The organism is Streptomyces sp. NBC_01224 (genome assembly GCF_036002945.1).
GTDB lineage: Bacteria > Actinomycetota > Actinomycetes > Streptomycetales > Streptomycetaceae > Streptomyces.
The window spans coordinates 9,251,664-9,476,429 of sequence record NZ_CP108529.1 but is presented as its reverse complement, the minus strand read 5'-3'; the positions used below and the strand labels follow the sequence as shown (position 1 = coordinate 9,476,429).

The following is a 224,766-nucleotide window of genomic DNA, read 5'->3' as shown; positions in this document are numbered from 1 at the left end:
AGGCGATGCCGTGGGTGTTGAGGTTGTCCATCACCAGCACCACGGCCTCGGCGTCGGGGTGATCCACGCTCAGCAGCTGCTTGACCTGGCCGGCCCAGTCGATCCGGGTCCGCTGGGACAGTGCCTGAACTCGACGCCACCCGCGCAGGGGTTCGACCCACACGAAGATCGAGCACGTGCCGCAGCGGATGTACTCGCTGTCCTGGCAGGCGTCGTGACCAGGGCGGGCCGGGAGCGGGTCGCGGGCATGGTCGAGGAGCTGGTAGGGCTTCTCGTCCATGCACACCACCGGACGTGCCGGGTCATAGGGCCGGGCGTAGACGGCCAGCACGTCTTCCATCCGGGCCGCGAACTCCGCGTTCGCTCGTGGTGGGATGGTCCAGCACTTCTTCAGGTGAGGACGCAGTTCCGTTTTTTAAGACCCGCCCGATGGTGGAGTGGTCCAGATCGGGGATGTCCTCGACCAGCGCGACGTGCTTCTCCAGCAGCCGCAGTGACCACCGGGCATGGCCTTGGGGTGGCTGTGAGCACGCCATCGCAATCAGCCGGGCTTCGACCTCACCAGTCACCGGCGAGGGCACCGGTGGGAGGTCGCGCTTCTTCCGCGCGATCGTGGCGTGAACATCGCCACCGGTCTCGGCGAAACGCTTGGCGACCAGCCGCAACGTCTCACCGGAGACGCCGAGCCGGGCCGCGATCACCTCCTTGGGATCCGCCTCACCCGCCGAGGTATCCAGCGCAAGCAGCACCCGCGCACGCATGATCATCGAGGCCCCACGAACACCTGTCGTGGTCACCCGGACCAACTCCTCGCGATCCTGCGCGGTCAACCTGACCGGCCGCTTCTTCTGCGAACCCACAACAACAGTCCTATCTGGCAAAGGGGAAGGAATCTGCCAGACACCAACCTCCCAGTCAGGTGCACCATAACTAAGCGGCGACACGCTACTAGGTTGGCTGACAAGGAACTCTCATCGACTGCGTCCGCTGTCAAACGCCTCGATTGGATGGCAGCGGTCAGCGAGGTACCTATGGTGCGGCACGGATTGCTGTCCGTTCTCAACGAACCCAGTCGACGGCGGTCCTGTGACCGGCCCGGACCGACAAACTACGTTGAGACGGCCGCCCTCAGGACCGCTCCGTCTTCCCTGGCCTGATGACCTGCAACGACTGGACTCGCTGAGACGGATCGGCACACGACTGAGTTCGCTGCGACCGGACAGATGCAGTGCGCAGGGCGAGCAGAAGGGCACCAGGCCCGCACCCGCTCTTTACGCCGAAAAGATGTGAGGCTGAGTAAGAGCACCCGGGCGCGGAGGCTAGTACTCCAGCCGGACTTCTTCATTCGTGCTGGTCAACGGCTTGGGCGTGGAGAGTGTAGTGGGCTGGAATCGGGGGTGGGTCGGTCTTTGCCGGGCCGTCCCACAAAGGTGTGACCGCGCCGTGTGTAGTGGCGACGTTCCGGGCAGTCCGCCCGAGTGAATGATGCACCAACACACGTATGGGAAGAGGGACTTGACGATCTGCTCTTGCGGATCGGCGGACGCCCGCGTGGAGCCCCGGCGCCGGATGCGAGACTACGTCCGTGGGCTCCTTGGCCCGTGGGCCGCAAGAACGGCTGGCAGCTCGCCGAATATGCCAGCCACGCCATCCCCCCGACGGGCTGCAGCATCTGCTCTCGCGGAGCCGCTGGAAGGCCGACGAGTTACGTGACGACCTGCAGGCCTGCGTTGCCGAGCACCTCGGCACGGACAACGGCGTGCTGATCACCGCCGACACCGGCTTCGTGAAGAAGGGCACCAAGTCCGCCGGCGTCCAGCGCCAGTACTCCGGGCAAGAGGGGCGCATACGCAACCCCCGCCGGATCGATGTCGGTCGCGGCGGACCGTTCGACGAGCGCGCGACCGGGAAGGAGCCCTCAGGCGGTACCACGCGCCGTCTTCGGCGAGGGCCACCAGGCTGCGTCTGAGATCGGGGTTGCCGGTGAGCCGGTGAGCCGCGGGACGACGTCGGTGACCACGGAAACCTCGCCCCGCTCGATCGCCTGGTACCACGAGATCCAGGTCTCGATCTGTTCCCCGCTCATGCCCAGTCGCCATCGCCGCGCGAAGGCTTCCTCAAGGGTCTCGGGTTCGTAGCGGTAGGGCCGACCGGTGGCCGCAGCGATCCGCGTGACCGTTTCGTCGAGGGTCAGGGCCTCGGGTCCGGTGATCTCAAGGGTCGCGCCGTCGTGCTCGGAGCGGGGACCCTCGTCGAGGGCGACGGCCGTGATCACGTCGGCGATGTCCTCGTGGGTGACGAAGGCGGCCCGGCCGATGCTCCCGGGGCCGCGCCCGCTGGTCGTCCTCGCGCACCGGGTTCGGGGCGTCAGCGTCCTCCTGGTCCACGTAGCGGTTCATGGTCGCGCGGGCTCGGTCGGCCGCCTTCGTAAAGACGTCCTGGAGGTGGCGCAGCTGCTCGTCGGTGAACTCCAGGGTGGGGCTCGGTCTCCGGTTCTGGGCGGTCGGGACCGGGATCGGCGTCCTGGTGCGCGAGCAACTGCTCGGGCATTGCTGCTTGCTGGTGCGCGGCGACGTCGTACGCCCGGCCCCGCACAGCCGTGGCGGTGGCAGTGCGCAGCTTCTCCCGCACCACCGCACCGGCGAGGACCGCACGGTCGTAGCTCAGCGGCACGCGGGGTATCTCCCACTCCCCCGGATCCTGGTCCGGGGGCCGGTGCGAGGCCGGTTCGCCGGGGTCGGCCGGGGGTTGCCGGTCCGGGTCAGGCACGGGAGGTGGTGGGCGCCGGGTGGGTTCGAGGTCGGACAGGGCCCACCGGGCGGTATAGAGGCGGTAGTCCGACAGCAGGCCGCGTGTGGTCTTCGGCTCGCTGATGTCCAGGCAGTACGTCTCGAGCGCGGCGCCCACGATTCGGTCGTCCAGGCCGGGGTCGCGACGACGGCCGCGCAGGACCAGGGCGAGGTGACGGCGCACTTCGGCAAGCAGGTGCCGGCGGTGGAACCGGCCGCCGCCGTTCATCACGAACACCACCGCAGCAACGTCCACGGCCGCCAGGGCGACATCGACCACGGCGGCAACCCGCGCCCGGATCGCGTCCGCTGCGGCGCGGGCGCGCTCGAGGAGCGACTCGATGATGTCGACGGCCACCTTGGAGGTGTCGATCGCGTTCTTCTTCCAGTCGGCACGCAGTTGCGCGAGCGACCGGACCTCTTTCTTCTTGGGCGGGCGGGTCATCTTCGCCGCGATCCGGTTCAGCTTGGCGCGGGCCCGCTCGGAGACCACGGGCAGAAAGCGGGGCTCGCCGTCGTCGTCGACGCTGGTGAAGTACTCGTGTTCCAGGTCCTCAAGGCAGGCGGCAATCTGGTCGCCGCGGCTGGCGGTCCAGCCGATCAGCTCGTGCGGCACCCCGGCGATCTCCATGACCGGGCGGCGCCCGGCGGTCACGGTGCGCGGCTCGGTCGCCAGCCCCAGCGCCTCGCAGACCTCAGCGGCCACGGTTTCGTTGTAGAGCGCGGATGCGGCGACGTTGTTCTCGAGCAGGGCCTCCGAGTGGACCGATCCCCATTTCCCGTCCAGGCGCTGCCCCTTCATCGAAAGCATCAGATGATCACGGAGCAGCGGCATTCCGGGCCGGGCTTCGTAGTGGCGGAAGCGGGCGGCGACCAGACCGCCGGGCGGCCGGTCCCGGTAGATGCCGTCCTTGCCGTACCGGATCACCGCCACCTCGTCCTCGATCCACTCCAGCACCCGCTCGATCGCCCGCTCGTGCGCGGCCTCGATCACCCGCCGGGTCTCGTCATCACCCAACGCCCACAACAGGTAGATCGTCGGCTGCGGCCGGAAGACGAGGTCGAAACCGGTGACCTTCACCCGGCGCCCGAGAGCGCTGGCCTTCCACGCCTTCTTCGGGGACTCGCCTTTGGCCAGCCGGTCGGCCTCGATCCGGTCCGCGTACGGGTGCCGGCCCCGCTCGCCAAAGAGGTTCCGCAGCTGCTGCTCGGTGACCTCCTCCCCCGCCGTCAGACCGAGCACGGCAAGTCATCGGCCCATCCATCGCCCGGCCGGGACACCGGCCTCCTCCTGAGCCTCGCGCAGCGGCGTGCGGGCCCGGCGGCGGCCGTCGCCGACGACGACATGGCGCAAGTAGTAGCGGTACATCTGCCCGGCGATGATCAGCGCGATGTCCATCGTCATGCAGGCCACGCCACACGGTTCTGACCTGCAAGAAAAGCCCGATCAGTCCGGCGTCACGTCAGGCGGGAGCAGCGGCCGAACTTTCTTCTCAGGTGCCCGCCGGGCGGGAAGCGGCTCCGGCAGGCGAGCCAGTGTCATCGCTCTCCGGCAGTACCTCGCACCACCCACCCGCGACGGCCCGGACGACACCAACAAGCACCCCGAGCACCAAGTAACGCGCACCACCAACGAGCACCGCCCTACATCGGCCCCCGGCACACGCCGAGCGCTGCGGAAGAGGCCCGGGGAGGGCAAGGTTGCCCGCCTGGTCGTGCCCGTGTGCCTCGCGCCCAGCGAGTCGCCGGACGAGATGCTGGCCTCGAAGGCGTACGACGGGCTGACCGGCCTGACCCTCGACACGTGATCGGGATTCAAGATGTAGTCACGTCGGCCGCATGGATACCGCCGCTTCGCTGGCGTGCCGCACCTGGTCGGCGGTCAGGCGTCGTAGGTCCCATAGCAGCTCGGCCATGTCGGCCGCCGCGGGCTCCTGGGTGTGCGGCTCCTCGGACAGTGTGATGCCGGTCAGTGCGGCCAGGTCGTCGGCGGGGATGCCCAGTAGGGTCCCGAAATCGGCAACAAGGTCGGGGGTCAACTGCTTGCGTGAGGTTCCCCCGACCTGGGAGACCACTGCCTGGCCGCCGCCCTCGACGCGGACACGCGGGTAGGACCCGATACGCTTCCTCACTTGAGGAGTGCTTCTTTCCATGCGACGACCTGGACCCTAGACATGTCCCATCGTTGCTGGTCAGGGCACTCTTCGCGTTTCCGATCACACCTCGGACACCCGCCCACATGAAAGCCCGTGGTTAGCACAATGTTCGGGCCAGCTGTACCCGATACGCTGGGTGCAGCTGGCTCTTGGCCACAGCTATGCGGCGCGTAGGCGCTGCACGGGTGCGGGCAGTCAGATGTGTTGCGCCACGAAATCGGCGACCTGCGTGCCGAGTTGTTGGCCTGCCCGGTTGTCGATGGAGGTGTGCTGGCCGGTCCATATCCGGCTGAGCCACGCTTCGGTGGCGGCGCGTTGGAAGCTGGCGAAGGTTCGGGTGACCCCCTTCGACGTCACCACGAGGTGGTGCTGCGCACCGTAGAACATGGTGAGCGTCGTTGCCGCCGCCTGGCTGAGAGCGCCGTGGGCGGCGGGGTAGGACGGATCCGGGGCGGTCGGCAGCAGGGGGGTCCAGTTGGGATCGCCAGCGATGCGCGGGTTGTAGTGCGTACCACCGAGCCGGAGGGCGGTCACGGGCCGCCATACGCGGTAGGTGTACTTGGCGTCGTACATCGCGATCGCGGTGTCGGCGAGCGACAGGTTGAGCTGGGCGAAGACCTTCACCGCCTTCTCCAGGCTTGCGTGCTGGGAGGTGACGAGGCCCTGCGCGATCTGATTCCAGACGTTCCAGACGGGCGCTGCCGCCCAGAACTTCCCGGCTGCGGTCTGATCGGGGGTGCGGGTGGTACTGGTCTTTCTCCCCAGGCTCTTGACCTCGTTCAAGGCTCTGGCGTACTCGGCGGTGCTGACGGCCGGCGGCGGCGCCGGGCGGAACTGGCTTCCCTTGGCCAGCACGAACGGCTTGACCGAGCCCCAGTTGGTGAACACCGGTGTGGGGAAGTCGGGCGGTGTGGGCCGGTAGCCGCCGGCCACGTTGCGGGGACTGAACGGCGGCGGCTTGGTCGAGGACCCATCATGGGATCGCAGGCTGATCAGCCGGCGGGCGACCTCGGCTCCCACGCGAATGCCCGCCTGCTTGCCGGGGCCGCTGGGAATCGCGGACAACTGGCTGCTCAGCCGTCGGTCTGAAGTTCCCCCCTGGTCTTGGACAGCGGTTGCTTACGCTGCGGGGGTGAAGTCGTGCTGCAGCCTGGCTCGGGTTTCGAGTGGGGTGAGGTACCCGAACTCGGGGTGCTTGCGGAGCCTGGTGCGGTTGTACTCGACCTCGATGAAGCGGAAGATGTCAGCGCGGGCCGCCTCGCGGCTCTCCCAGACGGCGGTGCCGATCTCCGCTTTCAGCAGTCCGAAGAAGCTCTCGGCTGCGGCGTTATCGTAGCATATGCCGGTTCTTCCCATGCTCTGCCTCAGGTTCAACTCCTGTAGTTCGCGGCGGAATTCGCCACTCGTGTACTCGCTTCCGCGATCGGTGTGCATGATGCAGCCACCCTGAAGGTCACCGCGGCCGGCGGCCATCCGCAGCGCGTCGGTGACCAGCTCGGCACGATGGTGTTCGGCCATCGCGTAACCGATCACCTCGCGCGTCGCCAGGTCGATGACGGTCGCGAGATACCACCAGCCGTCGATCGTCGGCAGATAGGTGATGTCACCGACGAGCTTCATGCCGGGCCGGTTAGCGGTGAAGTCGCGGCCGACCAGGTCCGGAGCCGGTGCGGCCTTGGTGTCCTGTTGCGTCAGGTGGCGGCGTCTGCGGCGGGTGATGCCGCGGATGTCGCGCTCGCGCATGATCCGCTCGACCTTCTTCCGGTTGATCGCATGTCCCTTGCGCCGCAGCGCGGCGTGCACGCGCGGGGCGCCGTAGGCACCCCGCGAGGAGGCGTGGATCTCACGGATCTCCTCGCTCAACTCGTCCTCGGCGCACTGTCGTTCGGCCGCTGTCGGCCGGGCCGCCAGCCAGGAGTAGAAGGTGGAGCGGTTGATCCCCGTGACACGGCACAGCAAAGCCACGCTGTAGCCGCCAGGGTTGGCCTCGGCGGCCTTCTCCGCGTCGATGAAACGGCACAGCGTGCCTACTTCATCGTCTCCTTCGCGAAGAAGGCCGCTGCTTTTTTCAAGATCTCGATCGTCTGCTGCTGTTCCCGGTTCTCCCTGCGCAGCCGCTGGAGCTCATCCTTCTCCGCCGTGGTCAGCGCGCCGGGCGCCCCCTCGCCGCAGTCGACCTTCGCCTGCTTCACCCAGCCGCGAAGCCCCTCCGCACTCACACCGAGTTCCCGGGCGACCTCGGTGACGTTCCGCCCTGACGACCGGACCAGTGCCACCGCGTCCCGCTTGAACTCCGACGTGTACCGCTTGCTCATGTTGCTCTTGCCACTCAACCTGGACTGCTTCCTCCGGGACTGATCCGTCCCAGTATCAGGCTGTCCACTTCAGAGGGGGAACTTCACCTGCGGCACGACCACGTCCTCGATCTCGCACACCTTCCGGGTGCGAACCCGGCCCATGTCCTCCAGGTGCACCTGATGGAAGCGGACCGAACGGTTCTCGGTCGCACTGATGATCTTGATCGGGATCGTGACCAGGCCAAAGCTGATAGCTCCGGTCCACAAGGGCCGCGGCATACGCACCTCCAGGCCCCCCTGGCAGTGTGGGCCGGTGTAGCGTCTCAAATTTCGTGGCACGGTCTCACGATCTTGGCATCGACCGCGACACCGAGCACGGAAACCGCAGTTCAGCGGTGATCCAACCCGGGAGGTCAAGGCCGATCGGCGATGCGGTGCGCCAACCAGGCAAGGGCGGACGGCATCCGGTACTCGACGGCGTGGTGGCCGCCCTCGAACGGCTCGAAATGCACGATGTCGTCGGCCACTCCGACTTCGGCAAGCGCATCCCGGAAGGCCAATGCGCCCAGGTCGAGGAACCACTCGTCGCGGACGCCGGCGTCGATCCAGACCCCCCGCTGGGAACGGAGGGCGTCGGCGTGCGTGGTGGCCATTCGTACCGGATCCCAGGCCAGCCAGCGCTGCCACTCGTTCTCCCGCAGGGCCCCGGTGCGGGGGTCGAAGGGAAGGGTGGGAGAGCCGTCGGGGCCTGGGGAAAAGCAGGCGGAGACGCCGAGGATCTCCAGGAGATTCAGGTCCTCCTCCTTGGTGAAGGCGACCCGCGAGCGGAAATCATCCCACCAGCGGAAGATGTCGCCGCCGTAGGGCCGCAGTTGGCGGGCCGCGGTGAGGAAGTGCGGGTGGTGCTGGGCCTCGGACAGCGAGTCGCCGGAGTGGGTGGCGAAGGCGCCGAACAGATCCGGGCGGAGCATCGAGGTGACCGCGGCGCCGAGTCCGCCGCTGGACTTGCCCGCGATGGCCCGGTGGTCGCGCGCGGGAAGCGTGCGGTAGCGGGCGTCGACGTATGGCACGACCTCCTCGCACAGGTAGGAGTGGTAGCAGCCGGTGCCGGGTGAGTCGATGAACTGGCTGCCGCCGTAGGTGGTCCAGGCATCCACGAATACCAGCAGCATCCCGGGTGCCTCCCCGCGGGCGAAGATCTCGTCGGCGAGCTCGGGGACTGGCTTCCGAAAGGCTGTGCGGTTGTGCCAGACCGGGAGCGTCCCCGCGTAGCCGAGTAGCAGATACGTGACGGGGTAGCGGCGTTCGGGCGCATCGTCATAGCCGGGCGGGGTGTAGACCCACAGCGGTCGTTGCGTTGGGTCGTTGAGGGGATTGCCGCGGAGCAGCGCGCTGTCGATGACGTGTTCGTCGATGCGTCCGGCGAGCGTGAAGGTCGACATGCCTCGGGACAGTACTACGATTTCAAAATATCTGAACCCATAATTTCTGGAGGGTAGGGTGACGCCGTGACAACATGGCATTCGGCGGCGGAATCAGCGCAGCCACGGGACTCGATCGACCGGCACATCGCCCGCTGGGGGCGTGAAGTCCCTGGCTTGGTACCGGAGTTGGAGGGATCCGTCACCCGCATGCAGAAGCTCGTGCGGCACCTGCAGCAAAAGAAGGAGGCCGCCCTGGCACGGCACGGCCTGAAGCTGTGGGAGTACGAGATTCTATGGCGCCTGCGCTCCGCGGGAGAGCCCTACCGCATGGCACCTACACGTCTCGCTCAGGGACTCGGCGTCCACCCCGCAACCCTCACCAACCGCCTCGACCGCCTGCAGTCGGCGGGGCTGATCACTCGCGAGCACGCGCCTGAGGATCGCCGCAGCCTTCTCGTCGGCCTGACTCCCCAAGGGGCCGCAACGTGGGCGGCGGTGATCGACGACCAGCGGGAGGCCGAGGCCACACTGCTCGCACCCCTGACCGAGAAGGAGTTGGGGCACCTGGCCACCCTCCTGCGGGTCGTGGCTCTCGCTGTCGAGGAGGACGGCCCGCCCCTCATGCCGCACGTCGACTGAAACTCCAGCACCACCGCTCAGTCGGACCCTTCGACGAGTTCCTCCAGCCCGAAGGAGATCAGCGGGACGCCACGATCACCCTCAGCCAGTTCACCGATGAGCCACTCAGCCCCACGGTCGTTGCCCACCGCCGGGCCACTTTCGCGAAAGCAGCTCACGCTCTGCCAGATGCGGCGCGACGGGGCAAGCGGCCCGCTGCGAGCATCTTCTCGCTGATGCCCTGGATACTCTCGCGCAGCTCATAGAACCGGAGGCTGTCTAGGACGGCTTTTTTGGCCCCGGGGCAACGGGTTGTTTTGGACCCGGTTGTTTTGGACCCGGGTGAGGAACGGATTGTTTTGACCCCACTTAGGAGTCATTGAGGCGATATACACTTGTATTGAGGCGATATACACTTGTTTGGAGTAATGCCGGATTGACCCCGGGTTCGTGGCCGGGATCACGCTGTGCGGGTTGTCAGCTGGCCGTGTCAGGAGGCCGGGTTTTGCAGCGTGTTGAGTTGTTCGAGCGGATTCGTCGTGACCGAAGGCTGGAGGACGCCTCGGTCCGGACTCTTGCTCGGCGTTACGGAGTGCACCGCCGGGTGGTGCGCCAGCCTTTGGACAGTGCATTGCCACCTGCGCGGAAGCCCATCGAGACGCGCCGGTCGGTGCCTGACCAGGGCAAGGGCTGGATCGACGAGATGCTGCGGGCGGATCTGACCGCGCCGCCGAAGCAGCGGCACACCAACAAGCGGATCATGGAACGGCTGCGGGACGAGTATGGATTCTCCGTTGCCTACAGCACCCTCAACGACTACCTGCGAGTGCCCCGGCCGCAGTGAATGAGCTGGCCGAAGCCGCGAACGACAAGCAGCTGGGCCGCACGATCAAGAAGTACGGCCGGGTGGACCTTCTCTGCATCGACGAGCTCGGCTGTGCGCCACGAGGCGCTGATGGATCTCGCGGGATGAGAGGCCCGCCGCCGGTCCTCGCAGGGACCGGTTGAAGCTGGAGGAAGGCTGAGCCCCGGGTTGGGGGTGAGGCCGGAAGCAGCCTCGACAACGTAGGGGCGGACCGACACCACCAGGCGGTTCGTGCCCGCAAGCGAAGACGGAATGGGCGCAAGGAAACTGAACCAGTGGTTGACGTCCCGTGAGTCGTCAGCGGCCTGCCGAACCTGGTGGATGGGCCGCTTTGCAGTGCTGGAGGTCGCCGTAGCCGATGGCTTCTCCTCTCCCGCCACCTTTATCCGATGGGTGACGGGAGGCCCGGACCAAGACTGCGATGTGCGGTCCGTGGCGATGTCGGCGTACAAGTGGACGTGGCTCTGGCAAGATTTTCGTAGCCGGAGATCACCTTGACTTGGGTGTCGACCCGGTCACGTTCGCTTGAGGTGATACAGGTTGGGAGCGTCCGGGTCCCCAGCAAGGTAGTAGGGCTGAAGCCCTTTCTTGGTCCGCTCCATGCCGAACTTCCAGGTGTAACGGCCTATCGGAGTGTGCGGTGTGGTCGTCCACTCGTCGATGTCCCTGGGGGGACGCTGGATTTGCCCCGTCACATTGGTGATGGAGATCTGGACTGCCGGGGCACCACCAATCGTCTCTCCGCTGGCCCCCTTGATCAGCTGCCAGGTCCCGGTACCAGACAGACCCCAGCCTTCGTCGAAATCCCAGTCCTCGCCTCCGAGATTCCTCACCACGGCTCGGCCATCCCTCTCCAGGGCCACCTCCGCGCCGTCGGGGCCGCTCCAGTCTCCAGCGAGTTCTCTGGCCGAAACGTTATGGACGGTCGGCAGACTGGGGTAGAAGAGCGCCCCACAGCCGCTGGCGACCATGACAAGAATCATCACCGGGCCCATTGCCAACCATCTTCCCCGCCTGCGATTGCCCATCATGCCCCCAGCCCGATGCCACCCCAGCAGAAATGAACATGTTCAGAATAGCTCCCGCGGCGCCAGTCTGGGGTTCTCGAACTAACGATTCACCCTTCATCCCTGCACGCCCTGTTGCCAGTGCGCGTTTTTTGCACTTGCGGAACATTGGGTGGGAGCTATCCCGGGGTGAATGGTCAAAACGGGCCCACCTCCCTGGTCGGCCGGTCCGCGTAGCGGCGGCGGAGGTGGGCGATCAGGACGACGCGTTGGCGGAGTAGTGGGATGCCGGCGCGTCCGGCCATCAGGCGTTTTTGCAGCTTGATGTCGGTGATGCGTCCTTCGTTGACTCCGGAGTTGTAAAGGGTGGTGATGCCCTGGGCGACAGCATGGCGGTCTTCGCGCAGGGCTCGGGCGAGGCCGGCGAGAGGGGCCAGTCCGCTGTTTGCGAGGTCGTTCAGCCAGCCTGGCATGGGTGTGGCGTCGCGGTTGTCGAGCATGGTGGCGAATCGGCGGACCAGGTCGTGGGTGTGCCTGAGTTCGGGGCAGTGATCGAGGAGTCGGGGCAGGCGGTCGTTGATGTGGCGGTTGCGGCGGTGCGGGTGGGTGGTGATCCAGCGGGCGGCTTCGCGTGGGGAGGGCGGCCGCTCGCGTGGCTCATCCAGCGGCAGGCCCCGTCGGAGGGGTGCGACGGCCATTTTCACCCGCTGGTAGTGGCCGAGGTGACCCTTGCCCTGGAGTTCCTCGTGCAGGATCTTCGCGCTGTGCTGTCCTTCGTCCCAGCGTTGTTGCAGGTAGTCGAGGTAGGGGTTTCAGGGCGGAGTGCTTGCGGGGCGGGCGGCGCATCACTTCCTGCCAGGTGCGGGCTTGGGCGTACTTGCGCACGGTGCGGCGGTCCAGGCCGAGCTCCCGGGCCACGGAACTGTGGCTCCGGCCGCTGCGGGCCAAGGCGTGCACGGCCTCAAACAGCCTTCGGGCATGCCGCCCGGCCCGGGTGTCCGCCGCGGTGTTCCCGGTGGCCTCCTCGACCGGTGCGGGACCGGTCTCCCTGTCCGGTAGCAGGGCTGCGGCCAGGCAGCCGCGGTGGGCGGAGGCAATGTCCTGAACGCGGCGGGAGAGGCCCTGTCAGAGGTGGAAGCGGTCGCTGACCTGCACGGCGTCGGGTGCGCCAGCGGTGATGCCCTGCCGGTAGGTGAGGGAGCCGTCGCGGCAGGCGACCTCGCCCCCCGAGTGCTCACGGAGCCAGCGGCTGAGCTGTTCCGCATCGCGTCCCTCCCAGAGGGTGAGCGGGAGCCGGGTGGTGGCGTCGACCAGGAGGGTGCCGTAGGTGCCGCCGTAGAGCGCGAAGTCGTCCACCCCCAGCACCCGGGGTGTATCCAGTAGTGGAAGCGGCACCCGCATCAGCTGGGACAGGACCGTGCACCGTGAGAGCGTGACGTTCAGGATCCGCAGCATCCGGGCACCGCCGCGGCCGGCCAGTACCACGCCGACAGCCTCCACCAGGCCCTGCAACTGGGGTGTGCGCCACTGGTAGCGCACGGTCAGCCCCGGCACTTGCTCGGTAAAGGTCACCTTCGGGCAAGTCGGGCTCTCGCAGTACAGGCGCCGTACGGACAACTCGATGCGCAGAGGCCGGCCTCCGAGAGTGACGTCGGCGAGGCGCCGAACATAACGGCTGTGACACCACGCGCTGAACTGGCCGCAGCCCGTACATCCCGCTGGAGCACCGGATCTCGTGCGGGCGCGGACCGCCACGACAGCATCGGAGACGTCGACCGAGACCACCAGCACATCGGCCAACTGTGGTAACAGACTTGCCAGTTCAACAGAGCACAGCCACAGACTGCCCGCTACGCGGACCGGCCGACCCTCACACCGAGATGATCTCCGGCTACGAAAATCTTGCCAGAGCCACTATGCGAAGTACGCCGACAGGCGATGCTGCCGGGGTATAGCTGGGCACCGAAGCCGTCACAGAGATCCTCAGTGAACGTGGGAAGCGATCTGGCATCGCCCTTCCCGTCCGGCAGCCGGCCGGGCGGCGGGCAGGCGCAATGCCCGCTGATGACGCCAGATCGTGGCGGAGTCGCGGTAGTACTCGGAGTCCGGGAAAGCCGGTCACATGGGGAAGGGCGACAGCGTGATAGCAGCAGGACTGCTGTCGGGGAGGAACGTTGTTGAATAACGACGCGCCGCCGATTTCTTGGCCGGGCAGTATGACGGCCGAGCGGCGGGTACTCGATCATCAGATCAAGCTGCACCGATGGCAAGGAATGAACCGGACCGCCGGTTCGATGATGTATTCAACTTGATCTGCGACCGGGCCACCTTGCTGGTGGCTTGGGAGCGGGTTTCTGGCAACCGGGGTGCCAGGACAGCAGGCGTGGACGCGGTCACCCGCTACCACGTCGAGGAACGTCAGGGAGTGATTCCGTTCCTGGAGGAGCTTCGCTCCTCTCTCAAAGACGGGTCCTTCACAGCGTTGCCGGTCAAGCAGGCGGTGATTCCCAAGAAGAAGAGAAAGGTCCGTTACCTGGGCATTCCAACTCTGCGTGATCGAGTTGCGCAGATGGCGCTCAAGCTAGCCTCGATCTTTCGTGATTGGTCGTCAGCTTCGGCTGGCGGCCAATGCGTCGTTGTGGAGCGTGTGCGGGCATACGGGTGGCCCGATCGTCGCATCGGGTGGGCGCCGGATTCCACGGTTCCGGTCGGTGGCTCTTCTGCTCGTCGGGACGGGTTGTTACTGGTCAGCGTGGGTTCGGGAGGGTGTCGAGCCGTCTGATCGCGTCTGTGATCACGTCGGTCCATGGCCAGTGGTGGGCGAATCGCAGGTGCCGTTGGCGGGCGGTGGTGATGAGTTGGGCAGCGGCGGAGAACAGCCGCAACCGCAGGCGGCGGGGCTCCCAGAGGCGGGGTTTGCCGGTCAGAGCGAGCATCGGCATCCAGGCGAGCAGGTCGAGGGCGAGCTGGACGATCTCCAGCCAGATCCGGTTCTGTGCGGTCTCGTGCAGGGGCAGGTTCCGCAGGCCGGTGGCCCGTGCGTTCCGAATGCGGTCCTCTGCCCTCGCCCGTCGGCGGTGCCTCAGTTCCAGGTCCGTGATCTTCCCGCCCGTCGTGTTGGTGGCGAAGCAGGTGAGCCGCAGGCCGTCGGCGTCGGTGAAGCGCAACTGGGCGCCGGGGTGGGGCCGTTCCTTGCGGACGATCAGCCGCATTCCCTTCGGCCAGCCCTTGAGTGTGTCGCCGTCGAGTTCGGCGGTCCAGGCGCCGTCGCGGATCTCGCCGCCCGGCTCGACCGCTGGGGTCCAGGCGGAGGCCGGGACCTTCAACACGGCCTGATGAATCTGCTCAGTGATGGTCATCCCGACCGAGTACGACAGCCACCGGCCCCGTTTCGTGAGCCAGGCGAGGAACTCATGGGTGCCGCCCGCGGAGTCGGTACGGATCAGTGTGGACCGGCCGCGCCGGTGACGCTTGGGGAGCTGGGCCAAAGCGAGTTGAGTGGCGGTGATGTGGTCGGCGGCGGTGTTGGATCCCGCGTTCCCCGGCCGCAACAGTGCTGCCACCGGCTCCCCGGTGCCACCGCTTCCGTGGTCGACGAAGCCCATCAGGGGGTGATGTCCAAACGACTTCTTCCAGGTCGCGGCCGCGTCCTGCTTGTCGGAGTGGGCCAGGACCAGCACTCCGTCCAGGTCCACAATCACCTGGCCGCCCCTATCCGGCGCCGCATCTTTGGCCAACGTCCAGACGTACTCGCGCACTTCGGCGCGCGCCGAGCGGATCGCGGTCAGGGCCTTGTCCCCGGCCGCGGCGAGGGTGTCGATCAGCCGGGAGACCGTTGGGTCGGAGGCCACCGGCCCGAACACGGCCGGCTCGGCCCGCAGCAGTCCCGCATCGGCCAGGCAGTCCCCGCCCAGCGCGACCGCGAGAGCCACATCCAGCAGGATCTTGCCCGGATCGTGCACCGCCCGAGGCCGCCGCCACGGCGTCAGCGCCGCCGATATCTCGGTATCCAGGCCGGTCTTACGGGCAGTCTCGACCAGCAGTACTCCGCCAGCCTGCGAGACCACCCCGCTCCCGCCGCCCTCGATGCGGACACGCGGATAGGACCCGATACGCTTCTTCACCTGAGGAGTGCTTCTTTCATGCGCCGACCTGGACCCTAGACAAGTCCCATCGTTGCAGGTCAGGAGCACTCTTCGCGTTTCCGATCACGCATCGGACACCCAGCCACGTGAAAGCCCGAGGCTAGTCCTGGAGCCGATTTTCGAGGTCGATTTCTATCCGTCCAGTTACGGGTATCGGCCTGGTCGTCGGGCTCAGGATGCCATCGCCGAGATCCACCACTTCACCTGCAAGCCGTCGACCTACGAGTGGGTCATCGAGGGCGACATCAAGGCTTGCTTTGACAACGTCGACCATCACGTCCTGATGGACCTGGTGGCCGAGCGCGTCAAGGATCGCAAGGTCCTGCGGCTGGTCAGCGCGTTTCTGCGGGCCGGGGTTGTCGAGATGCACGGATGAGGTGAATCCGGATGGAGCACGCTTCCGCCGGACCAGCCACGATGGTGTGGCCTTCGTCGGCCAGGTCAGCGAATACCTCGCCTGATTCATCGGATCACGTGGAGAGCCGGATGCTCGGCCAACGGGCACGTCCGGTTCGGCGGGCGGGGATGGGAAAACCGACACCTGAAAGGGTGCACGGCGTCCCGTCCCCGACCCAACACGTCAAGCTCGACCGGCACGGCGCCGAGCTTCTCTTCTAGATCTTCACCGAGCGCGAGAAACGGCACGCGATCGCCGTCGCGTCGAACAGGCCGTTCACCGAGTTGGACCAGACCTTCACGGACAAGCGACTCTGCCAGGCCATCGCCGACCGGCTCACCTTCGAAGCCCACATCATCGAGACCGGCACCCAGTCCTTCCGCCTCGCCAGCACCACCGCCAAGCGCAAGGCGGCGGCGGCCTGAGAAGCTGTCGGCCGGGGGCAAGGACTCACACCTTCGCCCCCGAGCCTCGGCCCTCACGAACACGCAGCTGCATCGCCGAGTGCTGCACGACTACGCTGACGTCATGTCACCGTCAGACTGGACACGGCTCACCGAAGCGCGGGGAAGGCGCCGACTGGGAATCGTTTGCAGCCACGTCATCAGGCGTCCTGTCCTGATCACCGCCCTCGCAGGGCTGGCCTTCCTCATCACCAGATTCGGCAAAGACTTCCCCTTGCTCTACGGCATGACCCCTCTGGGCGCCGTTCTGATCTTCAGGAGCATGGGCCGCTACCGTGCGGCCGATCCCGCTGACGAGATTGGCGATAACCCCCCAAGCTAAGGACTCAGCGGCGAACTGACCAGCAGCGGTCCCCTGCTGACAATCCTGCGTGCCCCTCGCCCACGGGCGAGCGTCGTGAATCACACGTTACCGCCACCAACCCGGGCCAAAAGACACGATCCAGCTCCGTCCCAGGACAGTCAGAAAACGTCGCCCGATCGAGGGTGGGGCCAAGACTGCCCGGCGGAAACAAGCGGGAGACGCGGCCTTCGACCTTCGGCAGGACGCGGGTGCCCGGGCTCCAGAACGTCGCGTCGGTCTTCCACTCCCCGCGCAGGGGAGGGCCGGCCAGGAACCGGCCGATCCCGAACGCGTGAAATTCGGCGGACTCTTCCACCTGCTTGTCGAACTTCGTCTGTGCCATCGGCCGTGCCTTTTCGGTGTGGGTGCCGCTCATCGGTGCCTCGCCGCGCCGTCGTGGTTGTGGTGGCCGGTGTGGTCGTCCGGGGCGGCCTGGGTGGTGTGGGCGAGGAATCGGGCGTAGCCGCGGTCGGCGCGTGCCAGCAAGGCCGGGGAGGGCCGGCCGAAGGCGGGGGCAGGAGGCCCCGTCCTTCGGGTTCGGTGCCGGCGGGTGTGGGTGCGCTCATAGGGCACCGCCTCCGTTGCTGGTGCGTTGGTGTCGTTCGACGTTAGGGAGGCGGGCCTGGGAACCTCAATGAAGTTGCACGAAGTTGCTGTCGGTCACCCGAGTGCTTCGATCACGGCTCTGATCAGGGCGCGGGCCGGGGCCCCGAAGACGGCCAACTGCTGGAGCTCGCCGAACGCCTTGGCGCACACGGCGATCTCGGAGGGGCGGGTGATGGCGATCTCGGCGGACAGGGTCTCGACCAGCACGCGGTCGGCGTCGAAGACCATGAATGTCTCCAGCGGCCAGATGGCGCGCTGGGCGGTTTGCGGGATGATCCCGAAGGCGACAGAGGGCAGGGACATCAGCTCCAGGAGCTTGCCGAGCCGGCCGGCCATCACCTCGGGGTCGCCGATCCGGTAGCGCAGGACGGCCTCTTCCGCCAGGAGCACGAAGCGGTGGTTGCCCTCGTAGATGACCCGGGAGCGGTCCAGGCGGGCGGCGGCGTCTGCGGCGTCGTTGGGGGTGCCCTGGAAGGTGCTGATGGCCGAGAGCGGCGCGGTGGCGTAGGGGTGGGTCTGGAGCAGGCCGGGGACCACGTTGGAGCAGTAGACGCGGGAAGAGGCTGGTGCGCTGGTAGAGCGGGACGGCTGATTCCTGGAACGCCTTGATGCCGCTTCGGTGCAGGCATCTCCACTCCTGGTACATCTCGTTGGCTGTGCGGGATTCGTCGATCAGGTCCGCGGTGTGTTCGTCGGCCTCGCAGGCGCGGCCCCGCCGACGCGCGAGGCGAGGCCCGACGACGCCGGTCCCCCTCAGCGCACCCTCTTTCGGTGTGCTAAAGACGTCGTTCCTGATGGTGCCCTCGCCGCTTGATCGATTCTGCGGTCGCCCACAAGGGTGAGTTCGCTGCCTAAGAAGCTGTTGTCTTTCCGGACTTGAGGACGGCGTTTTCGCTGGTCAGGCATAGGGGTGGTGATTCCGTGGGAGTCGTGGCCTGTCGTGTTGTCGCTCTCTGGGAGATCGCGGATGCCGTCGGTTGTTGGACTGCTGAAACAGTACGAGCTCGCCGCTCGCCGTCGGGTCGACGGGCTGCGTGAGGAGGCCGACCGCATCCAGGCCGAGCTGGCCGTGGCCGAGCAGGAATGGCAGGAGTGGGCGATCGCTCGCAGGCGGGTCGATACGGTGCTGGCTCCGGATGGTGGCGGCACCGCCGACACGAAGGACGCCCCGGGTCCGGGGGATGCGGCGAAGCCGAAGCCGAAGTTGCAGGTGCCGGTGTGGCGTGAGGGCCTCTCCTGGTCGGTGCTGTCGGTGGACTACCAGCGCATCCTGCAGACCCTCGCGGACCGTCTCCGCCTCGGGCAAGGTCCGCTGACCTGCCAGGAGATGGCTGCCATGTTCGGCATGGAGGTAGTGCCGGCGCGGGTGGAAGCCCTGCGGTCGAAAGCGAAACGCCTGGTCGCGCGCGGCTGGCTGGCCGAGCCGGCACCGGGCCGGTTCACACTCTCACCGGGTGTGGCCGGGCCAGGCGGCGCGTCATGAGCAGGATCATCGACCAGTAGACCATCGCCTCGGCACTGGCGGTGCGGCGCTCGAAGTCGCGCACCAGACGACGGGTTCGCATCAGGTGGGCGAAGAGGCGCTCGACGATCCACCGCTTGGGCAGCACCACGAAGCCACGCATGTCGTCGCTGCGCTTGACGATCGCGAGGACCAGGGCAATTGTGGCCAGGCAGTACTCGACGAGGCTGCCGGTGTAGCCGCCATCAGCCCAGACCAGGGCGAGGCGGTGGTGCGCGTCGGCCACCTGCTCAAGCAGGACCTGGGCGGCGGCGCGGTCGCCGGTGTCCGCGGCGGTGACCATCACCCCCAGCAGCAGACCGAGGGTATCGACCACGACGTGCCGCTTGCGCCCATTGATCAGCTTGCCTCCGTCGAAGCCGCGGCTGTCTGATCCGACGACGGCGTCCGCCTTGACGGACTGCGAGTCGATCACGCCGGCCGTCGGCTCCGAGTCCCTCCCCTCCCTCTCGCGGATCCTCGATCGCAGCCGGTCGTGAAATTCCTTGACCAGTACGTGGTCGCGCCAGCGGCGGAAGAACGCGTATACCCGGTCCCACGGCGGGAAGTCGGCTGGCATGGCCCGCCACTTGATGCCGTTGTCGACCAGGTAGCGGACCGCGTCCAGTATCACCCGGTGGCAATACGCCTCCGGCTGCCCGCCCCGGCCGCGCAGCCAGCCAGGCACCGGTAGCAGCGGCCGGACCACGGCCCACTCCCCGTCCGTCATGTCCGAGGGATACCGCCGAACACGTTCCGGGTGATCGGCCGCATTCCCGAACCGGTGAGCGACACAATCACACGTCGGTGCAGCCGAGTTGAACTCCACCGACGCGAGCACGTAAAACTGCGACAACAGGGTCTCCTGGATCTCGGTTGGCTTCGCAACCCCGAGCTACCAAGAGGCCCTGCCTTCATACCCGAAGCCAGCGGCAACCACCCGATCGAGACTCCCGTTCGACGCACAACCCTCAAGACCGGAACGACAACAGCTTCTAAGCCTTGATCCACCGATTCGATGTCTGTGGATAACTCTCCTTGAAACGAGGAAGTGCCTTGTGACCTGCGATGATGGGAGTTCTTCAGGCTTCCAGCACGCACAATCAGCAAGGCACTTCCGAGATGCAAGTTTCCCATACGTCAGCGGCGGTCTCCGCTGCGTTCGGTGATCCGAATCTGATCGCGCATGCCGGGCTGGTCCCGGTGATGCGGCTGGCCGAGCGGTGTGGTCTGTCGCGGCTGGTAACGGAGAAGGTGAAGCTGACCGGGGCGAAGAACGGTGCGGGTGCGGCGACGGCCGCCAAGGTCACGAGCATCGTGGGCGGCATGACCGCGGGCGCGGACAGCATCGACGACCTTGCGATGTTGCGCCACGGGGCGATGCCCGCGGTGTTCGGCGGTATTCGCGCCCCCTCCACGTCGGGCACGTTCCTGCGCGCGTTCACCCACGGACATGCTCTTCAACTCCACGCCGTCCACCGCAGGTTCCTCGCGGAACCGGCCGCGCACACCCCATTGCTGCCGGGCTCGGAGGCAATGGCGTTCATCGACGTCGACTCCACCCACAAGCGGGTCTACGGCCGGGCGAAGCAGGGTGCCGAGTACGGCCGGTTCAAGGGCATCCGTATCCTGCACCCGCTCCTCGCCACGATCTGCACCCCCCAGTCGAGGCCGGTGATCGCGGCGGTGCGGATGCGACGCGGCAAAGCGGCAGACTCCCGGGGCGTCCCGAAATTCGTGAGTGAGGCCCTGGCCACCGCCCGGGAGGCCGGCTGCACCGGGACCCGTATCCTGCGGGCCGACTCGCAGTTCTACAACGCTGGGGTCATCGCTGCCTGCCGCCGGGCCGGTGCTCACTTCTCGGTCACCACCGGGATGAACCCCTCCATCAAACGGGCCGTCCACAGCATTCCCCACGATGCCTGGCAGCAGATCAGTTACCCGACCGCGGTGCCCGACTCCGAGACCGGTGAACTCATCTCGGACGCCGAAGTCGCCGAGATACCCCAATACACCGCGTTCACCGGCCGGAAGAAAGCAGATCGGGTCACCGCCCGACTGATCGTGCGCCGGATCCGTGACCTGGCCAAACCCGCTGTCGTGGGCGAGCAGGGCAAGCTGTTTCCCGTCTGGCGCTACCACCCCTTCTTCACCGACCAGCCCGCTCCGACACTCCAGGCCGAGCGGGAACACCGCCACCACGCCGTGATCGAGCAGGTCATCGCGGACAGCAAGGCCGGGGCCCTGGCCCATCTGCCGTCCGGGCAGTTCCACGCCAACGCGGCCTGGCTCACTCTGTGGGCGATGACCTCCAACCTGCTGCGCGCCGCTGGTTGTCTGACCTCCGCGTTCCACACCAAAGCCACCACCGCCACCCTCCGGGCCCATCTGGTCCAGGTCCCGGCCCGCATCGCACGCTCCGCACGACGCATCACCCTGCATCTGCCCCACAACTGGCCCTGGCGGCAGGCCTGGACGCACCTCTTCGACACCGTTCACGGCCCACCCGGCTGACACGAAAAGTCCCTGCCCACCCCGCCCGCCAGGGCCCAACCGGAACCGAAGAACGTGGAAAAGCTGGGTAGACCAGCAGATGCCACCCGCCCACACCCGGCCACCTATCCAAAACGGACGCAGAAACCGATCAGAAGATCACTCTCGAAGCACCTCAGCGGATCAAGGCTAAGGCGTTCCCACTACGCAGGAGCCGCCGGTACGACTACGACATGATGAAATCTCTTGTGGCGAGCATGGCCGTTGTCACACTCACGTTCGGGGCCTTCACGCTCGGCTCGACAGCACACGCAGCGGAGGCCCCCGTCGCCGCAGCGGCGTGTGCTGTCGGCGGTCCCCATACCGACTTCAAGGGCACCAACATCCGCATGCGCAACAAGCCGGGCGGGGACGAGGTCGGGTGGGCCAACCAGGGCGACTGCGCGTACTTGATTCAGAGCGATCCCGGTCCCCGGATCGATTGCCCGGACGGCTCCAACACGATCGCCTGGCATTTGGTGCGGAACGAGCGCACTGGCGTGGTTGGCTACGTTTCCGCCTGCTTTCTCTAACGGCATGCCTCATCAGGGCTGTCTGACCACCGCCTAGCCACGATTTTTCGTGCTGCCTGTGGGCCCCTCCACGATGGACGGGCCCACAGTCATGTGCCGAGAGGGGAATTCATGCCGGGCGCCGGACTTCGGGGAGCGGACGGTGTCCCTCGGACCACTCATTGACCCAGCCGCATCCCGAGCACGCGTACCGGCCATCAAGGCCCGCGATCTGCGTCCCACACTGAGCACACGCTATGTAGGTGATCTCGGGGTGCGGGATCGGCTTCGGCCCCTCAGGCCGGGCCGGCTGTTCCGGTTGCGAAGTCATCGCCATGGTCGGAGACTACCGCTGTAGGCGCCGGGTTAATCCCCGATGCCCATCCGCACTGGTTGTTGCACGTCCAGGAACCATCGGATCCCTGAGACGCTCCCGCTCCACAGCTGGGACAGTTCATGTTCTCCCCCATCTCGCGCGCCGGACTGTTCATGCATCGTGACGCCGTCCGCGCCCCGTGAACAGAGGGTCGTACCAGGCCCGGTAGTTACGCCGGAACCGGATACCCCGCCGCGCTGGCCCGGCGGGTGGGCCCCAGGGCCCACGTAGAGCAGCTGGAAGACGGGACAGAGGTCAAGCTCGGGGTGTTCCTGTCGAATACCAAGAGCAGGCGCGCGAAGCTGACGGCCAGCAAGCTCCAAGAGCACGCTGAACTCGGGCTCGACTGGGCCGCCTGACGGAACAATGGCGATGCCCGCGCTCGCTGGCTGGGCGTCGGGAGCAGCGGCACCCGGCCTCCGGGACCGCCTGACGGTGGCGGCCGCGTGGGCCGACACCGCTGCCCCCGACGGCGTCGGTCCCCCTCAGCGCACCCGCCCACCGTTTCTTCCCACCTTCTGCTCCGGGCAGAGGGCGGCAACGTGCGCTGAGGGGGATGTGCGGCCCTCGACCACGCCCCTACGGGCCTGGCGGGGTGCGCATGAGTACGCGTGCTCATGCGTGATGGCAGCTGTTCCGTGAGCGTGTGTTCATGACGCTGAACAGAGTTCTTACAGGCACGGGGGCGGCAGCGCTCGCGGTGGTGGCGCTGGCTGCGTGCGGCAGCGAGCAGGCCGGGGGACGGCAGCAGAACACCGCGAACAGCGTGGGCGCGCAGGCGCCGGCTAACAGCCCGAGCCCGGATCCGCAGGTCGCGTTTATGGAAATGCTGGAGCGGGTGGGTGCACCGTGCGTGCCGGATGCCCCGGCGGCGACGGAGCCGGATGATCCGGGCCCGGGTGAGCATCCGCCCACGCGGCCGAGTGAGCTGCTGCCGGTGGACGAGAAGCCGCCCACGGACGTGCCGTCCCCCACCGCTACGCCTGAGCAGCCCAAGCTGAACGAGGTGGAGGCGTGTGAGGGGCGTGAGCATGGCAAACGCATTACCAAGGTGCTGACTGGTCTGAACAAGCCCACCACGATTCAGGTGAGGCAGAAGCTGAACAAGCTCGGCTACATCGACTCCAGCATCCACGGCCTGAAGACCGAGCAGGGTGCGGTGCGCTTCTGCCTGGACTTGCGGGTGATGGGCGGGCAGCTCGCGCTCAAGGGGACCGCGGCCGGGAAGCAGACCACGATGCGGGCGTTCGCACACCCGGCGGAAGGCGCGTTCAAGCCGGGCAAGTAACAGCGCTCAGCGGGGCACCGGTGCACGTGGGCCTGCACCGACCCGGACAACTTCCTCGTCCCCGATGCGTCGCACGAGATCCTGGCCGTGGCTCTCAGCGCCGTGCGCGGGGATGAGCGGGACAGTTACCTGCAGCGCCTGGAGGCGTTCGCCGACCGGCACCGCGAGCGCCTGGAGGAGCTGCTGCGCGCGTACGGGCCGGGCAGCGTGCCCGCCGAACACGGCCGGTGCGCGCTGGTCGGTCAGCCCGAGAGTCTGGTGATCTGCGAGCGGCTGGAGAGCGCCCCATTCCTCCTGGACGGGATGTGGGAGGACGAACTGAAGGACATCCTGCTGGACGACCTCCCCTTCGCCTGGTGCGCCCGTCACCGCCTCTGCCGGTGAGTGCGACTTTGACAGCTAGTTGGCGAATTTGAGCGATAGTTGGCGAGCCCAGACCTGTGGGTCGCCGCAGGACACCCTAGTAGCGTGTCGCCGCTTAGTTATGGTGCACCTGACTGGGAGGTTGGTGTCTGGCAGATTCCTTCCCCTTTGCCAGATAGGACTGTTGTTGTGGGTTCGCAGAAGAAGCGGCCGGTCAGGTTGACCGCGCAGGATCGCGAGGAGTTGGTCCGGGTGAAGTTCCCCCTCTGAAGTGGACAGCCTGATACTGGGACGGATCAGTCCCGGAGGAAGCAGTCCAGGTTGAGTGGCAAGAGCAACATGAGCAAGCGGTACACGTCGGAGTTCAAGCGGGACGCGGTGGCACTGGTCCGGTCGTCAGGGCGGAACGTCACCGAGGTCGCCCGGGAACTCGGTGTGAGTGCGGAGGGGCTTCGCGGCTGGGTGAAGCAGGCGAAGGTCGACTGCGGCGAGGGGGCGCCCGGCGCGCTGACCACGGCGGAGAAGGATGAGCTCCAGCGGCTGCGCAGGGAGAACCGGGAACAGCAGCAGACGATCGAGATCTTGAAAAAAGCAGCGGCCTTCTTCGCGAAGGAGACGATGAAGTAGGCACGCTGTGCCGTTTCATCGACGCGGAGAAGGCCGCCGAGGCCAACCCTGGCGGCTACAGCGTGGCTTTGCTGTGCCGTGTCACGGGGATCAACCGCTCCACCTTCTACTCCTGGCTGGCGGCCCGGCCGACAGCGGCCGAACGACAGTGCGCCGAGGACGAGTTGAGCGAGGAGATCCGTGAGATCCACGCCTCCTCGCGGGGTGCCTACGGCGCCCCGCGCGTGCACGCCGCGCTGCGGCGCAAGGGACATGCGATCAACCGGAAGAAGGTCGAGCGGATCATGCGCGAGCGCGACATCCGCGGCATCACCCGCCGCAGACGCCGCCACCTGACGCAACAGGACACCAAGGCCGCACCGGCTCCGGACCTGGTCGGCCGCGACTTCACCGCTAACCGGCCCGGCATGAAGCTCGTCGGTGACATCACCTATCTGCCGACGATCGACGGCTGGTGGTATCTCGCGACCGTCATCGACCTGGCGACGCGCGAGGTGATCGGTTACGCGATGGCCGAACACCATCGTGCCGAGCTGGTCACCGACGCGCTGCGGATGGCCGCCGGCCGCGGTGACCTTCAGGGTGGCTGCATCATGCACACCGATCGCGGAAGCGAGTACACGAGTGGCGAATTCCGCCGCGAACTACAGGAGTTGAACCTGAGGCAGAGCATGGGAAGAACCGGCATATGCTACGATAACGCCGCAGCCGAGAGCTTCTTCGGACTGCTGAAAGCGGAGATCGGCACCGCCGTCTGGGAGAGCCGCGAGGCGGCCCGCGCTGACATCTTCCGCTTCATCGAGGTCGAGTACAACCGCACCAGGCTCCGCAAGCACCCCGAGTTCGGGTACCTCACCCCACTCGAAACCCGAGCCAGGCTGCAGCACGACTTCACCCCCGCAGCGTAAGCAACCGCTGTCCAAGACCAGGGGGGAACTTCAGGGTGACCACGACAGGTGTTCGTGGGGCCTCGATGATCATGCGTGCGCGGGTGCTGCTTGCGCTGGACAGCTCGGTGGGTGAGGTGGACACCAAGGAGGTGATCGCGGTCCGACTCGGCGTCTCCGGTGAGACGTTGCGGCTGGTCGCCAAGCGTTTCGCCGAGACCGGTGGCGATGTTCACGCCACGATTGCCCGGAAGAAGCGCGACCTCCCGCCGGTGCCCTCGCCGGTGACCGGTGAGGTCGAAGCCCGCCTGATCGCGATGGCGTGCTCACAGCCACCCCAAGGCTATACCCGGTGGTCGCTGCGGCTGCTGGAGAAGCACGTCGCGCTGGTCGAGGACATCCCCGATCTGGACCACTCCACCATCGGGCGGGTCTTAAAAAAACGGAACTGCGTCCTCACCTGAGAAAGTGCTGGACCATCCCGCCACGAGCGAACGCGGAGTTCGCGGCCCGGATGGAAGACGTGCTGGCCGTCTACGCCCGGCCCTATGACCCGGCACGTCCGGTGGTGTGCATGGACGAGAAGCCCTACCAGCTCCTCGACCATGCCCGCGACCCGCTCCCGGCCCGCCCTGGTCACGACGCCTGCCAGGACAGCGAGTACATCCGCTGCGGCACGTGCTCGATCTTCGTGTGGGTCGAACCCCTGCGCGGGTGGCGTCGAGTTCAGGCACTGTCCCAGCGGACCCGGATCGACTGGGCCGGCCAGGTCAAGCAGCTGCTGAGCGTGGATTACCCCGACGCCGAGGCCGTGGTGCTGGTGATGGACAACCTCAACACCCACGGCATCGCCTCACTGTACGAGGCATTCGAACCAGAAGAGGCCTTCGCCCTGGCCCAACGCCTCGAGATCCACCACACGCCCAAACACGGGTCATGGCTCAACATCGCCGAGATCGAACTCTCCGCGCTGACCCGGCAATGTCTCGACCGCCGGATCGGCGACCTCGACATCCTCAACACTGAACTCTCGGCCTGGCAGAACGCCACCAACACCGAACAACGCCACGTGGACTGGCAGTTCACCACCCACGACGCACGCATCAAACTGCGCCACCTCTATCCCAAAAATTAGCTGCGACGGTCTACTAGGGCACTTTGGGAGGCGTTATGGACTTGCTTGCGATCCTCGATGAGGCGGTGGCCGCTCTCAAGGATCCTCTGGGAAAGGACGACCGAAGCCAGGGCTGGACCGATCATCTCCGGAGAGAGGTCCAGGAAGAGATTTCGATCAGCTGTTCAGTACTGCGCCGCCACGGATCCGACATGGTGCGGTACCTACGTCCGCGCCTTGACGAGTGGATGGAAAGCGAGGAGATACGGCCGGGACGCCTTCAGCACCTGGTGTCGGATGTGCAGCGGCGACTCGTAGACGCTCACAGCACGGTGTGAGGCACACCGGCTGCACTGTCGATCCGAAGCTGACAGGCCGACCAAAGGAACCGCCAGCTACCAGGCAAAGCACCCGCCGACTACGAATCAACACGGCCCTCTGACGGGCGGCTCCCCAGAAGCGACGCCATGTAGCGCTCAAGGTCACAGCTTTCAAGTTGCTGCGGGTGGCGGGGTGTTAAGGCCCTGCCGGGTGGGGGAGGTTTGCGGTGACAAGGGGAGAGACGTTGCGGGGAAGCGGAACGGTGTGCGCAAGGGTGCCCGTCGGTCGGGGAATCCGGCGCGTCGGGAGGCAGAGAGGGCCTGTTCTCGGGAAACGTGCTGGGTGAGCGGATGTACGCTGCCGCGGCTCGCAGGGCCGGTGTGCAGCCGGGTGACGTCATCCCCGTGAGCGTCCCGGCACTGCCGGACGGCATCGTGATCCGGGGCGCGACGCAAGCGGACGCGGCCCCGCTGGAGCCTGTGATCCGGATGGCCGACCCGGACAACCTGGACGGCTCCTGGCGGCAGCTCCCTTCGGCGATCGGCCAGAGCCTCGATCCTGAGAAGCTCGCGCACGTACGGGTGGTGGAGGAGAGCGCGTCCGGCGCGCTGGTCGGCGGGATGCTCGCGCTGCCGGCAGCATGGGCGTTCACCCACCCGATGCTCATGGGATCGCCCAACGTGCACACCATCGCCGGTCTCATCGCCAGCCTGGGCTCCCTCGCGGTGGTCGACGAGTGGCGCGGGAAGGGCATCGCGCGCGCCCTGGTCGCCGAAGCGGAGAAGGCGATGGGCTCACATCCGACGGGAAAGCTGGGCGCGGCCGTCCTGTACGTCACGCACGAGCCGGAGCTGACGGACTTCTACGCCGGGCTCGGCTTCACGCTCTCCCCCGACGGCATCGGCATCCCCACGCCAGCAGGTTTCATCTACCACGGCCCGACCAAGGGCTACCGCTTCTCGGTGAAGCCCCTGCGCACCGGCGTCCAGATGCAGGCCATGCCCACCCCTATGGGCGGCTCCTGGTCATCCACGGGATTCTGCCGCTCCCCGCGTCCTGACCCCGCTCCGACCGGCATCCGCGCAGGTCGTGGCCGTGCTCTGGGCGGCCGTCCGTACGGTGGGCGGTATGACGACGTCCTCCGCCCCCGAGCCGGTGCCCGCGCCCATCCGGGTGCTGCTGCCCGGGAACCAGGCGGTCGTCGCGCACCTGTGGTATCGGCGTCAGGAGCGCGACGGCTGGCGGTACGAGGTCGGACTACCGGCGTACCGCAACGGTCCCGGCAACTCGGTGGAGCCTGCCGAGTACCGGGTCTGGGTGCGCGCCCCTGACCACGTGCGGCCCGTGGACGACATCTCGTACGACGCCGTGCCCACCGGAGTACCTGGAGCCGCCCTCGCCCGTCCAGAAAGCGCTGGGGCCGGTCCGGCCGTCTGGCTGGGTACTGGCGAAGGTCGGCGGCCGCGGGCCCGGCCGGGGTGGTGTCGTGCACGCTGTCGACTGCGAAGAGGCGCCGGCCGGGGCGCCGGTGCTGCCGCTGGGCCGGGCGCTGGACGCTGCCGAGCAGCCGGGCGTTCGGCTGTGTTCGCTGTGCGGCGCCGCTGCCGAGCTGGACCCGGTCCTCAAGGGCTTCGACCACGGATTCGGGTGATGGCGCGCAGGGATCAGCTAGCGGTCCGCGACGCAATCAGTCGGTTGGTCAACTCCACCGTCCCGAGGTACCAACAGAAGATCCAGTCCAGGAACGCTTCGTCGTAGTCGCCGCGCTGGTCCGCCTTGCCGTGGCGTAGGTCGTAGCGGTTGGCGATCTCGAACAATGCCCCCTCATCCTTGCCGAGCTGGTCTTTGAGCAAGGCGCGGCGTTCCTCGAGAATCCCCGCGAGGGTGACGATCGACGACCGTTTACTCTCCACCTGTGGAAGCGGCGGGTGCGGGGACGGCTGACCAGGTCGTGGAAGACCTCGATCAGGCCGAAGAAGGTGTCCTCGTCCCATGTCTCAGGGGTCGGAGGCCACAGGTCGGGGATGCCGAGCCTGGAAGTCGAGCACGCGCAGGGCCGCGGCGGTGCGGTCGGAGCCAGGCTGCGAGATCAGCAGGTGGGAACCGAAGCCGATCAGCGCCCGGACCAGGTAGGGGCGGCCCGCCGCGACCGCGTTGCAGAGGTCGCCCGCGATGACGTCGCCGGAGGCGAGCGGCTTACCGCGACCCGGGCGGCCAGGCTTCCCCATTCGTCGCGGTCCGGTCAGACACCCCATTCCACCGGGTAATTGGCCCAACTCTCCGGTGCTGGAATGGCCTGCTCAGTGGAGCACTTCGGACCGTAGAGTCGTGATCATGACTGAGGAAACCACCCCCGCCACCACTCTCCAGGCGGTGCTGACCCGCCACGCGGACGCTGAGACCTGCGCCGACCCGAGCAGTGTGATGACCCTGCTGGCCGACTCGGACGCAGCTGGCGCCGGCGGCGGCTTCACGAGCTACCGATCCACCTTCAGCAAGGGGGCCGTGGGGGCACCGGCCCACTTCCACACCAGGGCGACGGAGCTGTTCTTCGTGATCAGCGGGTCCCTGCAGGTGCTGGTGGGAGACAAGGTCACCGTCCTGAACACGGGCGATTTCCTGGCGGTGCCGCCGCACACCCCGCATGCCTTCGCGGCGGCGCCCGGCGCCGAGGCCGACGTCCTGTTCGTGTTCACCCCGGGCATGGGCCGGTTCGACTATCTGCGCCTGCTCGGCCAGGTGATGCGCGGTGAGGCCGACCCGAAGGAGATCGCCGATTCCGCGGAACGCTTCGACAACCACTACGTCGACAGCCCGGTATGGCGTGCCGCTCTGGAGCGCTCGGCGTGATCGACTCCACGAGCCACATCCGCGTGGCCCGCCCCTCGCGGGACCTCGCCTCCGCGGAACGCCTCTACATAGGCGCGGCCTGGCCATGCGAACAGACAAGCTCGCCATCGCCTACCAGGCAGCACTCCACCTTGCCGCCATCCTCATATGGACCCGGGGATAGGAACGTCGGGTCCCGTAATTGGAGAGGCACGCCCCCAGCCCAGCGTGACAGCATGCGGCAATGGCCTTCCGACACCCCGACGGCGACTACGCAATCACCGCGATGTACTCCGTACCCGATGACGCCTGGTACTTGGAACTGGACCTCGTGGCCGGGCAACGGAATCTCGTGACCGCAGTCGTCCCCGATGAGGATCCGGCACGGGAGCCGACGGTGTGCTTCAACCCGCGCGGGCCACACGTGGAAGTTCCCTATGAGGTCATGTGCTGGTTCATGCACCAGGTCGATGAAGAGATCCGCACCTCCCGTGCCTGGATGCGGCTGAGGCCCGAACTCGTCGAGATCATTTACCAACTCCGTCAGGAGCACATGGGCGCCATCGATGATGACACCTTCCGTCATGTCCTGGCGGAGGTGCGCACCACGGTCCCCGAGGCAGACGTTCCCGCCGTTCTAGAGGCCGCCTTCGGGCGCAATCCCGACGGCACCACCATGGACCATCCGCAAGCGCCCCGGCCAGTAGAGGGCCAAGGAGACAGGCCCTTCTAGGACTTGTCCGGCCGATCATGTAACTGCCTTGCTTCTGGATCGTTGATGCGGGCATGGGGCGGGGTGATCTGAGTGATGCCGAGTGGGAACGGCTGCGGCCGTTCCTGCCTGTCAGCAACAGACGTTGTGGCCGGTGGCGGGACCATCGGCAGGTGATCGACGGGATTCTGCACCGGGTTCGGACCGGCGTGCAGTGGCGTGACCTGCCTGAACGGTTCGGACCATGGAAGACCATCTACGAACGGCACCGGCTGTGGTCGGCTGACGGCACCTGGGAACGGCTGCTTCAGCAGGTCCAGGCCGAGGCCGACGCCGCTGGTGAGATCGACTGGGACATCTCGGTCGACTCCACTGTCGTCCGCGCGCATCAGCACGCGGCCGGCGCCCGGACCGAACCACCGCCCGCCCCCGGTTCAAAGGGGGGCGAACCGCCAGAACACCAGGACGAGACGCCGTGGCAGAGCCTGCACGCCCGCCTGGTGGAGGTGGTGCGGGATGTGAGGGCCTGGGCCGCTCGCGCGGTGGGTTCACCAGCAAGCTCCACTTGAGCGCGGACGGCCGCTGCCGCCCGCTGTCCCTGGTCGTCACACCGGGACAGCGGGCGGACTGCACCCAGTCCAAGCTGGTCCTGGATAAGATCCGCGTCCCCAGGCACGGGCCGGGCAGGCCCCGCAAGAAGCCGGACAGCCTTGCCGCCGACAAGGCCTACAGCAACGGACCCTGCCGCGAGTTCCTGCGGCGCCGGGGCATCCGGCACACCATCCCGGAGAAGACCGACAGCCAGGCCGCCCGCCGGCGCAAAGGCTCACGCGGCGGACGCCCCCCGGCTTCGACGGCGACCGCTACAAGAAACGCAACACCATCGAACGGGCAATCAACCGCCTCAAGCAGCACCGGGCCGTGGCCACCAGATACGACAAGCGCGGCTACGTCTTCCTCGGCACCGCCACCGCAGCAGCACTCGTCATCTGGCTCCGAACATGATCGACCGGACAAGTCCTAGTGTCCTGCGCCGGAGATCCGTCGGCAGAAGCGGGCGAGGGAGTCGAGGATCTCCTCGGCCGTCTTGGTCCAGATGAACGGTGTTGGGTTTTCGTTCCACTCCTTTACCCACGCACGGATGTCGGCTTCCAGGGAACACACGCTTTTGTGGGAGCCGCGGCGGATCTTCTGGTCGGCGAGGAAGCCGAACCACCTCTCCACCTGGTTGATCCAGGACGAACTGGTAGGGGTGAAGTGCAGGTGGAATCGGGGGTGTTTGGCCAGCCATGCCTTGATGGCGGGCGTCTTGTGGGTGCCGTAGTTATCGCAGATCAGGTGGACCTGGAGGTGCCCGGGAACCTCCTTTTCGATCTTGATGAGGAACTTCTTGAACTCCGCTGCCCGGTGCCGACGGTGCAGCGAGGTGATGACTTCGCCGGTCGCGACGTCGAAGGCCGCGAAGAGGGTGGTCAGACCGTTGCGGACGTAGTCGTGGGTGCGACGCTCGGGCATGCCCGGCATCATCGGCAGCACCGGCTGAGACCGGTCCAGCGCCTGGATCTGCGACTTCTCGTCCACCGACAGCACCACCGCCCCTTCGGGCGGATTGAAGTACAGCCCGACCACGTCGTAGACCTTCTCCACGAACAAGGGGTCCGCCGACAGTTTGAAGGTGTCCGTCAGATGAGGCTTGAGATGGAACTTGCGCCAGATTCGGCCCACGGTCGACTTCGACAGCCCGCTGCGGTCGGCCATCGACTTGCGCGACCAGTGCGTGGCGTTCTTCGGCATCTCCTCCAACGTGCTGACCACGACGGCCTCCACCTGGTCGACGCTGATGGTGGGCGGTCGACCCGGCCGGGGCTCGTCCATCAACCCGTCCAGCCGGGCGGCCAGGAACCGCCGACGCCACTTGCGGACCGTATCCGCCGCTACCCGAAGATCCCGCGCCACCACAACAATCGGCGGAACGTCAGGGCCTGCACACGCCAGCACGATCCGCGCCTGTAACGCCACCGCCTGCGCAGACGTCGCCCGCCGGGCCCAACGCTCCAGCACCGCACGCTCGTCAACGGACAACAACAACGGTTCCAGCTTCGGACCACGACGCGGTGCGGGCACACCCGCAGAAACACTCATACAGGAACTAACGATGGATCTCCGGCGCAGGACACTAGCGGTGGTTTGTTAAGCCGGGGAGTAGAGGTCAAGCGGGTGGCCTGCGCCGACGGCGTTGATCAGGGCTTGGAGTTCGGGTGGTGGGGGTGCATTCGTCCAGGCTCGCCAGCATCGTTGGAGGCTGGTCCAGGGGTCGAGCCAGGCCCGGACGGCGCGTATCGCCTTGGGCCAGGTGGCCGTGTGGGGCTGGTGGGGTCTGGTTGGTCCCCCTCTCGGGCCGGCCCGGTTCTTCGGGCGGCTCCGGTGGTGCTGTTTCGGGCGAAACCTCGGGTGGTGGACTGAACCAGGCGTCCCAACAGAACGAGAAGGCGCAGGTGACCAGGGTCTGGTGGCGGCGGATGGCGGTGTCGGAACGGACTTGGAAGTCGGCCCACCCGAGTTCGCCCTTGACCTGTTTGTAGCTCTGCTCGATCCAGTGTCGGATGCCGTAGATCCGGACGACTTCGTGCAGCCCGGCGGCCGGTTCGGGGCTGTCGGCCTCGCGGGGGCCGCCGGGGCGGGGCAGGTCGGTGGCCAGGTACCAGGTGGCTTGCGGGGGCAGCGTGGCCGGGTCGGTGGTGGCCACGACCAGGCGGACGTTCCCGTCGGGTCCCCACCAGCCGAGGCGGGCGTCGGCGGCCCACCAGGTCTCGGTGTGCCCGTCACGGAAGGTTCGCTCGACGGCGGTCCAGTCACCCGGATGCTCGGGGTCCGTCCAGGTCAAGGCGCGGGCGGCATCGACGGGAGTGTAGGCGTCCTTGCCGTAGGCCCAGGTGCCGTGGCTCGGTTTGAGGTCCATGACGAACGGTAGCCCTGCCGAGGCGAGTTGTCTGCGGAAGCTGTCCTGGTCGCCGTAGGCGCAGTCGGCGGCCACGGCCCGGAAGCCCACCCCGGCAGTCTTCGCGGTGCGGGCCAGCTCTGCGGCGATCTGCAGCTTGGTGCGGAAGCCGGGGTCGCTCTTGCCCTTGGGGAAGTGATGGGCGGGGCTGTAGGGCACGGCGTGCAGCGGGTAGTAGAGGTTCTCATCGGCCCAGCAGGTGGTCACGGTGACGATGCCGTTGTCGGTCTTGCCCAGCCGGCCCAGCCACTGCCGTCCGATGTGCGCGGTCGCCTTCCCGTCCTTACGGTCCCCGGAGTCATCGATCACCAGCACCCCGCCCGGGTGCGGCGCGGTCGCGGGGTCGGCCAGCAGCAGTTCCACCCGGCGGGCGTTGACCTGCTCGTGGTCCCAGGTCGATTCGGACAGGAAGAACTGCAGCCGCTGCACCGAGGGGTGCTGGGCCCCGACGACGGGTTCGGTGCCGGCCAGGCAGGTCAGCGTCTTGTTGCGGTTCCGCGGCAACAGTAGCCCGGTCAGGTACTCGCGGAACCCACGGCGCTGTGCCAGTGTGGAGAACAGGTCATCGAAGCGTGCGGCGTAGGCTTCCAGCGGGCCCGGTGCGGGCGGACACGGCAGACGACGGGTCATCACAAGCCCCCAGGCGGCGAGGCAACGTTCCTCTGCTACCGGCCTACTACGGCCCTGACCCGCAGTCAACAAACCACCGCTAGTGTCCTGCGCCGGAGATCCATCGTTAGTTCCTGTATGAGTGTTTCTGCGGGTGTGCCCGCACCGCGTCGTGGTCCGAAGCTGGAACCGTTGTTGTTGTCCGTTGACGAGCGTGCGGTGCTGGAGCGTTGGGCCCGGCGGGCGACGTCTGCGCAGGCGGTGGCGTTACAGGCGCGGATCGTGCTGGCGTGTGCAGGCCCTGACGTTCCGCCGATTGTTGTGGTGGCGCGGGATCTTCGGGTAGCGGCGGATACGGTCCGCAAGTGGCGTCGGCGGTTCCTGGCCGCCCGGCTGGACGGGTTGATGGACGAGCCCCGGCCGGGTCGACCGCCCACCATCAGCGTCGACCAGGTGGAGGCCGTCGTGGTCAGCACGTTGGAGGAGATGCCGAAGAACGCCACGCACTGGTCGCGCAAGTCGATGGCCGACCGCAGCGGGCTGTCGAAGTCGACCGTGGGCCGAATCTGGCGCAAGTTCCATCTCAAGCCTCATCTGACGGACACCTTCAAACTGTCGGCGGACCCCTTGTTCGTGGAGAAGGTCTACGACGTGGTCGGGCTGTACTTCAATCCGCCCGAAGGGGCGGTGGTGCTGTCGGTGGACGAGAAGTCGCAGATCCAGGCGCTGGACCGGTCTCAGCCGGTGCTGCCGATGATGCCGGGCATGCCCGAGCGTCGCACCCACGACTACGTCCGCAACGGTCTGACCACCCTCTTCGCGGCCTTCGACGTCGCGACCGGCGAAGTCATCACCTCGCTGCACCGTCGGCACCGGGCAGCGGAGTTCAAGAAGTTCCTCATCAAGATCGAAAAGGAGGTTCCCGGGCACCTCCAGGTCCACCTGATCTGCGATAACTACGGCACCCACAAGACGCCCGCCATCAAGGCATGGCTGGCCAAACACCCCCGATTCCACCTGCACTTCACCCCTACCAGTTCGTCCTGGATCAACCAGGTGGAGAGGTGGTTCGGCTTCCTCGCCGACCAGAAGATCCGCCGCGGCTCCCACAAAAGCGTGCGTTCCCTGGAAGCCGACATCCGTGCGTGGGTAAAGGAGTGGAACGAAAACCCAACACCGTTCATCTGGACCAAGACGGCCGAGGAGATCCTCGACTCCCTCGCCCGCTTCTGCCGACGGATCTCCGGCGCAGGACACTAGTAGCGTGTCGCTGCTTAGTTATGGCGTGCCTGGTTGGGAGGTTGGTGTCTGGCAGATGCCTTCCCCTTTGCCAGACAGGACTGTTGTCATGGGTTCGCAGAAGAAGCGGCCGGTCAGGTTGACCGCGCAGGATCGCGAGGAGTTGGTCCGGGTGACCACGACAGGTGTTCGTGGGGCCTCGATGATCATGCGTGCGCGGGTACTGCTTGCGCTGGATACCTCGGCGGGTGAGGCGGATCCCAAGGAGGTGATCGCGGCCCGGCTCGGCGTCTCCGGTGAGACGTTGCGGCTGGTCGCCAAGCGTTTCGCCGAGACCGGTGGCGATGTTCACGCCACGATCGCGCGGAAGAAGCGCGACCTCCCACCGGTGCCCTCGCCAGTGACTGGTGAGGTCGAAGCCCGCCTGATCGCGATGGCGTGCTCACAGCCACCCCAAGGCCATGCCCGGTGGTCACTGCGGCTGCTGGAGAAGCACGTCGCGCTGGTCGAGGACATCCCCGATCTGGACCACTCCACCATCGGGCGGGTCTTAAAAAAACGGAACTGCGTCCTCACCTGAAGAAGTGCTGGACCATCCCACCACGAGCGAACGCGGAGTTCGCGGCCCGGATGGAAGACGTGCTGGCCGTCTACGCCCGGCCCTATGACCCGGCACGTCCGGTGGTGTGCATGGACGAGAAGCCCTACCAGCTCGTCGACCATGCCCGCGACCCGCTCCCGGCCCGCCCTGGTCACGACGCCTGCCAGGACAGCGAGTACATCCGCTGCGGCACGTGCTCGATCTTCGTGTGGGTCGAACCCCTGCGCGGGTGGCGTCGAGTTCAGGCACTGTCCCAGCGGACCCGGATCGACTGGGCCGGCCAGGTCAAGCAGCTGCTGAGCGTGGATTACCCCGACGCCGAGGCCGTGGTGCTGGTGATGGACAACCTCAACACCCACGGCATCGCCTCACTGTACGAGGCATTCGAACCAGAAGAGGCCTTCGCCCTGGCCCAACGCCTCGAGATCCACCACACGCCCAAACACGGGTCATGGCTCAACATCGCCGAGATCGAACTCTCCGCGCTGACCCGGCAATGTCTCGACCGCCGGATCGGCGACCTCGACATCCTCAACACTGAACTCTCGGCCTGGCAGAACGCCACCAACACCGAACAACGCCACGTGGACTGGCAGTTCACCACCCACGACGCACGCATCAAACTGCGCCACCTCTATCCCAAAAATTAGCTGCGACGGTCTACTAGCGCCCGAATGTGGGAGCCGTCGACCGCCGCCCGGGAAAAGTCCAGGGCGTTCGCGCCGCGGAGCTTGGCCAGAAGGACCTCGTGGAGCCGCGGCCACACCCGGGCCTCGGTCCATTCGGCCAGGCGGCGCCAACAGGTCATGCCCGACCCGAAGCCGAGTTCCTGCGGCAGGTGTTCCCAGGCGATCCCGGTGTGCAGCACGAACAGGATGCCCTGGAACACCAGCCGGTCCGGATGCCGCTTGCGTCCTGGATGCCGGGTCCGACGCTTGACCTTGGGCAACAGCGGCTCGATCACCGCCCACAACTCGTCATCGACTTCCCACGGCTTTGGCCGAGCCACCCCGTACCCCGGATCATGAGTCCCGGAGTGATCTAACCACTTGGTAGATCATTTCGTTAGGAGTTCTTAGTAGGGCTTTGTTAGGTACCCCAAGTGATCCTCGTTGGATAGATTGTGATCTTCTTTCAGTTGTGACTCCTGAGGAGATGGAAGAGGTCCGTCCGCGTCTGGAGGCGTTCGCGGCCGAGATGCTGGGCTCGTTGGCGCGTCGGGACCAGCGGGCCAAGGGTGAGTTGTACCTGCGCGGGCTGATGCTGGACGGCAAGCGCAAGTCGATGCAGCCGATGGCCGAGCGCCTGGGCGTGGACCACCAGCAGCTCCAGCAGTTCGTGTCCTCCTCCACCTGGGACTACGCCAAGGTCCGTGAGCGGCTGGCCCGTTGGGCCGCGGCGCACATCTCGCCCGAGGCGTACGCGATTGACGATGTCGGCTTCCCCAAGGACGGCTACGACTCGCCAGGGGTGGCGCGGATGTACTGCGGCGCGCTGGGCAAGCGGGGCAACTGCCAGATCGGGGTCAGTGTGAACCTGGTCAGCGACCGCGCCTCCTCGGCCGTCGACTGGCGTCTGTTCCTGCCCGAGGGCTGGGACGACACCAAACATACCGAGGACGCGCTGCTGGCTTCGGCGATCCGCCGGCGCCGCGCCAAGGCCGGCATCCCCGAGACTGCTCGCCACCGGGAGAAGTGGCGCCTGGCCCTGGACATGCTCGACGAGGTTCGCGGGGACTGGGAGTTGCCGGGCCTGCCGGTCGTCGCCGATGCCGGATACGGCGACGCCACGGGCTTTCGAGAGGGTCTGACCGAACGAGGCCTGACCTACGCGGTCGCGGTCAAGGCCACCACGACCGCGCACCCGGGCGACGCCACGCCCGAGCGTCCGCCGTACTCCGGGCAGGGCCGCCCTCCCGTGTCCGCCTACCCCCAGCCGCACACCACCCTGCGCGTGCTGGCCCTGGCCGCCGGGCAAGCGGCCACCCGCACCGTTACCTGGCGTCAGGGCAGCAAGGCCACCAAGCACAACCCACGGGCCGAGATGCGCTCGCAATTCCTGGCCCTACGGGTCCGCCCGGCCAACCGGTCCATCCGCCGCGCCGCCGACGGCTCCCTGCCCGAATGCTGGCTGCTCGTCGAGTGGCCTCCCGACTCTGCCGAGCCCACCGACTACTGGCTCTCGACGCTGCCCGCCGACATCCCACTGCGCGAGCTGGTGCGAATCGCCAAGATCCGCTGGAGAGTTGAACACGACTACCGCGAGCTCAAGGACGGCCTCGGCCTGGACCACTTCGAGGGCCGCAACTACCTCGGCTGGCACCGCCACGTCACCCTCGCCTCCCTCGCCCAGGCCTTCTGCACCCTGCTCAGACTCGACCCAAAAGCCCCTGCGCCGGCCTGACCCTCTACGCGGTCCTCCGCGAACTCCAGGCCCTCCTGGCCACCTGGACCGGCGCCTGCTCGATATGCGGCCAACCCGCACCAACCCCCGAACCCCACCACAGGACCTAACAAAGCCCTATTAGGGCCCGTAAAGAATCAACACGTTGCTTCACGGCCTCCCTGTCGTTGGTGTGGTATGCGCATACCGAGCGAGGTTCGTGACCAACTTGCCCTGAGATTCGGAGTGTTGTTCCCTCACCTGAATGAGCGGCAGCAGCGGCTGGCGCTGGCCGCCGAGGCCCGGCTGCTGGGGCACGGCGGGGTCCGGGCCGTCGCGCGTGCCGCAGGGGTGAGCGAGACGACGGTGCGGAAGGGCGTCTTTGAGTTGGAGGGCGGTGAGGACCCACTGCCCGATGGCCGGGTCCGCCGGGACGGCGGCGGTCGCAAGAGCGCCGAGAAGCTTGACCGGCTGCTCGTTCCGGCGTTGCTGGCGCTGGTCGAGCCGGATGAGCGGGGCGATCCGATGTCGCCGCTGCGGTGGACGACCAAGTCGCTGCGGTCTCTGGCCGGGGAGCTGACGCGGCAGGGCCATGCCGCGTCAGCGCCGACCGTGGGCAGGCTGCTGCGGGAGAACGGCTTCAGTCTGCAGGCCAATGCCAAGACCCTTGAGGGCGCTCAGCACCCCGACCGGGACGCGCAGTTCCGCTACATCAACGACCAGGTCAAGGACCATCAGGCGGAGGGCGAGCCGGTGGTCAGTGTGGACACGAAGAAGAAGGAAGTCGTCGGGGAGTTCAAGAATGCGGGACGTCAGTGGCGGCCGGCCGGTGAACCCGTGCGGGTTGACGTCCATGACTTCCCCGGCGATGCACTGGGCAAGGCCCTGCCTTACGGCATCTACGATCTGGCGGCGGACACCGGCTGGGTGAATGTCGGTACGGATCACGACACCGCAGCCTTCGCGGTCGAATCGATCGGCCGTTGGTGGAACGGGCAAGGACGCCTCGACTACCCGCAGGCCAGACGTCTGCTGATCACTGCCGATGCCGGCGGCTCCAACGGCTACCGCACCCGGGCCTTCAAGACCGAGCTGGCCGCGTTCGCCGCCCGGACCGGCCTGGCCGTCACGGTCTGTCACATGCCGCCGGGCACATCGAAGTGGAACAAGGTGGAGCATCGGCTGTTCTCCGCCATCACCATGAACTGGCGCGGCAGACCGCTGAACAGCCACGAGGTCGTCGTGCAGTCCATCGCCGCGACCACCACCCGCACCGGTCTCACCGTCCACGCCGAACTCGACACCGGCACCTATCCCACCGGTGTGAAGGTCAGCGATGCGGAGCTGAACGCGGTGCCGGTCACCGGGCATGCCTTCCACGGCGAATGGAACTACACCGTGCACCCCCACCCCGCCAGCCCGGCAGGCCACACCAGGCCGCCGACGCCCGGGCCGGCAGCGGTCATCGACCGCGGTGCCCTGTCACACCCCGTGCTGACCGGCATGACCTGCACCGCACTGACCGAGCTGACCGAGACCCTGACCCCCGGCTGGCAGGCGCTGCAGAAACAGGACCCGGCCACCCGACGCGACGGCGGCACCCGGCGCCGGGCCCCGGGCGGCGGCCGCAAAGCCAAACTCGACCTGGCCGACCGGGTCCTGGCCACCGTGCTGCAACAAAACCTCGCTCTGCCACCTACCGTGCTGGCCCACCTCTTCGACGTCAGCAAGGACACCATCCGCCACACCACCAGCGAGATCCGACGACTGATGGACCAGCACGCGCACACATCCCAGCCCCCAGCAGCACACCTCAGCACCCTGGCAGGACTCCTCGTCCACGCCACCGCACACGGCGCGACCCTCACGACAAAGACCAAACCAACGTGTTGATTCTTTACGGGCCCTTAGGCGCTGCAGTTGGCCCCTGAGCGTTCTGCTTTGGCCCGGTTGTGCGGTCTAGGTGGCCCGCGAGGTAGAGGTCAGCCCTCAGACCCGTGGGTGCTGCCGGCGGTGGCCCGGCGCGTCCGCTGCCAGGAAGGTCTCGGACCAGCATTCGGTGAGGCCTTCCGCCCCGGCCGGCGCCAGGCCGCTCGCTCTTGGTCATCCGATCGTGGTTGATGGGTGCGGTCGAGTTACCGGGCCCCTCCCAGCAGAACGGCCGTCAGGCGCCGGATCGTTTCACCGTCGGCCGCGACGGTCTCGGGCGCACGCGTCAGCAGCAGGTGATGGACGGTGCCGACGAGCGCGAGGGAGATGGCGGCCGCATCAGTGCCCTCCGCAACCCGGCCCCTTCGCCGCTCTGCCTCCAGGTACGCGGAGACCGATTCCTGCATGGCAGTGAACCCCGGCGCGCCGGCCTCCAGCGCCCGCCGGGTGTGGAGCGAGGCTCCGGGACGGGTCATGGCCAGGCCGACGACCGCGGGATCCAGGGAGTTCAGCAGGGCGAGCGCCACCTTGGCGAGGTTCCCCTCGACGCTGCCCCGCCCCACCTTCGAGGCCAGCTCCCCGGCTTCGCGCGCGCTGCGCGCGAAGCGGTCCAGGACCAGCTCCGCGACGAACTCGTCGATGCCGGAGAAGTGTGTGTGCAGCACCCCCTTGGCGCACTCCGCTTCGGTCGTGACCGCCCGGCTGGTCAGGGCGGCCGCGCCGTCGCGGGCAACGACCCGTTCGGCGGCCGCGAACAGCCGTTCGCGCAAGTCGGGAATGGCCACTCCACGCGGTGACATAGACCTCTTTCCGATAGCCGATTGCCAGTATGGGCATGCGCCCATACTGTTTGGGCGCATGCCCATACTAGCTCGGAGGAACTCGATGGAACACGTGGCCAACACCGACCAGGCGCATGCCTGGAACGGTTACGAGGGGACGCAGTGGGCCCGCAACCAGGACCGCTGGGACGCCGTCAACAACGCCTTCAACGGGCCCCTGCTCGACGCCGCCGCCATCGGGGCGCGCGAGCACGTACTGGACGTCGGCTGCGGAGCCGGGAGCACCACGCGCCTGGCCGCCCGCCGGGCCGCCGAAGGGCGGGCCATGGGCCTGGACCTGTCCGCCCCCATGCTGGAGCGCGCCCGCGAGAGCACCCGTGACGAAGGGCCGTCCAACGCGTCCTTCACCCAGGGCGACGCCCAGAGTCATCCCTTCGCACCAGACACCTTCGACGTGGCCATCAGCCGCTACGGTCTGATGTTCTTTGCCGACCCGGTGGCCGCCTTCATCAACATCGCCAGCGCGCTGCGCCCGGGCGGGCGCCTGGCCTTCGTCTGCCCGGCGGAAGCCGACGGCAACGAGTGGCTCCAGGCACTCGTTGCACTACGCGGCATCCTGCCCTTCGGAGAGTTCGGCGCCCCGGGATCCCCCGGGATGTTCTCGCTCGCCGACCCAGAGCGCACCGTACGGATCCTGTCGGACGCCGGGTTCGAGGCGTCCGACGCGGTACGCGTCCACGCGGACGGGGTCTGGGGGCGCGACGCCGGGGACGCGGCCGAGTTCCTGCTGGGATCCGGCCCCGGCCGGCACCTCCTCGAACAAGTCGGGTCCGAGGAACAGCGCCTGGCCCGCCGAACCCTCGCCAACGCGCTCCGCCCCCACGAGAGGGGAGACGCCGTACTGCTGCGCAGTTCCTCCTGGCTGGTCACCGCCCGCCGACCGGAGCACTGAGGCCTTGGGCGGTCCCTGGGTGTGATCCGGCTACCCGACCACAGGAAACGGTCAACGCCCCAGCCGCCTCGCGCGTCAAGTGGTGCGGGTGGGCAGGCTCCGGACAGGGCTGCGCTGGGTGGTGTTGCCGATGCGCCGGTCCAGCTCGGTGCGGAGTTCGTGGATGACCTGGGCATAGGCGGCGACGTGCTCGCGGAGCTGGTCGTTGTCCTTCCGCAGCGCGTGGGCCGTGGCTTCGGCGTCGACGGCGCGGGCGTGCAGGTGCTGGAAGGCGGGCGGGATGCCGTTCGCCTTGGTCTTTCGGCGGGCGAACTCCTCTTTCAGGTCAACATGCTTGTGCGTCAGGACCCAGCGCTTGACGCCTGCCTCGGCGGCGAGTTGCAGCGCGGTGAGCGCCCCGGTGGACCGGGTCGGACGGCCGTCGAGCAGCCGCTGGATCGCCGCGGTGATGGCGTCGCGTTCGGCGTCGGGGTCAGTGGTCATCGTGGGGTTCTCCGGTGTTGTCGTGGGCGGTGACGATGCGCTCCAGACGGTTGAGCTCGTGCTGTTCGCGGGCGTGTCGGAAGGCGGGAGCCAGCGGGTCGTCGACGAGTGGCTCTCCCCGGAGTAGGAGCGCATCGGCGTGGGCGGCTCGCACAGCACGCAGGGGCGGTCCTGCCAGTGGTCTAAGCCTTGATCCACCGAGGTGGTTTGAGAGTGGTCTTTTGATCGGCTTGGGGTCGGGCGGCCGGGTGAGGGCAGGTTGTGTCCGCTGGTCTGCCCAGCATTTCCACGGTTCGGTTCCGGTCGGGCCCTTGCGGGCGGGGTGGGCAGGGACTTTTCGTATCAGCCGGCCGGTCCGTGGGCCGTGGAGAACAGGCGTGTCCAGGCGTGCTGCCAGGGCCAGTTGTGCGGTAGGTGCAGTGTGATGCGGCGGGCGGAGTGGGCGATCCGGGCCGGAACATGGACCAGGTGGCTGCGGAGGGTGGCGGTGGTGGCCCTGGCGTGGAAGGCGGAGGCTTGTGCGCCGGTGGCCCGCAGCAGGTTGTAGGTCATCGCCCACAGGGTGAGCCATGCTGCGTTGGCGTGGAAGTGTGCGGAGGGCAGGTGGGCCAGGGCGGAGGCTTTGCTGTCGGCGATGACCTGCTCGATGACCGCGTGGTGGCGGTGTTCGCGTTCGGCCTGCAGGGTTGCGGCGGGCTGGTCGGTGAAGAACGGGTGGTAGCGCCAGACGGGAAACAACTCGCCCTGCTCACCCACAATGGCGGGTTTGGCCAGGTCACGGACCCGGCGCACGATCAGCCGCGCGGTGACCCGCTCCGCTTTCGTGCGGCTGGCGAAGGCGGTGTAGGCGGGTATCTCGGCGACTTCGGCGTCCGAGACGAGCTCACCGGTTGCAGGATCGGGCACCGCGGTCGGGTATGTGATCTGCTGCCAGGCCTGGTCGGGAATGCCGAGGACGGCCCGTTTGATGGAGGGGTTCAACCCGCAGGTAATCGAGAAGTGGGCTCCGGCCCGGCGGCAGGCCGAGATCACCCCGGCGTTGTAGAACTGCGAGTCCGCTCGCAGGATCCGGGTGCCGGTGCAGCCCGCCTCGACGGCGGTGGACAGCGCCTCACTGACGAACTTCGGGGCCCCACGGGAATCGGCTGCCTTGCCGCGGCGCATCCGTACTGTGGCGATCACCGGCCGCGCGTGCGGGGTGCAGATCGTGGCGAGCAGGGGGTGCAGGGTGCGGATGCCCTTGAACCGGCCGTACTCGGCACCCTGCTTGGCCCGGCCGTAGACCCGCTTGTGGGTGGAGTCGATATCAATGAACGCCTTGTCGCCGGCACCGGGCAGCAGCGGGGCGTGCGCGGCCAGTTGACCGAGGAACCTGCGGTGGACAGCGTGGAGTTGGAGTGCGTGACCGTGGGTGAACGAACGGAGGAAGGTGCCCAGCGTGGACGGCGCACGGGCCCCCGGAACAGGGCCGGCATCGCGCCGTGCCGCAGGATATGGAGGTCGTCGATACTGTCCGCGCCCGCCGCCATGCCGGCCACGATGCTGCTGACCTTGACGTCCGCCGACGCACCCGCGCCGTTCCTCGTCCCGCTCAGCTTCACCTTCTGCGCCACCAGGCCCGACAGCCCGCACCGTTCGGCCAGCCGCATCACCGGAACCAGCCCGGCATGCGCGACCAGATTCGGGTCATCGAACGCAGCGGAGACCGCCGCTGGAGTATGGGAAACTTGCATCTCGGAAGTGCCTTGCCGATCGTGCGTGCTGGAAGCCTCAAGAACTCCCATCATCGCAGGTCACAAGGCACTTCCTTGTTTCTCGAAGAGTCATCCACAGCCATCAGATCGGTGGATCAAGGCTAAGTGCTGGCAGTCGCGCCAGTCGAGGAGGCCGCCGGGGGCCGGGACCAGACCCGGCCCCCGGCGGCGGCTTCTTGCCTCGTGTGCGGGTCACAGCCGGAAGTCGGGCAGCTGCTGAAGCACCTGCGCCACCAGGTCCGGTGTCGGCTTCCAGGGCACGACCTGCCCGCGTGCGGGGATGGGCAGGGGCAGCTCCTGGACGTCCGCGAGCACCAGGTGCCACGCGTCGGGGTGCGCCCATTGCGAACAGGGCGGCGATCCTTCGGGGTCCTGGTGGCAGTCGGTGATCCGGGCGACGCCGACCACGACGCCCGTGACCAGTTCGCGGCCGCGGATCGTGCGGCCGATCAGCGGGATGCGCAGGGCGGGCTGGTCGACGGTCTTGCTCGCGTGCAGCAGCACCCAGCCCGGCCGCCATCGGTTGGGCCGGTTCTCCACCGTCTTGGCACCGGCGAGGATGCACGCCGTGTACGGCTGCCTGATGCTGATGCCGCGGAGCCAGTCGCCTTGGGGCAGCGTGGCCGTGCTCATGCGGCTCGCCCCCACACGGCCGTGCCCGGCCGTCCCGCGCGGCGGCCGTTGACAGACGGCCTGGTGGCGTGGGCGGCGGTGGCGAGGTGGGCGCGGCCGGAGTGCTTCCCGTCGTACAGAGCAGCGTCGGCCGCCCTCTGCAACGCGGTCAGGTCGCGGCTGCTGATGACGTCCGGCGTCGCGGCGCCGACCGAGGCGGCGAAGTCGACCGTACGGCCGTCGTCCAGGGTGACCGGCGTGTGCAGCATCCGGACCGGCTGCTCCAGGCGGTGCGCGCGGCGTTCGACAGGCAGCTCCAAGACGACCGCGAACTCTTCTCTGAACTACCGGAGGCAGCGCAGCAGCTGCCGGTAAACCAGTGGCATTTTCGTGGACGGACCTCATAGCTTGTGCATTTGTGACTGGTGATCCGAAGATGCGCCCAAATCGACACGACCTCGGACGAGTGTTCAACGAGGTGCCGGAGCTCTACGACCGGGTCCGGCCGGGATACCCCGAGGAGTTGTTCGCGGAGCTTGGCGCCGTCACCAGCATGGACGAACGGTCGTCGGTGCTGGAGGTGGGCTGCGGTACCGGTCAGGCGACGCGCTCGCTAGCAGCGCTCGGATGCTCAGTGACTGCCGTCGAGCCTGGGGCAGACATGGCCGCACTCGCTCGCCACCGGATCGCTTCCTTCCGCAACGTCGAAGTCGAGACGTCGACGTTTGAGGAGTGGGACAACCGCGGTCGACGCTTCGATGTCCTCGTGGCTGCGTCGTCGTGGCACTGGGTTGACCCGTCGATTGGCTGGCAGCGAGCGCACGACATGCTCCATCCCGGAGGCTGGATGGCGCTGCTCGGCCACGTCGTTGTCCGCCGGCCGGGAGAACCGGAGGTGTATGCCGAGACCGCCGATCTCCACGAGCGGTTCTGCCCAGGGAACCCTGATTGGGGTCATCCGCCACTCGAAGAAGACGTGCGCGGCACCGATGAGGGTTGGGGCCTGGTCGACGATCCCGGAGAATTGTTTGGCCCAACGATCGTGGCTCAGCGAAGTTAGTGGGGGTCGGGCTGGCACAGCGCTCCACTTGGCCATTCGGAGACACGGCCGTCTGGGCCGGCCCCACGGCTGGGTCAGCCCGGCTTGACCGCCAGCGTCGCAAAATAGTTCGACATGTATTGAGCGGATGCGTTGGATTGGTGCGGCGCTTCCGCGAAGCCGGTGAGGACGAACCCCGCGGCGAGTTGCCCGCCGATCTGGTCGGTGAGGGTGTGGCTGTATTCAAGAGGGGCATCCGCGCCGAACTTCGTGGCGCGTTCCTCGGCGGAGTACTGCGTGACATCGCTGTAGGGCAGCTTGTGCACGACGACCAGCTCGCCGCGCTCGTCGAGCGCCTTGTGGTCGAACAAGTACACATCAGGGTTGAGGAAGCCCACGAGCAGAGTTCCGCCCGGTCGCAGGATGCGGAAGCACTCACGCCACACCGGTGCCAAGTCTGGTACGAATTGGTTAGAGACCGGATGGAATACGACGTCGAATGTTGCGTCGCCGAAGGCGCTGAGGTCGCGCATGTCGCCTAGGACGGTGCGCAGCTCGAGTCCGTCGCGCGCCGCCACCATCTGGTCCTGGCCGAGCTGGCGGGGTGAGTTGTCGAATACGGTGACCCGCGCCCCTGCGGCGGCGAGGATCGGACCCTGCTGGCCACCGCCGGAGGCCAGGCACAACACGTCCTTGCCGGTCAGGTCCGTCGGCAGCCAGGAGCGGTCGACTGGCTCACGCCCGATGAGAACAATCGACCAGTCGCCCATGCGGGCGCGTTCGACATCCTCAGCACTCACCGGCCTCGACCACTCGTTGCCCTCTTGGGCATACTTGTCCCAGGCTGCCCGATTGTGGGCAACGGGGTCGACAACAATGTCCTGCACGTTTAACTCCCTGCTACAGCCAAGCGGACACCTGCGGTACTGACAGTTCGGTGCCGCTAGCCAACACGATTGCAGGGTGCGGGCTCAACGAAATTAGCGGGCATCGAGGTGTCCACGGGCTCGACGGGTGGTCGCGCAGCGGGTGCGTAAGCGCTGGTTGCCGGGGTTGCGGAAGCCGTAGGCGTCGCGGGCGATGGTCTTGATGACCCGGTTGGTGCCTTCGGAGCCAGCGTTGGTGATCCCAGTGTGCAGGAACGCAAGGATCTCTGGCCACCATGTCTCGACGGTTGTGGCTAGGCGCTGCAGTTCGGGAAGGTCGGCGTCGGCGCATCGGCGGTAGAACCGGTACAGCAGATCGCGGACCTGTTCCCGGTCCGGGCGGGTCCGGGCGGTGGCAAGCAGGTCCAGGAGGTCTTCCTTGGCGTTCCACGCAACGGTGATCGGCGCGCCGATCACCCTGGGCAGGTTGGACAGCTCGTCGAGGAGAGCGTCGACGTGCTCGCCGCGCATCCGGGCGGCGGAGCGGGTGAGCCGGTTGCGCAGTTCCCACTCGCGGTTGCCCTTGCGGCCGCGCCGGCCGCGGTGGGTCACGGTGACCCGGCGGCGGACCTCGGTGAGGGTCTGGTTCGCCAGCTGCACCAGGTGGAAGTGGTCCACGACCAGGGTGGCCTGCGGCAGGACCCGGCGGATCGCCGACTTGAAGATCGTGCACATGTCGATCGCGACGTACTGGACCGCGTCGCGCCAGGCTTGGTCGCGGTCGGCCAGCCAGTCGATGACCGCCTGGGCGGTGCGGCCTTCGACCTGCCCGAGCAGGCCCTGCTTTGCCGGACAGGTCGACGAAGTCGACGTGCCAACGGTCCACGGCGGTCTGCCAGATCCCGGTAGCCTCGTCGGGGATCCATCTCGGCTGGCCTCGGCGGATCTCGTCGATACCGAGCGCCTGCACCGGCTCGGGCTGGGCCGACAGCACCGCCCGGGCGTGACTGGTGAACGCCGCCGCAACGACCGGCCAGGAGAGCGCATAGTCGCGGGCCGCCTGGACGACCGTGCGGCCCTGATCGGCCACCGCCGCCCCGGCCGCAGCCCGTAATCGTGTGGTTAGCCGCTTACGTGGCGGTACTGGCGGGATCGACTCGGTGAACGAGCGACGCTGGCACGCCTTGCACGCCTTCCACCACCCGCCGGTCGACCACCCCGTGGTCCCCGGCGTCGGCTTCCACCCACAGCACGCGCAGCGCGCCTGGCACGACGTCATCGACCTGCTCGCCGAGTGCCTGCCCGTAACGGAGTGATCTGGTCAGCAACCGCGATTCCGGGCCGCGAGCCAGGCCGGTAGACCGCCACCCGCTCCGGTTTGTGGCACATCACCGCAGCTCAGAGAAATTGTGACGAGGTGCTCTGCGAGGGTGTTCCCACTCGACGGCGGGAACCGGCTCCGCCCGATGACAGGGCTCATCCGGCTTCGGGGACATCCGGGTTGGTGTTCTCCCTGCGCATCATCCTGCGCAGGCTCGCGCGAGCCGCGTCCCGGTCCTCCTCCGCCTCGGCAAGCTTCTCCTCCCACTCGGCGTTGCCCCGAGTCAGCGCGTCTCTCTCGGCGGTCAGCTCGGCGTTCTGGCGGCTGAGCTCGTCGATGCGGGCCGCCAACTCGCCCGTGCCGACCTGGTCGAGTTGCTGCCCCAGCTGTCGTCGCACGGCGTCCTTGAGCTTGTCCCGCTCCTCCCGCAGTGCGGTGATCTCCTGACGAGCCAGCGCCAGATCGGTCTTCAAGCCCGCCGAGCTGACGGAAGCCTCTGCGCTGGGCTTCGGCGGGTGCACGGCCTGCCGAGCACGGGCGGCGTCGATGTGCTCACGGACGCCCTCGGCGTAGACCAGTCAGTTGGACACCCCGGCTGTCTTGGCGACGGCCGCGAAAGTGACGGGCTCGCCGCGGGCGACCATGTCGTGCAATACCGCCAGGACTTTGGTCCGCTTGGTCTGGCTGTCGCGGAGACGGGCTGCCTTGAGGACCTCGGCGGGGACACGCTTGCCGCTCACTGGGCACCGCCCGGCTGCTGGAGGACGGTCAGCGGGAGCAGGGTGCGGCCGTTCGAGGCGCGGGTCCTGCGTAGGATCTCGCTCGCCTCTTCAATCTCGGCCCGCTCCTCAGCGGTCAGATCCTCGATCTTCCTCTTCATGTTGGCGGCGACGCGCCTGTAGGCGTCGATCTCCTCGTTCATGTTCCGGACCACCCACTCCGCGGCGTCCAGTGCCTGCGCGGTCTCGCGTTCAGCCTTCATGGTGCGGATGTGGTCCTCGATGACGGGCAGGTAGGACGGGTCGGGCCGGTAGAAGTCGCAGCCCGCGCAACGGAAGCGGAGCGGGCATGCCTTCCCGCCGGCCTTGACGTTGCTGGGCTCGACGCAGCCGCCGAACGGCGCCGCCACGGAACTGCGCTCGTAGGCGGCGTTGGAGGGCATCGGCGCCGGGCGTCCGCCACGGTTCAGGGCGTGCTTGCGCACCACCTCGACCGCTGCCCGCTTCCGCTTGAGCGGGACCTTCTAATACCCAATCGTCGTTTTTGAGTCCTTATGATCCATAAAATCCTTGAGGATGTCCAGGGCGATGCCGGCGTCCGCACAGCGCTGGGCGAACGCGTGCCGGAAGGCGTAGGGGAAGATCAGGGACCGGTCGAACGGCAGCGGCTGGCCGTCTTCGCCGGGGATCTCGGAGTCCAGTTGCGGCAGGGCGTCCACCAAACCCGAAGCATGCGGGAGGGGAAGTCCGCTCCGAGATGCCCCGTCTCCTTGCGCTCCGTGGCAGCGGGAAACAGGTAGCCGTCACCGTGCTCGAAGTCGGCCAGCGCCGCCCGGCGGCGTTCCCACCACTAAATGATCTCCGCGGATTCGATGTCGACGGGCAGGCGTCGCCGCAGTCGCTTGCCCTTGTTGTTGTCCCAGATCAGGTTGTAGTGGCCGTCGATCCGCTCCAGGCACCCCACCTTCAAGGTGACGACCTCGTTGGGGCGCCGGCCGGTGTCCCGCATGACCGCGTAGAGGGTGCGGCACATCTCCTTGACCTCTTCAGAAGGCATCGAACCATGGGAGAGGCTATCGCCCAACGTGTCCTGAAGGCGGTCGAGTTGGGCGATGACCGACTCGGGTAGGGCTTTGCCGATCTCGTCCTCGTTCGGCTCGGCGTTATGCGCTCGACCAGCTCCAGGGTGCTGGTCATGCGCGGCTTGTCCTGGCCCCGCCGGAGAGCGTCACCCGGCAGGCGTTCGGCCGCACCACCAGTGTCATCGCCCATGCCCAGGAAATGCTGCGTCATCTGCGGGTGGCCTTCGATGACTTCAACGGCTTCGACGCCACGCAGCGGGTTGTGTGGGACCTGCCGGCTCTCGGGATCGGCTCGGCTACCGGTGTCCGGCCGCGCCGCCACGCAGGGACGGCGGACTTCACCGAGATCCGGCAGCCGTGGCTGCAAGCGGTCGTGATGCAGTGGGCCCGCACTGGAGGAGTGGCGGACCTACCTCACGGGGCGCATCGACCCCGACTGGCGTCCGGACGAGTGGGACATGGCCCTGTGGCTGTTCACCGGCGACCGGACTGCACGATCCCAAGCGATCCCCCAGCCCCACAGGAAGCGCCACCAACGCAGCAGATCCATTCCGTACGACCGGATCGTGGCTGCTGACTTGTCACAAGCCAGCAGCTCCGCGAAGAAGGCGGCCACGGGTTCGATCTCGACCCCGTCCGCGTCCAGGAGGACAAACGGCCTCCATCGATCTCCCGTCTCTGCCAGCTGTCCGGCCTCGGGCAGCACGAAGCTCGCTAACTCCCTCTCCGGATCACGTCCAAGCATCCACGGAAGCTAGCAGAAATGCCGTCTGACCTGCGAAAATGATCGAGTTAGTTCAGTCAACGGTTCATCGCCTCCGAGCCTGCCGACGGACGCGTGCGGGCCCGCCCACGCGGTGAGCCGAGTGCCGAAGGCCGCGAGGACGGCGTCGCCGGCCGGGTGGCCCATCGTGTCGTTCACGGCCTTGAAGTGGTCGGCGTCAACCATGACCAGGGCCGGATTCGCGCAGGTCCATGAGCATCGGCGTGCCGCCGATGGAACAAGACCACCGCCACCGCAACGACCTTTCGGCAGCTCGGCGTTGGTGGCGGAGGCGTGCTGGCGTGCGACCTTGATACGGGCCCTGTCAAGCCGCCAAGCAGAGCGGTTGTCCCGGGGCAGAGCTACAGCTCGTAGGGCCGGCTGGGGCGCCTGCGGATACCGGCCCGGCTTCTACCAGCTGGCCTCGCACGGAATGAATGGCGCGAGGTTTTCGAGTCGGTCCCGGTCGGTGCTGGCTACCCAGAACCGATGCGTCTTAGCCTTGATCCACCGAGGTGGTTTGAGAGTGGTCTTTTGATCGGCTTGGGGTCGGGTGGTCGGGTGAGGGCAGGTTGTTTCCGCTGGTCTGCCCAGCATTTCCACGGTTCGGTTCCGGTCGGGCCCTTGCGGGCGGGGTGGGCAGGGGCTGTTCGTATCAGCCGGCCGGTCCGTGGGCCGTGGAGAACAGGTGTGTCCAGGCGTGCTGCCAGGGCCAGTTGTGCGGTAGGTGCAGTGTGATGCGGCGGGCGGAGTGGGCGATCCGGGCCGGAACATGGACCAGGTGGGTGCGGATCGTGGCGGTGGTGGCCCTGGCGTGGAAGGCGGAGGCTTGTGCGCCGGTGGCCCGCAGCAGGTTGTAGGTCATCGCCCACAGGGTGAGCCATGCTGCGTTGGCGTGGAAGTGTGCGGAGGGCAGGTGGGCCAGGGCGGAGGCTTTGCTGTCGGCGATGACCTGCTCGATGACCGCGTGGTGGCGGTGTTCGCGTTCGGCCTGGAGGGTTTGTGCAGGCTGGTCGGTGAAGAACGGGTGGTAGCGCCAGACGGGAAACAACTCGCCCTGCTCACCCACAATGGCGGGTTTGGCCAGGTCACGGACCCGGCGCACGATCAGCCGCGCGGTGACCCGCTCCGCTTTCGTGCGGCTGGCGAAGGCGGTGTAGGCGGGTATCTCGGCGACTTCGGCGTCCGAGACGAGCTCACCGGTTGCAGGATCGGGCACCGCGGTCGGGTATGTGATCTGCTGCCAGGCCTGGTCGGGAATGCCGAGGACGGCCCGTTTGATGGAGGGGTTCAACCCGCAGGTAATCGAGAAGTGGGCTCCAGCCCGGCGGCAGGCCGAGATCACCCCGGCGTTGTAGAACTGCGAGTCCGCTCGCAGGATCCGGGTGCCGGTGCAGCCCGCCTCGACGGCGGTGGACAGCGCCTCACTGACGAACTTCGGGGCCCCACGGGAATCGGCTGCCTTGCCGCGGCGCATCCGTACTGTGGCGATCACCGGCCGCGCGTGCGGGGTGCAGATCGTGGCGAGCAGGGGGTGCAGGGTGCGGATGCCCTTGAACCGGCCGTACTCGGCACCCTGCTTGGCCCGGCCGTAGACCCGCTTGTGGGTGGAGTCGATATCAATGAACGCCTTGTCGCCGGCACCGGGCAGCAGCGGGGCGTGCGCGGCCAGTTGACCGAGGAACCTGCGGTGGACAGCGTGGAGTTGGAGTGCGTGACCGTGGGTGAACGAACGGAGGAAGGTGCCCAGCGTGGACGGCGCACGGGCCCCCGGAACAGGGCCGGCATCGCGCCGTGCCGCAGGATATGGAGGTCGTCGATACTGTCCGCGCCCGCCGCCATGCCGGCCACGATGCTGCTGACCTTGACGTCCGCCGACGCACCCGCGCCGTTCCTCGTCCCGCTCAGCTTCACCTTCTGCGCCACCAGGCCCGACAGCCCGCACCGTTCGGCCAGCCGCATCACCGGAACCAGCCCGGCATGCGCGACCAGATTCGGGTCATCGAACGCAGCGGAGACCGCCGCTGGAGTATGGGAAACTTGCATCTCGGAAGTGCCTTGCCGATCGTGCGTGCTGGAAGCCTCAAGAACTCCCATCATCGCAGGTCACAAGGCACTTCCTTGTTTCTCGAAGAGTCATCCACAGCCATCAGATCGGTGGATCAAGGCTTAGATGCTGTGCGGTGCTCGACGGGGGCTGAAGAGTGCCGAGCGGGTACAGGCATTGGCCCTGCTGCGCCGCACGCCGGTGTCGGCGAATCCGGTGTGCCAGGTACGAGACTGCGCCCAGCGGAAGGTGAGGACACAGTGACGCAGAGGGAACTCCCGATGACCTTCCGTCAGCACAGCGACAAGGCCGACTGGACAGGCTGTCGGCGAACACGACCTGGTTGAAGCCCTCCGCCAGGAGCGTGGGGTGGGAGTGGGCGACGGCGTTTGCAGATGGTTCGTGCCCGCCATCCTGCGGCGAAGATCACCGATTCAGCACTTGCAGGTTATGGCCATGGCCTCAGTAAGTCATACACGTGATCGAAATCCTAGAGTCACCAAAAAGAACTGATCGTAACTTGAGACTGGGGCCCCTCGACGGTTCGCTGGGCCCTCACAGTCGAGCAATAGGCGGAGTAGATCACCCGAGAGGAGAACTGGTCCCAGATAGGTCGGCTGAATCCGTCTGGGGGCGCTCTCCATCGATTCCGTTTACCGCGGCGCCAGCCTTCGGGGGCAACCGGGGCGACTGCCACGGTGGAAACCTCGCTCCAAGAGCGACTGCGGCCCCCGCCACTGGCGGGGGCCGCAGTCGCTACGACCTCAGCCGGTCGACAGGTTGGCGTCGTACACAGGCGGCTTCGCGTACCCGAGCAGCCAGCCGAACCGCGGGCCGACGTGCTTCTCGGCCAGGCGGAACAGGCCGTAGGAGAACGGGGCTCACAGGCCCACGAACAGGCCTTGTCCACAACGGAGCTACGGAGCAGCCCCTCCGGGGATCGGTGCCACGTCGTGCGGTCGACCGGCGCTCCGTACGATGTCGGGACTGTCAGGCCTCGTTCCGGGCCGGCGCCCCGTCTCCGACGCCCACCGTGCCCAGCTCACCCTCCACCAGCAGCAGGTCAACACGGCTGTCGGCGTGCACCAACTGACAATCCTTGCCCCTGCCAGCATCGACGCCTCGCCCCGCAGCCACGACCACATCGAGCGGTACGGCAAGCACTCGGCAGATTCGTCGCGGACGGCGGAGCTGGCCAGGGACCGCTGGTTCGACTGACGGGGCGGAGCGGGGTGTTGGCCGTCTCAAACCGATCTTCGCGAAGATTTCATCTTTGTGTACAACCTTTCGCGTTCGCCCCAGGTCTGGTCTGTCGGGTCAGCAGACCCACAGACCAGACTTGGGGAACAAATGCGTATTCGTGCCACTGTTGCCGCTGTCTCCGGCGCCCTGGCCCTGTCCGCCCTCGCCGTGCCGGTCTCTCAGGCGAGCAGCCCTTCGTTCGCGCTGACGCGAGCGGACGCCGCCCCGGTGATCAGCAAGGTCGTTGTGAACAGTGGAAAGCCGATCGTGCTCGGTACCACCGCCACCAAGAAGGTGACGGTCTCCGTCACCGCGTCCCACTCCTCGGGCATCGAGGACGCTCTCTCCTACATCTGGAGAGGCCGCGACAGCAACCCGAACCTGTACGGCTTCGGGTTCCACCCGTACGGGGAAAGGGCCAAGTGCAAGGCCGCGAACGCCACAACCTCGACCTGCACCCTCACCATCACGGTCGATCCCGGATACCTGTGGAACACCAACGCTACGACCTGGCGGGTCTACGCCGGCGCATGGGGCAAGGACGGGAACTTCACCGAGAAGGACACGTTCTCCTCGGTCAGGTTCCAGCGGCTGTCGCGGCTGACGGCCAACGCCTCCCCGGAGCCCGTGAAGAAAGGCAGCACCATCACGGTCACGGGCAAGCTGGACCGGGCCAACTGGGACACCCGTAAGTACGCGGGCTACGCGTCCCAGTCGGTCAAACTCCAGTTCCGGAAGAAGAACAGCAGCACATACACCACCGTCAAAACGGTGAAGGGCTCCAACACCGGCACGCTGAAGACCACGGTCAAGGCGGTGGAGGACGGCTACTGGCGCTGAGCTTCGCCGGTACGACCTCGACTCCCGCAGCCAACGCCACCGGTGACTTCGTCGACGTGAAGTAGTCCCGCAGCGCGCGGTAGCGAGAGAACCGAAGGGCCCGGCAGGCCGGGCCCTTCGTCGCTTCCGCGAGGGGCGTTTCCGCCGGGAACTACGCCGTCCTCATCGCCCCTTCGAGGGGTCCGCCGACGGCAGCGTCCTCGCTCGGTGGGACGGCATCCCACCGCGGCCGCGCCCGAGCCCGCCGGGCGGGTCCAGGCCGTGGGCTTCGACGGGGACACTGGCCGCCTGGACGTCGTCCCCGATGCTCCCGCGTACGGCACGAAGCTGCGTTGGATCGCGCCGAAGCTGGTCGCGGCGGCCAATGCGAAGGCGTCTGGTGCGAACGTCCGCGCCCTGCACGTCCTGGGGCCCGCAGCCGTGAAGGCCGGCCCCGCCGCGGGGGCTGCCGACCCGGCCCCGCAGTAGATCCGGCCCAAGCCGCGCCGGTTCGGTGCCGGACCTCGCCGGACGGCTACCGCCTCGCCCTCGAAGCCCATCGTGCCGTCGCGCCGCCGTCCCGGGTGGACCCGGCCATCGCGGAAGCGGTGGAACGGCAGAACCAGGCGATGCGGGAGCTGCCCCGCCGGGCGTTCCCCGAGCCCGACGTCGTCCCGGACGATGCGCCGGCCCCGATCGAGGCGGTCCGTGCACAGCGGCGTCGTCTGGTCGCAGCGACCGAGGCCGCCGCCCTGCGCCGGGCCCGAGCCGAGCGCACCGGAACCGCCAGGGTCGACGCGCAGTTGGAGCGGACCGCGTGACTCGCGAAGCAGCAAGGTCAGGATGTCTGCGCTCGGGCGGGCGCGCCGTCCAGGGAGTCGAGGAGCTCTCCGAAGGGGATCTCGTCTTCGCCGTACTCGAAGGTCATGGCAGCGGTGAGCGCCGCCCACCGGTCGGTGCTGCGCCCGCAGTGGTCCTCGTTCGGTGGCGCCAGAAGCTGGTGAACCGGGTCCGCCTGACGGCGACGGACACGGACCTGGCGATCGGAACCGGACCGAAGGCGACCGGCCCCGCCCTCTTCCTACTGCTCGCCGTGTCGGGGCGCCGGGTGGTATTGGACGACCTCTCCGAGCCGGGTGTCGCCACGCTGGCGGCGGGATCCTGACCGCTCGTCATCGGCTCCCGCTCCTCCCTCCCCCCGCCTCCACTGCTCGAACGACCCTGTCGAACGGCGCTGTCAGTGGTGCGCGGTAGCTTCGGGATTGTTCGAGATCACGGGGTGAGAGGGGTGAATTCGTGGGTGTCAGGAATGCGTTGAGCGTCGTCCTGGTCGACGTCAACGACGAGGTGGTGACCGCCTGGAGGTCCGCGTTCGCGGACACGCCGGAGGTCGAGATCAGGCGGGGTTCCCTTCTCGATGTGGACGCCGACGCCTGGGTCTCCCCCACCAACGAGCGTGGCCGGATGGACGGTGGGGTCGACGCCGTCGTCAAGCGGTACCTCGGTGCGGGCATCCAGGTGCGGGTGCAGCGGGCGATCCGCGACCGGTTCGGCGGACGGCTGCCGGTGGGCAGCGCGGTGTGCGTCACGTCCGGGGCGGACGTACCCCGGTACCTGATCTCGACGCCCACCATGCGCCAGTCGTCGCAGAACGTCAGCGACACGATGAACGTGGCCCTGGCCTGCGCGGCCGCCTTCCAGGCGGTACATCTACAGAACCGGGCGAAGCCGGGCAGCATCCGGTCGGTGGCCCTCGTCGGGATGGGCGCGCAGACCGGGCAGGTGCCCGCGAAGGTGTGCGCCAACCTGATGTGGACGGGCTACACCCTCTTCCACGACCACGGTTTCGCGGACTACGACGAGTTGCGGGCCGCCGTACTGGGGCAGCTCGACGACATCGAGGGAGCGGGGTCCGCACGGCGGGTCCGGATCAACGTGCCGCAGCGGCCTTCCTTTCGTCACTGACCCGAAGACCTCGCAGGCCGGTGCCGCCCAGGGCGCGGACACCGGCGACGACCCTGCCGCATCTGTTCAGCATGCCGGGGCGCCCGTGGAGGCGTCCGGTTCGAGTATCGGGAGTTCCACCCTCGTGAGTGATGTCGACGTGACGGCCGCGGGCGATGCCGGTTGCCCGGCCGGGGATCCGCTGGGACTGGCCGGCCTGTTCACCGGTGGCGGCGAGCCGTGGCTGCCGCTGCTCGGACCGGTGATCGAGGCGCAGCCGGGAGCCGCCGACTTCATCGGCCCGAAGCGCAGCCCGGAGGTCGTTCCGGTGCGCGAGCTGACGTTCCAGGCGTTGAAGCCGCATCCGCCGGAGAAGTGGAAGGTGGTCGTCTTCGGACAGAACCCCTATCCGCGGGCGGAGAGCGCGACCGGCATCGCGATGTTCGACAACACCTTCAACGACTGGAAGGACAGCCAGTTCGGCCGGGTCGTCAGCATCCGCTGCCTCATCAAGGCGGCCGCGATGTGGAAGTACGGCATCGTCAAGAAGACCCCGATCGCCGACGTCCGCGCCCTGCTGAAGAAGGAGGACACGGTTCAGCCGCCCGAGTGGTTCCAGGCGATGCTCACCCAGGGTGTGCTGCTGCTGAACGCGTCCCTCACAGCGAGCGCGGACGGGGCGATGGCGACCGACCGGCACACGTCGTTCTGGCGCCCCGTGGCCGAGCAGATCGTCGAGGAGATCCTCCGGGCGAAGCAGGACGCGGTGGAGGAGGACGCCCGGGGGGTGGTGTTCGCCTGGTGGGGCGCGCACGCCCGGAGTCTGAAGAGGGTCGTCCAGCGGCTGGAGAAGAAGTACCCGGGGGTGCAGGTCCGTCACCTGGACCACGCCAATCCGGCCGCGCAGGGGGATCTGTTCTGCGAGGGCGACCACTTCGCCCAGGTGAACGACGCCCTGGCGGCGGTGGGGGCCGAGCCGGTCGACTGGCTGCCGCGGAAGGGTTGGGACCAGGGGACAGGCGGGCCGGAGGACGGTGGTGTCGCGCAGCGGATGGGGGCGTTCATCGCGTCCACGATGGAGTTGCACCAGCTGTATCTGGAGCGGCTCACCAGCGTCAAGGACGAGGGCCTCGTCCTGCCGCCCGTCACCGGGGTGTTCGACACGCCGCTGATGGACTTCCGGAAGGCCGTCGAGCCGGTCTCGCGGGTGCTCGCGCACCTGGATCGGCATATCGATCTGTCGAGCCGTTTCGGGGAGACGAAGGCCGCCGCGGCGGCGTCCGCGGGCGCGCTGTCCGGGCAGGCCGTGAGCGCCTTGTCAGCCGACGCGATCTCGGCCCTCTACCTGTACACGTGCGAGTCGGGCTTCTACCGCGAGATCAACGCCGTGCTGCGCTCGTCGGACCGCGAGCGCGTGGTGCCGTACCTGCCGTACCTGCGGTTGCTGTTCTCGGCGATGGAGGCGTTGCCGGCGCAGACGCGGCCGCTGTGGCGTGGTGTGGCGCTGGATCTGCGGTCCCAGTACCCGCTGGGGCGGACGGTGACGTGGTGGGGCGTGTCGTCGTGCACGTCCGAGCTGGGTGTGGCCCGCGCGTTCCTCGGCGGGCGTGGCCGGCGGACGCTGTTCGAGGTGACGCCCGCGCGGGCGGTGGGGATCCGGCGGTTCTCCGCGTTCACGGGTGAGGAGGAGTACATCCTCGCGCCGGGGACGCAGCTGAAGGTGACGGAGGTGAAGGCCGAGCGTGGGGGTCTGTGCACCGTGCGGCTGACCGAGCTGGAGGGGGCCGGCCTGGTGTCGTGACGCCCCGGGCCGGGCATACGAGCGCCCCGTGGCGGGCTTGAGCCGTGCCGTGGAAGAGGACTGGAAAGCCGTACCTCGCCTTTCACTCTGACCTGGACGGAGCTCGAAGTGCTGCGCAACGGCTGACCATCTCCCGGAGGTTGTTCGGGTCCCGCCCCTGGCTCTGCCCGACGCTGACCAGCTGCCGTAGCTTCACTACTGCCGGTTCAGCGGCGGCGGCCGAAGGGCCACCAGCTCCGACGTGTCCGGCGGAGGGGCGGGACGGCCGGTCGTGGTGGTGCAGGCGGCCGCGGCGGCAGAGGCGGGTGTGCCGGGGGCTTCGGCTCAGCGGGTGGCGTCGTATCCGGTACGGCCGGGCCGGGCGGGGGGCGTCGGCGTCGGCGGACCGGGGGATGGCTCGATCGACGGTGCCGCTGGCGCCGAGGGCGGGACCGCAGGCGGGGCAGCCTCTGGCGGTGCGGCGGACGTGGGCGGCCCGCTGGGGTGCCGCCTGGGGGAAAGGCGGGCCGCCCGTCCCGGTGCGGGCTTGTGTTTGGCTGCCGCCGCGCCGGCCTGGCGGAGTGCGCGCTGGGCGAGGGAGAGCGGTGGCGGGCAGGCGGGCTGGCCGCTGTGGCCGGTGGCGGTGTCGTAGTTCCAGTGGGCGAGTTGCCAGTGTTCCTTGGCGAACATCCGCAGCTCGGGTCTGCCTCGGTGGGGTTTCCAGACTGCCCAGGCGCCGACGGCCAGGACGTAGGCGCCGACCTTGAGCGGGTTGAGGGGGCTGGGATGGTCGGACCGGATGCGTACGGTGAAGCCGTGCCCGTCGGCGAGCCGGAGTACCGGCCGCTTCTCGCCGTCTTGTTCAGCAGCGGTGATGCGGCCGTAGATGGCTACCGGGTGCCCGGGTTTCGCCCCGGTGGTCAGACGCGCGTGCAGGCGGGCATGGTCGCCGGGGGTGGGGCCGTGGCAGAACTCGCCCCAGTCCATCGTCTCGGCCTCACCGGGGCGGCGTACTTTGAACTGGGCGGCCACGTCGGCGTCGTAGTCGTGTTTCTGGAGGAACCGGGCGACTAGTTATCGCTTCCGGGTCACCCTGCGAACCGCTTGCCCGTAGAGCTCACCCACCTGGCGAAGGCGATGTCTGGCGGGCTAGCGCCCCAGAGTCCAGGCAGTCGCGTAGCTGACGTCGAAGAGTCCGTGCTCCGCCTCGTAGATGAGGGCGTGGTCCGCGCTCGTGAAGGCCGCTCGTGCCTGCGGCTCCGTGATCCCCTCCGCGCTGTAGAGCGCGACCGGGTTCCCCTGCTCGTCCACCACCGTGACCTTCGGCGGGATTGCCGTTCCGCTGCTGACGGTGATCACGGGCTGACCGTCGCGGTACTCGATCGACAGTGTGCCGATGTCCTCGGGCTTGACCTGGTCGGCAGGGATGAGTGCGGGCTCGGTTGCTTCGGGCGTGAGCTTGACCGGCGCCGGTCCCTTGGCGTTAGGCGTGGTCTCTGACATGTCGTCTCCTTGCTGGCCGGCGCGCTGCCTACCTGGCCAGAGCGTTGCAGGTCGGAGCGTCACCGGGCAGCGACACGAGGCGGTACGACCGGGAATCGACAGGGTGGCGCAAGTCATTGCTACGCCATGGGGGGGGAGCGCCGCTGGTCCATCACTCAAGAGGAAGTCACGCACGGCCGACTCACGCCGCCACGGGGTGAGGGCGATGTCGAACTTGTGGACGACTGGACGTCCGGCCATGGTGAACCGCGGCCTGCTCGCGCACGCAAGGTCGGCTCGAGCATTGCAACGCCCTGGCCGAGAGTTTCTGGCAGGGCCTGAAGAGGGAGACAATGCACACGAAGCTATTCGCGACGATGAGCCAGGCCAGGCTGGAGATTCTCGCGTGGCTCACCTACTACAACGCCCGACACCGGCACAGTGCACTGTCCTACCTCTCCCCGATGGAGTTCGAACAGCAGCACCACAGGACAGCTAAACCCTCACTCGCCGCATGAACCCCTGTGTCCACACTCCGGGGGTCACCTCAGGCGAGCGCTGGGCGAGGCCGCGCTCACGCGAGCCCGTCTTGCTGGCCGCTCGCTTGCCTGTGGTCCGGCCGGCTTTCGGTGCGAGCAATTCCGGCGCGTATCGCCGACGGACTGGGGCCCGCGTGCCGCATCTCGCGGGGGCATACCCCGAAGCGCTGCCGGAATGCCGTGCTGAGCGCGCTCGAGGAGGAGAATCCCGAGGCATACGCCAGCTCGGTGATCGTCATATGCCGGTACGCGGGTGCCCGCAGCCGGTCTCGTACCAACCGCAGCCGCTCCTCGCGGATCAGTTCGCGGGGGGTCGTCCCGGCATGCTGCAGGGCCAGCTGCACCTGGCGCAGCGACCAACCCAGCGCCTGCGCCACGGTGACGCCGGTCATATCAGGGTCGGCCGCATGCTCGCGGATGTACCGGCGGACCACCGTCTCCACATCGGCCAGATGGCCCGGGGCGGTGGGGCGGTCTTCGCCTGCGGCGAGCATGCACAGCAGCTCGACCAGCCGGTCCGACACCGCGTCGAACTGGCCGCTGGTGAGGGTGTCGCGCTCCTCATGCAGACCGGTCAGCATGCCGCCCACCACCCGGCCGAGGCCGGAGGTCAAGTCGAGGCCTGCAGTGAGCGGCGACGACCGATTCAATCGCCCGTTCACCTCCTGAGCGGCGATCGACATGATGAGCGCCCGCATGGAGGCTTCCTGCAGGATCTCGAACGGTGTGGCGAACGAGATCAGGCACCCGGCCCCCGGCACCAGCCGTACCTCCCGGTCATCCTGCCGCAGCACCATTTCCCCGGCGACCGGTAGCAGCAAGCGGTAGTCCTCGTCCGGGTCGCGCCGCGCCTGGCCCGCGGTCCGGGTGTACTTGATCGTGTCCGACCAGAACATGACGAGCTGATAGGCGTCAGTGCACTGGCGGATCGTCCCCGCATGAAAGTTGTCGGTGCGCGGGTACATGTAGCCCATCCGGCTTTGATACGACGTCACGTGCTCGCTCCAGAAGTCAGTGCGTTCACGCAACGTCACGTCACGGGTTGTCAACGTATCCACAACGTAGGTTTCCAAGGCCATCGAAGACACCCTTCACCGCAGCCTTCTCGTAGTGTGCATATCCAGAGTCGGGTCTCGCACTCATGGCATCAAGCGTTGCGCACAGCGACAACTTCCTTACGCGCACGCGCAATTCCTGGCGCGCGATCCAGTCCTACAGTCAGTCACAGGATCCGCTGTGCGCCAGGGCAAGGCAAGGCGGGGCGGGTCCCCGCCCGACTGAGGTGGGGCAGCCCCGCAACCGTCCCATCCGAGGGAGGAACCCATGGACAGGGCTTGGCCCCGTTCGAGGTACGGCGGGCCAGGGCATGAATCCCCTTGGGCTGCATGCAAATGATCTGGCCGGCGGCGCAGGCACTATGCGGTCTTGTGACCACCGGCCAGCGCCGATAATCGCCGGTTGTCCTGAGGATTACGGCGTTTCCGAAGACACGGGGGAAACGAGTGGGTAACAGGAAAAGGGCCGTGGTGTCAGTGGGAGGTGCTGTGCTCGCGCTGCTGACACTTTCGGGATGCGGCGGAATCGATGGAAAGATCGCGAACTACGACAGTGTCGCCGTCTGGCCGAACGCGAACCCTATCGGCTCGCAGCCAGAACAGCAGCTCACGACGCTGACACCGATCACAGTCGACTGCTACGAGCCAGGCAAGACCGATGCCAGTGGCTACGGCTACGGCGCCACGTACAAGATCTCCTACGACGGCGGCTCAGGGTATATCGACGCAAGCACATCGATCATGAGCGACGATGGCGAAGTGACGCCTGAGATGGTGTCCGCGTGCTGATCTCCCGACCTGCTGAAGCAGGCGCACATCCAACCGAACCCTGGTAAAGGGCGGCACAAAAGCCCGGAACATCAATATTGGTCGAAGAGTACGATAACGGGCGGCGTTGTATCACCAGCACCGACGCCCGGCGGGCTGCCGTGCTCTCGCGAATCGTGCTTTCACGCGATAGTTGAGCAGGCTTGCGAGCCGTCGGAGGCCTATCAGATCGGGGGAGAGAGAATGGGCCTTCTACACGCTTGGCGGATACAGAGGCTGGTTTCAGGCGCCAGGGTCGCCTTTGACCAGGGTGAGCAGACGTTCAGCGTCAGCTTCGACATCGATACCCGCGCCCTGTCCATGAGGAAGATCCGCAAGGAGGTCGACTTGATCGTCGCTCAAATAGAGCCGACCGGTTGGCAGTGCGTCAGGGTTGCCCCCTTCCTCGCGTCGGTGAACATCGACTTCATCCGCTCCACGGAGGCACTGCTGGCCGTGGAGGAGGAACCCATGGACATAGACCGCATCGACCCGGACCTCAAGGAGCGGCTGAAGGTGCGCCGCCTCTTCCTCTTCCAGGAGCCCTTCGATCCTCGCGGCGAGCAGAAGGTGTCCGTGCGCCTGGGCGAAGGCTCTCCGGACGGCTTCCCGGTCGGTCACGTCGTGTCCTCGGGATCCACGTGGCTCTCCTATGCCCGGGTACCGTGCGACGGCACCTTCAGGAACAGGGAGTTCCTGGGGCCGCAGACGTTCGAGGAAGCACTGGACACCGTCCTGACCTTCGCCCGGTACGACGACCTCCTGCGCAGTTCGGAGCGGTCGTACAGCACGGTCGTGGGTATGGAGCGGGCAGAGTGGCTCGCCGGACACACAGAACCGGCGGGGATCACCCACCTCGGGGACGGCAGGGTCCGGCTCACCGAGTCCGCCGTCGCCTATCTGCGTAATCCGCCGCCCGGAATCGGCCTTTTCCTTTTCGTCACTGACGACGACAAGCTGTGGATCGACGGGGATACGTATCCGATGACACCTGACGCGTAATACGGCACTGGTACTGGCGCATTTGATGTCAGAAGCGACAGCCGGCGCCGACCGGCCCAGGGCGCGGCGGCCACAGTCGGTGGAAACCGGCCTTGCAGTCCCGCGGCGCGATGTTGAGCAGCCGCCGCTCCGTGCCGACCGAGCCTTCGGCCGCGAGCAGTCGGCGCGCGTACTCGGAGGGGCAGGCGACGCGGTGGGGGCGGTGCGGACATCACGGCTTGGCGGACCACGGTGTGCGACGACGGCCCGTCAAAGCCTGGAGGCCGCTGAGGGTGCGGGCGAGCGGGGCAAATCTGCGGGGATCAGCGCTCCATGATGGTGTCCGTGTACGCGCGCCTGATCGCGGAACTCTGCAGTGGGGGGGGGCGGATGGCCGGGGCTACTGTTCTGTTCGTCCGGTGGGGTTGTGCGAAGGGGGTCTGGGGATGCTCTCGGAGGCGTTGACGGCACTGGCTGCGGCTGGTGGCGCTGCCGTGGTGCAGGCGGCGGGTACGGATACGTGGGCCGGGGTGCGCGGGGCCGTGGCGCGCCTGCTGGCCAAGGGAGACCCGGAGCGCGAGCGCCACCAACTCCGGAGGCTGGACCGTACCGCTAACGCGGTGACAACTGAGGGCGGGGCGCTCCAAAGGTCCCTTCAGGCGGCCGCTTGGCAGGCCGATCTCGCGGAGTTCCTTGAACAGCTGGAAGGCGTCGAACGCGAGCGGGCGATTACCGCACTCCAGGCACTGGCCGAACAGCCCTCAGCGCTGGGCCGTGGCGGAGACACTGTCACAGGCAACACCTTTCACGGGCCCACTGCGCTCCAGACCGGTGCTCACAGCGTCCAGCACAACCACTTCGGCTCGTGAGCGACGACAGCACTGGTGGTGTGCCCGGCCGCGACGAAGCGGAGCGGGCCGAGTTTCACGGGCCGACCGCGGTTCAGACCGGTGCTCACAGCGTCCAGCACAACCACTTCCACACGGCAGTGCGCAGACTGAGGCTTGGAGCACTGCCCTGGGCCAAGAGCGGCGGCAAGGTGGATTCGTTCGTCTCGACCGTAGTCGTTCTGGCCTTTCTCCTTGGGCTCCCCAGCTGGTGGTTGTGGCACGAGAACCAGGAGAAGGAGAGGCAGAACTCGATCGTCACCGTGTGCGGTCAAACAAGGAATGCCTATGGCCAACTGGCAGCCAGCTACAGCATCCACGGCTTGGGCAAGGACAGCAATGGCACCCGCAGGGCCTTCGCTCACCAGGTCGACGAAGCCGCTGGTGCCACCAGCGATTCGAAGCTCGCCAAACTGCTCAAGTCCCAGTCGGCCGATACCTCCGGCTACGCCGATGCTGTTGAACGAAACGACAAGACCGCCGTACAGCGCTATGCCGTGCAGAGTCAGAGCTCTGCCCAAGCCCTGCTGGACTATTGCAGAGCCAAGGCCAGTATCGACGTGTACTGACATCCCGGCCCTGGCTCGGTCGATGACGAAGAGCAGCGTTTCCCGGGCAGCTCGGGAGGGGCGAACGCCTGGCGGCGGGCCGGGATGTCGATGAGGTGGACGGCACTCTGCGGCGTCGGCCGGAGCCGTCCGCCGTCGGCATCGGGGCGGGTCAAAGACAAAGACGTGAGAGCGACCGAGAGGTGGGTGTCGCCCAGCGGCATCGAGCTCGACCGGGCCAAGGGAGTGCCAGGGCGGTGCCCCGCACACAGTGGTGCTCACCGCACAGAGGACATCGTCCGGCGGGGCGCGCCTCGCCCGCGGCGGAGCCCGCCTAACGTACGGGAAGCACGTCACTTGCCCGGGAGGTTCCGTGCCCCGTACTCACCCGAAGAGATTCACGCGTCACTTCGAGGCCATCGAACCACCGCGCAACGCCGAAGTCGTGATCGGCGTGGTGTCAGTGACAGTCCTGGTGATGGCCCTCGGTGCCCTGTCCGGATCCCCGGTATGGCTTCTGGGGCTGCTTGTGTTCCTGCCGGGGACGGCGTCGGCGCTGTGTACCGTACGCCAGACGAAGTTTGTGTCTGCGTGGACCACGCTCGTGGTCACCGTCACCGTGCTGGTAAGTCAAGGTGACGGGCGTTCGTGGCTCAACACGATCCTGATGGTGCTGCTCACCCTCGCCCTCGGCGCGGCCTCCGTCTACGCCTGCCACCGTCGTATCCACCGCGAGCACGAGATGCTGCGGCTACGCTCCACCGCCGCAGCGATGCAGCGCCACATCCTGCGCCCTCTGCCTATGCTCACCGACGACGTCCTGGTCGAGGGCGTGTACGAGCCTGTGCAGGAGGACCGGCTCGTCGGTGGCGACATCTACGACGTCGTCGTCTCTCCGTGGGGGTCCCGGGTTCTGATCGGCGATGTCCAGGGCAAGGGCCTGCCCGCGGTCGGTGCCGCGTTCGCCGTCATCGGCGCCTTCCGTGAAGCGGCCCACCGGGAGCCCACCCTGACCGCGCTCGTCGATGCCCTCGATGCCTCTGTCGTACGGCACAACTCCTATGCTGCACAGACCGGCGACGACGAACGGTTCGTCACAGCGCTCATCGTCAACGTCGACGCGCACGACGAGGTACAAGTCATCAACTGCGGGCACATTCCGCCGCAGCTGCTGCACGACGCCACCGTCATCACACCGGCCCTCGACTCCGGCGTCCCCCTCGGTCTCGCCGAACTCACAGCCGAACCCGCGACCGTCGACTGGTTCGCCTTCCCGCCCGGCGCGACGTTGCTGCTGACCACCGATGGGCTCACCGAGACCCGCGCCGCCGACGGCGCGTTCTACCCCGTCACCGAACGCCTCACCGAGCGCGCGTCGCTCTCTCCCACCGAACTGCCGCGCGCCCTCTACGACGACGCGCGTGCTTTCGCCGGAGAGGGCGGCCAGCACGACGACGTCGCGGTCCTGTCTGTCCGACGGTCACCGCACCGCTGAGCGACACAGCGCACGTACACGCAAGGGCCCGGCCGCCCTCGGATGGCAAGCAGGGTCGGAGCTGAGCTTGTCCCGCTTTGACGGACACCCTTGGTGTGGTGGTCAGGCCGCCGATGCCTTCCGGCCGGGCAGCAGATAGACGGGACAGCGGGTTTCCGCGTCCACCAGAATGGTGCCGTAGTGGCGGCCCTTGCGGTGGCGTGCTCATCGACCCCAACCACCTATGGGGGTGGTGTCTGTGGGTCGGGCAATGCGTGGACCAGCCGCAGCCGGGTGCTGCGGCTGGCGGACACCCAGAAAACGAGGGCCATCCGGGCGCCGGCCCCGGCCCGCGAGCGCGAGACCGACCGCCGGCGTCGAGCGCAGGCGTTCAGTCCACCGGCTGTACCTCCGAGTCAGCCCTGACAGCTGCTCGACGAACCTACAACCGCTACGGCGGCGTGCGGCACATGCTCGCCGCCTTCGATCTGGCCACCGGCAAGCTGTACTGCCGCATCCGCCCGCGCGAGCGGTGGCGGGAGTTCCTCGGCCTCCTCAAGGCGCTGCGCACCCGCCGGCCTGGAGAGACGCTGTACGTGGTGCTGGACAACTTCTCCCCGCACAAGCACGCCAAGGTCCGCGCCTGGGCTGCTGACGACGACATCGAGCTGGCTTCCTGCCGACCTACGGCTCCTGGCTGAATGGGATTCACCGGGATTCCCGGAAGACGCCCCGGTCTTCGGGCTACGCCGCACTGGAGGCGCTGAGGCGGTCAAGGCCGAACGGCGCCTCCGCCCGAGGTCGGCGAGCCCTGACGGCCGGCTCTGGTGGGTGCCGCCGCGCGCGGCCTCGGGGCCAGTGCCGCGCGCAGCGCCGGGGTGAGGCTGTGACGGATCTCGGACGGGGTGAGGGCGGCGGGGGTGGGGAGGGGGTTGAGGTAGCGGGTGTAGATGAGGCCGCCGAGGATCGTCACCACGGCCGTGGCGCGGGCGGTCGCGTCCCGGCCGCCGAGAAATTCAACAAGCCGGGCCAGCAGCTCGCGTTCCAGGTATTCGCGGATCACCTCGGCGGCCTCGTCGCTCTGGGTGGTGAGCTGCTGGAAGTCGGCGTCCTCCCACAGGTCGGTCACCGCGTCGATCAGGCGGTCGGGGAGGGTGGCCGGGTCACCGCCGAGGACGTCGTCCACCGCCAGCGCATTGGCGCACTGGAACTGCATCACGTCCGCGAACAGGCCCTTCTTCGAGCCGAAGTGGTACGCGATCAGCGCCGGGTCGACCCCGGCGGCCCCGGCCACCGCGCGCAGGGTGGTGCTCCGGTAGCCGTGCTCCAGGAACAGCGAACGGGCCGCCGAGACGATCGACTCGCGGGTCGGCGGGTTGCCGCGGGGGCGGCCTCGGGTGCGGGTGGGGGCAGGGGCGGCGTTATTCATCAGCGTTGAGCCTGCGTTTGGTGAGCAGCACAGTCAAGGGCGTTCCGGTAACCGTACGAAGGGATGACCCGACACCATGCGTATCGCAGTCTTCGGTGCCAACGGACTGACCGGCCGCCGCCTCACCGACCAGGCCCTCGCCGCCGGCCACGAGGTCGTCGCTGTGACCCGCAGACCCGGCTCCCTGCCCGCGCGGCCCGGCCTTGCCGTGGCCGTCGCCGCCGCCACCGACCCGGCGGCTGTCGATGCCGCGATCGGCGGGACGGACGCCGTCCTCTCCGCGCTGGGCGCGCGCTTCAGCAAGGAGACCATCACCACGTACTCGGCGAGCGCCACCGTCATCACCAGGGCCATGGCCCGCCACGGCATCAAGCGGCTGCTCGCCGTCAGCTCCAGCATCGCCGACCCGAACTGGCGCCCTACCGGCGCGCACTTCTTCAATCATGTGCTCGACCCGCTGGTGAACCGACGTCTCGGCCGCACCCTTCACGAGGACATGCGCCGCATGGAGGCCGTGATCCGTCAGACGGGCCTCGACTGGACCTCCGTCCGGCCCTCGGGCCTCTTCGAGCACCTCGTCGTCACGGACTACCACACCGCCGAGACCAGCGCCGACGGCGTCTTCACCGCCCGTGCCGACCTCGCCGCGAGCATGCTGCGCGAATTGGCGGAGCGGCGGTATGTCCGTACGGCCATGGGCGTCATCACCACGTCCATGAAGCCGAACATCGCCAAGCTGATCTGGGAGGGCGTGAAGAAGAAGTGAGCCGCCCGACCTTTCAACTCCCGGTCGCCGCACGAGCGTTCCTCACCCTCCCGCACACGGCCACCCTCACCACCCTCCGGCCCGACGGCACCCCGCACGTCACCCCCGTCCGCTTCACCTTCGACGCCGCCACCGGCCTGGTCCGGGTGACCACCCGGGTGGGGGCCCGCAAGGCCCGGAACGTGGAGGCGGGCGGCCCGGCGGCCCGTGTCGCGCTCTGTCAGGCGGACGGCTTCCGCTGGATCACACTCGAAGGCCGGGCCGCCGTCACCGATGCCCCCGCGCGCCTGGCCGAGGCGGTCCGCCGCTACACCGTCCGCTACCGCGCGGACCCGCCCGCCCCGCTGGACCTGGTCGTCGTCGAGATCGCCGTCGACCGCGTCCTGAGCCTCAACCTCTGAATCCCCCGTATCGAAAGCGAAGTGACACCGCCATGCCCACCCTCCCCGTCCTCGATTCCGCCCTCTACTACCGCGAGTCCGGCGACCCCGACGGGCTGCCCTTCGTCTTCCTCCACGGCAACCCCACCTCCTCCCACCTGTGGCGGAACGTCCTGCCGGGGGTGGCCGCGCCCGGCCGCCGCCTTCTGGCCCCCGACCTCATCGGCATGGGCGACTCCGGCAAGCCCGACCTCGCCTACTCCTTCGACGACCACGCCCGCTACCTCGACGCGTGGTTCGATGCCCTCGGCCTTACCGAGGCCGTCCTCGTCGGCCACGACTGGGGCGGCGCGCTCGCCTTCGACCGCGCCGCCCGACTCCCGGGCACGGTCCGCGGCCTCGCCTTCACCGAGACCATCATCAAGCCGCTGGTCGACGACGAATTTCCGGCAGCCGGGCGGAAGTTGTTCACCCTGCTACGCACCCCCGGGGTGGGCGAGGAGATGATCCTGGAGAAGTCGCTGTTCATCGAGGGGCTCCCGGACACACTCGCCACCCCGCTCGACCCTGCCGACCTGGAGGTCTATCGCCGCCCCTTCCCGACCCCGCACAGCCGCCGCCCGGTACTGGCATGGACGCGCATGATGCCGCTGGACGCTGAGCCCGCCGACGTCGTGGCCCGCATCGAGCAGTACGACGCCTGGCTGGCCACCAGCCCCGAAGTCCCCAAACTGCTTGCCGCGTTCGAGCCGGGACCGGGCGCGATGACCGACCAGGGGACCGTGGCCTGGTGCGAGGAGAACATCGCGGGCCTGGAGGTCTCCCGCCACGGCCTGGCCGGCCACCACTCCCCGGAGGACCGCCCCGAGGAGTTGGCCGCGGCGATCAACGCCTGGGCCGACCACCACGGGCTGGCACGCCAGTAGGCGTCCTCGATCACGGCGGTGCCGATCCGCGCCGCCCGCGACCGCGAGGACATCTGCGGTTGGCCGGACGTCACCGACGGGCCGGTAGATCGTGCGCAGGGCATTCCGGTTCGGGTGATGTTCATGAGCGGGAGGGTGCACATGGCGGCGGCTTACCGTCGGGTGCTGACGCGACGGCCCGCCTGGCGGGCGCAGCGGTAAAGATCTGGTGATGGCCTCCCGCCCGACGGGACGGACATCGGACGCCAGCAGCCGGCGCGTCGGCGACGACACGCTCAGGAAGGCGCTCGTCAGCATGGCCGCCGAGCACCTGCCCGGCTACGCGAGCCGCCTCACGCCCCACGTCCTGCGACACTTCGCGGCCTCTGATCTCTACCAGAGCGGGACGGACATCGTGGCCCTGCAAGAGCTCCTCGGCCACGAATGGCTGCACACCACGATGATCTACGTCAACCCTCGGGAATTGCATCAGGCGGGCGAGAATCCGCAGGTCGCCTGGTCGAGGACCCGAAAGAAGAAGAGCCCGTCAACGGTGAGCTCACCTTCACCGAAGAAGCCCTCGACCACACCTGTCGCTACGGCGAAGAGACCATGGTCTTCAACGACCACGCCTGGGTGCTGACACCGGCGTGGCTGCGCGTCGACCACATGCCGCTCAATCTGGACTTCATCCTGGTGCCACCGTCGCTGCGCGATACCGCCAAGCGGCTGTTCTACGCCTTGCTCACTCAGAACACCCCGCCCGGCGAGCTGCCGATCTTGATCAGCAGCATCCGCACCTACTACGGCTGCGTGCGCCGCTTCCTGTTGTGGGCGAATCGCCACGGCCGCACGCAGGCGCAGATCACCGGTGAGGACCTGGACGACTACCACCGGCACGTGGTCGGGCTGCGGCTGTCGGTCGGCGCCACCAAGGGCCACCGCCGCGCCGTGCGCATGCTGTGGGCCTACCGCACCCGGCTTCCCGACCGCCTTGCGCAGGATCCGCTGCGGCGCACTGTCTGGCAGGCATGGGTGCGAGCCCACTCCCAGCGCACCGGGAAGAACCTCACCGACCGCATCCCCGAGCAGGTCCTCGGGCCCCTGCTGACCTGGGCGCTGCGTTGGGTCGACGACTTCGCCGACGATGTCCTCGCCGCCCGCGCCGAGAACGACACCATCGACGCCCGCCCACCGGCGGGCCCCGACCCGGTGGTGGCGCTGCACGCATTCCTCGACGACTACCGGCGCCGCGGGCAGCGGGTTGCCCGCGGCACCGCTGCGCCTGGCCACCGCGCGCCGCCGGCCGGATGCTGGGCTGGGGCTGTGAACGCCCGACGCAATGCGCGCGACGACGAACGGCTGCCCCAGCACTCGGAGTTCTCTGAGCGACGCGCCATCAACGTACAAGACCTCCTACGGCGTGGTTGCCTCACTGGCGGCGTCCCTGGGGGAGGAGAAATGGAGCAGCGCGGACTCGGCGGCGGCGTCGGTGTCGTCCTGCTCCTGGTCCTTGCCGTCGCCCTCGCCGCCGGCCCCGACGACCCGCCCGTCCTCATCGCCCGGCTGACCGAGGAGCTTGGGATCCGTTGCCGCGTTGCAGGCCGCTAGCCTGTCGGTATGTCAGAGCGTGTCGAGCGTGTCATGCCCGGTCGCACGGACGGCCTGATCACCCTGGGTGCCGCGGACGCTCTGTGGGTTGATCTGACGGCCGACAGTGCTGTGCCGACGGCTTCTGGGGCATTCACCTGCTCTCCTGCCCATGCCCGGGTGGGGTACGTCCTGCTCGGCGGCCATGTGGTGGCGACGGTGAGGGCGAGCGGCGGTCAGTGGAGTGTTCCGGAGGTTGAGGTGCGCCGGGCGGCCGCGGAACTGAACGCGGTTGGGATGGATCGGCAGGACCTGGTCCGCATCGGTCCGTTTCGTGGGGCGCCGAGGCAGGAGTGCAACGAGGAAACGCCGCTGCGTTGGCGCCAGCGCATCACGGGGGAACTGCAGGAGCTGGGCGGCCCCGAGCGGGCAGCACGACGTGAAGTCGGCCGGCCGTACCATCTGGCGGGGATCGACTGGCGACAGATACTTGTGGAGCAGACCCGCGACGGGACGCAGCGGACGTGGTGGCTGCCGCGCGCTGTGGTCAGGCTGCTGGATGCGGCCGAGCACGCCGAAACGCAGTGGGTGCAAGCCGCGCGGACCCGCCAGGCAGGCGCAGCCGTCACCGAGCCGCCCTCCTACCCCCGGCAGGCCCGAGACGCCGGCGGTCGGCAGACGACGAGCCCCGAGGGCCCCACCGCCTCACTGCGCCCGTACAACAAAGAGCTGGAAGGCCAGCTGTACTCGGTGCTCAGCAGGAAGCCCGGTACCTCCCGCAGGGTGGCTGGGTGGGCGTGCGCCGTCTGCCGCACTGCGCCCGCCACCGTGCTCGACCACTGCCACGAACATGGCTACGTCCGCGCCCCCGTCTGCCAGTCCTGCAACACACAGGAACGCCCCGACCACCTGTACAGCAACGACATCCGCGTGGCGAACCGCTACACACGTCTCTTCCACACCGACACCGACGACTGGCTCCGCCACTGGCACCGCTGCCCCGGCTGCCGCGCACGCACCACCCTGCCCGTGCCGCACCTCGCCGCATGGACCGCCCACATAGCCTGCCGATCGCTGCGCCCGACCCACCGCGCCCCCCGCGGGCGCAAGCCCTGCGGTGTCCTGCGCGTGTCCTGGACAGGCAGTCAGAACGCGCCCCGTTCCTGCCTGCTCACGGTCGCCGTCGACTTCTGCCCCTCCGGCGAGCACCGTGTCCTGGCGCGAGTCCCCTACCGCGAAGCCGCCGAGCGGTTTCGCGTCTGGTTGGCCGAGACGGCCCCTGCCGTGGCCGCCGCAGCCGGTCCTGACCGCTTGGACGGCCTCCCTGCCCAGTTCCGGCCAGTCATCGCGGACACCAGCGGCGAGGGCCTAACACTGTTCTGAGCGAGCGCCAGGAGACCTGACACCCCAACGTCACCTCGCAGCTGCTGGCCCCCGACACGCTCACCCCGCACGCCCCAGCGAAATACGCAGCAGAGTTGGGTCTGCAACGCCTCGTCCAGCCGCTTCAACAGCGTCTCGTCCATCCCCCCAGCAGCCCGCCACGGGGATGCCGCCGCCAGGCAAACCCTGGCACTCCACCCCGAAGATCCGAGACCAGGGCCGCTGCCGGGTGCAAGAAGGAGAGGAATAGCGCAGGGTCGGAACACTGCCTCTTCACCAGTACTGCTGACCTACGACCAGGCGCGCGCCTACGAGCTGCCCGCGACCAAGGGCAAGCGCGGCGATCCTCGGTGGCCGGCCTTTGCCGACCGCTACGGTTTCGACCTGCGCCACCCCGTGCAATGGGAGGTGGAGGCGCTGGAGCCGGCCGAACTCCAGCGACTGCTCCTCGCCGCCGTCGCCCCGTACGTCGACCGCCCGGCAGGTCGCCCGTGAACAAGAGCAACGCCGCGCCCTCACCGCCTTCCTGGACGGTTGGGACGCGGCGGGCGGGGGAGAGCCGTCCTAGCGCGGCGTCCCAGCGCGGCACGGGCACCTGGAGGCTCAACCTTGGCCAAGCCTCGCGCACGAGAGGAAGATGCCCGCCCAGGCGTCGCCGCCGGTGATGTGACGGCTTACCCCGTGTGCCGTTGTGCTGCTGCCGGTACAAGGACCCCACGGTGACGCCGGGGAGCGGCAGACGTCAGCCTTCCTGGAATTGGTCAGATGCCAGAAGGATTCTGCGCAGCCGCGTGCTCGGCCGGCTGGTCGAGCTGCTGCTGACGTCGCCGCTGCTCGTTACGCAGTACCTCGACTCTCTGGGTGAACTTGGCCAGGGCCTGATCCTCCTGGTCCGAGCTGAACAGGCTGTACTCGCCGACCCCCAACGAGAGCGCGTTGCTCTCCTCCTCGATGGCGTCCGCAGTCTGCTGCAGAAAGTAGCTGCGCTCGCGGTACTTGTAGTACCCGGTGAACGTACTTGCGAGAGTCACACAGAACCCGAGGACGATCACTGAGATCGTCTGCCAGGTCCACTGCTTCGCATCCAGCGCCGCAACGGTGGTGATCGTTGTCGAACCCACCATGACCAAGGACTGGAGACTGTTATGGACCCGTCGGTACTTACGGCTCTCCACCTGATAATGCTCGATGACCTCGGCTACTTCCTCCCGGTACAGCCCCCTGCGCTCGTGCAGCGCGACCGGCGCCAGCGCACTCGCCCGCCGCAGAGAAGCCCGGTCGGTCTCTAGCCGATCTTGCAACTCTGCCACGCTGCATTTGTACCGATCTGGGATCGCCCCGCTGTGCGTCCAAAACCAGTCCAGCTTGTCCGTCTTCCATAAATGATCGACAGACGTGATGAACAGGTACAGCGCCGAGACCGCAAGTACCGAACCCAAGACAGCGTTGCCAGAGACGAGCCACCTGTGGTGATCGGAATAAGCTGTCGACCACGCTACGAGGCCCGGCACGATCAAGACTGTCAGGATCAGCGCTGTTCGGAAGCGCCGTGTACGCCTCTTCTTCCACTCAAGATCACGCTCGTCCTGCCGGACGCCGATCTGCAGCTTCCGGATCTCAGCGTTGGATAAGAGGGTGGCGCGTGGAGTGTCTACCAACTCTGCTCCTGATTCCCATGTCACATCGGATGATTTCGGGAGTATCACGCGGCAGTTGGCCGCCGCGGACATGATTCACCGAGGCTGTGACACGGTCCATACAGGCCTCGCCACCACCGACCTGCCCGCCCGCCCGGACGCCTGCGAGCGCCGACCGAGCCGTCGTGGTCGGGCCGACCACGCTCCCGCTCGCACCGTGCACAGCCCCGCGGCTGCGCCGGCGGCGCGTGCCGAGCTGCGGCCGCTGGCCCGCACCCGAGGGGGCAGCGCGGGCGGCATGAAGCCCGCCTGGGGCACCGCATCCCGTCAGGAGCCGGAGTGCGACAGGGGCTGCGTGTTCCGTTGCGCCTTCTGTTGCAGCAGGGGTCGCGCCTTCTACTGCGCAGCCCGGCAGGCCGCTCCCGTGTCCGTGCAGGTCACCATGCGGTTTCGGTGTGGTGTCGGGCCGCTGACATCCCCGTTGCGGCCGCTTTTACCCATGTTCCTTGGCTGGCGTGAGGAGGGAAAGGCTGGGCGGGATGGGCGGCGCGGCCGCGGCCGGGGATCGGGAGTGCTCAGCCGGTTGCGCGTCGGCCGGGGGCGCCTCGCCTATGCCACCGTCGCCACGGTATCGCCTGGGGAAGAAGAAGACCGGCAGTCGCGATGCGGTCCTTCTGCGGCTGAGTCCTCACCGATGGGCGAGGCGGGAGAGTCCCTCCCAGATGGAAGACCACCTGGGAGGGGCGGCACATGGCACGGGCCCGGTCCTCCGACGGATCAGAGGACCGGGCCCGCTTCGTACTCGTAGCCGAAGGCCGCCACGTGGGCTTCGCGGCTCCTGCGCGCTGACCGGCTAGCTGGCCGTTCGCGCGCGGCACCGGGGCCCACCACCTGCTTGTCTTTGTCTCAGCCGTCTGCTGAACGACCGGGTGAGCGTGACGCACTATGGGGCTTCGGGACACGCTGCCACTTCTCCCGGGTCACAACTCCCGGGATTCGGCCGCCTATCAGCTCCTCGCGCTGCGGCTGTGAAACCGCCATCCCTCATATCCCAGACGACCGCCAGCGTGGCCCGGCCTCGTCCAGGAGGAAGCCAACCACGGTGTTGTCACTCGCTGGCGACGCCACTCGCGCGGAGCCGGGAAGACGCCGGAGCGCGGCGAGCTTGTTCTCCCACGCCTCCTCGCCTGGCTCCCACACCATCCCGGCCTCCGGTGCGTCCAGCAGGGTCTTGCGCCGCTCCTCCAGCTCCCCGGCCCGCAGCGCCTTCCGCTGCTGGTGCACCCACCTGCCCAGCGGGAAGTCCTTCGTGACGCCGACCTCGGTTTCCGTGTCGTACGGGACCGCGTAGAGGCCGGTGATCTCGTTCTCCGCCCGCCAGCGGAGCAGGGCCTGGTAGCCCTCCAGCCACACCAGGCTCTCGGGGGTAGACCCGGGTGCGCAGGAACGCCGCGATGGTCGCCGCGTCGCGCGGGCTGGAGAAGTGGAGCAGGGCCGACTCGGCAGCGGCGTCGGTGCCGTCCTGCTCCTGGTCCTCGCCGCCGTCCTCGCCGCCGGTCCCGACGATCCGGCCGTCCTCGTCACGCTGGACGTGCACTTTACGCTCGTGCTTGCCCCGGGACAGGGCGCGGGACGCGAGCTGCTCGACCAGGCGCTCATCGTGGGAGCCGCAGGCCCTGGAGCACGGCCACAAGCGGCTTGAAGCTCGCGGAGGCGACCATGTCCGTCGGGTCTTCCCCGGCCTCCAGGAACACCGGCACGATGATGCGCGCGATCTTCGTGCTGCCGTCGCGGTTCAGCAGCAGCGCCCGGCCGATGTTCTGCACGATCTCCACCTGCGAGCCGCGGGTGTCCGCGAAGCAGATCGCCTCCACCCCACGCTCGCCAGTGATGTCGACGCCCTCCCCGAGGAGCCGCACGGAGGCGAGGAACGCGCGGTGGACCCGGCGCCCGGCCGCGTCGATGCCGTTGGCGAACTGCTGCAGCGCCTCGCGCCGCTCGGACACGAGGTGGTCGCCGCACAGCCACGCCGACCACACCCGGTCCGGTGGGACGTGGTGGCCGGCCTCCCGCTCGTACAGCTCCGCGTCGATCGACGACTTCGGCAGCCGGTCAGCCTTCGCCAGGTCGTCGTCGGACGCCTCGGTGACGTACAGCTCCGCGGCCGTCTCCGGTAGCTTCTCCGCGAACGCGCGGGCCTCCTCGGCCTCCTCTACCCGCTGGTGGAACGTCATGACCGTATGGAGGTTGTGTGCGGCCGCGTGCTCCAGGAGCGCCGTCTGCAGGAGAGCGAGGCGCCGGCCCCGCAGCGCCTCCTCCGACAGCCCGAGCATCAGCGACGGGGCGCGGATGTCCAGGAGCGGTCTTTTTTGATCAGTAGTTGGTGGTCTGGCCTGCGCTGATCAGTTCGTGGTGCGTCTGTGGGTAGGGGATCCCAGTGTGCAAGTAGCCGCAGTGATTATGGGCGCTGTGCTGGAGCGAGGGTCTGGCCTGCGGGTTTGTCAGTCAGCTGGTTGGTGATCAGGTCGTGTCATCTGCGCTGCGCAAGGTTCAGGTTCGGTGGTCGTTGGTGTGCCGCGGCGCGTGGACGAGCCGCCTGCTTGAACTGGACCTCGACGCTGCCTCTGTCGAGCCCTGAGTTCGCTGGTGGCGTCACCCCGCCAACGCTGCTGCCCCCGCCCCTGCTCCCGGGACGCTTTCCCGCCGGCCGTCAGCCCGCATGGGAAGCCGCCACCGCCTGGATCACCGCTCTACCCGTCACCCGGCTGACCGTCCTGCGCGCCCACCGGTCAGCATCGTCGTACAACCCCCAACCCCCCTTGATCGTCAAGGAGATGTGGCCCGGCGTGGGCCGCTGACCGACGACCACGCCGGCCGCGTGACCCGACCGCCTCTCACCTGGAGATGTCATGAGAGCTGACTCCGTCCGCCGCGCACTTCGGCTCGGAGCCTGTACGACGCTCGCCGCCGGACTCGTCACCCTGGGGCTCACCACCGCTCCCGCGTTCGCTGAGACCGAGCCGGAGACCGACCAACTCTGGATCACTGCCCCGTACGAGCCGACCCTGCCGCTCGGCATCGATGGCGGGACACCGCTGACCCGTACGCTCGATGTCAGGCTCAACCACGACAACGACCACTTCACGGTGACCGACGGCCGGCTCACCGTGGACGCCTCCGGCATCTCCGGGGTCGCCGAGATCACCTGGCCGGACAACTGCACGCCGAGCGGCGCGATCGCGGTATGCGACGTGCCCGAGGTGCCGGTGACCGGGACCACCGGCGGCGAGGTGCATCTCAAGGTCCGCGCGGCCGACGGGGCGGCCGTCGGGGCGCGGGGCCGCATAACCTTCGAGGCGACGGCCACCGGCGGCCCGGACGGTACGCTCATTGCCCCCCGAGACAGCTTCGACACCACGGTCACGGTCGCGTCGGGACCCGACCTCGGGCTCACGGCCGGCGGCGACATCGAGCACGCCCGGCCGGGCAGCAGGCAGACGCTCCCGTTCTCGCTCACCAACCACGGCAACGAGACCGCGCACGGCTTCACCATCAGGGTGATGGCCTCGTACGGGGTGCGGTACCTCAACCGGTACGACGCCTGCGTCTATACGACGTCGAGCGGGGACGAGTACGCCCCGATGTCGTACGCGACCTGCACCTTCGACCAGGATCTGGCCCCGGGAGCCTCCTTCGAACTGCCAGAGCCGCTGCGGGTCGCGCTCACCCGGCACGCGCTGCAGGAGCGGGTGGACATCTGGGCGCAGCCAGTCGGCGCGACCGACCTGGGGGGCTACGACGACTATGTGGCGCTGCAGATCGGCGCTGACAACACCGCCGACTTCTCGGTGAACGGCGGGGCGGTCACGGGCGCCGCGGGCGAGACGGTCACCGCGTCGCTCACCTTCAGGAACAACGGGCCCGGCTGGCTGGGCAACCTGAGCTCCGGGGACCCGGTCGCCGCAGTCCGGCTGATCGTTCCGCCTGGCACCACGGTCACGGGCGTGCCGGAGGGCTGCGGCCCGCGAACCCTCTCCGGCGGCTACTACCCGAACCGCACGGGCGCCCCGCGCTACGATTGCGCGCTGCCGTACTGGGTGCTGGAGAACACGGAGCGCTCCTTCGCCTTCAAGCTCCGGATCGACACGGTGGTGCCCGGAGCGACAGGTGAGGTCAGCATCCATCCCCCGTTCGGCGAGTTCCGCCACGACCCGGACCCGACGAACAACACGGCCGTCCTCACCGCGAACTAGCGCCCACCAGCGCCCCGAAAGACACCTTTGTCTCAGCGCGCCGCGCGGGCCTTCTCCGCGCGGCGCGCCACCGCCTTCGCGATCTTCTCGGCGTCGATGGTCAGTTCGCGGAACACCCCGCTGATCGGGTTGGTGAAGTCGGTGAAGTACAGGCCGGGGGCGTTGCGGGCAGCGGGCGCTGTGGAGCACCGGCCTGCCGCGGGCGTCCAGGACGTCGAGGTGACCGACGAACCCCTCCAGGCGCGGACATACCCGGTCGCGGCGATCACGGCGTCGGGCTCGATCCGGCTGCCGTCGGCCAGGACGACCTTGCCGCCCTCGAAACAACTTGCTACTGCACGCCCTCGCGACTACGGCGGCGCCGCGGCCACGCTCACCTTGCGCGACCGCGCCTGCTACACCGACGGCTGTGCCGCCTACCCCGTACCGCCCTGGGCGGGCGTTTTCCTGCGGGCCGCGTCCTGCTTCGCCCGGCTTGTATCCGGCGAGGACCAGGAACTGCTCGCCGCGCCGACCGTGCGCACCTGCTGCGCGTGGCGGAGACGGCCAGGTTGCGCCCGCCACAGCCGCCCGCGGTCCGCCGCCAAGGCCCGGCCGGCCGTGTTGAGTGGGACTGGCGCGAGCGGCAGGAGGCCGCCGGACGTTTTCACAGGTCACCACACCCCTAGAGGCGTGGTCGGGGGCCAGACATCCCCCTCTGCGCACCCTGCCGCCCTCTGCCCGGAAGAGGAAGGTGGGGAGGGGCGGGCGGGCGTACGGGCGCGCCTCGGGCGGTTGGGCGCCGCCGGTTTCTCGCGCGCGGCCTGCAGGCGCCTGGCGGCCTGGACGACGGCTCGGACAAAGGGCGCGCGGCGGCGCCTTACGGGGCTGCGTGTTCTCCATTCCCCACGTGGTTAACGCGATCGAGCGGCTTCATGCGGAGGCTTGGCCACTGTGGCGCTCAGAAGTGGCCCCCATGACCGGGACGGAGAGGCCATCCACCCATAACGGCCGCTACTCCAGCCACGTTCCGTCGCGCATGATGACTCTGCCGCGCAGCTCTGGTTCACCTCGCCAGGCGCGCACAGTCTTCGGCACCACGCGCACGTACAGAAAGGGACCATTCTCCGTGCGCGGATCCCACCCGAACTTGCCGGTGAACGTGTCCGCTGCGTCTCCGGGCACGTCCTGGTCAGTGAAGCACTCCGCCTCGCCCTGCAGAAGCACCACATCGAAGGTGTCCGGCAGCGACAGGCGCACCCGTGGTTCCTTGCGGACGTTCCGCGCGGTCACGGAAGTTGCGCTGGTGCACATCCACACCGCTCGACCGTCCCACGAAAACCACAGCGGCACCTGGTGCGGCCCGTGATCAGGGTGAGCTGTTGATACCCACACGTCCCGCTCTGTGGCGAGCCGTTCCAGAGAGTCGCGCCTACGTTCCGCCACCTGGCGACGAACGAATTCCGTGTTCTGCATGAGTGCCGACCCTAGCCAGCAGGCTCGGGGCGCACATGGGGCGCCAGTCCTACTCCCAACGACCGACAAGCCCTTCAGCCTTCGCTTCGGGGCGGCCAGCCGAGGTGCCCAGTGTGGCCAACCGGAGCGCTCAGTCACACCGGCGCCATCGACTGCTACAAGAGTTCGCTGCTCGACACGGAGCACGACGCCGCCCGCACCGCCGATGCGCTGCTGGGGCCGAAGCGTCAGTCAGACCCTGAGTCAGGCCCCCGAGGATGCCGAGTACATCCTCACTGTCAGACCCTCGTGCCACGCTGGACGGGCCCGGCGGTGACCTCACCGCGAAGCCAATGTCACCACCGGGCACGCCTGCCCGGATCGTCTGTGATGCCTAGGAGCCTGAGAGGCCGTTTGCCCAGGCAGACGCCCTCCTGGGAGGCGAGCTGGGAGGTTGAGGGTAGAGGTGGTCCGCGCGCTCCTGACCTCTGACACGCGATCTTGATCGTTTGCCAAGTGATCTTGACGGCAAACGAAGTGTGCCTGCCGCATGTAGGCGATTCAGTGCATGGATCCATCCGTGCTTCTGTGCGCCCCGCCGTGTGACCTCACTGCGCGCCCGTCCTGGGGAAGTGGTGGAGGGCAGCGGAGCCGATCGGCCGGGTCGGCCCGGCGGTGCCAGCCCACCTGGTGGGCCGCCCGGAAGCGAGGAGTTGGACATGAGCAATCCATCGGCCCGGGAGGTCGGCGAATGGTACGACCGCTTCGGGGGCCTGTACGGCCTGACCATGGGCGACAGCATGCACCTGGGCATGTGGACCGACGGCGTGCGGACGGAAACGGGGGAGCTGACGGCCGACGAGATGTGGGAGGAACTCACCCGGGCCCAGGACTCCTGGACCGGCACCCTCATCGACGTGGTCGGGCTGCTGCCAGGACAGCGGATGCTGGACGTCGGCTGCGGCACAGGCCGGCCCACCGTGCGGATCGGCACCGAGTCGGGCGCGAGCGTGCTCGGCGTGACGGTCAGCGCCGCGCAGGTCCGGGCCGGCCGCGACCGCGCCTTGAAGGCGGGACTGTCCGACCGCGTCACCTTCGAACAGGCGGACGCCATGGCCCTGCCCCAGGACTCCGAGACCTTCGACGCCGCGTGGGCCATCGAGTCCTTCGCTCACTTCTCCGACCGCCCCGCCGCGATCCGCGAGGTTCGGCGGGTGCTGCGGTCCGGGGGCCGCTTCGTCCTCGCGGACTGCTTCGAAGCCGTGCCCTTCACACCCGAGGAAGTCCAGCTCTTCCAGGCCGCGTTCGCCCTCTCCCGCCTCCCCGCCGGACCCGAGGACTACTCCCGCATGCTCGGCGAGGCCGGCTTCGCCATCCAAGGCACGCGCGACATGTCCCGGGAGTTCAAGCCCACCTACGAGCTGATCCCGCGCCTGTTCGCCGCAAGGCGCGCCCAGATCGCGGAGCTGGTGGGCACCGACGCGATGGCGCAGCTCGACACCGTCTACCCGCACATCCTCGCCCTGTGCCGAGACAAGATGGGATACACCATGGTCAACGCCGTGAAGTCCCCCTGACGGCGGCCAGTCCCGCCCCCGACTCCCGGGTTTCCGTCGCCGCCAGGCCAAAACCAGCCGGCACAGCACCCCATCGCCGGCTGCCACCCCGGGCTGGCCGGGTGTCCTTTGACAGTGAAGTTAGTCGTGTGCAGCGCGCTGACCTGGCCCGACTGGGTTGAGTGTCACCGGGGTGCTGCTGGCCAGTCGTGATGGCTCATCAAAGATTTTCGTGAAGACGGTCAGGTAGACGTCCCTTTGCCGCCAGTCGGTCTTCGACGACTGGCGGCACCGAGCAGCACGCGCTTCCGTAGCAGCCGGAAGCAGGCGCGGCCCGCTTTCTACCTCTTGATCGATCGCCCTGTACGTCGACCTCTGACCACTGCGCGGTCGTGAGTGTTCCGGGCGGTTCCCACCGCCCGGAACACTCACGCTGCGAGAGCAGCAGCGGGCTTACCTGGTGATTTCGGCCAGTTCATCGAGCCGCGTCAGCTTCTGCGGATTTCTCATCAGGTAGATCCGGGTGACCCGCCCGTTCTCCACCACGAGGCTTACCGCGGTCGGCTCGCCGTCGATCTCGAACCGGCCCGCAGGCGCGCCGTTGAGCCACACGGTCATCGTCTCGAACGCGGTCACCACCTGGTTCGCGCGCGCGAGCACCGTCGCCACCAGCTCGGCGCCGTGGATCGGAGCCAGAGCGGCGGCCGCAAGCCCGCCGCCATCGGCGATCAGGACCACGTCCGGCGCCATAACCTCCAGCAGCTCCTGCAACTGTCCGGTTCGCAACGAGGCCAGGAACCGCTCCACCACGGCCTGCTGCTCCGTCCGGCTCACCTGCACCCGCGGCCGCCGGGCCGCCACGTGCTCGCGGGCACGCCGCGCGATCTGCCGCACCGTGGCCGCGGACTTCCCGATGGCCTCGGCGATCTCGCCGTACGGCATCTCGAAGACCTCGCGGAGCACGAACACCGCCCGCTCGGTCGGCCCGAGCGTTTCGAGGACGGTCAGCATCGCGATCGAGACGCTCTCCGCGAGTTCGATGTCCTCGGCAACATCGGGGCTGGTCAGCAGCGGTTCCGGCAGCCACTCGCCCACGTAATCCTCGCGGCTGCGCGACAGCGTTCGCAGGCGGTTGAGCGCTTGCCGCGTGACAGTCCTGACGAGGTACGCCCGCGGCTCGCGCACCTGCGAGTGGTCGACGTCGGCCCACCGCAGCCAGGACTCCTGCAGCACGTCCTCCGCATCGGCCGCCGACCCGAGCATCTCGTAGGCGACGGTGAACAGCAGCCTGCGATGGGCGACGAACGGATCCTCGGTCATCATGACGTCGACGCTACGCCGGAGTTCTGAGGGCGCGCGGCCAGTGGAATCTCGCAGGCATCGGAGAAGCCCTGCGACGAAATCCCGTTCGCATTGTTGTTCCTGGTCGCCATGTTAACGAAGGCGATGTACGCGGTGAGCTCGACCATCGCCGCCGCACCGAGCCGGTTGAGCAGGCTCGCGTGCAGCTCGTCGGTGACGGTCGGCGGCGTGTTCGTCATGGCCTCGGCGTACTCGAGGACGTCCCGCTCCAGCGGCGTGAACACCTCCGAATCCCGCCAGCGGGGCACCTGGCTCGCCTTGGCCAGGTCCAGGTTCTGGTTCTGCGCCTGGAAGTAGCCGACGTCGAGGCACCAGCCGCAGCCGACCTGTGCCGCGACGGCCATGTGCGCGAACGACTTGAGGCTCGCGTCGGCCGCGTCCCACGCGCCCACCTTGGCCGAGAACTCCAAGTTGGACGTGGCGACCTTGGGGTTGTGCCACACCACCTCGACGGGCTCGGCCACGGCGCCGAGCTGCTTGATCATGTTTTCGCTCATCTCGGTGCTGAGCTCGGCCTTCGGAACGCGGAGCGCCATGGTGTTCTCCTCAGTAGATTTACCTGTCTTGCTGTTCGGCATGGAGACACCGCCGGGCTCGCAAATGTGACAACCACCGCCACGCATAGATCGTCAGCACTCCAGTGCCTGGTCATCCCGCACGACTAGGTTCACTGTCGTAGAAGCCGAAACGGCTGGGTTCGCTGTCAAACGCCTCGGTTGGATGGCAGAGGCCAACCTCGTTGTCCCGTCTCAACGGATCTGGTTTACGACGAGTGGCTCGACCAGCGGCGACCAGATCGGTTGAGATAGGGCGGGAGCCGGATTCTCGGCGGATCTGGTCAGATGCGCGTTGCTCGTGCTGCTCATCTCAGTTGATGTGGTTCGGTTCAGGTGTTGCGACCAATCTGGTCGGTGCAGCTCAGTAGGGCCCTTGGGACCTGCCCCTTGACCCCCGTCCACGATCAGGCGCCGCCCCCACCACCCCCTCTGATGGCCGCAGCGGAGGCACTGAGACCGGGCGGGGGTCCTACTTCGACGGGCGCGTCCAGGCACGGACGGCCAGCTTGCCGGTGGTGCCGAGATCGAGGTGGGGCGTCACGGTCACCGGATCGGCGCGCTGCTCGGCCCGCACCCTGACGTACGGGACGTTGACGGCGGCGCCGGACTCGGTGGTGTTGCGCCACATGAGGCCCGAAAGGGCGCTCTCGCCCGGCTTCAGGACCAGCGGGCGGGCCGGCTCGTCAAATCCGGTACCGGTGCTGATGCCACCGCTTCCATGTACGATCCGGACGCCTTGGACGGGTGACAGATCCTTGTCCAGCAGTTCCAGAAGCGGGTAACCGTCAAGTGAGTAGTCGCGCTTCCCGCAGTTCTCCAGGTGCAAGCCCACCACGCGCAGCCCCATCGCGGCGTCGCCGTCATCGGTGGTGAGGCGGATGCCGGAGGGTGGACACTCGCCGGACGCGAGCGGCGCCTCGGCGGCGGGCACCTTGGTCACCCGGGAGACCTTGACGCGGGTCACCCGGGACGCTCCGGGGGCCAGCACCCCCACCCGGACCGTGCCGCGCTCGGTCGCGCCGGGGCCGACCGAGCGCACGGTCTCGTGGCTGTTGCCCATGACTTCGCCGGTGTCCGTGGTGAAGTCGAACAGGATCGTGTACGTCAGCGCCTCGGTTCCGTTGTTGGTGACTTCGTAGGCGGCCGAGATCCCGGAGTCACCGGTGGGAAGGGGGTCGGCGTGGACGGAGAACCCGTCAGATTTGGGGGTGGGCGTGGCGGAGGGGATGGTCACCGAAGTGATCCGGACGCCGTCCACGGGCGGGTCGGTGACGGCGGTCCCTGACGCGGGGGCGACTGCGCCGGGGGTGCCCGCCTGTTCGGATCCGCACGCCGTGAGCAGCAGGAGTGCGGCGAGGGCCGGAAGAAGGGAAGTGACTTTGCGCATCAGGTCACTCCATCAGGGGCGCGAGCGCCGAGCCATGGTGTAAGCCAAAATTCCGGTCACAGGCGTGTCACGGGCCGCCTGCCGAGTGGGCTACTGCGACCTGCGGATACGCGGCTCCGGGCAAGATCAGGGGCACGGTGTTTACTACGGTTGCCTGTTCCGGCCGTGTTTGGCCCCCTCTGAAGGCGCATCGCCGTTCCCGGCCCGGGACGGTAGAGGCTCGACTTCGGTGAGATCGGGATCGCTCCAGGAGCGCGGCGGCATAGGCCTCGTTTTGCTTGGTTGGAGGAACGTCAGCCCCGTCCGCGTCGATGTACTTGTCGTACAGATCCGTGAAGCACTGGGCCGCAGCGGCGTCGCCTGCAGGACGCTCGCCTTCCCAGACAGCAAGGTCATAACTCATGGGTGAAGCCCACCATCCCGCACCGACAGCGGCATCGACGGACCAGACCGCCTGAGACGGAGAGCGAATCGGACCAGATCAACTGAGATCGGAGCCAGATCGCAGAAGACGGGACACTCGTTCGCGATCGTCACCGAGCTGTGTGTCTGATCTGTCTCAGCGAAGGCTGAGCGATTCTCACCGAAGGTTGGGTGACTGCTCTGGTCCGATTCGCTCGTCGGCTCGCGTTCACAGCGAGTGGTGGAAAAGCGGTGGACAAAGATCGCGTGAGCGGCAGACTGACCCGTGTGAAACGACTGCTGGTGGATGTGGAGAGCGTCACTACGCGGTTGGTACGTCGATTCGGTCCCCAGGTTGCCGAATGGTGCGCTGACACGCCGGATCTCATCGCGCGGCTGACGTCCCAGTGGGGACTTTCGCTCGGTGAGTCCCTCCCGGACGGTGCTTCGTCGGTCACGTTGCGGTGCCATTGGCCCGACGGCACGCCTGCGGTGCTGAAAATCAGTCCGGAGCGGGCCCTTCTGGCCGAGCAGGTCGGAATGCTGGGGTGGTTCGCTGCCTCGGGCCGGGTGCCTGCTGTGCTGGCCGTCGACGAGAAAGCGGGCGCAATGGTGTTGGAGGAGATCGTGCCCGGAACGCCAGCGGAGGACATGCCTGCTGCTTCGCTTCCGGGACAGTGGTCGGAGCTGCTCGCCGCCTTGCACGGGGTCGCTCCGCCTCCGCTGCCGACGCGTGTGCTGCGTGGGCGGTGCGAGGAGGCCTTCGCCCGGGTCGGCAGGCGGCTGTCCGAGCCTGCCATCAGCGCACGGATGGACGTCACCACGTGGGACAGGGCCATCCAGCGGTGCGAGCGGCTGCTGGACACGGAAGCGACAACCGTGTTGCTCCACGGTGACCTGCACCTGGGCAACGTGCTCGACGGCGGTGCGGAGCGAGGTCTCATGGCCATCGATCCGAAAGCCTGTGTCGGTGATCCGTGCTTCGACGCTGTGGACTACGTCGTAGTCGGCGCCGGGCTGGAGGGCGTTGAGACCCGCTGTGCGCGCGTGGCGGCGGCGTGCGGGCTCGATGGCGACCGGCTCCATGCCTGGAGCCAGGTGATCGCGCCGTTTGCGGCCATCGCCCACCTCAGTGACGGTGGCGAGAAACCGGTGATCGATGAACTGCTCGCGTTGACCCGGTGAGCACACCCGGTATTCCCGATCGCCTCGTGCCCCGCGCTCCGCTGGGGACGGAACAGAACACCCATCGCTCAACCTTCGACGAGACTGCTCAACCTTCCCTACGTTCTTCCACGGGACCGGGCGAGCCCTTCGTATGGTTGGCCCACCCAGGGGCGTCGGGTGTGGCTTTCAACCTTCTGCCGCTTGTGGCTACCAACGATTGGCCGCCCGACGCCCCACGACGACTCGCCTGCCAATTAGGAATTGCGAACGATCGCTCCGTAGGGAATCGACAGCGAGGTCGTCCGTCGGGAAACACCCGCAGCACACCGTACGGAGGCACCACATGGCCGCGATATGGGCCAGCATCGACGCAGGCAAGTCCCACCACCACTGCGTCGCGATCGACGAGAGCGGCCGTCGGCTGCTGTCGCGACGCGTCGCCAACGACGAGCCCGAACTGCTCGAACTCCTCACCGACGTCATGGCCCTGGGCGAGGAGGTGACCTGGGGCATCGACCTGGCCGACGGCGGAGCCGCCCTGGCCATTGGCGTCCTGCTCAACCACGACCAGCCGGTGCACTACATCTCCGGGCGGGCCATCCACCGCGCCTCCGAGAGCTACCGCGGCGAAGGCAAGACTGACGCCAAGGACGCCGCTGTCATCGCCGACCAGATCCGCATCCGGCGTGACCTGCATCCCTTACGTACTGGCGACGAGACTGTCACCGACCTCGAGATCCTCACCGGCCGCCGCATGGATCTGGTCGCCGACCGCACCCGCACCGTCAACCGCCTCCGTGGTCAGCTCACCGGCATCTTTCCCGGCCTGGAGCGTGAGCTGGACCTCACCAACACCGGCCCCCTCACTCTGCTGACTGGCTACCAGACTCCGGCCACCCTCCGCCGGATCGGCAGCAAACGACTGGAAACCTGGCTCCGCAACCGCAAGGTCCGCAGGGCTGATCAGCTCGCCGAGACAGCTGTGCAGGCCGCCGACCGGCAGCACACCAGCCTGCCCGGGGAGAAGCTGACCGCCCAGATGGTCCACACGCTGGCGAAGGAAGTGATGGCCCTCAACCAGCAGGTCGCGGAGCTCGACAAGCTCATAGAGGTCCGGTTTCGCGATCACCACACCTTCGAAGTGATCACCAGCCTGCCCGGACTGGGCGTCATCCTCGGCGCTGAGTTCCTGGCTGCCACCGGCGGCGACATGAGTGCCTTCGGCACCCCTGACCGCCTCGCCGGCTTCGGCGGCGTCGCACCGGTTCCCCGCGACTCCGGCAAGATCAGCGGGAATCTGCGGCGGCCTCAGCGATACAGCCGCAGACTCCAGCGCGTCTTCTGCACCTCGGCACTGTCAGCATCCGAAGGTGCGAGGAGTCCCGACGGTTTTACGACCGCAAGCGAGCCGAGGGCAAGCGCCATACCCAGGCCGTCCTCGCCCTGGCCCGCCGTCGCGTCAACGTCCTCTGGGCCCTTCTACGTGACGGACGGACCTATGAGCCCTTGCCGCCGGCGGCGCTTGCAGCGTGACGCCTCTGTCCTGCAGCCGATCTGCCAGGTCAGCGGTAACACGGTCGACCGACGGTCAGGCTTGCGGGAGTATCCGCTTGCTGGCATCCGACGGTGAGGAGCCCGTTGATCACTCAAGGAGTAAAGGTCACGGCGCAGTGCGACGCGTGCGGTGGCGTGCTGATACGCGACGTTGGCCAGTACATCGACCACGGGCAGTTGTGGTGGGGCACCGAAGGTGCATGCACTGCCTGCCCCAACGGGTGGTGCGAGCAGGACACAGGCGGAGCGACTCCTGAAGAGATCAGGAATGCCCTGCTGGCAGAGCACGGGCCCGCACGGCTTCGCCTCGCGGACGACGAGTCGAGCCTCGTCCCCGTCTTGCGAGTCCTGCGCGAGATGCTCCACCTGTCCCTGGGCCAGGCACGGGTGATGGCCAGCGCGCTCCAAGAGACTGGCCTGGTTGGCACGCTCGTCGAGATGGAGTTCATTGCCGACGGGCTGCAACGCCGATCAGTCGCTACAAAGATCGAGAAGTGCGAGACATCGACCGACTGAACCCCCACGCACCCAACCAGAATGGCTTGACAAACGGCATTAGGAATCGGGGAGACAGGACAGTGTCGCGCCCGCCCGACGACACGGCTCGGTAACGGCATCAGGCGGAGTTGGTGGGGCGCGTCATCCGAACCGTGCGGTATTCCTGTCCGATGCCGACCCAGTCAGGATGGCCCTGACGGCGCCTCGGTCTGCGGGAAGGCCGATGTCGTCGAACCATGACGCGATGAGCTGGGTGTGTCGCCAGCACACGTCGCGGTCGGCGAGAGCGTTCAGGCAGCGGTGCTGAGCGGGAGTGAGGTTGGTGCCCTGGTCATAGCCGGAAGGGAAAGCTGCGGTGAGCAGCGGTCCCCAGTCCTGGGCGATGGTGAGGTTGCTACAGAACGGCACAATCGCCTGGTCCCTGATCGAGCTGGCTGTCACTTGAAGTCCTGACGGGCGTGGATTGCCGGGGGCCACCGCCGACCACGACACGCTGTTCGCTAGTAGCGTGTCGCTGCTTAGTTATGGCGTGCCTGGTTGGGAGGTTGGTGTCTGGCAGATTCCTTCCCCTTTGCCAGATAGGACTGTTGTTGTGGGTTCGCAGAAGAAGCGGCCGGTCAGGTTGACCGCGCAGGATCGCGAGGAGTTGGTCCGGGTGACCACGACAGGTGTTCGTGGGGCCTCGATGATCATGCGTGCGCGGGTGCTGCTTGCGCTGGATACCTCGGCGGGTGAGGCGGATCCCAAGGAGGTGATCGCGGCCCGGCTCGGCGTCTCCGGTGAGACGTTGCGGCTGGTCGCCAAGCGTTTCGCCGAGACCGGTGGCGATGTTCACGCCACGATCGCGCGGAAGAAGCGCGACCTCCCACCGGTGCCCTCGCCGGTGACTGGTGAGGTCGAAGCCCGGCTGATTGCGATGGCGTGCTCACAGCCACCCCAAGGCCATGCCCGGTGGTCACTGCGGCTGCTGGAGAAGCACGTCGCGCTGGTCGAGGACATCCCCGATCTGGACCACTCCACCATCGGGCGGGTCTTAGAAGCTGTTGTCTTTCCGGACTTGAGGACGGCGTTTTCGCTGGTCAGGCATAGGGGTGGTGATTCCGTGGGAGTCGTGGCCTGTCGTGTTGTCGCTCTCTGGGAGATCGCGGATGCCGTCGGTTGTTGGACTGCTGAAACAGTACGAGCTCGCCGCTCGCCGTCGGGTCGACGGGCTGCGTGAGGAGGCCGACCGCATCCAGGCCGAGCTGGCCGTGGCCGAGCAGGAATGGCAGGAGTGGGCGATCGCTCGCAGGCGGGTCGATACGGTGCTGGCTCCGGATGGTGGCGGCACCGCCGACACGAAGGACGCCCCGGGTCCGGGGGATGCGGCGAAGCCGAAGCCGAAGTTGCAGGTGCCGGTGTGGCGTGAGGGCCTCTCCTGGTCGGTGCTGTCGGTGGACTACCAGCGCATCCTGCAGACCCTCGCGGACCGTCTCCGCCTCGGGCAAGGTCCGCTGACCTGCCAGGAGATGGCTGCCATGTTCGGCATGGAGGTAGTGCCGGCGCGGGTGGAAGCCCTGCGGTCGAAAGCGAAACGCCTGGTCGCGCGCGGCTGGCTGGCCGAGCCGGCACCGGGCCGGTTCACACTCTCACCGGGTGTGGCCGGGCCAGGCGGCGCGTCATGAGCAGGATCATCGACCAGTAGACCATCGCCTCGGCACTGGCGGTGCGGCGCTCGAAGTCGCGCACCAGACGACGGGTTCGCATCAGGTGGGCGAAGAGGCGCTCGACGATCCACCGCTTGGGCAGCACCACGAAGCCACGCATGTCGTCGCTGCGCTTGACGATCGCGAGGACCAGGGCAATTGTGGCCAGGCAGTACTCGACGAGGCTGCCGGTGTAGCCGCCATCAGCCCAGACCAGGGCGAGGCGGTGGTGCGCGTCGGCCACCTGCTCAAGCAGGACCTGGGCGGCGGCGCGGTCGCCGGTGTCCGCGGCGGTGACCATCACCCCCAGCAGCAGACCGAGGGTATCGACCACGACGTGCCGCTTGCGCCCATTGATCAGCTTGCCTCCGTCGAAGCCGCGGCTGTCTGATCCGACGACGGCGTCCGCCTTGACGGACTGCGAGTCGATCACGCCGGCCGTCGGCTCCGAGTCCCTCCCCTCCCTCTCGCGGATCCTCGATCGCAGCCGGTCGTGAAATTCCTTGACCAGTACGTGGTCGCGCCAGCGGCGGAAGAACGCGTATACCCGGTCCCACGGCGGGAAGTCGGCTGGCATGGCCCGCCACTTGATGCCGTTGTCGACCAGGTAGCGGACCGCGTCCAGTATCACCCGGTGGCAATACGCCTCCGGCTGCCCGCCCCGGCCGCGCAGCCAGCCAGGCACCGGTAGCAGCGGCCGGACCACGGCCCACTCCCCGTCCGTCATGTCCGAGGGATACCGCCGAACACGTTCCGGGTGATCGGCCGCATTCCCGAACCGGTGAGCGACACAATCACACGTCGGTGCAGCCGAGTTGAACTCCACCGACGCGAGCACGTAAAACTGCGACAACAGGGTCTCCTGGATCTCGGTTGGCTTCGCAACCCCGAGCTACCAAGAGGCCCTGCCTTCATACCCGAAGCCAGCGGCAACCACCCGATCGAGACTCCCGTTCGACGCACAACCCTCAAGACCGGAACGACAACAGCTTCTTAAAAAAACGGAACTGCGTCCTCACCTGAAGAAGTGCTGGACCATCCCACCACGAGCGAACGCGGAGTTCGCGGCCCGGATGGAAGACGTGCTGGCCGTCTACGCCCGGCCCTATGACCCGGCACGTCCGGTGGTGTGCATGGACGAGAAGCCCTACCAGCTCCTCGACCATGCCCGCGACCCGCTCCCGGCCCGCCCTGGTCACGACGCCTGCCAGGACAGCGAGTACATCCGCTGCGGCACGTGCTCGATCTTCGTGTGGGTCGAACCCCTGCGCGGGTGGCGTCGAGTTCAGGCACTGTCCCAGCGGACCCGGATCGACTGGGCCGGCCAGGTCAAGCAGCTGCTGAGCGTGGATTACCCCGACGCCGAGGCCGTGGTGCTGGTGATGGACAACCTCAACACCCACGGCATCGCCTCACTGTACGAGGCATTCGAACCAGAAGAGGCCTTCGCCCTGGCCCAACGCCTCGAGATCCACCACACGCCCAAACACGGGTCATGGCTCAACATCGCCGAGATCGAACTCTCCGCGCTGACCCGGCAATGTCTCGACCGCCGGATCGGCGACCTCGACATCCTCAACACTGAACTCTCGGCCTGGCAGAACGCCACCAACACCGAACAACGCCACGTGGACTGGCAGTTCACCACCCACGACGCACGCATCAAACTGCGCCACCTCTATCCCAAAAATTAGCTGCGACGGTCTACTAGCGCCAGCGTTCAAGCCCTACCGCCAGGTGGACGGTGTCGCCGACTTCATCGACAGACTGCAGGTCGCATAACTCGGCGTGGACCCCTCGGAACTGGATACGGCCCCACTATGCGCGCCGCTCCGGGGCGCAGGCGCCAAGCGGCTCGACGGCAGGTGCGGTTGCGTTGGTAGGCGGCGAGGAGAAGAGCCAGATCTCGCTGAGGGTCGGGAAGCAGGCGATGGCGTGCCTGAGTCGCTTGAGCGGGACCTCGTCGGCGACCGCGACGGTCGCCGAGTGCCGCCCGGGATGACGAACCTGACATAGCAGCGCAAGTACGGCGCGGGCTTCGGGCCGTGAAGGCGGCCCGGGGGCCAGGCGTCCGCGCGCTCTGCCGCCGGTTATCCGCCGTCCATGACCCGGATGATGGTCTTGCCACGGGCGTGGCGGCCGGGGGCGAACGCGGCGGGTGCCTCGGCCAGCGCCCTGACCTCGCCGACGATCGGCTTGAGCCGTCCGTCCCTGAGCCGCTGGACCAGGTCCGCGAGCCGGGCACGGTCGGGCTCGACGACGAAGAAGACGGCCCTGCCGTCCCGCGGACGGACCTCGGGCGGCGAGGCGATGGTGACCAGCGTGCCCCCGGCCCGCACCAGCGCGGCCGAGCGTTCCTGGACCTCGCCGCCGATCACGTCGAGGACCAGATCGACCTCCCCGACGCTCTCCAGCCTGTCGGTCTGCAGATCCACGAAGGCATACACGCCCAGCCCGACAGCAGTGTCCCGGTCGCCGGCCCGGCCCGTGCCGATCACCCGCGCCCCCGCCTCACGCGCGAGCTGCACCGCGATCGACCCCACACCGCCCGCGACCCCGTGGACCAGGACGGTCTGTCCCGCGGTAAGCCGGCCGTGGTCGAACAGGGCCTGCCAGGCGGTCAGCCCCGAGATCGGCAGTGCGGCGGCCGCCGCGTGGTCGACGTCCGCCGGAAGCGGGGCCAGATTGCGAGCCTCCACCGCGGTGTACTCGGCCAGCGAGCCGTCCCGGGTCCAGTCGGCCAGCCCGAACACCCGCTGGCCCACCGAGAGACCGGTGGTGCCGTACCCGAGTTCGGCAACGACGCCCGAAAGCTCGTGTCCAGGCACGCTCGGCGTCCGGTCGCGCCCGGCGCGATCCGTCCACGTTCCCGGCCAGGCGAGTTCCCCCGGGGTGAACCCAGCGGCATGCACGCGCACGATGACGTCGTTCTCGGCGAGGTGGGGGTAGGGCACCTCCGTCAGCGACATTCCCTCGACACCGGCGGCGCGGTCTCGAACGGCGACGGCCTGCATGCCAGGTCCTCTCTCCAGCGGTGATCCAGGCTTCGCCCCCTTCGAGCGATCGGAAACAGGCTGCCACAAACTCCCGCAGCCCGCCTGCTGCCGCTTCTGACGGACTGCCGTCTGTGCCGCCCAATCAGGCCACACTTGGCGCTGGACGTCACGACTGCCCGAGCTGTTACGCGCCCGCCAGCAGTGCCTGCCGCACTCGGGGCGTCCTACAGCGCTCAGAGGAGGAGTAGCAAGCAAGATCAATGTCGGCACCAACCACCCTTCCGTCGATCCCCGAGGCGGTCTTCCTCCGCGCCGGTCGAGATCACGGCATTCGGTCACGTAGCCCCACCCCGCCCCCGAATCGGCGCTCCCGACGCCCGTCCCGGTCGTCGTCGACTCCCCGGCCGAGGAATTGGAGCCCGCCCCGGCTCCGGCCGCCGCTCCGCCCATCGCCGTCGGCAAGGCGGCTCGGCCCGGCTCCGGCCCAGCCCTGCCGGCCGCTCTGCTGGACGCGGCCCGGAGTATCACGGACACCCACCGCGCCGAGCACCGAACCGATCACCTCCGCCCACCTGGGAACGCGCATGGGCGTCGCCCTGCCGGTGGCCACCGCCGCACTCGCTCAGCTCTGAGCCCTGGCCCTCGCCGCCGCATCCCCCTCGGCGGCCACCAGGTCCTTGATCGTCATCACAAACGTGATCACGGTGACCCTCCCTCTACCGCGCAGCTGCCGGCAACCGCCCGACCAGCACGGACAGGCTGATGATCAAGAACTGCAGCTGCCGTGTCTGTGCCAGAACCCCGAACTCATCAACAACACCCCTCTGTGAATTGAGGCGCCTCCCAAACCCATCGACATGTGACTTCACTACTGGGTTCTTGCTCACTTTCCGTTTGCGCCGTGACGCGCTGTTGGTTCGAGTGGAGGTGGAAGACCTGAACCAACCCGCTGTCGCAGCAGTCGGGTTGAAGCTGAGGGCAGCCTGATCCGGGTGATGCCGGGGAGGGTGAGAGCGGCCCTGACAAAGCCGGGACCCCGCGTCCTCAACCCCCGGTAGGGTGTTCCATGATGGCCGCCGCTCGCGTCGGCCCGACCCGCTTGAAGTCGCAGGTCAAAGGGCTGGTGTGGGTCGTTGATCGTGTGCTCGTGCTGGTCTCGGGCAACTTTTTGCGCTCAAGGTCGTCTGACATGCCGACGATGACGGAGTCACGGGTTCATACTGACGCTGCACGTCGGCCGAAGTGGTGCCCTTCCTGGTGAAGCCGGTGTCATCGATGATCAACACACCGTCTTGTGTGCCGAGTTGGTCTGCGGCGTACGTCTGGAGGTCATCGCGGAGGCGGTCGGCGACCCCGCGGCCGTGGGACAGCAGGTGCTGCAGCCCGTCCGGGGTGCCATGGCAGGCATACTCGACAAGATGCCAGCCGTTCTTGCGGCCCACCGGGCCCAGCAGCCCGCCCACGGGATGGACGTCGGTAAGTGGCTGGCCAAGCAGCGTAAGCCCGAGGTCTGGCAGGCCCTGACGGACGGGCAGCGCGAGCGCCTGGAGCAACTCGGCATCGCGCCGCTGGCCCCAGAGCAGGAAACGCCCACGAAGCCTGTGGGGCTCGTAAAGTCATCGCTGCAGCTCAAGCCGTGTATCGGTACTCGTTGATGACCCCGCCGAGGACGCGGGTGCGCAGGAGCCTGCGGGGCACGCGATCGTGCAATACCGCTGGCTGTTCCGACTTCGGGTGGTCGTTGGTCTCGTCATCGGTGTGGCCGATGCGTGTTGTCGTGCCCCTGGTACTCGGCGAGGACCTGGTGGGCGTGGGCTTCGTTCACGATCAGGATGTGGTCGAGGACCTCGCGCCGGATCGTGCCGATCGCTCGCTCGCAGCGGGCGTTCATGCGCGGCGCCTGTGGCACGCTGATCAGCACGTTCATGTCTTCGGCCTCGAAGACGGCGTCGAAGGAGTCGGTGTACTTGCTGTCGCGGTCGTGGAGAACGAAGCGGAGCGACTCGACGCGTGCGCCGAGGTCGGCAGTCAGATTGCGGGCCTGCTGGGTCGCCCACTGCGCGGTGGGGTGGACGGTGATGCCGGTGATGTGGAGCCGGCGGGTGCCGTGTTCGAGGAACGCCAGCGCGTACAGGCGCCTGCCGGTGATCGTGTCGACGTGGAAGAAGTCCGCCGCGGTGATCCCCTCGGCCTGGGTGGTGAGGAATTCGCGCCAGCTCGGGCCGGTGCGGGGCGGGGCCGGGCCGATGCCGGCCGCGTGCAGGAATCCCCAGACCGTGGACGGTGCGATCGGATGCCCCAGCCGGGCCAGCTCACCCTGGATCCGCCGGTGGCCCCACCGCGGGTTCTCCTTTGCCAGACGCAGAACCAGCTTCTTGAGCGCGGCGGCCGTGGGAGGACGGCCGGTGCGGCATCGGTCGGCGTAGTCCCCCTTCTTGGCGATCAGCCTGCGGTGCCAGGCCAGCAGCGTCCCCGGCGTGACCGGGAAGACACAGCTCCAGCGGCAGCGTGGTATCAGCGACGACAGCGCGGCCAGCCAGAACCGGTCCGCGGGCTCGTAGCGGACCGGACCGGCGAGTTGCCGTCGCAGCACCGCGTTCTCGTGCCGCAGCACCAGCAATTCGGCGTCCTTGGCCGTGTCCCGGCGCAGCAGGACCACAGGCACGGACAGCAACGCCCGGGCGGCCCGGCACAGCAGCGAGATGATCACTGGTGCAGCATCCCAGCCACCGCCGAGGGGTCTTGCATGCGAGCTCCCACCTGCAGCAATGACTTTACGAGCCCCACAGGCAAGCCGCGCGTCGATACGCATGCCCCCGATGACGACGCGGCGCGGCGGCCCGGTTCGTCGGCAGCCCCGCGACCGCCCGGATGGGTGACAGCCGTAGTCGTGCTGCTCTTTGCAGGTCGCGGGGGTGCCACCGGGCTCGTAGACAGGGAAGGCGCAGCCCGCGGTCTGTGACAGGACGACCTGGGCTGCGGCCCCTCACACCGGGGGGCCGCGCCAGCCCAGAGGGTGCGGGCCTCGGCGACACCCGGCGGAGGGAGCCGACGGTGGTGTCACGCCCGAAGCCCACCCCCTTCCCTGGCTGACAGGTGCTGCGCCCTGTGGTGGAGCCGATGCTGGCCCAGCGGCGGCGTGGCCGTTTGTGGGCACTCAGCGGGCGGCGTCGAACTGGCGCACCACCTGGGGCAAGGCCTTGAGGACCGTCGTGGAGTGGTCGAAATCGCCGATGTCAGTGAGCTGTTGGTCGGAGCTGTTGGCGGTCAGCTGGCGTTGGCAATGCAGGGAGTTCGCAAAGGCGACGTCCTTGTCGCCCCTGGCGTGAAAGAGGTGTACCGCGACTTCGGGCCGCCAGTCGCAGGTAGTGTCCAGGGCCTTCAGTTTCTGTCGCAGCTCTCCCGTGGGGTTGCGCACCTTCTGGAGGAACTCTTCGGTGAACAGTTCCTTCGAGGTCGTCGGCAGCGCGGCCGCAATCTCCGACGCCTCGTGGTCGCCGTCGAACAGTGACTCCACCGTCTTGTCGTACGGGGCGCGGAACGCCTGGCCCGGCGTGTCGTACAGGCCGTACATCCGGTGCCACGCGGTCGCGAAATAGGCGAGGTAGAGCGATGACCGGGCGACCTTGTCGTCCGCCGCGGCAGCCTCGAAACGACTCAGATTGAACGGGCCGGCAATCGGGGCGAGAGCGCCCGGGCGGAAGTACGGATCGATGTTCTGTTGCAGGGCTCGCCCGACCATCATCGTGGCGGGTCCGCCCTGGGAGAACCCGCTGATGAGGACGCGCTGGTCCAGGTCGCGGCCGTCCCGACGGGCGAACGCACGAGCTGCCCGTAATGCATCCACCGAGGCGCTGACGGTTGCCTCCGGGTTCCCGTACGGATGGAATCCGGGGCCCTTGCCCAGGCCGAGGTAGTCCGGGGCGGACACCGCGCGGCCGGTCGAGGCGAACAGCAACGCCGTGGCCCGGTCGGTGGACTCGTCGTTCACCGAGGCCACCTCGCCTCGGTACACCTCGGTGCCGTGCAGCCAGGACACGACCTGAAGGTCGCGTTCGTCGTTCTTCGGCATCGCGACCAGCTCGCTGGCCGTAGTGGGTCTGCCTGTGATGCCGACGGTGCGATACACGATCCGATGGGCCCGTACGCCGTAGCGGATCTGTGCCGTACCGATACCCGCCTTCGCCAGGCGGTCAGCGACCTCCTTGGCGTTCAGGTCCACCACAGGAGTCGACGAGACCACCGCACCGCGTGCTGAGGGCTGCTGCTGATCGGCCAGGGCTGCGGACGGGGAGGAGCTCTGAGGGGCGCCGCACCCTGTCGCCGCCAGTGCGGCTGCGGCGCACACCAAGGTGAGCACACCGGACTTGACTGTGCTTCTACGGAGCCGAGAAATGTTCATGGCTGGACTCTGCCGTTCCCGGCGCACTCGGCGCATTGGGACCAACACCCGCCTCGGCAGGGGGTTTTCCCTACGTTCCGCAAGAGTCAGGTCGCCTGGCTCATCCGCAGGCCGGCGAACTGCCGCCTGCCACATGTGCTTCGACTGGATAGTCGAGTCAGCGGCAGGCTCGTCTCATTCAGACTGGCGGATTCCCGCGGACGCGACAAGGTCGTGAGACACAGCGCGTCAGCGCTGTCGGTAGGCTCTCGTGAAACGGACCTTGAGCCGGACTGCGAGCCGCACAGTAATACGAGACCTTCACAACGGAGGATAGTCAAAACCTGTGGATCGCGGTGCCTGTCACGAACGCCGCAGACCCCGGAGTTTCGGTCTGTGGGGGCGTCATCCCTTGACGTTAGGAAGGCGCGGCCTCCGCGGGGATGACGCCCCGCCCGACTCACCAGGTCTTGCCGGCCTGCTCCCGGACCGTGCGGTTGACCCGGTTGAAGAAGTTGGTCATCGCGACCTCCAGGATGACCGCGCCCAGCTGCTCCTCGCTGAAGTGGTCGGCGGCGGCGTCCCAGATCTCATCGGTTACGCCCGCCGCGCCGTCCTGGAGCCGGGTGGCGGCCTCGGCCAGGGCGAGGGCCGCCCGCTCCTCATCGGTGTAGAAGGGCGTCTCGCGCCACGCGACCACGTTGTGCAGCCGCTCCTCCGTCTCACCGGCCTTCTTCGCCGACTGGATCGTGGCGAAGACGCACGGGCTGCAGCCGTTGATCTGGCTGACACGCAGATGGACCAGCGACAGCAGGTGCTTATCTACGCCCCCGGCGTGAATCGCCTTGTAGAGGTGCTGGATTGCTGTGATCACGTCGGGATTGGCCGGGCTCTTCACACGTGCTTCCATCGGTCTTACTCCTTCATCGGTAGTTCATCGGTTACCTGCGCCCCTCCGGGCTCGTCATCACCCATGACGGAGCAGAGCCGAGGAAGGTAACAACATGTCCGACACCAGCCCGACGGACCCGATAGCCGAGACGTTCGAGGCCCAGCGCGACCGGCTGCGCGCGGTCGCCCACCGCATGCTCGGGTCGCACGCCGACGCCGAGGACGTGGTCCAGGAGGCCTGGCTGCGGCTCTCCCGTCAGGACACGGCGACCATCCACAACCTCGCCGGCTGGCTGACCACGGTGGTCAGCCGGATCAGCCTCGATGTCCTGCGATCGCGCCACGCCCGCCCGGAGGCGTCCTACGACGACGGTCTATCCGAGCTCGTGATGACGCTCGACGACAATCCTGCTCCCGAGGACGACGCGGTGCTCGCCGACTCGGTCGGGCTCGCGCTCCTCGTCGTTCTGGAGTCGCTCGGGCCGAGCGAGCGGCTGGCGTTCGTGCTGCACGACCTGTTCGCGGTGCCGTTCGACGAAATCGGCCAGATTCTCGGCAAGTCCACCGCCGCCACCAAGATGCTCGCCAGCCGCGCCCGCAGGAAGGTGCAGACGATTGAGCGACCGACCGGCGTCGGACGGGAGCAGCGAGATGTGGTCCAGGCCTTCCTGGCAGCGGCTCGCCGCGGCGACTTCGAGGAGTTGCTGCGGGTACTCGACCCCGAGGTGAAACTGACCGTCGACACCCCGTCCGGCGTGGTCGTCACCCTCGGCGCCACCCAGGTCGCAGCCGGCGCGCAACTGTCCGCCAGCGCAGCCACGCAGGGGCGGGCGGTGCTCGTCAACGGCCTTCCGGGGATCATTTCCTGGCGAGAGGACGGCACCCCGCTCTCGGTCCTCGCGTTCACCGTCGTCGACAGCCGGATCACCGACATCACGGTCGTGATCGACCAGGCTAAGCTCGCGCTGATGGAACTGCCGGATCCGGCGTGAGTCCCTGCCGAGGCAGTCGCCGCCAAGCGGCCAAGGTCTGTGGATCATTGACCTGTTTCAGGCTGCGGGGGCTTCGTGGCGTTCGACGAGGTGGCCGCGTTCGAAGGGGGCCCCGGCCCGGACGAGGGCGACGAGGTGGGGTGCGTTCACGGCTCGCCAGCGGGCCTGGGCGGACTCGACGAGCTTGTACACCATCGCCAGGGCGGCGGCTCGGGAGCCGGCCCCCTTGGTGACCTTCGTTCGTAGCCTGACCGTCGCGTAGGCCGACTCGATGGGGTTCGTGGTCCGCAGGTGGATCCAGTGCTCGGCGGGGAAGTCGTAGAACGCCGGCCGCCGGCGCAGCGGCGCCCCTGGATCTGCGCACCGACGCAAACGTTGCCCGCTCCCGCGTGCGACCAGCAGGTGCACGATCACGCCTCTGCCCGGGGAGGGGGTGAACGGGAGGGGACCTCTCTCCTGCAGAGAGACACCTCATGCGGCTAAGGAGTCAAGGATGTCCGCCAAGGACGCCGATCGGTAGGCGCCGGGCGATCCGTGATCACGTTGATGTGTCAGACGTGAAGGCGTATGCCCGAAGCGGATCCAGGTGCAGTTCGTGCGGGCCCATGCAGTCCGCGACAAGGGTGGCCACGAGCGACCCGCACATGCACGTCATGTTGCGGCCCCCGGTTCCAAGCGGTCCGCAGCACCCATGGTGGATGCCCAGGGAGCCGATCAGCTGCAGGCTAGGCACGTCCTCCGGGTGCACAATCACGGAGTTCCTGGGCCCGGCCGGCACCATGCCGGTCATGCCGGGTGGCATGAGAAGAGCCCTCCCGTAAACGGTCGTGGTCCGGGTGCCAGCGGCCGCGAAGGGGGCGCCCCAGGGTTCGGGATCGATGGCATAGCTGCCCCGTGGGACTGTCGACGGCGCGAGCCGGGTCTTGCTGTGGCGGTCCCTGTCGTGCACGGAGACATCCGGGACGCCCGGAAGCTCCTGCAGGTCCGGGGTGAGTTCGGCGCTGCACTTCGTGCAGTGGAAGACCGTCATATGAGCCGTTGTATCCCACCAACAGCGTGGGTCGGGACTGCGCTTCCCCTGCTCAGTCCGCCTGTCCAGCACAGACTGTCGGGAATGCGACGGATTCGTCGAAGGGAACACGGGCCTGGAGGCAGTGGTGGAGCAGGCCGAGCATGCGGTTGAACAGGTGCCGCAGGGCTTGTGCATGCCGGTCTCCGTACTCCCGTCGCTTCCGGTAGTGGGCGTCACCCGTCGAGTGGGTGAGGGTGGCGAAGGCCCAGAGGTAGCCGACGTGGTTGAGCCGGTTGTTCTTCACGAACCGGCGCCCGACGTACTTGCGTTTGCCCGAGGCCCGGGTGATCGGGGCCGCTCCCGCGTATGTCTTGCGCCCGCCCGCAGTGGCGAAGCGGCGCGTCCGACCGGGTCAGTCCGCCGGCCTTGTGCCGCCACGCCTCCAGAGCCGCCGGGTAGTACTCGCGCAGCAATGAACGGATCAGCGGTTCCAGTCTGCCGCGCGCCGTCATCTCCGGGCCCAGCTCCTCGCCGACGCCCTTGGCCTGCACCGGGCCGTCGGCGGCCCGGACGATCGCCAGGATCTTGCGGTAGTCGCCGGGCAGGGCGGCCTCGTCGGGAGTCTCGCTGCGGTGCGGGACCAACAGCACCGCCCGCCCCGCCACCCGGGCGGGAGCCGGGGCGACGGCCGCGACGGCCTCCGCCGCAGTCCGGTCCTGCTCGGCCAGCCGGACCAGGACCCGATCGGCGATCACCAGTTCCTCCGCTCGGCCCGCACCTCCTGCAGCTGCTTGGCCAGCTCCTCGGCGAGCGCGTCCAGTTCACTGCGGCAAGCCGTGATCCGCTCCAGCTACGGAGATCAGTGCGGTCTGCGTCGACACGGCCTTCCGCGGGCAGGGCGTGGCCGGCGCCTGGTCCTGGCGGTGGCCCCGGCGTCCGTGCCCGCGACGAGAGGCCCTTCCTGCACACCTCCGCGCGCAACACCAACGCCATCCGGCTGTACGAGTCGCTGGGCTTCCGGCTGCGCCACCGCACGGCGTGCCTCGCGGCGCGGGTGCCGGAGACAGTGCGGCAGCAGTAACGCAGATGTGCAAACGAGCGGTGGGCGATCGCCCCCGCGGCTGGGCTTACACTCCACACATGGGTCGCACATGCGCAGTGAGGGAGTGCCTGTTCCAGGCCGCTCATGCCCTGTGCCCGGCCGCCGCGTGCGCGACGACCGTCGCCCCGGTGAACGCGCCGACGATCTACTGTCGCGCGTTGCACGGCCACGGCTAGCGATTCCGGGCAATTCTCGGCATTTCCCAGATCATTCCGCCCCTGCAGGCGGTCCATTTTCTGCGCGGCCGCCGCTCCCCACCTCTGTAACCGCACGGCGACGATCCTCGCCACAATTTCCTGCTTCGTCATCCTTTGGCGCCCTGGCGCCGCCTGCGCGCCAACCGCCGGACGACCGGCGGCCGGTGCATCTTCGAGAGGACCCTTGTGAAGTTGAGCGAGCTGCTCGCCGGGCACGACCATGAAGTCATCGAGGGCGATCCGGAGACGAGGATCACCGGAGGCACCTGCTTCGACGCCCACCGCGCCGCTCCGGGATCCCTGTTCATCGCGGTACCCGGCCATCGCGAGGGCGGCCCCGAGTCCGTCGGACCGGCTCTCGCACGCGGCGCGGTGGCGATACTCATCTGCTCCGCGACGGCGCAACCTCCAGTCGCGACCTGGGCGTCGGCAGCTGGTGTATGCGTCGTAGCCGTCGCGGACACGCGCAAGGCGGCCGCGGTCGTCGCCTCCCGCTACCACGGGGAGCCAGGCCGGCAGATGAAGATGGTGGCCGTCACGGGCACCAACGGGAAGACGTCGGTTTCCTCCATGGTGGAGTCGGTGCTGAGGGTCGCCGAGCACGCCAGGGTGGGGGTCATCGGGACGGGCGGCAGCCGGATCGGCGACGAACTGATCCCGATGCCGATGTCGGTACTGACCACACCGGAGTCGCCGGACTTCCAGTATCTGCTCGGGTACATGCGCGACCGCGGTGTCGGCACCGTGGCGCTCGAAGCCACGTCGATGGGCCTGCTGACCCACCGCCTCGACCACTCGTTCATCGACGTAGGGGTGTTCACCAACCTGACACAGGATCACCTGGACGACCACGGCACCATGGAGAACTACCGGGACGCCAAACTGCGTCTGTTCCAGGGGCTGTGCCGGCGTGCGGTGGTCAACGCCGACGACCCGGTCGGAGCCCGCATCGGGGCGATCATGCCCGGCGCGGTCGTCACGTACGGCATCGACGCGGAGGCGGACTACCGGGCAACCGACCTCACCATGGACGCCGTCGGCACCCGCTTCACCCTGCACCACGCCGGCCACAAGTATCCGGCGGCGATCCCCGTGCCTGGGCGGTTCTCCGTCTCCAACGCACTGGCCACTGTCGCAGCCTGCCACCTCATCGGGCACAATCTGGCCGGACTCGTCGCCGCACTCGAGCAGATGCCCCCGATCCCGGGAAGGTTCGAACGCTACGAGACCCCGGACGGCACGTCCGTCATCGTGGACTATGCGCACTCCCCAGACTCACTGGAGAAGGTGCTGACCACCATCCGCAGCTTCGCCTCTGGCCGGGTCGTCACGGTCTTCGGCTGCGGCGGGGACCGGGACGTCACCAAGCGCGCCCGGATGGGGGAGATCGCCGGCACCTACTCCGATCTGTGCGTTCTCACTTCGGACAATCCCCGGAACGAAGACCCCCGGGCGATCATGGATCAGATCGTCCCGGGCCTGCTCGCGAGCGGCACCACTTTCGAGCGGTTCGCCGACCGCCGCCGCGCCATCTCCTTCGCCCTGTCCGCCGCAGGGCACGGCGACGTCATCCTGATCGCGGGCAAAGGCAGCGAGCCCTACCAGATCGTCAACGAGGAACTGCTGCCGTTCAGCGACATGGCGACGGTACGCGAACTCGCCACGCGCCAGGCGTACCGGCCTTCTTGACGCCCGGCGCTGGTTGCAGCGCCGGGCACGAGGACGTGCAACCGCTCCGGACGCCGACCTGCTGGCTGATGCGCGATGGCAGGTCCGAGGCCCTGGCCGAAGCGAAGGTGGTCGTCCGGCACATCGTCGGCCTCCAGCGCCGTCAGGGATCCGCTGCCCGCTACACACGAGACCTTGTGGCCCCGCGGCTACCTGGGGGACGTGCGGGCCGCCCGCATTTCCGTCGGCGTGGACGCCTGATGGCGCTGATCGCGGCAGGCTGGGGTCGGCCCGTCCGGCTACTCCATGCCACAGCTCGGTGCGTTCAGCACCCGGCACCAGACCAATCGCCCACCTCAAGAACCGGCGCGTGCTCGGCAAGGTACGCACCGACCCGAAGTGGGCGACCGCCCTGGTCAGGACCCTGCTCGTCCGGACGAACCGCGAAGTCGTCCGCTGACCGACGATCTTCACCGAAATCATCCGCCCTCAACCAGCACGAGCATCCAGAATCCCGCGCACACCAGACCCGTGACCAGCAACCTCACGATGCACACCACTCAATGATCCCGGCAGGAGACCGGCGAGCAAGACACTGCGAACCGTCCCGGCCGGGAAGGTGGTGGCGAAGTCCACCTTCGGCTGCTGGGTTCACCTGCTCGACGAAGGCGGCACCCGCGGTGACGGCCCGTTCAAGAAGAACGTCGACTACGACTCCACCGTGTGGCGCAAGGCCCTGCACAAGGCATTCCCGAACAGCGGCGGCAAGCGGGCCACCGTGTTCGCCACCGCCAGTCACGTCCGCTCCCCGCGTAACCACGTTGCACATCACGAGCCTCTGATCAACGGCCTGCCACTGCACGGCCAGTCCAACAGTCAAGGCCGTGCACGCCGGCTCAGCCTCACCGACGCACACGCCGAAGTCATGCGCCTGGTTGAGTACATCGACAAGGACGTAGCCACCTGGCTCGGGCAGACCATCCGCGTGCGCCCGAGCTGCTGCGCACCCGGCCGTGACCCGTCTCCGGCACGGCAACCTGATGCAGAGCGTCGGCCGTCTCCGGTGACCAGCGCGCCAAGCGCGTCCAGCGGTTCACACCCGTTCCGTCGGGCCAGGTCGACGCCGTGGGCTGGTGAACCGGGCGAGTTCACCAGCCATCGGCCTGCCTGCCCGCGTACGGTGGGCCCGCGCCCCGTCCGTCGCGGCGAGGACGGGTACGGGCATTGGGGACGGACACGGAATGGGAGGAAGAACGGGATGACGGAGGCCACTGCGAGCGAGCTGAACGAGCGGCTGCTGGGGCGCCGGTGGACGGTGCGTCTGGACGCTGCCGGTCGTGGCAGTGCGGCGGTGCGCGTCTCGTGCAGCCGTCCCTCCTGCGCCGAGCAGCGTCTGCCGTCCGCAGTCGTCGGCCGTGCGGCTGCGGTCGCCCACCTCAAGGCCCACCTCCGAGCCGCTCCCGGGCCCCGGGCCGAGGTGTACTGCGCGTGCCGGGCCGAGAGCTGCCACACGCACCTCCGTCCCGACGACCGGCAGATGCGTGCCCAGCCCTGGCGGTGCGGCGGGGCGGTCGTCCTGGCCGTGGTCACCGACCGGGAAGGACGCTGGTGGCAGGCCCTGGAGTGCTGCTCACGCTGCGCGGCCGCCACGCCCGGCGCACAAGTCGTCACCACCGCACAGGCCGCCTCCGGCCCAGCTGCCGGTACCCCGGACACTGCCGACCGCCCGTCGACCGCTCCTGCCGGCGCGCCGCAGTTCTCCGACCGTCGCCCGTCCGCGGCCGGCCCGCGGGACGTACCGGCCCCCCGCTCCGCGCCGACGCGGCGCCGCCATCCGTGCGGGAAGATCGCGCAGCGGGTCATCCCCCACGATCTGCGGCCCGTCGTCCTGCGGGACGAACTCGTCGAACTCGGTGAGCTCTTCCGCACCTACCAGCAGCGCACCGAACCCGACCTGGCGCTCCTCGCCGACCTCCAGGAACGCAAGGCACGCGCTTTCACCACCTGGGCCGATGTCACCTGCGACGTCAATCTGCGGCTTGAGGCCCGGCGCGCCGAGCAGGCCGCCACCACCGCCCGCCTCCAGCACCAGCAGCGCACCGGCTGCGGTGCGGACAGCGATGGTCGAGCGGTGACCCGGCTACTGACCGCGGCGACGCAATGGGAGCACGCACGCTCCGTCCTCGCGTATGTGGCCGACCACAGCCCGCTGCCCGACCCGGAGGCGCGGCTGCTGGTGGTGATGCTGACCCTGCGCACCGCGCACACCGGCACCGGCAACCTCGTCGGGCAGGACCTCACCGCGCTGGGCCTGACCGACCCGGAAGACCTGGTCGAGCAGCTGACCGGCTGCGGCTGGCTGAGCATCCCCGGCACCGCCGGCGACCTGCTCGCCTCCCGCCCCGACAACCCCACCCCGGTCACCGTCCCGTCCCTCGTGGCCCGCGGGGACGGGACGGCCCCGTTCACGTTCGGCAAGAAGATGCGGCCCAAACTCAGCGGATGGGCCCGGAAAGTCGTCTCGGACAAGAAGCTCCGCAAGGCCAAGACCACCGCAGGCACCCGGCTGCTCGCCCTGACACTGGCCACCCAGACCAGTTCCTCGGGACGCCTCGGCCCCGGCGGCCAGGGCATCGACCTGAAGTCTCTCGCCGCCCGGTGCCCGGTCGGTCCCGGCGAACTGCAGCACCTGGCCGACCAGCTGACCGCAGCGGACTGGCTCACCGACGCCGCCCTCACCGACACCCACCTCACCGGGCAGCTGACCGAGCGCGTCCTCCCCCTCACCTGCCCCCTTCCCTAGCCAAACCAGGCCGGTCAGCCCCGCCGGGCCGGCGGGACTCGATCGTGATCAACCGCAGCCCGTGGATGTAGGCGAGGGCTACCGGCGGCAGGCGCCGCTCCTGAGCCGACGGAAGAAGATGCCTTCCGCACACGCACGACGCCGCGACAGCGGCACCGACCCATCCAGGTCGAGCCGTGCCGGTGTCGTTTGTCCCAACCAGAGTTCTGCGGGACGATGCGCAAGGGGATGGGCAGTGCGGGCGTCGATCTTCCAGCTGTCGCCGTCGTCCCAGCACTGGACACGGCAGAAGGAACAGTCGCGTCCCACAGATCCTGTCAGCCCGCCCCTGAACGGCTCCCTGTCAGGACCGTGAGAGCCTCCGGCAGGATCTTCTCCGCGCACGCTCGGCGTGGTGCGGCCCGCCGCTCGTGTCGTGCACCGTGGAGTGGCCTGTCGCAGTCGGGACAGGTACGTCCGATAGCGACGCTGAGGGCGGGAGCGGTGCGGGCCCGGCCGGAAGTGGTGAAGTTGGTCAGGCCATCGAGGATTGCGCGTATAGGTAGCGTGAATGCGACCTACACGCGCAATGTGTGACCTGAGATGACGCAGACCTCATGTTTCTCGGCGCTCGGCCCCTGTCATCCAAACCACCCCTGCACATAGGCCAACCGACGAGGCGTCTCCATTCGGCGAACGCTCCTCCCAGGTCCAGGACCTCCGCAAGGACGATGGCCGTCATACGCGAGGCAGCTGGGTCCACGTGGACGATCCAGCTGTCCAGGGAACGGTCAGAGGTGGCAGCGATGGGCGATCTCCCAGCCGTCGGCCGGTCGCCAGCGCTGCGTGCGGTCGCCGTCGCCCATCAGTGATCACCCTGATCACAACCCTGGCTGCACCTGACAGATGCGACCTGGTGCTCCCACAGTTCGCCGGGTTGGTCAGGCTGCGGGGGCGAGGGGGCGTCCGCCCCGGCGGATGCCCTTTGCGCTGCGGATGCGGGCGCGTTCCTTGCGCTCGGCGGCGAGTACGTCGGGGTGGCGGGCGTTGGCATTGCGCCAGCGCAGGTAGCGGAGCAGGGCCCGGGTCTGCGCGGGATGGCTGTGATGGTTGGAGTTGGCCGGGGTGAACTGCCGCAGCGGGCCGGGCGAGCTGCCGCGCACCGACATCTGACCGGGGCGGTGGCCGGGTGGCCATGCCGATGTGGGGTTCGCGGTTGCTGTTGGGCCTCAGCCGGAAGCCGGGTGGGGCCTGTTTCGCAGTTGCGGGTCCGTCACCCCGCCCGGGCATGCGAGCGGGTCGATCGGCCATCCGGCGCGCCGGGCACCGGCCCGGTACGCGCTCTCGTAGAAGGCGAGTACGGCGGCACGCGGGTCGGCCTCGACACGGACCTCGTCGTACGGCAGTACGGCCAGGTGGCTGTCGTTCCGGGCGACCCAGTGCGCCGCCGCGGGCTCGAGCGGCTCCTCGGCCAGGTGCGCCGGCTCCGGAGCGGTGTAGGAGTAGAACGCGGGCGCAGGAAAGGTGTCGTCCCCGAACCAGAAGCCAAAGCTGATCACCTCCCGGGAGTACGCCTCCCGGGTGACAGGGTCCGGCTGCTGAGGCTGCTCGATGTGACGCTCGGAGAACCGGGTGTGCGCAATGTCGAAGGTGTGCCAGAAGTGGTGCACCGGGCTCACCTTCCCCGAATACCCCGCGGCAAATTCCTCCAGCACCGACGCCACCTGGCTGAGGACCCGCCAGTAGCGGTTGGCCTGCGCGGGCTCGTACGTCGCATGCTCGGCGTCCTCGGCGAACGGCCGGCCGGAGTCGGGCAGGTCGAAGGGCCTGGGCACGTCTAGCCGCACCCGGATGCCCAACGTTGCCAGCGACTCCATGACCGCGTCGTGGAAGGAGGCAACGGACTGGCCGACGAGCGGGAAGGAGATCTCCCGACCGTCCAGCGTCGAGACGACCAGCCGATGCGCGACGAAGTCGAAGTCCATCGTGAAGATCGGGTTGCCGTCGACCTGCCCCATCGGGCGCGTCGTGATGCCGCGCCCCGTGAGGTGGAACGGGACATTCCACCAGTGGTTGCGCCGGGCGCTGGCGGCGAGACGGATCTTCCCGACGATCTGCGCGAAGCGCTGGAGCGTCTCCTTGGTGTCACGCCACTCGGCAAGCGGGATCGGCAGGAACAGCTCCATGGTCATCACCCTTCCTTCTGACCTTGCTGAACGGACCCGCACCGTCCGGTAGTCCTGGCACGTCCCGCCCCGTTACCGGGGTCGCTTGTCACCCTCGTCGGCGTTCCCCGGATCGGGCTTGCCCCAGCTTCACCAGACCGTTGCGACGGCCTGGCGGACGAGTGCGTACGCCCCAAAGCATCGCTCGGGGCCATGGCGAGGCTCGCACCGTCCTTCCAGCAGGAGAACACTACGGTGACCGCGGGCAACTCACTCGCCATGACACGGCGGCCCTGGAACGTTATACGTGGCCGACGGTGACCAGAACATCGTCGGCCAGGGTTACCGCCCCGTCGGCCAGCTGTACCCCGGGGGTCTGACCGGCAACTGTCGTAATCTCGGCGACCCTTATTTTGACGAGTTGTGGGCGCGCATCGAGCCGCTGCTGCCGGTCGTCCCGCGTAATCCGCGGCGTCCGGGTCGTAAGCGTCTGGATAGTCGCAAGGTGCTGTGCGGGATCCTGTTCGTGCTGTACACCGGGATCCGCTGGGAGTTTCTGCCCCAGGAGCTGGGCTTCGGCTCGGGGATGCCCTGCTCGCGACGGCTGCGGGACTGGAACGAGGCCGGGGTCTGGCAGCGCCTGCACGAGCTGCTGCTGTCCGAGCTGCGGGCCGCAGACCTGCTGGACTTCTCCCGCGCAGCGGTCGACTCGAGCCACATCCGCGCGATGAAGGGCGGGCCGGCCACCGGTCCGTCCCCGGTGGACCGGGGCAAGGCCGGCAGCAAGCACCACCTGATCGTCGAGGCGCACGGCATCCCGCTCGCGGCAATCACCACCGGCGGCAACCGACCGGCGGCAACCGCAACGACGTCACCCAACTGATCCCGCTGATCCAGGCCGTCCCGCCGATCCGCGGCAAGCGCGGCCAGCCACTGCGCCGCCCCAAGCACCTGTACGCCGACCGCGGCTATGACCACGAGGTCTACCGGGACAAGGTCCGCCGGTTCCAGATCACCCCGCACCTCGCCCGGCGCGGCACCGGGCACGGCTCCGGCCTGGGCGTGTACCGCTGGGTCGTGGAAGGAGCGATCGCGCTGCTGCACTGGCTCCGCCGCCTGCGCATCCGCTGGGAGATCCGCGACGACATCCACCACGCGTTCCTCACCCTCGGCTGCGCCGTCATCTGCTGGCGACGACTCCGCACCGCACTTTGTCGGGAGTAAGGGCAGGCGATGCGCCCCAGGGGATGGCCTGCTCGATGCGTCAGAACGCACTCACAGCAGTCGGGCCCGCGCAGCCTCACATCCGGGATCTCAGCACGTCGACCTCACAACCCGGCGCGGACGGGTCGAAGCCGTGCTCGATCAGCCAGCGAACCACCAGCAGGCTTCGCAACGACCACCACGCGTGGATCACGTCGAGGTCGACGTCGGTGCCATAGCCGGCGATGACGTCGTCGAGGTGCTCCTCGTGTCCGAGCGTGAAGGTGGCGAGGTCGTACAGGGCATCACCCTGGCCCGCCTCGGACCAGTCGATGATGCCAGTGACCTCGCCGCCGTCGACAAAGACGTGCGCGATCTGCAGGTCGCCGTGCGTGAACGCCGGAGTCCACGGCCGGAGCGCGGCCTCGGCAACCTGGCGGTTGCGGGTGACCAGGTCGGCGGGCAGGACGCCATTAGTCACGAGCCACTCGCACTCGTCGTCGAGTTCCGCCGCCAGCGCGACGATGCTCCGCCCGGCCCGGCCGGGCCGGGGCGGCAGCGGCGCGTCGTGCAGCTTCCGGATGGCGGCGCCCGCCGCGGCCCACGCCGCCGGTGACCCGGTCGACGGCCCGCCGAGGCGCCCAAGCGTCGTCCCCGGGAGCGCGGCGATCGCGAGCACGGGCGGCTTGCGCCACAGGACCTCCGGGGTCGGGACCGGCGCGAGGGACATCGCCTCGACCTCGACGTCGATGCGCGCCTGATCGGCGTCCACCTTCAGGAACACGTCGCCGACGCGCGGGGTCGCGCGCTCGGAATGGGCGACGACGACTTTGACCTCATCCATGGGCGACCAGTATCCCGGGGATGATCGCCGACGTCGCCGGGTTTATCGCGTGCGATTACGCGGCTGACCACGTCCCGCTACCCGGCGGCCTCATGCACGACACCGACCTCTGACCAGGTCAAGCCCACCACTTTTGTCAGGAGTGCTTCATCTGGCGAGTGAGCAGTTGACCTGGCGGGGCTGAGCGCTCCAGTTGGCGAGCTGAGCATTGCGGCTGGTGAGCGAGTTGATCTCTGTTTGGCGACGGTACCTGCGGATGTCGTTGCAGAGTGCGTAGGGTCGCCGACATGGCACTGCGACCTGTGAATGTGAACATAAAGGCTCTTGATGACTCGGCGGTCGGCCGGTTCTGGGCGGAAGCGCTCGGCTGGGGTGTTTCCAGTGAGGGACCCGGCGTGACCAACGTTGAACCCGTCGGCGGATTCGTTTGGCCGGACCCGGTCGCCGTCTGCGTCGACGTCGTTACCGTCCCGGAACCCAAGACGACAACAAAGAACCGTGTGCACCTCGATCTCGCCTCCACCTCTGCGGCCCATCAGGCGGAGTTGGTCGCGCGCCTCCAGGCTCTCGGCGCGACGCCCGCCGACGTGGGCCAGGGCGACGTGCCGTGGACGGTCCTCGCCGACCCGGAGGGCAACGAGTTCTGCGTGCTGGAGCCTCGGGAGATCTACCGGGACACCGGGCCGATCGCCGCGGTGGTGGTCGACTGCGCGGATCCGCGGGCCATGGCCCGGTTCTGGGGCGAGGCGGTGGACTGGACCCTGCACGAGGTGACTGACGATCATGCGGTGTTGCGCTCCGCCAAGGGTGTCGGCCCGTATCTCGAGTTCCTCCGCACGCCCGGCGTGAAGGCCGTGCCAGACCGCGTTCATATTGACCTGCTGCCGTACCCCGGTGACGATCAAGAGGCGGAGGTGGCCCGGCTGCGGGCCCTCGGCGCCACCGACATCGACCTCGGCCAGGGCGACGTCCCGTGGAGTTGCCTGGCCGACCCGGAGGGCCACGAGTTCTGCGTCCTCGCGCCCCGCTGACGCGGAGTCTTAACGACACCCCGACACGTGAGCCCTGTCTGCTCATGCACCATGACCCCGGGTGGGTTGGGCTGCGGCGTCTTGATCGCTTCGGGCGGCAAGAGCTTGCGTGTAGGGGGCGAGATCAGCTCGCCCGCCAACCACAACGCTCAACTCGCCAACTGGAGTGCTCAGTCACACGAACTGTGACTGAGCGCGCTACCTGGCGGGACTCGCCACGAAGCACGCTCAGGCTCCTGACTTGCTAATCGCAGGTGTGGAACGTGCAGAGGCGTAGATCGACTACCCCTGGTAGCCGCAGGATCTGCTCCTTGAGCCTGTCCTGACTCTGCCCTTCTGCGAAGCTGTCGGGCATCCCCACTGTGAGTATGAGTTGACCAGGCTGATGCTCACCGACCTCAATCCGCGTGGCGCCGAAGTCTCGCAGCTGTTCCTTGCGCAGATTGAAGTCCAGATCGTAAAACCGGCTGGTGGAGTCGAGTGTCGCGTGAAAGGAGGGTGGCGGTTCGTTCTCCGGGTCCGGAGGCTGGAGATAGAACAGTGCCACGGCTGCCGCGGCCGCGATGGGCGTGGTCACCGCCAGCCATGCGACTGGGCGGTTGCCGGCGTCCGTAAAGGCTGCGACGAGCAACAACAGGGCCGCTGGAACGAACAGAAACATGCCGATAACGGCGCCGATCAGGCCCCAGGCCAGCAGGCCCGCCCCGACGACGAAGCAAGCTCGGGCAAATCCCTTCGGCTGGTCTCGCATCAAGAGCGGGACGGCGACCGCGGCCACGCTGATAACGAAGAACCCGGCCAGGTAGGTGACGATCACTAGCCCGAGGGCCGCCGCAATCCCTGCCGCCACCACCCCCGCCACGGCCCACCCCCATTGCCGGGCACCCACCCTCTGGCATTCCTCCACCGCAAACCCCCCTTGAACATGTTCAACTGAACACGTTCAAGATATATCAAGCCTGCGGCTCCGCATCCCTGCGGATGTTCGAATGGCCCACCCCCACGACTGAGCACCTACCTGTCCAGACTGGCCAACTACAGCGCTAAGTCACATGAATCTCCCAGACCGCGGGGGCATCCCCGGTGTCCGCAATGACATCCCTGATCGCCCGCAGGACCGCCTCCTGCCCGGCAGTCGAACGGCCCCGCGCTCACGAGGCCCGCGCTGTCCGCTGCCCACGCTCGCGGGCCAGGCAACGCAACTCCACCCGGGCCGCCGGTGCACGGCCCCCGCTGGCGGTGAAGAAGGGATGCCACCAGATCCGCGCCGAGAGCTCAAGGAGCCGCCGACGCAGCGCGGTGTTGTGGGGCAGGCCGGGAGAACGCCGGCGGGAAGCACCAGGATCATCCCAGTGCCGGGCCGCCTCCACAAGCATTCGGACGTACATCATGAGCACACCTCCGAAGCAGGATCGGCGAGCACTGCGACCAGCAGGCCCGTAGCGTCGACGGGCGTCTTGATCAGGACGTCAGGGTGACCATGCGGCCGGTGCCGCCTGTCTCGACGCATTCCTGATACGGATTCAACGGACCCGGCTGTTCCCGACAGCTCCAGACGGATCCTGCGGCGTGGACGGTCGTGGCCCCTTCGCCACCGCTGTTCCAGCTCCGCGTGTAGGCGCTCGCGACCTGGAGTGCTGTGGCGCAGTCCCTGGCGTGGGCCGTCCCCACCGTGAGCCCCGATCTGCCATCGGTGCCGCAGATGACGCCGACCGCCTCGTCGGCCACGCCGAGGCCCGCAAGCAGCTCGCGGGCCTTCGCGGCGTCAGGCGGCTCCGGGAGGTCGCGGGCGGCCGGGGCCCGGCCGACGAGGCTGTGGGAGGTGGCGGCCATGGCGGGAGCAGCGGTGACCGCGAGACCGGCGACCACCGCGGCGGCCGCGAAGAAGGTGGTGGTACGGCGCAGAGGACGAATCATGCCCCTCATGCTCCGGCCCTGATCGGCGAAGAATCGTTGCTGCCTGGCGGGCGTCACCCGCGCGGGTGGAAAGTCGTACCGGGAGCTGCAGTGGGGCGTCGTGACGGTGCGTCGGGGCCGGTCCCCGCGCACAGTCTTCGCGCAGCCGGTACCGGCCCTGCTCGTTGTACGTGGTCGCGCACGGGCTCTGGGGCGGGTCGGCGTAAGGCGCTGCACCGTGCAGCAGGCTGCGCCGGGAGATGAACGAGAAGAACAAGCGGATACGCGAGCTGGAGACGGAACGTGATGTCCTCAAGCGATGCATGGGTGCGCCACGAAGTTTTGTGTGACCGAGTGGAGGTGCAAGACCACCACCGCCGGGCCGTCGCAGCGGTTCGGTAGAAGCTGGGGCCAGTCCGACCCGGGGGATGCCGGGAAGGGCGGGAGGCAGCCCCGACAACGACGGGACGCGCCGGTACTGCCAGACGGTGCGGGTCCGGCAAGCGAGGCCAGAAGGTGTACGTGAGGAACCTGCGGTTAAAGCTCCGTAAGCGTTGTACCGGCTCCAACCTGGTGGATCTGGGCCGGGATGCAGTACGCGGCTGCCCTACATGCGGGCCGCCGACTCCGGAGCCCGAGAAGTCTTCAGGTCCGGGGGCCGTGCCGAAGGGCTGCGGCGTAGGCACGGCTAGGCTGTCAGGGCAAAGCAGGGCACCCATCCTGGCCGATCGGCACACAGGAAACGTGGGAACCATCCGAGACCGCGCAAGCACCGTCCTTCCAGGCCGGGAGTGGGGGCAGGTCCGTCGCCGGCTGATGGTCTCGTGGTGGGGCGGAGGGGAGGACCAGGAGCCACCCGCAGCCGCAGGGCCCACCGGCGGGCAACGGGCAAGCCCAACTACCGGATCTGCCGGTACGCGGACGACTTTCTCGTGCTCGTCGCCGGGACCCGCGAGGATGCGACAGCCATCCGTGCCTGGGTAGCTGAGGTCCTCTCCCCTGAGCCTGCCCCTGTCACCGGAGAAGACGAAGATCACGCACATCGACGAGGGCCTGGACTTCCTCGGCCGGCGCCTCCAGCGCCACCGGAAGAAGGGCACCAACCGGCACTACGTCTACACCTACCCGTCCAAGAAGGCGCTCGCGTCGATCAAGGACAAGGTGAGCAACGTATGCCGGCAGGACACCAATCTGCCGCTGGAAGTCCTGCTGCACCGCCTCAACCGGGTGCTGCGGGGCTGGACCGCCTACTTCCGCTTCGGTGTCTCGCACGCCACCTTCTGATACCTACGCCGTTTCGTCTGGCAGCGGGTCATCAAATGGCTGCGAAGAAAGTCCGCCGGAGCACCTGGAAGGACCTGCGCCACCGCTACTGCGGTGGCCGCTGGTGGCCCGTCACGGACGAGGTGCGACTGTTCGACCCCGCCAGGGTGAAGACCATCCGCTACCTCTACCGAGGGATGAAGATCCCCGCCCCGTGACCCAGCACCGGCTGAAGAAGGGGCTCCGGCGGTACCTACGGCTCGCCGAAGATCTGGCTCCTCCTGGTCCGCGCGGGCCTCCCCACTCCGATGTCGTGCACTCCGGGTCGATGTCGTGCATCGGATGCAGTGCACTGCCCGGGTATCGGGTGCGGTGGCGCGCATCGTCGGGGCGGTGGTGTGCATCGCGGTGCGGGCGGCGCGGATCGGTTGCAGGGCGAGGCTAGCGACCCGGGCGCTGCCCGTCACGGCTGCACCGTAGGAATCGAGGCAGGTCTGCGCAACTGCAGCGGACCTTTGTCGGTATCGGCGTAGCCGAAGATCTCACGGCGCGTTCCGACCGGCCGGGGTCCTTCTTCACGGCCGGTCGAAGAAGTGCGCCGAGAGCCGACCTCCGACGAAGGCGCTGGCGACTGGAATGCGGCGGTGCCCTCAGCCACGTGTGGCTGAGGGCACCGCTGGCTGGGCTCAGCGTGGAGTCGGCGTTTGGGCGGCCGCCATCTCGTCGTGCAGCAGGTGGTGCTGGTCGGGCGTGCCCCCAGGACCCGCGCCCCGGAGGGGCCGGGAAGTCGCCGTGCCAGTCCCACCCGCCCGGGTCAACAGGCCGTGGCTCGTAGTCAGCCCGGCCGACCGCCCCGCACCGCCCGACCTCGCAGATCAGGCACTGGCAACTCGTCACACGTCAGCCGACAGGCTTCTGGAGAGGGGTCGGTTTGGCGGTGAGCAGCGCGGTGATCTCCTGGGCGAGCTCCGGGCCGAGTTCGCCCCAGCCGTCCTTGTAGCCGTAGACGCTCGCCAAGGTGCGGGCGTCGTAGTCGCCGTTCATGATCTCGATGTCGGTGGTGGTGATGAGTGCCGGGTGGGCGACGCCGACAGCTCCCGAGACCTTCAGCAGCTCCTTACGCAGGGTGCGCAGGTAGACAGCGGCCCGGGTGGCCTTCGAGGGCGCGTCGACGCCGCGCACCAGCCACGGGTCCTGGGTGGCGATGCCGGTGGGGCACTTGTCGGTATGGCATTTCTGCGCCTGGATGCAGCCGATGGACAGCATTGCCTCGCGGGCGACGTTGATCATGTCGACACCCAGGGCGAAGGCGACGGCGGCGTTCTCGGGCAGGCCGAGCTTGCCGGAGCCGATGAAGGTGAGGTCGTCGGTCAGACCCCGCTCGGCGAACGTGCTGTAGACGCGGGAGAAGCCCATCCGGAACGGCAGCGACACCGAGTCGGTGAAGATCAGGGGAGCCGCCCCGGTGCCGCCCTCGCCGCCGTCGATCGTCACGAAGTCGACCCCGCGATCACCACGCGCCATCAGCGTGGCCAGCTCCTGCCAGAAGCTCATCTCCCCCACAGCGCTCTTGATCCCGACCGGCAAACCGGTCTCGGTGGCGAGCAGCTCCACGAAGTCGAGCATCGAGTCGACGTCGTGGAACGCGGTGTGCCGAGAGGGGGAGGCGCAGTCCTTGCCGGCCGGGATGCCGCGGATCTTGGCAATCTCGGGGGTCACCTTCGCGCCTGGCAGCATCCCACCGAGCCCCGGCTTGGCGCCCTGGGAAAGCTTGATCTCTATCGCCTTGACAGGGGCGCCTGCGACCACGTCCTTGAGCTTGTCAAGGTTGAAGGTGCCGTCCTCGTTGCGGCAACCGAAGTACGACGTCCCGATCTGGAGGACGAGGTCACCGCCGTTGCGGTGGTACTGCGAGAGGCCGCCCTCACCCGTGTTCTGCATCGCGCCGGCCAGCGCCGCGCCCTTGTTGAGCGCCGTGATGGCCGCGCCGGACAGCGATCCGAAGCTCATCGCCGAGATGTTCACGACGCTCGCCGGCCGGAACGCCTTGGCGCGCCCGCGCGGGCCGCCCAGCACCTTGGCCGAGGGCAGCGGGCCCTGCGGGTCGTGCAGATCGGGCAGCGTGCCGGCGAACGTCCGCTGCTTCACGTACGCGTGCCCTTGCACGTGCTCGACGTCTACGTCGGTTCCGAACCCGAAGTAGTTGTTCTCTTCCTTCGCCGACGCATAGATCCAGGTGCGCTGGTCACGGCTGAACGGGCGCTCTTCCTCGTTGGATGTCACGACGTACTGCCGCAGCTCCGGCCCGATCGTCTCCAGCAGGTACCGGGCGTGCCCGATCACGGGGAAGTTTCTTAGCAGTGCGTGCTTCTTCTGGACGAGGTCGCGGACAGCCACCAGCGCCAATGCTGTTGCGGCGGCCGCGCCGATGCTCCGAGCGCGCATGAACGTTCCTCTCCTCGGCAGCTCGATACCCGACTCCATCGCTGTGCGGCGGACGTCGTGGGCGTTGGGCGGCGGACACGGCCAGGCAGGCACCGGTGTCCGACGACGAAACGCCACATGATGTTAGAGGTCTCGTGGATGGGCGGACGGGGCAGGGTGCGTGAGTCCGGCTCCGGCCCTGGCGCTCGTGCGGGGCCGGGACGCTTCTCCAGGCAGTTCAATGCTCGGAGAAGAGGAGTTGCAGACGGCCGGGGTGGGCGAAGAGGGGGTCTGATCAGCGACAGCCGCCAGATGGCGGCTGGACGCTATGCGGCTGGGAGCGGGGCTCGTCGTGGGGCTTGCTGCGGGGCCGGCTGTCGCAGCGTTGTCCGCCGTGGGCCGCCCTGTTCTCCCGAAGTTGGACGAGGACGACGAGGTGGTCTGAGCACGGCCCCCGTCGAAGGTGAGAATTCAGGTTCTCAGCGCGGGTCCCTGCGCATGCACCACGTGCGGGGGCCGTTGTCGGGGAGGTGGACATCGGCTGTGACCTTGAAGCCGAGGCGCTCGTAGAATTGCACGTTCGCCTCGCTGGAGGTCTCCAGGAACGCTGGATACCCAGCGTGCTCGGCCTCCTGGATGCCGGGAATCAGCACGGCACTGCCGAGGCCCTGCCCCTGGGCCTCGGGGGCAGTTCCCACGGTTTCCAGGAACCATCCCGGCTCCTGGGGCCGGTTCGGGGCAATGGCCGCTTCCGCGGCCGCGGAAGCGGCGGCCCGGTCGCCGCTGAGTTCGCCGAGGGTCGGCCCGAGTTCAGCGAAGGCGGGCGAGGGATCCTGGCCGGGAATGGCCCAGACAGCCACGGCGCGGCCTTCGTCGGCGACCCAGACTCGGCCGTACACCATGCCGATGCGGGTCAGGCACAGCTCCTGGGACTGCCGGATCCGGTCCTCGTGATCGTCCGCTGCGATCACGTGCCGCGTGTAGGGGTAGTCGGCGAAGGCGCGGGCGAGGGTATCGACCGCGGTGGGAATGTCGGAGTCGGTGATGGGACGCACGACAGGGGCTCTCTGGTTCTGTGCCATATTCACCGAGCCATCCTGCCACCGGGTGAATCCCTCGCCAACGCATTTTGACCAGGGGAGGGTGTCAGACACCCCAGCCCAGAGGACTCGTTCACAGGCTTGGCGTACAGACCGCAGCTCAAGCACCCTGGAGCCGGGCTGCAGGCCGCGGCACAGGCTGCCCAGGAAGACCGCGCCCAGGCCGAGGAGAGTCACCGGCGGGCCGCCGACGCCGAGGCAGCGTTGGAAGCATGCAGACAGCGAAGCGACCTCAGCGGGCTCGACCTCGAACAGGCAGTCGCAGCTGCCGACCAGGCCCACGCGGAGGCAGTCGCACAACTGGCTGCCCACCGCACGGCCCACACCGAAGCCGTGGGGAATGACTCGGATTGCGCGCGGGCCCATGCCGAGGCCGTCCGACCGCTGGAGGATTCCCGGCCTGCGGCAGAAGCGGCCCTGGCTCTCGTCCGTGAACGGCTCGCCGCGCCCGGGCTAAGCAACGCGGTGGGCTGGCAAGGCGACAGCACCAGCCCGGAGGACGACTGGCTGGACGAACTCAAGACCCGTCTGAGCAGCGTGCCGGAGCCCGCGCGCGGCCTGGACGAGTGCACGGACGCCCTGCGCCTGCACCTTCGCGAAGAACCGGACGACGGCTGGAGCCTGGCATACGGGCCCGCGCCCGAGCCAATGCCGGCTCATCAGCTCGCCTTCGCCGGGCGGCGCTTCTCCCCACCGGCGGCCGCCGAAGAAGCCGCAGCCGTAGGCGGGGCGGCCGTGGGTGTGCATGGCTTTGCTCGATCCAGTGCCTGATGCCGTAGATCCGGACGACTTCATACAGGTCGGCGGCCGGTTCGGGGCTGTCGGCCTCGCGAGGACCGCCGGGGCGGGGCAGGTCGGTGGCCAGATACCAGGTGGTCCGCGCGGGCAGGGTGGCCGGCTCGGTGGTGGCCACGACGAGGCGGGTGAGGCCGTCCGGTCCCCACCAGCCCAGGCAGGCGTCGGCGGCCCACCATGTCTCGGTGTGTCCGTCGCGGAAGGTGCGCTCGACGCGGTCCAGTCCCCGGGATGCTTGGGGTCCGTCCAGCTCAGGGCGCGGGCGGCGTCAACAGGGGTGTAGGCGTCCACGCCGTAGGCCCAGGTACCGTGGCTCGGTTTGAGGGCCATCACGAACGGCAGTCCCGCCTGGTCGAGTTCCCTGCGGAAGCCGTCCTGGTCACCGTAGGCGCAGTCGGCGGCCACCGCCCGGAAGGCCACCCCGGCGCCCTTCGCGCTGCGGGCCAGTTCGGCGGCGATCTGGAGCTTCGTGCGGAAGCCGGGGTCGCTCTTGCCCTTGGGGAAGTGATGGGCGGGGCTGTAGGGCACGGCGTGCAGCGGGTAGTAGAGGTTCTCGTCCGCCCAGCAGGTGGTCACGGTCACGATGCCGTTGTCGGTCTTGCCCAGTCGGCCCAGCCACTGCCGTCCGATGTGCGCGGTCGCCTTCCCGTCCTTACGGTCCCCGGAGTCATCGATCACCAGCACCCCGCCCGGGTGCGGCGCGGTCGCGGGGTCGGCCAGCAGCAGTTCCACCCGGCGGGCGTTGACCTGCTCGTGGTCCCACGTCGACTCGGACAAGAACAACTGCAGCCGCTGCACCGAGGGGTGCTGGGCCCCGACGACGAGTTCGGTGCCGGCCAGGCAGGTCAGCGTCTTGTTGCGGTCCCGCGGCAGCAGCAGCCCGGTCAGGTACTCGCGGAACCCACGGCGCTGTGCCCATGTGGAGAACAGGTCATCGAAGCGTGCGGCGTAAGCTTCCAGCGGGCCCGGTGCGGGCGGACACAGCAGACGACGGGTCATCACAAGCCCCCAGGCGGCGAGGCAACGTTCCTCCGCTACCGGCCTACTACGGCCCTGACCAGCCGTCAACAAACCACCGCTAGGACTCCATGAGGTCGGGCTACTTCAGGTCGATGAGGAAGCGGAGCGGGGGAAGTTCAGCCGGGACACCTCTGGTTCCCAAGGCGTTGACCTGACGTGCCGCACCCACGCGCAGGACCGGGGCCTGCGCGTGGTCGTAGAGGCGAGGTGATCGAATCGGCAGCCCGTTGCGGGTATAGCCAACGGGCGGATGAGCACGCATGGGGCCGCTCCAGCCCTGCCGTCGGCCGCTGTTCGTGGGAGTGAATGCATGCATGCTGAGGAATTTCACGTCTTCGGCCCTCAAATCCACGCCCGGTGGCGCGATGGTCGGCCCGACGAGCACCTTCGTGTCACTGTCATCAGATTTGCGTACCTCCCTCAGGGAGATCCTGATGAGAGGCGGCGCCGGCGTGGTGGTGACGGTCGGCGGGCCATGCGCCGGCTGGGGGTCGACAAGGGCGGGCCGAGCCGGCATGACGGCCTGCGGCTCATCCCGGCCGGACACGCGGTCCCACGCGCGCTCCCACTCGGCGACCTTGCGACGAGAAGCACCCATTGCCTCAGCGAAGGCCGTGACGTGTCTGCGGAGAGGGACGGATTCTCCCCGCAGGATCGCGCTTAAGCTGCTCTTGGGCAGACGGTGATGAACACCGTCCGGCATCTTGCCTGCTCGTTCTTGCAGTTCACCCAGGGATGGTTGCCCTTCTCTGGCGCGCAACTGGACCATGGCTCGTCGAAGCTGCCCGTAGTCCTCGATGACCTCGGGGTGAGCCAAGGCTCTTCCCAGTTTCGCCGCCAGATCCTGGAATCCGTCTGGAGTCAGCTCGCGCCCACGACGGCTTTGCTCTGCTGAACGAGCCGCCTTCCATAAACGGCGCGCCTCTCCAAGATCGGCATTGCACGCTCGAGCGTAGGCCTCCACAGCCTTGCGCGACGGAACTGTGCGTCCGCTGGCGGCCCGGGAAAGCATCGAGGCTGTGAACTCGTATTCGATGACCCGTGCCATTGCCGCGTAGTTGAGGCCCTGGCGGTCGCGCTGCGCGCGCAACCACAACGCCAGGGCCTCAGACTGTCGGGTTGCTGCGGCAACGGCGTTCTCACGCCGTCCCATGTGGACCGCTAGATCCCCTCGACCGGCGCCGACCGCGATGTACGCAACTGCGTCACCGCGCTTGTGCCGATGGACACGGCGCCGCCAAGAAGCTCAAGAACACCGAGCATCGGCAGGTCTGCGACGGTGAGAGCTGCGGCAACGACCGCGACAATGACAATAATGATCACTTCACCGCCGCTCAGGGGCCTTTCAGGACCAGGGCGGGGCGGATTCGGAGGAATGAGCGAACGCATGCTTTGCTCCTCTGCTGAGCATCAGCCGCGTCCGATTCCGGACGCGACTGACCGGCTGCACCTTGCTGTCCAACAGGGGCTTCCAGGTCCCTGAGCGTCAGACCGGTGGGATCTTCTCACCAGCGCCTTCCCATTCACAATCTGTAAGGCCGGTGGCCACCTATTTGATTCAAAACCGTGCGGACAGTGGGCCCTTGAGGAAGGCGAACGGGTGGTCGAGCGAAGTTCACTCCTGGAAAGAGGCACAGCTCAGCGCAGGAAGGCGCGGAACTTTCATTCATTTTTGGCCATGGCCCGTTGCGACGCGCGATGCACAGTGACACTCTCCTACCGACGCTGCTTCCGGTCCCTGCGGTCCGGAGCTCCCCTGGCGTTGTGGCTGCACCACGGAACAGGGACGGGGCTCTCGCGTCTTCCAGCGCGGCGCCCACGAGGGTGGCGCACCTGTCGGGTGCGGCCACCCTCTGCCCTTCCTGGCGTACAGGGGTGGCCTTGGTCGTTTCACCGGCGCGACGCGGGGCTGAGCCTCCTCAGCCAGAGTGATTGCTGCGCACCTCAGAGTGCTCTGCCCGCCCGGCGAGGGTCCACAACGTGATGAGCGCCCGTGCACAAACACATCAACCAAGGCCGCGCGGACGCCGACCACAGCCACATCTCCGCACGCAGACTCGCCCGGATGCTGCTCAGCAAGCCCGACAACCTCAAGGCCGAACATCACGACCTTCTGGCCCGGCTCACCGCCGCCTGCCCCGAGATGACCCAACTGGCCACCCGCATCCGGACCTTCGCCCAGCTTCTGAAGCCTCACCCAGGAAGTGCCGACGCGCTCGAGCTCTGGATCACCAGGACCGCGCAGCCGATCTGCCCCATCTGCACGCCTTCACCCGGGGCCTGGAGCGAGACCTCGACGCTGTGATCGCCGCGCTCACACTCCCATACAGCAACGGCCCGACCGAGGGCGTCAACACCAAGACCAAGCCGATCGCACGCCAGATGCACGGACGCGCAGGCTTCACCCTTCTTCGCCACCGCATCCTCCTCGGCTAGCGACACGCTCCGTCACCACCGAATGCGAGACAGGGCCGTTCGTTTTACAGACCCTTCAGTAGGAGGACCACCGGCGGGCAGGCCTGGGCCCGGACCGTGGATGTCAGGAGTTGCGTGGGGTTACCAGGCCGGATTCGTAGGCGAGGACTACAAGCTGAGCGCGGTCACGGGCGTGGAGCTTGGTCATGGCCCGGTTGATGTGGGTTTTCGCGGTCATCGGGCTGATCACCATGCGGTCGGCGATCTGGTTGTTGGACAGGCCCTGCGCGACCAGGGCGACTGCCTCGCGTTCGCGGTTGGTCAGCCCTTCCAGCGCCGTGTCGGTGCCGGTGTTGAGCGGCTGGGTGACGTACCTGTTGATGAGCTTGCGGGTAATCGAGGGTGCGAGCAGGGCGTCGCCGCGCGCGGCGACGCGTACGGCGTGCAGGAAGTCTTCCGGCACGATGTCCTTGACGAGGAATCCGGCCGCGCCGGCGCGCAGCGCGTTGAAGACGTATTCGTCCAAGCCGTAGTTGGTCAGGATGACGACGTGCACCCGGGCCAGGGTCGGGTCCGCGGCGATGCGCCGGGTCGCTTCGATGCCGTCGATGACCGGCATCTGGATGTCGATGAGAGCGACGTCGGGCAGGTATTCCCTGGCCAGAGCCAGGCCCTCCTTCCCGTCGGCGGCCTCGGCGACCACCTCGATGTCGTCTTCGAGGTCGAGGAGCGCACGGAATCCGCTGCGAATGAGCGGCTGGTCGTCGACCAGCAGGACACGGATCACGACGTCTGCTCCACGGGGAGTTCGGCCTGGACGGTGAAGCCGCCCTCGCCGCGCGGTTCCGCGCGCAGCCGACCGCCGAGGGCGGTGACTCGTTCGCGCATGCCGAGCAGCCCGATGCCGGGCGTCGGGGCGGTGTCCGGCGCGGTCTTGCCGTCGTCATCGATGCGTATCGCGAGGACGTCCGGGCGGCAGTCGATCCGGACCGACGCCGTGGCGGCGTCCGCGTGACGGGCGATGTTGGTGAGCGACTCCTGAACGATCCGGTAGACGGTCCGGCCCACCGCGGCCGGCACGTCGTGTCGCTGTCCTTCGATCGTCAAACGTGCGTCCAGGCCGGTCATGCGGAACCGTTCCACCAGTTCTGGGACGTGGTCGAGCCCGTGCGGCAGGGTCGTCTCGTCGTCGCGCAGCGCCTCCAAGGTCGCCCGCAGTTCCCGGGTTGCCTCACGACCGGCCTCCCGGATCGCCAGCAGGGCATCCGGTACCTGTTCACCGCGCTTGCGAGCCAGGTGGACGGCGACTTCGGACTGCACCTTGATGACAGAGATCTGGTGGGTGAGCGAATCGTGCAACTCCCGCGCGATGTGCAGCCGCTCCTCGTCGGCGCGGCGCCGCGCGGTCTCCTCCCGGGTTCGCTCGGCCTCGTCCGCCCGCCGCTCGGCCTGCCGCAGCGCCTCACCCGCGGCGCCTGCAGCGATCAGCCAGGCGATCTCCAGGGCACTGCGCGCCTGCGCGAACGCCTCGCCCGTGTCGTGCAGGCCCGAGGCCAGGGCCGCCAGGGGGAGCGTGGCCAGCACGGCCACGCTCGCCACCACGGTGACGCTGCGGTGTCCCTCCCGTACGGCCGCGTACACCGCGAACAGGAACGCGACGGCGGGCACGTCGAAACCGGCCGCCTGGTACCCCACCGCGCACAGCCCGGTGGCGGCCAGGACGGGAACGGGAGTCCGGCGGCGCCAGACGAGCGCCAGGCCGCCGGCCGCCAGCAGCGTGCAGCCGAGCAGTGCGAGGCCCGTGCCGGAGTACCGCTCGGACAGGCCGGTGACCAGCAGCGTCGCCGCCACGCCGACGGCGATCGCCCAGTCCCTCACACCGGCCGGGACACCGGACCATCCTGTGCTCATGCGCGCACCCTAGCCGGGTGCGGCCTCGGGCGAGTCCCGCTCACGGACGAGTGATCGGATACCACGTAAGCAGTACGTGCGCGGCGCCTGCGGCGTCCGCGGCAGCGCGAAGTGTCTGCGTCCGCCGGACGACCGGAGGCGGGTCAGGCGGACATGCTCGGGTGATCCAGTTCCCGTGAGGATAAGGAGCACCTCATGTCAGTCCGCACTGTGCTTGCCGTGGCCGGAGCCGCTCTGATCAGCGGTCTCGTGCTCGCCGAACCGGCGGCCGCGGACCCCTCTGTCCAGCCGGTCGCCGCAAGCGTCTACACCCTGAGCGCCGGCCGCATCGGATCCTCCTTGGCCGCACTGGTCGGTCTCCTCGGCGCGGTCAACGGCAGCCTGGCCCTGGCCCGCCCCACCGGTCAGGGTCACATCGGCACCTGGGCCCGGCGGAACGGGGCCGTCACGGCTCTCGTGGCGGGTCTGATAGCCGTGGTCGTCGGCGGGTCGGTCGCGGCCACCGCCGACGGCGGTCTCGGCACCGGCAACGGGCTGGGCGGCGCCTACGTCGCCATGCTGGTCGGCCTGATCGCCGTCACCCTCGGTTGGCTGGCCCGCTCCCGCCGAACCGGCTGACCGAACCATGAATCGTCTGGAAGGCCCGGCTGTATGCGGCGGTAACTGGTGGTGGCCGCACGACCGTTGGCGCGGCGGTCCGGGCCTGTCACCGCCCGGCCGCAGCGTCGGCCTGGTACGTGGCGAGGACGTCGGGGCGCGGGGTGGCGGTTCCCTCGGGCGGGCCCCGGGCGTCGGCGTTGAGGGAAGCCGTGGCCGTGCGAGCCCGCAGCCGCTTCAGGCTGCCGATGAACTTCTCCAGCACCACCTCGTCCACCGGGCGCGGCAGTCGCCGCGGCTGCTTGACCGTCACCGTGCGGCGCGTCGGCTGCTGACGGCTTGCGCGGCCCATGAACGGCTGATGCCGGTCCGGCACCCGGGCAAGTGCCGGGTCAAGGCGCTTTTGCATCGGGGAGTCGCCGTCGTACTCCTCGGCGACCACCGCCCAGTCGTAGAAGCTGGAGACGGCGGCCAGGATCTGGTTCACCGTCGCCGGTGCGAGCAGGCTCCCCGGTGTCTCCGGGCCGCCGACCACGGCTGTCAGGCCGAGCCGCTGGGCGGGGCGGCGCGACGGTGCTTGCCGCAGGAATGCCAGCAGCCGCAAGGCATCCGGGCCCCGGAACTCACGCCAGTCCATGCCCTCAGCGGCAACGAAGGTGAACAGCCGCCGCAGGTCGTACGCGTACGCGCAGATCGTGTGCGGCGAGAAGCCCCGGTCGACCAGGTGATCCAGGAACCGGCAGGCCGCGGCGACCGGTTGACCATCACCATCGACCAACCGCACTCGCCTTACAACACTGCCATCGCGTTCCTTGACCACCCGCACGCCGACCTCCCCGAGCCCGCCCTCGGATGGCCCAACGAGACCTGTACCTCTACCGCCACGGCGTCGGTTCAGCGTCACTCGAAGGTGTCCAGATAAGGAGATCCACGACTGCTACACGCTTTGCCCTGCCTGCCGAGGTCCAGGGCGGACAGCTCCGTTCCGCCGCCAAGCCCGAGAAAACCACCACGATCTAGGACGGCTCCCCGGCCGGCTCGTCCCTGCCCGCGCTCTGGGCGAGCCGGTAGCGGACCTTCTCGTGCGACAGGCCCACCTGGCCGCCGATCTGCCGCAGCCCCCAGCCCTCCGCCTTCGCCGCAGCCATGCCCGCATCCAGAGCCGCATCCGTCACCTCGGCCAGCACGGCCCGCAACTGCACGAGCAGCCGTAGCCGGATCGCCGGGGCCAGTTCATCCAGACCGGCGCAGAACCGCGCCACGTCCGCCTTCAGGAAACCGATCGTCGGGGCGTCGCTCACCCGGCCACCCTGGCAGCGCTGCTCACGGCCCGTCAAAAATTCTGACAGCTACGCCGGGTTTCTGTTCCGTTCCTACTCGGACCCCGGGACAGGGCACAGCGTGCGCCTCGGACTCGAAGAATTTCGGGTCCTGGTCCTCGAACTTCATGACCGAGTACCACACCCGCTACGGCGGCAACGGCGTGATGATCTACTGGCACGTCGAGCGGAAGAACGTCTGCATCTACTCCCAGCTCAAGTCCTTTTCGTCGTCCGAGGTTGCGGCGACGATCGAGGGCCTGCTGCGGCACTGCACGGACGCCGAGATCGAGTCGAACTACGTCGACACACACGGCGCGAGCGTGGTCGGGTTCGTCTTCACCGAGCTGCTCAAATTCCGCCTACTGCCGAGGCTGAAGAACATCGGCAGCATCCGCCTGTACCGGCCCGACGACGACCCGCCCGGCTGGCCGCCGCTCGGCGGCTCGCTGACCAGGTCGATCCGCTGGGACCTGATCGCCCAGCAGTACGACCAGATGGTCAGGTACGCCACCGCCCTGCGCCTGGGCACAGCCGAGGCGGAACAGGTACTGCGGCGCTTCACCCGCGGCGGCCCCAAACACCCCACCTACCGGGCCCTCGAAGAGCTGGGCCGCGCGGTGCGCACGATCTTCGCGTGCGACTACCTCGCCAGCCCCGGCCTGCGCCGCGAGATCCATGGCGGCCTCCAGATCGTGGAGAACTGGAACAGCGCCAACACCGTGCTGCACTACGGCAAGGATGGCGCCCTGACCGGCCCGGACAGCAGCACGCCGAGACCTCGATGCTCGCCCTGCACCTGCTCCAGAGCAGTCTCGTGCGCATCAACACCCTGCTGCTACAGCAGGTGCTCGCCGAACCGGCCTGGGCGAAGAAGCTGAGCGACGAGGACCGGCGTGGGCTGACCGCGCTGTTCTGGTCGAACATCAACCCGTACGTAACGTTCCGGCTCGACATGGACAAGCGGCTCGACCTGGGGCTTTCGGTCAGTGTGCCCCGGCCACGCTCCCCCGAGTCCGCCTCAGCATTGCCGGGCTGAGCGCGTCGGTGGAGGGCAGAACTGACGCGTTCCGGCTCGCCTTCCTGCGGAACCAGCCGGGCCGTGGCGACGCGTTGTGCCAAGCGTGTGGACATCTTCCACGGCTCGGTCGCTTTCGCCGCTGGTTCTGCCCCGGCCGGCCTCAGCCCACCGCCTTCTTGACAAGCACGCTGATGCGCTCTTCGTCGGCCGCGGTCAGCTCCCTCACGGCGTAGGCGGTCGACCACATGGCGCCGTCGTCGAGTGCCGCCTGGTCGCTGAAGCCGAGCGTGGCATACCTCGACTTGAACTTCTCCGCGCTCTGGAAGTGGCAGACGACCTTGCCGTCTCTGGCGTACGCGGGCATTCCGTACCAGAGCTTGGGCGCGAGGTCCGGAGCCGCGGTCTTGATGATCTCGTGGATCCGCTCGGCGAGGACGCGGTCCGCCTCCGGCATCTCGGCGATCTTCGCGAGCACGTCCCGCTCCGCCGCCGCCTCCTTCTCCGCCCGGGACGAACCGCGCCGCGCCGCCGCCTTCTTCTCGCGTGCGTGCTCCTTCATCGCGGCCCGCTCCTCGGCGGTGAATCCGTTGTACTTCTCGGTGGTCGTGCCGGAGTCCTCGGCGGGCGACTTCGTGGACGGCATGGCAGGTTTCCTCTCGTATACGGTGAGGCGGGGCGGGAGTCAGGACGGCGTCGGGGCGAGTGACGCGGCAGCCTCCCAGGCGAACCCGTCCGGGTCGGTGAAGGTGTCGACGGTGCTGCCGAGGACGATGCGGTGCGAGCCAGTGCCGTCGGCGGGGACGCCGAGGTCCTTGGCAAGGGCACGGCGCTTGTACAGCGCCAGCTTGACGGGGCTGGACTGACCGGGGGCAAACTCGGTGTACTTGCCACCGAAACTCTTGGCCACGGTCAGGCCCCGGCCGACGTAGAACTGCTTGGTGGCCTTCACGTCCTCGACGCCGAGCAGCAGGACGATCTCGTCGATCTCGCGGGTGGCGGGGCCGGTGTCCTTCTTCGCCGAGGTCGCGATCTTCCAGATCGTCCCGTCCGGGGCCTGGACGACGCCGCCGTAGCCCCACAGCGACTTCGCGGCGGGCTTCAGCACTGTGGCGCCGGCGTCCACGGCGGCGCCGAGGAAGCTGTCGACGGTGGCCGGCCCGGATACCGTGAGCGCCAGGGTGAAGCCGCGGAATCCGGTGGAGTGCGCCTCGGACGCCCGCAGGCGTATGTACGTGTCGACGCCGAAGGCGCTGTAGAAGCGGCGGGCGGCCTCGCGGTCGGCCACCTCAAGGGTGACGGACGCGAGGGACGTGTTGGCTGCGGTGGAAGTGGTGGTTGCCATGACCATCACGCTAGGGGCTGCGCGGCGGCCGGGGCTTCTCGATTCCTGACCGGTCTGGAGACTTGCTTCGCCACGCACGCCGGCATCCCCTCCACCTTGATCGCCGACCCCGCATCGCGGGCCGTACCCGCAGCATCGGCATGGTCGGCCGCCGCATCCGCCGTCTGGCGCCGGAAGGCCCCGGGCGGCATGCCGACCAGCTCGGTGAAGCGGGTGGTGAACGTGCCCAGCGACGCGCAGCCGACCGCGAAGCAGACCTCGGTGACGCTGAGGTCGCCCCGCCGCAGCAGCGCCGTCGCCCGCTCGATGCGACGCGTCATCAGGTACGCGTACGGCGACTCACCGTAGGCGGCCCGGAACTGCCGGCTGAGATGCCCGGCGGACATGTTCACATCACGGGCGAGCGCCTCCACGTTCAGCGGCTGCGCGTATTCCCTGTCGATCCGGTCGCGGACGCGGCGCAGCCGCGCGAGATCAGCCAGGCGCTGCGCCTGGACGCGAGCACGCCGCCATTCAGGCTTACACATGAGAACCCTCCCCTTTGTCTTTCATCTTCCATTTCCATCGACGTCTTCGAGCGTCTGGGGTGCGGACCGGCCCGCCGGACTCGACCAGCCGGTCGAGCAACTGTCGGACAGCAGCGGGACGGAGTCCGGGCTCATGACCGGTTCAACGAGGACCCGGACGCGGCTCTGGCGGGCGACCGGCAGGGCAGGCACTTCCGCTCTGGTGCGCCGCCGCGTTCCTTATGGGTGGTCGCGATGTCGGCCCGCACGGCCGCATCGATACCCGCACAGCTCAGCGCAGCTCCTGGATGCGGACCAGGTTGCCCGCAGGGTCGCGGAACGCGCAGTCGCGGACGCCGTACGGCTGCTCGGTCGGCTCCTGGACGACCTCAGTATCACCGGCCTGCACCTTCTCGAACGTGGCGTCGAGGTCCGGGGTGGCCAGCAGGATCCAGCCGTAGGTGCCCTTGGCCATCATCTCGGTGATCGTGCGGCGCTCGTCCTCGGTGATGCCGGGATCGGCGGCCGGCGGCGCCAGAAGGATCGACGTGCCCGGCTGACCGGCCGGGCCGACCGTGATCCAGCGCATCCTGCCCTGCCCGACATCGCTGCGGACCTCGAAGCCGAGGACGTCGCGGTAGAAGGCGAGCGATGCGTCCGGGTCGTCGTGCGGAAGAGAAGTCGTGTGAATAGTGATGTCCATGGTGAGCAGGCTAGAGGCGACTCCGTGAACCGCGCTTCTCGATTCCTGATCGATCCGGACACGCCCGGACGTTCACGGGCATGTCACGCGGGGCGCACTCGCTTCCCGTGACAGTGCGCCTGACGCCCCATCAGCCACCCTCCGGGGGCAACGGAGGCTTAACGCGGGTCTGAACGGTGCGGCCGATAGATTCCGACACATGCTCATCGGCTACGCACGGGGCTCGACCGCCGACTAGAACCCCAATCATCAGATCGACGCCCTGCTGCGGACCGGCGTCGACCGCGACTACATCCACGTCGACACCGCGAGCGGCGCGAAGGCGTCCAGGCCGAAGCTCGATCTCGTGCTCCAGCTGCTGCGCGAGGGCGACACGCTGAAGGTCACCCGGCTCGACCGGCTCTCTCGCTCGGTGCTGCACCCGGCGACCCTCGGCGCGGACCTGGGCGAGCGCGGCATCGGGCTGCACGTGATCGAGCAGAGCATCGACACCTCCACCATGGAGGGGCGGGCCATGTTCGGGATGCTGATCGTGCTCGCCGAGCTCCAGCGCGAGCTGATCGTGGCCCACACCAACGACGGGCTCGCCTCCGCGCGCGCCCGCGGCAGGGTCGGCGGGCGCCGGCCGAAGCTCACCGCGGACCAGGCCACGCTCGCCCAACGGCTCTACGACGAGCGGGAGAAGACCGTCCAGCAGATCGCCGACATGTTCGGCGTGCCAAGGTCGACGGCGTACGGGCACCTCGACAAGACCAAGACCGTGCCCCGACAGCCCAAGAAGACCGCGGCCACGAAGTCCTGATCGCTACTTTGCGGCTGGTGTCTGGGCTAGGACTCCGGGGCCTGGAGACCCGTGAGTTTGCGGAAACTGAAGGCTCTTCAGCATGAACCCGAGGGGGCATTGCTCCGATTCCGAGGGATAGACCCGTGGGTTCGCGGTCAACCCATGGGCCGGCCCTGCGCGGGTCCGGTCGAGTTGGTCGGGAAGAAGTGGCTGCAGCACGCCGTACTCGTACTGGCCGACCTTGATTCCGGCTGGCCGTGTGTCGGGTTGCGGAAGATGAGACCTGCCCGCTTGGCCCAGGTGAACAGCGAGCAGCCGGTGGCGTCCTGCGAACGGGAGTACGGGCCCGCGCGAAGGCTTCGCGCGTTCCTCAACCCCTGGCCGCGGCCAGGGGTTCGACGCCAGGCCTAACCCGGGCAACAGTATTCGTTGTTAAACACGTCACTCTCAACGAATATCGTCAGATCAGTGGCTTGAAATCGCCAACATCGATAGCGTCTACCAACATGACTGAGGAGACACTAGGCACCCTCCTGCCCGTCACGGAGCGCACCCGCCATCGACGCCTGCGGGAGCAGGGCAGCCGGAGCCGGGCGGATCTCGACGCCATCCTGGACACGGGGTTCCTGTGCCATCTCGGCGTGGTCGTCGACGGCGCCCCGATGGTGGTCCCGACCGTGTACGGAGCGGATGAGAGCACTGTCTATTTTCATGGCTCGGTGGCAAGCCGGAGCCTGCTCGCCGCGCCGAACGCGCCGGTGTGCCTGACCGTCACGCACGTCGACGGCCTCGTGCTGGCGCGCTCGGTGTTCGAGCACGGGGTCAACTACCGCAGCGCGATGATCTACGGCATACCGCGAGCCGTGACCGACCCCGAGGAGAAGCTCTACGGCTTGCGCTGCCTCACCGAGCACGCCTCCGCGGGCCAGTGGGGCTACGCACGCCTCCCCAACCGCAAGGAACTCGCGGCGACCTCACTGCTGGCACTCCCTCTCGACGAGGCCTCCGTCAAGGTGCGCACCGGCCCGCCGGACGACGGCGACGGACCCGACGCCGAACTGGGCCTATGGGCGGGCGTTCTCCCCATGCGTACGGAATGGGGAGAACCGGAACCGGACCCGGCGCTCTCGGAGCACGTCCCCGTACCGCCCCACATCACCCATCTCACCACTCAAGCCGTCCCGCTCGTCAGCCGCCGCACTTCACCGAAACATCGGATCCATGAACGAGGAACGTCAACATGAGATTCGACAGCCACCGCGTCGTCATCACCGCCGTCGGCCGCGACTTCGGGCGAACCCTGGCCATCCGGCTCGCGGATCTTGACGCGAGGTCTTCTTCTCCACACGCAGTCTCGCTGCCGCTGAGTGTCCGCGATGAGATTCGCCGCTACTCAAATCGAACAAGCCGGATGTAGTGACCATGGTCTCCGCCCGCGGGACGGCTGGCCATCACCGCGCGGACGCTAACGACGCCTTCTACGCGGCTAAGAACGCCCCCTCCAAGCGCCTGCGACCCCGAGGGGTCCGGGTGATTTCGCTCTACCCGCCAGACTTTGACAACGCTGATCCGCTCTCCGAGGAGTGGGAGACCACACCGCGCGAGGCCAGGGATGCCTTCATGGGCGCAGTCGCTCGTGGAGTGCATCCTCTTCGCAGTCGCTCAGCCCCGCGACTGCTTCATCAAGGCGTTCCATTTCGAACAGGTCTGACCGCTGCCCTCGCAGGCCTGTACACGGCGGCTGACTCCAGGTCCGGAGCGGCACCATAACTCAAGACCGCTGGCATTCGAACCGGTTCCCATACCCGACGCCACCGTGGATCGTGCCGTCCGTAGCCCGGCCGAGGCCCTGGCCAGACGAACCCGGCCAGCACGTCGGTCTCGAACTGCTCCAGCTCCTCCGCCGAGACCGGCTCCCTGTACTCGCGCAGGTCCTGCACCACTGTCAGCGCCCACAAGCCGCGCCTCCTCACATTCACTCGGACCGCAGATCGGTCAGAAGAGATGAGAGCGCTTCAGGAATCCCGAAGTTGCGTCACAGGCGTGCAGAGCACTCCAAAGAGAGAGAAGCCTCTGGCCACGGGGGCGGCGTCTCAACGGGGCTCAGGAGAACTCACGGGATGTCGCACATATCGTCGATCGCGTTGATGGCGGGCTGCACTCGATCGGGGTGGTGTCAGCGGTCACAGGCGCGTGGGAATCGGACTACCGGACCCGCATCCGGAGGATGGCGACGCGAACGGCAGTCGACAACCTGCACGACGAGCTACGCCAGACAACAGCAACTCGCGGGCGGATCTTCGCTATGCACGTGCTGCGACAGAAGGTTCCGCACCGGCCCATCTCGTGGCAATCGCCGCCAAGACCCTCGTCCCCGAACTGGACCCCGTCCTCAGCGTCCACACCATCCAGCCAGGACAACACACCACCAGCCTGGCTCAAGCCGCCAGCCGGTAGTCCGGATACGACGCCACCGCCCGCCACCAGGTCAATCACGCCCAGGTCGCGCGAAGCCGGCAAGCCCGCCTACGCCTGGCCACCCTGCGCAGCCGTACGATCCGAGCGGCCGCACGGGTGGAAACGGTACTTTGGCCGCTTGGCTGGCGCCTGGGGAAGGATCCGGGTCAGACGCCGAGAACCTGCCCCTGAGAACGGGAGCAGGCCAGGTTCATGCTGGAGTTCCCGTCAGGGTGTGCGTGATGTGGTCGCTGAGGTGGGGCAGCCAGTCGGGCCGCGCGTTACCAAGGAGGTGGTCGCCGTGTGGGACGGACAGGTAGGTGCCGTGCGGCACCATGCGGGCCAGGGGCTCGCCGTTCGTCACGCCGGGGATGACGTCCTGGTCACCGTCCACGGCCAGCAGCGGGGCCGCAATGCGGGGTGCCAGTGCGGCAAGGTCCACGTGGCGTGCGAACTCACGGGCGGCGTCAGCTCCTCCGGCGCGTCGGGCCATGATGTCCCGTACCGGCGGGGGTAGTTCCTCCCAATCGAGGCGGAAGGGGCCGCTGACGGTGGAGACGGCCGCCACGCGCGGCTCGAGCGCCGCGGCCCGGGCCGCGAAATAGCCGCCCAGACTCAGGCCGACGAGCCCGATGCGTGCGGCGCCGAGGGCGTCGATGACCCGGCCCACAACCCGCTCGTAGTCCGGCACAAAGGTCGTGGTGGCCGCGAGCACGCCCTGTCCGGGACCGTCCATCGCGAACACCGCCAGCCCCTTGGCCAGCAGCGCGGACACCAGATCGAGGAACTCCTCCTTGGCCGAGTCCAGGCCGGGGACGACGACCACGGTCCCCGGCGCGTCGGAAGGGCCACGCAGCCAGCCGGTGAACCCCTCGCCGCGCACCGGCGTGGCCGTCACTGCGGTCAGCTCAGCTCCGGCCCCAACGGCAAGCTCGGTGACGTAGTGGCCGACGCCACCTGACGCGCCGGTCAGCAGCACCCGTCGGCCGGCCAGGGAACCGGCCGTACGCAGCAGCCACAGGGCAGTGATCCCGGCCAGGGGCAGAGCCGCCGCCCGTGCGCTGTCGATGCTGTCCGGGAGCGCCACGAGCGAGTGCGTGGGCACAGCGGCGTACTCGGCCCAGCCGCCCTGCGCCGGGTGCCCGACCACGCGGGCGCCGATGCCGGGGCCGGAGCCGTCGGCTGCCGCCTGTGCGACGGGCCCTGCGATGTCCTTGCCGGGCAGCAGCTCCGGCCGGGGATGTTCGAGAAGGAATGTCTCGCCCCGGTTCGGGGCGAACGCCTTGACTTTGATCAGTGCCTGACCGGGATCCGGCACGGGCTGGCGAACCTCGGCGAAGGCGACCGGGCGCGCCGCTTCTCCCGTGGGAATGAGTCTTTGCATGGAGAGGATGCAATCCCCGCGGCCGCCCCGCGATCCAACAACGAACAAGCAAAGCCGACAACTTTCGGTTGTCACCTATGGTGGGAGCCATGGATCTCGACGTGGCGCAGGTACGTGCCTTTGTGCGCACCGCCGAGGAACTGCACTTCGGTCGGGCGGCCGGGACGCTCGCGATCTCCCAGCAGGCGCTCTCCAAGAGGATCGCGCGGCTGGAATCCCTGCTCGGCACCGAGCTGTTCCAGCGCGGCGGCAACGGGGTACGCCTCACCGAGGCCGGACAGCGTTTTCTCCCGCCGGCCCGGCAGACGTGGCCGCCGCCGACGCCGCAGTCTCGGCGGTGTGCGGGAAGGATCGTCCGCTGCGCGTAGACGTCTGGGGGCACCTCTACGCGCCGATGCGGACGCTGGCCCAGGTTGCCGGCCGGGTCGGGGAGCTGGCGTTGGGGCATGGGCGTGATCTGCTGTCGGTGACGACGGCACTGCTGCACGGCGATATCGACGCGGCTTTCGGTCGGGTCCACCCCCCGCTGCCCGCCGGGCTGGCACATCGCCTCGTCCGCCTCGAACCGGTGGACGCTGTACTGAGCGCGGATCATCCGCTCGCAGCCGAACCGGCTCTGCGGCCGGACCAATTGCGCGACAGCGTGCTGTGCGCACCCGGTTCGCTGGACCGGCTCGACTTCCTCCACCGGTTCGCCGACCGATTCGGCATCCCGAACAGGGCCACGAGCGTCAACCTGGGGCTCGCCCACTTCCTCGCCGAGGTGGCGGAAGAGCCGCGACGCTTCTCGCTGGTGCCTGCCGATGTGCCACTGCCGGAGGTCCCCGGGTTGCGCTCCGTCCCCCTGGTCGATCCCGCGCCGCTGTACGCCTGGTCGCTGCTGTGGCGCTCCGGAAACGGACACCCGGGGCTGAACGGCCTCGCCGCCGCCTGCGCTGAGGAAGCAGGGCGAAGCCGATGGCTGGAGTACGACCCGACCCGCGACTGGCTGCCTGAACCACCCACGAGCGGTCCCAGTCCCGGACGAGAATGACCTCGTCGAAGCAGGCGTCCCCCTGGCCCGTATCCGGGCCCTCAAATCAGCAACCAACGACGAGTTCCAGCAGGCGCTGCGCGAGATCGACGACGAGCTCGCCGACCGCATTCGTAGTCTGCGGGCAACGCAGGGGCGCCTGCGCCAGCTCGCCGCCGGGCATCTGGCACCGCTGCCCACCGAGGTCGGTGCCCATCTGGAGCACCTGGCCCGCTGGGGATTCACCCCTCGTTGGGTGGACCTGCAACGCGACCTGTGGATCCTCGTGTTCGCCACCCACCCAGACCGCGCGATCACCCTGTTCCACGACCAGGCCGAGACCCTGGCCGACCCGGCGCTACGACAGCTCTTCCTCGACTACGACCACGCGCACGACCGCGCCGCCGACGATCCCCGCATCGACGACCTCGCCCGCCGAATCGCCGAGGCGACCCGGGAACGCTACGGACCCGACGAACCACCCGCGCTGAATGCAGCCTCCGAGATTCCCGCCCTCATTCAGAGCACGGTCAACGCCTCTTCCCCGGCATGGCAGCGACTCGACACACTCATTCGCACACGACGAGACGCGTGACGCGACGTGCACGGACTGCCCCGTCTACGCGCGGAAATCGGTCAGCGCGCCGCGAACTACAGGGCAAACGTTGCCTGATCCGGCACTAGTAGCGTGTCGCCGCTTAGTTATGGTGCACCTGACTGGGAGGTTGGTGTCTGGCAGATTCCTTCCCCTTTGCCAGATAGGACTGTTGTTGTGGGTTCGCAGAAGAAGCGGCCGGTCAGGTTGACCGCGCAGGATCGCGAGGAGTTGGTCCGGGTGACCACGACAGGTGTTCGTGGGGCCTCGATGATCATGCGTGCGCGGGTACTGCTTGCGCTGGATACCTCGGCGGGTGAGGCGGATCCCAAGGAGGTGATCGCGGCCCGGCTCGGCGTCTCCGGTGAGACGTTGCGGCTGGTCGCCAAGCGTTTCGCCGAGACCGGTGGCGATGTTCACGCCACGATCGCGCGGAAGAAGCGCGACCTCCCACCGGTGCCCTCGCCGGTGACTGGTGAGGTCGAAGCCCGGCTGATTGCGATGGCGTGCTCACAGCCACCCCAAGGCCATGCCCGGTGGTCACTGCGGCTGCTGGAGAAGCACGTCGCGCTGGTCGAGGACATCCCCGATCTGGACCACTCCACCATCGGGCGGGTCTTAAAAAAACGGAACTGCGTCCTCACCTGAAGAAGTGCTGGACCATCCCACCACGAGCGAACGCGGAGTTCGCGGCCCGGATGGAAGACGTGCTGGCCGTCTACGCCCGGCCCTATGACCCGGCACGTCCGGTGGTGTGCATGGACGAGAAGCCCTACCAGCTCCTCGACCATGCCCGCGACCCGCTCCCGGCCCGCCCTGGTCACGACGCGTGCCAGGACAGCGAGTACATCCGCTGCGGCACGTGCTCGATCTTCGTGTGGGTCGAACCCCTGCGCGGGTGGCGTCGAGTTCAGGCACTGTCCCAGCGGACCCGGATCGACTGGGCCGGCCAGGTCAAGCAGCTGCTGAGCGTGGATTACCCCGACGCCGAGGCCGTGGTGCTGGTGATGGACAACCTCAACACCCACGGCATCGCCTCACTGTACGAGGCATTCGAACCAGAAGAGGCCTTCGCCCTGGCCCAACGCCTCGAGATCCACCACACGCCCAAACACGGGTCATGGCTCAACATCGCCGAGATCGAACTCTCCGCGCTGACCCGGCAATGTCTCGACCGCCGGATCGGCGACCTCGACATCCTCAACACTGAACTCTCGGCCTGGCAGAACGCCACCAACACCGAACAACGCCACGTGGACTGGCAGTTCACCACCCACGACGCACGCATCAAACTGCGCCACCTCTATCCCAAAAATTAGCTGCGACGGTCTACTAGCTAGCGCGTGTATCGAAAGTAGATCTTGAACGCGCGATGATCTCGTCAGGTGCCGCCGATGTCGCCGAGCCGTCAGCCGCCGGGTCCTCCACTGCCGAAAGCCCCACCGTTGTCATCCTTGCGTGCGTCCCTTGGCGAAGAGGGCCGGTTGAGCTCATATGGGCTGAGACCTTCCCCGAAATCATCTGCATCCCTCAAAGTCGGCCGGCTTCGGGAGGCACGCTCGGCTCGTGGTCCCTGCTGTCGTGCTCGAGACCGACGGCGCGTGTCCCACCAGACGAGGCCAATCAGAACAGCGACTACGACCACTACTATGCCGACGGGGAAAATCCAGCGCACAGCCGAGGCGGCCACTGTGATGTCACTGATGGGCACCTGGCTCACAGGGTGGCTCATCTGACCCACGTCCTTCCGGAGGGGATTCCACCGCATATAAAGCGAGGCAGAGGCTTCCGCTCATTGGAGAGAGAGCCCACGATGGCGGGAGCCGTAGGAAACACCAATCCCGCCGCCCTTGGCGGGATCGATCTCGCAGGGCCCACCTGAACTGGACATCTGGCAAGACTCAGGTTCCCTGATAAGTCTACGGCAGGTGGCGTACGGGGCCGCTCCCCCGCCCGCCCGGACGGAGCCTCACGGTGACACACGCCCCCCAAAGCGCTCTGACCGCATAGGTTCACCGGATTGAGGTGGGCCAGTCGACAGATAGCGTGTAGGCCATCAGCAGCTCGAACAAATCCAGCGCGTCGTCGATCGCCTTCGCCTCCAGGTGGCGCATCACCGCCGTGAGCATCGCCGTGCGCTTCGGCTCGCTGGTCCGCTCCAGCTTCGGGGCCCTGGTACCCATCCCGTACCATGCAGCGCCGCCAGCCGGTTCGGCGGCACCTTGTTCAGCTTCACCCGCCCCAGCTGGAACGAGAAGATGTCATCGACCCGCTACAGCGCGGCCTTCAGCGCGGTGCCCGTGGTCCGCGTCGGCGGCCGGCGCAGCGTCTCCAGGTACGAGTACCGCTTGCCTTCCGGCGTCTTCAGCGTGGCCACCAGGTCCCCGGGCAGAGCCGCATCCGCGCGGCGGGCGGCCCTGGCGACCGTGGTGTGCAGCCGCTTCTCCGCGATCGCGCGGACCTCGGCCACCTGCCGCGCCAGGACCGAGACGCCTGGTAGCAGCACCCGGTTCCGGCGCAGCCAGCCCACCGCATGGCCGTCGCCGACCTCCATTCCGATCTGCGCGTCAACGCCGGCCAGCTGCGCGACCTCGGCCACGGCCAGGTCGTCGGCCTGCCCGCTCCGCTCGGCCTCGATGAACTGCCCGATCACCGCCTCTGCGGCCTCCAGCCTTCAGGGCAGGAAGTTCTTCGCCCGCTCCAGCGAGTCCATGCTGAGCGCCGCTTCGGCGAGGGCCTTCGCAGAGGCCGTCTTCCAGCGGACGGCCGCCACTGGAGCCCGCATCGCCGGCCCCCAGGCCCGCCGAACTCAGCGACCTGCGCGGCCAGGTGAAGGACCTGAAACGCGAGTGGAATCAGCTCCAGGGCCACCTCGACGCCGCGGCCACGTGATCGCCGTCCTGCACCATGAAACGCGCGCCTCAGCGAAGAACTCGCCGGGCGCGGCGACATCGTCGCGCTCGGCGAACCACGTGCCTCTCGAACCGAGACGATCGAGCGATCAGTAACGCTGACGGGCCCGCCGCCACGCGGCACTCTCCACGAAGAAGTTGTCGAAGCGCTCTTGCGAATCCAGGACTTCCTGTGGATCAGCCGTGCCCTTGCGAACACGGTCCAGCAGCCGGAAGTAGTCGAAGCGCTCGACGCCCGGGGTGATGACGATCAGAACGTCAGCGTCCGCACCGGGTTCGGCGGCGAAAGCGTGCGGCAGTCCTGGCGGCACGAGGAGGAAGTCCCCTTCGTCCGCAGTGATCACACTGTCCCCGGTCAGCGCCTGAAGCCGGCCGCCGAGCACGAAGAAGAGCTCGGCGGATCCGGCGTGGTGGTGCGGTGAGGCTCCGTCGGCGCCCGCGGTCAGAGTCACCCGGTGGGCGCTCAGGGCCCCGCCGGTGGTACTGGCGTCGGCAAACAGCCGCACGGTGCTCTCAGCCCTGCCCAGCACCTCGGCCTCGGCATCCCGGACCAGAATTCCACCCTGGACATTGGGAGTGATCAGGGACATAAGCCCCTCCATTCATAGAACCGCATCCGGCCCCGGACACGAGCCGGGAACGGATCGACAGAAGTAATTCTCCATCGAATAGTACGACAGCTAACTATCAGCCGTCGAATAAGATGGAGGCGTGACCAAGGGAGACGTGACCAAACAGAGCGCGACTGCCGAGACGCGCAGGAGCCCCAGAGATGCGGTCGACCAGATCCTCGACCAGTGGCACAAGGAACGGCCGGACCTGGACCTGTCGGCGATGGGGGTCTTCGGACGGCTGGGCCAGCTCTCGCTCCTCCTCACCCCCGCCCTCGAAGGAGTCTTCGCCCAACACGGCCTGCGCCGCGGCGAGTTCGACGTCCTGGCCGCGCTGCGCCGCTCCGGGCCCCCGTACACCCTGATCCCGTCCGCCCTCGCGAAGACCCTGATGCTCTCCCGCGCCGGCATGACCAACCGCCTGGACCGCCTGGAGGCGGACGGCCTGGTGGAACGCCGCCTCGATCCCACCGACCGCCGCAGCTTCCATGTCGCACTCACCGCCCGCGGCCACACAGTCGTCGACGCCGCGGTCACCGACCACGCCGCCAACGAATCCCGCCTCCTCTCCGCCCTCACCCCCGACGAACGCGAAACCCTCGACCACGCCCTGCGCACCCTGCTCCAGGCGATCGAGTAGGGCCGGGCGCCCCCTGCGCCGACACTGTCGCCAAACACACCTCAGAAATGGGAGGGCCTCCAGAGCCCCCGCCGTGCCGTCGGTGAGGTCGTCGGCGGCTCGATGTCGGAGGGGCTGCTTTAGGACCTGTCCCGCCGATCACGAGGGTTGCGGGGAAGCGCGTGGACGCGCAGCGCGGCGGGTGTCATGATCACGCGGGCGTCCGGCGCGGGTCCGGTGCGCAGGGAGGGACCATGAAGCTCTGCGTCGCCATGCCTGTTGTTCTGCTGGCGTTGCTCATCGCCGCCTCCGGCGTAGCGGGGATTACGCGTGGCTGGGTGCTTCCCACGAACCGGCGGCCGGTCCGCCGCCCTCGCCTCTACGGGTGGGGCCAGTTGGTGGGTGCCTTCGCCCTGTGCTGGCAGCAGGTCTGCTTCTGGGTGCTCAGCGACCCCGACACCCGCAAGTGGGGGTCGCTGGGCGGCAGCGCGCTCCTGCTGACCGGCCTCATCATGATGATGTTGAGCTATCGCACGGGCGGTAATCGGCAGGGCAGCGGCACGCCCTGAGGGAGGTGTCCCGTTAGAGGTTGCCCGCTCGATCATGTGGCTGTCTGACCGGTGGGTCGTTGTTCCAGCATGGGGCGGGGTGACTTGACGGATGCCGAGCGGGTCAGGAGCCGATCGGCGACTTCGCTCGGCCAGGTCGCACCTACCGGCCCAAGGGGTTGCCGATCACCGCCCCGGACCACGACTTCGTGGACCCCGGCGTCCCGTTCGCGATCCCGTACGGAATCTACGACCTGGGGCAGGACACCGGATGGGTGAACGTGGGCACCGATCGCAACACCGCGGCCTTCGCGGTGGAGTCCATCCGCCGATGGTGGAACCAGCAGGGCCGACAGGACTACCCCGACGCCACCCGGCTACTGATCACCGCCAGGGGTTGGCCGGTTGAGTCGGTGAGGCCGATGAAGGCGAGGACTTCGCTCAGCGCTCTGCGAATGTGCTCGCCGCTCATGCGGGTGTTCTCACCGCCGCGGTCGTACTGAAACAGCAGGGGTGTCGGCGGGTTCCAGACACGTTCCTCGTAGTCGTAGGCGGCTAGGAGTGGGATGGCGCCGGTGCGTGGGCTGCGGACGTGGCGGATGACCGTGGACAGGACGTCGGCCAGCTCGGGGCTGACGAGCAGGACACGTTCCTGGTCCGTTTTGGACGGGGCGATCTGCAGCAGGGGGACGATTTCGTCGGTGGTCGGCAGCCGGTACTGGATCACGGCGTGGTGGTTGATCTCCAGCATCTCCTCGATGCGGGCGCCGGTGTGGCGGAGGATCTCCACCGCAACCCAGGCCCAGAACGCCCGGTGTTCAGCCCGGTCGAAGTAGAGAAGAACTCCGTCAGAGTCGCGGGCGCTCGCGCCGGCAGCGTTCATGGTGCGGATGAACACCGCGTTGCGGACGGTGAGGGTGCTGCCCGGAGGCAGGCGAGGAGGGCCCCCAAGCAGGACAGGCGGTGGCGGTCGGCTGCGGCTTTCGCGAACGATTCCAGGGCCGGAAAGCGTTCGCGGGTTCGCTGATCCATGCGGGCCTTGACCCGCTTGACGCGCTTAGGACTTGTCCGGCCGATCATGATCGATCCTCCCGACCGCGCTGGACCACACACGGACGACATCGGCGGATACATTCCCGTCCCCTCCCGTGCTGGGATCATCAAGGGTTTCGCTGGCTGAGGGCGGCGAGCACGTGTACGTGCTGGAAAAGGTGGGATCCGGGTTCTACCCGGTCATGGTGCCCGATTCCGACGGCCCGCCCGCTGGGGCCGGGCACCGATGTCGGAGAACTCTGACATCATGCGGCCGTGATCACTGCGGACGACAACCTGCTGACCGGCCTGGACGAAGTGGACTGGGCGAACCTGAACCACGCCTACGGGACGGCCGCCGATGTGCCCGGCCAACTGCGCGCCCTGTGCGGAGATGACGAGCAGGCACGACAGCAGGCCGTCAGCAGCCTGTTCGATCATCTCGCGCACCAGGGCACCCGCTGTCAGGCATCTCCGTACGCGGTGCCGTTCCTTGCCCGGATCGCTCTCGCCGGCCCGGATCCGGCGCGTGAGCACACGTTGGAGCTCCTGACCGGCCTCGCGGTCAACTGGGACGAGGAGCGCGAGATCATCGACGGGGCCGACATCGCCGCTTGGCGCGCAGAGGCCGCCGACAACTCTTCCGACAAGCTCCTCCCGCTGTACGAGGAGGCGCTGGCCGCCGAGCAGGACGAGCAGCGACGCCGGAGGCTACAAGACATCCGGGACTGGGTGGCGGCCGGCAATCCGGTCGATGCCCGTGACTCTTCGATGCGTTCGTACAACGCCGTACTTGCCGAACTTCCAGCCCTGCACGGTCTCTTGGACGATGAGAATCCCCGAGTCCGAACCAGGACTGCCTACCTGCTGACCTGGTTTCCCGAACTGGCGGGCACCTCCCTGCCCCTCCTGCTCGGCCTTGCTGCGCACGAGGACGATGCCGTCGCCAAGGCCACCTCGCTTGTAGCTGTCGGCATCCTCGGCACGACGGCTCTCCCGGGGACCCTCACCGCCAGTCTGGACGCCGAGGACGGCCTCGTACGCTGGGCTGCCGCCATTGCCATCGCCCAAACCGCCCGAAGCGCCGCCGCGGAACTCGACGGTCCGTTCCTCGACCGGGCCGTTGCCGAACTCGCTGCCGCAGCCACGGCCCCTGCGCCTGTACCCGCGACCGACTACAGCCTGGGCGACTTCCACGGTCACACCGCCGACGTTCTGCTCGCCCTTCCGCCCTCCCCCACCTCACGCGCCGCAGTCGCCGCCTGCCTGCCGTCCGTCAGCACGTCGCAGAGGGCGTCCAAGGCGAAAGCGGTTCTGCCAGACCTGTTCCCTAGCCCCCTGCCCGACCCCCGCCCACCGTACGCGCACCTCCCCCGCCCCCAGCAGCAGCTTTTGTATGCCCTCGCCGACCTCTTTGAAGGGTGGTGGAACACGGAGGGGGACCTGGGCGAGAGCCTCGCCACTTACGGACTTCCGGCCACTCACGCAGGCTTGCGCGCGTACATCGGGCTTCCCGCGGTCGACCACGGGTGCTGGCCGCCGAAAATCTGAGCGCGCGGACGGGGCGCGTACCTGGGAACTGCCCTGCCGATCATGCGAATGTTCGGTGCCCGAGTCGTTGACGTGGATATGGGGCGGGGTGGCGGGGTGATCTGAGTGATGCCGAGCGGGAACAGCTGCGGCCGTTCCTGCCGGTCAGTAACCAGCGTTGTGGACGGTGGCGGGATCACAGACAGGTGATCAACGGGATCTTGCACCGGGTGCGGACCGGTGTGCAGTGGCGTGACCTGCCGGAACGGTTCGGGCCGTGGAAGACGGTCTATGAAAGGCACGGCTGTGGTCGGCCGACGGAACGTGGGAACGTCTGCTGCAGCAGGTCCAGGCCGCGGCCGATGCCGCGGGTGAGATCGACTGGGACATCTCGGTGGACTCAACCATCATCCGTGCACATCAGCACGCGGCCGGGGCCCGCACCGACCTGCCGCCGGCCCCGACATCAAAGGGGGCGGCAGTCGCCGAACACCAGGACGAAATCACATGGCAGAGCCTTCAACGCCCGCCTGGTGGAGATGGTGCGGCAGGTGAGGGCCTGGGCCGCTCGCGGGGCGGGTTCACCAGCAAGCTCGACTACCTCCACGACCACGGCGCGGCCGAGCCGTGGTCGACGACCAGCAGCCGCCCGCCCGGGCGCAGTGCGTGCGCGGCCGAGCGCAGTACGGTTGCCCGGTCCAGGTCAAAGGGGGTGTGCAGGTAGTGGGCGCAGACCAGGTCTGCCGCTGAGCCGACCTATCGCTACCCCGCCGAGATCAACTCATTGCCCCTTCGTCGCGTATCTCGGTGAACCCCTGAGAGGCCGTGAGTTCAGGGAAACTGAACGGTTCTCGGTGGGAACCCGGGGGTCCGTCGTCGTGCTCCACGGCAGTGGATCCGCGAGTTCGACTCCAACTCGCGACCACGCCGCTTCATGACTTTCCGGACGCACAAGATGGTGAGCGGGCTAGCCAAGAGGACGGCGGTATCGCAACTTGTTCAGGGCGGCTCCGCCAGTGGTGTCTTCCACGGCCGCGCCATCTGCGCGCCAACCGGCGGCCTCATAGAAGCGCCGAGCGCGTTCATTGTCTTCCAGTACCCACAAGGTGGCCTGCGTGTAGTCGGCCTGTCCGAGGGTGGTCAGCGTGGCCAGCATCAACTGCTTTCCGATCCCCGTGCCCCACACCTCCGGCATCGCGTAGAGCGTGCCGATTTCCGCGACGGCGGGCGTCTCCTGAGACGGGCTGAAACCTGCGAACCCGACGATCCCCACCTCGGTCTCGGCTACCAGTACTCCCGAAGTTGGCCACTGTGTCGCTACGATGCGTGTCTTCCAGCCGGAATCTTCACGGCTTTGGTCCATGGCATCGAGGTAGTGCTGCGGAACAAGACCGGCAAAGGCCACCTGCCAGGAGCGCACGTAGACGCCAGCGACCGCTGAAGCGCCATCAGGCCATGCCTGTCGAATCTGCATGGCCGTCATTCTTCAAGGCTCCACAGGCCGGGCCAAGTTCTTTTCCTGAGTGGGATGTTGAGTGCTCGGCTGCCTGTTCCAGCAGCGCCCGCGCCGAGTTCGCGTATCGGATCGCGGTCTTCTCGCTGAGGCCGAAGACCTCAGCGAGGTGGAGCGGGTCGGGGCCGTGAGCGAGGGCTTCTTCGAGCTGGCGGTCCATGCGGAGTCGTTCCAGGGTGGCGGTCTGGCGGTGCAGTGCTGGCCCGGCGACCGAGCTCTTGCCGATGGGGCCGGTTCCCAGTGCGGTGTGCTTGTTGATCAGTAGGTGCGGGTTGGCGGTGTCAGGCCAGCGACGGCGCCGGAACTCCAGCCATTCCCGGGCGACCTGAAGGGTGAGCTCGTCCAGCCGACGGGTGCGGCCATCGACGGACAGGCGCCGGTTGCCGATGTCGAGGTCGTCGAGTTGGAGGCGGCGGATCGCCGCAGGCCGTGCCGCGTGGACGGCGGCGAGGGCGAGGATCAGCCGGTCGGCGGGATGGGTGACGGCGGCGATGGAACCGTTGATGTGCTCGGGCTCCAGGGGCTGGATGACGCCTTCCTCCCGTTGGCCGACCCGGATGCGGCTGGTCGGATTCTTGAAGATGGTGCCGTTCTTCTTGGCCCGGCCGAACAAGGACCGCAGGGCGACGATGGTGTGTTGCCGCGGCGAGCCCTGCAAGTTTTCGAGGTGGGTGAGTACGTCGTCGCGGGTGACTTCGCGCAGGTGGTCGTAACGGTCCGACCATTCCAGCAGCACGGGCCGGATCCGGTTGAGGTAGTTCCAGACCGTCGCCGCATGGCGGGCCCGGGAACGGGGGCCGCCATCGTGCAGCAGCCGGGCCCAGTCTCCGACATCGTGGGCGATCCCGGTGGCGAGACCGTCGAGCTTGGACTCCAGCCACAGCTCGAACGACGACGGCCGGTCGTCGAGGAATACGCCGATGTGGTCGAGTACTTCCGTGGTCCGCTCGACGCTCAGGCCGCGCGACCGAAGCACCGCGAAGACTTCCGAGTACCGGACTACGTCGCCCTCGGCATGGCCGGTCAGGACGATGACCAGCGCTTGGTCGACGTTCAGACGAGTCTTGCGGGGCCAGCCGCGGGCCTCGCCGAGCCGGTGGGCGCTATGACGGGCCCAGGCCAGCCAGGGATTGCCGCGGCGAGCGTCCTCATCGCTGGCCCTCCGCCCCGTGAGGTCTCGGCGGGCCTCGAACAGCGCGAGCTGGCACCAGACCGCGGACGGAGGGGGTGCAGGGGCCGGATCGGGCCGCCGGGGCAGGCCCCGGCGATCGTACTTGACTGCCGCTGGCTTGGGGCGCCGGTCCCAGAGTGCCGTCAGTCCGTAGAAGAACAGCTGCTGGTGGCGGAGGTGAGACAGGAAGGACTCCGGTTTGTCGCCAGTCGCGGCGGCCTCCGTTCTCGCCTGGACCCAGCACAGACGGCAGTACCCCTCCCGCAGGGGCACTTGGCGCGTGCAGCCGGCGCACACGTCTACCCTCCAGCGGCTGGCGAACGAGGAACACGTCGAGCACCGCGGCTCGAAGAAACGCCCCCAGGACAGGCAATCCGGGCAGGAACTCGGGTCCATGGGTCACATCGGAGGAAGCGACCGACCATCACGGCGGCGAGGAACCACCGTCGGGGCCGGTCCCGAGGAGCCGGTGGCCGCTTGCCGGGCATCGGCGTCCTGGCCGGGACGGGTGACTTTCTGCGGTTCGGGGATCAGCAGGTCACCGATCTCACAGCACAGGACGACGCAGATCACGTCCAGGTCCTCCAGCTTGAGGGAGACCGGCTGCCCGGACCACAGCCCGGACATCTTTCCCGCCGAAATGACCAACCCGTGCTCGGCCAGGCTCCGTTGGAGCTCGGACGCCTTCCAGATGCCCTTGTTCGCGGCGGTCAGCCGCAGGTTCCACCTCATCGGATCAGCCCTTCCAGCCGCTTCGCGGCCCGCTCTTGTCCTGCCGTCCAGGCGTCCTCGACCCGGTCTGCTGCACATGGACGTACCGCATCGTGGTGGCAATCCAGGAATGTCCCAAAACCTCCTGGATGGAGATCAGGTCGAGCCCGTTCAAATAGAGCTCAGACGCGCAGAAGTGCCGCAGGACGTGCGGCGTCAGCTTGTCGGTCCAGCTCGGCAAATGGGCCTTGGTCGCCTCCGCCAGCCCGCCCCGCAGGGCGTCGTCGCCGACCCGGCGCGAGGAGCCGTCGGCGTTCTTGCGCTCGGAGGGGAACAGCGGGGCGCCGGGCCGGGTGTGGTCGTCGCCGAACTGGCCCCACACATCCTCGATAAACCACCGCAGGGTCCGGCCCGCACCGTTGATCAGCGGCACCATCCGCTCGCGCGGGCCCGATCCGCGCTTGCCCTTGCCATAGCGGACATGGAGTTTACCGAACCGCCCGAGGTTCCACTTGATGTCATCCAGGTCCAGCCTGCGGGCCTCGTTTACCCTCAGTCCCACCTCGGACATCAGCTTCGAGGCGGTGTAGTTCCTGGCCATCGGGGCGAACTTCCGGCAGGTGGCCAGCTCGCCGGCCCAGCCGGTGAACAGCTGCCCGACCTCCGACTCCAGCGGCGGGATCCGCAGCTGGGCGTCCTTCGCCCCGCGCGGCCGGTTCATTTCGTCGATCGGACACTCGACAACCCGGCCGGTCATCCGGTGCAGTTCGACCTTGTGCCTCAACTCCAGGAAAGTGAAGTACGTGGTCAGCGCCTGCGACCGGGCCAGCCGGGTGCCGCTGGGCGAGTTTCGTAGCACCTTCCCGAAGTACGCGTCCGCGTCGGCAGGCTCTATGTCCCACAGCGGCCGACCGAACCACGTCCGCACCTGTTCCAGGTGACCGACGTCCCCGCGGATGGTGCCGTCCGTCAGCCCGGCCGACGCCCGCGCGAGCACGAACCCGGCCAGCGCGTCGGTCTCGAACTGCTCCAGCTCCTCCGCCGAGACCGGAGCCCGCACATCGCGGAGGTCCCGTACGACCGCCAGTGCCGTCAACCCGATCCCCCTCACCTTCACCCGGACCGCCAATCGGTCGGACGAGATGAGAACGCTTCAAGAATCCCGAAGTTACGTCACCTGGCGGGAGAGCACACGAAGGAGGAGGAACCCCCTGGCCGCAGGGACAGGGACTCAGCAGGGCTCAAGGGAACTCACGGGATGTCGCACAAACGGCATTGCGGATGAAGACGGCGCGCGTTTTCGATCATGCGGGATGAGAGATCGACTCCGGACACGTCGAGTCCGCGTTCGGCAAGGTAGGCAGTTACCCTTCCGGGCCCGCAGCCGACGTCGAGGACAGGCCCGAGCCCGCTCACGGTGTCTGCGAAAGCGTCGATCGACGCCTTGAGCCATGGATGCCTACGGATGTCACCGACTCCCGTCGTCACCACCATGTGGGCGTAGTTGTCAGCCACCCGGTCATAGGTGATCAGCAGGGCGGTTAACACAGTGTGCGCGCAACAGCCGACAATAGGACGGCGTTCCTGTAGGAGAGCATCGGTACAGCGGTATCGGCGAGAAACGATGAGCAATGCTCAGGACTTGTGCGGTGCCAGAACCGCTATGTCGCTCCCGAACCCGACCACCAGCCGCCCGTCGGACGCCATGGTCACGGCGGTCACCTCCGAGGGGAGCACCAGATCCGAGCCCACCTGACGGTGGGCGGCCATGTCCCACACCCGTACCGTCCGGTCATCACCGCCGGTAACGACGAGGGGACGGCGGTCGATCACGGTCGTAGCGAGGGCCCACACCGGACCAGTATGGCCGGTCAGTGGCTCACGCCCCGTCACTTCCGTGCACGCGGCCACGTCCCACACCTGAATCTGCCCGTCCCAGTTGCCGGTGACGGCGACCAAGCGGCCGCCGACGACAGCGGCGGTCAGCGACACCCGCTGCCAGTTGCCCCCGGTCGGGGGTGCGACCTGGCCCTGATACAGACACTCAGTCAGATTCCATGCCCCGACGGTGCTGTCGTCGTGCAGAGTGACGGCCTTGGTGTGGCCGTCCACCACTGCCGTCGCCACCGCCACCACGGCGCCGATGCGCCGCGCCGGTGGGTCGCTCACGAGATCGCCCACAACCTCGCCCGTGGCCGGGTCCCACATCAACAGCCTGGGAACGTTTTGCCTGCCTATGAGGACCACGGGCCGACCGTTCACCACGCCTGTCGCCGCAGCCCACGCCCCACCAGCGAGACTCGCCAGGGGACGACCCTCGGCTAGGTTCCACGATTGCACCAACGCAGACGGGTCGGCAATGAGGGCAACAGTACGGCCGTCCACCATCTCCGTCGCCGCAGTCCACACCGAGCCACGGGCAGGCAGCGCGGCACCGATCCGCTTACCTGTCGCCAGGTCCCACACCAGCACGGCTTCGTCGTCAGCTCCGGTGATCGCGACCGCGCGCCCGTCAACCACGGTTGTCGCCGCCGAACGCACCCAGTCGGCGTGGCCGGTCGCCCCCGTGATGAACCCGGCGATCAGGCCGCCGGTGGCCCATTCCACCTGCCACCCCGTCCCCGGGCCCGCCACCCGTGTCGCCGCCGGCTTGCCGCAGGTTCCGTCATCATGAACCAGGTCCGTCATGACCCGGAGGTTAACCGCCCCTCTCCCCAGAGGAGAAACGAAAATCCCGTACTCCCTGCCGGACTGCGGCTGAGCACAGGAGTGCTGTCCGGGCAAGAACCCCGGTGCTGTCAAGACTCGGGTTCTGGTTCACTTTCCGTGGAGCAAGCACGCTGAGTGACGGTGACCCGCTCGGCGGACCCTCGGGAAGTTGCCTGAAAATGACCAGTGGCTGGTGAGGAGTGGCTGACAGTTCGGGCTCGTGGAAGAAGTGGTGGCCCGGCTGGAGGAGTTGCTGTTCCCGTCGATCGCGAACGTGGCGGTGCTGGCGGTCGACATGAATGATGAGGCGGTACGCATCGAGGCCCGCAGCACGGAAGCCGGGGCCTCCTGCCCAGACTGCGGAAGCTGGTCACGGCGGATTCACAGTTCCTACTTGCGGTTTCCCACTGACGTGCCGAGTGCGGGAAGGCGGGTTGTACTGTGCTTACGTGTCCGCCGGTTCGCATGCCCGGTCATCTCCTGCGAGCGGCGGACCTTCGCCGAGCAGATGCCGGGGCTGACCCGTCGGTACAGCCGACGAACCGAGCGCCTGCGGTCGGTGCTGGCCGAGGTCGGCCTCGCGCTCGCCGGCCGGGCCGGTGCCCGCATGGCGAGCGTCTTCGGCGTATCCGTCAGCCGCAGCACTGTGCTGCGGCTGGTCCAGGCGTTACCCGACCCGCAGCTTCCGGCCCCCAGGGTGGTCGGCGTTGATGAGTACGCGACCCGCAAGGGCCGCAACTACGGGACCGTCCTCGTCGACGTCGAAAGTCGACGGCCGGTGGACCTGCTGCCCGACCGGGAGGCATCCAGCCTTGCTGCTTGGCTCGCCAAACGGCCAGGGGTGGAGGTGGTTTGCCGCGATCGCGCACCGTTCTTCGCGGAAGGCGCCACCACCGGGGCACCCCAGGCGGTACAGGTGGCGGACAGGTGGCACCTGTGGCACAACTTGAGCGAGGCCGCCGAGCGCTGCGTCGCCGACCACCGCGGCTGCCTGCGGGTCCTGGCACCCGATCCCGCCCAGCCCGAGCCTGAGCCCGAGAAGGTCGAAGACCCGACCGGCTCGCCCTGGCCCACCGGACACCGTTTCGCTGACCTGAAGTTCCCCCCTGGTCTTGGACAGCGGTTGCTTACGCTGCGGGGGTGAAGTCGTGCTGCAGCCTGGCTCGGGTTTCGAGTGGGGTGAGGTACCCGAACTCGGGGTGCTTGCGGAGCCTGGTGCGGTTGTACTCGACCTCGATGAAGCGGAAGATGTCAGCGCGGGCCGCCTCGCGGCTCTCCCAGACGGCGGTGCCGATCTCCGCTTTCAGCAGTCCGAAGAAGCTCTCGGCTGCGGCGTTATCGTAGCATATGCCGGTTCTTCCCATGCTCTGCCTCAGGTTCAACTCCTGTAGTTCGCGGCGGAATTCGCCACTCGTGTACTCGCTTCCGCGATCGGTGTGCATGATGCAGCCACCCTGAAGGTCACCGCGGCCGGCGGCCATCCGCAGCGCGTCGGTGACCAGCTCGGCACGATGGTGTTCGGCCATCGCGTAACCGATCACCTCGCGCGTCGCCAGGTCGATGACGGTCGCGAGATACCACCAGCCGTCGATCGTCGGCAGATAGGTGATGTCACCGACGAGCTTCATGCCGGGCCGGTTAGCGGTGAAGTCGCGGCCGACCAGGTCCGGAGCCGGTGCGGCCTTGGTGTCCTGTTGCGTCAGGTGGCGGCGTCTGCGGCGGGTGATGCCGCGGATGTCGCGCTCGCGCATGATCCGCTCGACCTTCTTCCGGTTGATCGCATGTCCCTTGCGCCGCAGCGCGGCGTGCACGCGCGGGGCGCCGTAGGCACCCCGCGAGGAGGCGTGGATCTCACGGATCTCCTCGCTCAACTCGTCCTCGGCGCCACTGTCGTTCGGCCGCTGTCGGCCGGGCCGCCAGCCAGGAGTAGAAGGTGGAGCGGTTGATCCCCGTGACACGGCACAGCAAAGCCACGCTGTAGCCGCCAGGGTTGGCCTCGGCGGCCTTCTCCGCGTCGATGAAACGGCACAGCGTGCCTACTTCATCGTCTCCTTCGCGAAGAAGGCCGCTGCTTTTTTCAAGATCTCGATCGTCTGCTGCTGTTCCCGGTTCTCCCTGCGCAGCCGCTGGAGCTCATCCTTCTCCGCCGTGGTCAGCGCGCCGGGCGCCCCCTCGCCGCAGTCGACCTTCGCCTGCTTCACCCAGCCGCGAAGCCCCTCCGCACTCACACCGAGTTCCCGGGCGACCTCGGTGACGTTCCGCCCTGACGACCGGACCAGTGCCACCGCGTCCCGCTTGAACTCCGACGTGTACCGCTTGCTCATGTTGCTCTTGCCACTCAACCTGGACTGCTTCCTCCGGGACTGATCCGTCCCAGTATCAGGCTGTCCACTTCAGAGGGGGAACTTCACCCTGTGAGACCCCCCGAGCGCTGATTCGTCGCGCGTCGCACCTATGCGCCGCGCTGCTTTTTGCTGCGGACTTCTCACTGAAACCGGTGTACTTCTGTGCTCAAAAACTGGGTGGTCGCGCCCACCTGCCTGCCGCTCGTTCTCCGCCGTTGCCACATGTGCGCGTCCGAGCGCTTCCGGGCAAGCGGCAAATTTCGCGTCAACGCAAACCACAAGCTCCTCGACGCCTGGCTCCTCGCGCTCTGTACCGCTTGCGGGGAAGCTGCAAAGCTCACGGTCCTGGAGCGGATGAACGTGCGCTCCGTACGACCTCAGCTGCTGGACCGGCTGCACGCCAACGACCCTGTCCTGACAGCTGAGCTGCTCCAGGATCCGGTCGTAAGGCGCCGCGACGTGGGCGGCTCGGGTCGAACCGAACGGCCGGCCTGGCAGTCGCCGTACGGTCCGCCGCCGCACCGGGCGCACCGCGGCCGGTGGGCGCCTGTGCCGGTGTTGGCCAGGTCTCGGTCCGCTTTGCGGCGCGGATACCTGTGCAGCCGGTGCGACTGATCGCTGAAGATTGCGGTCTTTCGCGGGCCGAGGTCGAGAGACTGATCACGGAGGGGAAACTCGCTTCGGTAGTCCGGCTGAGCGGCAAGCGCTCCGGCGACTTCGCCTTCACGCTCAAGCGCTGATGTCGGCGGCCGTGGCAGAGTCCAGGTGTGCGGCCAGTTGAGTCCCGGCTGATGGCCACCAGAAATCCAGGTGGATGGCCATCCGGCCTGCGGTGTTCCTAATCGCTCCGTAGACGAGGAGACCCCTTCATCCGATTTGCTGGTGTTTGCGAAGCATCAGCGAATCGGTCGAAGAGGTCCTGTGACGAAGTCTGACAGAGAGATCATGGAGATATTCGAGGCGTACGACCTGACCGGGACGGTATGGTCGGCGGCCGCTCTCACGGGGCACGACCCGAAGACGGTCAAGCGTTATGTCGAGGCCCGTGCCAGCGGGCGGAACCCGTTCGAGCGCGAGCCGCGGCCGAAGATGATCGATGCGTTCCTGGAGAAGATCGGCCAGGTCCGCGCCGGTCACTTCACCCAGAGGACCATGCATCGCTTTAGGACATCACGTTCCATCTCCAACTCCCGTATCCGCTTGTTCTTCTCGCTCATCTCCCGCCGCAGTCACTCCAGTTCGGCGCGTTCGGACTCGCGCATCCGCTCGACCTGTGCCCTCGGCCGGCCGGTCCGACGACGCCGACCCGTTGCGGCGCCAGCGCGAGACCCAGCTATGCAGCGTGCCCGGGGTGGACACCGAGCTCTCCGGCGACCTCAGGGACCGGCTTCCCCGTCTCGATTACGATGCGTAAGCCCCCTCACGGAACTCGGCATCATACTTCTGTTGCTTGGACCTCATGAATCCCAACCTCCCCTGCAATCAAGGACTCCACGCTACGGGGGAAGGGGCAGGCCGTGGAGAGCCCGTTGCGTTGAGAGACGCACGGCGGGTGCGGCGAGAGGTCCGGAGAACGGACCGGGAGCAATCCCGGGACCGCGCTCCGGGCCTACTCAGCGGAGTGTGCACGCTGAGTGACGGTTACGAGTCCGGCGGACCCTTGGGAAGTTGCCTGAAATTGACCCGTACCGGGTGCGGTGTGGCCCAGAGTTCGGGTCCGTGGAAGAAGCGGTGCTCCGGCTGGAGGAATTACCGTTCCCCTCGATCGCGGACGTGGCGGTGCTGTCGGTCGACGTGAACGATGAGGCGGTACGCGTCAGCAGAGGCTCGATCAGCTCCCGCAATTCGTCGTCCACGATCCACGGCCGGTTCCCCACACCCCATGAACGGCGGATTCGTCACAGCGGTCACACCTCACCAGCGCACCTCGACATGACCGTGTGACGAGCTCAAGGCGGCGGGACGGTCGGCCTTTGTGTGCCCATGGCCAAGGAAGACAGTCCCGGTGCGGTGGCCGTCAAGGGGGCGGAAAGAGCCAAGACGGAGTGGTGGGGTAGCGGGGAACTTGGCTGTACGCCGACAATGCGGTCACCCTTCGCCGTCCGGGGCCACCGGGCTCCCGGGCCGAACCGAGAGGACCGACCATCACCATGCGCAAGCCTCTCCTCGCCACCCTCACCGCCGTGACCCTCGGTGCCGCCGCCTTGGTAGGCACCACGGGCACGGCAGTCGCAGCACCCGACCGCGCGAGCGGGGCGACCCCCACTGCCGCGACAGCCGCCGTGCATCCTGACAGTACGCCCGCCACGGTGACAGCCGTCTCCTTCGCCGGCACCGTGGCGCTCAGCAACTGCTCAGGCTCCCTGGTCCGCATGCCGAACTCGCAGGCGACGGACCCGGGGCTGGTCATGACGAACGGCCACTGCCTCGAAACTGGCTTCCCGAGCGCGGGTCAGGTCATCACCAACCAGTCCTCCACCCGCAGCTTCACGCTGCTCAACGCCTCGGCCGGCACCGCCGGAACACTCAAGGCGAACAAAGTCGTCTACGCGACGATGACCGACACGGACGTCACGCTCTACCAACTGACCAAGACCTACGCCCAGATACAGCAGTCCACGGGAATCGCGCCGCTGACGCTGTCCGCGACCCACCCGGTGCAGGGGCACGCGATCGACGTGGTCTCCGGCTACTGGAAGCGGGTCTACTCCTGCTCCGTCGACGGATTCGCGTACCGCCTGAAAGAGGGCCAGTGGACATGGAAGGACGCCGTCCGCTACACGCCGGAGTGCCAGGTCATCGGGGGCACCTCGGGCTCCCCGGTCATCGACACGACGACCGGGCAGGTCACGGCGATAAACAACACCACCAACGAGAGCGGTGAAAGCTGCACCCTCGACAACCCCTGCGAGGTAAACGAGCAGGGGGCCATCACCATCCGCAGGGGGATCGGATACGCCCAGGAGACCTACGGCATCCCCGCCTGCTTCACGACGGGCAACAAGCTCAACCTGTCGGCCACGGGCTGCACACTTCCGAAGCCGACAGCGGTATCGGCACGCTGAGTTGACGCCTGAGGGGGCAGGGGAAGCTCGTCCACACCCCGGTACTCCGGGCCCCTCGTCCCCCGGCCCGCCCACCCGACACCATTCGGATGCCACCGAACCTCGTCTGGTACGGCGAGTCGGGAGCCCTCCGCCGGCCGTCGTCGACGCCGGGTACAAGCTCGCCAAACGAACGGGTACGCGAGCCGACGACGGCATAGCGCGGAGGGGCACCGCGGCGGCCGACGCGTCTCGGATGTTCACGACGAACAGCAGCGCCCGGTCTCTGGAGGGGATGGCCGCCATCCGGACTGCAACGCCTCCTGGCAGACCGAGGAAAAGGACGCTGGCTACGGGGCCACGCGGTCGGTGGCGGCGCCGTCGACGGGCAAACGGGGCTCGACTCGGACCGCCTCCCGTACTCGGGCTCTGGCACACATTCCGTGAGCGACCTTGAGTCCGGCGTCACCGGAACCCGGTGACGCGTGGTCCCCGCAGGTCACGTGACGCGCGCGTCCTGCTGGCTAGATCTTTCACGAAATGTGTGCCAGAACCCGTACTCGTGAACATCGCCCTCGCCGCCCGACGGGTGCCTTCCGCAGTCATGAACAACTGCTGTCGCGAACCGTGAATAAAGCCGGACGGGGATGCCTCAGCTGTGCCGGTGAACAGGCGACGCCCGGTCATCGCGGTGCAGGGCGCGTTCTTGAGGAGGTCGGCAACGAGTCGTTGCCACCGGACGCGCCCCGGTCGAGCATGGCTTCGCCCACCTCAAGAACTGGCGCGGGCGGCACCGCAGAGCGATCTTCAGAGAACGGAGGTTTTTTGAAGAGTGTCAGGGCTGGATTGCGCTTGGGGTATCACTCCCCAGGCAGCTCAGCGCCTGCATGGCCTCGCGCTCCATGCGTGAAAGATCGCTGAGGATGGTGCCTGCCTGTGCGAGGCACTGCGTATCGCCCGATTCACCGGCTTTTGTGATCAGTGCTGCGGCTTCGGTCCACAGGGTGGCTGCCTCGGTGTACAGACTGTGGCCGGTGCGCAGGTGTCTGCTGTCGAGCAGTTGGGTGCATTGGGCGAGGAAGTCGCGGTAGAGGTTGCGGAACAGGGCGCCGCCGGTGCCGGCCTTCTCCATCAGGAGGGCGGCTTGCGGCAGGTCCCGCTGCGGGTTGTCGGTGCGCTGGAGCCATGTGCGTACCAGCTTGCCGGCCTTTTCGATGCCTCGGTGGCCGAGGTTGGCGATGGGCGGGTTGAGGAAGGCGTCGGCGCAGGCGGTGATAGCGGGAATGATCTGTCCCTGTGGGGAGGGCAGGTCCCTCGGAACGGTGAGGGTGAAGGACCGGTGCTTGGCGGTCATCGGGCCGCGTGCGGCTCTGGCCTGGGCGAGGCTGGTCAGACTGGTGGATACGGCTCCGCCTTGCTGGTCGGTGTCCACCAGGTGGGCGTCGTGGTCGTCGTAGCCGTACATGGCGACGATATGACCGCCGAAGTGCACCTTCGACCCGAAGTAGTCCAGGTAGTAGCTGTCGAGCTGCAGTCCGACGGGGTGGCCGGCGTCGATGGGGGCCACCACGTTCTCCCATGCCCTGCGGGGCGAGGCGGTCTCCTGGACCAGAAGGTCCAGCTTGAGTCTGGTGGCCAGGTTTCTGGTGAGGCCGAAAGGCTTGACCCGTCCCCCGAGGAAGGGGAAGCCCATGTTCTTGTTGTCCCAGTAGATGAAGGACAGACCGGAGCCGAGGCCGAAGAGCATGGGCTCGGACAGATCGAGTCCTTGGTGCCGCAGCAGCACCCCCAGCGCTGTCGTCTCGCAGTGCCGCCTACCGCGGGCATCGATATCTATTACTGTGCTCATGCCATGCTCTCCTGGACGGGAATGATCAGCCGGGTCATCAGTTCTTCTTGCGGCGCCTCTGCCGGGCCGACGAGATACGCCTCACGTACGGGCGCATGCGGCCGCAGTCCGCGCTCGTGGACGGCGGCGAAGAGAGCGTTGTAGGCCAAGGGCAGCTGAGCGTAGGACCCGACGTGCACGGTCTCGGCAACGAGCCCGCCGGGCAGCATCTCGAACTCCAGGCCGGGTGTCCCCTCCCCCTGCGGCGTCTGCGCCCCGACGGCGATCTCCATCCGCTCCTCCAGATCCAGCGGGTACAGCCCCCACAACGGCGGCTCCCAAGCGATTCCCGCCCTGCCAAGCACGGGCAGCAGCCGGCCTACGCATTCCTCGACCCTCTCCCCGATCTCCGCAGGGGTGCAGACCGCTCGCACCACTGCCAGCCATCGCTCCGGCTCCCTGCTCATCGTCACCTCATAGCCGGCCAGGCCACCCTCCGCCAGCCGCTCCAGCATCTCCAGCCGTGCCTGGTCCCTGCTGATCCGCTCGGCCAGCCGGTCCCGCTCAGCGCGCAGAATCTGTGCCCTGCTCTCAGGCTCGGCAGTAAGCGCCTGGGCGATCACAGCCAAGGGAAGATCCATCTCGCGGAGCAGGGCAATGGTCAGGGCATCACGCGCCTGTTCAGGTGCGTAATAGCGGTAGCCGGAGCTGGCATCCACGCGGACCGGAGCCAATAGCCCCATCTCGTCGTAGTGCCGTAGCTGCTTGACGCTGAGCCGGCACAGGCGGGCGAAGCGCCCGATGGTGAGAAGTTCGTCTTGCACGCCATCATGGTGGACTCTCCCACGGTGGGAGAGTCCAATGCTGTACCCATTGGCCTCAAAGCCGCCCTACTCCACTTCGCCGTCGTCATCGCTTGGGGTGTCCGAGGCACGCAGCGGGCGCAGTCCGTGACTGGGCCCGCTGGCGGCGATGTTTAATAGACAGGTGAAGCGGGGTGCCGCCAACCAACCGGGGGCAGCATGACGCAGCAGGCATCGACAGGTCCGCTCTCCCAGGACGGGGAAGGGCGACCGCGTCACCTGCCGCGACGGCTGCTGTTCGTCGTGGCGGTGTACGTCATCTGCTTCTTCTGGGGAACCGCCATGCACCTCGTGGACCTGGCAGGTGGCGGTCACAACAGCTATGCCTCTCCTGCACCGGCTCCCATCCGCGTTTACTTCGTCGCTCTGGTCCTGCTCGACCCCCTGGTGGCCGTTCTGCTGGCACGACTCCGGCCAATCGCCGTGATTGTGGCGAGCACGGTCATGACTGTGGATGCATCCGCCAACTATTACGTCAACTGGCCGCAGATCTCCCAACACCCGGACTACCTGCTCCAGCCCCTCGGGTTGTTGCCGTTCACCCTGTTCGCGCTCTTCGTCGCCGTGACCGCGTCGCCCCTCTACCGGCACCTGGCCCGGATTGCCGGAGCACGGAAGCCGAAAAGTGACAACGCCGGTTGATGCTGCGCTCCAGCTCAGTCAGAAACTGCGTCGTTCGGCGTCGCATCTGCCCGTCACTCCCACATATCTCAGTCGGCAGACGATCGGTTCAGCTTGTTGCGGGTCTTGCTCCTACCAGTGCTACGGGACTCATTCAAGGGTTTCCGGGCGCTGAAACCACAGGTCAGGGTTATTGAATGAGCGCTTCGTGTGGTCCATGTCGAGCCGGTCAGCCCGGGGTTGCGCCGCTAACCCGCCTCCGCTGCACTCTGTTGCCCGGCAACTCGCTCCGCCATCCCGGCTTGTCCGTGGCACGGGTGTCTGCCCACAGATGCGTCCGCGCGGTCAACGGAACATCGACATCGTCACGTTGATTGCTGTCCGCACCGGGGGCTGCGTCGTTGCCGCGCTGTCTGCTGAGTCTCTTTACCGCTTATCGGCGGTGCCGAAGACGTAGACGTCTTTGTACGCGGTGAGAATGAGTCGTCCGTCCGGGGCGAACTCCAGAGCGTTGATCGCAACCTGGTCGGGCACGGTGAACATGTCGACGGCGAGGTCAGGGGAAGTCAGCGGCCACAACTTGCCGTCCGTCTCCCAGACCGTCACCTGTCCAGCGCCGTTGCCGGTCGCCAGCAGTAGGCGACCCTTGACGATCCGCCCCGCGAGCGTTTTGATCCCAGGCGCCTGCTCAGCGAGGACAATGTCCGTGAGACCGTCCCAGGCCCGGACGGTGCCGTCGTCGCATGCGATCAGGGCGATGGAACGCTCGCCGGGGCGGACGCAGGCCACTGCAGTCGCCGTCCAAGTGCCGCGCAAGGTCCTGCCGGGGTCGTTCGTGCCGAGACTCCACAGTCCTACGGTTCCGTCCGATCGGGCGGCTGCGACGTCCAGAGGGCCCCCTTGGGGCGCGCAGGCCAAAGCCGTCACTCGCCCGGCGGCTCTGGTCAGGTCGTGCAGCGAGGTGCCACTGATCATGTCCCATACCTGGAGGCGGTGCGCGTAGTCCACCGTCACTGCGACGGGACGGCCTTTGTGGTGACCGACCGCAACCGCCATGCCCCATCGAGATCGCTGCCGGTCCATTGTGGTGCCGCTCGTCAGGTCCCACACTTCGGCCGGCCGGTTAGCGGCCAGGGTCAGAGCGAGGGTACGGCCGTCGACGGTAGCGGAGACGACCCCTGTGAACCCTGAGACCTCATCGGTAATGGGGGGCAGGGCGGGAGTCCCGGTGTCCATCCGCCAGATCCGTATGGTCGTGTCGCTGCCTGCTGTCACCACCACCGGCCGGCCCCGGTGACTTGCGCAGGCGGCGGCGACGATGGCCCGGGTGTGGCCGTCGTTCGACGTCCCGGGCGGCGGGCTGAGGTCGCACACCTGCACGGATCCGTCGGGCGTGCCAAGGACGGCGGTGGCGGCGCCGTCGCCGGAGACGTACGTGTGCAGTGAAGTGAACGACCGCTGCAGACCGGCAGGGCTCAAGGTCGTGGCGTCGGTCGGTTGCCGGGGCGCTGATGAGGCGACAAGACGGCGGCTCTCCAGATCGAGCATGTGCACTGATCCGTCCACGCAGGCCAGGACGGCGGTGGGTCGACCGCCCGGCGTGGTACAGGAGACGGCGGTCGCTGGGGACGGCAAGACAAGCGTGTCCACTTCGCGTGGCGCGCGCAGACGTCGCAGAGACCAGATGCGAACGGCCTTTCGGTCGGCGGTGACGGCAACTGGAACCCCGTGCAGGACAGCACAGCCGACCGCATCGAGCGGCGGAAGGCGCGGATCGGCCGGGGAGGCCACGGTCTTCCCACGGGCCAGGTCCCAGAGGTGCAGGGAGCCATGGTGGCCGCCGGCGACGATCACTTCCCGGCCCCGTCGCCCCACCTCCTTGGCTGCGTTGGGGTCCGCGTCCACGGTGACCGTCGCCAGGCCGCCGGGGCAGCCGTCCGGCAGGAGAAACCGGTGGGGCAGTGGGGTCGCGTCCGCGAGATCCCACGCCTGCTGGGCGCCGTCCTGGGTGGCGCTCACCGCGATCCTGCGGCCACCCAGGTCGAGCGTGACGAGGTGTGTCACCTGCGAGGAATCTGCGGGGGCAGGATGGCCAGCTTCCCTTGTGCGTCCGGTGGTGAGGTCGTGGACGTGCACGGCACCGGTAGCGGTGCCAGTTATGAGGAGGTCGTGACCGGCGGAGGTAGTAGTGGTCAGCGAGGTGAAGGCTGTGCTGCAGTCGGGGGCGGGCATGTCGACCGGGCGCCCGGTCGACATGGCCCAGGCGCGGAGCTTTCCGCCGTCGACTGCGGCGACAATGTCTCCTCCCTCGACGCTGATGCGGCTGGCCGCGGTGATCGGTCCCAGGCCGTCGGCGAAGCGTTGCACGGAGAGGGTGGAACGGGAGCTGCCCGCCGCTGCCCACAGGGGACGCCACCGGCCGGCCCGGCCCCCGTTGTTGAGCTGGTCGAGCAGGGCGGAGTGCCGGTGCCGGGCGGCATCGCAGGCGAGGACGTGACGGCGGTCCTCGGGGCTCATCCGCTGGTGTAGGTCCAGGTGGTCACGGTAGACGGCGGCGGCCGACCGGGCTTCCTCGGTGCGCAGCCCGTGCAGCAGGGGGGCCAGCCCCGACGGGTGCGCATGGATCAGGAACTCGCCGTCGGTGACCAGTTCGTCGAGGCGTCCGGCCGCGGCAGCCTTGGCGGGCAGGTGACGCAGGACGTACACGTCGGCCTCACGCCACGACAGGGTTCCGTCGGTCGCACGGGGGACCGTGCCCCGAAGCCGCCGGTACCAGCGGTCCTCGACGTCCCGAGGGGCGTCGTGGCGGCGCAGGTCGTCGGCGAGCGCCTGGTGGTAGAGCCGGTAGACCGAGCGCCCGTCCTCGTCGAGGGTTTCGACGAGGTAGGGCCCGACGGCGTCGTTGCGCAGGAGGTCGAGGAGCCGCTCGGCAGTCGGTCCAGTCCGGTGCGGGTGAGGTGCCGCGAGAGCTGCCCAGATGTGTGGGAGGGGCATGCCCTGACCTTCGGCATACGCCAGAGGCAGCAGCAGCGACCTGACCTCTGTCGCCTCCGAGAGGGTGAGGTGCTGCGTGAGGGCCCAGCGGAAGGCACGGCTGATCGCGGTCGCGGGGCTGTCTGATGGGTCGGGTGCGGGGAGGATGAGCGGCGAAGCACTGTGGCCGGTCGCGGCATTGGCCGTGGCACGGGCGACGAGACGGGCCACCAGATAAAGAGGATGAGCGGCCAGGGCGATCTCGCCGGCGACGCGGGTGACGAAGGAGTCGGGCAGGTTCCTGCCGCTGTTGGGGCCGAGCGGCGCTCGCAGCAGGTGCTCGGAGTAGGTTACGAGGTCTTCGATATCGGTCCAGGCAGGTTCCGCGAGGTCCATGATTCGCGCCTGCGGTGTCCTCCGCGCGATGGCGCTCACAATATGAGGCCTGGTGCCGATCAGCAGGCGCAGCCGGGGGAATACGTCCGCCAGGTCGGCGAGGAAGCGGGCTGTGAGGCGCTCTTCGTTGTGGGCGACACCTGACTCGTCGAGCGCGTCGACGACGAAGGTGGCGAAGGAGTCCAGAGTGGCGAGGCGTTCCCGTAGGCCGGATACGGTCGGCTCCGGAGCTCCGACCGCGGCGGCGAGGGCGGCGACGATCTGGTCCAGGGTCAGGGCCCGCGCATGCAGGGCGACCGTGATGGCTCCGGCGGGTGGTTGCGTACCAGGTGCGACGGTGTCGGCGGGGATACTGTCACGTGTGCCCTCGTCGGACAGGGCGACGAGTCGGCCCAGAACTGCTGACTTGCCGACACCGGGCGGGCCGGTCACAACGAAGACGCGGGCGTCGTGGTCGTTCTGGCCCCGAAGCCAGCCGGCGAGCCGGCGCAGGGCTCGGGCGCGGCCTGTGAAGTAGTGGCCGATCTCCCTGGCTGTCTGCCGGCCCGTGCCCCGCGGGGAGAAGTGCTCGTTCAGGTCGACGTAGCGGCGGCGCTGTTCGGCGATCTCGAAGGCGGAGGCGGCGCCGAGGCTGCGTACGAAGTGGCGCTGCTCGGCGACATCGAGATCGCGTCCGGCCAGGCGTAGTTCGGGTACGTAGTAGGGGTTGGGGAAGAACCCGGTTGCCGGGTCGCCTTGGATGGTGTCGTCGAACAGCTGCGCCCAGTCCGCCTTCTGGTCGACGTCGCGCCGCTGGAACTCCGCATTGAGCGCGGCGACGAGTTCGGGCAGCGAGATGTGGCTGGCGTGATGGCCGAGCCGGGCCTCGTCAGTGAGGACGTGGGCGAGTGCAGCGCTGAACGCGCCATCGTGTGCCTCCTCGGTGATCCGAGCGGCGCTGAGTACCCCGAAGGACTTCAGGAAGCGATGGTCTGCTCCTGGTGCGTGGGCGAGCGTGAGCTTGGCTCGTACGGCCCGGTCCATGGCGTCCACCGCTCCGCGGCCGGCATAGCAAGCGTCGAGGACGAGCAGCAGGCGTTGGACGCCCTTGAGGGCCGGGAGTTCCACGAGCTGGTGGGCGGCTAGCGCACTGAGGCGGACCTCGGCCGGCCCCGGCTCGGAGTCGGAGCACATCAGGTAGTGGGCCGGGCCCTCCTCCTGGCCGTGGCCGCTGTAGTAGACGAGAAGCGTGTCGCCGTCCTGGAAATCGTTGGTGAGCCAGCGCAGCAAAGGCCGCAGGATGTCGTCGGGGGCAGGGGGGTCCAGTTTTCCGTCGGGGAAGACGGGCACCGGTTCGTATCCGACGCCGGCGAGGGATCCGAGGATGCTCGGCAGGTCCTCGGCAACGCCGGGCAACGCGGGGAGTTCCTCGTGCGTGTAGTGCGCGGCGCCGAAGGCCAGCGCGTACCGTCTCGGCGTCGCCTCTCCCATCAGCCCGCCACGAGCCCCTCGCCGATCGCCGCTCCGGACTCCCTGGCCGTCAGATGACGCAGCAGGTCGTGCACTTTCCATCCGTTGTCGACAGGCACGTCCCGGAGCACGGGACGGCTGGCTCCGACGGCGGCCTCGGCAATCCGGCCCACCGCAGCCGCGGTCGCGTGGCCGGTCGGGGGAAGGCTGGGGTGGCGAGGACTGAACAGGTCGGCCAGCTCCTTCACCGACGCAACCACATCGTGCCGGTCGGCGAGATTGGTCCAGCGTTCCAGGCCACCCGGCCACTGCCCGCACCCTGCGGCCGGAGCGGGGCGCAGCCGGTCGAAAACGAGCGAGGGCATGCCGAGCGGAGAGCCCATGGTCACCAAGGTGCGGACAGGCCACTCGGGGTGCGTGCACAGGGTTTCGTACGCGACGACGGAGCCGAGCGAGTGGCCGACGAGCACGGTCGTGTCGGGGCCGATGCGGGCAGCGACGGCCTCGGCGGCACGGGCCCGCACAGCGTCCTCGGTGAAGTAGCGGCGCACCTGGCGCAGGACACCCAGCAGGAACCGCTCAGCCACCGGCCCTGGCAGGAACGGCGAACGCAGCAGGGCGTTCATGGCGCGCTGGAGCGTGCGCGGGGTGGGGGCCTTCGTCAGGTCGGAATCCGCTTTCGTGGGGTCCGGTGCGGCAGCCGCCGCCCAGGCTTCGAGAAGAGCCTGCTCGTACGGGTCGGCAAGGTCGGCGGCGCTACGCGGCGCGGGCTGCGCGCCTTTGGTGCCGGGGGCACGGAAGACGTCTCCGTAGAAAGCGACGTCGATGTCGTCCGGCGCCGGGGCGGGGCCACCGACGTCCCCGGCGGCAACGGCGATCTCTACTCCGTCGGCGAGTGCGGCGGCGATGGGATCCCGCAAGGACCGTCGCCCCAGGTACTCCTGTCCGATTCCGTGCACCACCACGACACGCGCCATGCTGCCCCCTCGATCACCTTCGGTCGATGACACCATGATCCCCCAAGCGCGTTGCGGGGAACACCTTTTGAGACATCGCGTAGATCGTGCTGCCTGAGCCGGTCCCGCAGTTGCGGTGTCGGTCTACTGCCGGAACTGGCTCTGCGAGGGATGGCTCCTGCTGCACGGGCATGTCATCCGGCTCCCAGCCGGATGACATGCCCGTGTCCCTCACTTGGGGCCTGGGATACTTGTCCCCTTCCGGGTCGGCTTGATGCGGACCGGGACAATGCGCTTCTCGTCCTCGCCGAGAGGCGGCATGAGGACGGAGGCGGACTTCTCCCGGTCCAGCCAGGTCAGGCCGTAGTCGGTGACGTGCTCGTCGAGGGACTTGCCAGGGCGGACGACGAGCCGTGCGGAGCCGATGCCCGAAACGCCGCGGCCGAACGACTCCCCGCCGGGGCGCAGTTCTTCGTCGGTGCCGTTCTCGTAGGTGACGGTGAGGCTGCACGTGCCGTCGGCCTCCGGGCGGGGCAGGCTGACGGTGACCTCCACGCCGTCCTCGTACCGGGCGGTCGCGCCGGGGCCGAGCGGGTCTGCCCCGCTTCCAGAAGCACCGGCCTGCTCCAGCTGACCGTAGCCGTCCAGGCCTTTCTCGAACGCTGCGAGCGCCCAGACTCCCAGAGCGATCAGGACGGCGAGCACGAGCCCTGCGATCACGCAGCCGGCGGCGGACTTCATCGCCTGCGCCGGCGGGGACATGGACGCCTGAGGAGGTCCACGACCGCCATTCAGCCCGAAGAGCACCCGGCCTTCGCACGACGGAGAGCGATCACCACCGTGCCGCCGTCGACAGCGGTCCGGTGGAACACCGTGAGCTCCGCAGGGACACCCTCGCCAACCTGATCATCACCATGCGGGAGCACACTGTTCCAGACCCCGAACCGTTGCCCGTCCAGCTTGACCGGAAGGACAGGGGGCGGCTTGTGGTGTGATCCAGGAGCCGCGTATCGCGTTCGCCAGGCCCGATGCACGCCCTGGGCACGAGCCGGAACACCCTGCTCAGGCAAACAAGCTCCGGGTCTGCTGAATCAGCAGGCTCCGCAGGGTTGTGTCGTCTCGGAGGCGTTCCGGGAACACCTCACGTCGGGCGAGGAAGGCGTCAACCAGTTCGGCCGGCCTCAACAGCAGCTCCTGCATCGTGGCGAGTTCCTCTGCGAGCGGGTCTCGTGCAGGGAGCGCGACTTCGTGAGCACTGGTTCCTGCGGAAACGGCTGAGTCCGCGCGTGATGAGCGCCAATCATGTCGGCTGATCACGGGCAGAATCGACCGCCGCGCTGTCATCGGCAGTCACCGCCGGTAGCGGAATCTGGATTGGCGGGGCGGACTTGTGAGGAGACATCAGGATTGCGAGTGACTCGCTCTGTCACCCACGGCCCGGAAGCGGTAGGTCCGGAAAGTGGCGCAGCGCGTCCAGCACGGCGCGCACCGCCGCGCGGGGTGGCGAGCCGCGGCGGATTGCCGCCGTGATTGTGCGTGTCACTGGAGTCGCGAGTTCCCTGGTGGCGACGCGATAACGGCGGTCGACCGCCAGGCCGGGCAGCAGTGCGATCGACAGCCCTGCCTCGACGTGCTGCAGGGTCATCATGTAGTTGCTGAACCGGCACACCACCCGCGGCTCGAACCCCGACTGACGGCACAGCCGTTGGGCGAGATTCGCCATGTACGACTGTGGCATGTCGAACGCCCACGGCTCGTCCGCGTAGGCCGCGAGGTCCGCGGCGCCGCGCCCGGCGGCTGGATGCTCGGGCGGAACCACCAGCAAGATCGGGTCCTTGGCCAGCGGTACGAGGTCGAGGTCCGTCCCCAACGGCAGTTCGTCAAAGTCCGTGGTCGTGATGACGATGTCCGCGTCGCCGACCCGCAGCGCGGGCACGCTCTCGTGCGGCTCCAGCTCAAGCAGCTCGATCTCAAGGTGCGGATGTTCGCACACCAGCCGGGTCACCGCCGGGACGGCCGTGGAGTGGATCGCGCTCTGGAACGCCCCCAACCGCACCAGCCCGGCCGGTTCATCGCCGAACCCGCGCAGCTCCGTCTCGACGCTGTCCATGTGATCGAGGATGGCCCGTGCCCGACGCCATCCCCGTGCCGAACGTGTACCGGCCCGACTTCACCGCGGCCGACGGCTCGCTGGACTGGCGCCGCCAGCTGGACTTCGCCTTCGACCTGATCGACGCCCAGTCGACCGGCAGTCTGGCCGCGTGCCTCGTCGAACCGATTCTCAGCTCGGGCGGAATCATCGAGCCGCCGGCCGGGTATTTCGCGGCTCTGCAGGACAAGTGCCGGGAACGCGGCATGCTGCTGATCCTCGACGAGGCCCAGACCGGACTGTGCCGCACCGGGGCCTGGTACGCGTTCGAGCGCGATGGTGTTGTCCCCGACATCCTCACGCTGTCCAAGACGCTTGGTGCGGGACTGCCCCTCGCGGCCGTGGTCACCAGCGCCGAGATCGAGCAGGAGGCGTACGAGCGCGGGTTCCTGTTCTTCACCACGCACGTCGCCGACCCGCTGGTGGCCGCGGTCGGCAACACCGTCCTTGACGTCCTGACCGGCGACAAGCTCGATGATCGGGCGCGATCGCTCGGCGTGTTCCTGCACCAGGGTCTGGCGGACATCGCCGGGCGCCACGAGGTCGTCGGCGACATCAGCGCGGCTACATAGCGATCGCGGTCTGCTTGACCGCGATGTGGTCAGCCGGTCTTGGTGGCGAAGGGGCCGCCATCGGCGAACGCCAGCCGCGCGAAGTTCTCGCCGATGCGGCGGTGTCCTGCGGGATCAGGGTGGACCTCGTCGGGCAGCGGGAATTCGGCGTAATCCGTCTCGCCGTAAAGGTCACGGCCGTCGAGGTAGTGCAGGTTCGGGTCGTCAGCCGCCCGCTGTTCGACGATCCGGGCGAGTTCGTCGCGGATGACGTTGAGCGTCAGGCGCCCGGCAACACGTTCGGCTGGATCGCCCGTGGCCTTGAACCGCAAGGTCCCGCCGTCGAAGTCGGGCGCGAGGGGCCCGGGGGTGTCCTCCTGGACCGGGCACAGGATAGGGGACACGACCAGCAGCGGCGTGGTCGGATGCCCCTCCCGGATGGTGTCGAGGAAGCCGTGGACCGAAGGGGTGAAGGCGCGCAAGCGCATCACGTCGGCGTTGACGACATTGATGCCGATCTTGAGGCTGATCAGGTCCGCGGGGGTGTCCCGCATCGCACGGGCTGTGAACGGGTCGAGCAGCGCGCTACCGCCGAACCCCAGGTTGACCAATTCCACGTCGCCCTGGGCTGCAGCCAGGGCCGGCCAGATGGCGGTCGGGTGGGCGGCGTTCGAGCCGTGGCTGATGGAACTGCCGTGGTGCAGCCACACCCTGCGCCCGTTGTCCGGCGCCGGCTCGACCGGGGCATCGGTGCGCAGGGCGATCAGCTCGGTGATCTCCGTATGCGGAAGCCAGATCTCGACGTCCTTGTCACCCGCCGGCAGATCGGTGAACCGGGCGGTGCCGGCAGGCCCCTCACGCAGTTCGGCGGACTGGGTGACCATGTCGATAACCGTGCGGACGTTACCGCCGGCCACCGTGGCCTGGGCAGCGAGACGGCCACCAATCAGCAGGTCGTACACGCCGTCCGCCGGGGCCGGGAAACCTCGGTAGACCCGCTTGGTAGGCAGAGTGTCCAGTTCGATGGTCGTGGCCCGGGTACGAAATGCCAGGCGCACGCCGGAGGGCTGGGCCTCGGCTACGGCCAGTTGGTTGTCAGGGATCTGCCGACGAGCCCGAGCGGGCAGCCGATGCGGCAGCAGGCCCTGCTCGGTCGGTTCCACGTCGATGAAACCGCGCAGGATGTCCGCGGTGACAGGTGTGGTGATCCAGTCGTGCTCAGTGTTCATTGTCCCAGCCTGTTGATCAAGACTTCCGGAATGTTCAGGTGCGCCGGTGCACGGCGCGGCGGACCGCCTCCGGCGGTGCAGCCCCCTGCTGGTCAGGGTGTGGTCCAGTTCTGAAGCAGAGCGTCGAGGGAATCCAAGATCCAGGCCCAGGATTCCCGCGAGCCGACGGCGGTGTGCTGAAGCCTCCTGTCATCTCCAGGCTGACGTAGCCGTGGAAGACGCTGCCCAGCATTCGGACCACGTGCGCCCCCGCCCGGGTCAGACGCTCCGTAGTCAGCCCCACTCGAACCATAACCTTCCCCTCATCCAGCGACATCCATTATGCATTTGCCTAAAAGCTTTAGGCAACTTAGCCTGCCACTCATGAAACCGCTGACTGAGCAAGAGATCCGTACCGCGTTCGTGAACTGCACCAAAGGAGAGGCGAAGCGCCTGTCCGTCCCCCGCGACCTGGCCGAGCGGCCCTGGGACGACCTGGACTTCCTCGGCTGGCGGGACCCCCAGGCCCCCGACCGTGCCTACCTCGTCACCGAGCTGGACGGCCGCCCGGTGGCGCTCGCCCTGCGCTGCCCGAGCACCGCCTCCTGGCAGATGCGGCGCAGCATGTGCTCGATATGCATCACCACCCACACCGGGGGCGTCTCGCTGCTGGTCGCCGCGAAGGCGGGCAAGGCCGGGCAGCAGGGCAACTCCGTGGGCACCTACATGTGCAGCGACCTCGCCTGCCCGCTGTACGTGCGGGGCAAGAAGGATGCGGGCGTCGGTGCGCGGCTCCACGAGTCGCTCACCTTGGAGGAGAAGATCCAGCGGACCGTCGCGAACCTCGCCGCGTTCATCGCCAAGGTCACCGCATGAAGCAACCAGCCACGCGCGCCACACCTGTCCGATGCGACGCGGCGCATTCGCACTTTTCGCATACGCGATCACCCGTTGGACAGCCCGCCACGTGGTAAGCGAGTCGACGCGGGCGCCTCAGGGACTGGCGGGGTGCTAGTGGCTGTTCCCGTCCACGCTGGTCCACGAGCTGGAATCGGGCGCCCGCACATCCGGCCGGCAGCCGCGGCGTACCACGCGCGACTGGGCCGTCGACTTCTCCTGCTTCCTGTTGGCCGTCGCCCTCGGCCTGACGGCCGCGCACTCCCTGCCTGACGAACCAGGCCCGTCGCACCCCCTCGCCACCCTTGACCAGACGCTCGGCGCGATCGCCTGTGCGGCGGTGCGGCTGCGGCACCGGTGGCCGGTCCACCTCGCCGTCCTGCTGATCCCGATCAGTCTGCTGTCCAACACCTCGGGCGGGGCGGCGATGGTCGCCGTGTTCACACTCGCTGTGCACCGACCCTTCCGCTACGTAGCCTGGATCGGCGGCGCCGACCTCGCGCTGGTCCCGCTCCTCTACTGGCTGCGCCCCTACCCCGACCTGCCTTACGCCGGAGTCGCCGAGTTCACCGAGCTGTTCAACGTGTCGATCACCGGCTGGGGCATGTTCGTCGATTCCAAACGGATGCTGATGCGGAAGATCCGCGAGACCGGGCACCGCGCCGACGTCACGTGCGGCAAACACCACGGCGATCCGCTCGACAATTACTCGCCGGGCCACCAAGACCAGCGCCCGCCGTGAAGCGTCGCCGATCCACTGGGCGTCGTCCACCCCGCAGCAAACCGGATGCTGCCGCGCCAGCTCTTTCAGCAGCCCCAGGACGGCGAGACCGGCCGTCGGCGGGCCGGGCGACGTCTGTGCGCCGAGACCGAACACCGCCTCCAGCACCCCCGCTGTACCGGAGGAAGTCCCTGACGGTGATCGAGGACCGGCGCGCACAGCTGGTGCAGGGCCGCGTAGAGCAGGTTCTGCTCGAACTCGGCCCCCGAGGCGCGCACCACTGTGTGCCCTTCCAGCGCGACCTGGCCGAGCGGTCCTGGGACGACCTGGCCTACCTCGGCTGGCGCGACCCCGACCGCGCGTACCTGGGTCTACAACGCCGCTCAGCTCGACGTCCTGGTCCGGATGAACTGTTAGGGCCTCGCCCCGTCTCCACCTGACCTCACCCCGTCCCCACGCCCCCACCCTTCGATCCAGGCGCCCGGAGTCCCCGAGCGCCGCCCAGGAGAAGCCACATGCGCAGAACCTTGCCCCTCAGCCTCACCGCCGCTGCGATGGCGGTGGTCGCCATCCCGGGGGCCTCGGCGGTGGAGGCGCCGAGCGCCGTGCGATGGGGCGACTGCCCCAAGGACGCCGCCCTGCCGGGGCTGGAGTGCTCGACCCTCAAGGTCCCGCTCGACCAGCAGAACGAGCGCGACCCCGGCACACCGCTGGTCGCCGCCCGCAAGCTGCGGCAGGCATTCGGCGAGCTGGCACGATGGTCACGGCCGACCAGGGCGGCACGGCGTCTACCCGTACGGCAAGAACGAGTGCGCGAACGACGCGGTGACCAGCTTCCTGACCACGGGCGAGCGGCCCTCGCACGACCGCGCCTGCGCGGCGGAGACCCACTGATCACCTCTCCCTGGCCGCGTTCCGCCGACCGCACCTCTCCCCGCGCCGACGCACGGCATTCGCCGCCGTCGCGGGGAGACGGGGTGGTCAGTGGGACGCGGTGGTCAGTGCGCCGCTGCCGTCCGGGTGCCGCTGCCGTCCGGGCGCGGCACGCCGAGTATTCGAAGGCCAGCACCATGGACGAGGCGAAGGAATCCCGAAACACCACCCAGGACGCCGACCCGCCACGGCGCCGCAACGGCCAGCCGGGGTGGCGTCCACGGATCAGCGTTCCTCTGCACCTCCGCCTCAGCGCACGTCCGCAGCGTGTCCGCGTAGCCATCGAGTACCAGCCGGCCGAGGGCCTGGGCCATAACGACGGTCAACGAACGCTCGGCCGGTGAGACGCCGCGCGGGCGACGGCCTCGCCCAGGCAGGACGGAAGGTCGGTCGGTCGGTCGGTCGGTACGGCTTGACGCAGGATCAGCTCGATGTCCGTGCGCATCCGTTGCAGCCGTTCGATGGTGACGGCGAGTTGGGCGTCCAATCCCCGCAGCGCTTCGTCAGGAGGGTCAGTTGGCAGGGGTGGCTGGAAGGGTTGGTCAGGAGGTGGTGGGCCAGGTGCGCAGCAGGGTGTCGAGTGCGTCGAGGATTTCGGTCCAGCTCTCCTGCGAGTCGGGGGTGCTGTGGCTGAAGCCGCCGGCGGTCTCCAGGCCGACGTAGCCGCTGAAGACGCTGCCCAGCAGTCGCACCGCGTGTGTCTGGTGTGGTTCGGCCAGGCTGTATCCGCGCAGGATCGCCCGCGTCATCTGGGCGTGCCGGACGCCGGCGCTGGTGGCCGCCGTCTGCGGGTCGAGCCGGAACTGGGCTGCGGCGAAGCGCCCCGGGTGCTTGAGTGCGTAGTCGCGGTAGACGTTTGCGAAAGCGGTCAGGGCGTCTTTGCCGGCCCGTCCGGCCACCGCGGTGGAGACCTGGTCGGCGAGTTCCTCCAGGGCGAGCAGAGCGATCTTGGTCTTGAGGTCGTGGGCGTTCTTCACGTGCGAGTACAGGCTCGCGGTTTTGACACCGAACCGCCGGGCGAGTTCTGCGGGGGTCGCCTGCTCGAAGCCGATCTCGTCGGCCAGCTCTGCCCCCGCCCGGACCAGGCGCTCCGTGGTCAGTCCTACCCGTTTGGCCCGTGCCATGTTCATCCTCCGAATCGCTTCTCATCCCTGGTATCGATAATTATGCACTTACCTAATCAGATTAGGCAAATTAGCGTGTCCTTTATAAAGCGGCTGGCCGAGCAAGAGATTCGTACCGCATTTGTGAACTGCACCAAGGGCGAGGCCAAGCGCCTGGCCGTCCCCCGCGACCTGGCCGAGCGGTGCTGGGACGACCTGGACTTCCTGGGCTGGCGAGATCCCCAGGCCCCCGACCGGGCCTACCTCGTGACCGAGCTGGACGGCCGCCCGGTCGGCGTCCAGCTGCGCTCCTCCGGCGCCGGCCCCTGGCAGATGCGGCGCAGCATGTGCTCGGTGTGCCTGACCACCCACGCCGGGGGCGTCTCCCTGATGGTCGCGCCGAATCGGGAGGCCGGGCAGCAGGGCAACTCGATTGGCATCTACATATGCAGCGACCTGACCTGCTCCCTGTATGCACGCGGGAAGAAGGACGCGGGCATCGGCGCACACCTCCACGAGTCCCTCACCCTGAAGGAGAAGGCCCAGCGGACCGTGGCGAACCTCGCCGCGTTCTGTCGACCAGGACATCCACCCCACCGACGCTGCCGATGACCCGTCGGCCGAGTTCCGCTGCTCCTTGATCCGTCGCAAGGTCCGCAGGGATGAAGGTGGCCGGCAGATCCTCCGGCGGCGCGCTGCGCGAGGCGGTCAGCACCGTCGCGCCTGCTGCCGCAAATCGACGGGCAGTCGCCTCGCACAGGCCGCGGCTGCCATCGGTGACCAGAACACGAAGTCCGCGGAGCCCCTCTTCCGGGAACGTCATGGGAGTGCTCCTCGAGTAAGGTGAACCCGACTTCGGAAACGAAACATAAGCGGAACCCAACTCACCTTATGAAGCACTGTTGCCATCGTCACGTCCGCTGCGCGCTGATGCGCGGCGCAACCGCGAGGCGCTCCTGACCGCGGCACGGGAGGCATTCCTCACCGGCGAGGCCGACGCTCACGTAGAAGAGATCGCCCGGCGAGCCGGAGTCGCGGTCGGCACGCTCTACCGCCACTTCGACACACGCGAAGCCCTCGTCGAGGAGGTCTACCGCCAGGAGGTCGACCAGCTATGCGCCGCACCCACGGAACTCCTTGACCGGCATGCCCCGGACGAGGCCCTGCGGCGATTCCTGCTGCTGCTCGTGGAGCACGCCGCCGTGGGCAAGGGAATGGCCGTCGCGCTGGAGAGCATCATGGCGACGGACTCACCGATCTTCGATGACGCCCGCGCCCAGATGGCACAGGCCCTCGATCAGCTGCTCAAAGCGGGCACAGCAGCCGGCACCATCCGTGGCGACGTCAGCGGACGCACACTGCTGCGCGCACTGGGAGGCATCTGCGGAATGCACACCACGGAGGGCTGGCAGGACGAAGCCGTGCACATCACGGCGATCCTCTTCGACGGCCTGCGTTTCGGCGCACAGAACGCAGGCTGAGCCAACGAGGATCCGGCTTTGCCACCGGGAGCGGGAGTCGTTCCGAGGCGACTGTGGGAGTCACTTGGGTTCACACGCCACGTACCGCGACGAGAACGGACGCCACCACATGCAATGCCTCTGCCTGCATGAATAGTGAACCGGTGACACTGCTGTAGTGTCCGAGGCTTGATGCACAATGTCGGCGCTCGACGCGCAGTGGACACGCAAATCCGGGATTCGATGCGCAACGACTCCTGGCTGTCATCGCCAAGTCGCGGGAATGGCCCGGCTGACCACGAAAGTCACCCGTCCGTGTCGTGAGTCTCCATCAGCTCGGCATCATGCGAAACAGCGAGTTGCGCAGGCGGGTGCGCTCGGTGGTCATGAAGCGGTGCAGGTTCCGGGAGCCGAAGGCGACCCGCTGGGCGCTGCGACGGCGTTCCGAGTCGTAGGCGCGCAGGGCGGCGGGCAGGCCGACCGGGTCGTGCTCGGCGACGGCCCGGGTCAGGGCCTCCGCGTCGAGGATCGCCGTGCACGCACCTTGGCCCAGGTTGGGCGTCATGGCGTGCGCCGCGTCGCCGACCAGCGCGACCCTCCCACCGTTGACAAAGGTCGGCAGAGCGGGGAACAGGTGCCGCATCTCGTAACGGATCCAGGTGGACGGGTCGGTCTCGGCGAGGACACGCGGGATGGGGTTGTGCCAGTCCTCAAAGTGTCCGCGCAGCTCCTCGGCGGTGGTGGCCTCGGGCACGGTGGCGTACCAGTTGGTGCGGCCCGGCTCGACCGGAGTCATCCCGAAGAACCGGCCCTTGCCCCAGGTCTCGCCGTAGACGCCGCTCTCGAAGTCGGCGATGCCGATCCAGGCGACGGTTCCGAGGTGCCGCGGACCGCTGCGCTCGCCGAACCGGACGGCGCGCACGGCGCTGCGGATTCCGTCGGCACCGACCACCAGGTCGTACCCGGCCACCAGCGCATCCACCTCGGAGACGTTCTCCCCGAACTTGAGAGGTACATCTCCGAAGGCGTCCAACTCGGCCATGAGTGCATCGATCAGGTAGGGCCGGGAGATCAGCAGTTCGGGGCGGCCGGCCCTCCGCTCGATCCGCTCCAGCGGGAGGCTCGCCATCACCTTCCCCTCTGGGGTGCGGATACGGGCCCCTCGGTAGGGAACTGCCCGACCGCGGAACGCCTCGCCCACCCCCAGACGATCGAGCGCGGCCTGCGCGGTGGGGTGGATGCCGAACGCGGTGCCGTACTGCTCCAGCTCCGTCCGCCGCTCCAGGATCGACACCTCCCAACCCGCGCGGCGCAGCCCGATCGCCGTCGCCAGCCCACCGACTCCCGCCCCAACTACAACCGCCATTCCCGTCATGCCACCCTCCCCGATTCGCTCGACCCTTCGATCACCACATCTGTGGTACCACGGCTGGGGTAGCGTGGGCAAGGTGCCCAGGAGTAAGGAGAGCTGACGGTGAATCCGGATCGCCGAGACCGGCTGCGCGACGCGGCCATCGAGGTGCTGGCCGAAGCGGGCGGACGCGGCCTTACGCACCGCGCTGTCGACACGACCGCAGAGGTGCCGCCCGGCACCACCAAGAACTACTTCCCGACCCGGGACGCCCTACTGCGCGCGGTGGCCGAGCGCTGCCTGGAGCGGTACCGCGAGACCACGGCACACATGGCCGCCACTGGACCGGGATCCACTGACCGCGAGGGCCTGGTAGCCACGTTCCGGGCGCTCGTGGAGAACGTCGCAGGGCCCGGTCGCCCCCGCCTGCTCGCCTACCTGGAGCTGCAGGTCGAGGCGGCCCGCAAGCCCTGGTTGTCAGCCATCCTCGATCCCATCGCGGCCTCCGACTTCGAGGGTTTCGAGCTGGCTCAGCGGGCCGCCGGACTGCCCGTCACTCCGCAGCGGGCAGCCATCGTCACCCTCGCCATACACGCCGCCATCCCACACCTGCTGGCCGACGGCTCCGACACCCTGGCCGCCGCCGGCCTGGACGACCCCGACCGCTTCGTCCGCGGCCTCCTGCAGGCGGTGTATCCGGAGAGCCCAGACGGGCTGCAAGTGGCATCGGCCGCAGCTGGTGACGCGGCCCGACCTCACTCGTGCTGAGCGATGAGCATTCCCACGTGGCATGCGACAACGCCATTACGCGGTACGGAATGCAGGCAAGCCCCACGTCTCACAGCCCCCACCGACCGTGACCACCCGCGATGCTTGGCTTGCCTGGATTGCTCATCCTCAGCCGACACAACGAGTGCGCATCAAGCGCGGATTACGGTGTTCCCGTAGAAACCAATGCGCACGGAAGCGCGGACCCTGCAGTTGCTGCAGGGTCCGCGCCTCAATGGACAATCCGCCCGTGAGATGGACAGCAGATAGGCACGCGCAGGTCAGTGTGTGCGAACTCAAGCAACGCCGGCACCGCCTGCACCCTGGCTTCGTTAACTTTCAGCAGCAGCGTTTGCTGACGAGTTTCGACAGCAGTCGTTCATCAATGGGCTGGCTGATATTCATGAGAAGTGACGGCGGTGGCCTCTCCGGGCAGGTCGCCCGACTGCTCATAGGGCGGTGCGGTGAGAGGAGATCACGGCCTTGGGACCATCTGTACAGCAATTAATGATCTTCCCGGGAGCGGACCGCCGGCCAGCGGCAAATGCTGCCGGTGCCCGTTCCGTTGTCAGGACTTCGGCTTCCGCCGGACCACCGCCGTACCGGCTTCCAGGTCCACCCCCATGCGGGGCGGCGCGCCGTCCCGCGCGTCGTCCTTCAGGACCTGTTCCTCCACCCGGTGCTCGATCTCCACGCGCTTTGCCGAGTTGAGGAACGCATGCAGCTCATCGGCGACCGAGGCCCCCACACCCAGCCCATGACGCGGTGTGCGGGCCGCTAGGGCATGGCGCAACCAATCGGGTCGGCCGGTACGGACGACGATGTAGCGGGCCGAAGCCAGCAGGAACGGCACCATCACCAGCACGGCCATGACTAATAGGCTCGACAACATCACCACGCAGGCCCAACGTCCGGCGCCGTGCGGCCGTTCCCGGGATGATCCGGTGGAAGATCCGCGTGATCGTATGGTGCCGATTGCACGGCGCATCGAGATCCGTCCGCAGCATCTCGTCGATCAACGGCTTGTACAGATCCAGCGCCGAGTCCACGGCCTTCTTGACCGTCCGCCATGACACGTTGTATTTGCACTCAAGCTCGCGCATCTTCATGTCCGCGCGGTGATCGCGTCGGATCGCCGCGTACAGCTCGACCTTCGACATCTGGGGTGGTTGCACAACGGGGACGGAGATGTTGCTCGGCGAACGTCACCGAGGTGGTGCAGAGGCCGCAGTCTCCGTCATAGACAAGTACACGTCTCTCACGGAATTTGTGCCTGATCCTGCTGAAAGTGAACGAAGCCACCCCGCGCTGTTGCTTCCGATGCAAGCCGTTCAGCGGTACACCGCACACGAAAGACCCGGTGTGTCCCGCCGCCGTGACACTGCCGCGGGACGCACCGGGTTGTGGGAGGAGGTCAGGCGCCGCGCTGGACCGGACCGATGAGGGTATCGGTGGCCACCTTGAGCTTGCCCTGGGCGACGGACGTGCCGGGGATCTCCCCGTCCGGAGCCTGGAGCGTGAACGATGCCTCCCTCGCGGCGGTGCTGCGGCCGCTGCTGGGAACCTGGATATCGAAGTGCACCGGGTGGCCCGGGCCGAAGGTCACCACGGTTGCCTGGTTGCCGTAGTGGCCAGCGGCGACCCCGATCTCCGAACCGCGGTTCGAGAACCGCACGTTGGTGGGCGAACCGGCCAGCTTGCACGGCTCGTACCCGCGCGGCGCGGTCAGCGTCACGCGGTAGTGGCGGTGCCCTGCGCTGGCGGGCGCCTCGGTGATCTTCGCGGTGTGGTTGGCCGGCCGGCAGGCCGAAGGGGCGACGCTGCCGGCCGTTACGGGCGAAGCCTGCGCGACTCCCGCACCAGCAGCACCCGTCAGCGCAGTGGCGGCGACGGTAACGGCGAACTTCCAGTTCGTACGCATCCTGAACACTCCTTGCCTTGCTTAATGGCCCTGCGGGTGTTCTCCACCAGAACCATGGTCAACACGATTCCTGCCCCTCAATCCTCGCAAGGAATGTCTCAGGATTGACACGACCATGCGGCCAGGTGTGCGCAACCCATACGTACCGTTCTTACCAGCCCACAGTTCGGGCACGGTCACCTCCGAAGTGGATCCTGTACCTGTCCCAGCAGACGACCTCGCCAGCGTGTCCTTACCAAGCGATCTTGCCGCGCGCATCCCGATCAGTGGCCCGAGTCGTCGCGGCGCACCGGGTGGCCAATCAGTAGAAGCCACTCCGGCGGCATGATGTTGACAGCCACACCCGGCACCCCTGGGCCTCCCGATCCTACGAGTGGCCGGAACCAACCCACCAGCTGCGTAAGAAGGTTTTCAGGGTGGGGTCGGTGTTGTGAGCGTCAGTCCGGACCCGGCCAGGCATCCGTCGACGAACCACGAACCACGTCAAACCCGTCCTCACCCGAGCCTGGACACCTGCGTACGTGAAGCACGAGGGCACCATCTGGCACAGCGCACGCTTCGGCGAACTGATGGAGAGCGAGACCGCTCGCCAACGTCGGAAGAACGCGGACGGTCAGGCTTCAGAACGCGCACCTGACCCCCAGAAACAAGGGGCGAGACTTCGCAAGTAACAACTCCTCGCGGCACCCTCCGGTTCCCAGGTCCGCTGTGACATTCCCCCGAGGCTCCGCGCCTTCTCGCCGTGGCTGCCACCCATGCATACTCCAAGGCCGCCCGGTCGACGGGCGACGTCCGATCGAAAGAAAACTGGGGAAGATGACACCAAACACGATCTCCGCGGCCGCCGCGGGCACCTGGCTCCTCGGCGACCTGAAGGTCAACCGGATCGGCTTCGGCGCAATGCGCCTGACCGGAAACGCCCCCTTCCACCTCGGAACCCCCAGCGACCGCAACCGTGTGATCGGCGTGCTGCGCCGTGCAGTCGAGCTCGGCGTCAACCACATCGACACCGCGGCGTTCTACTTCTCTCGGCTGCGCTCCGCCAACGAACTGATCAACTCGGCGCTGGCGCCGTATCCGGACGACCTCGTCATCGCCACCAAGGTCGGTCCGGCCCGGGACACGTCGGGCGAGTGGACCACCCCGGCCCGGCCCGACCAACTGCGCGGCCAGGTCGAGGAGAACCTGCGCCAGCTCGGCCGCGACCACCTCGACCTGGTCAACCTGCGCCTCATGGGCCAGGACTCCATCGCCGAGCACTTCGGGGTGCTCGCCGAGCTGCGCGACGCCGGGCTCGTCCGGCACCTCGGAATCTCCGGTGTCCGGCCGGAGCATCTCGCCGAAGCCGAGGCGATCGCACCGGTGATGTGTGTCCAGAACCGCTACGGGATCGGCGCGCGTGCCGGCGATGAGATGCTGCAGGAGTGCGCGGCGCGGAGCATCGCGTTCGTGCCCTTCTTCTCCATCGCCGGCGACGGACGCGAGGCGGGAGCCAGCGGCGCCGAGAGTAAGCAGGTAATCGCCGTCGCCCGCGCACACGGCGCATCGCCCGCGCAGGTCCGCCTGGCATGGACGCTGCAACAGGGCGAACATGTGCTGGCCATCCCGGGCACGGGCAACCCGGACCACCTGGTCGACAATCTGGCGGCAGGCGCACTGCAGCTGACGGATGAGGAGATAACGCTCCTCGACTCGTCCGGCCACCACGCGACCTGAGTCCTACTACCACCCGCGCACAACCAGTTGCCGCTGCCATCTCCGTCCATCGAGTGGTCAGCAGCATGAGGGGACATGGAACCGTCAGCTCAACCCCATGGCCCCGGGACTCTGTCAGTGGAGGATGCCAAGATTGCCACCATGACGAACCCTGCCGCCATCACCGCCTACTGGAACGACGCTGCCCTCGATTTTGACGACGAGCCCGACCACGGCCTGCGCGAAGAGGTCACCCGCGCCGCCTGGCAGGAGCGCCTGATCTCCTGGGCGCCGGCCACCCCGGCGGATGTGCTGGACGTCGGCTGCGGTACCGGCTCAATCTCACAGCTACTGGCCGAGGCCGGGCACCGCGTCACGGGAGTGGACCTGGCACCGCGGATGGTCGACCAGGCCCGCGCCAAGCTGACGGCCGCCGGTCTCCAGGCCCGATTCCTCGTGGGTGACGCTGCGGTGCCGCCCACCGGTGACGAGCAGTTCGACCTCCTACTCTCCCGGCACCTGGTGTGGACGCTGCCCAATCCGCAGGCCGCATTGCGTGAGTGGATTGCACGTATCCGCCCGGGCGGCAAGCTTGTCCTGGTCGAGGGCCGGTGGCGTGAGGCCGGACAGGCTGGAGTCCCCTACGTCGCGGGAGCCGAGACCCTGCCCTGGCACCAGGGCATCGGCGCCGACGAACTGGCAGCCGTCGTACGCCCACTCGTCACCGAGTTGCGCACCGAGGACCTCAGCAGCAGCCCCGACCTCTGGGGCGGACCGGTGGCCGACGAACGCTACGCGCTCATCGCTCAGATCTGATCGCACAGGCCAACCAGGGCGCACGACTCACTGACACTTCACGTGTCGTCGAACACCGACACTCTCGTGTTGTCCGACACGCCGGTGAGGCGGCGAACCGGAAATCACCCCGCGGGTGCGGGGAACAGGCGGCGTGCTGCTTCTCCGGCGCCGGAGCGGTGGGACCATCCCCGCGGGTGCGGGAACAGCACAGCACGCACATTCGGTCTTGCGACCGTAGGCCATCGTTTTCAACCGGCGGCGCTCGGAGGAAGTCAAGGTAAGAGCCACGGCTCGGGCCACAGGCATGGAGGACAACGGCCAATCTCGGATAGATCATTCAGGACGGTCAAGCACCCTGCGCCGCATGCCGTCCGCGACGCGCTCAAGGGCGCCTGACTGCCCACCAGGAGCTCGGCGCTGGAGGCCGCCTGGATCGCTGTCCTGTGCTTCCCGAGAGTCGCCGACGTCGTCTACTGCCGTCTAGCCTCGGGCTTTCACGTGGCTGGGTGTCCGATGCGTGATCGGAAACGCGAAGAGTGCTCCTGACCTGCAACGATGGGACTTGTCTAGGGTCCAGGTCGGCGCATGAAAGAAGCACTCCTCAGGTGAAGAAGCGTATCGGGTCCTATCCGCGTGTCCGCATCGAGGGCGGCGGGAGCGGGGTGGTCTCGCAGGCTGGCGGAGTACTGCTGGTCGAGACTGCCCGTAAGACCGGCCTGGATACCGAGATATCGGCGGCGCTGACGCCGTGGCGGCGGCCTCGGGCGGTGCACGATCCGGGCAAGATCCTGCTGGATGTGGCTCTCGCGGTCGCGCTGGGCGGGGACTGCCTGGCCGATGCGGGACTGCTGCGGGCCGAGCCGGCCGTGTTCGGGCCGGTGGCCTCCGACCCAACGGTCTCCCGGCTGATCGACACCCTCGCCGCGGCCGGGGACAAGGCCCTGACCGCGATCCGCTCGGCGCGCGCCGAAGTGCGCGAGTACGTCTGGACGTTGGCCAAAGATGCGGCGCCGGATAGGGGCGGCCAGGTGATTGTGAACCTGGACGGAGTGCTGGTCCTGGCCCACTCCGACAAGCAGGACGCGGCCGCGACCTGGAAGAAGTCGTTTGGACATCACCCCCTGATGGGCTTCGTCGACCACGGAAGCGGTGGCACCGGGGAGCCGGTGGCAGCACTGTTGCGGCCGGGGAACGCGGGATCCAACACCGCCGCCGACCACATCACCGCCACTCAACTCGCTTTGGCCCAGCTCCCCAAGCGTCACCGGCGCGGCCGGTCCACACTGATCCGTACCGACTCCGCGGGCGGCACCCATGAGTTCCTCGCCTGGCTCACGAAACGGGGCCGGTGGCTGTCGTACTCGGTCGGGATGACCATCACTGAGCAGATTCATCAGGCCGTGTTGAAGGTCCCGGCCTCCGCCTGGACCCCAGCGGTCGAGCCGGGCGGCGAGATCCGCGACGGCGCCTGGACCGCCGAACTCGACGGCGACACACTCAAGGGCTGGCCGAAGGGAATGCGGCTGATCGTCCGCAAGGAACGGCCCCACCCCGGCGCCCAGTTGCGCTTCACCGACGCCGACGGCCTGCGGCTCACCTGCTTCGCCACCAACACGACGGGCGGGAAGATCACGGACCTGGAACTGAGGCACCGCCGACGGGCGAGGGCAGAGGACCGCATTCGGAACGCACGGGCCACCGGCCTGCGGAACCTGCCCCTGCACGAGACCGCACAGAACCGGATCTGGCTGGAGATCGTCCAGCTCGCCCTCGACCTGCTCGCCTGGATGCCGATGCTCGCTCTGACCGGCAAACCCCGCCTCTGGGAGCCCCGCCGCCTGCGGTTGCGGCTGTTCTCCGCCGCTGCCCAACTCATCACCACCGCCCGCCAACGGCACCTGCGATTCGCCCACCACTGGCCATGGACCGACGTGATCACAGACGCGATCAGACGGCTCGACACCCTCCCGAACCCACGCTGACCAGCAACAACCCGTCCCGACGAGCAGAAGAGCCACCGACCGGAACCGTGGAATCCGGCGCCCACCCGATGCGACGATCGGGCCACCCGTATGCCCGCACACGCTCCACAACGACGCATTGGCCGCCAGCCGAAGCTGACGACCAATCACGAAAGATCGAGGCTAGTCCAAGCAGTACTGCACCTGGACGATCTGCTGGCCCGGCTCGACCAGCACACCCTCGCCGACCGACAAGAAGAATCCTCCGCCTCGCCGCCAACCTGATCAACCCCCGGAGGACTTCCGGAGCCGACCACTAAGCCGGTACCGAACACCCTCTGACGGTTCGTTCGGTCAGCCGAGGAAGTCGACGTGGTCGATCAGGCCGTCGCGGACCCGGTAGGCGACCAGCACGCGGAGGGGGTCGTCCGTGATGCCGTGGGCGATCTCGTGGTCCACCACCCAGTCGCCCTCGGTGAGTCGGCCGACGATCTCGGCCCGGCAGCGGCCCTTGGCGAACATGTCGGCGTACGCCTCCCGCACGGCGTCGCGCCCGAGCAGGCGGTCGCCACTGCGGCGGTTGACGCAGACGTCGGGGGCGTACGTCGCCGCGAAGGCTTCGAGGTCATGGCTGTTGTAGGCGGCGAGCTGGCGTTCGACGATGGTCTCTGGGGTGGTCACCAGATGATCATGCAGAGTGTTTCCTCGATCGTCCAGGAAAGACCGGGACTACCTGCCGATCGACTCATTCGCACCTCGCGCGACCTCCCGTTCGGCATCTGCCTGCAGTCACCCCCACCCCAGGCCAGCCGGCCGCCCACCGTCAGCTTCGACGGTTCCCCGAGCGCGCACCGGACTGCACGTGCGGTCTACACCTCCTCGCCACCCGCCCACTCGACCTGACCACACGTCAACCTCCGAAGGACTTCCACAGCCGACCACTAAGCAATACGCGACACCTCAACATGCGAGCTCACTGGATGAATGAGTCCAAGGGGTGTCGTCGCGGTCAGTGATCGAAGGCGATCAGAGATCGTTTGACGCGTTGGCCGGGCTTGTCGTTCAGCCAGATCGCGGCGGTGAGCGCCAGGACGCGCGTCAGGACTCGGGCGATCACTCAGACCGGAGTGCCCCCGCCGTGTCGCTCCAGGTCGAGCTGCCCTTTGAAGGTCTGACTGATCGATTCGATGACCTGCCGCAGCGGCTTGAACAGATGCGCCCCTGCCCGTTCAGGTTCACCCTTGCGGGCCGGGCGCAACAACTCCAGGTGACGCTCTGTGAGGTCGCGCTCGAAGTCCCGGCCGTAGTAGTTCTTGTCGCCGGTGATCGCTTGCCTCGGATGGGCGGCGACGACGGGTGCGGCATCGAGCATGCCGCACAGGGTCTCGCGTTCGTCGGCCTTCGCGCCGGTGAGCGCGAACAGGACGGGCAGTCCGCCCAGGGTGCAGACCAGGTGCAGGCGCAGGCCCCAGAAGTATCGGGAGTGCGATGCGCAGTAGCCGTACTCGGCCCAGTCGGCGAGGTCCGAGCGCTTGGCGGTCTCACGGGAACAGCCGCAGCCGACCGGGGTGGAGTCGACCACCCACACGTCGTCGCTCCGCAGCGAGGTGTCCTGCGCCAGCATTCGGAGGGGCGCAGGGAGCTCCGACCGGGCTGGCACTCGTGGTGATGGACGCCTGTTACGCACCACCACTACTGCTGTGGGTGCCGCTGCTCGGGGTCGTCACGATCTCCTACTACCGGCGGCGCCTGAACTGAGCAGGCGCAGTCAACCTCGTTTTGGCCAGTCCGCATCCCTTGGACTCATTCGTCCAGTCCCGAGGCCGTCCACGCCACCTTCGGCCTCCATCTTCGAAGCGCGCCGCAGAGTCACCGACGGCCCCAGCGGTTCGAGTGACTCTCTTGTGTCCTGTCTCACAGCGCAAGTTGTGCCGTCTCAGGTTGAGCGGTACGTGGTCGTCAGGCGAGCGGATCCTCAGCGGTAATGCGACGCAGCAGTGTGCGGGCCTCCTGGATCCGGGGGGGGGTGGGCCGGGTGCGGGAACTGCTCGCGGGCGGCCAACGCCTGACGGTCTGTTCAGATCACGCGATGTCGTCCGGGGCGAGGTCGGGGCGCAGGCGGTGCCAGGAAGGATGGCGCAGGCGGCCCGCCCGGGTCCTGCTCGCGTAGCGGACTTCGCCGACCAGGCGGGGCAGCACCCACCGTGCGCCGGCCACCCCGGGTGCCTTGTCGAACGGGCACTCATCGATCGCAGCAACCTGGAGCAGGCCTGCAAGGGTGATGCGCTCCGTGTCACTCCACCCTGTCCCGACACTCCCCACGTACCGCAGGGCGCCCTCGTGCCGCTCCCCCATCAGCAGCGCGCCGGGCAGACCGGCGAGCCGGCCGCGCCCGGGCACCCACCCGCCGACGATCACATCAGTGGTGCGAACGTGCCGGATCTTGATCCACGCGCGAGAGCGGACTCCCGGCTCGTACACGGAGGTGAGCCGCTTCGCGACTACACCCTCCAGTCCCGCGGTCCGGGTCATCTCCAGGGCCTGGGCGCCGTGCCCGACGACCGCTGAAGGCGTCGACCAGTGCACCCCGTTCAGGGCCAGGTCCTCCAGGGCGTTTCGGCGCTGGGTGTACGGCAGCTCAGTCAGGCTGCTGTGTCCCAGGAACATGGCGTCGAACAGGACCAGGTGGGCTGGCACGATCTGGGCCATGCGGGCGGCCTTCGCCGGGGCTCCGGCCAGCCCCATCCGGGACTGCAGCCGCTCGAAATCGCTGCGCCCCTCGGAGTCGAGCGCGACGATCTCACCGTCCAGGACCGCGGGACGAGCGAGCACGGAGCCCAGAGCTTTGAGCTCCGGGTAGGCGGGAGTGATGTCCGCGCCGGACCGGGACCGCAGGGTTACCGTCCCGTCGGCCGACACGTAGACCATGGAGCGCTGGCCGTCGTACTTCACCTCGAATCCCCACCGGTCCTCGACGGCCTCGGGCGGCAGGCCGCCGGGGATGGCAAGCATGGGAGCAATCCGCGGCAGCGTGGCCATGACAGCACCCTTGTTCGGTCAGGAAGCGCTGCGCTTCTTCGCAACCGTCTTCCTTACCGTGCCCTTCTCCGCGGCCGTCGTCTTCTTCGCCGCGGTCTTCTTACGGGGCTGCATCTCGTGCACGGTCGCGTCTTCGCGGTGCTCGCCGCGCGCTTCCTTGGCTGCTGCCACGGAGGCGTTCAGGGCGGCCATCAGGTCCACGACCTTCCCGGGCTCCCGCTCCTCGCCCTCGGCCGGCTCAGCGGGAGCCTTGCCCTCCGCCTTCGCCTCGATCAGCTCTTCCAAGGTGTCGCGATACTGGTCGATGCGGTGGCCGGACGAGATCCGCGATGATTTTGATCGGGATCGTGACCAGGCCGAACGAGATGGCACCGGTCCACAAGGGCCGCGGCATACGTACCTCCAAGCCCCCTGGCAGTGTGGACCGGGAAGCGGACCGGAGCGCCGGGGAAGGGTGCCAACCCTGTAAGGGGTCGGGGCGCGGCCGGGCCACCGCCCGTAACCCGATCCTCACGCCGGCCCAGGCCGCGCGCATCTGGATCAGCCGAACGCGCCGACCAGCACCAACTGCCGGCCAGCCGGCCACCATCGTTGTCACCAGCGCCCTGCTCGGATGAGGCCGCCCGCCGGGTGGCCCGTCGCGGTGAGGGTGGCTGAGCCTCAGCGCAATCGGTCGTCAGCGTGCTGGTAGCCCGGCGCGGCCGTGACGAGCAACGGCTGGCGGTCCACCGCTCGTGTCACCCCGCCGGCGAAGGCGGACCCGGCCTACTCGTGCCACGCACCCCGCAGGGCACGGGTGTTCCTCGGCAACCTGCTCTTGACGGCTGTGCCGGACGCCGCGGAGGTCCGTGGCCAAGTGCGCCAGTCCTTACCCGGGCACGACCAGCACGTCGAGATCAGTGCCGGCTCTCCAGTAGGTCCTTGAACTTCTCCAGGTCGGTTCGGACTGTCTCCTCGATCGCGTGAACCTGAGCGAATCCCTTCGGGCCGCCGAAGGTCGCCCGCACAGTGTCCGGGTCGTACTCCAGCCGGACTTGCAGCTGGGTGTGCTTGTCGTCCAACGGGTTCACGGCGAAGGCGGCCCTCAGTTCCGGGCTGTCCACCGTCCAGTCCATCACCTGGCCCTTTCCGCGATCGGCGATGCGAGTCTCGAAAGCCTGCTCGTCGTCCCCGATCCGGACGTCGAGATGGGCTCGGCTGCTGCCGTGCGCAGCGGCGCTCTTCACGCCCTCCATGAACATCGGATACTCATCGATGCGGTGCAGCTGCGCCCAGACCTCCTGCGCCGGAACATCGACGTTGACCTGTTCTTCGAGCCTGCTCATCGCGAGCCTCGCTTCCCGGCCCGGCCGCCCGGGCCATCGGTACCTCCAGCCTGCTCTGTTGCCTGCCCCCCGGCCACCCAGCCCGGTTCTGGCTCAAGTTCCACGATCCGGTCACGCTCCGTGAGTGCGGCGGGCCTTGCGCAGCGAGACGGGACACCAGGGCCGAGAACAATCTTCGAATCCGGTGACAGCGATAGGCCGTCCCTCTCACCGGTGAAAACCATCGTGTCCCGTCGCAGGACCGAGGTATTGGCGTTTCCCAGCAATACAACGGGCACGCCCCGGCCAGCTTCGGGACCCTGAAACCGCCGGCCGCCGATGCCGATATCCAGGCCCTCGCTGACACTCTCGGCCATCGCGTGCCGTACCCGCTTGGTAAAGCGACGCGGCTCAGATCGTCGCCGTGTCGATCACGAAGCGGTAGCGCACGTCCGAGGCGAGCACACGCTCGTACGCCTCGTTGATCCGGCTCGCCTCGATCAGCTCGATCTCGGCACCGAGGTCGTGCTCGGCGCAGAAGTCGAGCATCTCCTGGGTCTCGGCGATGCCACCGATCATCGAGCCGGCGAGGGTTTTGTTGCCGCCGATCAAGGAGAACAAGTTCAGGGCGACGGGCTCCTCAGGGGCGCCGACGTTCACCAGGGCGCCGCCCGTCTTCAGCAGGCTCAGGTACGCGCCGAAGTCCAGGGGTGCCGACACCGTGGAGAGGATGATGTCGAAGGTGCCGGCCAGGTTCTCGAAGGTGGCCGGGTCGCTGGTGGCGTAGTAGTGCTCGGCGCCCAGCCTCAGGCCGTCGTCCTTCTTGCGCAGCGACTGGGAGAGGACCGTGACCTCGGCGCCGAGGGCGTGCGCGATCTTGACGGCCATGTGGCCGAGGCCGCCCAGGCCGACCACGGCGACCTTCTTGCCGGGGGCCGCGCCCCAGTTCTTGAGCGGGGAGTACGTAGTGATGCCGGCGCAAAGCAGCGGCGCGGCCACGTCCAGCGACAGCCCGTCCGGGATGCGGACGGTGAAGTTCTCGTCGACGACGACCTTCTGTGAGTAGCCGCCGTAGGTGGGCTCGCCGTCGCGGCCGATGGCGTTGTACGTGCCGACGTTCCCGCGCACGCAGTGCTGCTCCTGCCCGGCCTTGCAGTTCTCGCACTCGCGGCAGGAGTCGACCATGCAGCCGACGCCGACCCGGTCGCCGACCTTGAACTTCGTCACGCCGGAGCCGACCTCGGCGACGACGCCGGCGATCTCGTGACCGGGCACCATCGGGAAGATGGCCGCGCCCCAGCCCTCGCGGGCCTGGTGGATGTCGGAGTGGCAGATGCCGGCGAACTTGATGTCGATCAGGACGTCGAGCTCGCCGACCGTGCGGCGCTCGATGGTGGTGCGCTCCAGCGGGGCCTTGGAGCTGGGGGCGGCGTATGCAGCAACAGTCGTAGTCATGTTCTCCAGAGTGCCTCCTCACAGCCTGTTCACCCAGGTCACCGCTTTGCGTACGTCCAGTGGTCCTACTACTGACAGGGTCAGGCTCCTGGTCGTACGACCGGGAATACTTGGGGTCATGGACGACACCCCCGCCACGAACGACGGACAGGCAGCCCTCCCCGATGGCCTCGACCGCCGGGCCGAGCTCAGCGAATTCCTGCGCACCCGGCGGGCTCGGCTCAAGCCGGAGGATGTGGGAATCCCCTCGCACGGGCGGCACAGGCGGGTGCCGGGGCTGCGGCGCGAGGAGCTGGCACAGCTGGCCGGGGTCTCGGTGGCGTACTACACACGCCTGGAGCAGGGCAACGGGCGCAATGTGTCGGCGGAGGTGCTCGACTCGATCGCGCGCGCCCTGCGCCTGACCGACGCCGAGCATGCGCACCTCACCCACCTCGCCAAGCCGAAGCAGCAGCGCAGGAAGTACCGGGCGCCCAAGCGGCAGCAGGTGCGGGTGGCGCTGCAGCAGCTGCTCGAGTCGATGGAGGGCGTACCCGCGTACATCGGCGGGGCGCGCTCGGAGATCCTCGCCTGGAACCGAATGGCGGCGGCGCTGTTCGGCGACTGGGGCAAGCTGCCGCCCGCGGAGCGCAATTGGGCGCGGCTGACCTTCCTCTCCCCCGACTACCGCGAGCTGTTCCTGGACTGGGAGTCCAAGGCGTCCGACATGGTCAGCTATCTGCGGCTGTACGCGGGCCAGCACCCGGAGGACCCGGACCTGTCGGCGCTCGTGGGTGAACTCTCCGTCAAGAGCGAGGAGTTCAGGCGGCTGTGGGCCACGCACGACGTGAAGGAGAAGGGCCACGGCGTGAAGCGGATGCGGCATCCGCTGGTCGGCGACCTCACCCTTGCGTACGAGACGATGCATCTCCCGGACGACCACGAACAGTTCCTGTGCGTGTACCACGCGGAGCCGGGCTCCGCGTCGGCGGAGGCTCTGCGCCTCCTCGCGAGCTGGGGCACGGACGCGGTACGGGCGGGCAGTCGGACACCACGCCCCTAGGCCCCGCGGTGACGAAAGGGGTTTGAGTGGGCGGGTACGGTAGCGGGGCAGCAGCCTGGGCCCGAGACCGCCATAAGGCGACCGGTGGGGTTCGGCCGTCTCCACGTGTGCAGTCGTCTCGCTTTTGACCTGCAGCGCGTAGGCCCCGGTCCTCGTGGGTGGTCCGGAAGTCGGCGTTCGCGCCGCATCCGGAATCCGCGACAAGCACCGCGGGCCGCAGCCCGGCCGCGGCCAGTTCGTCGAGCATCTCCAGGGCGAGCTGCCACTTCGGGCGAATGCGCTCGTCGTCCGGCAGCGGGCCCGCCGGCCCGACGCTGAGGAACTGTCCCAGCGGCGGGGCAGGAACAGCCGCCAGGACAGCGGGCACGACGCGGTGTCGGAAGCGGCATGGACACTGACCCCGATCTGGCAGTTGCCCAGCGTGCCGGAGTGCTGCCGCGCCACCCCGGGCGAGGACACACCGTCCAGACGTTCCCGTTCTTCGGGATCCACACACACCGGTTTCTGTAGACGTGGGCTGAACGCCGCGACGCCGGCCCCGGCTACGCGCCCCCGCCCCGAGACGACGCCCGGTCCGGTGTCGCGACAGACACCCCGAGGGGGCGGGCCAGACCGATCAACCCTTCGTCCAGGCGCTGCAGATGCCGCAGGACGCGGTCCGTGACACGGTCGTGCCGGGGGGAGCCGGGCTTGTCCGTCTCCAACATGGAGGCCAGGCTCGCGCCTGTCTCCACCACGCCGCCGCCGTCGTCGTCCTCGACACGCGCGACGAGGACGTCGATGTTGTGGGCGATGCGTCGGCCTGCTCCCTTCAGGAGCGGGTCCGCGGCGACGCTCTTGCTGTTCGGGAGGAGTTCGGCCGTCGCCGCCAGTGAACGCGCGTGGTAGGCGCACGTCTCCAGCAGCGCCACGACGTAGCGAGCGGTCTGGCGGCGGGCCCGCAGCGGGGTGATCGGGTGGGTCAACGGCTGCGTGGAGGACCGCAGATCGTCCAGTGCCGTATCGAGCTCCCGGGCCATGTCCAGCAGATCGAGCGCGGGCCCGCCGCTCAGCTGCTCCACCGCAGCATCGGTGATGTCACCGAGCCGGGTCAGCACTGTGCCGAGGAGTTCGCCGGTACGGCGATCGGTGTGCACCGGCAGGATCACGGCCGCGGCGATCACGCCACAGGCGGCGCCGAGCGCGGTCTCCTCGATGCGCAGGACGAGCACCGCGGAGCTGTAGCTGTTGAGCAGGGTGTACAGCAGCCCCAGAGCCGCCGTGACGAAGAAGGACATCAGGGCGTACGACAGCGGCGCGGTGAAGAACATGGCGAAGATGAACAGCAGCACGAGTGCGAACGCCGTCCAGGTATGGTGGCCCACCAGACCAGCCAGGCCGACACCGGCGACGACGCCGAGAACCGTGCCCAGCAGCCGACGGTAGCCCTTGACCAGGATCTCCCCGGTGGACGCGGTGTTCAGGAAGACGACCCAGCAGGTCAGCACCGCCCAGTACCACCGCTGGCTGGAGAGGAACTCCCCGCCCACGATGGCCAGCGCCGAACCCACCGACACCTGGACCGCGGCACGGGTCGTGGGACGCTCCAGTCCCTTGCGGACATCCTCGACAGGCTCGGTCTCCTCTGCCTGCGCGATGGCGACGTCCTCGGCGTCCAGTTCCTCACGGGAGCGCGTCGTCGCAGGGGTGTCGTCGGACTCGTCCTGGGGTCCGTCGAGGGCCAGCCGCAGGCCCATGACAGCGCGCGCCGCCTCCCCGATGCCGCGGAAGACGTCCTGGACGGGGGCCGAGGCACGCGGCAGATTCTCCTCGTCCCGATAGCCGAGCAGCCGGTTGCGCAGGTGGGCCACCGCGGCGCCGCGATTGTTCGAGGCCGGGCGGGCGACGAGCAGGCGCAATGCGTTGAGATCACGGCGCAGCGTCGCGGTCGTGTCGTCCTGTGTCCGCAGCCGGTTGCCGGGCGTCGGCACGGGCGCGTGCGGCAAATGAAGCGTGAGCGTGTCAGCGCGTTCGGAGCTGCGCGCGGTGAGGATGAGTACGCCGAGCCGCTCGGCGGCGATCTCGGCGTCGGCGACACGGCGCTGGACGAGCAAGGCGGTGGCGCTGTCGCTGGTGCCCTCCTCCAGCCGCCCCTGGATCATCATCGCGCTCTGATGGAGGCGCGCGGTGTGCCGGCGTACATCCTCCAGCGCCTTCTCGACGTGGTCCGGCCCGGCATCGAGCAACTCGATCTGGGCGGACACCAATTGGGCGAGGCGGGCGCGGAATGCCTCGCGCAGTCGCAGCAGAATCCGCTCGGGTGTCTCAACAACCAGGCCGAACCGCACGACCGCGCTGCAGACGAACGCGATGACCAGCGTTCCGCACAGCCCCGGCAGCGCGGAAACCGCGGCTCTGACGAACAGGGACACAAAGTAGATCTGAAACCCGATGAGTCCCAGGGCCGTACCGCGATCGCCGAACCGGCGGCTGTAGACCGCGGCGAAGATCAACGCGAGGAAGAAGAGGTCGCCCGCGACGACCTCGGTGCTCAACACCGCTCCCAGTGACATCGCCACGAGCGCCACGGGCAGGCCGAGCGCGAGCGTGATGGCCTGTTCGCGCCGCTGCTTCTCCTTGATGGCGAAGGTCGCGACCATGGCCGCGATGGCACCCGCCACCATGTGGCTCACCTCGGCCTTGAGCAGCGCCAGGACCGCGAGCGTGAGCGCGATGGCGCCGACTGTCCGCAGGCCGGCCATCAGCCGCAACAGTCCGGGGTCAGAGGCTGAGAACCGGTCCCAGATCCTCGTCCGGCTCGCCCGTGTCACTTTCCTCACCCTGCCGTTTTCCCCGCTCGCCGCCGTAAACCGGAAGTCCCAGCATGGCACGCGTCAACGCCCCACCCTGGCCCCACCGTCCCGCGGGAATCGACCTGCACACCCTTTGCCGATGGACGGCATCGTGCGCAAGGACTGGTGCGAGGCCGTCGTCGACGACAAGTGCAAGGTCGAGCGCATCCCGTACGAGCTGTATGTCCTGGTGGCCCTGCGGCAGGCGATCCGGCGCCGTGAGATCGGGGGCGCGATGCGGTGGCGCAACCCGGAGGACGACCTGCCGGGTGACTTCGAGGCCACCCGGACCGTGCACTACGCGGCGATCCGCCGGCCGATGGCCCCCTGAAGAGTTCATTGCCGACCTGAAGCGGCGGAGGACCGCCGGCCTGGACCGGCTGTCAGCGGCACATGCGGACGGCTCGGCGGGCAGGGTGGAGGTGACCAACCGACACGGCGAGCCGTGGATCAGCGTGCCGAAGCTGGACGAGCCAACCAGCCTCCAGGCCCTCAAAAACGAGGTCGTACGCCGCTGGGGTGTGCTCGGCCTCCTGGACGTCCTGAAGAACGCCAACTTCCTCACCGGCTTCACCGACGAGTTCGCCTCCGTCGCCGCGTACGAGCGCATCGACCGCGCAGTCCTTCAGCGTCGCCTCCTGTTCGCGCTATTCACCCTCGGCACGAACATGGGCATCCGGGCCATCGTGGCGACCGGCGAGCACGGCGAGACGGAGGCCGCGCTGCGGCACGTGCGCCGACGTTTCTTCACCATCGACAACCTCCGTGCCGCCATGCGCAAGCTGGTATACGCCACCTTCGCCGCCCGCGACACCACATGGTGGGCCAGGGCACCGCGTGCGCCTCCGACTCGAAGAAGTTCGGCTCCTGGTGCAGCGGGTTCCGATACCACGGCGGCGACGCCTGGCGTGCGACCGTGGTCGAGGGTGACGACCGGAAGATGGCCAAGTGGGTCCGAAAGCACTTGGATGGTGATCCGGACGGCCAGGCCCTTGGCCCGACTGCTCAAACTTCCCTACGCGCTCAAGATCCGCTGGCACAGGAGAGCGATCAGATGTCCTGTGCCGGCGAACTTTGAGCCTGTGCCATCGATTCCTTGAGTGAGGGTCAGTCGGGCCGCCGGGCAGACCAGAACAGCACCTTGGGCTCCGCGAAGCAGTGCCCGGGGTGTGTGCTGCTGCTGGTGCCAGGCGACACCGGCTCGGGTCGGCGCCGACGTCGGCCCGCCCGGGTCCGGGTCGCGTAGCGGACTTCGCCGACCAGGCGGGGCAGCACGCACCGTGCGCCGGCTCCCTCGGGTGCCTCGTCGATCGGGCACTCGTCGATCGCGGCAATCTGGAGCAGGCCTGCGGGAGTGGTGCGCTCCGTGTCACTCCGGACCTGTCCCGACACTTCCCACATACCTCGGGGCGCCCTCGCGCCACTCCCCCACCAGCGGCGCGCCGGGCTGACCGGCGAGTCGGCCGCGGCCAGGCACCCACGATCACGTCGGCAGTCAGGACGTGCCGGATCTTGATCCACCCGCGAGAGCGGACGCCCGGCTCGTACACGGAGGTGAGCCGCTTCGCGAGCACGCCCTCCAGACCGGTGGTCCGGGTCATCTCCAGGGCCTGAGCGCCGTGGCGTCGCGTTCCAAGGACGGGCCTTCAGTAGAACTTCACGAGCGCATTGAGATGAGGAGGGCGGCACAGTGGAGTGCGGCCTGGAAGACGATGGCGAGCCTGTCGGTTCGCATGGCCGGACCGCACCACTGCTCGAGACGGGCGATGCACCGTTCGACGGTGTTCCGCTGTTTGCAGGCAGCCGCATCGAAGCAGGGCGGGCGGCCGCCCGCTCGGCCTCGCCGCACAAGGTGTCCGATCTGGTCGGCGACCTTCTTCGCGATCGGCCTGGTCCTCGCAAACTACGAGCACGACGACAACCGGGACCAGGAGCCCGCGCCCGAGTTGCTGCACTCCGTGGCTGACTGACGACCGGCGGCGTGCGCCCTGTCCCTTGCACGACGAGGCAGTCCCGGCTCGGGTCCCGGGACTTGCCCCGTGCGGCTATTCGGCGGGGGCGGGTCCTGCCACCGCTACCTGGGCAGGCCTCAGGAGGTGGTCGCCGACCCGGTAGCCGTGCCGCAGCACCTCGGTGCAGACGGCCTGGGCCGCACCGGAGGCGTCGTAGGTGATCGCTTCGTGCGTGTGGGGGTCGAAGGGTTCACCCGCTGCGCCGACGGTCCGCAGGCCCAGAGCCGCCAGCCGCGCCTCAAGTACGTCGGAGAGGACTGTCACCGCGCCATGGTCGTCGCCCTGCCGGTGGATCTCTTCCAGGACATCCAGGGCTGGAAGCAGACCGGTGAGGATGTTGACCACCGCGATCTCCCGTATGGCCAGTCGGTCGCGGCGTACCCGCTTGCGGTAGTTGTCGTACTCGGCCTTCACCCGCTGCAGGTCTGCGGTCAGCTCCGCGATCCGCTCACGCAGTCGTGCGGCTTCCGCATAGCCGCTCTGGCCGGAGCCCGGGCGCGCCGTACCGGCGCCGTCCGAACCAGTCCCGGCCGGACCTGAGGCATCTGGGCATCGCTCATCCCGGAGGGTGACCGGGGTGGCTCTGCGCAGGTCGCGCACCACCACAGGCGACCGATCGCCGCGGTGCTCTGAGCGCGGGTTCTTACTCATCCAGTACCTCCCTTCTGCTCGTCGTCGACGATCTCCGCATCGACGACCTCATCGCCACCGGTGCCCGTGTCTCCGGAGGTGCCGCCGCCGGCCGTACCTCCTCCAACGGTTTCGCCGCCCTGCGCCTGCGCGTACAGGGCGGTGCCGATCCGCTGCGCGGCCGCCGATGCCTTCTCGGTGGCGGTACGAATCTCGGCTGTGTTCTCGCCCTTGAGTTTCTCCTTGACCTCCGCCAGGGCGGCCTCGGTCTCGGAACGCACATCCGCGGGGATCTTGTCGGCGTTGTCCCGCAGCAGGTTGTCGGTCTGGTAGACCAGGCTCTCCGCCTGGTTGCGGGTCTCGGCGGCCTCCTTGCGCCGCCGGTCCTCCTCCGCATGCTGCTCGGCCTCGCGCACCATCCGGTCGATATCGTCCTTCGGCAGCGAGGAGCCGCCGGTGACGGTCATCTTCTGCTCCTTGCCGGTGCCGAGGTCCTTGGCGGCGACGTGCATGATGCCGTTCGCGTCGATGTCGAACGCGACCTCGATCTGCGGGACGCCACGCGGGGCCGGCGGCAGGCCGGTCAGCTCGAACATTCCGAGCTTCTTGTTGTACGCCGCGATCTCGCGCTCGCCCTGGTAGACCTGGATCTGCACGGACGGCTGGTTGTCCTCGGCCGTCGTGAAGATCTCGGAGCGCTTGGTCGGGATCGTGGTGTTGCGCTCGATGAGCTTCGTCATGATGCCGCCCTTGGTCTCGATACCGAGGGACAGCGGGGTGACGTCGAGGAGCAGGACGTCCTTGACCTCGCCCTTGAGGACACCGGCCTGGAGCGAGGCACCGATGGCGACGACCTCGTCCGGGTTCACACCCTTGTGCGGATCCTTGCCGGTCAGCTCCCTCACCAGCTCGGTCACCGCCGGCATCCGCGTCGAACCGCCCACCAGAATCACGTGATCGATATCCGACACCTTGATCCTGGCATCCTTGACCGCGTTGTGGAACGGCCCCTTGCAGCGCTCCAGCAGTGGCGCCGTGAGCTGCTGGAACTGCGAGCGCGTGAGCTTCTCGTCCAGGTGCAGCGGGCCCTCGGCCGACGCCGAGATGTAGGGCAGGTTGATCGTGGTCTCGGTCGCGGCCGACAGCTCGATCTTCGCCTTCTCCGCAGCCTCCCGCAGACGCTGGAGAGCCATCTTGTCCTTGGACAGGTCCACGCCGTAACCGTTCTTGAACTGCTTCACCAAGTGGTCGACGACCTGCTGGTCCCAGTCGTCACCACCGAGGTGCGTGTCACCGTTGGTCGCCTTCACCTCCACCAGGCCCTCGCCGATCTCCAGCAGCGATACGTCGAAGGTGCCGCCACCGAGGTCGAAGACGAGGATCGTCTGGTCGTTCTCCTTGTCCAGGCCATAGGCCAGCGCCGCGGACGTCGGCTCGTTGATGATCCGCAGCACGTTCAGGCCCGCGATCTGGCCCGCCTCCTTGGTCGCGGTGCGCTGAGCGTCGTTGAAGTACGCCGGGACAGTGATCACCGCGTCCGTGACGTCCTCCCCAAGATGCGCCTCGGCGTCCCGTTTCAGCTTCTGCAGCACCCGGGCGGAGACCTCCTGCGCGGTGTACCGCTTGCCGTCGATGTCGCCGGACTCGGGGAAGCGCCATTGAGCGTCCCCCATGTGCCGCTTGACCGACCGCGCGGTGCGCTCGACGTTCGTCACCGCCTGCCGCTTGGCGACCTCGCCGACCAGCACCTCACCGTTCTTCGCGAAGGCGACCACCGACGGAGTGGTCCGCGCGCCCTCGGTGTTCTCGATGACCGTCGGCTCGCCGGCCTCGAGCACGGACACCACGGAGTTCGTCGTTCCCAGATCAATACCCACTGCCCGCGCCATCACTGCCTCCCTCATGCCTTTCACGGATAGACCTGAGCCAGCTCCTGAACGAATGGTCTGCCTGCTGCTTCACCTCCCGACCCGGCCGTGGGGTGTTCCGGCCCCGCTGTCCCCGGTGCGAGGCTGTCTGCGGTTGCGCAGATTCTCGACCTGCCGCCTAACGCGGTCCACGCGCCCAGCGAGATCGCGGCGTCCCTCCGGATACGGGCACACCTTGGCAAGCGCGGCCCGATGAGACGGACGGGGTCGTCTTCACCGAGGGCGACGCCGAGTTCGACCATGGCGGCGCGGGCCCGCTCGGGGAGACCGCTGAGGGACGTGATCTCTCCAGTGAGCCTGCGCAGGTCGGCCGCGTTGCCCCGCGCCCAGGCCGGGACAGCGTCGTCGGCAACCCGGCGATCGCGGATGACCTGTATCCATTATTCCCCGGTAGTGCCCACGTGACCGGTACACAGGCGCAGGTATCGGCGCTCGGCAGCCGGGCGCCGGCTGACGCCCAGCGGATGAGCGATATCAACCCAGCCGGCCCCGGCTCCACGCGCCGCCTCGATGAGCCCCGCCTGCCACACCGCCAGCCGTCGGCATACGTCCCGCATCAGACGGAGAGCATCCAGCGCCTCTCCCGGCCCGGCCGCGGCAGCGATCTTCGCTCCGCCGGGTGTGCAAGCCCGACGCACCGCAACGTCGACTACGCCCAGCGACTGCGTGGCGGCGGCAAATGCGACTGGCAGACCAGCGAGGCCTGGCATCTTTGAGGCTGTTCCGGTCACGGACAACCCTCCGGGCCAAATGCATGCCATCGGTCGCATGAAATCTCATTTGCCACCCTTTGGGCGACATTTCACAAGCGGATCGAAGCGAAACGTATGGACGCAAAGCGCCTGAACCCACCTGGAGGTGACCGGCAATGCAGATCCGTATCGGTCCGTACCGCCGAAGAGCCTGAGCATGCTGTTCGTCTCCCGGACCCTTGGGAAGTCCGCCGTGGAGATTCAGGAAGGTCGGCCGCACGCCGGCGTTTCGGGCTCGGTCGGCGAAACGCTCAGACCCGGATGCCGTCCGCCTTGCAAATCGGGCTGGTCCCGGCGATGGGCGGCATCGGCCACCTTGGCATAGGCCGCCAGCACCCCGTAGCCCCGGCGATCCACGCACTCCAGCAGCGGCGGGAGCAGGGAACGCTGCAGGCGTTCCGCGACGCGCCGCGCTGTCCTGCCGGACGCCCTGGGCCGGTGCTATGCGGCCGGGGACGCCCGGCAGGCCGCACGAGTCAGACGGCTGTACGACCTCCGTCCACGGGCAGCACGGCGCCGTGGACGAAGCCCGCCGCGTCGCTGGCCAGGTAGGCGATCTCCTCCGGCTCGGCCGGTCGGCCTGCCGGGGCCTGGGCGGCCAGGGCGCCGAGATCCTCGCCCATGCCGGGCGTGCCCTCCGTGCGCGTCCCGAAGCTCGGGCCGGGAAGCACCGAAAGAAGCCTGACATCCTCGTCGCCGACAAGGCGTACAGCGATGGGCCCTGCCGCGACTATCTACGGCGCCGGGGCGGCGCGCCTGCCAGTAGGGCCGAGGGCCACAGGTGCGACGCCAGTGGTCAGGCCGCCTGTAAGAGTTCGCCGGAACGGGGTGCGGACACGTCAGGGTGCCGTCAGGAGTTGCGGCTCCGGCTGGGACCGCCACCTTGACGGCTCGCGGCGAAGCGGGACGGGGGCATGCCGAAGGTGCGCGTGAAGGCGGCGGTGAACGCGGCGGGAGAGGCGTAGCCGAGACGGCCGCCGACCTCGCTGACCGACGCAGTGCGCAGCAGCGGCACGGCCGCGAGCAGGCGGGCGCGGGCCCGCCAGATGGCGGGGCTGTCACCGACCTCTGAGCGGAAGCGCCGGGTGAAGGCGCGTTCGCTCATGGCCACCCTCGCGGCCCATGCGGCGTTGGTGACGCCGGCGTCCGGGGCGGCCAGGTACTCGCGGCAGAGCCTCGCGAGGTCAGCGGCAGCGGGAATCCCGACGTGGAACGGGAGAGGGGCGCGCTCCGCGATCTCGTGCAGGAGGAGGGCGGCAATGCTTCCCTCCCGCCCGGACAGGCTGTAGTCGATCTCGAACTCGACAGCGGCCAGGAGCAGTTCACGCAACAGCGGCGGAACGTCCACGACCGTGCAGGTGACGGGCCACCAGGGAATGACATCCGGCTCGATGTACAGACTCCGGGTGCTCACCCCCAGCATGCGGACCCGGTGCCGGGTGGCAGCCGGAATCAGTACGGCGCGCTCGGGCGGAACGGTCCAGGTGCCTTCGGTGGTGTCGACGACCATGACCCCGGTGGCGCCGTAGAGGAACTGTGCGCGCCGGTGTTCGTGCCAGTCCAGTACGTGGCCGGGCGGGTAGTCGGTGCCTATCGGCAGGACGACCCGGTCGACGTGGTCGACGTCGGCCAGGGAGACGTTCTTCACCCAGCCATCCTAATGGCTGAGACTCGAAGGAATGGCGCCGACCATCGCATGCGAGAAATCCGTCGGAGCTGGTGAAGTGGGACCCATGGACGTTGTGGCATTGATCGGGATCGGACTCCTCACCGGGGCGACGACAGTGTTGTTCGGGTTCGGCGGCGGGTTCGTCGCGGTGCCGGTCGTGGTGTGGGCGGACGTCGCACTCGGCGCGGACGCGATGCGGGTGGCGACGGCCACCTCGGCCCTGGTGATGGTGGTGAACGCGGGATTCGCGACAGCCATCACACCGCGGCGGGTGCTCCTCGCGCTCCGCGGCGGCGGCACGCTGCTCCTCCTGCTGGCGGCCGGCGCTTCGGCCGGCGCGCTCGCCACGCGCCTCACCCCGGCCGATCTGGCCCGCTGGGCGTTCGTCGCGTACATCGCTCTCACCATCGCCGACTTGCTCCTGCGCCCCGGCTTCCTGCGCCCGGACCCCCGGGTCGAGGCAGCCCCCGACGCTCCGCGTCCGCTGCCAGCCGTCCTCGGCGTGCCGGTCGGCGCGGTCGCGGCCTTCCTCGGCGTGGGAGGTAGCGTCATGACCGTCCCCGCGATGCGGCGGGCCGGGCACACGATGCACGTGGCGACTGCGCTGGCCAACCCCCTCACCCTCGCCATCGCGCTCCCGGCCACCGCAGTGTCCCTGGGCGGCGCCGCGGTCCCCGCCGCCGCTGACGCACACGTGCACCTGGTGGGTCTCGTTGACCTCCGCGCCGCCTCGGCGCTGCTCCTCGGAGCTCTCCCGGTGATCGCAGTTCTGCGGCGGCGCCCGCCGCGGATCCCTGACCGCACCTATGCCTGGGCGTACATAGGGCTACTTGTCATGGTGTCGGTCGCGATGCTGCTCTCGGCTTGGAAGAGCTAACACTGCAGAACTGCCTCGGGTGTGGCACGAACTCAACTTCCCAGACAGGGCAGTTGATTGCTCTTCGGGCCGAACTCACTGGTGGCGAGGTCAGAAGACACGGGCGTTGACTCCTTTACGCATGGCGTTGGCCTGATGGTGGGGTCGGTGGTGGCCGCCACCAGCCGCGTGGTGCCGTCAGGCCCCACCAGCCCAGCGGTGTGTCGACGGCCCACCACGTGGCTGTGTGCCCCTCTCGGAAGGTGCGCGTGACCATGTTCCAGCCCCCGGGAGCGTCCGGACCGCCCCAGGCCGGATCGCGGGAGGCATCGGCGGGCTCATACGCCTCGTTGCCATAGGCCCGTGTACCCCGTCGGGGCTCGAGTGCCGTCACGAACGGGAGTCCCACGGCGGCCAGTTCGCCGCGGACGGCATCCTGATCGCCGTAGGTGCAGTCGGCGGCCGCTGCTCGCAAGGACACTCCCACCGCCAGGGCTTCACGGGCCAGGGCGGCTGCAATCTGCAGTTTCGTGCGGATGTCAGGGGCATTCTTCCCCTCGGGACGTGGTGGGCACGGCGTGCAGAGGCCAGTGGACGCGCTCGTCCGCCCAGCACGTGGTCACGATGACGACACCGCGGTCGATCTTCCCGACCGAGCCGAGGTACCGCTTGCCCACGTGCGCGGTCGCCATCCGACGTCGCTTGCTCACGCGCCGACTCCAACAGGCGCCTCACCGTATTCAGGCGACGGCCGGACCACATCCGCAGAAGGACTACGCAAGATCACGCGAGCAGCCTGGAAAAAAGCGCCGACACCCCACCCGCCGCGACAAGAAGCCTGTTCACCACAGAGGTACAGGCCCGCAAGCGTCCCGTACGGCAAAGAGAACCGGCCAGTCGGCTGCGACGCGTTCTGAGCGGCGGGGGATTAACATCGTGGATGCGTCAATCATCATGATCTCGGTGTTGGTCCTGAGGCGCCGAGCGATGGAAAGCTGACGCTCAGCCGCCCCCACCCGGCGGCCTGACGTGCAGCGAGAGGCAGACTCCTTGAACATCTTCAAGACGAGGAACGGTTCGGTCAGAGGCCGTCGTGCCGCTCCCGACGTCGTCGCCGTCCTCGGCATTCCCTATGCCGCCGCACCGTTCGGCGCCAACCGGTTCCGGGAACCACGCCCGGCACCGGCGTGGACCGGAGTGCGGAACTGCACGGACTTCGGCGCGATCGCCCCGCAGTCGGCACAACTGCCCGGCGCACCCGCGTGGTCCCCTGACAACAACGACATCCTCACCGTCAATATCTGGACCCCTGTCCCGGACGGCGGCTGCCTGCCCGTCCTGGTCTGGATCCACGGCGGTGCCTACACATTCGGCTCCTCAGCCCAGCCCGACTTCGACGGCACCGCGCTGGCCCGCGCCGGTCTGGTCGTGGTCACCCTCAACTACCGGCTCGGCTTCGAGGGCTTCGGACACGTCCCGGCTGCCGAAGGAACCTCCTACCCGGACAACCGGGGTCTGCTCGACCAGGTCGCCGCCCTGCACTGGGTTCGTGAGAACATCGCCGCCTTCGGCGGCGACCCGGGCAACGTCACGGTGGCCGGACAGTCCTCCGGGGCCGCTTCGGTGGCCTGCCTGATGGTGATGGACCGCGCCCGCGGCCTGTTCCACCGCGCCATCACCCACAGCGCCGCCAGTCCCTGCTACACGCTCGAAATCGCTGCGGCAACCACCCGCGAGGTCGCCGCAGCAGCGGGCTGTCCCGCCACGCCCGACGGCCTGGCATCCGCGACCCCGCAGGCCCTGGTCACCGCTTCCGACCAAGTGGTCGACGACTACCGGCGCGACCCTGCCTCCGGAACCCGCCACTACGATCCCTCTCTCTACGCCCCCGTCCTTGACGGCGACATCCTGCCCACCGACCCCCTCACGGGGATGGCCACCGGTGCGACCCGGGGAGTGGACCTGCTGGTCTGCCACACGACGGAGGAGTACTGGCTACTCGACGCCGTCGGGAGCAGCGCGAAGATCACCACCGACGAGCAACTGGACCTGTTCGTACGAGACTTCGACCTCCCCGACGGGCTGGTGCCCGGCTACCGCGCTGCGATGCCCCACGCCCCGGTGCTCGACGTATACCTCGCCGTCTTCAGTGACCTGCTGTTCGGCGAATACAGCAACCGACTCGCCGAGCTTCATGCCCAGGCCGGCGGCCGGGCGTTCCTGTCGCGTTTCGACCGTCGACGCAGCCGCCCGGACGCGATCGTGCGGGCCTGGCACTGCGCGGACATCCCCTTCGCCTTCGGCAACCTGGACGCCGAATGCCTGGCATTCCTCATCGGCGGCACACCCACTCCCACAGACCATCAACTGTCACGCCGCATGGTGCGAGCTTGGGCCGATTTCGCTGCCACCGGAGACCCGGGCTGGCCGCCGGTCAGCGACTCCACCACCCACGCCAGGGTATGGAACAGCGAGGACGATCCCGCCGTCGACAATCCCACCGGCATCCGTGCGCTCTGGGCCAAGGCCGAGTTTCCAGTCCTGCGTCCGTGAACCGGGTGACCGCTGAGGCGACCGCTCCAGATGACAAGTGGAGGAACCACCCCGAGCCATGTGCCCAGCAATCCGGCCAAACAATGCCAAAGACCGGCGGCAAGTGGATCCCGGAGAAGCCCCAGCGAATTGGTCGGGCGACCCGGCTTGCCGCGAGTATGCGTATTTCAGGAGTCCGTCACCGCCGCAACGGTGCGTCTGTGGCTGTGAGCATGCCCTTCCAGACATCCCTGAGCCCATCGGCGGGCTACTCCTCGCTCCCGGTCGGAACGTGGCCCGGGCGTGGTTTCGGCGACGGCTCAGAGGCATGCCAACCACACGGCGAGTTCGATCGACAACGCAAGGGTCCCCCAGAGAAGGATGTGGCCGACTGGCCGGACCGGGCGTCCTGCGTCTTCACGCAGCACGGTCATGTGGACGGCAAAGGAGGCCGGCGTCGAAACGGCCCAAAGCGCACCCGCGAACAGCAATCCGTCCATGGCGAGTTGCCGCCAGTCGCGGAACCCGCTGTGCAGCATTCGGGCCATCGTGGGCAGACCGGCTGCGGGCAGCAGCCCCAGTGCGCTACTGGCCGCCACCCACCACCACCGTCTCCCGTGGCCTGCGAGCCGCCCGGCCCAATGGCCCAGGGCCACAGTCGGCAGGATGTATGCGGCGGTCAGCAGCGCACTCGCGCCCCACAGCACCGGCAGCCCGACCGCTAGCGCGACGGGGAACAGCACAACTGCCGTCGGGTCACTGCCGAACCCCCAGGTCCACGCCGGCGCCAACGCGGCAATGACCACACACAGCACAGCCATCGATACCGATGATGGCGCAGACCCCGACCGGTTTCCCGCACGCCTGCCCAACAGTTGCGCCATCTCGACCCCCGACCCGCCTCTGTCGCGCCGTACTGGCTGCTCGTCCCCTCGAGCACTTCGCCGCCACCCTACGCACATTAATGAACATGTTCAATAATGGTTCAAGCGTGTGCGCCGGATATCGAGGCCGAGTCCGGCGGAGAATCCAACGATCGCCCCCGACCCATCGGACACGCCCTGGTGCCGCGACCGGAGGTCCTTGCCGGGTCGGCGACCGGCGGGCGAAATAGGGGAACCATTCCGGCCGCCGCTCCGCGCGCCGCCCCAGCATCCGGCCCGCACGACTGGCCCATCAGATCGAGCAGGTGCGCCGCGCAAGTCCTGCCCCGGGCGGAGTCAACGCTGCCGGCTGCAGCCCGGCCCCGATTTCGTCACCTCCCAAGGGCTGCGGCGGCGGGACCGGTGCCCTCCTGATGCACTGGGTCAGTGTGCTCGGACTGGGAAGCTGCCTCCTGGTGCAGGCAGGGCGACATCAGGTAGCCGGGGATCGGCGTCCGCGGGAATGACGTCGGTGGTGTCGACAAGCCAGGTGAACAGGGCCTCGTGCATGCGCTGCGCAGTGTCCGCGTGTTCGGGCCGGCCGATGAGGTTGTGGCGCTCATCCGGGTCGGTGGCACGGTGGTAGAGCTCCGCAGGTTCGTAGCGCCGCCATACGTAGGACCACTCCCGGTCGCGGACGGCGTGTACCTTGCCGACCAATGCGGGATTCTCCTGGCCAAGTTGGGCTCGGAGGTCGTACGGGAAGACGGCGCGCTCCAACTGGTGCTCTTCGTCGATGGTGAAGCCGCCTTCGGTGAAGGCGTACGTGCGGTGTTCGGCGTCGGGGTCGCGCAGGACGGGCAGCAGGCTGCGGCCGAAGTGGCGGTGCGGTGTGGTGATGCCGGCGAGTTCCAGGACGGTGGGCAGGATGTCGACGAGTTCGACCATGGTCGCCAACTGTTGACCTCCGGGCAGTCCGCCGCCCGCGATGATCAGGGGGTCGCGGGTGACGCAAGAGTGCATCGACGTGGGCCACTTCTCGATCAGGCCGTGGTCGCCGAGGTATTCGCCGTGGTCGGCGAAGAACAGGGTCACGGTGGTCTCGTCGTCGACGTGGGCGAGGACGCGGCCGAGGTGGGCGTCCATGCGGGAGACCATGCCGTAGTAGGTGGCGACGATCTCGCGCCACAGTTCGGGGGTGACCCGGTCGAGGCCGTAGCGTTCCCGGACCGCCGTCATGTACGCGGGTTCCGAGTCCGGGTCTTCGGCCGGGGCGACCGGGTCGGGCATCGCCGCTCGGTCGTACATCGAGAACCAGGGTTCGGGTGCCTCGAACGGAGGGTGTGGGGCGGCGATCGGAACGAAGAGAACCCACGGGCCGGCAGGCGGTTTGCGCCAGCCTACATCGCCCCCGTTACCGCGTTCGACCGCCTCGGCAACGTCTACCGGCGAGCCCTGTACAACCAGGCACACCCGGAGCCGATCGCCCTCTACTCGGTTCTGCTGTGCGAGGCGACGAGCACCAACCACCCGGCCCACGACTACTTCGCCGCCCGCTACACCCGCGTCCTCGACACAGTCGCGGCGCAGGTCCGCGACTTCCAGGAGCAGGGCCTCTTCCGGTCCGACCTCGACCCGGAAGCCGAGGCGGCCTGGTTCACGGCACTGTGGGACGGACTCCAGGTCCACGCGCTCTACGCCGATTCCGGCGCCATCCCCGAGCAACTCCTGCGCGGGCTCGACGAACTCGTCGCCGACAGCGTTCCGGCCGACCGAAGGGTACGGGCGCTCACCGCGAGCCCCTGACGGCGCGGGCCCCGGTCGACCACCCCCTCACCTCGAATTTCGAACTCCCGATCGATTCACCTGTTGGGAGATGACCCATGTCTCTGCCCGTCGGCCGTTGCTGCACGCCACCGCGCGGCCCCGCTTCGGCAACTGCACCCGCCGTGGTCCGCCCCGTCGCCGCGGAGGCCCCGCTCGGCTCCCCCGACGGCATTGGCCACCGGCGACCATCGAAAGCCTGTGGACCGTGGACCAGGACGATGGGACCGTGCGCCTGGACAACACCCCGTGGTTTGTCCGTGGGGTCGCGAGCGATGACAAAGTCAAGGTCGAGGTCGAGGTCGACGACGAGGGTTTGTGGTGGGCCGGTGAGCCCGTTCGTGCCTCGGACAACTGCACCATCCGGTTGATCCTTCTGAAGGACGGGGGTTCGGCAGCAGCCCGGCAGACCGTGCTGGAGACGTTCCATCGACTTGGCACGACAGACCAGGGCATCGAGCAGCTCCGGATGGTCGCACTGGACATCCCGCCGACGGCGGACCTGCCCCGGATCCGCAAGTTGCTGGAACACGGCGAAACCAAGGGATGGTGGCACTGGGAGGAAGGGTGCGTCACCGCGGCAAGGACAGCTACGGCCTCGAACCAGGGCCGGGTCGGCCGCGGTTTGATCAAGCCCTCGGTCGGCTCGCGGGGCAGCCTGTCGGGGACAAGAAGGCCGATGAGCACGGCCCCGGGTCCACCGGACAGTCCTCCGGAGACATCACCCGCTCACACCACCGGCAGACCAAGGCAGCTCGCGCGCCGACCGCGTTGAGGCACCTCGCCGCATCCGCGGCGGCCTCGAACCAATTCCGATCCACAACCGTCGTCGGGACGGCTTCAAGCAGCTGTTTGCTTCGCCACGCGCTCAGCCCAGTCACTGACCGAACCGCCTGGACAAGGTCGATCCCCCGGCCTCTGCCCGAGGCCAACAACACGTCGAACTCTGGCTCCTCCATCATCCCCCCACCGGATGCAGCCACACGGTCTGATGGACAGACCGCCACTACAGCCCGCCGGATCATGCTGGTGCAGTTCGCCATCACGAGGTTCGCCGTCCCGCGGCGCGCCAACGGTCCTGATCCAGAACCGCCCCTCGGTGTCCACGAGCACGAATCCAGCGGCGATCGGCGCGAACGCTCATGCCGCAGACAATGCGCGCTCACGCACCTCCGTGCACTCCTTCGTCCGGGCTCTCGCGCCGACAGCCGAGGGTGTCGGCGACGAAATCCCCTCCGTCACCTTAGGGCCCGTAAAGAATCAACACGTTGGTTTGGTCTTTGTCGTGAGGGTCGCGCCGTGTGCGGTGGCGTGGACGAGGAGTCCTGCCAGGGTGCTGAGGTGTGCTGCTGGGGGCTGGGATGTGTGCGCGTGCTGGTCCATCAGTCGTCGGATCTCGCTGGTGGTGTGGCGGATGGTGTCCTTGCTGACGTCGAAGAGGTGGGCCAGCACGGTAGGTGGCAGAGCGAGGTTTTGTTGCAGCACGGTGGCCAGGACCCGGTCGGCCAGGTCGAGTTTGGCTTTGCGGCCGCCGCCCGGGGCCCGGCGCCGGGTGCCGCCGTCGCGTCGGGTGGCCGGGTCCTGTTTCTGCAGCGCCTGCCAGCCGGGGGTCAGGGTCTCGGTCAGCTCGGTCAGTGCGGTGCAGGTCATGCCGGTCAGCACGGGGTGTGACAGGGCACCGCGGTCGATGACCGCTGCCGGCCCGGGCGTCGGCGGCCTGGTGTGGCCTGCCGGGCTGGCGGGGTGGGGGTGCACGGTGTAGTTCCATTCGCCGTGGAAGGCATGCCCGGTGACCGGCACCGCGTTCAGCTCCGCATCGCTGACCTTCACACCGGTGGGATAGGTGCCGGTGTCGAGTTCGGCGTGGACGGTGAGACCGGTGCGGGTGGTGGTCGCGGCGATGGACTGCACGACGACCTCGTGGCTGTTCAGCGGTCTGCCGCGCCAGTTCATGGTGATGGCGGAGAACAGCCGATGCTCCACCTTGTTCCACTTCGATGTGCCCGGCGGCATGTGACAGACCGTGACGGCCAGGCCGGTCCGGGCGGCGAACGCGGCCAGCTCGGTCTTGAAGGCCCGGGTGCGGTAGCCGTTGGAGCCGCCGGCATCGGCAGTGATCAGCAGACGTCTGGCCTGCGGGTAGTCGAGGCGTCCTTGCCCGTTCCACCAACGGCCGATCGATTCGACCGCGAAGGCTGCGGTGTCGTGATCCGTACCGACATTCACCCAGCCGGTGTCCGCCGCCAGATCGTAGATGCCGTAAGGCAGGGCCTTGCCCAGTGCATCGCCGGGGAAGTCATGGACGTCAACCCGCACGGGTTCACCGGCCGGCCGCCACTGACGTCCCGCATTCTTGAACTCCCCGACGACTTCCTTCTTCTTCGTGTCCACACTGACCACCGGCTCGCCCTCCGCCTGATGGTCCTTGACCTGGTCGTTGATGTAGCGGAACTGCGCGTCCCGGTCGGGGTGCTGAGCGCCCTCAAGGGTCTTGGCATTGGCCTGCAGACTGAAGCCGTTCTCCCGCAGCAGCCTGCCCACGGTCGGCGCTGACGCGGCATGGCCCTGCCGCGTCAGCTCCCCGGCCAGAGACCGCAGCGACTTGGTCGTCCACCGCAGCGGCGACATCGGATCGCCCCGCTCATCCGGCTCGACCAGCGCCAGCAACGCCGGAACGAGCAGCCGGTCAAGCTTCTCGGCGCTCTTGCGACCGCCGCCGTCCCGGCGGACCCGGCCATCGGGCAGTGGGTCCTCACCGCCCTCCAACTCAAAGACGCCCTTCCGCACCGTCGTCTCGCTCACCCCTGCGGCACGCGCGACGGCCCGGACCCCGCCGTGCCCCAGCAGCCGGGCCTCGGCGGCCAGCGCCAGCCGCTGCTGCCGCTCATTCAGGTGAGGGAACAACACTCCGAATCTCAGGGCAAGTTGGTCACGAACCTCGCTCGGTATGCGCATACCACACCAACGACAGGGAGGCCGTGAAGCAACGTGTTGATTCTTTACGGGCCCTTAGTGAGGAGCAGTTGCTTGGGCGCGCTGCACTGCCAGTCGAGATCATTTCGGTTAAGCAGGCATTTTCGTGCTGGCAGGGGGTGCCGTCGGGGCGTCCGCAGGAACCGAGCTCGACCTTGCGGCGGTCGAAGTGCTCCTCGAACTCGGTCCACTCCTGCGTGGTGGCGTCCCGGTATTCGTCCGTGGGTCGAATCTGCCGCCGCTGGTGGACGTGGGCCTGGTCTTCCCATCCACGTCGGCGCCGTCCTGCTGGGGCACCTCAGCATCCAGACCACCCGAGGTTACGCCGTCTTCGACGAAGGCGTGATCCCCACTTTGCCGGGTGATAGTTGGCCCGCCGGGGCGTGATGCCGGAGGGTGAAGGGACGCTCGGAGACCGCGCACGTGACCCCGTGATCATCCTTCGGTCAGCCGGCGGTCGGCGCGGAGCCGCTTCGCCGGTCTTCACCCTCAGGCTCGTTCGGCCGTCCAACCATCAAGCAAAGGGGCCATTTGACAGTGGTGTCGGTCCCGCGGGACGGGCGAAGACGTTCATCCGTACCGAAGCAGCTGCCGGGTGAGAGACAATCAGGGAGGGTTACGGGCGGCGTCCCCACGCGGAGATCATGGGGGCGGTGGCAAGGTCGAGACGTCCGGTGGCGACGTTCGCCAGGTGGCGGTCGATCTCCCCGTCGGTGGCAAGCCCTTCCGCCACCAGACGGCGGCGGATCTGCCGCACGGTCGCGGCCTCAAGGACGGCACATGCCGGCGAGGTGATCGGGAAGTACGCATCGGCCTGAACGTCCTCGAGACCGGCCTCACGCAGCAGCCGGGGCAGGGTTCGCCCGTACGCGAGGTCCGCGCCACGTGCCGCCATCAAGGCGCGGAAGCCGGACCGTAGCCGGTTGGCGAGTCGCTGTTCGGGACCAGACTCGTCCGGACACAACAGCGGCTGCAACCCCGGGTCGGCGTCCTCCAGCAGCAGCCAGCCGCCGGGCCGCAGCGCCTGGACCATCCGGCGCAGCGCCTCGGTGCGGTCGGTGACGTGTACCAGGACCAATCGGGCGTGGACGAGGTCGAAGCCGCCGGGCGGCCGCGGGTCGGCCGCCACGTCGTGCCGCAGCACCTCGATCACTCCACCGGCGATGTCGCGGGCCCAGGACACGTCGATGTCGGTGGCGATCACCGCTCCCGCCGAGCCGACTCGCTCGGCCAGCCCGAGGGGTACGGAAGGTCCGCCCGCGCCGACCTCCCAGCACCGCATGCCGGCAGCGATCCCGAGCTGGTCGACGTGCCGGAACGTCACCGGATCGAACAACTCGCTGAGGGCGCCGAAGCGGACCCCTGCCTCCGATTGCTGGTTGTCCAGCAGGTAGCCGTGATCCGTGTCGTGTTCATCCATGTGGCGATTCTGGCAGAGGGGGCAGTCGGGCCCCGGTCGCCGAGCTGGCCGTCCGCCGGTCTTACGGGCGGACCACGGCGGATACCGGCCGCTCAGTCTTCGAACGAGCGGTCGCCGCACGGACTTTGTCCCGCAGTACCCGCATCGCCCTGTCCGAAGGCCAGCGTTGCAAGTAGTACCTGCCCCGCCATTTCCACGATTCCATCTTCCGGTGGTGGAAGCCGAGAAAGTCGAAGCCCTGCCCACCTCGGGCGAGGCGGACGATGCCGGTCTTCTCGGGGTGCAATCGCATTCCGAGCTGTTCCAGCACTCGTGCCGCCAATTCACAGGCCTGTTCGGCCCGTTGCTCCGTCGGCGACAGGACTACGAAATCATCGCAGTACCTCACCAGCGTCCCCAGCCGGCGACCTTCGTTCTGCCACGCCTCGTCGAGAACGTGCAGCGCGACATTTGCCAGCAATGGGGAAATCGGTGAGCCCTACGGGGTTCCTGCCCCGGTAGGCGAGGTCACCCCGCCCTCCAGGACTCCCATCCGCAGCCAGGCCCGGATCAACTTCAGCATCGGCCGGTCCACCACACGCCGTGCCACTTGGGCCATCAGCGCCTGGTCGATCGCGCCGAAGCAGTCGCGGATATCGGCCTCGAGCACCCACTCCCGCCGCTGGTTCGCGGCGACACGCACGGCTTCGCATGCGTCGATCGCGGACCGCTTCGGCCGGAATCCATAGCTCGCCTCGGTGAACTGGGCCTCGAAGACCGGTTCCAGGACCAGTTTCGCAGCCGTCATCACCACTCGGTCCGCCACCGTCGGGATCGAGGGCGGCCGGAACTCCCCCGGCCGCCCCGGTTTGGGAATCTGGACCCGCCGCAACACTGCCGGACGATACGTATGCGTCCGCAGTCTCTGCGAAAGGTCCTGGAGGAATGCGTCCACTCCCGAGATCTCCACCGCGTCGACGGTCATGCCGTCCACGCCGGGGGCATCCCGGTTTGCGCACACACCGGCCCACGCCCGCCTCAGAACCGTCATGCGGTGGACATGGCCATACAGGGCGTGAAACCGGCGTTCGGGTTCTTGCTCGGCACAGCGGTAAAGCGTCCGTTGCAGGGCTCGGACCTTGTCCAGAAGACGGCCACCCGGCCCTGCGGCGTCTTCCTCCCGGCGGATGGAACTAGCCGAAACGGCACTCATCCGGGTCCCTCCCTGTTTCCGAATCGCATCGATGAAGCAGGGGCCCTTCGCTCCCAGCGGGTTGTGTTGTCCCGCCGACCGTCACTACTACGACCCCCTCCGACTGCCTCTCGACAACCCACCCTTTCCCGGTTCTGCCGGTTATAGGCAGGCCACGCTTCCCGGGCCGCAATACCCGGGGCCGAGGAGGCTCTCTCCAGTTCCCAGGACAACCTTCCGACCATTCCACGCCCCTTACGCCGGGAGGTTCTTCGACGACCGCTCCAGGTCCGAGATCGTCTTCCGTGGCCTTCGCCGAACAAGCACAGGCTCGGCTCCTCCTTGGCCCGCCCCGCGGGCGGGGGTTAAATGACGACGCTGCAGGCTTCACTTCATGTTGCGGACTGGTCGGTTGCACGCCCCCGAGGGGCGCTTGTCACTCCACTTCGACGTCACCATTTCGGGCGACGCCGGGAGTCAGCTACCGGGGACCCTGGCGTCTCCCCGGACCGGACTTCCACCGGCTGGCTATCCTGAGCTTGACGTCCGGTTACATCGTTCACATCCCTTCTGAACTGGGAAGACGTCCGGACTGATGGACGTACGCTCGTTCTTTATCTTCCGGGCCTCGAATAACTTCTCGAAATGGGTTTTCCACCTGGGTATTCGCCGGACGCGGGGCCGGCCTTCGTCCGATCACACGTTCCGGCCAAGGTACAAGTGCCGAGACACAGACCGTGATGGTCACGCCGGACAACGGGCGGCGTCAGTGCCACCACCTATGCTCGTCGCATGATCAATGGTGGACACGTCATCCTCTACAGCCGAGATGCGGAAGCCGACCGGGCATTCTTCAAGGATGTGCTGGGTTATCCGCACATCGACGCGGGCGGCGGCTGGCTGATCTTCAAACTGCCACCGGCAGAGATCGCCGTGCATCCTACGGACGGCCCGGAGTCGCACGAGTTCTACCTCATGTGCGACGACGTCAACGCGACTGTGGGAGAGCTGGCCGCAAAGGGCGTCGAGTTCACACAACCGGTCACAGAGGCTGGCTGGGGCCGCCTCACGCGGTTCCGCCTGCCGGGCGGCGGCGAGGTGGGCATGTACGAACCCCGCCACGAGCGAGCCACCGACCTCTGACTTGTTCATTGTCTTCCGGCCTCGAGCTGGGTCGCTCACCTGAGTATTCGCCGGATGTGGGGGCAGCCCTCGTCTGAGTCATGTGCTCCGACCAAGATGTACGTGACCGAGACGAAGCCCTTGAGAGTGAGTCCGCTGCCGGAAGATGTCCGGAGGGAAGCGTTCGCGGAGGCGTCATGCTTCCGAGGCGAGTTCCACGAGTGTCCGACGACCCGACGCGATCAACTGTTCGAGTTGACGGACGCGGTGTTGTGCGCGGACGGCCCAGTGAAGTCCCCGGTGGACTTGGCGCTGCTCCCCGAACACCATCGTGAGTACGCCGCGCTGTACGGCGGGCTCAACCCCGGCCGGATCGGTGTGGACCGCCCGCGCACGTTGGATCGAGCAGGTCCTTGAACACTTCCCCGAACGGGTCTGCGCGTTCGACGAGTTCGGACCGCTCTGCATCCGCCCCACCGCAGGCTCCTGCTGGGCGAAGCAGGACCAGCCCGACCGGGTCCACCGGACCCACGGAGTCACCTACTTCCACGGCTGCTACTCGGTCGGTGGCTACACGCTGTGCGGCGTCAACCGCCGTCGCAAGGGTGTCGCCCAGTTCCTGGCCGCGCTGAAATCGATCCGGGCTGCGCGGCCGGGCGGCGCCCCCATCTACTTGATCACGAGCAACCTCTCCGTACACAAGGGCAGCACTATCCTGCAGTGGGCACGGAAGAACAAGGTCAAGCTGTGCTCCACTCCGACGAACCCCTCCTGGGCCAAGCCGATCGAGGCGCACTTCGGACTGCTCAGGCAGTTCACACTGCCAACTCCAACCACCTGAACCACACCGTCCAGACCCACCGGCTGCACGGCTACCTGCGCTGGCGCAACGCCAATGCCCGCCACCCCGACGAACTGGCCGCCCAGCGCAAGGAACGCGTCCGCACAGGCTCCGAGAAGGGCATCCGCTGGGGAGGACGCCAACTCGCCAACTCAGCCTGACCGGGAAACCCGGCAACCTTCCGGGCCAATGAGCGAGATCGAGCCAAGCACCCTCCGGTGTCAGGGCGGCGAGAACGGCCGACAGCGTGAGCGTCTCCCGATGAGGCAAGTCGCCTCAAGGTATCGGCGGCAGGGCCTTGTACACCTCTGCCAAGGCCCCCACCGACGACACGCCGCCGTTGTCGACGGCCGTGTGGCCGTCGTGCACGATCACGCGGGTAATGCCGTCGAACACGGTCGGGCCGGTGGGCCGGGAGGGCAGGCGGGAGAAGTCCACTTCATCCAGCGCGGCTCGGAGTTCGGCGAGATCGCCCGACTTCATCCGGCCAGACCGGTTCTTCCGCTTAGGGGTGACGGCAAGGTATCTGCCGTCACCGTAGATGACGAGGGAGTTGTGCCTTCCGTCGATGCCGCCGCTTTCGGTGAAGGTGACGAGAACGGTGTCCGGCTCCGGGGCCGGTGCGCTCGTTGAGGTACCCGGTGCGGGTGTGCCGCCAGGGGTCGACCTGGCCGGGTCGGAGCGGGCCTCAGTGGGGCTCTCACTGGCCCTGTTCTCGGGCGGGTTCCCGTTCCCGGAGCAGCCCGTCACGCACAGTGTCACGATCGCCAGCCCTGTCACGCCCATCATGCGCTTCATAACCGCCCCCCGGTACGCCTTGGCACGTGCTGCGTCACGCAGAGAGTATCCAGTGCCTGCGTCGAGCCGGAAGACGGTACGGACGCGCCAATCGGTGACGGGCCGGACAGACGCGGCCGACCCATGTGGACTGATTGCCGCTCGGCAGGGAGCCAACTGCCGGCTCACCGGTTCTCTGTGTCCAGGCCCGGGAACGACAGGCAAGGAGCCTGTCGACCCCGGTCTGATTCGTCTGTGGCTCAGGACTCACGCCATGCATCGCATGTGACTGACGTGAGCGTCTTTCGGGAGCGGGCCGCTTCTGATTCGGGAGCAGCGGAGTACGCGGACAGGGCGGGTGCCGCCGGCGATCCCGCGGGCGGGGCTGCACCTTCGGACACGCCAGGTCGCCGTGCGCCGCGATGCAGCGCAGGAGGCGTCGGCTTCGGCACGGGCTTCGTCGCGGCGGCCGACGCACGCGTGACCACCCGGACGCCACCGAACTGCGTGGGTGAAGTTGGCGCCACCAAGGCATATATCGGGCGTAGCCATCGAGAGAAGGAACATCCCATGAAGATCGCAGTCATCGGCGGAACCGGGCTGATCGGGTCGCAGGTCGTGGAGAACCTGAGCACGGCCGGCCACCAGGCCGTCCCGCACTCCCTGTCCACAGGCGTGGACGTCCTCACCGGCCAGGGCCTGGATGACGCCGTGGCGGGAGCCGACACCGTCATCAACCTGACCAACTCCCCGACCTTCGACGACGCCTCGCTCGCCTTCTTCGGGACGTCGATGGACAACCTCCTCGCCGCGAGCGAGAAGGGCCGCGTCGGGCACTTCGTCATCCTCTCCATCGTCGGCGTGGACCGAGTGCCCGACCTGGACTACTACCGGGCGAAGGCGCTCCAGGAAGACATGCTCAAGGCCGGCCCGATCCCGTACTCCATCGTCCGTGCCACGCAGTTCATGGAGTTCATCGACGCGGTCATGTCCTCGACCACCGACGGCGAGACCGTCCGTCTGCCACGCACACCGCTCCAGCCGATCGCCGCCGCGGATGTCGCCCGTGTCGTCGCCGAAGTCGCCGCAGGTACACCGCTCAACAACGTCCTCAACATCGCAGGCCCCGACGTCTACCCCCTCGACGAACTCGGCCGGCTCACCGTCACCGCCAAGGGCGACGGACGCTCTGTCGTCACCGATGACACCGCAGGCATGTTCGCCGCCGCCCACGGCGACGTCCTCACCGCCCCGAACGGCGCCCGCATCGCCCCCACCCACTACACCGACTGGCTCTCCTGAATCGGCCATGGCCTACAGCGCTCCGGCCGTCTGGCCTCCGGTCCGACGACTCGCCACACATCTGGCCCGGTCCCACTCCGAGCATTCGACACCGCGGAGCCGCCGACTGTGCGCCGAGGACGGATTCCGATGGACCTCCGCTGACCTGCTCGTGTGGTCGTCGTCGCCCGAAGGCTCCCCCGGGACCGGATCCACCGCCGTCCAACCGCGGCTCGTGCAGGGCGCGCATGTGCCTGGCTGTGCGCGGGACGAGGACGAGTTCATGGCCTCGGTGGAGCAGTCGGCGGACGAGGACCTTGCCGTTGCGCGCTGACGACATCCGCTTGCGACGTACCGAAGAATCAGCCGTCACGCGTCTCGCCGACGTGGCGCGTGATCGCCTCGGCGCCGGGGACATCGTGGTGAACGGCGCCGGCCGGGGCCGCTTCGGCACGTTCGCGAGCACGACCGGCCCCGAGTGGCAAGCCGAACCGGCGCTGACCAGCGATCCGTCCTACGACGAGGGCCTTCCCGCCCCTGCTTCGGGAGAATGACGCCGTCGCTGTGGTCATCGTCAGCTCCCAGTCCGCACGGCAGCCCGATCCGATCCTGGTCAGCACCTCGGGAGCTCTGCGGGCATGCCGAACCTCGCTACGGAAGGACTACGTCTGACGCGCCCTCCGATGGTTCGCCACCCGTGCTGCCGAGGAGGGCGGTGAGGCCCCCGGCCCGGCGGCGGCGCGACGCAGGTTCCGCCGTGGTCGCGGACCCGACCGGCCACCCACGACTTTGCCCGTGCCGCACCGGGCCCGGCGGGCAAATACCCGAGCCGGTCAACCGCCCACATCCGACCCGGTTCTCCAGGTCGAGCTCGGTGATCAAGTGGACGTGGCCTCCGCCGGGCCGACGGGGCACCGGTGCAAGTCGCGCCTCGAACCGGTGCCAGGACTATTCCGGAGCCGGCATCTCACCGGATACTGCAATTCCTGCCTTGCGGAAGTCGTTCAGCGCGGCAGCTGTCGTGTGCGGGGCGACGCCGACCGAGTAGTCGAGGCGTACCCGTGCGCGAAACCCTGCCGCGACGGCATCCAGCGCGGTCGCACGCACGCAGTGATCCGTCGCGATGCCCACCACGTCGACGTCCTCGACCCCGCGGGCACGCAGCCAGTCCGCGAGGGAGGTTCCCTGCGCATCCGCGCCTTCGAAGCCGCTCTTGGAGGCAGAGTGGGCGCCCTTGAAGAAAACGGCGTGCACTTTGCCGTCCGTGACGACGGGTGCGAAGTGGGGATGGAACTCACTGCCCTCGTTCCCTGCCACACAATGGACGGGAAAGCTGTCCTGGAAGTCCGGGTTCTCGGAGAAATGGCTGCCCGGATCGATGTGATGATCCCGGGTGGCCACAATGTACTGGTAGTCACTGCCTGCGCTCCGGTCGACCAGATCGGCGATCGCCGAGGCGACCCGCGCGCCTCCTGTGACGGGAACGCTACCTCCTTCGCAGAAGTCGTTCTGCACATCCACCACGATCAGCCCTCGGCTCATCACGAACACCTTTCAGATTGTGGAACACAGGAAAGGAACCGCTTCGGAAACCTGATCCGGCACAAGCTTCGGGCACCCGATGACGCCGGGCACCCTGGGACGGGTCCTTGCGCTGCGCGGCCGGGGTGCAGGAGACGACGATGTCCGCGCACGGTCCGCCGGCAATGACGCTCAGCCTCTGAAGCTCCGCCTCATGGGCGGTCGGCTGCCGGCGCCGCTTCGTCGCCGCCCACTCCCCTGCGTACCGACGACGAGAGAGCCCCGATTCCGCGTACCAGGTTCTTGATCATTCCCCGGGTATACCGGCCGCCGCCTGCCTCCTGGGCGGAGCACGGCCTGTGGTCATCCGTACGGCCGACAAGGTTCACCGCAGGAACGATTCGCGGGGCACAGCTCAGAGTCTGCCCGGGAGTTGAGGCCGCGCAGCTGCGGGCTCGACGCCGACCAGGCGTCGCCGTGCCGACCGCTGTCGAGAAGGACAGCGGCGCGGTTCATGATGGTGTCGGCTGTGCGGGCGTCCTCGATGGGCGGGTCGCCGACCCGGGACGGGCATAGCTCCACGGCGCCGCCGGCCCGGCCGGGGGCGGCCAGACGACGCCCACCGACTCGCCTTCGGGGATGCTGAGCAGGGCGACTCGGCCGTCCGTGCTGACCGAGACATCGGCGCCCGGGTCGGATTCGCCGGTGAACAGGCACTGGTTGTGGTCGAGCAGCCACTTCTGCAGTCCCAAGTGCGAGTCGGTGGAGAGTCCGACCCGGCCGTCGTCGGTCACCGCAATGGGGCCCGCGACGGCTTCGGGCCAGCCGGTGGGGCGTGGCTGCCCAACCTGCGGTGTCGCGGTGCGTCGGCCGCGCCAGGCGGGCGGGGCTTTGGTGGCGATCGCCCCGTACTGGAATCCGGACTGGCCGCTGGGGTGACAGCGGTGCTACGCCTGCGTCCGGGAGTTCCTGGCCGAGGAGACTGTCCTCGCGCTCGTGGAGTCCGGCGTCAGGCCGGTGTGTAGCCGCGTTCCTGGACGACGTCACGGGCAAGCCGGATGAAGGCGCGTGCGGCGGCGCTCTCGTAGGCGCTGTCTCTGCGCAGCAAGGTGGCGACGCGGGTGGGCAGCGGAGGGTCGATGGAAATGGGTGTGAGATGGGGGTGGTCGTCGGTGATGGCGTCGGGAAGCACGGTGGCCAGCAGACCGGTGCGCTGCACGATCTCGGTCAGAGCCTGGATGCTGTTGGCTTCCACAGCGATCGGCGGGCTGATGTGATGCTGAGCGAAGTAGTTGTCGATGTGGCTTCGGGTGGCGAAGTCGCTGCTGAGGAGGGCGAGTTGCTGCCCGCCAAGGTCGCTCACGGACAACGGCCGCTCACTGTGCATAGCGGGACGATGCGTGGTGACGACAAGGCTGAGAGTCTCGGTGAAGAGCGCGGTTGCGACGACCCCGGGCAGATGGGTTCCCTCGAATGCGATGCCGAGGTCCAGTTCGTCGGCCAGAAGGCCCGCTTCGATGCGGTCCTGCGTCATCTCCCGCACCTCCAGTGTGACGCCGGGGTGGCGGGTGTGAAGCTCCTGCGCGAGGGGGCCGATGAGATAGGCGGTGAAGGTCGGCGTCATCGCAAGGCGCAGATGCCCGCGGGAGAGGTCAGCCACGTCGAGGACGGCACGGTCCGCCGCTGCCAGCTCCCGGAGGGCGCGCTGCGCATAGCGCACGTAGACCTCGCCCGCATCGGTCGGGCGGACGCTGCGGCCACTGCGGTCGAGCAGTTGAACGCCGACAACTCTCTCCAACTGCTTGATCTGTTGCGACAGCGTCGGCTGCGAGATGCGCAGTTCATCGGCGGCGCGCGTGAAATTGCCGTGCTCGGCCACCGCGATCAGATAGCGGAGGTGGCGTAGTTCCGGACCCATGCGTGGAGTATAGAGCGGGTCAATCACCACTCCCACTAATGCGCTCTTCCATCTATGAGCTGCTGCCTCGGGAGAGCCCCGATGTCCGCTGCCCCGATGTGTATGCGCGATCCTGTGAGAGGGCCACCGGCCCCTGGGGTGGCTGTTGCCCACTGTCGCGGCGAAGACCTGGAGGTGGTGTCACCGGGCTCGGTTGGTGCCGTTGGCGATGCTGGTGAGAGGTCTGGCTATTGCCCGGTCGAGCGCACTGCCCCGGCCGTCCGAGGGCAGCAGGTCTGCATCACGTGTACGCGTCTACAGCTCCGATGACCGGTCCAGCACAGCACGAGCCCGGAGTTCGGGAAGTCGAGCTGCACGACACCGACGACGTAGGTGCCTTTCTCGGTCTGAACATCAGCGCGGCCGCTCAGCACGGCCATGGGCTCACTCCGGCCGGTAAGAGGGTCTTCGACGAGCGGCTGCCCGACAGCGAACCGAAACTTCGGAGCGTCTTCGGCACGCTGGCTGCTCTGTTCGGCGCCGTCCCGGTCATCATGGACCGGGACGGGCACGAGCCGATGGTCACGGGGCCGGTCCGTTCGGTCTGCCGCGCTGCTCGTGCGCCGTACAGCGGGTGATGGTGGTTCCGGCTGCGTTGCCGCGCGGCAACGCAGCCGGAATCCAGGTGTTTCGGCTCCGCCCACGGCACTGGGCCGGTCTCTTCGCGGAACCTGCGCCGACCGGTTCGGCTGATGCGGATCACCTGGCATTCAGGAGCAAGCCGGCGAGGCGTGGGCCGAGGCGCCTGACAATGCGGCAATGCCGACCCGGCTGCCAAGCGGTCCCGGCTTCAGCCCTTTTCCACGTCGGTCGTGGTCAGCGATGCGTAGCGCTGGGGATCACCCCGGCGGATACGCAGCGCGACATACAGACCGGCCACAAGGACCAGGGGCAGCGGCGCCAGGAGCACGACGTTCACGAGCCCTGTCTCACCGGTCAGCAGGTCGAAGTGGAAGACGGCCAGGACGGTCAGCAGGGCGAGTCCGGCGAACGAGACAAGCGGTGCCCAGACCACGCGGGCCGCGCACATGCCGCGCCGGTCGTGGCGGAAGAAGGCCCAGACCGCAAGTGCGGCCATGGCCTGCATGAGCATGATGCCCAGTACTGCGGTGCTGTTGGTCCACAGGAAGACCACGGTATAGGGGTCGGCGGCGAGTAGGGCACCTGCCAGGACGACCAGCAGGTTGAAGGCCGTCTGGGCAATCACCGCCCCACCTGGGAATCCGTGCCGCGCAGAGACCTCGCCCAGGTGTCGGGGCAGGAGTCCTTCACGGCCGAGCGCGTAGAGGTAGCGGGCGGCGGCGTTGTGGAAGGCGAGGGTGGCGGCGAAGGCGCTGACGATGATGAGCGCGTGCATGGTGTCGGCCAGCCACGCACCGACGTACAGCTCACCCGCCTTGAAGGTGAGATCGGGGCCGGCTGCGGCACGGGCCATCGCCACGGCCTTGTCCGTACCGAAGGCCCCCATGAGCAGCCAGACACCCACCCGCTCTGCGGGAAGGCGACCAGCTGAATGCCGAGCCGGTCGCGGAACTGCTCGCGTACGCCGAGAAGTTCGTGCAGGCCGTCCAGCCGGACGTCCGGGTCGATGTCGACGTGCGAGCGGACGTGGCCGGTGCCGAGCGCCACCATACGTTCGGCCAGGGCGGCGGCGCGTTCGGAGACCGGGATACCTGTCTCCTTGCGGAGGGCCCGTTCATTGGCGATCTGTTCACGCAGGGTGGCCGTGGCCCGGTGCGGCTGCCAGGGGGCACCGAGCAGGGTCTTGTCCAGGTGGGCGTGCCCGTCGACCAGAGCGGGCAGCAGCAGGGCGCCGTCGAGGCGGACAGCGCCCTCGTGTCCCGCGCGGGAGTCCCGGGGTCCCGCGCGGTGGTCCTCGATGGCCGTGATACGGCCGTCGCCCAGGAAGACGTCGACCCGGCGGCCATCGGCCAGGGTGGCGTCCACGAGGATGGTCGGCGCGGGTGGGGTCGGCTGGGTGTCGGCATACAGCGACACGGTGTTCCTCCAACTGTTCGTGCGTCTCACGCCGCGCCTCACCACGGGCTGTGGCCGGGAAGATACGGATGGGCGACGGGCATCGAGAAGCTATCTGGTATACCGAATACCAAGCAACGGTTGCCGGGAAGTTTTCCCGTTCTGCGATGATCAGGAGTACCCGGGCCCCACCTTCCATCCCGCCCACCCCATATGGAGCCGAACCCATGACCACCCGCCGCTCTGACCGTCGCGCCTCGATCGGCGACACCCACCAGTCCCTGCGGGACCGGGTGTATGTGGAGCTGCGCGAGCGGATCATCGAGGGCGAGTACCCGGCGGGACACCGCCTGGTGGAGCGGGAAATCGCCGAGGAGCTCGGGGTGTCCCGGATCCCGCTGCGGGAGGCGATGCAGCAGCTGGAGTCGGAGGGATTCCTCACCACGCAGCCCCGGCGCGGTTCGCTGGTCGCCGGCTTCGGGACGGACGACGCCGAGCACCTCTTCGACGTACGCGAAAAGCTGGAGGGCCTCGCGGCCGGCCTGGCGGCCCGCCGCGCCACCGACGCCCAGCTGCGAAACATGGAGCGTCTCTTGCTCCTCAGCCGCAAAGCCGCCGAAGCGGGTCGGCTGCGCGAGGTGGTCACCCACAACGCCGACTTCCACCAGCAGATCGTCGAAGCCTCCGGCAACCCTCTGCTGCAGGACCTGATGAGCCCCCTCGTGTTTTTATCGGGGTGAACGAGAGCCACCGCATCGGCGAGTTCGGGAGCCACGTTGCTCCGTCCGCGGCGGCGATGGACTCGACGCAAGTCCATGATCATCAACGGGATTGGGAGCCACCTCTATCGGGTGACTTCGTGCCCGAGGGTGTGGAGTGTCCGTGCTGAACAGGCAGCGGATGACTGTAGCTTGTGTGTCACCGGGTCCTGTCGGTCCGTGTCCCTGACAGGCGCGGCTCGAAAGGACCCGGCTCCGTTGTGTGGGTTGATCAGCTGGTGGTGTCCGCGAGCAGGCCCGCAGCCGCCTTACCCGTTCTCCCCGCCCGCCCCGGACGTCACCGCACCTCCCCGAGCCGGTGAAAGCAGTCGCCAAATCCACGCTGATCCGAATCCGGATGCAGTCCCAGAAGATTCGGCTGGCCCCTACCGCCTTGCGCTGACCCCGGGACCTGACACAGCTTCTGATTGCGGACATGAATGCCCATCGCAATGGCGCTTGGCTGTTACAGGGGGAACCGCTCCGGGCGGAAGTCCGCAAGCATCTCTTCTCTCTTCCCGCTGAGGATCTCCGAAGCAAGCAGGCGGCCGATTACCGGCCCGAGCGTGATGCCGCTGTGGGAAACGGCCTCGTAGTAGCCCGGCACAGACGACACCGCTCCTACCGAGGGGAATCCGTCGGCCGGGATGGGGCGGTGGGCTATCCGTGTCTGTGCGATGCAGGAGTTGCCGAGCTCGGGAACGACGTGCCGCGCCGATTCCTGGAGCAGCCGTGCGAGTTCCGCTGGATCTTCGCCGGTGTCGATGAGTGCGTCGATCTCGCGGCTGTGGAGGACCACCGAGGCATCTCCGTCAGGACGGATCTCGATGTGAGGCGCGTGCATGGCCCGGTGAACCGGGACCTGAGCACAGCCGATCCGGGTGACGACGCCGGGTTCCCGACGCATCGGCAAGTGCCGCGTGACGAACCCAGCGACGTGGGAAGACTTGGGGCCTGCCGCGTTCACGACCATGTCGACGTCGAGGCGGCTCCCGTCGGACAAAGCAACTGTCCGGATGCTCCCGTCTGCACCGGTGCCGATGTCACAGACCGCGGTGCCAGGCCGGAGTTCGGCGCCGGATACAACGGCCTGGCCGACCAGGCGGCCGACGAGATGACGTCCGTGCACCCACGCTTCGTCGGGGTAGAACACGACGGGAACCTCGCCGGGCACGGTGAGAGCAGGTTCGAGGCGGCGGCGCACCTCGGCCCCCGTACACACCTCGACCCGATAGTCCCAGCTACGCAGCAGTCCAGCTGTTTTTAGGAGCTTCGCTTCCGCTGCGGGCTCGTCTGCCCAGCGCAGGTGACCGCTGGGATACCACCACAAATCGGGCCCGATGGTCCTGGCAAGCTCGCGGTATGCCGCCATGCCCGCGACGTTCAGGTCGAAGTAGGACTTGCGTGCGGTCTTGTTGCTGGCATTCACCCACGAGAAAGACCAGTTGGTGACGCCTTCGCCCGGCTGGCCTGCATCAATGAAGACGACCTTGGCGCCTTGCCGGGACAGGTTCCAGCCCACGCTGGCTCCGAGGACGCCCACACCGATGACAGCAACACGTGCAGGCCGATTCACGGACCCGATCCTCACGAACGCCCCCTTCCCAGGTCAGGGTGAACTCCCGTTTCCAGCATGCAAGAGCACACCACAGCCCACCAGTCACGGGACGTCACGGTTGGCCGGTTCTGGCACAGGCACTGATGGTGAAAGGGTCCTGCATCAGTGGCTCTGGCGTTCGTCGCAGGTGGCCTGGAGCCGGTAGGACTCGGTGCCGGTCTGGATCAGGTTGCAGCGGAACGTGATCCGGTCGGCGATGGCCGCGCAGAGCCGACGGTCGCCGAAGGTCTTGTCCCACTCCGCGAACGGGGAGTTCGTCGCGACCGCGGTGGCCTTGCGCTCCTCCCGCTCGGTGAAGATCTGGAACAGCAGCCTGGCGCCCTTCTTGTCCAGGTTCGCGTAGCCGAACTCGTCCAGACACAGAAGATCGACCTTGGTGTAGCGGGCCATCAGCGAGGACAGGCGCTTGGCGGCCTCCGCCTCGGCGAGCTCGTTCACCAGTGCCTGGGTGGTGATGTAGCGGACGGTGAGTCCGGCTTCGGCGATCGCGGTGCCGATCCCGATGAGGAGATGGGACTTGCCAGTGCCCGAGTCACCGATCATGACCAGCGGGCGGCCTTCACGGACCCAGGAGGGGGACTTGAGGTCGGCGACGACCTCGACGGACACGTTGGGGTTCTTCTCGAATTCGAAGTCCTCCAGCCGCTTGGGACGGGGGAACTTCGCCGCACGGACGAGCCTCTGCTGGCGGCGGACGTCTCGGTCCGCGCGTTCGATCTGCAGCAGATCGAGGAGGAACTGCTTGTAGGTGGACTGCTCTCGCCGGGCGGTGGCGGCCAGTTCCACGAACCGCTCGCGGAAGGCCGGCAGCCGCAGGTCCCGGCAGGCTTCATCGATCGCCGCATCCTCCGGATCGCCGGGCAGCGGCATCCTGGTGGGCGGGATCTGCTCGGCCGTGGGAGCTCCGGCGGTCTTCGTGGGGGTCATGCAGTCGTGCCCTTCTTGTGGTTCGTCGTGCTGGTCACCGGCGCAAGGAGCCGGTCGTACTTGGCCATATCGGGCAGCGCGGTGCGTGGATCGGGCGGCAGACGCCGGGTATGCAGGGAGATCACCGTGGCGCCCTCGCCGACCGGTGCGTCCTCGTCCTCGGCGTCAGGTTCCGCCTCGTCGACGTCGGTGTCATCACGGTCGTCAAGGCCGGTGTTCTCCATCGCCTTGCGGGCCTCGATGGCCACCAGGTCGGGGTTGACGGAGCCGACCCTGACGACGGTGACCATCCCGGCGATGACCGCTTCGGCAGGCAGCTGGCGGTGCAGCAGCAGCACTTCGATCAGCAGCCTGGTGCCTTCTCTGTCCCCGCACTTGGCCTTGGCCGCGGCCCAGAACGCCTCATGGGTCTTGGTGAAGGTGCCCTCGGCCCTCGCTTGCGCGAGGGCCGAGGCCCCGGCGAACGCGCCGGGACGGACCAGCAGGATCTCCAGGTAATGATCGAGGATGTCGTGGGCCGAGTACCGGCGCGTCAGCCGGGGGTGACGGGCCACCACCTTCCGCCCGTCATAGACCCACAACTCGTTGGCCAGCAGCTTCACCCGCACCTTGAGGCCGATGAACTTCGCAGGCACCGAGTAGTAGCTCTGACGGACCGTGATGCGGCCATTGCGCTGGACCACCGGCGTCAGGTCGATTCCGCAGTCGTAAGGATCGGCTGGCAGCGGACGAAGAATCCCGCGTTCGGCCTGGAAGTCGAACCCGATCGAGGTCGGACGGCCGTGGACGTGCCGGGCGTCCTCCGCCAGATCGATCGCGGCCAGCCGCTCGTTCAGCTCGGCAAGCGACTCGACGTCGGGCGGCGGGACCAGGTGCTTGCGGCGGAACCGGCCGCCCTCGTGCTCCACTCCGCCCTTCTCGTGGGCGCCCTCCTCACCCGGGGTGCAGTAGAACGCCGAGAACGAGTACCACGACTTGAACGCCGCCCAACGGGCCGTCTCCGTGCGTGAACGCCCGAACAGCACCTGCTTGACCGCCGGCTTGAGGTTGTCATAACGGATGTGGACCGTAGGGCAACCGCCCAGAGCCTCGAACGCCTCGGCATGCCCCTCAAGGAACGCCTCCTGCGACGCGGTGGCGTAGACCCGGTGCACCGCCTTGCCCGAGTACGACATCCGCAGCGTGAACAGCACGCACTTGCGCCGCTGCCCCGCCAGATCCAGCCAGACGTCCGCGAAGTCGACCTCCGCCTCCTCGCCCGGCTGCTTGGTCTGCGGGACCGTCCCCTCCAGATGCCGGCGCCCCTCCTTGGCATCCAGCACCAGCTCGGGGCGGCGCCGGGCCATGTAGTCGCGAACCGTGGTGTATGAAGCAAGCTCGAAGTCATGCTCGGCCGCGAGCCGTTCCATGACCCGGCTGATCGTGTGCTTCTGCTTCCGCGGCGCCGCCAGGTCCTCCCGGAGCATCACGTCGATGAAGCCCTTCACCGGCTCCAGCACACTCTGCCGCGGCGGCGGCTTCTTCCGCGGCGGCGGCACCGGCTGGGCCAACGCCTTCGCCACCGTGTTCCGCGACACCTTGTACCGCCTGGCGAGCTCCCGCCCGGACACACCCGGCTCCAGCCGGTGGTCCCGGCGGATCCGCTCAAAGATCCACTCACGCGACCTGTACACACGGATCTCCTGACACGACCGTGATCAACAGGCAAAGGGTGAGCCGCCAAACAGCCCAGAGCGCCGATTACGCCATCAGCGGCATGTCACACATCCAAAAGCGAGGTGGCTCCCAAACTCACCGCCCGAACCAGTGGCCCCGAACTCACCGCCCTGCTGGCCCTCGTTCACCCCGATAGAAACACCCCTCGACTCGCGCTTGCGGCGCCTGTTCCGCCTCACCTCCGCCCTGAACGACGGCGACCCGATATGCGGCGAACACGAGCGGCTCCACGAAGCCATCCGCGACCACGACGAGCTGAAGGCGGAAGAGCTGGCCCGCGCCCACGTGGCGGGCACGCGCGCCGCAATGCGTTATCTGGCCGCCGGCGCCACCGAGAACCGGGACAGTTCGACGCAGTCCTGACCCAGCGCTCCCTGCGACAGGGAAGCCGACGCACTCGCGGTCGTCCACGCCGCGGCCTGCCGGGCACCGCCGTCACGCATCCGGGCTGCCATCCGGTTCGCACGCCGCTCCTGCCGCGTTGCCTGCGCGGCGGCCAAGAAGGACTCTCCGGCGCGTAGCGGCAGCACTTGCCACAGCCTTCGCGGTTCGAGCCGGTCACGGCCGCCGGGCGACCCCGCACCCAGTATTGGATCCCTCTGACAGGACCCCTCATGGAGCAAACTATAGATGTGATCAATAGAAGTTATGGATATCAAGACTTGGACACTATAGGGGCAGCTCATGCATGGTGAACTTCGTCAGCCCGTCGGGCCGGCAACCACCGAAGGGAGTGACTGTGCACGACCTCACAGACGGCCCCGTGCGTTTCCGCCGCGATGTCTTTCCTGCCAAGGCGGGGCTGTTCGCGCGTCTGGCCACGACACACCGGCCGAAGACGCTGTTCATCGGCTGTTCCGACGCCCGGGTCGTACCCGAGCTGATCACGCAGAGCGAACCGGGTGAGTTGTTCGTCGTCCGAACTGCGGGAAATCTGGTCCCGGCCTACGCCTCGGGACCG

At 68.1% G+C, this 224,766-nt stretch carries 201 protein-coding genes and 52 pseudogenes (2 of these 253 running past the window's edge); 118 read left to right on the top strand and 135 right to left on the bottom strand.

The window, feature by feature from the left end; translation table 11 throughout:
• Together OG609_RS43390 and OG609_RS43385 are read right to left on the bottom strand one after the other, a co-directional pair.
• Nucleotides 1–376 carry the 5' portion of an IS630 family transposase gene (locus OG609_RS43390; protein ID WP_327278385.1) on the bottom strand. The gene continues 281 nt to the left of window position 1, outside the view, so only the first 376 of its 657 coding nucleotides appear in the window; the start codon lies at nucleotides 374–376; the stop codon falls past the left edge of the window.
• Nucleotides 303–830, bottom strand: a complete 528-nt coding sequence (locus tag OG609_RS43385) for a helix-turn-helix domain-containing protein (protein WP_327271978.1) — start codon at nucleotides 828–830, stop codon at nucleotides 303–305. The genes OG609_RS43390 and OG609_RS43385 overlap by 74 nt, the downstream gene beginning before the upstream one ends.
• 693 nt (nucleotides 831–1,523) lie before the next feature.
• Here OG609_RS43385 and OG609_RS43380 point away from each other — a divergent pair.
• Nucleotides 1,524–1,855, top strand: a pseudogene (locus tag OG609_RS43380) (transposase); the annotation flags it as partial.
• 63 nt (nucleotides 1,856–1,918) lie between these two features.
• On the opposite strand, the gene OG609_RS43375 reads toward OG609_RS43380, so the two are convergent.
• The 3 genes from OG609_RS43375 to OG609_RS43365 all read right to left on the bottom strand — a co-directional run bounded on the left by OG609_RS43375 (nucleotide 1,919) and on the right by OG609_RS43365 (nucleotide 4,194).
• Nucleotides 1,919–2,275: a hypothetical protein gene (locus OG609_RS43375; RefSeq protein WP_327277756.1), complete on the bottom strand. Its 357-nt coding sequence runs from the start codon at nucleotides 2,273–2,275 to the stop codon at nucleotides 1,919–1,921.
• A 92-nt stretch (nucleotides 2,276–2,367) separates the two neighbouring features.
• Nucleotides 2,368–4,032 carry a MobF family relaxase gene (mobF, locus tag OG609_RS43370; RefSeq protein ID WP_327277755.1) on the bottom strand — a complete coding sequence of 555 codons (1,665 nt, stop codon included), beginning with the start codon at nucleotides 4,030–4,032 and terminating at the stop codon, nucleotides 2,368–2,370.
• A 6-nt stretch (nucleotides 4,033–4,038) separates the two neighbouring features.
• On the bottom strand, nucleotides 4,039–4,194 hold the full coding sequence (locus OG609_RS43365; protein WP_327277754.1) for a hypothetical protein: 156 nt from the start codon (nucleotides 4,192–4,194) through the stop codon (nucleotides 4,039–4,041).
• Here OG609_RS43365 and OG609_RS43360 point away from each other — a divergent pair.
• Nucleotides 4,181–4,597: a hypothetical protein gene (locus OG609_RS43360; protein ID WP_327278436.1), complete on the top strand. Its 417-nt coding sequence runs from the start codon at nucleotides 4,181–4,183 to the stop codon at nucleotides 4,595–4,597. The two genes, OG609_RS43365 and OG609_RS43360, sit on opposite strands and share 14 nt — an antisense overlap.
• A gap of 18 nt (nucleotides 4,598–4,615) precedes the next feature.
• Here the strand turns inward: OG609_RS43360 and OG609_RS43355 are convergent, their stop codons facing one another.
• The 6 genes and pseudogenes from OG609_RS43355 to OG609_RS43330 form a co-directional block, all read right to left on the bottom strand.
• Nucleotides 4,616–4,921, bottom strand: coding sequence for a hypothetical protein (locus OG609_RS43355; protein ID WP_327277753.1), 306 nt, complete (start codon nucleotides 4,919–4,921; stop codon nucleotides 4,616–4,618).
• A gap of 219 nt (nucleotides 4,922–5,140) precedes the next feature.
• The gene (locus OG609_RS43350) at nucleotides 5,141–6,010 is read right to left on the bottom strand and encodes a vanadium-dependent haloperoxidase (RefSeq protein ID WP_327277752.1); all 870 of its coding nucleotides are present in this window, start codon (nucleotides 6,008–6,010) and stop codon (nucleotides 5,141–5,143) included.
• A 54-nt stretch (nucleotides 6,011–6,064) separates the two neighbouring features.
• Nucleotides 6,065–6,955: an IS3 family transposase gene (locus OG609_RS43345; RefSeq protein ID WP_327278357.1), complete on the bottom strand. Its 891-nt coding sequence runs from the start codon at nucleotides 6,953–6,955 to the stop codon at nucleotides 6,065–6,067.
• A 17-nt stretch (nucleotides 6,956–6,972) separates the two neighbouring features.
• Nucleotides 6,973–7,260 (bottom strand): transposase, encoded by a 288-nt coding sequence (locus tag OG609_RS43340; protein WP_327270990.1) that lies wholly within the window; start codon nucleotides 7,258–7,260, stop codon nucleotides 6,973–6,975.
• 87 nt (nucleotides 7,261–7,347) lie between these two features.
• A pseudogene (locus OG609_RS43335) lies at nucleotides 7,348–7,521 on the bottom strand (Ku protein); the annotation flags it as partial.
• 134 nt (nucleotides 7,522–7,655) lie between these two features.
• Nucleotides 7,656–8,684 carry an alpha/beta hydrolase gene (locus tag OG609_RS43330; RefSeq protein ID WP_327277751.1) on the bottom strand — a complete coding sequence of 343 codons (1,029 nt, stop codon included), beginning with the start codon at nucleotides 8,682–8,684 and terminating at the stop codon, nucleotides 7,656–7,658.
• 189 nt (nucleotides 8,685–8,873) lie between these two features.
• On the opposite strand from OG609_RS43330, the gene OG609_RS43325 reads away from it, so the two are divergent.
• The 3 genes and pseudogenes from OG609_RS43325 to OG609_RS43315 form a co-directional block, all read left to right on the top strand.
• Nucleotides 8,874–9,305 carry a MarR family winged helix-turn-helix transcriptional regulator gene (locus OG609_RS43325; RefSeq protein ID WP_327277750.1) on the top strand — a complete coding sequence of 144 codons (432 nt, stop codon included), beginning with the start codon at nucleotides 8,874–8,876 and terminating at the stop codon, nucleotides 9,303–9,305.
• 649 nt (nucleotides 9,306–9,954) lie between these two features.
• Nucleotides 9,955–10,128 (top strand): hypothetical protein, encoded by a 174-nt coding sequence (locus OG609_RS43320; protein ID WP_327277749.1) that lies wholly within the window; start codon nucleotides 9,955–9,957, stop codon nucleotides 10,126–10,128.
• Nucleotides 10,113–10,220, top strand: a pseudogene (locus OG609_RS43315) (IS21-like element helper ATPase IstB); the annotation flags it as partial. The gene OG609_RS43320 and the pseudogene OG609_RS43315, both read left to right, overlap by 16 nt.
• Nucleotides 10,221–10,664: 444 nt before the next feature.
• Here the strand turns inward: OG609_RS43315 and OG609_RS43310 are convergent.
• From OG609_RS43310 to OG609_RS43295, 4 genes and pseudogenes are all read right to left on the bottom strand, one after another.
• Nucleotides 10,665–11,144 carry a hypothetical protein gene (locus tag OG609_RS43310; protein ID WP_327277748.1) on the bottom strand — a complete coding sequence of 160 codons (480 nt, stop codon included), beginning with the start codon at nucleotides 11,142–11,144 and terminating at the stop codon, nucleotides 10,665–10,667.
• A gap of 209 nt (nucleotides 11,145–11,353) precedes the next feature.
• Nucleotides 11,354–11,854, bottom strand: coding sequence for a transposase (locus OG609_RS43305; RefSeq protein ID WP_327277747.1), 501 nt, complete (start codon nucleotides 11,852–11,854; stop codon nucleotides 11,354–11,356).
• Between the two features lie 427 nt (nucleotides 11,855–12,281).
• Entirely contained in the window at nucleotides 12,282–12,728 is a 447-nt protein-coding gene (locus tag OG609_RS43300) for a transposase (RefSeq protein WP_327278384.1), read from the bottom strand.
• A gap of 78 nt (nucleotides 12,729–12,806) precedes the next feature.
• Nucleotides 12,807–12,911: pseudogene (locus OG609_RS43295) on the bottom strand (hypothetical protein); the annotation flags it as partial.
• 508 nt (nucleotides 12,912–13,419) lie between these two features.
• Here OG609_RS43295 and OG609_RS43290 point away from each other — a divergent pair.
• On the top strand, nucleotides 13,420–13,938 hold the full coding sequence (locus tag OG609_RS43290) for a hypothetical protein (RefSeq protein WP_327277746.1): 519 nt from the start codon (nucleotides 13,420–13,422) through the stop codon (nucleotides 13,936–13,938).
• Here OG609_RS43290 and OG609_RS43285 read toward each other — a convergent pair.
• Nucleotides 13,904–15,280 carry an IS1380 family transposase gene (locus OG609_RS43285; RefSeq protein ID WP_327271204.1) on the bottom strand — a complete coding sequence of 459 codons (1,377 nt, stop codon included), beginning with the start codon at nucleotides 15,278–15,280 and terminating at the stop codon, nucleotides 13,904–13,906. The two genes, OG609_RS43290 and OG609_RS43285, sit on opposite strands and share 35 nt — an antisense overlap.
• A 52-nt stretch (nucleotides 15,281–15,332) precedes the next feature.
• Between OG609_RS43285 and OG609_RS43280 the strand changes: the two genes are divergently transcribed.
• Both OG609_RS43280 and OG609_RS43275 read left to right on the top strand, forming a co-directional pair.
• Nucleotides 15,333–15,677, top strand: a complete 345-nt coding sequence (locus tag OG609_RS43280; RefSeq protein ID WP_327277745.1) for a reverse transcriptase domain-containing protein — start codon at nucleotides 15,333–15,335, stop codon at nucleotides 15,675–15,677.
• A gap of 242 nt (nucleotides 15,678–15,919) precedes the next feature.
• Nucleotides 15,920–16,123: an ATP-binding protein gene (locus tag OG609_RS43275; protein WP_327278383.1), complete on the top strand. Its 204-nt coding sequence runs from the start codon at nucleotides 15,920–15,922 to the stop codon at nucleotides 16,121–16,123.
• 1,042 nt (nucleotides 16,124–17,165) lie between these two features.
• Here OG609_RS43275 and OG609_RS43270 read toward each other — a convergent pair.
• Complete coding sequence (locus tag OG609_RS43270) at nucleotides 17,166–17,648, bottom strand: Scr1 family TA system antitoxin-like transcriptional regulator (protein WP_327277744.1); 483 nt, start codon at nucleotides 17,646–17,648, stop codon at nucleotides 17,166–17,168.
• Nucleotides 17,649–18,078: 430 nt separating this feature from the next.
• Here OG609_RS43270 and OG609_RS43265 point away from each other — a divergent pair, with 430 nt between their 5' ends.
• Nucleotides 18,079–18,594 carry a hypothetical protein gene (locus tag OG609_RS43265; RefSeq protein WP_327277688.1) on the top strand — a complete coding sequence of 172 codons (516 nt, stop codon included), beginning with the start codon at nucleotides 18,079–18,081 and terminating at the stop codon, nucleotides 18,592–18,594.
• Here OG609_RS43265 and OG609_RS43260 read toward each other — a convergent pair.
• Nucleotides 18,551–19,342: an IS5 family transposase gene (locus OG609_RS43260; RefSeq protein WP_327277687.1), complete on the bottom strand. Its 792-nt coding sequence runs from the start codon at nucleotides 19,340–19,342 to the stop codon at nucleotides 18,551–18,553. The genes OG609_RS43265 and OG609_RS43260 overlap by 44 nt on opposite strands.
• Before the next feature lie 392 nt (nucleotides 19,343–19,734).
• On the opposite strand from OG609_RS43260, the gene OG609_RS43255 reads away from it, so the two are divergent.
• From OG609_RS43255 to OG609_RS43200, 10 genes and pseudogenes are all read left to right on the top strand, one after another.
• Entirely contained in the window at nucleotides 19,735–21,126 is a 1,392-nt protein-coding gene (locus OG609_RS43255) for an IS1380 family transposase (protein ID WP_327277743.1), read from the top strand.
• A 236-nt stretch (nucleotides 21,127–21,362) separates the two neighbouring features.
• Nucleotides 21,363–21,677 carry a hypothetical protein gene (locus OG609_RS43250; protein ID WP_327277742.1) on the top strand — a complete coding sequence of 105 codons (315 nt, stop codon included), beginning with the start codon at nucleotides 21,363–21,365 and terminating at the stop codon, nucleotides 21,675–21,677.
• Between the two features lie 1,007 nt (nucleotides 21,678–22,684).
• Nucleotides 22,685–23,320, top strand: coding sequence for a hypothetical protein (locus OG609_RS43235; protein WP_327277741.1), 636 nt, complete (start codon nucleotides 22,685–22,687; stop codon nucleotides 23,318–23,320).
• 87 nt (nucleotides 23,321–23,407) lie between these two features.
• Nucleotides 23,408–23,704: a hypothetical protein gene (locus tag OG609_RS43230; RefSeq protein WP_327277740.1), complete on the top strand. Its 297-nt coding sequence runs from the start codon at nucleotides 23,408–23,410 to the stop codon at nucleotides 23,702–23,704.
• A gap of 318 nt (nucleotides 23,705–24,022) precedes the next feature.
• On the top strand, nucleotides 24,023–24,310 hold the full coding sequence (locus OG609_RS43225) for a transposase (RefSeq protein ID WP_327270990.1): 288 nt from the start codon (nucleotides 24,023–24,025) through the stop codon (nucleotides 24,308–24,310).
• A 5-nt stretch (nucleotides 24,311–24,315) separates the two neighbouring features.
• A complete protein-coding gene (locus tag OG609_RS43220; protein WP_327277901.1) occupies nucleotides 24,316–25,218 on the top strand; it encodes an IS3 family transposase in 903 nt (300 codons plus the stop codon).
• Between the two features lie 35 nt (nucleotides 25,219–25,253).
• Nucleotides 25,254–25,661: a helix-turn-helix domain-containing protein gene (locus tag OG609_RS43215; RefSeq protein WP_327277739.1), complete on the top strand. Its 408-nt coding sequence runs from the start codon at nucleotides 25,254–25,256 to the stop codon at nucleotides 25,659–25,661.
• Nucleotides 25,550–26,332 (top strand): IS630 family transposase, encoded by a 783-nt coding sequence (locus OG609_RS43210; protein ID WP_327277738.1) that lies wholly within the window; start codon nucleotides 25,550–25,552, stop codon nucleotides 26,330–26,332. The genes OG609_RS43215 and OG609_RS43210 overlap by 112 nt, the downstream gene beginning before the upstream one ends.
• A gap of 650 nt (nucleotides 26,333–26,982) precedes the next feature.
• Nucleotides 26,983–27,504, top strand: a pseudogene (locus tag OG609_RS43205) (GNAT family N-acetyltransferase); the annotation flags it as partial.
• A gap of 256 nt (nucleotides 27,505–27,760) precedes the next feature.
• Nucleotides 27,761–28,283: pseudogene (locus tag OG609_RS43200) on the top strand (DUF6233 domain-containing protein).
• Nucleotides 28,284–28,296: 13 nt separating this feature from the next.
• Here OG609_RS43200 and OG609_RS43195 read toward each other — a convergent pair.
• Both OG609_RS43195 and OG609_RS46605 read right to left on the bottom strand, forming a co-directional pair.
• Nucleotides 28,297–28,667 (bottom strand): annotated as a pseudogene (locus OG609_RS43195) (hypothetical protein); the annotation flags it as partial.
• Nucleotides 28,630–28,860 (bottom strand): hypothetical protein, encoded by a 231-nt coding sequence (locus OG609_RS46605; RefSeq protein WP_385657474.1) that lies wholly within the window; start codon nucleotides 28,858–28,860, stop codon nucleotides 28,630–28,632. The pseudogene OG609_RS43195 and the gene OG609_RS46605, both read right to left, overlap by 38 nt.
• A gap of 106 nt (nucleotides 28,861–28,966) precedes the next feature.
• Between OG609_RS46605 and OG609_RS43190 the strand changes: the two genes are divergently transcribed.
• From OG609_RS43190 to OG609_RS43180, 3 genes and pseudogenes are all read left to right on the top strand, one after another.
• Nucleotides 28,967–29,482 (top strand): cupin domain-containing protein, encoded by a 516-nt coding sequence (locus OG609_RS43190; RefSeq protein ID WP_327277737.1) that lies wholly within the window; start codon nucleotides 28,967–28,969, stop codon nucleotides 29,480–29,482.
• A 223-nt stretch (nucleotides 29,483–29,705) separates the two neighbouring features.
• Nucleotides 29,706–30,194 (top strand): hypothetical protein, encoded by a 489-nt coding sequence (locus OG609_RS43185; RefSeq protein ID WP_327277736.1) that lies wholly within the window; start codon nucleotides 29,706–29,708, stop codon nucleotides 30,192–30,194.
• Between the two features lie 53 nt (nucleotides 30,195–30,247).
• Nucleotides 30,248–31,178, top strand: a pseudogene (locus OG609_RS43180) (IS5 family transposase).
• A gap of 15 nt (nucleotides 31,179–31,193) precedes the next feature.
• On the opposite strand, the gene OG609_RS43175 reads toward OG609_RS43180, so the two are convergent.
• Nucleotides 31,194–32,315, bottom strand: a complete 1,122-nt coding sequence (locus OG609_RS43175; protein WP_327277735.1) for an IS630 family transposase — start codon at nucleotides 32,313–32,315, stop codon at nucleotides 31,194–31,196.
• Between the two features lie 67 nt (nucleotides 32,316–32,382).
• A complete protein-coding gene (locus OG609_RS43170) occupies nucleotides 32,383–33,801 on the bottom strand; it encodes an IS701 family transposase (protein WP_327277734.1) in 1,419 nt (472 codons plus the stop codon).
• Nucleotides 33,802–33,918: 117 nt separating this feature from the next.
• On the opposite strand from OG609_RS43170, the gene OG609_RS43165 reads away from it, so the two are divergent.
• From OG609_RS43165 to OG609_RS43155, 3 genes are all read left to right on the top strand, one after another.
• Nucleotides 33,919–35,040 (top strand): IS630 family transposase, encoded by a 1,122-nt coding sequence (locus OG609_RS43165; RefSeq protein WP_327277733.1) that lies wholly within the window; start codon nucleotides 33,919–33,921, stop codon nucleotides 35,038–35,040.
• Nucleotides 35,041–35,128: 88 nt separating this feature from the next.
• The gene (locus tag OG609_RS43160; protein ID WP_327277732.1) at nucleotides 35,129–35,599 is read left to right on the top strand and encodes a helix-turn-helix domain-containing protein; all 471 of its coding nucleotides are present in this window, start codon (nucleotides 35,129–35,131) and stop codon (nucleotides 35,597–35,599) included.
• Nucleotides 35,488–36,270 (top strand): IS630 family transposase, encoded by a 783-nt coding sequence (locus OG609_RS43155; protein WP_327277731.1) that lies wholly within the window; start codon nucleotides 35,488–35,490, stop codon nucleotides 36,268–36,270. Before OG609_RS43160 ends, OG609_RS43155 begins: the two co-directional genes overlap by 112 nt.
• A gap of 14 nt (nucleotides 36,271–36,284) precedes the next feature.
• On the opposite strand, the pseudogene OG609_RS43150 reads toward OG609_RS43155, so the two are convergent.
• Nucleotides 36,285–36,629, bottom strand: a pseudogene (locus tag OG609_RS43150) (transposase); the annotation flags it as partial.
• A 131-nt stretch (nucleotides 36,630–36,760) separates the two neighbouring features.
• Here OG609_RS43150 and OG609_RS43145 point away from each other — a divergent pair.
• Together OG609_RS43145 and OG609_RS43140 are read left to right on the top strand one after the other, a co-directional pair.
• A complete protein-coding gene (locus OG609_RS43145) occupies nucleotides 36,761–38,023 on the top strand; it encodes an IS701 family transposase (RefSeq protein WP_442817924.1) in 1,263 nt (420 codons plus the stop codon).
• 177 nt (nucleotides 38,024–38,200) lie between these two features.
• Nucleotides 38,201–39,895 carry an ISAzo13 family transposase gene (locus tag OG609_RS43140; protein ID WP_327271514.1) on the top strand — a complete coding sequence of 565 codons (1,695 nt, stop codon included), beginning with the start codon at nucleotides 38,201–38,203 and terminating at the stop codon, nucleotides 39,893–39,895.
• A gap of 242 nt (nucleotides 39,896–40,137) precedes the next feature.
• Here OG609_RS43140 and OG609_RS43135 read toward each other — a convergent pair whose 3' ends face one another.
• Nucleotides 40,138–40,731: a TetR family transcriptional regulator gene (locus tag OG609_RS43135; RefSeq protein WP_327277730.1), complete on the bottom strand. Its 594-nt coding sequence runs from the start codon at nucleotides 40,729–40,731 to the stop codon at nucleotides 40,138–40,140.
• 85 nt (nucleotides 40,732–40,816) lie between these two features.
• Here OG609_RS43135 and OG609_RS43130 point away from each other — a divergent pair, with 85 nt between their 5' ends.
• Entirely contained in the window at nucleotides 40,817–41,665 is an 849-nt protein-coding gene (locus OG609_RS43130) for a class I SAM-dependent methyltransferase (protein WP_327277729.1), read from the top strand.
• Nucleotides 41,666–41,740: 75 nt separating this feature from the next.
• Here OG609_RS43130 and OG609_RS43125 read toward each other — a convergent pair whose 3' ends face one another.
• Nucleotides 41,741–42,148, bottom strand: a complete 408-nt coding sequence (locus OG609_RS43125; protein WP_327277728.1) for a hypothetical protein — start codon at nucleotides 42,146–42,148, stop codon at nucleotides 41,741–41,743.
• 1 nt (nucleotide 42,149) lies between these two features.
• On the opposite strand from OG609_RS43125, the gene OG609_RS43120 reads away from it, so the two are divergent.
• Nucleotides 42,150–42,275: a hypothetical protein gene (locus OG609_RS43120; protein WP_327277727.1), complete on the top strand. Its 126-nt coding sequence runs from the start codon at nucleotides 42,150–42,152 to the stop codon at nucleotides 42,273–42,275.
• Nucleotides 42,276–42,490: 215 nt separating this feature from the next.
• On the opposite strand, the pseudogene OG609_RS43115 reads toward OG609_RS43120, so the two are convergent.
• The 3 genes and pseudogenes from OG609_RS43115 to OG609_RS43105 all read right to left on the bottom strand — a co-directional run.
• Nucleotides 42,491–43,881: pseudogene (locus tag OG609_RS43115) on the bottom strand (IS1380 family transposase).
• A 213-nt stretch (nucleotides 43,882–44,094) separates the two neighbouring features.
• Nucleotides 44,095–44,535, bottom strand: coding sequence for a hypothetical protein (locus tag OG609_RS43110; protein ID WP_327277726.1), 441 nt, complete (start codon nucleotides 44,533–44,535; stop codon nucleotides 44,095–44,097).
• Nucleotides 44,532–44,840 (bottom strand): annotated as a pseudogene (locus OG609_RS43105) (hypothetical protein); the annotation flags it as partial. The gene OG609_RS43110 and the pseudogene OG609_RS43105, both read right to left, overlap by 4 nt.
• Nucleotides 44,841–44,932: 92 nt before the next feature.
• Here OG609_RS43105 and OG609_RS43100 point away from each other — a divergent pair.
• Nucleotides 44,933–45,574, top strand: coding sequence for a class I SAM-dependent methyltransferase (locus OG609_RS43100; RefSeq protein WP_327277725.1), 642 nt, complete (start codon nucleotides 44,933–44,935; stop codon nucleotides 45,572–45,574).
• Nucleotides 45,575–45,648: 74 nt separating this feature from the next.
• On the opposite strand, the gene OG609_RS43095 is transcribed toward OG609_RS43100, so the two are convergent.
• The 3 genes and pseudogenes from OG609_RS43095 to OG609_RS46600 all read right to left on the bottom strand — a co-directional run.
• Nucleotides 45,649–46,440 carry a class I SAM-dependent methyltransferase gene (locus OG609_RS43095; RefSeq protein ID WP_327277724.1) on the bottom strand — a complete coding sequence of 264 codons (792 nt, stop codon included), beginning with the start codon at nucleotides 46,438–46,440 and terminating at the stop codon, nucleotides 45,649–45,651.
• A 93-nt stretch (nucleotides 46,441–46,533) separates the two neighbouring features.
• Nucleotides 46,534–47,466, bottom strand: a complete 933-nt coding sequence (locus OG609_RS43090) for a transposase (RefSeq protein ID WP_385657193.1) — start codon at nucleotides 47,464–47,466, stop codon at nucleotides 46,534–46,536.
• A 16-nt stretch (nucleotides 47,467–47,482) separates the two neighbouring features.
• Nucleotides 47,483–47,572 (bottom strand): annotated as a pseudogene (locus tag OG609_RS46600) (hypothetical protein); the annotation flags it as partial.
• A 25-nt stretch (nucleotides 47,573–47,597) separates the two neighbouring features.
• On the opposite strand from OG609_RS46600, the pseudogene OG609_RS43080 reads away from it, so the two are divergent.
• Nucleotides 47,598–47,735, top strand: a pseudogene (locus tag OG609_RS43080) (dienelactone hydrolase family protein); the annotation flags it as partial.
• A gap of 160 nt (nucleotides 47,736–47,895) precedes the next feature.
• Here the strand turns inward: OG609_RS43080 and OG609_RS43075 are convergent.
• The 7 genes and pseudogenes from OG609_RS43075 to OG609_RS43045 form a co-directional block, all read right to left on the bottom strand.
• Nucleotides 47,896–48,213, bottom strand: coding sequence for a hypothetical protein (locus tag OG609_RS43075; RefSeq protein ID WP_327277723.1), 318 nt, complete (start codon nucleotides 48,211–48,213; stop codon nucleotides 47,896–47,898).
• 105 nt (nucleotides 48,214–48,318) lie between these two features.
• A complete protein-coding gene (locus tag OG609_RS43070) occupies nucleotides 48,319–48,480 on the bottom strand; it encodes a hypothetical protein (protein WP_327277722.1) in 162 nt (53 codons plus the stop codon).
• Nucleotides 48,477–48,944 carry a hypothetical protein gene (locus OG609_RS43065; protein ID WP_327277721.1) on the bottom strand — a complete coding sequence of 156 codons (468 nt, stop codon included), beginning with the start codon at nucleotides 48,942–48,944 and terminating at the stop codon, nucleotides 48,477–48,479. The genes OG609_RS43070 and OG609_RS43065 overlap by 4 nt, the downstream gene beginning before the upstream one ends.
• A 39-nt stretch (nucleotides 48,945–48,983) precedes the next feature.
• Nucleotides 48,984–49,181 carry a hypothetical protein gene (locus tag OG609_RS43060; protein WP_327277720.1) on the bottom strand — a complete coding sequence of 66 codons (198 nt, stop codon included), beginning with the start codon at nucleotides 49,179–49,181 and terminating at the stop codon, nucleotides 48,984–48,986.
• Between the two features lie 128 nt (nucleotides 49,182–49,309).
• Nucleotides 49,310–49,516, bottom strand: coding sequence for a hypothetical protein (locus tag OG609_RS43055; RefSeq protein WP_327277719.1), 207 nt, complete (start codon nucleotides 49,514–49,516; stop codon nucleotides 49,310–49,312).
• Nucleotides 49,517–50,295: 779 nt separating this feature from the next.
• Nucleotides 50,296–50,577 carry a GGDEF domain-containing protein gene (locus OG609_RS43050; protein WP_442818103.1) on the bottom strand — a complete coding sequence of 94 codons (282 nt, stop codon included), beginning with the start codon at nucleotides 50,575–50,577 and terminating at the stop codon, nucleotides 50,296–50,298.
• 382 nt (nucleotides 50,578–50,959) lie between these two features.
• A pseudogene (locus tag OG609_RS43045) lies at nucleotides 50,960–52,350 on the bottom strand (IS1380 family transposase).
• Nucleotides 52,351–53,329: 979 nt separating this feature from the next.
• Here OG609_RS43045 and OG609_RS43040 point away from each other — a divergent pair.
• The 7 genes and pseudogenes from OG609_RS43040 (at nucleotide 53,330) to OG609_RS43010 (ending at nucleotide 58,157) form a co-directional block, all read left to right on the top strand.
• Nucleotides 53,330–53,569: a hypothetical protein gene (locus tag OG609_RS43040; RefSeq protein WP_327277718.1), complete on the top strand. Its 240-nt coding sequence runs from the start codon at nucleotides 53,330–53,332 to the stop codon at nucleotides 53,567–53,569.
• Nucleotides 53,570–53,701: 132 nt separating this feature from the next.
• A pseudogene (locus OG609_RS43035) lies at nucleotides 53,702–54,498 on the top strand (DUF5707 domain-containing protein).
• A 142-nt stretch (nucleotides 54,499–54,640) separates the two neighbouring features.
• Nucleotides 54,641–54,901 (top strand): hypothetical protein, encoded by a 261-nt coding sequence (locus tag OG609_RS43030; protein WP_327277717.1) that lies wholly within the window; start codon nucleotides 54,641–54,643, stop codon nucleotides 54,899–54,901.
• A gap of 119 nt (nucleotides 54,902–55,020) precedes the next feature.
• On the top strand, nucleotides 55,021–55,233 hold the full coding sequence (locus OG609_RS43025; RefSeq protein ID WP_327277716.1) for a hypothetical protein: 213 nt from the start codon (nucleotides 55,021–55,023) through the stop codon (nucleotides 55,231–55,233).
• Nucleotides 55,230–55,577, top strand: a complete 348-nt coding sequence (locus OG609_RS43020) for a hypothetical protein (RefSeq protein WP_327277715.1) — start codon at nucleotides 55,230–55,232, stop codon at nucleotides 55,575–55,577. Before OG609_RS43025 ends, OG609_RS43020 begins: the two co-directional genes overlap by 4 nt.
• A gap of 131 nt (nucleotides 55,578–55,708) precedes the next feature.
• Nucleotides 55,709–56,377 carry a macro domain-containing protein gene (locus tag OG609_RS43015; protein WP_327277714.1) on the top strand — a complete coding sequence of 223 codons (669 nt, stop codon included), beginning with the start codon at nucleotides 55,709–55,711 and terminating at the stop codon, nucleotides 56,375–56,377.
• A 124-nt stretch (nucleotides 56,378–56,501) separates the two neighbouring features.
• Nucleotides 56,502–58,157, top strand: a complete 1,656-nt coding sequence (locus tag OG609_RS43010; protein ID WP_327277713.1) for an ADP-ribosyltransferase domain-containing protein — start codon at nucleotides 56,502–56,504, stop codon at nucleotides 58,155–58,157.
• A 324-nt stretch (nucleotides 58,158–58,481) separates the two neighbouring features.
• Here the strand turns inward: OG609_RS43010 and OG609_RS43005 are convergent, their stop codons facing one another.
• Nucleotides 58,482–59,168 carry a hypothetical protein gene (locus OG609_RS43005; protein WP_327277712.1) on the bottom strand — a complete coding sequence of 229 codons (687 nt, stop codon included), beginning with the start codon at nucleotides 59,166–59,168 and terminating at the stop codon, nucleotides 58,482–58,484.
• Between the two features lie 117 nt (nucleotides 59,169–59,285).
• Nucleotides 59,286–59,639 carry a hypothetical protein gene (locus OG609_RS43000; RefSeq protein ID WP_327277711.1) on the bottom strand — a complete coding sequence of 118 codons (354 nt, stop codon included), beginning with the start codon at nucleotides 59,637–59,639 and terminating at the stop codon, nucleotides 59,286–59,288.
• A gap of 266 nt (nucleotides 59,640–59,905) precedes the next feature.
• Here OG609_RS43000 and OG609_RS42995 point away from each other — a divergent pair.
• Nucleotides 59,906–60,136, top strand: a pseudogene (locus tag OG609_RS42995) (integrase core domain-containing protein); the annotation flags it as partial.
• A gap of 56 nt (nucleotides 60,137–60,192) precedes the next feature.
• On the opposite strand, the gene OG609_RS42990 reads toward OG609_RS42995, so the two are convergent.
• Nucleotides 60,193–61,236, bottom strand: a complete 1,044-nt coding sequence (locus OG609_RS42990) for a helix-turn-helix domain-containing protein (protein ID WP_327277710.1) — start codon at nucleotides 61,234–61,236, stop codon at nucleotides 60,193–60,195.
• Between the two features lie 465 nt (nucleotides 61,237–61,701).
• Between OG609_RS42990 and OG609_RS42985 the strand changes: the two genes are divergently transcribed.
• The 6 genes from OG609_RS42985 to OG609_RS42960 all read left to right on the top strand — a co-directional run bounded on the left by OG609_RS42985 (nucleotide 61,702) and on the right by OG609_RS42960 (nucleotide 66,610).
• Nucleotides 61,702–62,001: a hypothetical protein gene (locus OG609_RS42985; RefSeq protein ID WP_327277709.1), complete on the top strand. Its 300-nt coding sequence runs from the start codon at nucleotides 61,702–61,704 to the stop codon at nucleotides 61,999–62,001.
• Between the two features lie 366 nt (nucleotides 62,002–62,367).
• Nucleotides 62,368–63,021: a hypothetical protein gene (locus tag OG609_RS42980; protein ID WP_327277708.1), complete on the top strand. Its 654-nt coding sequence runs from the start codon at nucleotides 62,368–62,370 to the stop codon at nucleotides 63,019–63,021.
• A gap of 425 nt (nucleotides 63,022–63,446) precedes the next feature.
• Entirely contained in the window at nucleotides 63,447–63,869 is a 423-nt protein-coding gene (locus tag OG609_RS42975) for a hypothetical protein (protein WP_327277707.1), read from the top strand.
• Nucleotides 63,866–64,456, top strand: a complete 591-nt coding sequence (locus OG609_RS42970) for a hypothetical protein (RefSeq protein WP_327277706.1) — start codon at nucleotides 63,866–63,868, stop codon at nucleotides 64,454–64,456. The genes OG609_RS42975 and OG609_RS42970 overlap by 4 nt, the downstream gene beginning before the upstream one ends.
• A 352-nt stretch (nucleotides 64,457–64,808) precedes the next feature.
• Entirely contained in the window at nucleotides 64,809–65,930 is a 1,122-nt protein-coding gene (locus OG609_RS42965) for a PP2C family protein-serine/threonine phosphatase (RefSeq protein WP_327277705.1), read from the top strand.
• Nucleotides 65,931–66,379: 449 nt separating this feature from the next.
• Complete coding sequence (locus OG609_RS42960) at nucleotides 66,380–66,610, top strand: hypothetical protein (RefSeq protein ID WP_327277704.1); 231 nt, start codon at nucleotides 66,380–66,382, stop codon at nucleotides 66,608–66,610.
• Nucleotides 66,611–66,681: 71 nt separating this feature from the next.
• Here OG609_RS42960 and OG609_RS42955 read toward each other — a convergent pair whose 3' ends face one another.
• The gene (locus OG609_RS42955) at nucleotides 66,682–67,338 is read right to left on the bottom strand and encodes a TetR/AcrR family transcriptional regulator (RefSeq protein WP_327277703.1); all 657 of its coding nucleotides are present in this window, start codon (nucleotides 67,336–67,338) and stop codon (nucleotides 66,682–66,684) included.
• A 76-nt stretch (nucleotides 67,339–67,414) separates the two neighbouring features.
• Between OG609_RS42955 and OG609_RS42950 the strand changes: the two genes are divergently transcribed.
• The 6 genes from OG609_RS42950 (at nucleotide 67,415) to OG609_RS42925 (ending at nucleotide 72,362) form a co-directional block, all read left to right on the top strand.
• Nucleotides 67,415–68,104: an NAD(P)-dependent oxidoreductase gene (locus OG609_RS42950; protein ID WP_327277702.1), complete on the top strand. Its 690-nt coding sequence runs from the start codon at nucleotides 67,415–67,417 to the stop codon at nucleotides 68,102–68,104.
• Entirely contained in the window at nucleotides 68,101–68,505 is a 405-nt protein-coding gene (locus OG609_RS42945; protein WP_327277701.1) for a pyridoxamine 5'-phosphate oxidase family protein, read from the top strand. The genes OG609_RS42950 and OG609_RS42945 overlap by 4 nt, the downstream gene beginning before the upstream one ends.
• A complete protein-coding gene (locus OG609_RS42940; RefSeq protein WP_327278380.1) occupies nucleotides 68,502–69,410 on the top strand; it encodes a haloalkane dehalogenase in 909 nt (302 codons plus the stop codon). The genes OG609_RS42945 and OG609_RS42940 overlap by 4 nt, the downstream gene beginning before the upstream one ends.
• A gap of 211 nt (nucleotides 69,411–69,621) precedes the next feature.
• Nucleotides 69,622–70,032 carry a tyrosine-type recombinase/integrase gene (locus OG609_RS42935; RefSeq protein WP_382908084.1) on the top strand — a complete coding sequence of 137 codons (411 nt, stop codon included), beginning with the start codon at nucleotides 69,622–69,624 and terminating at the stop codon, nucleotides 70,030–70,032.
• On the top strand, nucleotides 70,002–71,000 hold the full coding sequence (locus tag OG609_RS42930) for a hypothetical protein (RefSeq protein ID WP_327277699.1): 999 nt from the start codon (nucleotides 70,002–70,004) through the stop codon (nucleotides 70,998–71,000). Before OG609_RS42935 ends, OG609_RS42930 begins: the two co-directional genes overlap by 31 nt.
• Nucleotides 71,001–71,009: 9 nt before the next feature.
• Nucleotides 71,010–72,362, top strand: a complete 1,353-nt coding sequence (locus OG609_RS42925; protein ID WP_327277698.1) for an endonuclease domain-containing protein — start codon at nucleotides 71,010–71,012, stop codon at nucleotides 72,360–72,362.
• Nucleotides 72,363–73,123: 761 nt separating this feature from the next.
• On the opposite strand, the gene OG609_RS42920 is transcribed toward OG609_RS42925, so the two are convergent.
• Together OG609_RS42920 and OG609_RS42915 are read right to left on the bottom strand one after the other, a co-directional pair.
• Nucleotides 73,124–74,020, bottom strand: a complete 897-nt coding sequence (locus tag OG609_RS42920) for a DUF4231 domain-containing protein (RefSeq protein WP_327277697.1) — start codon at nucleotides 74,018–74,020, stop codon at nucleotides 73,124–73,126.
• Nucleotides 74,021–75,106: 1,086 nt separating this feature from the next.
• A pseudogene (locus OG609_RS42915) lies at nucleotides 75,107–76,359 on the bottom strand (Helicase associated domain protein); the annotation flags it as partial.
• Between the two features lie 240 nt (nucleotides 76,360–76,599).
• On the opposite strand from OG609_RS42915, the gene OG609_RS42910 reads away from it, so the two are divergent.
• The gene (locus tag OG609_RS42910; protein ID WP_327277696.1) at nucleotides 76,600–76,857 is read left to right on the top strand and encodes a hypothetical protein; all 258 of its coding nucleotides are present in this window, start codon (nucleotides 76,600–76,602) and stop codon (nucleotides 76,855–76,857) included.
• A 51-nt stretch (nucleotides 76,858–76,908) separates the two neighbouring features.
• The gene (locus OG609_RS42905; protein ID WP_327277695.1) at nucleotides 76,909–78,252 is read left to right on the top strand and encodes a hypothetical protein; all 1,344 of its coding nucleotides are present in this window, start codon (nucleotides 76,909–76,911) and stop codon (nucleotides 78,250–78,252) included.
• Between the two features lie 32 nt (nucleotides 78,253–78,284).
• Here OG609_RS42905 and OG609_RS42900 read toward each other — a convergent pair.
• A pseudogene (locus tag OG609_RS42900) lies at nucleotides 78,285–78,590 on the bottom strand (NAD(P)/FAD-dependent oxidoreductase); the annotation flags it as partial.
• Between the two features lie 655 nt (nucleotides 78,591–79,245).
• Nucleotides 79,246–79,707 carry a pyridoxamine 5'-phosphate oxidase family protein gene (locus OG609_RS42895; RefSeq protein ID WP_327277694.1) on the bottom strand — a complete coding sequence of 154 codons (462 nt, stop codon included), beginning with the start codon at nucleotides 79,705–79,707 and terminating at the stop codon, nucleotides 79,246–79,248.
• 698 nt (nucleotides 79,708–80,405) lie between these two features.
• Here OG609_RS42895 and OG609_RS42890 point away from each other — a divergent pair.
• Nucleotides 80,406–81,263, top strand: coding sequence for an SAM-dependent methyltransferase (locus OG609_RS42890; protein ID WP_327277693.1), 858 nt, complete (start codon nucleotides 80,406–80,408; stop codon nucleotides 81,261–81,263).
• Nucleotides 81,264–81,695: 432 nt separating this feature from the next.
• Here the strand turns inward: OG609_RS42890 and OG609_RS42885 are convergent, their stop codons facing one another.
• The 3 genes from OG609_RS42885 to OG609_RS42875 all read right to left on the bottom strand — a co-directional run bounded on the left by OG609_RS42885 (nucleotide 81,696) and on the right by OG609_RS42875 (nucleotide 84,548).
• Nucleotides 81,696–82,562 (bottom strand): RNA polymerase sigma-70 factor, encoded by an 867-nt coding sequence (locus tag OG609_RS42885; protein WP_327278379.1) that lies wholly within the window; start codon nucleotides 82,560–82,562, stop codon nucleotides 81,696–81,698.
• Complete coding sequence (locus OG609_RS42880; RefSeq protein ID WP_327277692.1) at nucleotides 82,562–83,140, bottom strand: carboxymuconolactone decarboxylase family protein; 579 nt, start codon at nucleotides 83,138–83,140, stop codon at nucleotides 82,562–82,564. The genes OG609_RS42885 and OG609_RS42880 overlap by 1 nt, the downstream gene beginning before the upstream one ends.
• Before the next feature lie 490 nt (nucleotides 83,141–83,630).
• Nucleotides 83,631–84,548: a DUF4232 domain-containing protein gene (locus tag OG609_RS42875; RefSeq protein WP_327277440.1), complete on the bottom strand. Its 918-nt coding sequence runs from the start codon at nucleotides 84,546–84,548 to the stop codon at nucleotides 83,631–83,633.
• A 711-nt stretch (nucleotides 84,549–85,259) separates the two neighbouring features.
• Here OG609_RS42875 and OG609_RS42870 point away from each other — a divergent pair.
• The 3 genes and pseudogenes from OG609_RS42870 (at nucleotide 85,260) to OG609_RS42860 (ending at nucleotide 88,187) form a co-directional block, all read left to right on the top strand.
• Entirely contained in the window at nucleotides 85,260–86,135 is an 876-nt protein-coding gene (locus OG609_RS42870) for an aminoglycoside phosphotransferase family protein (protein WP_327278378.1), read from the top strand.
• Nucleotides 86,136–86,460: 325 nt separating this feature from the next.
• Nucleotides 86,461–87,650: pseudogene (locus OG609_RS42865) on the top strand (IS110 family transposase).
• A gap of 105 nt (nucleotides 87,651–87,755) precedes the next feature.
• Nucleotides 87,756–88,187 carry a hypothetical protein gene (locus OG609_RS42860; RefSeq protein ID WP_327277691.1) on the top strand — a complete coding sequence of 144 codons (432 nt, stop codon included), beginning with the start codon at nucleotides 87,756–87,758 and terminating at the stop codon, nucleotides 88,185–88,187.
• Between the two features lie 123 nt (nucleotides 88,188–88,310).
• Here the strand turns inward: OG609_RS42860 and OG609_RS42855 are convergent, their stop codons facing one another.
• Complete coding sequence (locus OG609_RS42855; protein ID WP_327277690.1) at nucleotides 88,311–88,610, bottom strand: hypothetical protein; 300 nt, start codon at nucleotides 88,608–88,610, stop codon at nucleotides 88,311–88,313.
• A 151-nt stretch (nucleotides 88,611–88,761) separates the two neighbouring features.
• Between OG609_RS42855 and OG609_RS42850 the strand changes: the two genes are divergently transcribed.
• Together OG609_RS42850 and OG609_RS42845 are read left to right on the top strand one after the other, a co-directional pair.
• On the top strand, nucleotides 88,762–89,388 hold the full coding sequence (locus OG609_RS42850; RefSeq protein WP_327277689.1) for a helix-turn-helix domain-containing protein: 627 nt from the start codon (nucleotides 88,762–88,764) through the stop codon (nucleotides 89,386–89,388).
• Nucleotides 89,318–89,833 (top strand): hypothetical protein, encoded by a 516-nt coding sequence (locus tag OG609_RS42845; RefSeq protein ID WP_327277688.1) that lies wholly within the window; start codon nucleotides 89,318–89,320, stop codon nucleotides 89,831–89,833. The genes OG609_RS42850 and OG609_RS42845 overlap by 71 nt, the downstream gene beginning before the upstream one ends.
• Here OG609_RS42845 and OG609_RS42840 read toward each other — a convergent pair.
• Complete coding sequence (locus OG609_RS42840) at nucleotides 89,790–90,581, bottom strand: IS5 family transposase (protein ID WP_327277687.1); 792 nt, start codon at nucleotides 90,579–90,581, stop codon at nucleotides 89,790–89,792. The two genes, OG609_RS42845 and OG609_RS42840, sit on opposite strands and share 44 nt — an antisense overlap.
• 139 nt (nucleotides 90,582–90,720) lie before the next feature.
• Between OG609_RS42840 and OG609_RS42835 the strand changes: the two genes are divergently transcribed.
• Nucleotides 90,721–91,548 carry an IS630 family transposase gene (locus tag OG609_RS42835; protein WP_327278377.1) on the top strand — a complete coding sequence of 276 codons (828 nt, stop codon included), beginning with the start codon at nucleotides 90,721–90,723 and terminating at the stop codon, nucleotides 91,546–91,548.
• A gap of 396 nt (nucleotides 91,549–91,944) precedes the next feature.
• On the opposite strand, the gene OG609_RS42830 is transcribed toward OG609_RS42835, so the two are convergent.
• From OG609_RS42830 to OG609_RS42805, 6 genes and pseudogenes are all read right to left on the bottom strand, one after another.
• Entirely contained in the window at nucleotides 91,945–92,868 is a 924-nt protein-coding gene (locus OG609_RS42830; protein ID WP_327277686.1) for an NADP-dependent oxidoreductase, read from the bottom strand.
• A gap of 304 nt (nucleotides 92,869–93,172) precedes the next feature.
• Nucleotides 93,173–93,436, bottom strand: a complete 264-nt coding sequence (locus tag OG609_RS42825; RefSeq protein ID WP_327277685.1) for a hypothetical protein — start codon at nucleotides 93,434–93,436, stop codon at nucleotides 93,173–93,175.
• A 598-nt stretch (nucleotides 93,437–94,034) separates the two neighbouring features.
• Nucleotides 94,035–94,313 (bottom strand): annotated as a pseudogene (locus OG609_RS42820) (transposase); the annotation flags it as partial.
• A 287-nt stretch (nucleotides 94,314–94,600) separates the two neighbouring features.
• Entirely contained in the window at nucleotides 94,601–95,560 is a 960-nt protein-coding gene (locus tag OG609_RS42815; RefSeq protein WP_442818049.1) for an integrase core domain-containing protein, read from the bottom strand.
• Between the two features lie 447 nt (nucleotides 95,561–96,007).
• A complete protein-coding gene (locus OG609_RS42810) occupies nucleotides 96,008–97,252 on the bottom strand; it encodes a hypothetical protein (protein WP_327277684.1) in 1,245 nt (414 codons plus the stop codon).
• A gap of 439 nt (nucleotides 97,253–97,691) precedes the next feature.
• Nucleotides 97,692–98,141, bottom strand: coding sequence for a carboxymuconolactone decarboxylase family protein (locus OG609_RS42805; protein WP_327277683.1), 450 nt, complete (start codon nucleotides 98,139–98,141; stop codon nucleotides 97,692–97,694).
• Nucleotides 98,142–98,235: 94 nt separating this feature from the next.
• Between OG609_RS42805 and OG609_RS42800 the strand changes: the two genes are divergently transcribed.
• A complete protein-coding gene (locus OG609_RS42800; RefSeq protein WP_327277682.1) occupies nucleotides 98,236–99,114 on the top strand; it encodes a sigma-70 family RNA polymerase sigma factor in 879 nt (292 codons plus the stop codon).
• Between the two features lie 57 nt (nucleotides 99,115–99,171).
• On the opposite strand, the pseudogene OG609_RS42795 reads toward OG609_RS42800, so the two are convergent.
• A pseudogene (locus OG609_RS42795) lies at nucleotides 99,172–99,438 on the bottom strand (transposase); the annotation flags it as partial.
• Between the two features lie 758 nt (nucleotides 99,439–100,196).
• Nucleotides 100,197–100,523, bottom strand: a pseudogene (locus OG609_RS42790) (IS110 family transposase); the annotation flags it as partial.
• A 455-nt stretch (nucleotides 100,524–100,978) separates the two neighbouring features.
• Here OG609_RS42790 and OG609_RS42785 point away from each other — a divergent pair.
• The 4 genes and pseudogenes from OG609_RS42785 to OG609_RS42770 form a co-directional block, all read left to right on the top strand.
• Nucleotides 100,979–101,207: pseudogene (locus OG609_RS42785) on the top strand (GNAT family N-acetyltransferase); the annotation flags it as partial.
• A 404-nt stretch (nucleotides 101,208–101,611) separates the two neighbouring features.
• Complete coding sequence (locus OG609_RS42780) at nucleotides 101,612–103,114, top strand: UDP-N-acetylmuramoyl-L-alanyl-D-glutamate--2,6-diaminopimelate ligase (RefSeq protein ID WP_327277681.1); 1,503 nt, start codon at nucleotides 101,612–101,614, stop codon at nucleotides 103,112–103,114.
• Between the two features lie 298 nt (nucleotides 103,115–103,412).
• Complete coding sequence (locus tag OG609_RS42775) at nucleotides 103,413–103,553, top strand: hypothetical protein (RefSeq protein WP_327277680.1); 141 nt, start codon at nucleotides 103,413–103,415, stop codon at nucleotides 103,551–103,553.
• A gap of 798 nt (nucleotides 103,554–104,351) precedes the next feature.
• Nucleotides 104,352–105,896 carry a hypothetical protein gene (locus tag OG609_RS42770; protein WP_327278375.1) on the top strand — a complete coding sequence of 515 codons (1,545 nt, stop codon included), beginning with the start codon at nucleotides 104,352–104,354 and terminating at the stop codon, nucleotides 105,894–105,896.
• A 920-nt stretch (nucleotides 105,897–106,816) separates the two neighbouring features.
• Here the strand turns inward: OG609_RS42770 and OG609_RS42765 are convergent.
• Both OG609_RS42765 and OG609_RS42760 read right to left on the bottom strand, forming a co-directional pair.
• Nucleotides 106,817–107,020: pseudogene (locus OG609_RS42765) on the bottom strand (IS630 family transposase); the annotation flags it as partial.
• 84 nt (nucleotides 107,021–107,104) lie between these two features.
• Nucleotides 107,105–108,061, bottom strand: a complete 957-nt coding sequence (locus tag OG609_RS42760; RefSeq protein ID WP_327278374.1) for a DUF5996 family protein — start codon at nucleotides 108,059–108,061, stop codon at nucleotides 107,105–107,107.
• Nucleotides 108,062–108,416: 355 nt separating this feature from the next.
• Here OG609_RS42760 and OG609_RS42755 point away from each other — a divergent pair.
• Nucleotides 108,417–109,264: pseudogene (locus tag OG609_RS42755) on the top strand (IS5 family transposase).
• Between the two features lie 76 nt (nucleotides 109,265–109,340).
• On the opposite strand, the gene OG609_RS42750 reads toward OG609_RS42755, so the two are convergent.
• Entirely contained in the window at nucleotides 109,341–110,087 is a 747-nt protein-coding gene (locus tag OG609_RS42750; RefSeq protein WP_327277679.1) for a phosphotransferase family protein, read from the bottom strand.
• 287 nt (nucleotides 110,088–110,374) lie between these two features.
• Between OG609_RS42750 and OG609_RS42745 the strand changes: the two genes are divergently transcribed.
• On the top strand, nucleotides 110,375–111,118 hold the full coding sequence (locus tag OG609_RS42745; protein WP_327277678.1) for a VOC family protein: 744 nt from the start codon (nucleotides 110,375–110,377) through the stop codon (nucleotides 111,116–111,118).
• Nucleotides 111,119–111,362: 244 nt separating this feature from the next.
• Here OG609_RS42745 and OG609_RS42740 read toward each other — a convergent pair whose 3' ends face one another.
• Both OG609_RS42740 and OG609_RS42735 read right to left on the bottom strand, forming a co-directional pair.
• The gene (locus OG609_RS42740; RefSeq protein ID WP_327277677.1) at nucleotides 111,363–112,007 is read right to left on the bottom strand and encodes a hypothetical protein; all 645 of its coding nucleotides are present in this window, start codon (nucleotides 112,005–112,007) and stop codon (nucleotides 111,363–111,365) included.
• 572 nt (nucleotides 112,008–112,579) lie between these two features.
• Complete coding sequence (locus OG609_RS42735) at nucleotides 112,580–113,035, bottom strand: hypothetical protein (RefSeq protein WP_327277676.1); 456 nt, start codon at nucleotides 113,033–113,035, stop codon at nucleotides 112,580–112,582.
• 1,140 nt (nucleotides 113,036–114,175) lie between these two features.
• Between OG609_RS42735 and OG609_RS42730 the strand changes: the two genes are divergently transcribed.
• Together OG609_RS42730 and OG609_RS42725 are read left to right on the top strand one after the other, a co-directional pair.
• Entirely contained in the window at nucleotides 114,176–114,298 is a 123-nt protein-coding gene (locus OG609_RS42730; RefSeq protein ID WP_327277675.1) for a group II intron maturase-specific domain-containing protein, read from the top strand.
• A 35-nt stretch (nucleotides 114,299–114,333) separates the two neighbouring features.
• Nucleotides 114,334–114,495 carry a hypothetical protein gene (locus OG609_RS42725; RefSeq protein ID WP_327277674.1) on the top strand — a complete coding sequence of 54 codons (162 nt, stop codon included), beginning with the start codon at nucleotides 114,334–114,336 and terminating at the stop codon, nucleotides 114,493–114,495.
• 682 nt (nucleotides 114,496–115,177) lie between these two features.
• Here OG609_RS42725 and OG609_RS42720 read toward each other — a convergent pair.
• The 5 genes and pseudogenes from OG609_RS42720 to OG609_RS42700 form a co-directional block, all read right to left on the bottom strand.
• On the bottom strand, nucleotides 115,178–116,722 hold the full coding sequence (locus OG609_RS42720; protein ID WP_327277673.1) for an FMN-binding glutamate synthase family protein: 1,545 nt from the start codon (nucleotides 116,720–116,722) through the stop codon (nucleotides 115,178–115,180).
• 458 nt (nucleotides 116,723–117,180) lie between these two features.
• A complete protein-coding gene (locus OG609_RS42715; RefSeq protein WP_327277672.1) occupies nucleotides 117,181–118,083 on the bottom strand; it encodes a GNAT family N-acetyltransferase in 903 nt (300 codons plus the stop codon).
• A gap of 463 nt (nucleotides 118,084–118,546) precedes the next feature.
• Nucleotides 118,547–119,595 (bottom strand): annotated as a pseudogene (locus OG609_RS42710) (IS701 family transposase); the annotation flags it as partial.
• A gap of 100 nt (nucleotides 119,596–119,695) precedes the next feature.
• Nucleotides 119,696–120,769, bottom strand: coding sequence for a helix-turn-helix domain-containing protein (locus tag OG609_RS42705; protein WP_327277670.1), 1,074 nt, complete (start codon nucleotides 120,767–120,769; stop codon nucleotides 119,696–119,698).
• A gap of 8 nt (nucleotides 120,770–120,777) precedes the next feature.
• Nucleotides 120,778–121,005, bottom strand: coding sequence for a hypothetical protein (locus OG609_RS42700; protein WP_327277669.1), 228 nt, complete (start codon nucleotides 121,003–121,005; stop codon nucleotides 120,778–120,780).
• 604 nt (nucleotides 121,006–121,609) lie between these two features.
• Here OG609_RS42700 and OG609_RS42695 point away from each other — a divergent pair.
• A pseudogene (locus OG609_RS42695) lies at nucleotides 121,610–122,052 on the top strand (transposase); the annotation flags it as partial.
• Between the two features lie 103 nt (nucleotides 122,053–122,155).
• Here the strand turns inward: OG609_RS42695 and OG609_RS42685 are convergent.
• A complete protein-coding gene (locus tag OG609_RS42685; RefSeq protein WP_327277668.1) occupies nucleotides 122,156–122,818 on the bottom strand; it encodes a response regulator transcription factor in 663 nt (220 codons plus the stop codon).
• Nucleotides 122,815–123,942 (bottom strand): sensor histidine kinase, encoded by a 1,128-nt coding sequence (locus OG609_RS42680; RefSeq protein WP_327277667.1) that lies wholly within the window; start codon nucleotides 123,940–123,942, stop codon nucleotides 122,815–122,817. Before OG609_RS42680 ends, OG609_RS42685 begins: the two co-directional genes overlap by 4 nt.
• 195 nt (nucleotides 123,943–124,137) lie before the next feature.
• Here OG609_RS42680 and OG609_RS42675 point away from each other — a divergent pair, with 195 nt between their 5' ends.
• Complete coding sequence (locus OG609_RS42675; RefSeq protein WP_327277666.1) at nucleotides 124,138–124,560, top strand: DUF6223 family protein; 423 nt, start codon at nucleotides 124,138–124,140, stop codon at nucleotides 124,558–124,560.
• Nucleotides 124,561–124,648: 88 nt separating this feature from the next.
• On the opposite strand, the gene OG609_RS42670 is transcribed toward OG609_RS42675, so the two are convergent.
• Nucleotides 124,649–125,323, bottom strand: coding sequence for a site-specific integrase (locus OG609_RS42670; protein WP_327277665.1), 675 nt, complete (start codon nucleotides 125,321–125,323; stop codon nucleotides 124,649–124,651).
• A gap of 232 nt (nucleotides 125,324–125,555) precedes the next feature.
• A complete protein-coding gene (locus OG609_RS42665) occupies nucleotides 125,556–125,840 on the bottom strand; it encodes a hypothetical protein (protein WP_327278433.1) in 285 nt (94 codons plus the stop codon).
• A gap of 86 nt (nucleotides 125,841–125,926) precedes the next feature.
• Here OG609_RS42665 and OG609_RS42660 point away from each other — a divergent pair.
• Nucleotides 125,927–126,897: pseudogene (locus OG609_RS42660) on the top strand (Tn3 family transposase); the annotation flags it as partial.
• A gap of 142 nt (nucleotides 126,898–127,039) precedes the next feature.
• On the opposite strand, the gene OG609_RS42655 reads toward OG609_RS42660, so the two are convergent.
• The 4 genes from OG609_RS42655 to OG609_RS42640 all read right to left on the bottom strand — a co-directional run bounded on the left by OG609_RS42655 (nucleotide 127,040) and on the right by OG609_RS42640 (nucleotide 129,430).
• Nucleotides 127,040–127,522: an iron chaperone gene (locus OG609_RS42655; RefSeq protein ID WP_327277664.1), complete on the bottom strand. Its 483-nt coding sequence runs from the start codon at nucleotides 127,520–127,522 to the stop codon at nucleotides 127,040–127,042.
• Nucleotides 127,523–127,561: 39 nt separating this feature from the next.
• Entirely contained in the window at nucleotides 127,562–128,227 is a 666-nt protein-coding gene (locus tag OG609_RS42650) for a glyoxalase (RefSeq protein ID WP_327277663.1), read from the bottom strand.
• Complete coding sequence (locus OG609_RS42645; protein WP_327277662.1) at nucleotides 128,227–128,748, bottom strand: helix-turn-helix transcriptional regulator; 522 nt, start codon at nucleotides 128,746–128,748, stop codon at nucleotides 128,227–128,229. The genes OG609_RS42650 and OG609_RS42645 overlap by 1 nt, the downstream gene beginning before the upstream one ends.
• Before the next feature lie 271 nt (nucleotides 128,749–129,019).
• Nucleotides 129,020–129,430, bottom strand: coding sequence for a VOC family protein (locus OG609_RS42640; protein ID WP_327277661.1), 411 nt, complete (start codon nucleotides 129,428–129,430; stop codon nucleotides 129,020–129,022).
• 253 nt (nucleotides 129,431–129,683) lie between these two features.
• Here OG609_RS42640 and OG609_RS42635 point away from each other — a divergent pair, with 253 nt between their 5' ends.
• The 3 genes from OG609_RS42635 (at nucleotide 129,684) to OG609_RS42625 (ending at nucleotide 131,631) form a co-directional block, all read left to right on the top strand.
• Entirely contained in the window at nucleotides 129,684–130,232 is a 549-nt protein-coding gene (locus tag OG609_RS42635) for a recombinase family protein (RefSeq protein ID WP_327278373.1), read from the top strand.
• A gap of 488 nt (nucleotides 130,233–130,720) precedes the next feature.
• Nucleotides 130,721–131,458: a pyridoxamine 5'-phosphate oxidase family protein gene (locus OG609_RS42630; protein ID WP_327277660.1), complete on the top strand. Its 738-nt coding sequence runs from the start codon at nucleotides 130,721–130,723 to the stop codon at nucleotides 131,456–131,458.
• Nucleotides 131,455–131,631: a hypothetical protein gene (locus tag OG609_RS42625; RefSeq protein WP_327277659.1), complete on the top strand. Its 177-nt coding sequence runs from the start codon at nucleotides 131,455–131,457 to the stop codon at nucleotides 131,629–131,631. The genes OG609_RS42630 and OG609_RS42625 overlap by 4 nt, the downstream gene beginning before the upstream one ends.
• A gap of 1,251 nt (nucleotides 131,632–132,882) precedes the next feature.
• Here the strand turns inward: OG609_RS42625 and OG609_RS42620 are convergent.
• Entirely contained in the window at nucleotides 132,883–134,055 is a 1,173-nt protein-coding gene (locus OG609_RS42620; RefSeq protein ID WP_327277658.1) for an alpha/beta fold hydrolase, read from the bottom strand.
• 89 nt (nucleotides 134,056–134,144) lie between these two features.
• On the opposite strand from OG609_RS42620, the pseudogene OG609_RS42615 reads away from it, so the two are divergent.
• Nucleotides 134,145–135,088: pseudogene (locus OG609_RS42615) on the top strand (LysR family transcriptional regulator).
• 46 nt (nucleotides 135,089–135,134) lie between these two features.
• Here OG609_RS42615 and OG609_RS42610 read toward each other — a convergent pair.
• Nucleotides 135,135–135,284, bottom strand: coding sequence for a hypothetical protein (locus OG609_RS42610; protein WP_327277657.1), 150 nt, complete (start codon nucleotides 135,282–135,284; stop codon nucleotides 135,135–135,137).
• 39 nt (nucleotides 135,285–135,323) lie between these two features.
• Here OG609_RS42610 and OG609_RS42605 point away from each other — a divergent pair, with 39 nt between their 5' ends.
• The 3 genes from OG609_RS42605 to OG609_RS42595 all read left to right on the top strand — a co-directional run bounded on the left by OG609_RS42605 (nucleotide 135,324) and on the right by OG609_RS42595 (nucleotide 136,981).
• Nucleotides 135,324–135,662, top strand: a complete 339-nt coding sequence (locus OG609_RS42605; RefSeq protein ID WP_327277656.1) for a MerR family transcriptional regulator — start codon at nucleotides 135,324–135,326, stop codon at nucleotides 135,660–135,662.
• A 207-nt stretch (nucleotides 135,663–135,869) separates the two neighbouring features.
• Complete coding sequence (locus OG609_RS42600) at nucleotides 135,870–136,310, top strand: helix-turn-helix domain-containing protein (protein WP_327276862.1); 441 nt, start codon at nucleotides 135,870–135,872, stop codon at nucleotides 136,308–136,310.
• The gene (locus tag OG609_RS42595; RefSeq protein WP_327277655.1) at nucleotides 136,199–136,981 is read left to right on the top strand and encodes an IS630 family transposase; all 783 of its coding nucleotides are present in this window, start codon (nucleotides 136,199–136,201) and stop codon (nucleotides 136,979–136,981) included. Before OG609_RS42600 ends, OG609_RS42595 begins: the two co-directional genes overlap by 112 nt.
• Nucleotides 136,982–137,704: 723 nt before the next feature.
• Here OG609_RS42595 and OG609_RS46595 read toward each other — a convergent pair.
• Both OG609_RS46595 and OG609_RS42580 read right to left on the bottom strand, forming a co-directional pair.
• Nucleotides 137,705–138,198, bottom strand: a pseudogene (locus OG609_RS46595) (Tn3 family transposase); the annotation flags it as partial.
• Nucleotides 138,199–138,663: 465 nt separating this feature from the next.
• Nucleotides 138,664–139,164, bottom strand: a complete 501-nt coding sequence (locus OG609_RS42580) for a cupin domain-containing protein (protein WP_327277652.1) — start codon at nucleotides 139,162–139,164, stop codon at nucleotides 138,664–138,666.
• 121 nt (nucleotides 139,165–139,285) lie between these two features.
• On the opposite strand from OG609_RS42580, the gene OG609_RS42575 reads away from it, so the two are divergent.
• The 3 genes and pseudogenes from OG609_RS42575 to OG609_RS42565 form a co-directional block, all read left to right on the top strand.
• Nucleotides 139,286–139,825, top strand: coding sequence for a MarR family winged helix-turn-helix transcriptional regulator (locus tag OG609_RS42575; RefSeq protein ID WP_327277651.1), 540 nt, complete (start codon nucleotides 139,286–139,288; stop codon nucleotides 139,823–139,825).
• A 233-nt stretch (nucleotides 139,826–140,058) separates the two neighbouring features.
• Nucleotides 140,059–140,373, top strand: coding sequence for a hypothetical protein (locus OG609_RS42570; protein ID WP_327277650.1), 315 nt, complete (start codon nucleotides 140,059–140,061; stop codon nucleotides 140,371–140,373).
• A 104-nt stretch (nucleotides 140,374–140,477) separates the two neighbouring features.
• A pseudogene (locus tag OG609_RS42565) lies at nucleotides 140,478–140,744 on the top strand (ISAzo13-like element transposase-related protein); the annotation flags it as partial.
• Here the strand turns inward: OG609_RS42565 and OG609_RS42560 are convergent.
• Nucleotides 140,711–141,235, bottom strand: coding sequence for a hypothetical protein (locus tag OG609_RS42560; RefSeq protein WP_327277649.1), 525 nt, complete (start codon nucleotides 141,233–141,235; stop codon nucleotides 140,711–140,713). The pseudogene OG609_RS42565 and the gene OG609_RS42560 overlap by 34 nt on opposite strands.
• Before the next feature lie 425 nt (nucleotides 141,236–141,660).
• On the opposite strand from OG609_RS42560, the gene OG609_RS42555 reads away from it, so the two are divergent.
• Nucleotides 141,661–142,935, top strand: a complete 1,275-nt coding sequence (locus OG609_RS42555; RefSeq protein ID WP_327277648.1) for a hypothetical protein — start codon at nucleotides 141,661–141,663, stop codon at nucleotides 142,933–142,935.
• Between the two features lie 101 nt (nucleotides 142,936–143,036).
• Nucleotides 143,037–143,542, top strand: a pseudogene (locus OG609_RS42550) (IS5 family transposase); the annotation flags it as partial.
• Here the strand turns inward: OG609_RS42550 and OG609_RS42545 are convergent.
• The 7 genes and pseudogenes from OG609_RS42545 to OG609_RS42515 form a co-directional block, all read right to left on the bottom strand.
• Nucleotides 143,518–143,655 (bottom strand): annotated as a pseudogene (locus OG609_RS42545) (SAM-dependent methyltransferase); the annotation flags it as partial. The pseudogenes OG609_RS42550 and OG609_RS42545 sit on opposite strands and share 25 nt — an antisense overlap.
• 226 nt (nucleotides 143,656–143,881) lie before the next feature.
• A complete protein-coding gene (locus tag OG609_RS42540) occupies nucleotides 143,882–144,388 on the bottom strand; it encodes a GNAT family N-acetyltransferase (RefSeq protein ID WP_327277647.1) in 507 nt (168 codons plus the stop codon).
• Complete coding sequence (locus tag OG609_RS42535; RefSeq protein ID WP_327277646.1) at nucleotides 144,363–145,871, bottom strand: hypothetical protein; 1,509 nt, start codon at nucleotides 145,869–145,871, stop codon at nucleotides 144,363–144,365. Before OG609_RS42535 ends, OG609_RS42540 begins: the two co-directional genes overlap by 26 nt.
• Nucleotides 145,872–145,997: 126 nt before the next feature.
• The gene (locus OG609_RS42530) at nucleotides 145,998–146,330 is read right to left on the bottom strand and encodes a helix-turn-helix domain-containing protein (RefSeq protein ID WP_327277645.1); all 333 of its coding nucleotides are present in this window, start codon (nucleotides 146,328–146,330) and stop codon (nucleotides 145,998–146,000) included.
• 4 nt (nucleotides 146,331–146,334) lie between these two features.
• A complete protein-coding gene (locus tag OG609_RS42525) occupies nucleotides 146,335–147,405 on the bottom strand; it encodes a tyrosine-type recombinase/integrase (protein ID WP_327277644.1) in 1,071 nt (356 codons plus the stop codon).
• Between the two features lie 173 nt (nucleotides 147,406–147,578).
• Nucleotides 147,579–147,803 (bottom strand): annotated as a pseudogene (locus tag OG609_RS42520) (class I SAM-dependent methyltransferase); the annotation flags it as partial.
• A gap of 141 nt (nucleotides 147,804–147,944) precedes the next feature.
• Nucleotides 147,945–148,997, bottom strand: coding sequence for a WD40 repeat domain-containing protein (locus tag OG609_RS42515; protein WP_327277643.1), 1,053 nt, complete (start codon nucleotides 148,995–148,997; stop codon nucleotides 147,945–147,947).
• A 241-nt stretch (nucleotides 148,998–149,238) separates the two neighbouring features.
• On the opposite strand from OG609_RS42515, the gene OG609_RS42510 reads away from it, so the two are divergent.
• The gene (locus OG609_RS42510) at nucleotides 149,239–150,162 is read left to right on the top strand and encodes an ISL3 family transposase (protein WP_327277642.1); all 924 of its coding nucleotides are present in this window, start codon (nucleotides 149,239–149,241) and stop codon (nucleotides 150,160–150,162) included.
• Here OG609_RS42510 and OG609_RS42505 read toward each other — a convergent pair.
• Both OG609_RS42505 and OG609_RS42500 read right to left on the bottom strand, forming a co-directional pair.
• Complete coding sequence (locus OG609_RS42505) at nucleotides 150,146–150,976, bottom strand: IS3 family transposase (protein WP_327277641.1); 831 nt, start codon at nucleotides 150,974–150,976, stop codon at nucleotides 150,146–150,148. The two genes, OG609_RS42510 and OG609_RS42505, sit on opposite strands and share 17 nt — an antisense overlap.
• 78 nt (nucleotides 150,977–151,054) lie before the next feature.
• On the bottom strand, nucleotides 151,055–151,342 hold the full coding sequence (locus OG609_RS42500; protein ID WP_327270990.1) for a transposase: 288 nt from the start codon (nucleotides 151,340–151,342) through the stop codon (nucleotides 151,055–151,057).
• 183 nt (nucleotides 151,343–151,525) lie between these two features.
• On the opposite strand from OG609_RS42500, the pseudogene OG609_RS46590 reads away from it, so the two are divergent.
• The 4 genes and pseudogenes from OG609_RS46590 to OG609_RS42485 form a co-directional block, all read left to right on the top strand.
• Nucleotides 151,526–151,822: pseudogene (locus OG609_RS46590) on the top strand (DUF1062 domain-containing protein); the annotation flags it as partial.
• Between the two features lie 104 nt (nucleotides 151,823–151,926).
• A pseudogene (locus OG609_RS46585) lies at nucleotides 151,927–152,103 on the top strand (DUF1062 domain-containing protein); the annotation flags it as partial.
• Between the two features lie 979 nt (nucleotides 152,104–153,082).
• On the top strand, nucleotides 153,083–153,307 hold the full coding sequence (locus OG609_RS42490; RefSeq protein ID WP_327277640.1) for a hypothetical protein: 225 nt from the start codon (nucleotides 153,083–153,085) through the stop codon (nucleotides 153,305–153,307).
• Between the two features lie 206 nt (nucleotides 153,308–153,513).
• A complete protein-coding gene (locus OG609_RS42485) occupies nucleotides 153,514–154,428 on the top strand; it encodes a S1 family peptidase (protein WP_327277639.1) in 915 nt (304 codons plus the stop codon).
• Between the two features lie 814 nt (nucleotides 154,429–155,242).
• Here the strand turns inward: OG609_RS42485 and OG609_RS42480 are convergent.
• Together OG609_RS42480 and OG609_RS42475 are read right to left on the bottom strand one after the other, a co-directional pair.
• Entirely contained in the window at nucleotides 155,243–156,256 is a 1,014-nt protein-coding gene (locus OG609_RS42480; protein WP_327277638.1) for a BtrH N-terminal domain-containing protein, read from the bottom strand.
• On the bottom strand, nucleotides 156,253–157,059 hold the full coding sequence (locus tag OG609_RS42475; RefSeq protein ID WP_327277637.1) for a MerR family transcriptional regulator: 807 nt from the start codon (nucleotides 157,057–157,059) through the stop codon (nucleotides 156,253–156,255). The genes OG609_RS42480 and OG609_RS42475 overlap by 4 nt, the downstream gene beginning before the upstream one ends.
• Before the next feature lie 198 nt (nucleotides 157,060–157,257).
• On the opposite strand from OG609_RS42475, the gene OG609_RS42470 reads away from it, so the two are divergent.
• Nucleotides 157,258–157,740 carry a hypothetical protein gene (locus OG609_RS42470; RefSeq protein ID WP_327277636.1) on the top strand — a complete coding sequence of 161 codons (483 nt, stop codon included), beginning with the start codon at nucleotides 157,258–157,260 and terminating at the stop codon, nucleotides 157,738–157,740.
• Between the two features lie 405 nt (nucleotides 157,741–158,145).
• On the opposite strand, the gene OG609_RS42465 is transcribed toward OG609_RS42470, so the two are convergent.
• The 5 genes and pseudogenes from OG609_RS42465 to OG609_RS42445 form a co-directional block, all read right to left on the bottom strand.
• Nucleotides 158,146–162,558, bottom strand: a complete 4,413-nt coding sequence (locus OG609_RS42465) for a caspase family protein (protein WP_327277635.1) — start codon at nucleotides 162,556–162,558, stop codon at nucleotides 158,146–158,148.
• Nucleotides 162,558–163,514 (bottom strand): PGAP1-like alpha/beta domain-containing protein, encoded by a 957-nt coding sequence (locus OG609_RS42460; RefSeq protein ID WP_327277634.1) that lies wholly within the window; start codon nucleotides 163,512–163,514, stop codon nucleotides 162,558–162,560. Before OG609_RS42460 ends, OG609_RS42465 begins: the two co-directional genes overlap by 1 nt.
• A 210-nt stretch (nucleotides 163,515–163,724) precedes the next feature.
• A complete protein-coding gene (locus OG609_RS42455; RefSeq protein WP_327277633.1) occupies nucleotides 163,725–164,255 on the bottom strand; it encodes a hypothetical protein in 531 nt (176 codons plus the stop codon).
• A 300-nt stretch (nucleotides 164,256–164,555) separates the two neighbouring features.
• Nucleotides 164,556–164,693, bottom strand: coding sequence for a hypothetical protein (locus tag OG609_RS42450; protein WP_327277632.1), 138 nt, complete (start codon nucleotides 164,691–164,693; stop codon nucleotides 164,556–164,558).
• Nucleotides 164,694–164,919: 226 nt separating this feature from the next.
• Nucleotides 164,920–165,630: pseudogene (locus tag OG609_RS42445) on the bottom strand (LysR substrate-binding domain-containing protein); the annotation flags it as partial.
• Between OG609_RS42445 and OG609_RS42440 the strand changes: the two are divergent.
• Nucleotides 165,552–166,199 (top strand): annotated as a pseudogene (locus OG609_RS42440) (aminotransferase class III-fold pyridoxal phosphate-dependent enzyme); the annotation flags it as partial. The pseudogenes OG609_RS42445 and OG609_RS42440 sit on opposite strands and share 79 nt — an antisense overlap.
• Nucleotides 166,200–166,243: 44 nt before the next feature.
• Here OG609_RS42440 and OG609_RS42435 read toward each other — a convergent pair.
• Both OG609_RS42435 and OG609_RS42430 read right to left on the bottom strand, forming a co-directional pair.
• Nucleotides 166,244–167,422, bottom strand: a complete 1,179-nt coding sequence (locus tag OG609_RS42435) for a GDSL-type esterase/lipase family protein (RefSeq protein WP_327277631.1) — start codon at nucleotides 167,420–167,422, stop codon at nucleotides 166,244–166,246.
• Nucleotides 167,423–167,514: 92 nt separating this feature from the next.
• Nucleotides 167,515–167,666: pseudogene (locus tag OG609_RS42430) on the bottom strand (TetR-like C-terminal domain-containing protein); the annotation flags it as partial.
• A gap of 119 nt (nucleotides 167,667–167,785) precedes the next feature.
• On the opposite strand from OG609_RS42430, the gene OG609_RS42425 reads away from it, so the two are divergent.
• From OG609_RS42425 to OG609_RS42410, 4 genes and pseudogenes are all read left to right on the top strand, one after another.
• Nucleotides 167,786–168,277: an FBP domain-containing protein gene (locus OG609_RS42425; RefSeq protein WP_327277630.1), complete on the top strand. Its 492-nt coding sequence runs from the start codon at nucleotides 167,786–167,788 to the stop codon at nucleotides 168,275–168,277.
• Between the two features lie 250 nt (nucleotides 168,278–168,527).
• The gene (locus tag OG609_RS42420) at nucleotides 168,528–169,040 is read left to right on the top strand and encodes a hypothetical protein (RefSeq protein ID WP_327277629.1); all 513 of its coding nucleotides are present in this window, start codon (nucleotides 168,528–168,530) and stop codon (nucleotides 169,038–169,040) included.
• Nucleotides 169,041–169,315: 275 nt separating this feature from the next.
• Nucleotides 169,316–169,399, top strand: a pseudogene (locus tag OG609_RS46580) (FBP domain-containing protein); the annotation flags it as partial.
• A gap of 303 nt (nucleotides 169,400–169,702) precedes the next feature.
• Nucleotides 169,703–169,913: pseudogene (locus OG609_RS42410) on the top strand (alpha/beta hydrolase); the annotation flags it as partial.
• A 361-nt stretch (nucleotides 169,914–170,274) separates the two neighbouring features.
• Here OG609_RS42410 and OG609_RS42405 read toward each other — a convergent pair.
• Together OG609_RS42405 and OG609_RS42400 are read right to left on the bottom strand one after the other, a co-directional pair.
• On the bottom strand, nucleotides 170,275–170,439 hold the full coding sequence (locus tag OG609_RS42405) for a hypothetical protein (RefSeq protein ID WP_327277628.1): 165 nt from the start codon (nucleotides 170,437–170,439) through the stop codon (nucleotides 170,275–170,277).
• Nucleotides 170,440–170,494: 55 nt separating this feature from the next.
• Nucleotides 170,495–171,076 carry a TetR/AcrR family transcriptional regulator gene (locus OG609_RS42400; RefSeq protein ID WP_327277627.1) on the bottom strand — a complete coding sequence of 194 codons (582 nt, stop codon included), beginning with the start codon at nucleotides 171,074–171,076 and terminating at the stop codon, nucleotides 170,495–170,497.
• 84 nt (nucleotides 171,077–171,160) lie between these two features.
• Between OG609_RS42400 and OG609_RS42395 the strand changes: the two genes are divergently transcribed.
• Nucleotides 171,161–171,667: an FBP domain-containing protein gene (locus OG609_RS42395; protein ID WP_327278372.1), complete on the top strand. Its 507-nt coding sequence runs from the start codon at nucleotides 171,161–171,163 to the stop codon at nucleotides 171,665–171,667.
• Here OG609_RS42395 and OG609_RS42390 read toward each other — a convergent pair.
• Nucleotides 171,579–171,878, bottom strand: coding sequence for an SDR family NAD(P)-dependent oxidoreductase (locus OG609_RS42390; protein ID WP_442818048.1), 300 nt, complete (start codon nucleotides 171,876–171,878; stop codon nucleotides 171,579–171,581). The two genes, OG609_RS42395 and OG609_RS42390, sit on opposite strands and share 89 nt — an antisense overlap.
• Before the next feature lie 79 nt (nucleotides 171,879–171,957).
• Here OG609_RS42390 and OG609_RS42385 point away from each other — a divergent pair, with 79 nt between their 5' ends.
• Entirely contained in the window at nucleotides 171,958–172,536 is a 579-nt protein-coding gene (locus OG609_RS42385; RefSeq protein ID WP_327277626.1) for a TetR/AcrR family transcriptional regulator, read from the top strand.
• A gap of 310 nt (nucleotides 172,537–172,846) precedes the next feature.
• Here the strand turns inward: OG609_RS42385 and OG609_RS42380 are convergent, their stop codons facing one another.
• Entirely contained in the window at nucleotides 172,847–173,890 is a 1,044-nt protein-coding gene (locus OG609_RS42380; RefSeq protein ID WP_327277625.1) for an FAD-dependent oxidoreductase, read from the bottom strand.
• Nucleotides 173,891–173,989: 99 nt separating this feature from the next.
• Between OG609_RS42380 and OG609_RS42375 the strand changes: the two genes are divergently transcribed.
• On the top strand, nucleotides 173,990–174,634 hold the full coding sequence (locus OG609_RS42375; protein ID WP_327277624.1) for a TetR/AcrR family transcriptional regulator: 645 nt from the start codon (nucleotides 173,990–173,992) through the stop codon (nucleotides 174,632–174,634).
• Nucleotides 174,635–175,202: 568 nt separating this feature from the next.
• Here OG609_RS42375 and OG609_RS42370 read toward each other — a convergent pair.
• Both OG609_RS42370 and OG609_RS42365 read right to left on the bottom strand, forming a co-directional pair.
• A complete protein-coding gene (locus OG609_RS42370) occupies nucleotides 175,203–175,505 on the bottom strand; it encodes a DUF6191 domain-containing protein (protein ID WP_327277623.1) in 303 nt (100 codons plus the stop codon).
• Nucleotides 175,506–176,048: 543 nt separating this feature from the next.
• Nucleotides 176,049–176,555 (bottom strand): DUF4232 domain-containing protein, encoded by a 507-nt coding sequence (locus tag OG609_RS42365; protein ID WP_327277622.1) that lies wholly within the window; start codon nucleotides 176,553–176,555, stop codon nucleotides 176,049–176,051.
• 816 nt (nucleotides 176,556–177,371) lie between these two features.
• Here OG609_RS42365 and OG609_RS42360 point away from each other — a divergent pair.
• The 3 genes from OG609_RS42360 (at nucleotide 177,372) to OG609_RS42350 (ending at nucleotide 181,030) form a co-directional block, all read left to right on the top strand.
• Nucleotides 177,372–178,271, top strand: coding sequence for an oxidoreductase (locus tag OG609_RS42360; RefSeq protein ID WP_327277621.1), 900 nt, complete (start codon nucleotides 177,372–177,374; stop codon nucleotides 178,269–178,271).
• Nucleotides 178,272–178,412: 141 nt separating this feature from the next.
• Nucleotides 178,413–179,066, top strand: coding sequence for a class I SAM-dependent methyltransferase (locus tag OG609_RS42355; RefSeq protein WP_327277620.1), 654 nt, complete (start codon nucleotides 178,413–178,415; stop codon nucleotides 179,064–179,066).
• 587 nt (nucleotides 179,067–179,653) lie between these two features.
• Complete coding sequence (locus tag OG609_RS42350; protein ID WP_327277619.1) at nucleotides 179,654–181,030, top strand: IS1380 family transposase; 1,377 nt, start codon at nucleotides 179,654–179,656, stop codon at nucleotides 181,028–181,030.
• Between the two features lie 333 nt (nucleotides 181,031–181,363).
• On the opposite strand, the gene OG609_RS42345 is transcribed toward OG609_RS42350, so the two are convergent.
• The 6 genes and pseudogenes from OG609_RS42345 to OG609_RS42320 form a co-directional block, all read right to left on the bottom strand.
• The gene (locus OG609_RS42345; RefSeq protein ID WP_327277618.1) at nucleotides 181,364–181,690 is read right to left on the bottom strand and encodes a nuclear transport factor 2 family protein; all 327 of its coding nucleotides are present in this window, start codon (nucleotides 181,688–181,690) and stop codon (nucleotides 181,364–181,366) included.
• 328 nt (nucleotides 181,691–182,018) lie between these two features.
• Nucleotides 182,019–182,636: pseudogene (locus OG609_RS42340) on the bottom strand (transposase); the annotation flags it as partial.
• 455 nt (nucleotides 182,637–183,091) lie between these two features.
• Nucleotides 183,092–184,048, bottom strand: a complete 957-nt coding sequence (gene ligD / locus OG609_RS42335; protein ID WP_327277617.1) for a non-homologous end-joining DNA ligase — start codon at nucleotides 184,046–184,048, stop codon at nucleotides 183,092–183,094.
• A gap of 18 nt (nucleotides 184,049–184,066) precedes the next feature.
• A pseudogene (locus OG609_RS42330) lies at nucleotides 184,067–184,351 on the bottom strand (Ku protein); the annotation flags it as partial.
• A gap of 593 nt (nucleotides 184,352–184,944) precedes the next feature.
• Entirely contained in the window at nucleotides 184,945–185,373 is a 429-nt protein-coding gene (locus OG609_RS42325) for an SRPBCC family protein (RefSeq protein WP_327277616.1), read from the bottom strand.
• A 390-nt stretch (nucleotides 185,374–185,763) separates the two neighbouring features.
• Entirely contained in the window at nucleotides 185,764–186,807 is a 1,044-nt protein-coding gene (locus OG609_RS42320) for an NAD(P)-dependent alcohol dehydrogenase (protein ID WP_327277615.1), read from the bottom strand.
• A gap of 118 nt (nucleotides 186,808–186,925) precedes the next feature.
• Between OG609_RS42320 and OG609_RS42315 the strand changes: the two genes are divergently transcribed.
• Nucleotides 186,926–187,849 carry a helix-turn-helix domain-containing protein gene (locus OG609_RS42315; protein ID WP_327277614.1) on the top strand — a complete coding sequence of 308 codons (924 nt, stop codon included), beginning with the start codon at nucleotides 186,926–186,928 and terminating at the stop codon, nucleotides 187,847–187,849.
• Between the two features lie 181 nt (nucleotides 187,850–188,030).
• On the opposite strand, the pseudogene OG609_RS46575 reads toward OG609_RS42315, so the two are convergent.
• Together OG609_RS46575 and OG609_RS42310 are read right to left on the bottom strand one after the other, a co-directional pair.
• Nucleotides 188,031–188,293, bottom strand: a pseudogene (locus OG609_RS46575) (transposase); the annotation flags it as partial.
• A gap of 98 nt (nucleotides 188,294–188,391) precedes the next feature.
• Nucleotides 188,392–190,590 carry an FUSC family protein gene (locus OG609_RS42310; RefSeq protein WP_327278371.1) on the bottom strand — a complete coding sequence of 733 codons (2,199 nt, stop codon included), beginning with the start codon at nucleotides 190,588–190,590 and terminating at the stop codon, nucleotides 188,392–188,394.
• Between the two features lie 190 nt (nucleotides 190,591–190,780).
• On the opposite strand from OG609_RS42310, the gene OG609_RS42305 reads away from it, so the two are divergent.
• Together OG609_RS42305 and OG609_RS42300 are read left to right on the top strand one after the other, a co-directional pair.
• Entirely contained in the window at nucleotides 190,781–191,011 is a 231-nt protein-coding gene (locus OG609_RS42305) for a hypothetical protein (protein WP_327277613.1), read from the top strand.
• 91 nt (nucleotides 191,012–191,102) lie between these two features.
• Nucleotides 191,103–191,780, top strand: coding sequence for a Tn3 family transposase (locus tag OG609_RS42300; protein WP_327277612.1), 678 nt, complete (start codon nucleotides 191,103–191,105; stop codon nucleotides 191,778–191,780).
• Nucleotides 191,781–191,787: 7 nt separating this feature from the next.
• Here the strand turns inward: OG609_RS42300 and OG609_RS42295 are convergent.
• The 4 genes and pseudogenes from OG609_RS42295 to dnaK form a co-directional block, all read right to left on the bottom strand.
• Nucleotides 191,788–192,302: pseudogene (locus OG609_RS42295) on the bottom strand (ATP dependent DNA ligase); the annotation flags it as partial.
• Between the two features lie 35 nt (nucleotides 192,303–192,337).
• Nucleotides 192,338–192,550 (bottom strand): annotated as a pseudogene (locus OG609_RS42290) (IS5/IS1182 family transposase); the annotation flags it as partial.
• A 175-nt stretch (nucleotides 192,551–192,725) separates the two neighbouring features.
• Nucleotides 192,726–193,343: a nucleotide exchange factor GrpE gene (gene grpE, locus OG609_RS42285; protein WP_327277611.1), complete on the bottom strand. Its 618-nt coding sequence runs from the start codon at nucleotides 193,341–193,343 to the stop codon at nucleotides 192,726–192,728.
• A complete protein-coding gene (dnaK, locus tag OG609_RS42280; protein ID WP_327277610.1) occupies nucleotides 193,340–195,211 on the bottom strand; it encodes a molecular chaperone DnaK in 1,872 nt (623 codons plus the stop codon). The genes grpE and dnaK overlap by 4 nt, the downstream gene beginning before the upstream one ends.
• 440 nt (nucleotides 195,212–195,651) lie before the next feature.
• On the opposite strand from dnaK, the gene OG609_RS42275 reads away from it, so the two are divergent.
• On the top strand, nucleotides 195,652–195,966 hold the full coding sequence (locus OG609_RS42275; RefSeq protein ID WP_327277609.1) for a hypothetical protein: 315 nt from the start codon (nucleotides 195,652–195,654) through the stop codon (nucleotides 195,964–195,966).
• Between the two features lie 512 nt (nucleotides 195,967–196,478).
• Here the strand turns inward: OG609_RS42275 and OG609_RS42270 are convergent.
• Nucleotides 196,479–196,718 (bottom strand): SDR family oxidoreductase, encoded by a 240-nt coding sequence (locus tag OG609_RS42270; RefSeq protein WP_327278370.1) that lies wholly within the window; start codon nucleotides 196,716–196,718, stop codon nucleotides 196,479–196,481.
• A gap of 134 nt (nucleotides 196,719–196,852) precedes the next feature.
• Complete coding sequence (locus OG609_RS42265; RefSeq protein ID WP_327277608.1) at nucleotides 196,853–197,650, bottom strand: AraC family transcriptional regulator; 798 nt, start codon at nucleotides 197,648–197,650, stop codon at nucleotides 196,853–196,855.
• Between the two features lie 85 nt (nucleotides 197,651–197,735).
• On the opposite strand from OG609_RS42265, the gene OG609_RS42260 reads away from it, so the two are divergent.
• Nucleotides 197,736–198,548 carry a sulfite exporter TauE/SafE family protein gene (locus OG609_RS42260; protein ID WP_327277607.1) on the top strand — a complete coding sequence of 271 codons (813 nt, stop codon included), beginning with the start codon at nucleotides 197,736–197,738 and terminating at the stop codon, nucleotides 198,546–198,548.
• 128 nt (nucleotides 198,549–198,676) lie between these two features.
• Here OG609_RS42260 and OG609_RS46570 read toward each other — a convergent pair.
• Nucleotides 198,677–199,216, bottom strand: a pseudogene (locus tag OG609_RS46570) (transposase); the annotation flags it as partial.
• 361 nt (nucleotides 199,217–199,577) lie between these two features.
• On the opposite strand from OG609_RS46570, the gene OG609_RS42250 reads away from it, so the two are divergent.
• Nucleotides 199,578–201,080, top strand: coding sequence for a carboxylesterase/lipase family protein (locus tag OG609_RS42250; RefSeq protein WP_327277605.1), 1,503 nt, complete (start codon nucleotides 199,578–199,580; stop codon nucleotides 201,078–201,080).
• Nucleotides 201,081–201,379: 299 nt separating this feature from the next.
• Here the strand turns inward: OG609_RS42250 and OG609_RS42245 are convergent, their stop codons facing one another.
• Nucleotides 201,380–201,880 carry a hypothetical protein gene (locus OG609_RS42245; protein ID WP_327277604.1) on the bottom strand — a complete coding sequence of 167 codons (501 nt, stop codon included), beginning with the start codon at nucleotides 201,878–201,880 and terminating at the stop codon, nucleotides 201,380–201,382.
• Nucleotides 201,881–202,366: 486 nt separating this feature from the next.
• Nucleotides 202,367–203,278 (bottom strand): sulfatase-like hydrolase/transferase, encoded by a 912-nt coding sequence (locus OG609_RS42240; RefSeq protein WP_327278369.1) that lies wholly within the window; start codon nucleotides 203,276–203,278, stop codon nucleotides 202,367–202,369.
• Between OG609_RS42240 and OG609_RS42235 the strand changes: the two genes are divergently transcribed.
• The gene (locus OG609_RS42235) at nucleotides 203,264–203,728 is read left to right on the top strand and encodes a TetR family transcriptional regulator C-terminal domain-containing protein (protein WP_327277603.1); all 465 of its coding nucleotides are present in this window, start codon (nucleotides 203,264–203,266) and stop codon (nucleotides 203,726–203,728) included. The two genes, OG609_RS42240 and OG609_RS42235, sit on opposite strands and share 15 nt — an antisense overlap.
• Nucleotides 203,729–203,798: 70 nt before the next feature.
• Nucleotides 203,799–204,293 (top strand): annotated as a pseudogene (locus OG609_RS42230) (DUF4265 domain-containing protein); the annotation flags it as partial.
• 82 nt (nucleotides 204,294–204,375) lie between these two features.
• On the opposite strand, the gene OG609_RS42225 reads toward OG609_RS42230, so the two are convergent.
• The 4 genes and pseudogenes from OG609_RS42225 to OG609_RS42210 form a co-directional block, all read right to left on the bottom strand.
• A complete protein-coding gene (locus OG609_RS42225; RefSeq protein WP_327278368.1) occupies nucleotides 204,376–204,705 on the bottom strand; it encodes a ribosomal protein L7/L12 in 330 nt (109 codons plus the stop codon).
• 301 nt (nucleotides 204,706–205,006) lie between these two features.
• On the bottom strand, nucleotides 205,007–206,701 hold the full coding sequence (locus OG609_RS42220) for an ISAzo13 family transposase (protein WP_327271514.1): 1,695 nt from the start codon (nucleotides 206,699–206,701) through the stop codon (nucleotides 205,007–205,009).
• A 634-nt stretch (nucleotides 206,702–207,335) separates the two neighbouring features.
• Nucleotides 207,336–208,139, bottom strand: a complete 804-nt coding sequence (locus OG609_RS42215) for a methyltransferase domain-containing protein (RefSeq protein ID WP_327277602.1) — start codon at nucleotides 208,137–208,139, stop codon at nucleotides 207,336–207,338.
• Between the two features lie 61 nt (nucleotides 208,140–208,200).
• A pseudogene (locus OG609_RS42210) lies at nucleotides 208,201–209,103 on the bottom strand (reverse transcriptase domain-containing protein).
• Nucleotides 209,104–210,102: 999 nt separating this feature from the next.
• Between OG609_RS42210 and OG609_RS42205 the strand changes: the two are divergent.
• The 3 genes and pseudogenes from OG609_RS42205 to OG609_RS42195 form a co-directional block, all read left to right on the top strand.
• Nucleotides 210,103–210,453, top strand: coding sequence for a VOC family protein (locus OG609_RS42205; RefSeq protein ID WP_327277601.1), 351 nt, complete (start codon nucleotides 210,103–210,105; stop codon nucleotides 210,451–210,453).
• Between the two features lie 96 nt (nucleotides 210,454–210,549).
• Nucleotides 210,550–210,831, top strand: a pseudogene (locus OG609_RS42200) (NF041680 family putative transposase); the annotation flags it as partial.
• 1 nt (nucleotide 210,832) lies between these two features.
• Nucleotides 210,833–211,434: pseudogene (locus OG609_RS42195) on the top strand (IS630 family transposase); the annotation flags it as partial.
• 115 nt (nucleotides 211,435–211,549) lie between these two features.
• Here OG609_RS42195 and OG609_RS42190 read toward each other — a convergent pair.
• A complete protein-coding gene (locus tag OG609_RS42190; RefSeq protein ID WP_327277600.1) occupies nucleotides 211,550–212,071 on the bottom strand; it encodes a hypothetical protein in 522 nt (173 codons plus the stop codon).
• Nucleotides 212,072–212,620: 549 nt separating this feature from the next.
• On the opposite strand from OG609_RS42190, the gene OG609_RS42185 reads away from it, so the two are divergent.
• Both OG609_RS42185 and OG609_RS42180 read left to right on the top strand, forming a co-directional pair.
• Entirely contained in the window at nucleotides 212,621–213,352 is a 732-nt protein-coding gene (locus OG609_RS42185) for an SDR family oxidoreductase (protein ID WP_327277599.1), read from the top strand.
• Between the two features lie 323 nt (nucleotides 213,353–213,675).
• Complete coding sequence (locus OG609_RS42180) at nucleotides 213,676–213,885, top strand: hypothetical protein (RefSeq protein ID WP_327277598.1); 210 nt, start codon at nucleotides 213,676–213,678, stop codon at nucleotides 213,883–213,885.
• Between the two features lie 394 nt (nucleotides 213,886–214,279).
• Here the strand turns inward: OG609_RS42180 and OG609_RS42175 are convergent, their stop codons facing one another.
• From OG609_RS42175 to cynR, 3 genes are all read right to left on the bottom strand, one after another.
• A complete protein-coding gene (locus tag OG609_RS42175; protein ID WP_327277597.1) occupies nucleotides 214,280–214,873 on the bottom strand; it encodes an isochorismatase family protein in 594 nt (197 codons plus the stop codon).
• Between the two features lie 491 nt (nucleotides 214,874–215,364).
• The gene (locus OG609_RS42170) at nucleotides 215,365–215,646 is read right to left on the bottom strand and encodes a hypothetical protein (RefSeq protein ID WP_327277596.1); all 282 of its coding nucleotides are present in this window, start codon (nucleotides 215,644–215,646) and stop codon (nucleotides 215,365–215,367) included.
• A 215-nt stretch (nucleotides 215,647–215,861) separates the two neighbouring features.
• Entirely contained in the window at nucleotides 215,862–216,770 is a 909-nt protein-coding gene (cynR, locus tag OG609_RS42165; RefSeq protein WP_327277595.1) for a transcriptional regulator CynR, read from the bottom strand.
• A gap of 350 nt (nucleotides 216,771–217,120) precedes the next feature.
• Here cynR and OG609_RS42160 point away from each other — a divergent pair.
• Nucleotides 217,121–217,312 (top strand): annotated as a pseudogene (locus OG609_RS42160) (IS110 family transposase); the annotation flags it as partial.
• Between the two features lie 287 nt (nucleotides 217,313–217,599).
• Here the strand turns inward: OG609_RS42160 and OG609_RS42155 are convergent.
• Nucleotides 217,600–218,166: an amino acid permease gene (locus OG609_RS42155; protein ID WP_327278367.1), complete on the bottom strand. Its 567-nt coding sequence runs from the start codon at nucleotides 218,164–218,166 to the stop codon at nucleotides 217,600–217,602.
• Between the two features lie 847 nt (nucleotides 218,167–219,013).
• Here OG609_RS42155 and OG609_RS42150 point away from each other — a divergent pair.
• Nucleotides 219,014–219,526 (top strand): GntR family transcriptional regulator, encoded by a 513-nt coding sequence (locus tag OG609_RS42150; protein ID WP_327277594.1) that lies wholly within the window; start codon nucleotides 219,014–219,016, stop codon nucleotides 219,524–219,526.
• 484 nt (nucleotides 219,527–220,010) lie between these two features.
• Here OG609_RS42150 and OG609_RS42145 read toward each other — a convergent pair whose 3' ends face one another.
• The 3 genes from OG609_RS42145 to istA all read right to left on the bottom strand — a co-directional run bounded on the left by OG609_RS42145 (nucleotide 220,011) and on the right by istA (nucleotide 223,762).
• On the bottom strand, nucleotides 220,011–221,120 hold the full coding sequence (locus tag OG609_RS42145) for an NAD(P)/FAD-dependent oxidoreductase (protein ID WP_327277593.1): 1,110 nt from the start codon (nucleotides 221,118–221,120) through the stop codon (nucleotides 220,011–220,013).
• A gap of 144 nt (nucleotides 221,121–221,264) precedes the next feature.
• Nucleotides 221,265–222,032 (bottom strand): IS21-like element helper ATPase IstB, encoded by a 768-nt coding sequence (gene istB, locus OG609_RS42140; protein WP_442818102.1) that lies wholly within the window; start codon nucleotides 222,030–222,032, stop codon nucleotides 221,265–221,267.
• A 53-nt stretch (nucleotides 222,033–222,085) separates the two neighbouring features.
• Nucleotides 222,086–223,762, bottom strand: a complete 1,677-nt coding sequence (gene istA, locus OG609_RS42135) for an IS21 family transposase (protein WP_327277591.1) — start codon at nucleotides 223,760–223,762, stop codon at nucleotides 222,086–222,088.
• 199 nt (nucleotides 223,763–223,961) lie between these two features.
• Here istA and OG609_RS42130 point away from each other — a divergent pair, with 199 nt between their 5' ends.
• Complete coding sequence (locus OG609_RS42130; RefSeq protein ID WP_327277590.1) at nucleotides 223,962–224,168, top strand: FCD domain-containing protein; 207 nt, start codon at nucleotides 223,962–223,964, stop codon at nucleotides 224,166–224,168.
• 376 nt (nucleotides 224,169–224,544) lie between these two features.
• Nucleotides 224,545–224,766 carry the start of a carbonic anhydrase gene (locus OG609_RS42125; RefSeq protein WP_327277589.1) on the top strand. The gene runs 369 nt beyond the window's last position, so the window shows 222 of its 591 coding nt (coding positions 1–222); its start codon is at nucleotides 224,545–224,547; its stop codon lies off the right edge, out of view.

What these genes read in the sequence shown, in the direction of transcription:
- OG609_RS43360 (WP_327278436.1), top strand. Translation starts at nt 4,181, where the DNA reads ATGTCCATCGTCATGCAGGCCACGCCACACGGTTCTGACCTGCAAGAA.
- OG609_RS43365 (WP_327277754.1), bottom strand. Translation starts at nt 4,194, where the DNA reads ATGACGATGGACATCGCGCTGATCATCGCCGGGCAGATGTACCGCTAC.
- OG609_RS43340 (WP_327270990.1), bottom strand. Translation starts at nt 7,260, where the DNA reads ATGAGCAAGCGGTACACGTCGGAGTTCAAGCGGGACGCGGTGGCACTG.
- OG609_RS43330 (WP_327277751.1), bottom strand. Translation starts at nt 8,684, where the DNA reads ATGTCGACCTTCACGCTCGCCGGACGCATCGACGAACACGTCATCGAC.
- OG609_RS43325 (WP_327277750.1), top strand. Translation starts at nt 8,874, where the DNA reads ATGCAGAAGCTCGTGCGGCACCTGCAGCAAAAGAAGGAGGCCGCCCTG.
- OG609_RS43310 (WP_327277748.1), bottom strand. Translation starts at nt 11,144, where the DNA reads ATGGGCCCGGTGATGATTCTTGTCATGGTCGCCAGCGGCTGTGGGGCG.
- OG609_RS43305 (WP_327277747.1), bottom strand. Translation starts at nt 11,854, where the DNA reads ATGGCCGTCGCACCCCTCCGACGGGGCCTGCCGCTGGATGAGCCACGC.
- OG609_RS43290 (WP_327277746.1), top strand. Translation starts at nt 13,420, where the DNA reads ATGGCAAGGAATGAACCGGACCGCCGGTTCGATGATGTATTCAACTTG.
- OG609_RS43265 (WP_327277688.1), top strand. Translation starts at nt 18,079, where the DNA reads ATGCCGTCGGTTGTTGGACTGCTGAAACAGTACGAGCTCGCCGCTCGC.
- OG609_RS43260 (WP_327277687.1), bottom strand. Translation starts at nt 19,342, where the DNA reads ATGACGGACGGGGAGTGGGCCGTGGTCCGGCCGCTGCTACCGGTGCCT.
- OG609_RS43255 (WP_327277743.1), top strand. Translation starts at nt 19,735, where the DNA reads ATGCAAGTTTCCCATACGTCAGCGGCGGTCTCCGCTGCGTTCGGTGAT.
- OG609_RS43250 (WP_327277742.1), top strand. Translation starts at nt 21,363, where the DNA reads ATGGCCGTTGTCACACTCACGTTCGGGGCCTTCACGCTCGGCTCGACA.
- OG609_RS43235 (WP_327277741.1), top strand. Translation starts at nt 22,685, where the DNA reads ATGACGCTGAACAGAGTTCTTACAGGCACGGGGGCGGCAGCGCTCGCG.
- OG609_RS43225 (WP_327270990.1), top strand. Translation starts at nt 24,023, where the DNA reads ATGAGCAAGCGGTACACGTCGGAGTTCAAGCGGGACGCGGTGGCACTG.
- OG609_RS46605 (WP_385657474.1), bottom strand. Translation starts at nt 28,860, where the DNA reads ATGGGGAAGCCTGGCCGCCCGGGTCGCGGTAAGCCGCTCGCCTCCGGC.
- OG609_RS43190 (WP_327277737.1), top strand. Translation starts at nt 28,967, where the DNA reads ATGACTGAGGAAACCACCCCCGCCACCACTCTCCAGGCGGTGCTGACC.
- OG609_RS43185 (WP_327277736.1), top strand. Translation starts at nt 29,706, where the DNA reads ATGGCCTTCCGACACCCCGACGGCGACTACGCAATCACCGCGATGTAC.
- OG609_RS43175 (WP_327277735.1), bottom strand. Translation starts at nt 32,315, where the DNA reads ATGAGTGTTTCTGCGGGTGTGCCCGCACCGCGTCGTGGTCCGAAGCTG.
- OG609_RS43170 (WP_327277734.1), bottom strand. Translation starts at nt 33,801, where the DNA reads ATGACCCGTCGTCTGCCGTGTCCGCCCGCACCGGGCCCGCTGGAAGCC.
- OG609_RS43165 (WP_327277733.1), top strand. Translation starts at nt 33,919, where the DNA reads ATGAGTGTTTCTGCGGGTGTGCCCGCACCGCGTCGTGGTCCGAAGCTG.
- OG609_RS43160 (WP_327277732.1), top strand. Translation starts at nt 35,129, where the DNA reads ATGGGTTCGCAGAAGAAGCGGCCGGTCAGGTTGACCGCGCAGGATCGC.
- OG609_RS43140 (WP_327271514.1), top strand. Translation starts at nt 38,201, where the DNA reads ATGCGCATACCGAGCGAGGTTCGTGACCAACTTGCCCTGAGATTCGGA.
- OG609_RS43135 (WP_327277730.1), bottom strand. Translation starts at nt 40,731, where the DNA reads ATGTCACCGCGTGGAGTGGCCATTCCCGACTTGCGCGAACGGCTGTTC.
- OG609_RS43130 (WP_327277729.1), top strand. Translation starts at nt 40,817, where the DNA reads ATGGAACACGTGGCCAACACCGACCAGGCGCATGCCTGGAACGGTTAC.
- OG609_RS43125 (WP_327277728.1), bottom strand. Translation starts at nt 42,148, where the DNA reads ATGACCACTGACCCCGACGCCGAACGCGACGCCATCACCGCGGCGATC.
- OG609_RS43110 (WP_327277726.1), bottom strand. Translation starts at nt 44,535, where the DNA reads ATGAGCACGGCCACGCTGCCCCAAGGCGACTGGCTCCGCGGCATCAGC.
- OG609_RS43090 (WP_385657193.1), bottom strand. Translation starts at nt 47,466, where the DNA reads ATGCGCTCTCCTGGCCGGTCGTTGCGGCGGCGTTCACCAGTCACGCCC.
- OG609_RS43055 (WP_327277719.1), bottom strand. Translation starts at nt 49,516, where the DNA reads ATGCCTTCTGAAGAGGTCAAGGAGATGTGCCGCACCCTCTACGCGGTC.
- OG609_RS43040 (WP_327277718.1), top strand. Translation starts at nt 53,330, where the DNA reads ATGTCGGGACTGTCAGGCCTCGTTCCGGGCCGGCGCCCCGTCTCCGAC.
- OG609_RS43000 (WP_327277711.1), bottom strand. Translation starts at nt 59,639, where the DNA reads ATGTCAGAGACCACGCCTAACGCCAAGGGACCGGCGCCGGTCAAGCTC.
- OG609_RS42990 (WP_327277710.1), bottom strand. Translation starts at nt 61,236, where the DNA reads ATGGCCTTGGAAACCTACGTTGTGGATACGTTGACAACCCGTGACGTG.
- OG609_RS42975 (WP_327277707.1), top strand. Translation starts at nt 63,447, where the DNA reads ATGCTCTCGGAGGCGTTGACGGCACTGGCTGCGGCTGGTGGCGCTGCC.
- OG609_RS42960 (WP_327277704.1), top strand. Translation starts at nt 66,380, where the DNA reads ATGCTCGCCGCCTTCGATCTGGCCACCGGCAAGCTGTACTGCCGCATC.
- OG609_RS42955 (WP_327277703.1), bottom strand. Translation starts at nt 67,338, where the DNA reads ATGAATAACGCCGCCCCTGCCCCCACCCGCACCCGAGGCCGCCCCCGC.
- OG609_RS42950 (WP_327277702.1), top strand. Translation starts at nt 67,415, where the DNA reads ATGCGTATCGCAGTCTTCGGTGCCAACGGACTGACCGGCCGCCGCCTC.
- OG609_RS42935 (WP_382908084.1), top strand. Translation starts at nt 69,622, where the DNA reads ATGGCCTCCCGCCCGACGGGACGGACATCGGACGCCAGCAGCCGGCGC.
- OG609_RS42930 (WP_327277699.1), top strand. Translation starts at nt 70,002, where the DNA reads ATGGTCTTCAACGACCACGCCTGGGTGCTGACACCGGCGTGGCTGCGC.
- OG609_RS42925 (WP_327277698.1), top strand. Translation starts at nt 71,010, where the DNA reads ATGTCAGAGCGTGTCGAGCGTGTCATGCCCGGTCGCACGGACGGCCTG.
- OG609_RS42905 (WP_327277695.1), top strand. Translation starts at nt 76,909, where the DNA reads ATGAGAGCTGACTCCGTCCGCCGCGCACTTCGGCTCGGAGCCTGTACG.
- OG609_RS42895 (WP_327277694.1), bottom strand. Translation starts at nt 79,707, where the DNA reads ATGCAGAACACGGAATTCGTTCGTCGCCAGGTGGCGGAACGTAGGCGC.
- OG609_RS42890 (WP_327277693.1), top strand. Translation starts at nt 80,406, where the DNA reads ATGAGCAATCCATCGGCCCGGGAGGTCGGCGAATGGTACGACCGCTTC.
- OG609_RS42885 (WP_327278379.1), bottom strand. Translation starts at nt 82,562, where the DNA reads ATGACCGAGGATCCGTTCGTCGCCCATCGCAGGCTGCTGTTCACCGTC.
- OG609_RS42880 (WP_327277692.1), bottom strand. Translation starts at nt 83,140, where the DNA reads ATGGCGCTCCGCGTTCCGAAGGCCGAGCTCAGCACCGAGATGAGCGAA.
- OG609_RS42875 (WP_327277440.1), bottom strand. Translation starts at nt 84,548, where the DNA reads ATGCGCAAAGTCACTTCCCTTCTTCCGGCCCTCGCCGCACTCCTGCTG.
- OG609_RS42845 (WP_327277688.1), top strand. Translation starts at nt 89,318, where the DNA reads ATGCCGTCGGTTGTTGGACTGCTGAAACAGTACGAGCTCGCCGCTCGC.
- OG609_RS42840 (WP_327277687.1), bottom strand. Translation starts at nt 90,581, where the DNA reads ATGACGGACGGGGAGTGGGCCGTGGTCCGGCCGCTGCTACCGGTGCCT.
- OG609_RS42830 (WP_327277686.1), bottom strand. Translation starts at nt 92,868, where the DNA reads ATGCAGGCCGTCGCCGTTCGAGACCGCGCCGCCGGTGTCGAGGGAATG.
- OG609_RS42825 (WP_327277685.1), bottom strand. Translation starts at nt 93,436, where the DNA reads ATGCGCGTTCCCAGGTGGGCGGAGGTGATCGGTTCGGTGCTCGGCGCG.
- OG609_RS42810 (WP_327277684.1), bottom strand. Translation starts at nt 97,252, where the DNA reads ATGAACATTTCTCGGCTCCGTAGAAGCACAGTCAAGTCCGGTGTGCTC.
- OG609_RS42805 (WP_327277683.1), bottom strand. Translation starts at nt 98,141, where the DNA reads ATGGAAGCACGTGTGAAGAGCCCGGCCAATCCCGACGTGATCACAGCA.
- OG609_RS42800 (WP_327277682.1), top strand. Translation starts at nt 98,236, where the DNA reads ATGTCCGACACCAGCCCGACGGACCCGATAGCCGAGACGTTCGAGGCC.
- OG609_RS42770 (WP_327278375.1), top strand. Translation starts at nt 104,352, where the DNA reads ATGACGGAGGCCACTGCGAGCGAGCTGAACGAGCGGCTGCTGGGGCGC.
- OG609_RS42760 (WP_327278374.1), bottom strand. Translation starts at nt 108,061, where the DNA reads ATGGAGCTGTTCCTGCCGATCCCGCTTGCCGAGTGGCGTGACACCAAG.
- OG609_RS42750 (WP_327277679.1), bottom strand. Translation starts at nt 110,087, where the DNA reads ATGGATGAGGTCAAAGTCGTCGTCGCCCATTCCGAGCGCGCGACCCCG.
- OG609_RS42745 (WP_327277678.1), top strand. Translation starts at nt 110,375, where the DNA reads ATGGCACTGCGACCTGTGAATGTGAACATAAAGGCTCTTGATGACTCG.
- OG609_RS42735 (WP_327277676.1), bottom strand. Translation starts at nt 113,035, where the DNA reads ATGATTCGTCCTCTGCGCCGTACCACCACCTTCTTCGCGGCCGCCGCG.
- OG609_RS42725 (WP_327277674.1), top strand. Translation starts at nt 114,334, where the DNA reads ATGGCTGCGAAGAAAGTCCGCCGGAGCACCTGGAAGGACCTGCGCCAC.
- OG609_RS42720 (WP_327277673.1), bottom strand. Translation starts at nt 116,722, where the DNA reads ATGCGCGCTCGGAGCATCGGCGCGGCCGCCGCAACAGCATTGGCGCTG.
- OG609_RS42705 (WP_327277670.1), bottom strand. Translation starts at nt 120,769, where the DNA reads ATGGGACGGCGTGAGAACGCCGTTGCCGCAGCAACCCGACAGTCTGAG.
- OG609_RS42700 (WP_327277669.1), bottom strand. Translation starts at nt 121,005, where the DNA reads ATGCGTTCGCTCATTCCTCCGAATCCGCCCCGCCCTGGTCCTGAAAGG.
- OG609_RS42680 (WP_327277667.1), bottom strand. Translation starts at nt 123,942, where the DNA reads ATGAGCACAGGATGGTCCGGTGTCCCGGCCGGTGTGAGGGACTGGGCG.
- OG609_RS42675 (WP_327277666.1), top strand. Translation starts at nt 124,138, where the DNA reads ATGTCAGTCCGCACTGTGCTTGCCGTGGCCGGAGCCGCTCTGATCAGC.
- OG609_RS42655 (WP_327277664.1), bottom strand. Translation starts at nt 127,522, where the DNA reads ATGCCGTCCACGAAGTCGCCCGCCGAGGACTCCGGCACGACCACCGAG.
- OG609_RS42650 (WP_327277663.1), bottom strand. Translation starts at nt 128,227, where the DNA reads ATGGTCATGGCAACCACCACTTCCACCGCAGCCAACACGTCCCTCGCG.
- OG609_RS42645 (WP_327277662.1), bottom strand. Translation starts at nt 128,748, where the DNA reads ATGTGTAAGCCTGAATGGCGGCGTGCTCGCGTCCAGGCGCAGCGCCTG.
- OG609_RS42640 (WP_327277661.1), bottom strand. Translation starts at nt 129,430, where the DNA reads ATGGACATCACTATTCACACGACTTCTCTTCCGCACGACGACCCGGAC.
- OG609_RS42630 (WP_327277660.1), top strand. Translation starts at nt 130,721, where the DNA reads ATGACTGAGGAGACACTAGGCACCCTCCTGCCCGTCACGGAGCGCACC.
- OG609_RS42625 (WP_327277659.1), top strand. Translation starts at nt 131,455, where the DNA reads ATGAGATTCGACAGCCACCGCGTCGTCATCACCGCCGTCGGCCGCGAC.
- OG609_RS42620 (WP_327277658.1), bottom strand. Translation starts at nt 134,055, where the DNA reads ATGCAAAGACTCATTCCCACGGGAGAAGCGGCGCGCCCGGTCGCCTTC.
- OG609_RS42610 (WP_327277657.1), bottom strand. Translation starts at nt 135,284, where the DNA reads ATGGGCACCGACCTCGGTGGGCAGCGGTGCCAGATGCCCGGCGGCGAG.
- OG609_RS42580 (WP_327277652.1), bottom strand. Translation starts at nt 139,164, where the DNA reads ATGTCCCTGATCACTCCCAATGTCCAGGGTGGAATTCTGGTCCGGGAT.
- OG609_RS42570 (WP_327277650.1), top strand. Translation starts at nt 140,059, where the DNA reads ATGAAGCTCTGCGTCGCCATGCCTGTTGTTCTGCTGGCGTTGCTCATC.
- OG609_RS42560 (WP_327277649.1), bottom strand. Translation starts at nt 141,235, where the DNA reads ATGAACGCTGCCGGCGCGAGCGCCCGCGACTCTGACGGAGTTCTTCTC.
- OG609_RS42540 (WP_327277647.1), bottom strand. Translation starts at nt 144,388, where the DNA reads ATGCAGATTCGACAGGCATGGCCTGATGGCGCTTCAGCGGTCGCTGGC.
- OG609_RS42530 (WP_327277645.1), bottom strand. Translation starts at nt 146,330, where the DNA reads ATGAGGTGGAACCTGCGGCTGACCGCCGCGAACAAGGGCATCTGGAAG.
- OG609_RS42515 (WP_327277643.1), bottom strand. Translation starts at nt 148,997, where the DNA reads ATGACGGACCTGGTTCATGATGACGGAACCTGCGGCAAGCCGGCGGCG.
- OG609_RS42500 (WP_327270990.1), bottom strand. Translation starts at nt 151,342, where the DNA reads ATGAGCAAGCGGTACACGTCGGAGTTCAAGCGGGACGCGGTGGCACTG.
- OG609_RS42485 (WP_327277639.1), top strand. Translation starts at nt 153,514, where the DNA reads ATGCGCAAGCCTCTCCTCGCCACCCTCACCGCCGTGACCCTCGGTGCC.
- OG609_RS42480 (WP_327277638.1), bottom strand. Translation starts at nt 156,256, where the DNA reads ATGAGCACAGTAATAGATATCGATGCCCGCGGTAGGCGGCACTGCGAG.
- OG609_RS42470 (WP_327277636.1), top strand. Translation starts at nt 157,258, where the DNA reads ATGACGCAGCAGGCATCGACAGGTCCGCTCTCCCAGGACGGGGAAGGG.
- OG609_RS42465 (WP_327277635.1), bottom strand. Translation starts at nt 162,558, where the DNA reads ATGGGAGAGGCGACGCCGAGACGGTACGCGCTGGCCTTCGGCGCCGCG.
- OG609_RS42460 (WP_327277634.1), bottom strand. Translation starts at nt 163,514, where the DNA reads ATGGCGCGTGTCGTGGTGGTGCACGGAATCGGACAGGAGTACCTGGGG.
- OG609_RS42455 (WP_327277633.1), bottom strand. Translation starts at nt 164,255, where the DNA reads ATGTCCCCGCCGGCGCAGGCGATGAAGTCCGCCGCCGGCTGCGTGATC.
- OG609_RS42450 (WP_327277632.1), bottom strand. Translation starts at nt 164,693, where the DNA reads ATGCAGGAGCTGCTGTTGAGGCCGGCCGAACTGGTTGACGCCTTCCTC.
- OG609_RS42435 (WP_327277631.1), bottom strand. Translation starts at nt 167,422, where the DNA reads ATGAACACTGAGCACGACTGGATCACCACACCTGTCACCGCGGACATC.
- OG609_RS42425 (WP_327277630.1), top strand. Translation starts at nt 167,786, where the DNA reads ATGAAACCGCTGACTGAGCAAGAGATCCGTACCGCGTTCGTGAACTGC.
- OG609_RS42400 (WP_327277627.1), bottom strand. Translation starts at nt 171,076, where the DNA reads ATGGCACGGGCCAAACGGGTAGGACTGACCACGGAGCGCCTGGTCCGG.
- OG609_RS42390 (WP_442818048.1), bottom strand. Translation starts at nt 171,878, where the DNA reads ATGACGTTCCCGGAAGAGGGGCTCCGCGGACTTCGTGTTCTGGTCACC.
- OG609_RS42380 (WP_327277625.1), bottom strand. Translation starts at nt 173,890, where the DNA reads ATGACGGGAATGGCGGTTGTAGTTGGGGCGGGAGTCGGTGGGCTGGCG.
- OG609_RS42370 (WP_327277623.1), bottom strand. Translation starts at nt 175,505, where the DNA reads ATGGCCGTGCTGGTGATGGTGCCGTTCCTGCTGGCTTCGGCCCGCTAC.
- OG609_RS42365 (WP_327277622.1), bottom strand. Translation starts at nt 176,555, where the DNA reads ATGCGTACGAACTGGAAGTTCGCCGTTACCGTCGCCGCCACTGCGCTG.
- OG609_RS42360 (WP_327277621.1), top strand. Translation starts at nt 177,372, where the DNA reads ATGACACCAAACACGATCTCCGCGGCCGCCGCGGGCACCTGGCTCCTC.
- OG609_RS42355 (WP_327277620.1), top strand. Translation starts at nt 178,413, where the DNA reads ATGACGAACCCTGCCGCCATCACCGCCTACTGGAACGACGCTGCCCTC.
- ligD (WP_327277617.1), bottom strand. Translation starts at nt 184,048, where the DNA reads ATGGCCACGCTGCCGCGGATTGCTCCCATGCTTGCCATCCCCGGCGGC.
- OG609_RS42325 (WP_327277616.1), bottom strand. Translation starts at nt 185,373, where the DNA reads ATGAGCAGGCTCGAAGAACAGGTCAACGTCGATGTTCCGGCGCAGGAG.
- OG609_RS42320 (WP_327277615.1), bottom strand. Translation starts at nt 186,807, where the DNA reads ATGACTACGACTGTTGCTGCATACGCCGCCCCCAGCTCCAAGGCCCCG.
- OG609_RS42315 (WP_327277614.1), top strand. Translation starts at nt 186,926, where the DNA reads ATGGACGACACCCCCGCCACGAACGACGGACAGGCAGCCCTCCCCGAT.
- OG609_RS42310 (WP_327278371.1), bottom strand. Translation starts at nt 190,590, where the DNA reads ATGGCCGGCCTGCGGACAGTCGGCGCCATCGCGCTCACGCTCGCGGTC.
- OG609_RS42305 (WP_327277613.1), top strand. Translation starts at nt 190,781, where the DNA reads ATGGACGGCATCGTGCGCAAGGACTGGTGCGAGGCCGTCGTCGACGAC.
- grpE (WP_327277611.1), bottom strand. Translation starts at nt 193,343, where the DNA reads ATGAGTAAGAACCCGCGCTCAGAGCACCGCGGCGATCGGTCGCCTGTG.
- dnaK (WP_327277610.1), bottom strand. Translation starts at nt 195,211, where the DNA reads ATGGCGCGGGCAGTGGGTATTGATCTGGGAACGACGAACTCCGTGGTG.
- OG609_RS42260 (WP_327277607.1), top strand. Translation starts at nt 197,736, where the DNA reads ATGGACGTTGTGGCATTGATCGGGATCGGACTCCTCACCGGGGCGACG.
- OG609_RS42245 (WP_327277604.1), bottom strand. Translation starts at nt 201,880, where the DNA reads ATGGCTGTGCTGTGTGTGGTCATTGCCGCGTTGGCGCCGGCGTGGACC.
- OG609_RS42225 (WP_327278368.1), bottom strand. Translation starts at nt 204,705, where the DNA reads ATGGAGGAGCCAGAGTTCGACGTGTTGTTGGCCTCGGGCAGAGGCCGG.
- OG609_RS42220 (WP_327271514.1), bottom strand. Translation starts at nt 206,701, where the DNA reads ATGCGCATACCGAGCGAGGTTCGTGACCAACTTGCCCTGAGATTCGGA.
- OG609_RS42215 (WP_327277602.1), bottom strand. Translation starts at nt 208,139, where the DNA reads ATGGATGAACACGACACGGATCACGGCTACCTGCTGGACAACCAGCAA.
- OG609_RS42205 (WP_327277601.1), top strand. Translation starts at nt 210,103, where the DNA reads ATGATCAATGGTGGACACGTCATCCTCTACAGCCGAGATGCGGAAGCC.
- OG609_RS42190 (WP_327277600.1), bottom strand. Translation starts at nt 212,071, where the DNA reads ATGAAGCGCATGATGGGCGTGACAGGGCTGGCGATCGTGACACTGTGC.
- OG609_RS42185 (WP_327277599.1), top strand. Translation starts at nt 212,621, where the DNA reads ATGAAGATCGCAGTCATCGGCGGAACCGGGCTGATCGGGTCGCAGGTC.
- OG609_RS42175 (WP_327277597.1), bottom strand. Translation starts at nt 214,873, where the DNA reads ATGAGCCGAGGGCTGATCGTGGTGGATGTGCAGAACGACTTCTGCGAA.
- cynR (WP_327277595.1), bottom strand. Translation starts at nt 216,770, where the DNA reads ATGGGTCCGGAACTACGCCACCTCCGCTATCTGATCGCGGTGGCCGAG.
- OG609_RS42155 (WP_327278367.1), bottom strand. Translation starts at nt 218,166, where the DNA reads ATGCACGCGCTCATCATCGTCAGCGCCTTCGCCGCCACCCTCGCCTTC.
- OG609_RS42150 (WP_327277594.1), top strand. Translation starts at nt 219,014, where the DNA reads ATGACCACCCGCCGCTCTGACCGTCGCGCCTCGATCGGCGACACCCAC.
- istB (WP_442818102.1), bottom strand. Translation starts at nt 222,032, where the DNA reads ATGCCGCTGCCCGGCGATCCGGAGGATGCGGCGATCGATGAAGCCTGC.